General features: G+C 61.8%; 185 protein-coding genes and 1 pseudogene (1 of these 186 only partly in view). 113 read left to right on the top strand and 73 right to left on the bottom strand.

Going from position 1 to position 213,140, the window contains the following annotated elements:
• The first annotated feature begins 537 nt into the window (after positions 1–537).
• The 5 genes from AC1ECK_RS07090 (at position 538) to cyoD (ending at position 6,244) form a co-directional block, all read left to right on the top strand.
• Positions 538–2,085, top strand: coding sequence for a complex I subunit 4 family protein (locus AC1ECK_RS07090; protein WP_480317315.1), 1,548 nt, complete (start codon positions 538–540; stop codon positions 2,083–2,085).
• A gap of 329 nt (positions 2,086–2,414) precedes the next feature.
• Entirely contained in the window at positions 2,415–3,308 is an 894-nt protein-coding gene (gene cyoA / locus AC1ECK_RS07085; protein ID WP_480317313.1) for a ubiquinol oxidase subunit II, read from the top strand.
• A gap of 3 nt (positions 3,309–3,311) precedes the next feature.
• Positions 3,312–5,303, top strand: a complete 1,992-nt coding sequence (cyoB, locus tag AC1ECK_RS07080) for a cytochrome o ubiquinol oxidase subunit I (protein WP_480317311.1) — start codon at positions 3,312–3,314, stop codon at positions 5,301–5,303.
• Positions 5,303–5,911, top strand: coding sequence for a cytochrome o ubiquinol oxidase subunit III (cyoC, locus tag AC1ECK_RS07075; RefSeq protein ID WP_480317309.1), 609 nt, complete (start codon positions 5,303–5,305; stop codon positions 5,909–5,911). Before cyoB ends, cyoC begins: the two co-directional genes overlap by 1 nt.
• The gene (cyoD, locus tag AC1ECK_RS07070) at positions 5,912–6,244 is read left to right on the top strand and encodes a cytochrome o ubiquinol oxidase subunit IV (RefSeq protein ID WP_480317307.1); all 333 of its coding nucleotides are present in this window, start codon (positions 5,912–5,914) and stop codon (positions 6,242–6,244) included. It begins immediately after the preceding gene.
• 157 nt (positions 6,245–6,401) lie between these two features.
• Here the strand turns inward: cyoD and AC1ECK_RS07065 are convergent, their stop codons facing one another.
• Positions 6,402–7,430, bottom strand: a complete 1,029-nt coding sequence (locus tag AC1ECK_RS07065; protein WP_480317305.1) for a LacI family DNA-binding transcriptional regulator — start codon at positions 7,428–7,430, stop codon at positions 6,402–6,404.
• A gap of 233 nt (positions 7,431–7,663) precedes the next feature.
• On the opposite strand from AC1ECK_RS07065, the gene AC1ECK_RS07060 reads away from it, so the two are divergent.
• The 8 genes from AC1ECK_RS07060 to AC1ECK_RS07025 all read left to right on the top strand — a co-directional run bounded on the left by AC1ECK_RS07060 (position 7,664) and on the right by AC1ECK_RS07025 (position 16,884).
• Positions 7,664–8,818 carry an ABC transporter ATP-binding protein gene (locus AC1ECK_RS07060; RefSeq protein WP_480317303.1) on the top strand — a complete coding sequence of 385 codons (1,155 nt, stop codon included), beginning with the start codon at positions 7,664–7,666 and terminating at the stop codon, positions 8,816–8,818.
• 68 nt (positions 8,819–8,886) lie between these two features.
• Positions 8,887–10,128 carry an ABC transporter substrate-binding protein gene (locus AC1ECK_RS07055; RefSeq protein WP_480317301.1) on the top strand — a complete coding sequence of 414 codons (1,242 nt, stop codon included), beginning with the start codon at positions 8,887–8,889 and terminating at the stop codon, positions 10,126–10,128.
• 79 nt (positions 10,129–10,207) lie between these two features.
• Positions 10,208–11,110 (top strand): carbohydrate ABC transporter permease, encoded by a 903-nt coding sequence (locus tag AC1ECK_RS07050; RefSeq protein ID WP_480317356.1) that lies wholly within the window; start codon positions 10,208–10,210, stop codon positions 11,108–11,110.
• A gap of 9 nt (positions 11,111–11,119) precedes the next feature.
• On the top strand, positions 11,120–11,971 hold the full coding sequence (locus AC1ECK_RS07045; RefSeq protein WP_480317299.1) for a carbohydrate ABC transporter permease: 852 nt from the start codon (positions 11,120–11,122) through the stop codon (positions 11,969–11,971).
• Positions 11,972–12,051: 80 nt separating this feature from the next.
• Positions 12,052–14,010, top strand: a complete 1,959-nt coding sequence (locus AC1ECK_RS07040; protein WP_480317297.1) for a beta-galactosidase — start codon at positions 12,052–12,054, stop codon at positions 14,008–14,010.
• A 182-nt stretch (positions 14,011–14,192) separates the two neighbouring features.
• Positions 14,193–15,479: a sugar efflux transporter gene (locus AC1ECK_RS07035; RefSeq protein ID WP_480317295.1), complete on the top strand. Its 1,287-nt coding sequence runs from the start codon at positions 14,193–14,195 to the stop codon at positions 15,477–15,479.
• 14 nt (positions 15,480–15,493) lie between these two features.
• Entirely contained in the window at positions 15,494–16,330 is an 837-nt protein-coding gene (locus AC1ECK_RS07030) for an AraC family ligand binding domain-containing protein (protein ID WP_480317293.1), read from the top strand.
• 143 nt (positions 16,331–16,473) lie between these two features.
• A complete protein-coding gene (locus tag AC1ECK_RS07025; RefSeq protein ID WP_480317291.1) occupies positions 16,474–16,884 on the top strand; it encodes a DUF2000 family protein in 411 nt (136 codons plus the stop codon).
• A 72-nt stretch (positions 16,885–16,956) separates the two neighbouring features.
• Here the strand turns inward: AC1ECK_RS07025 and AC1ECK_RS07020 are convergent, their stop codons facing one another.
• The gene (locus AC1ECK_RS07020) at positions 16,957–17,580 is read right to left on the bottom strand and encodes an ABC transporter ATP-binding protein (protein WP_480317289.1); all 624 of its coding nucleotides are present in this window, start codon (positions 17,578–17,580) and stop codon (positions 16,957–16,959) included.
• Between AC1ECK_RS07020 and AC1ECK_RS07015 the strand changes: the two genes are divergently transcribed.
• Positions 17,579–17,962 carry a hypothetical protein gene (locus AC1ECK_RS07015; RefSeq protein ID WP_480317287.1) on the top strand — a complete coding sequence of 128 codons (384 nt, stop codon included), beginning with the start codon at positions 17,579–17,581 and terminating at the stop codon, positions 17,960–17,962. The genes AC1ECK_RS07020 and AC1ECK_RS07015 overlap by 2 nt on opposite strands.
• 17 nt (positions 17,963–17,979) lie before the next feature.
• Here the strand turns inward: AC1ECK_RS07015 and AC1ECK_RS07010 are convergent, their stop codons facing one another.
• A complete protein-coding gene (locus tag AC1ECK_RS07010; RefSeq protein ID WP_480317285.1) occupies positions 17,980–18,756 on the bottom strand; it encodes an SDR family NAD(P)-dependent oxidoreductase in 777 nt (258 codons plus the stop codon).
• A gap of 223 nt (positions 18,757–18,979) precedes the next feature.
• On the opposite strand from AC1ECK_RS07010, the gene AC1ECK_RS07005 reads away from it, so the two are divergent.
• The gene (locus tag AC1ECK_RS07005) at positions 18,980–19,561 is read left to right on the top strand and encodes a TetR/AcrR family transcriptional regulator (RefSeq protein WP_480317283.1); all 582 of its coding nucleotides are present in this window, start codon (positions 18,980–18,982) and stop codon (positions 19,559–19,561) included.
• Between the two features lie 35 nt (positions 19,562–19,596).
• Here the strand turns inward: AC1ECK_RS07005 and AC1ECK_RS07000 are convergent, their stop codons facing one another.
• Positions 19,597–20,556 (bottom strand): GlxA family transcriptional regulator, encoded by a 960-nt coding sequence (locus AC1ECK_RS07000; protein WP_480317281.1) that lies wholly within the window; start codon positions 20,554–20,556, stop codon positions 19,597–19,599.
• A 111-nt stretch (positions 20,557–20,667) separates the two neighbouring features.
• Between AC1ECK_RS07000 and AC1ECK_RS06995 the strand changes: the two genes are divergently transcribed.
• On the top strand, positions 20,668–20,973 hold the full coding sequence (locus AC1ECK_RS06995) for a putative quinol monooxygenase (protein WP_480317279.1): 306 nt from the start codon (positions 20,668–20,670) through the stop codon (positions 20,971–20,973).
• 51 nt (positions 20,974–21,024) lie between these two features.
• On the opposite strand, the gene AC1ECK_RS06990 is transcribed toward AC1ECK_RS06995, so the two are convergent.
• The gene (locus AC1ECK_RS06990) at positions 21,025–22,479 is read right to left on the bottom strand and encodes an alkaline phosphatase family protein (RefSeq protein WP_480317277.1); all 1,455 of its coding nucleotides are present in this window, start codon (positions 22,477–22,479) and stop codon (positions 21,025–21,027) included.
• 424 nt (positions 22,480–22,903) lie between these two features.
• On the opposite strand from AC1ECK_RS06990, the gene AC1ECK_RS06985 reads away from it, so the two are divergent.
• On the top strand, positions 22,904–23,725 hold the full coding sequence (locus AC1ECK_RS06985; protein WP_480317275.1) for a CHAD domain-containing protein: 822 nt from the start codon (positions 22,904–22,906) through the stop codon (positions 23,723–23,725).
• 4 nt (positions 23,726–23,729) lie between these two features.
• On the opposite strand, the gene AC1ECK_RS06980 is transcribed toward AC1ECK_RS06985, so the two are convergent.
• From AC1ECK_RS06980 to AC1ECK_RS06970, 3 genes are all read right to left on the bottom strand, one after another.
• On the bottom strand, positions 23,730–23,987 hold the full coding sequence (locus tag AC1ECK_RS06980) for a hypothetical protein (RefSeq protein WP_480317273.1): 258 nt from the start codon (positions 23,985–23,987) through the stop codon (positions 23,730–23,732).
• Between the two features lie 108 nt (positions 23,988–24,095).
• Positions 24,096–24,317: a hypothetical protein gene (locus tag AC1ECK_RS06975; protein WP_480317271.1), complete on the bottom strand. Its 222-nt coding sequence runs from the start codon at positions 24,315–24,317 to the stop codon at positions 24,096–24,098.
• 330 nt (positions 24,318–24,647) lie between these two features.
• The gene (locus AC1ECK_RS06970) at positions 24,648–25,715 is read right to left on the bottom strand and encodes an alkene reductase (RefSeq protein ID WP_480317269.1); all 1,068 of its coding nucleotides are present in this window, start codon (positions 25,713–25,715) and stop codon (positions 24,648–24,650) included.
• Positions 25,716–25,815: 100 nt separating this feature from the next.
• On the opposite strand from AC1ECK_RS06970, the gene AC1ECK_RS06965 reads away from it, so the two are divergent.
• Positions 25,816–26,715 carry a LysR substrate-binding domain-containing protein gene (locus AC1ECK_RS06965; protein WP_480317267.1) on the top strand — a complete coding sequence of 300 codons (900 nt, stop codon included), beginning with the start codon at positions 25,816–25,818 and terminating at the stop codon, positions 26,713–26,715.
• An 85-nt stretch (positions 26,716–26,800) separates the two neighbouring features.
• Here AC1ECK_RS06965 and AC1ECK_RS06960 read toward each other — a convergent pair whose 3' ends face one another.
• Positions 26,801–27,784 (bottom strand): GlxA family transcriptional regulator, encoded by a 984-nt coding sequence (locus AC1ECK_RS06960; protein WP_480317265.1) that lies wholly within the window; start codon positions 27,782–27,784, stop codon positions 26,801–26,803.
• Between the two features lie 84 nt (positions 27,785–27,868).
• Between AC1ECK_RS06960 and AC1ECK_RS06955 the strand changes: the two genes are divergently transcribed.
• Positions 27,869–28,567, top strand: coding sequence for a DJ-1/PfpI family protein (locus AC1ECK_RS06955; RefSeq protein WP_480317263.1), 699 nt, complete (start codon positions 27,869–27,871; stop codon positions 28,565–28,567).
• Between the two features lie 186 nt (positions 28,568–28,753).
• Here AC1ECK_RS06955 and AC1ECK_RS06950 read toward each other — a convergent pair whose 3' ends face one another.
• The 3 genes from AC1ECK_RS06950 to AC1ECK_RS06940 form a co-directional block, all read right to left on the bottom strand.
• Positions 28,754–29,554: a family 1 encapsulin nanocompartment shell protein gene (locus AC1ECK_RS06950; protein WP_480317261.1), complete on the bottom strand. Its 801-nt coding sequence runs from the start codon at positions 29,552–29,554 to the stop codon at positions 28,754–28,756.
• Positions 29,547–30,620, bottom strand: coding sequence for a Dyp-type peroxidase (locus AC1ECK_RS06945; RefSeq protein WP_480317259.1), 1,074 nt, complete (start codon positions 30,618–30,620; stop codon positions 29,547–29,549). The genes AC1ECK_RS06950 and AC1ECK_RS06945 overlap by 8 nt, the downstream gene beginning before the upstream one ends.
• A gap of 190 nt (positions 30,621–30,810) precedes the next feature.
• The gene (locus AC1ECK_RS06940) at positions 30,811–32,775 is read right to left on the bottom strand and encodes an FUSC family protein (protein ID WP_480317257.1); all 1,965 of its coding nucleotides are present in this window, start codon (positions 32,773–32,775) and stop codon (positions 30,811–30,813) included.
• A 793-nt stretch (positions 32,776–33,568) separates the two neighbouring features.
• Here AC1ECK_RS06940 and AC1ECK_RS06935 point away from each other — a divergent pair.
• From AC1ECK_RS06935 to AC1ECK_RS06910, 6 genes are all read left to right on the top strand, one after another.
• A complete protein-coding gene (locus tag AC1ECK_RS06935; RefSeq protein WP_480317255.1) occupies positions 33,569–34,720 on the top strand; it encodes a porin in 1,152 nt (383 codons plus the stop codon).
• A 533-nt stretch (positions 34,721–35,253) separates the two neighbouring features.
• Positions 35,254–36,828 (top strand): ABC transporter substrate-binding protein, encoded by a 1,575-nt coding sequence (locus AC1ECK_RS06930; RefSeq protein ID WP_480317253.1) that lies wholly within the window; start codon positions 35,254–35,256, stop codon positions 36,826–36,828.
• Between the two features lie 113 nt (positions 36,829–36,941).
• The gene (locus AC1ECK_RS06925) at positions 36,942–37,895 is read left to right on the top strand and encodes an ABC transporter permease (RefSeq protein WP_480317251.1); all 954 of its coding nucleotides are present in this window, start codon (positions 36,942–36,944) and stop codon (positions 37,893–37,895) included.
• A 74-nt stretch (positions 37,896–37,969) separates the two neighbouring features.
• On the top strand, positions 37,970–38,878 hold the full coding sequence (locus tag AC1ECK_RS06920; protein ID WP_480317249.1) for an ABC transporter permease: 909 nt from the start codon (positions 37,970–37,972) through the stop codon (positions 38,876–38,878).
• Position 38,879: 1 nt separating this feature from the next.
• Positions 38,880–40,748 (top strand): ABC transporter ATP-binding protein, encoded by a 1,869-nt coding sequence (locus tag AC1ECK_RS06915; RefSeq protein ID WP_480317247.1) that lies wholly within the window; start codon positions 38,880–38,882, stop codon positions 40,746–40,748.
• 85 nt (positions 40,749–40,833) lie between these two features.
• Complete coding sequence (locus tag AC1ECK_RS06910) at positions 40,834–41,217, top strand: cupin domain-containing protein (RefSeq protein ID WP_480317245.1); 384 nt, start codon at positions 40,834–40,836, stop codon at positions 41,215–41,217.
• Positions 41,218–41,304: 87 nt separating this feature from the next.
• On the opposite strand, the gene AC1ECK_RS06905 is transcribed toward AC1ECK_RS06910, so the two are convergent.
• The 6 genes from AC1ECK_RS06905 to AC1ECK_RS06880 form a co-directional block, all read right to left on the bottom strand.
• Complete coding sequence (locus AC1ECK_RS06905; protein WP_480317243.1) at positions 41,305–42,285, bottom strand: M14 family metallopeptidase; 981 nt, start codon at positions 42,283–42,285, stop codon at positions 41,305–41,307.
• A 46-nt stretch (positions 42,286–42,331) separates the two neighbouring features.
• Positions 42,332–43,813 (bottom strand): NAD-dependent succinate-semialdehyde dehydrogenase, encoded by a 1,482-nt coding sequence (locus AC1ECK_RS06900; RefSeq protein ID WP_480317241.1) that lies wholly within the window; start codon positions 43,811–43,813, stop codon positions 42,332–42,334.
• Positions 43,814–43,908: 95 nt separating this feature from the next.
• On the bottom strand, positions 43,909–44,391 hold the full coding sequence (locus AC1ECK_RS06895; protein WP_480317239.1) for an Lrp/AsnC family transcriptional regulator: 483 nt from the start codon (positions 44,389–44,391) through the stop codon (positions 43,909–43,911).
• Positions 44,392–44,574: 183 nt separating this feature from the next.
• Positions 44,575–45,954 (bottom strand): aminotransferase class III-fold pyridoxal phosphate-dependent enzyme, encoded by a 1,380-nt coding sequence (locus AC1ECK_RS06890; protein WP_480317237.1) that lies wholly within the window; start codon positions 45,952–45,954, stop codon positions 44,575–44,577.
• 299 nt (positions 45,955–46,253) lie between these two features.
• The gene (locus AC1ECK_RS06885) at positions 46,254–47,189 is read right to left on the bottom strand and encodes a 2-hydroxyacid dehydrogenase (protein ID WP_480317235.1); all 936 of its coding nucleotides are present in this window, start codon (positions 47,187–47,189) and stop codon (positions 46,254–46,256) included.
• A gap of 62 nt (positions 47,190–47,251) precedes the next feature.
• The gene (locus AC1ECK_RS06880) at positions 47,252–48,115 is read right to left on the bottom strand and encodes a GNAT family N-acetyltransferase (RefSeq protein WP_480317233.1); all 864 of its coding nucleotides are present in this window, start codon (positions 48,113–48,115) and stop codon (positions 47,252–47,254) included.
• A 224-nt stretch (positions 48,116–48,339) separates the two neighbouring features.
• Here AC1ECK_RS06880 and AC1ECK_RS06875 point away from each other — a divergent pair, with 224 nt between their 5' ends.
• The 10 genes from AC1ECK_RS06875 (at position 48,340) to AC1ECK_RS06830 (ending at position 58,177) form a co-directional block, all read left to right on the top strand.
• The gene (locus AC1ECK_RS06875) at positions 48,340–49,821 is read left to right on the top strand and encodes an aldehyde dehydrogenase family protein (RefSeq protein ID WP_480317231.1); all 1,482 of its coding nucleotides are present in this window, start codon (positions 48,340–48,342) and stop codon (positions 49,819–49,821) included.
• A 538-nt stretch (positions 49,822–50,359) separates the two neighbouring features.
• A complete protein-coding gene (locus AC1ECK_RS06870) occupies positions 50,360–51,028 on the top strand; it encodes a haloacid dehalogenase type II (RefSeq protein WP_480317229.1) in 669 nt (222 codons plus the stop codon).
• A 36-nt stretch (positions 51,029–51,064) separates the two neighbouring features.
• Positions 51,065–52,342, top strand: coding sequence for an NAD(P)/FAD-dependent oxidoreductase (locus AC1ECK_RS06865; protein ID WP_480317227.1), 1,278 nt, complete (start codon positions 51,065–51,067; stop codon positions 52,340–52,342).
• Between the two features lie 85 nt (positions 52,343–52,427).
• Complete coding sequence (locus AC1ECK_RS06860; protein WP_480317225.1) at positions 52,428–53,237, top strand: ABC transporter substrate-binding protein; 810 nt, start codon at positions 52,428–52,430, stop codon at positions 53,235–53,237.
• Positions 53,238–53,389: 152 nt separating this feature from the next.
• Positions 53,390–54,046 carry an amino acid ABC transporter permease gene (locus AC1ECK_RS06855; RefSeq protein ID WP_480317223.1) on the top strand — a complete coding sequence of 219 codons (657 nt, stop codon included), beginning with the start codon at positions 53,390–53,392 and terminating at the stop codon, positions 54,044–54,046.
• A 64-nt stretch (positions 54,047–54,110) separates the two neighbouring features.
• The gene (locus AC1ECK_RS06850) at positions 54,111–54,917 is read left to right on the top strand and encodes an amino acid ABC transporter ATP-binding protein (RefSeq protein ID WP_480317354.1); all 807 of its coding nucleotides are present in this window, start codon (positions 54,111–54,113) and stop codon (positions 54,915–54,917) included.
• A complete protein-coding gene (locus AC1ECK_RS06845; RefSeq protein ID WP_480317221.1) occupies positions 54,914–55,222 on the top strand; it encodes a (2Fe-2S)-binding protein in 309 nt (102 codons plus the stop codon). The genes AC1ECK_RS06850 and AC1ECK_RS06845 overlap by 4 nt, the downstream gene beginning before the upstream one ends.
• Positions 55,204–56,580 carry an FAD/NAD(P)-dependent oxidoreductase gene (locus tag AC1ECK_RS06840; RefSeq protein ID WP_480317219.1) on the top strand — a complete coding sequence of 459 codons (1,377 nt, stop codon included), beginning with the start codon at positions 55,204–55,206 and terminating at the stop codon, positions 56,578–56,580. Before AC1ECK_RS06845 ends, AC1ECK_RS06840 begins: the two co-directional genes overlap by 19 nt.
• Positions 56,577–57,737 (top strand): NAD(P)/FAD-dependent oxidoreductase, encoded by a 1,161-nt coding sequence (locus AC1ECK_RS06835; RefSeq protein WP_480317217.1) that lies wholly within the window; start codon positions 56,577–56,579, stop codon positions 57,735–57,737. The genes AC1ECK_RS06840 and AC1ECK_RS06835 overlap by 4 nt, the downstream gene beginning before the upstream one ends.
• An 11-nt stretch (positions 57,738–57,748) precedes the next feature.
• Positions 57,749–58,177 carry a helix-turn-helix domain-containing protein gene (locus AC1ECK_RS06830; RefSeq protein ID WP_480317215.1) on the top strand — a complete coding sequence of 143 codons (429 nt, stop codon included), beginning with the start codon at positions 57,749–57,751 and terminating at the stop codon, positions 58,175–58,177.
• Between the two features lie 111 nt (positions 58,178–58,288).
• On the opposite strand, the gene AC1ECK_RS06825 is transcribed toward AC1ECK_RS06830, so the two are convergent.
• Positions 58,289–59,383 carry a tartrate dehydrogenase gene (locus AC1ECK_RS06825; protein WP_480317213.1) on the bottom strand — a complete coding sequence of 365 codons (1,095 nt, stop codon included), beginning with the start codon at positions 59,381–59,383 and terminating at the stop codon, positions 58,289–58,291.
• Between the two features lie 164 nt (positions 59,384–59,547).
• Between AC1ECK_RS06825 and AC1ECK_RS06820 the strand changes: the two genes are divergently transcribed.
• Complete coding sequence (locus tag AC1ECK_RS06820) at positions 59,548–60,474, top strand: LysR substrate-binding domain-containing protein (protein ID WP_480317211.1); 927 nt, start codon at positions 59,548–59,550, stop codon at positions 60,472–60,474.
• Here the strand turns inward: AC1ECK_RS06820 and AC1ECK_RS06815 are convergent.
• Complete coding sequence (locus AC1ECK_RS06815) at positions 60,459–61,247, bottom strand: 2OG-Fe(II) oxygenase (RefSeq protein WP_480317209.1); 789 nt, start codon at positions 61,245–61,247, stop codon at positions 60,459–60,461. The two genes, AC1ECK_RS06820 and AC1ECK_RS06815, sit on opposite strands and share 16 nt — an antisense overlap.
• A gap of 230 nt (positions 61,248–61,477) precedes the next feature.
• Here AC1ECK_RS06815 and AC1ECK_RS06810 point away from each other — a divergent pair, with 230 nt between their 5' ends.
• The 3 genes from AC1ECK_RS06810 (at position 61,478) to AC1ECK_RS06800 (ending at position 65,352) form a co-directional block, all read left to right on the top strand.
• On the top strand, positions 61,478–62,374 hold the full coding sequence (locus tag AC1ECK_RS06810) for an HTD2 family dehydratase (RefSeq protein WP_480317207.1): 897 nt from the start codon (positions 61,478–61,480) through the stop codon (positions 62,372–62,374).
• A gap of 220 nt (positions 62,375–62,594) precedes the next feature.
• The gene (amaB, locus tag AC1ECK_RS06805; protein WP_480317205.1) at positions 62,595–64,094 is read left to right on the top strand and encodes an L-piperidine-6-carboxylate dehydrogenase; all 1,500 of its coding nucleotides are present in this window, start codon (positions 62,595–62,597) and stop codon (positions 64,092–64,094) included.
• Between the two features lie 85 nt (positions 64,095–64,179).
• Entirely contained in the window at positions 64,180–65,352 is a 1,173-nt protein-coding gene (locus AC1ECK_RS06800; protein WP_480317203.1) for an NAD(P)/FAD-dependent oxidoreductase, read from the top strand.
• Between the two features lie 145 nt (positions 65,353–65,497).
• Here the strand turns inward: AC1ECK_RS06800 and AC1ECK_RS06795 are convergent, their stop codons facing one another.
• The 4 genes from AC1ECK_RS06795 to AC1ECK_RS06780 all read right to left on the bottom strand — a co-directional run bounded on the left by AC1ECK_RS06795 (position 65,498) and on the right by AC1ECK_RS06780 (position 70,305).
• Entirely contained in the window at positions 65,498–66,190 is a 693-nt protein-coding gene (locus AC1ECK_RS06795; RefSeq protein ID WP_480317201.1) for a putative adhesin, read from the bottom strand.
• 116 nt (positions 66,191–66,306) lie between these two features.
• Positions 66,307–67,767 carry a thiol-activated cytolysin family protein gene (locus AC1ECK_RS06790; protein ID WP_480317199.1) on the bottom strand — a complete coding sequence of 487 codons (1,461 nt, stop codon included), beginning with the start codon at positions 67,765–67,767 and terminating at the stop codon, positions 66,307–66,309.
• A 101-nt stretch (positions 67,768–67,868) separates the two neighbouring features.
• Entirely contained in the window at positions 67,869–68,324 is a 456-nt protein-coding gene (locus AC1ECK_RS06785; RefSeq protein WP_480317197.1) for a hypothetical protein, read from the bottom strand.
• 226 nt (positions 68,325–68,550) lie between these two features.
• Entirely contained in the window at positions 68,551–70,305 is a 1,755-nt protein-coding gene (locus AC1ECK_RS06780) for a sensor histidine kinase (RefSeq protein ID WP_480317195.1), read from the bottom strand.
• A gap of 197 nt (positions 70,306–70,502) precedes the next feature.
• Here AC1ECK_RS06780 and AC1ECK_RS06775 point away from each other — a divergent pair, with 197 nt between their 5' ends.
• Entirely contained in the window at positions 70,503–71,129 is a 627-nt protein-coding gene (locus tag AC1ECK_RS06775; protein WP_480317193.1) for a response regulator, read from the top strand.
• Positions 71,130–71,516: 387 nt separating this feature from the next.
• Positions 71,517–72,713, top strand: coding sequence for an aminotransferase-like domain-containing protein (locus AC1ECK_RS06770; protein ID WP_480317352.1), 1,197 nt, complete (start codon positions 71,517–71,519; stop codon positions 72,711–72,713).
• A gap of 231 nt (positions 72,714–72,944) precedes the next feature.
• Here the strand turns inward: AC1ECK_RS06770 and AC1ECK_RS06765 are convergent, their stop codons facing one another.
• The gene (locus AC1ECK_RS06765) at positions 72,945–73,466 is read right to left on the bottom strand and encodes a metal-dependent hydrolase (RefSeq protein ID WP_480317190.1); all 522 of its coding nucleotides are present in this window, start codon (positions 73,464–73,466) and stop codon (positions 72,945–72,947) included.
• A gap of 397 nt (positions 73,467–73,863) precedes the next feature.
• On the opposite strand from AC1ECK_RS06765, the gene AC1ECK_RS06760 reads away from it, so the two are divergent.
• From AC1ECK_RS06760 to AC1ECK_RS06750, 3 genes are all read left to right on the top strand, one after another.
• Positions 73,864–76,191, top strand: a complete 2,328-nt coding sequence (locus tag AC1ECK_RS06760) for a molybdopterin-dependent oxidoreductase (RefSeq protein ID WP_480317188.1) — start codon at positions 73,864–73,866, stop codon at positions 76,189–76,191.
• A gap of 304 nt (positions 76,192–76,495) precedes the next feature.
• Positions 76,496–77,284, top strand: a complete 789-nt coding sequence (locus tag AC1ECK_RS06755) for an amino acid ABC transporter permease (protein WP_480317186.1) — start codon at positions 76,496–76,498, stop codon at positions 77,282–77,284.
• 110 nt (positions 77,285–77,394) lie between these two features.
• Positions 77,395–78,354 carry a cucumopine synthase-related protein gene (locus tag AC1ECK_RS06750; RefSeq protein ID WP_480317184.1) on the top strand — a complete coding sequence of 320 codons (960 nt, stop codon included), beginning with the start codon at positions 77,395–77,397 and terminating at the stop codon, positions 78,352–78,354.
• Between the two features lie 79 nt (positions 78,355–78,433).
• Here AC1ECK_RS06750 and AC1ECK_RS06745 read toward each other — a convergent pair whose 3' ends face one another.
• A complete protein-coding gene (locus tag AC1ECK_RS06745) occupies positions 78,434–79,771 on the bottom strand; it encodes an aminotransferase-like domain-containing protein (RefSeq protein ID WP_480317182.1) in 1,338 nt (445 codons plus the stop codon).
• A 466-nt stretch (positions 79,772–80,237) separates the two neighbouring features.
• Here AC1ECK_RS06745 and AC1ECK_RS06740 point away from each other — a divergent pair, with 466 nt between their 5' ends.
• The 13 genes from AC1ECK_RS06740 (at position 80,238) to AC1ECK_RS06680 (ending at position 96,965) form a co-directional block, all read left to right on the top strand.
• Positions 80,238–81,353 (top strand): porin, encoded by a 1,116-nt coding sequence (locus AC1ECK_RS06740; protein WP_480317180.1) that lies wholly within the window; start codon positions 80,238–80,240, stop codon positions 81,351–81,353.
• Positions 81,354–81,726: 373 nt separating this feature from the next.
• Positions 81,727–83,778, top strand: a complete 2,052-nt coding sequence (locus AC1ECK_RS06735; protein ID WP_480317177.1) for a hydantoinase/oxoprolinase family protein — start codon at positions 81,727–81,729, stop codon at positions 83,776–83,778.
• A 1-nt stretch (position 83,779) separates the two neighbouring features.
• The gene (locus tag AC1ECK_RS06730) at positions 83,780–85,762 is read left to right on the top strand and encodes a hydantoinase B/oxoprolinase family protein (RefSeq protein ID WP_480317174.1); all 1,983 of its coding nucleotides are present in this window, start codon (positions 83,780–83,782) and stop codon (positions 85,760–85,762) included.
• A 141-nt stretch (positions 85,763–85,903) separates the two neighbouring features.
• Positions 85,904–86,872: a cucumopine synthase-related protein gene (locus AC1ECK_RS06725; RefSeq protein WP_480317172.1), complete on the top strand. Its 969-nt coding sequence runs from the start codon at positions 85,904–85,906 to the stop codon at positions 86,870–86,872.
• A 161-nt stretch (positions 86,873–87,033) separates the two neighbouring features.
• Entirely contained in the window at positions 87,034–88,569 is a 1,536-nt protein-coding gene (gene hutH / locus AC1ECK_RS06720) for a histidine ammonia-lyase (protein WP_480317170.1), read from the top strand.
• 365 nt (positions 88,570–88,934) lie between these two features.
• The gene (locus AC1ECK_RS06715; RefSeq protein WP_480317168.1) at positions 88,935–89,780 is read left to right on the top strand and encodes an ABC transporter substrate-binding protein; all 846 of its coding nucleotides are present in this window, start codon (positions 88,935–88,937) and stop codon (positions 89,778–89,780) included.
• Positions 89,781–89,891: 111 nt separating this feature from the next.
• Positions 89,892–90,614 (top strand): amino acid ABC transporter permease, encoded by a 723-nt coding sequence (locus tag AC1ECK_RS06710; protein ID WP_480317166.1) that lies wholly within the window; start codon positions 89,892–89,894, stop codon positions 90,612–90,614.
• A gap of 13 nt (positions 90,615–90,627) precedes the next feature.
• Entirely contained in the window at positions 90,628–91,473 is an 846-nt protein-coding gene (locus tag AC1ECK_RS06705) for an amino acid ABC transporter permease (protein WP_480317164.1), read from the top strand.
• Position 91,474: 1 nt separating this feature from the next.
• On the top strand, positions 91,475–92,251 hold the full coding sequence (locus AC1ECK_RS06700; RefSeq protein WP_480317162.1) for an amino acid ABC transporter ATP-binding protein: 777 nt from the start codon (positions 91,475–91,477) through the stop codon (positions 92,249–92,251).
• A 98-nt stretch (positions 92,252–92,349) separates the two neighbouring features.
• Complete coding sequence (locus AC1ECK_RS06695) at positions 92,350–93,735, top strand: MmgE/PrpD family protein (RefSeq protein ID WP_480317160.1); 1,386 nt, start codon at positions 92,350–92,352, stop codon at positions 93,733–93,735.
• Positions 93,736–94,059: 324 nt separating this feature from the next.
• Positions 94,060–94,968, top strand: a complete 909-nt coding sequence (locus AC1ECK_RS06690) for an ABC transporter substrate-binding protein (RefSeq protein WP_480317158.1) — start codon at positions 94,060–94,062, stop codon at positions 94,966–94,968.
• A gap of 228 nt (positions 94,969–95,196) precedes the next feature.
• A complete protein-coding gene (locus AC1ECK_RS06685; RefSeq protein ID WP_480317156.1) occupies positions 95,197–96,012 on the top strand; it encodes an ABC transporter substrate-binding protein in 816 nt (271 codons plus the stop codon).
• Between the two features lie 152 nt (positions 96,013–96,164).
• Entirely contained in the window at positions 96,165–96,965 is an 801-nt protein-coding gene (locus AC1ECK_RS06680) for a phytanoyl-CoA dioxygenase family protein (protein ID WP_480317154.1), read from the top strand.
• A 114-nt stretch (positions 96,966–97,079) separates the two neighbouring features.
• Here the strand turns inward: AC1ECK_RS06680 and AC1ECK_RS06675 are convergent, their stop codons facing one another.
• Both AC1ECK_RS06675 and AC1ECK_RS06670 read right to left on the bottom strand, forming a co-directional pair.
• Complete coding sequence (locus AC1ECK_RS06675) at positions 97,080–97,421, bottom strand: sugar ABC transporter ATPase (RefSeq protein ID WP_480317152.1); 342 nt, start codon at positions 97,419–97,421, stop codon at positions 97,080–97,082.
• A 268-nt stretch (positions 97,422–97,689) separates the two neighbouring features.
• Entirely contained in the window at positions 97,690–98,847 is a 1,158-nt protein-coding gene (locus AC1ECK_RS06670; protein ID WP_480317150.1) for a porin, read from the bottom strand.
• Between the two features lie 623 nt (positions 98,848–99,470).
• Between AC1ECK_RS06670 and AC1ECK_RS06665 the strand changes: the two genes are divergently transcribed.
• Complete coding sequence (locus tag AC1ECK_RS06665) at positions 99,471–100,007, top strand: hypothetical protein (RefSeq protein WP_480317148.1); 537 nt, start codon at positions 99,471–99,473, stop codon at positions 100,005–100,007.
• A 35-nt stretch (positions 100,008–100,042) separates the two neighbouring features.
• Here AC1ECK_RS06665 and AC1ECK_RS06660 read toward each other — a convergent pair whose 3' ends face one another.
• Positions 100,043–100,477, bottom strand: a complete 435-nt coding sequence (locus AC1ECK_RS06660) for a hypothetical protein (protein WP_480317146.1) — start codon at positions 100,475–100,477, stop codon at positions 100,043–100,045.
• Positions 100,478–100,995: 518 nt separating this feature from the next.
• Between AC1ECK_RS06660 and AC1ECK_RS06655 the strand changes: the two genes are divergently transcribed.
• Together AC1ECK_RS06655 and ggt are read left to right on the top strand one after the other, a co-directional pair.
• Positions 100,996–102,399, top strand: a complete 1,404-nt coding sequence (locus tag AC1ECK_RS06655) for an MFS transporter (RefSeq protein ID WP_480317144.1) — start codon at positions 100,996–100,998, stop codon at positions 102,397–102,399.
• Between the two features lie 102 nt (positions 102,400–102,501).
• Positions 102,502–104,226 carry a gamma-glutamyltransferase gene (ggt, locus tag AC1ECK_RS06650; protein ID WP_480317142.1) on the top strand — a complete coding sequence of 575 codons (1,725 nt, stop codon included), beginning with the start codon at positions 102,502–102,504 and terminating at the stop codon, positions 104,224–104,226.
• 42 nt (positions 104,227–104,268) lie between these two features.
• Here the strand turns inward: ggt and AC1ECK_RS06645 are convergent, their stop codons facing one another.
• Positions 104,269–104,538: a hypothetical protein gene (locus AC1ECK_RS06645; protein WP_480317140.1), complete on the bottom strand. Its 270-nt coding sequence runs from the start codon at positions 104,536–104,538 to the stop codon at positions 104,269–104,271.
• Between the two features lie 202 nt (positions 104,539–104,740).
• Positions 104,741–105,829 carry a S1C family serine protease gene (locus AC1ECK_RS06640; protein WP_480317138.1) on the bottom strand — a complete coding sequence of 363 codons (1,089 nt, stop codon included), beginning with the start codon at positions 105,827–105,829 and terminating at the stop codon, positions 104,741–104,743.
• 122 nt (positions 105,830–105,951) lie between these two features.
• Between AC1ECK_RS06640 and AC1ECK_RS06635 the strand changes: the two genes are divergently transcribed.
• Both AC1ECK_RS06635 and ppk2 read left to right on the top strand, forming a co-directional pair.
• Positions 105,952–106,335, top strand: a complete 384-nt coding sequence (locus AC1ECK_RS06635; RefSeq protein ID WP_480317136.1) for a VOC family protein — start codon at positions 105,952–105,954, stop codon at positions 106,333–106,335.
• 228 nt (positions 106,336–106,563) lie between these two features.
• Complete coding sequence (gene ppk2 / locus AC1ECK_RS06630; protein ID WP_480317134.1) at positions 106,564–107,490, top strand: polyphosphate kinase 2; 927 nt, start codon at positions 106,564–106,566, stop codon at positions 107,488–107,490.
• 250 nt (positions 107,491–107,740) lie between these two features.
• Here ppk2 and AC1ECK_RS06625 read toward each other — a convergent pair whose 3' ends face one another.
• Entirely contained in the window at positions 107,741–109,327 is a 1,587-nt protein-coding gene (locus AC1ECK_RS06625; protein WP_480317132.1) for an inorganic phosphate transporter, read from the bottom strand.
• A gap of 492 nt (positions 109,328–109,819) precedes the next feature.
• On the opposite strand from AC1ECK_RS06625, the gene AC1ECK_RS06620 reads away from it, so the two are divergent.
• Both AC1ECK_RS06620 and AC1ECK_RS06615 read left to right on the top strand, forming a co-directional pair.
• Complete coding sequence (locus AC1ECK_RS06620; protein ID WP_480317350.1) at positions 109,820–110,761, top strand: LysR substrate-binding domain-containing protein; 942 nt, start codon at positions 109,820–109,822, stop codon at positions 110,759–110,761.
• Positions 110,762–111,028: 267 nt separating this feature from the next.
• A complete protein-coding gene (locus AC1ECK_RS06615) occupies positions 111,029–111,673 on the top strand; it encodes an H-NS histone family protein (RefSeq protein ID WP_480317130.1) in 645 nt (214 codons plus the stop codon).
• Between the two features lie 81 nt (positions 111,674–111,754).
• On the opposite strand, the gene AC1ECK_RS06610 is transcribed toward AC1ECK_RS06615, so the two are convergent.
• From AC1ECK_RS06610 to AC1ECK_RS06600, 3 genes are all read right to left on the bottom strand, one after another.
• A complete protein-coding gene (locus AC1ECK_RS06610; protein WP_074266324.1) occupies positions 111,755–111,958 on the bottom strand; it encodes a cold-shock protein in 204 nt (67 codons plus the stop codon).
• 274 nt (positions 111,959–112,232) lie between these two features.
• A complete protein-coding gene (locus AC1ECK_RS06605; RefSeq protein ID WP_480317127.1) occupies positions 112,233–113,285 on the bottom strand; it encodes a VTT domain-containing protein in 1,053 nt (350 codons plus the stop codon).
• Positions 113,286–113,376: 91 nt separating this feature from the next.
• Positions 113,377–115,392 carry a bifunctional DedA family/phosphatase PAP2 family protein gene (locus AC1ECK_RS06600; RefSeq protein ID WP_480317125.1) on the bottom strand — a complete coding sequence of 672 codons (2,016 nt, stop codon included), beginning with the start codon at positions 115,390–115,392 and terminating at the stop codon, positions 113,377–113,379.
• Positions 115,393–115,892: 500 nt separating this feature from the next.
• Here AC1ECK_RS06600 and AC1ECK_RS06595 point away from each other — a divergent pair, with 500 nt between their 5' ends.
• The 4 genes from AC1ECK_RS06595 to AC1ECK_RS06580 all read left to right on the top strand — a co-directional run bounded on the left by AC1ECK_RS06595 (position 115,893) and on the right by AC1ECK_RS06580 (position 120,342).
• Complete coding sequence (locus AC1ECK_RS06595; RefSeq protein WP_480317123.1) at positions 115,893–116,195, top strand: hypothetical protein; 303 nt, start codon at positions 115,893–115,895, stop codon at positions 116,193–116,195.
• Between the two features lie 550 nt (positions 116,196–116,745).
• The gene (locus tag AC1ECK_RS06590; protein ID WP_480317121.1) at positions 116,746–117,891 is read left to right on the top strand and encodes a porin; all 1,146 of its coding nucleotides are present in this window, start codon (positions 116,746–116,748) and stop codon (positions 117,889–117,891) included.
• A 292-nt stretch (positions 117,892–118,183) separates the two neighbouring features.
• The gene (locus AC1ECK_RS06585; protein WP_480317119.1) at positions 118,184–119,647 is read left to right on the top strand and encodes a sensor histidine kinase; all 1,464 of its coding nucleotides are present in this window, start codon (positions 118,184–118,186) and stop codon (positions 119,645–119,647) included.
• Between the two features lie 14 nt (positions 119,648–119,661).
• Positions 119,662–120,342 carry a response regulator transcription factor gene (locus tag AC1ECK_RS06580; protein ID WP_480317117.1) on the top strand — a complete coding sequence of 227 codons (681 nt, stop codon included), beginning with the start codon at positions 119,662–119,664 and terminating at the stop codon, positions 120,340–120,342.
• Positions 120,343–120,426: 84 nt separating this feature from the next.
• Here AC1ECK_RS06580 and AC1ECK_RS06575 read toward each other — a convergent pair whose 3' ends face one another.
• Both AC1ECK_RS06575 and AC1ECK_RS06570 read right to left on the bottom strand, forming a co-directional pair.
• Entirely contained in the window at positions 120,427–120,699 is a 273-nt protein-coding gene (locus AC1ECK_RS06575) for a DUF4148 domain-containing protein (RefSeq protein ID WP_480317115.1), read from the bottom strand.
• 142 nt (positions 120,700–120,841) lie between these two features.
• Positions 120,842–121,111, bottom strand: a complete 270-nt coding sequence (locus AC1ECK_RS06570) for a DUF4148 domain-containing protein (protein ID WP_480317113.1) — start codon at positions 121,109–121,111, stop codon at positions 120,842–120,844.
• 538 nt (positions 121,112–121,649) lie between these two features.
• Between AC1ECK_RS06570 and AC1ECK_RS06565 the strand changes: the two genes are divergently transcribed.
• Positions 121,650–122,360: a lysophospholipid acyltransferase family protein gene (locus AC1ECK_RS06565; protein ID WP_480317111.1), complete on the top strand. Its 711-nt coding sequence runs from the start codon at positions 121,650–121,652 to the stop codon at positions 122,358–122,360.
• A gap of 118 nt (positions 122,361–122,478) precedes the next feature.
• On the opposite strand, the gene AC1ECK_RS06560 is transcribed toward AC1ECK_RS06565, so the two are convergent.
• Complete coding sequence (locus AC1ECK_RS06560) at positions 122,479–122,682, bottom strand: cold-shock protein (RefSeq protein WP_074266313.1); 204 nt, start codon at positions 122,680–122,682, stop codon at positions 122,479–122,481.
• A gap of 214 nt (positions 122,683–122,896) precedes the next feature.
• Between AC1ECK_RS06560 and AC1ECK_RS06555 the strand changes: the two genes are divergently transcribed.
• From AC1ECK_RS06555 to AC1ECK_RS06510, 10 genes are all read left to right on the top strand, one after another.
• On the top strand, positions 122,897–123,157 hold the full coding sequence (locus AC1ECK_RS06555) for a DUF6723 family protein (RefSeq protein WP_480317109.1): 261 nt from the start codon (positions 122,897–122,899) through the stop codon (positions 123,155–123,157).
• Positions 123,158–123,305: 148 nt separating this feature from the next.
• On the top strand, positions 123,306–123,896 hold the full coding sequence (locus AC1ECK_RS06550) for a TetR/AcrR family transcriptional regulator (protein ID WP_480317107.1): 591 nt from the start codon (positions 123,306–123,308) through the stop codon (positions 123,894–123,896).
• A 61-nt stretch (positions 123,897–123,957) separates the two neighbouring features.
• The gene (locus AC1ECK_RS06545; RefSeq protein ID WP_480317105.1) at positions 123,958–124,644 is read left to right on the top strand and encodes a type 1 glutamine amidotransferase domain-containing protein; all 687 of its coding nucleotides are present in this window, start codon (positions 123,958–123,960) and stop codon (positions 124,642–124,644) included.
• A gap of 145 nt (positions 124,645–124,789) precedes the next feature.
• Positions 124,790–125,677: a zinc-binding dehydrogenase gene (locus AC1ECK_RS06540; RefSeq protein ID WP_480317103.1), complete on the top strand. Its 888-nt coding sequence runs from the start codon at positions 124,790–124,792 to the stop codon at positions 125,675–125,677.
• 266 nt (positions 125,678–125,943) lie between these two features.
• Positions 125,944–128,334, top strand: coding sequence for a putative bifunctional diguanylate cyclase/phosphodiesterase (locus AC1ECK_RS06535; protein WP_480317101.1), 2,391 nt, complete (start codon positions 125,944–125,946; stop codon positions 128,332–128,334).
• Positions 128,335–128,507: 173 nt separating this feature from the next.
• Positions 128,508–128,753 carry a hypothetical protein gene (locus tag AC1ECK_RS06530; RefSeq protein WP_480317099.1) on the top strand — a complete coding sequence of 82 codons (246 nt, stop codon included), beginning with the start codon at positions 128,508–128,510 and terminating at the stop codon, positions 128,751–128,753.
• Between the two features lie 174 nt (positions 128,754–128,927).
• On the top strand, positions 128,928–130,352 hold the full coding sequence (aldA, locus tag AC1ECK_RS06525; protein WP_480317097.1) for an aldehyde dehydrogenase: 1,425 nt from the start codon (positions 128,928–128,930) through the stop codon (positions 130,350–130,352).
• A 163-nt stretch (positions 130,353–130,515) separates the two neighbouring features.
• On the top strand, positions 130,516–131,838 hold the full coding sequence (locus tag AC1ECK_RS06520) for an MFS transporter (RefSeq protein WP_480317095.1): 1,323 nt from the start codon (positions 130,516–130,518) through the stop codon (positions 131,836–131,838).
• Positions 131,839–133,056: a mandelate racemase/muconate lactonizing enzyme family protein gene (locus AC1ECK_RS06515; protein ID WP_480317093.1), complete on the top strand. Its 1,218-nt coding sequence runs from the start codon at positions 131,839–131,841 to the stop codon at positions 133,054–133,056.
• A gap of 55 nt (positions 133,057–133,111) precedes the next feature.
• Positions 133,112–134,773, top strand: a complete 1,662-nt coding sequence (locus AC1ECK_RS06510; RefSeq protein ID WP_480317091.1) for a GMC family oxidoreductase — start codon at positions 133,112–133,114, stop codon at positions 134,771–134,773.
• Between the two features lie 128 nt (positions 134,774–134,901).
• Here the strand turns inward: AC1ECK_RS06510 and AC1ECK_RS06505 are convergent, their stop codons facing one another.
• The 10 genes from AC1ECK_RS06505 to tssB form a co-directional block, all read right to left on the bottom strand.
• On the bottom strand, positions 134,902–135,492 hold the full coding sequence (locus tag AC1ECK_RS06505; protein ID WP_480317089.1) for an IMPACT family protein: 591 nt from the start codon (positions 135,490–135,492) through the stop codon (positions 134,902–134,904).
• Between the two features lie 162 nt (positions 135,493–135,654).
• Positions 135,655–135,930: a PAAR domain-containing protein gene (locus tag AC1ECK_RS06500; RefSeq protein ID WP_480317084.1), complete on the bottom strand. Its 276-nt coding sequence runs from the start codon at positions 135,928–135,930 to the stop codon at positions 135,655–135,657.
• Between the two features lie 34 nt (positions 135,931–135,964).
• Positions 135,965–136,399 (bottom strand): type VI secretion system baseplate subunit TssE, encoded by a 435-nt coding sequence (tssE, locus tag AC1ECK_RS06495; RefSeq protein WP_480317082.1) that lies wholly within the window; start codon positions 136,397–136,399, stop codon positions 135,965–135,967.
• Positions 136,396–139,122, bottom strand: coding sequence for a type VI secretion system ATPase TssH (gene tssH, locus AC1ECK_RS06490; protein WP_480317080.1), 2,727 nt, complete (start codon positions 139,120–139,122; stop codon positions 136,396–136,398). The genes tssE and tssH overlap by 4 nt, the downstream gene beginning before the upstream one ends.
• Positions 139,123–139,235: 113 nt before the next feature.
• Positions 139,236–139,721, bottom strand: coding sequence for an Hcp family type VI secretion system effector (locus AC1ECK_RS06485; protein ID WP_480317078.1), 486 nt, complete (start codon positions 139,719–139,721; stop codon positions 139,236–139,238).
• Positions 139,721–141,529, bottom strand: a complete 1,809-nt coding sequence (locus AC1ECK_RS06480) for an OmpA family protein (protein WP_480317076.1) — start codon at positions 141,527–141,529, stop codon at positions 139,721–139,723. The genes AC1ECK_RS06485 and AC1ECK_RS06480 overlap by 1 nt, the downstream gene beginning before the upstream one ends.
• A complete protein-coding gene (locus AC1ECK_RS06475) occupies positions 141,529–142,206 on the bottom strand; it encodes a DotU family type IV/VI secretion system protein (protein ID WP_480317074.1) in 678 nt (225 codons plus the stop codon). Before AC1ECK_RS06475 ends, AC1ECK_RS06480 begins: the two co-directional genes overlap by 1 nt.
• Positions 142,203–143,549 carry a type VI secretion system baseplate subunit TssK gene (tssK, locus tag AC1ECK_RS06470; protein ID WP_480317072.1) on the bottom strand — a complete coding sequence of 449 codons (1,347 nt, stop codon included), beginning with the start codon at positions 143,547–143,549 and terminating at the stop codon, positions 142,203–142,205. Before tssK ends, AC1ECK_RS06475 begins: the two co-directional genes overlap by 4 nt.
• Before the next feature lie 127 nt (positions 143,550–143,676).
• The gene (tssC, locus tag AC1ECK_RS06465; protein ID WP_480317070.1) at positions 143,677–145,224 is read right to left on the bottom strand and encodes a type VI secretion system contractile sheath large subunit; all 1,548 of its coding nucleotides are present in this window, start codon (positions 145,222–145,224) and stop codon (positions 143,677–143,679) included.
• Positions 145,225–145,251: 27 nt separating this feature from the next.
• Complete coding sequence (gene tssB / locus AC1ECK_RS06460) at positions 145,252–145,761, bottom strand: type VI secretion system contractile sheath small subunit (protein ID WP_480317068.1); 510 nt, start codon at positions 145,759–145,761, stop codon at positions 145,252–145,254.
• A 285-nt stretch (positions 145,762–146,046) separates the two neighbouring features.
• Between tssB and AC1ECK_RS06455 the strand changes: the two genes are divergently transcribed.
• The 19 genes from AC1ECK_RS06455 (at position 146,047) to AC1ECK_RS06365 (ending at position 172,022) form a co-directional block, all read left to right on the top strand.
• The gene (locus AC1ECK_RS06455) at positions 146,047–148,380 is read left to right on the top strand and encodes a type VI secretion system Vgr family protein (protein WP_480317066.1); all 2,334 of its coding nucleotides are present in this window, start codon (positions 146,047–146,049) and stop codon (positions 148,378–148,380) included.
• 3 nt (positions 148,381–148,383) lie between these two features.
• On the top strand, positions 148,384–150,795 hold the full coding sequence (locus tag AC1ECK_RS06450; protein ID WP_480317064.1) for a hypothetical protein: 2,412 nt from the start codon (positions 148,384–148,386) through the stop codon (positions 150,793–150,795).
• Entirely contained in the window at positions 150,792–151,436 is a 645-nt protein-coding gene (locus tag AC1ECK_RS06445; protein WP_480317062.1) for a hypothetical protein, read from the top strand. The genes AC1ECK_RS06450 and AC1ECK_RS06445 overlap by 4 nt, the downstream gene beginning before the upstream one ends.
• Before the next feature lie 14 nt (positions 151,437–151,450).
• Positions 151,451–151,711 (top strand): PAAR domain-containing protein, encoded by a 261-nt coding sequence (locus AC1ECK_RS06440; RefSeq protein WP_480317060.1) that lies wholly within the window; start codon positions 151,451–151,453, stop codon positions 151,709–151,711.
• A gap of 107 nt (positions 151,712–151,818) precedes the next feature.
• Positions 151,819–153,012 (top strand): hypothetical protein, encoded by a 1,194-nt coding sequence (locus AC1ECK_RS06435; RefSeq protein ID WP_480317058.1) that lies wholly within the window; start codon positions 151,819–151,821, stop codon positions 153,010–153,012.
• Positions 152,993–156,829: an ImcF-related family protein gene (locus tag AC1ECK_RS06430; protein WP_480317056.1), complete on the top strand. Its 3,837-nt coding sequence runs from the start codon at positions 152,993–152,995 to the stop codon at positions 156,827–156,829. Before AC1ECK_RS06435 ends, AC1ECK_RS06430 begins: the two co-directional genes overlap by 20 nt.
• A 22-nt stretch (positions 156,830–156,851) precedes the next feature.
• Positions 156,852–158,429: a type VI secretion system protein TssA gene (gene tssA / locus AC1ECK_RS06425; RefSeq protein ID WP_480317054.1), complete on the top strand. Its 1,578-nt coding sequence runs from the start codon at positions 156,852–156,854 to the stop codon at positions 158,427–158,429.
• Positions 158,430–158,472: 43 nt separating this feature from the next.
• A complete protein-coding gene (gene tssF / locus AC1ECK_RS06420) occupies positions 158,473–160,296 on the top strand; it encodes a type VI secretion system baseplate subunit TssF (RefSeq protein ID WP_480317052.1) in 1,824 nt (607 codons plus the stop codon).
• Between the two features lie 89 nt (positions 160,297–160,385).
• Complete coding sequence (tssG, locus tag AC1ECK_RS06415; RefSeq protein WP_480317348.1) at positions 160,386–161,366, top strand: type VI secretion system baseplate subunit TssG; 981 nt, start codon at positions 160,386–160,388, stop codon at positions 161,364–161,366.
• Positions 161,367–161,420: 54 nt separating this feature from the next.
• The gene (gene tssJ / locus AC1ECK_RS06410) at positions 161,421–162,032 is read left to right on the top strand and encodes a type VI secretion system lipoprotein TssJ (protein ID WP_480317050.1); all 612 of its coding nucleotides are present in this window, start codon (positions 161,421–161,423) and stop codon (positions 162,030–162,032) included.
• A gap of 294 nt (positions 162,033–162,326) precedes the next feature.
• A complete protein-coding gene (locus tag AC1ECK_RS06405) occupies positions 162,327–162,797 on the top strand; it encodes a DUF2844 domain-containing protein (protein WP_480317048.1) in 471 nt (156 codons plus the stop codon).
• Entirely contained in the window at positions 162,794–164,140 is a 1,347-nt protein-coding gene (locus tag AC1ECK_RS06400; RefSeq protein WP_480317046.1) for a DUF3443 domain-containing protein, read from the top strand. The genes AC1ECK_RS06405 and AC1ECK_RS06400 overlap by 4 nt, the downstream gene beginning before the upstream one ends.
• A 195-nt stretch (positions 164,141–164,335) precedes the next feature.
• The gene (locus AC1ECK_RS06395; protein ID WP_480317043.1) at positions 164,336–164,566 is read left to right on the top strand and encodes a hypothetical protein; all 231 of its coding nucleotides are present in this window, start codon (positions 164,336–164,338) and stop codon (positions 164,564–164,566) included.
• A 278-nt stretch (positions 164,567–164,844) separates the two neighbouring features.
• Positions 164,845–165,540: a GntR family transcriptional regulator gene (locus AC1ECK_RS06390; RefSeq protein WP_480317040.1), complete on the top strand. Its 696-nt coding sequence runs from the start codon at positions 164,845–164,847 to the stop codon at positions 165,538–165,540.
• A 191-nt stretch (positions 165,541–165,731) separates the two neighbouring features.
• A complete protein-coding gene (locus AC1ECK_RS06385; protein ID WP_480317038.1) occupies positions 165,732–166,616 on the top strand; it encodes a dihydrodipicolinate synthase family protein in 885 nt (294 codons plus the stop codon).
• A gap of 98 nt (positions 166,617–166,714) precedes the next feature.
• Entirely contained in the window at positions 166,715–168,139 is a 1,425-nt protein-coding gene (locus tag AC1ECK_RS06380; RefSeq protein ID WP_480317036.1) for an FAD-binding oxidoreductase, read from the top strand.
• Positions 168,140–168,300: 161 nt separating this feature from the next.
• Positions 168,301–169,662: an MFS transporter gene (locus tag AC1ECK_RS06375; protein ID WP_480317034.1), complete on the top strand. Its 1,362-nt coding sequence runs from the start codon at positions 168,301–168,303 to the stop codon at positions 169,660–169,662.
• Between the two features lie 31 nt (positions 169,663–169,693).
• Complete coding sequence (locus AC1ECK_RS06370; protein ID WP_480317032.1) at positions 169,694–171,016, top strand: MFS transporter; 1,323 nt, start codon at positions 169,694–169,696, stop codon at positions 171,014–171,016.
• 58 nt (positions 171,017–171,074) lie between these two features.
• Positions 171,075–172,022 carry a dihydrodipicolinate synthase family protein gene (locus AC1ECK_RS06365; protein ID WP_480317031.1) on the top strand — a complete coding sequence of 316 codons (948 nt, stop codon included), beginning with the start codon at positions 171,075–171,077 and terminating at the stop codon, positions 172,020–172,022.
• Between the two features lie 109 nt (positions 172,023–172,131).
• On the opposite strand, the gene AC1ECK_RS06360 is transcribed toward AC1ECK_RS06365, so the two are convergent.
• From AC1ECK_RS06360 to AC1ECK_RS06320, 9 genes are all read right to left on the bottom strand, one after another.
• Positions 172,132–173,706: a methyl-accepting chemotaxis protein gene (locus AC1ECK_RS06360; RefSeq protein WP_480317029.1), complete on the bottom strand. Its 1,575-nt coding sequence runs from the start codon at positions 173,704–173,706 to the stop codon at positions 172,132–172,134.
• A gap of 30 nt (positions 173,707–173,736) precedes the next feature.
• Complete coding sequence (locus AC1ECK_RS06355; RefSeq protein WP_480317027.1) at positions 173,737–174,606, bottom strand: amidohydrolase family protein; 870 nt, start codon at positions 174,604–174,606, stop codon at positions 173,737–173,739.
• 9 nt (positions 174,607–174,615) lie between these two features.
• Positions 174,616–175,878, bottom strand: coding sequence for an MFS transporter (locus AC1ECK_RS06350; RefSeq protein WP_480317025.1), 1,263 nt, complete (start codon positions 175,876–175,878; stop codon positions 174,616–174,618).
• Between the two features lie 64 nt (positions 175,879–175,942).
• Positions 175,943–176,662, bottom strand: coding sequence for a GntR family transcriptional regulator (locus AC1ECK_RS06345; RefSeq protein WP_480317345.1), 720 nt, complete (start codon positions 176,660–176,662; stop codon positions 175,943–175,945).
• 180 nt (positions 176,663–176,842) lie between these two features.
• Positions 176,843–177,667: a putative hydro-lyase gene (locus AC1ECK_RS06340; RefSeq protein ID WP_480317023.1), complete on the bottom strand. Its 825-nt coding sequence runs from the start codon at positions 177,665–177,667 to the stop codon at positions 176,843–176,845.
• 69 nt (positions 177,668–177,736) lie between these two features.
• Entirely contained in the window at positions 177,737–179,059 is a 1,323-nt protein-coding gene (locus AC1ECK_RS06335) for an MFS transporter (protein ID WP_480317021.1), read from the bottom strand.
• 195 nt (positions 179,060–179,254) lie between these two features.
• Positions 179,255–180,229, bottom strand: a complete 975-nt coding sequence (locus tag AC1ECK_RS06330) for a 5-oxoprolinase subunit C family protein (protein ID WP_480317019.1) — start codon at positions 180,227–180,229, stop codon at positions 179,255–179,257.
• Entirely contained in the window at positions 180,226–180,999 is a 774-nt protein-coding gene (pxpB, locus tag AC1ECK_RS06325) for a 5-oxoprolinase subunit PxpB (protein WP_480317017.1), read from the bottom strand. Before pxpB ends, AC1ECK_RS06330 begins: the two co-directional genes overlap by 4 nt.
• 71 nt (positions 181,000–181,070) lie before the next feature.
• Positions 181,071–181,505 (bottom strand): VOC family protein, encoded by a 435-nt coding sequence (locus tag AC1ECK_RS06320; protein ID WP_480317015.1) that lies wholly within the window; start codon positions 181,503–181,505, stop codon positions 181,071–181,073.
• Between the two features lie 117 nt (positions 181,506–181,622).
• Between AC1ECK_RS06320 and AC1ECK_RS06315 the strand changes: the two genes are divergently transcribed.
• Positions 181,623–182,495, top strand: coding sequence for a LysR family transcriptional regulator (locus tag AC1ECK_RS06315; protein WP_480317013.1), 873 nt, complete (start codon positions 181,623–181,625; stop codon positions 182,493–182,495).
• A gap of 93 nt (positions 182,496–182,588) precedes the next feature.
• On the opposite strand, the gene AC1ECK_RS06310 is transcribed toward AC1ECK_RS06315, so the two are convergent.
• On the bottom strand, positions 182,589–183,356 hold the full coding sequence (locus AC1ECK_RS06310; RefSeq protein WP_480317011.1) for a CerR family C-terminal domain-containing protein: 768 nt from the start codon (positions 183,354–183,356) through the stop codon (positions 182,589–182,591).
• Between the two features lie 105 nt (positions 183,357–183,461).
• Here AC1ECK_RS06310 and AC1ECK_RS06305 point away from each other — a divergent pair, with 105 nt between their 5' ends.
• The 3 genes from AC1ECK_RS06305 to AC1ECK_RS06295 are packed head-to-tail and all read left to right on the top strand — an operon-like array spanning position 183,462 to position 187,654.
• Entirely contained in the window at positions 183,462–184,586 is a 1,125-nt protein-coding gene (locus tag AC1ECK_RS06305) for an HlyD family secretion protein (RefSeq protein ID WP_480317009.1), read from the top strand.
• Positions 184,579–186,189 carry an MDR family MFS transporter gene (locus AC1ECK_RS06300; RefSeq protein WP_480317007.1) on the top strand — a complete coding sequence of 537 codons (1,611 nt, stop codon included), beginning with the start codon at positions 184,579–184,581 and terminating at the stop codon, positions 186,187–186,189. The genes AC1ECK_RS06305 and AC1ECK_RS06300 overlap by 8 nt, the downstream gene beginning before the upstream one ends.
• A 7-nt stretch (positions 186,190–186,196) precedes the next feature.
• Positions 186,197–187,654: an efflux transporter outer membrane subunit gene (locus AC1ECK_RS06295; RefSeq protein ID WP_480317005.1), complete on the top strand. Its 1,458-nt coding sequence runs from the start codon at positions 186,197–186,199 to the stop codon at positions 187,652–187,654.
• 94 nt (positions 187,655–187,748) lie between these two features.
• Here the strand turns inward: AC1ECK_RS06295 and AC1ECK_RS06290 are convergent, their stop codons facing one another.
• Both AC1ECK_RS06290 and AC1ECK_RS06285 read right to left on the bottom strand, forming a co-directional pair.
• A complete protein-coding gene (locus tag AC1ECK_RS06290) occupies positions 187,749–188,012 on the bottom strand; it encodes an H-NS family nucleoid-associated regulatory protein (RefSeq protein ID WP_480317003.1) in 264 nt (87 codons plus the stop codon).
• Between the two features lie 39 nt (positions 188,013–188,051).
• Positions 188,052–188,291: a hypothetical protein gene (locus AC1ECK_RS06285; protein WP_480317001.1), complete on the bottom strand. Its 240-nt coding sequence runs from the start codon at positions 188,289–188,291 to the stop codon at positions 188,052–188,054.
• Positions 188,292–188,798: 507 nt separating this feature from the next.
• Here AC1ECK_RS06285 and AC1ECK_RS06280 point away from each other — a divergent pair.
• Positions 188,799–189,638, top strand: coding sequence for an AraC family transcriptional regulator (locus AC1ECK_RS06280; RefSeq protein WP_480316999.1), 840 nt, complete (start codon positions 188,799–188,801; stop codon positions 189,636–189,638).
• 33 nt (positions 189,639–189,671) lie between these two features.
• Here AC1ECK_RS06280 and AC1ECK_RS06275 read toward each other — a convergent pair whose 3' ends face one another.
• A complete protein-coding gene (locus tag AC1ECK_RS06275) occupies positions 189,672–190,265 on the bottom strand; it encodes a LysE family translocator (RefSeq protein ID WP_480316997.1) in 594 nt (197 codons plus the stop codon).
• 229 nt (positions 190,266–190,494) lie between these two features.
• Here AC1ECK_RS06275 and AC1ECK_RS06270 point away from each other — a divergent pair.
• Positions 190,495–190,653, top strand: a pseudogene (locus AC1ECK_RS06270) (AraC family ligand binding domain-containing protein); the annotation flags it as partial.
• 79 nt (positions 190,654–190,732) lie between these two features.
• On the opposite strand, the gene AC1ECK_RS06265 reads toward AC1ECK_RS06270, so the two are convergent.
• From AC1ECK_RS06265 to AC1ECK_RS06220, 10 genes are all read right to left on the bottom strand, one after another.
• On the bottom strand, positions 190,733–191,443 hold the full coding sequence (locus AC1ECK_RS06265; RefSeq protein ID WP_480316995.1) for a PepSY-associated TM helix domain-containing protein: 711 nt from the start codon (positions 191,441–191,443) through the stop codon (positions 190,733–190,735).
• Positions 191,444–191,488: 45 nt separating this feature from the next.
• A complete protein-coding gene (locus AC1ECK_RS06260; protein ID WP_480316993.1) occupies positions 191,489–192,265 on the bottom strand; it encodes a hypothetical protein in 777 nt (258 codons plus the stop codon).
• A 51-nt stretch (positions 192,266–192,316) separates the two neighbouring features.
• Complete coding sequence (locus AC1ECK_RS06255; RefSeq protein WP_480316991.1) at positions 192,317–194,557, bottom strand: TonB-dependent siderophore receptor; 2,241 nt, start codon at positions 194,555–194,557, stop codon at positions 192,317–192,319.
• 143 nt (positions 194,558–194,700) lie between these two features.
• Positions 194,701–195,591 carry an NAD(P)-dependent oxidoreductase gene (locus AC1ECK_RS06250; RefSeq protein WP_480316989.1) on the bottom strand — a complete coding sequence of 297 codons (891 nt, stop codon included), beginning with the start codon at positions 195,589–195,591 and terminating at the stop codon, positions 194,701–194,703.
• 132 nt (positions 195,592–195,723) lie between these two features.
• Positions 195,724–196,314, bottom strand: coding sequence for a GNAT family N-acetyltransferase (locus tag AC1ECK_RS06245; RefSeq protein WP_480316987.1), 591 nt, complete (start codon positions 196,312–196,314; stop codon positions 195,724–195,726).
• Between the two features lie 72 nt (positions 196,315–196,386).
• Positions 196,387–196,986, bottom strand: coding sequence for a glutathione S-transferase family protein (locus tag AC1ECK_RS06240; protein ID WP_480316985.1), 600 nt, complete (start codon positions 196,984–196,986; stop codon positions 196,387–196,389).
• A 31-nt stretch (positions 196,987–197,017) separates the two neighbouring features.
• Positions 197,018–197,710, bottom strand: coding sequence for an O-methyltransferase (locus tag AC1ECK_RS06235; protein WP_480316983.1), 693 nt, complete (start codon positions 197,708–197,710; stop codon positions 197,018–197,020).
• Between the two features lie 305 nt (positions 197,711–198,015).
• The gene (locus AC1ECK_RS06230; RefSeq protein ID WP_480316981.1) at positions 198,016–199,347 is read right to left on the bottom strand and encodes a DUF3443 family protein; all 1,332 of its coding nucleotides are present in this window, start codon (positions 199,345–199,347) and stop codon (positions 198,016–198,018) included.
• Between the two features lie 28 nt (positions 199,348–199,375).
• Positions 199,376–199,864: a DUF2844 domain-containing protein gene (locus AC1ECK_RS06225; protein WP_480316979.1), complete on the bottom strand. Its 489-nt coding sequence runs from the start codon at positions 199,862–199,864 to the stop codon at positions 199,376–199,378.
• 190 nt (positions 199,865–200,054) lie between these two features.
• Positions 200,055–201,305 carry a LysR substrate-binding domain-containing protein gene (locus AC1ECK_RS06220; RefSeq protein WP_480316977.1) on the bottom strand — a complete coding sequence of 417 codons (1,251 nt, stop codon included), beginning with the start codon at positions 201,303–201,305 and terminating at the stop codon, positions 200,055–200,057.
• Between the two features lie 402 nt (positions 201,306–201,707).
• Here AC1ECK_RS06220 and AC1ECK_RS06215 point away from each other — a divergent pair, with 402 nt between their 5' ends.
• The 6 genes from AC1ECK_RS06215 to AC1ECK_RS06190 all read left to right on the top strand — a co-directional run bounded on the left by AC1ECK_RS06215 (position 201,708) and on the right by AC1ECK_RS06190 (position 207,584).
• Entirely contained in the window at positions 201,708–202,250 is a 543-nt protein-coding gene (locus tag AC1ECK_RS06215; RefSeq protein WP_480316975.1) for a hypothetical protein, read from the top strand.
• 113 nt (positions 202,251–202,363) lie between these two features.
• On the top strand, positions 202,364–203,665 hold the full coding sequence (locus AC1ECK_RS06210; protein ID WP_480316973.1) for a gallate dioxygenase: 1,302 nt from the start codon (positions 202,364–202,366) through the stop codon (positions 203,663–203,665).
• 52 nt (positions 203,666–203,717) lie between these two features.
• Entirely contained in the window at positions 203,718–205,067 is a 1,350-nt protein-coding gene (locus AC1ECK_RS06205; protein WP_480316971.1) for an MFS transporter, read from the top strand.
• 65 nt (positions 205,068–205,132) lie between these two features.
• Positions 205,133–206,158: an amidohydrolase family protein gene (locus AC1ECK_RS06200; RefSeq protein WP_480316969.1), complete on the top strand. Its 1,026-nt coding sequence runs from the start codon at positions 205,133–205,135 to the stop codon at positions 206,156–206,158.
• A gap of 2 nt (positions 206,159–206,160) precedes the next feature.
• Positions 206,161–206,844, top strand: a complete 684-nt coding sequence (gene ligK / locus AC1ECK_RS06195) for a 4-carboxy-4-hydroxy-2-oxoadipate aldolase/oxaloacetate decarboxylase (protein WP_480316967.1) — start codon at positions 206,161–206,163, stop codon at positions 206,842–206,844.
• Between the two features lie 59 nt (positions 206,845–206,903).
• Positions 206,904–207,584 carry a substrate-binding domain-containing protein gene (locus tag AC1ECK_RS06190; protein WP_480316965.1) on the top strand — a complete coding sequence of 227 codons (681 nt, stop codon included), beginning with the start codon at positions 206,904–206,906 and terminating at the stop codon, positions 207,582–207,584.
• A gap of 115 nt (positions 207,585–207,699) precedes the next feature.
• Here the strand turns inward: AC1ECK_RS06190 and AC1ECK_RS06185 are convergent, their stop codons facing one another.
• Positions 207,700–208,794 (bottom strand): porin, encoded by a 1,095-nt coding sequence (locus AC1ECK_RS06185; protein ID WP_480316963.1) that lies wholly within the window; start codon positions 208,792–208,794, stop codon positions 207,700–207,702.
• Positions 208,795–209,245: 451 nt separating this feature from the next.
• Between AC1ECK_RS06185 and AC1ECK_RS06180 the strand changes: the two genes are divergently transcribed.
• The 3 genes from AC1ECK_RS06180 to AC1ECK_RS06170 all read left to right on the top strand — a co-directional run bounded on the left by AC1ECK_RS06180 (position 209,246) and on the right by AC1ECK_RS06170 (position 212,659).
• Positions 209,246–210,136: an NAD(P)-dependent oxidoreductase gene (locus AC1ECK_RS06180; protein ID WP_480316961.1), complete on the top strand. Its 891-nt coding sequence runs from the start codon at positions 209,246–209,248 to the stop codon at positions 210,134–210,136.
• A 117-nt stretch (positions 210,137–210,253) separates the two neighbouring features.
• Positions 210,254–211,540, top strand: a complete 1,287-nt coding sequence (locus tag AC1ECK_RS06175) for an MFS transporter (RefSeq protein ID WP_480316960.1) — start codon at positions 210,254–210,256, stop codon at positions 211,538–211,540.
• A gap of 195 nt (positions 211,541–211,735) precedes the next feature.
• Positions 211,736–212,659 carry a DUF4148 domain-containing protein gene (locus AC1ECK_RS06170; protein WP_480316958.1) on the top strand — a complete coding sequence of 308 codons (924 nt, stop codon included), beginning with the start codon at positions 211,736–211,738 and terminating at the stop codon, positions 212,657–212,659.
• A gap of 61 nt (positions 212,660–212,720) precedes the next feature.
• Here AC1ECK_RS06170 and AC1ECK_RS06165 read toward each other — a convergent pair whose 3' ends face one another.
• A protein-coding gene (locus AC1ECK_RS06165) for a response regulator transcription factor (protein WP_480316956.1) crosses the window boundary here: on the bottom strand, positions 212,721–213,140 show its end. It continues 576 nt past the right edge of the window; the window shows 420 of its 996 coding nt (coding positions 577–996); its start codon lies beyond the right edge, outside the window; the stop codon is at positions 212,721–212,723.

The raw sequence follows: 213,140 nt of genomic DNA, 5'->3' as shown, positions 1-213,140 counted from the left end.
ACCATCAACAGCAACCGTCCAAGATCTGGGTTCCGGAACCCAAGCGAAATGCATCGGCAAAAGCCGGGATTGAAGAATAGGTGAGAGAAGTGTTTTGTAAGCTTTGTGGGTATCGATAGACTACAGGCTTTCTATTTGTAATTAAAATTCGGCCATACACCACACTAGCTTTCAACTCCGTTAATCAATTCGAACTGCCTCCGCCTTGCACCAAAACAGGACATTTTGTCGTCTAAAACGTCTGAAATTTGTGCGAGTGCACATCTCATCGCATGCACGCAACACCTAAGTCTGCAATAGAGTCTATCGACTACTGCACTAATCGCTACACACGTGTTTGCGGCGCTGCAAAAATCTTAATTTCAGGTTATCCTCGTTAACCCTTGACGTACGTGCGTCATTGGGACGCGTTGACCTGGCCCCCGAATCGAGTCCTGCGCCTGTCGGGCGTAATTGAAATGTAATTTATATTTCAATTATTTCAGTTTGACGGCCTTGATCCGGACGTTTTTCCTGCTTTAGCCCTTTATAGAACAAATGCAATCCGCACCGCTTCTAAGCCTTCTGATCTGGGTCCCCATCGTGGCGGGCATCATCGTTTTGCGAGTGGGCTCGGGTTCGCCTGGCCGTGCTCGCTGGCTCGCGCTCATCGGTGCGCTCGCTGGCCTTTTGCCGGTGATCCCGCTGGTCATGGGTTTCCAGAACGGTCTGACGTCGATGCAGTTCGTCGAGAACGTGAAGTGGCTGCCTTCGTTCGACATCGCGTGGCATCTGGGCGTAGATGGAATCTCGTTGTGGCTGATCGCCCTGACGGCGCTGACTACAGTCGTTATCGTGGTGGCGGGTTGGGAGTCGATTACGATGCGCAGCGCGCAGTACTTCGGCTCGTTCCTGATGTTGTCGGGTTTCATGCAGGGCGTGTTCAGTTCGCAGGACGGCATGCTGTTCTTCGTCTTCTTTGAAGCGACGCTGATTCCGTTGTACCTGCTGATCGGCACGTGGGGCAACAAGAACCGTAGGTACGCGGCGATCAAGTTCTTCTTCTTCTCGCTGATCGGCTCGTTGATGATGCTGCTCTCGATGCTGTATCTGTTCGCGCAGACGCACAGCTTCGACCTCGAAATCTGGCGCAACGCGCAACTGGGCTTCGTGCCTCAGATGCTGATTTTCCTCGGCTTCCTTGCTGCGTTCTCGGTCAAGGTGCCGATGTGGCCGGTGCACACCTGGTTGCCTGACGTCCACCTCGACGGTCCGACTGGTGCCGCGGTGATGCTGGGTATGCTGAAGATCGGCGGCTACGGTTTGCTGCGCTTCGCGTTGCCGATTACTCCGCAAGCGAGCCACTTCTTCGCGCCGGCAATGATCACGCTGTCGCTGGTCGCCGTGATCTACTCGAGCCTCCTCGCGCTCGTTCAAACCGATATCCGCAGGCTTCTCGCGTATTCGTCCGTGTCGCACATGGGCCTCGTCACGCTGGGCCTGTTCATCTTCAATCCGCTGGGCCAGGAAGGCGCGATCATGCAAATGATCTCGTACGGCATTGTGTCCGGCGCGATGCTGTTGTGCACGGGCATGCTGCATGACCGTACGCAAACCGGCTCGATCGACGCCTTCGGTGGTGTGGCCAACACGATGCCGAAGTTCGCGGTCTTCGTGATGCTGTTCTCGATGGCGAACGTCGGCCTGCCGGGCACGGCTGGTTTTGTCGGCGAGTTCATGGTGCTCATGGGCGCGATCGGCTTTAACTTCTGGATCGGCGCACTCGCGGCACTGACCTTGATCCTGAGCGCGGCCTACACGCTGTGGATGTACAAGCGGGTGATCTTCGGCGCCATTGCCAATGCACGCGTGGCGAAGCTGACCGATCTCGGCAAGCGCGAGTTCGTGCTGCTGGGCGCGATGGCTGTGCTGGTACTGGCGATCGGCGTGTATCCGAAGCCGTTCACGGATGCGATCAACCCGTCGTCGACGAGCCTGCTTGCACAGACCAATCGCACGGTACAACCGGTCGAAGCCGCGGCTGTCGAAAATGCCGAACGTTTGCAAGCCCGTGCTGCGGTAAACGCAACACACGCGCCGGGCTGATTGCACAGATTGTCAGCAGCGTCGTGTCTGTCAAAGCGGACACGACGCGCTCGTTTTTGTTGTAACTAAGCGCGCGCAGCCGCCTGGATGTGCGGTCGTTACTGGCTCGCGGTTCATAGCGTTAGCAGTCGTTGTATCGCTTGATATAAGGCAAGCACTGGTCATCTGCGCAGCACTGTGCGGCAACGTGTCGCACGCTTTGGGCTCGCAAGAGATCGTTGCAAAAAAAGTTCTTTATATCGAGATAACGGGGCTTTACTATGCGACCGCTTATTAATGGAGAGCGGTCGGATGATGTTCACTAAAGTCGTAAAGAGCAGGCAATCGATATGAAAGAAAAGACTCTACGAGGGGCCATGAGTGCCGCCGCCATCGGGCTGGCAACTCTGCTCTCAGGTTGTAGCAACCTCGATCTGTTGAACCCCAAAGGCAGCGTAGGTGCAGCGGAACGTGACCTTATCGCCACCTCGACGTGGGCCATGCTCATCGTCGTGATCCCGGTCATCGCGATGACGCTGTGGTTCGCGTACCGCTATCGCGCGTCCAACAAGAGCGCCGAATATCGCCCGAACTGGTCGCACTCGACGGGCATCGAGATCGCGGTGTGGACTATCCCCACGCTGATCATCCTGTTCCTCGGCGTCCTCACCTGGAAGAGTACGCACGAGCTCGACCCGTACCGTCCGCTCGAATCGAGCGTCAAGCCGATCAACGTCGAAGTGGTCGCACTCGACTGGAAGTGGCTGTTTATCTACCCCGATCTCGGCATCGCTTCGGTCAACCAGCTCGCGATTCCTGTCGGCACGCCGGTCAACTTCAATATCACGTCGGACTCGGTGATGAACTCGTTCTTCATCCCGCAGCTCGGCGGCCAGATCTATGCGATGGCGGGCATGCAGACGAAGCTGCATCTGATCGCTGACGAAGCCGGCGACTACGCAGGCGAGTCGGCCAACTTCAGCGGCAAGGGCTTCTCGGACATGAAGTTCCGCGCACTTGCCCAGTCGCCTGAAGAGTTCAACGCATGGGTCGCGAAGGTGCGCGCATCGTCGAACAGCCTCGACATGAACCGCTACAACGTCGTGTCGCAACCGGGCGAGAAAGAGCCGGTGACCTACTTCTCGTCGGTCGATCCGAAGCTCTTCCACAACATCATCGCCCGCTACAACAACGGCAACGTCCTGGATCTGCAGGACAACAGCAACTGCAAGGCCAAGGGGTAACGCATGTTCGGTAAATTAACCCTCGACTCGATTCCGTACCACGAGCCGATTATTATGATGGCCGCTGCCATGATGGGCATCGCGGCGGTGGCGGTGCTAGGCACCGTGACGTATCTCGGCAAGTGGCGCTACTTGTGGAGCGAGTGGCTGACGTCGGTTGACCACAAGCGCCTTGGCGTCATGTACATCGTTGTTGCGATGATCATGCTGCTGCGCGGCTTCGCCGACGCGATCATGATGCGCACGCAATTGGCGATCGCGTATCACAACCCCGGCTATCTGCCGCCGCATCACTACGATCAGATCTTCTCCGCGCACGGCGTCATCATGATTTTCTTCATGGCGATGGTGTTCATGGTGGGCCTGATGAACCTGATCGTGCCTCTGCAGATCGGTGCGCGCGACGTGGCATACCCGTTCCTGAACTCGCTGTCGTTCTGGATGACGGCAGTCAGCGTCATCCTGATCAACATCTCGCTCGTGATCGGTGAATTTGCGCAGACCGGCTGGCTGGCCTATCCGCCGCTGTCGGAGCTGAAGTTCAGTCCAGGCGTGGGGGTCGACTATTACATCTGGAGCTTGCAGCTCTCGGGTATCGGCACCTTGCTCACCGGTATCAACTTCTTCGTGACGATCGTCAAGATGCGCGCACCTGGCATGACGTTCATGAAGATGCCGGTGTTCACGTGGACGGCACTGTGCACGAACGTGCTGATCATGGCTGCGTTCCCGATCCTGACGGTGACCCTGGCGCTGCTCGGCCTCGACCGTTACCTCGGCATGCACTTCTTCACGAATGAAGGCGGCGGCAACGCCATGCTGTATCTGAACCTGATCTGGGCGTGGGGCCATCCGGAGGTGTACATCCTGATCCTGCCGGCGTTCGGTATCTTCTCGGAAGTCATCGCGACGTATGCGAAGAAGCCGCTGTTCGGCTACAAGACCATGGTCTATGCGACCTGCGCGATCATGGTGCTGTCGTTCCTCGTGTGGCTGCACCACTTCTTCACAATGGGTTCGGGTGCGGACGTGAATGCCTTCTTCGGCATCGCGACGATGATCATTGCGATTCCGACCGGCGTGAAGGTCTTCAACTGGCTGTTCACGATCTACAAGGGCCGCCTCGAGTTCTCGACGCCGGTGCTGTGGACGCTCGGCTTTATGGTCACCTTCACGATCGGCGGCATGACCGGCGTGATGATGGCGATTCCGGGTGCGGACTTCGTGCTGCACAACAGCCTGTTCCTGATTGCTCACTTCCACAATGTGATCATTGGTGGCGTGCTGTTCGGTTATCTGGCTGGTTTCAACTACTGGTTCCCGAAGGCGTTCGGCTTCAAGCTGAACGAAAAGCTCGGCAAGGCCGCATTCTGGTTTTGGCAGGTTGGCTTCTGGGTTGCGTTCACACCGCTTTACGTGCTCGGCTTCATGGGCATGACGCGCCGTCTGAATCACTACGACAACCCGCAATGGCACCCGTGGCTGCTGCTGGCTGAAGTGGGTGCCGTCCTGGTCGCTATCGGTATTGCGTGCCAACTGCTGCAGATCTTCGTCAGCATTCGCGACCGTAATCTGCCGGAAAACCGTGACCTGACGGGTGACCCGTGGGATGGCCGTACGCTGGAATGGTCGACGACCTCGCCGCCGCCGGTCTACAACTTCGCGATCGTGCCGACCGTGCATGAACTCGATGCGTACACGGAGATGAAGAAGAACGCGAAGGGCGCGCAGAGCAAGCCGGTGTATCGCGACATCCACATGCCGTCGAACACGAGCGCCGGTATCTTTATCGCCATGTTCAGCCTGGTGCTCGGCTTCGCAGCAATCTGGCACATCTGGTGGCTCGCGATCGTCGGCATCGTTGGGGCGATCGGTACGGTTATCGTCCATAGCTTCAGCGACGACCACGGCTATTACATTCCCGCCGATACGGTTCGTCAGATCGAAGAAGGGCGTAGCGCTGGTAATGCGCTTGAATTGGCAGAGGTGGATTAATGTCACAAACGACTACTTTAGGGCACGACGTCCATCACGACGCGGACCACGTGCCATCGCAATCGGTGTTCGGTTTCTGGCTGTACCTGATGACCGACTGCATCATCTTTGCTTCGCTGTTTGCGGTTTTCGCAGTGATGAGCCACCAGTTCGCCGGTGGCCCGACCGCCAAGGACCTGTTTGAGATTCCGGGCGTCGCGCTGGAAACAGCCGCGCTGCTGTTGAGCTCGATTACGTACGGCTTTGCCATGATCGGCGCGCACAAGGGCAAGAAGGGCATGTTGCTCGGCTGGCTCGCGGTGACGTTCCTGCTCGGCGTGTCGTTCCTCGTGCTCGAACTGCGCGAATTCGCACACCTGATCGAGGTGGGTGCCGGTCCGGATCGCAGCGCGTTCTGGTCGTCGTTCTTCACGCTGGTCGGCACGCACGGTTTGCACGTGACGTTCGGCCTGCTGTGGATGATCGTCCTGAGCGTGCAGGTGATCCGCAGTCCCAAGCTGACCGAGCGTGAGCTGACACGTCTGACGTGCCTGAGCCTCTTCTGGCACTTTCTGGACATCGTCTGGATCGGTGTCTTTACCTTTGTCTACCTTACGAGTGTGATTTAAATGGATCATAGCCATACCGCTCACTCGGGTGAGAGCCATGGCAGCTTTGGCAGCTACACGGCCGGCTTCATCCTGTCCGTCCTGCTGACTGCAGCGGCATTCGGCATCATCATGACCGGTTCGTTGACCGGCAGTACCGCGCTGCTGGCGATTGCCGGCCTGGCGTTCGTGCAGATCGTCGTGCACCTGGTGTTCTTCCTGCATATGAACACCTCGTCGGCACAGCGCTGGAACGTGATGGCGTTCGGCTTTACCGTGCTGACTGCCGTCATTCTGATTGTCGGCTCGTTGTGGATCATGCATAACGTCAGCATGAACATGATGTCGCGTTAAGCGCGCAAGGTGACCGGGTTTCGATTGATGACGAAACCCGGACCACCTTGAGAGCAGCTAGAGCGGCCCCTCATCGAGGGGCCGTTTTGCATTGCGAGCGTCCCGTTCCTGCGAAGGCAGAATTTTCAGACGCTCCGTAAGCGGCGCGTCCTCGCAGTCACTTCCGGCGTGAAGCCTTGGGGGCCGGTGCCGTGGTATCGCGAATCACCAGCTCCGACAGCGGGACCTTGTACGCATCGCGTTTGGGCTTGACGCCTTCGATCCGGTCGATCGTCAGCGCGACCGAAATCGATGCGATCGCCGCGGTCGGAAAGCCAACCGTGGTCAGTGCCGGCCGGAACTGGTGCGCGAGATGGATATTGGTCAGTCCGATCACCGACAGATCCTGCGGCACGCGCCGGCCAAGGTCCGTTGCCGCCTGGATGGCGCCGATGGCCATCAGGTCATTGGTGGCGAACAGCGCCGTCAGTTTCGGCTGCTCGCCAAGCAGCGCGCGGGCGGCCTCGTAGCCTGCCTCGATCGAGTCCCGGCAGGCACGCACCTTCACCGCGTCGGCGGCGATCCCGCGGGCAGCCAGTGCCGCGACAAATCCATCGAGCCGTGCCGATTGCGGGCCACCCGAGCCTTCCCCCAGCAGCGCTCCGATCCTTCTATGACCGAGTTCGTAAAGATGCGCAGCGGCGAGGCCGCCCGCATGCGTATAGTCCACCGTGACGCAAGGCAACGCACGGATCGCCTGCGCGCTCTCCCACATGCACAGCACGAGCGGCGAGCCGCGCTGCGCAACCTCTGCGAGTTCGCCGGCGCTGACGTCGGTGTTCATCACAATCACCCCAGCCGCCAGCGTGCCGGCGATCTTGTCGAGATACGCACGTGCGATGGCCGGATTGTCGTCCGTGTTGCATACGAGCAGAAAATAGCCACGTCGCCGTGCGGCGGTTTCAGCCTCCAGCACGAACTCCGGATAGAACGGGTTCGAGATATTCGACAGCATCAACGCGAGCGTGGACGTGCGCCCCTCGGCTAGCGCCCGGGCCGTCAGGTTAGGGCGATAACCGAGTTCGCGCACGGCCGCCATGACGCGTTCGACGGTGGTCGGCTTCACCTTCTGAGGATTGCGTAACACGTTGGAGACTGTGGCCGCCGTGACCTGCGCACGTTGTGCGACTTCAGCGAGTGTCACCATGCCAGGCCCACCGCGGCGAGGGTAAACGAGCAGTGAACGGCTGCTGAGGCTCGCGTTGCTGGTGTTTCGCCCATATATTGAGACGTTGTCGTAAGGGTTGCGTGTCGCGAACAGCTCGGCTAATTTCACGTTCAGACACAGGAGGAAGACATGGTAATTCAAACAACGACTTTTCCGGCGAAAAATTTAAGCGCTTAAATTTTGCGACCCATAACCCGGAAACTGGAAAAGTCATGACGGCAATCTCCCTTAGAAACATCTCGAAGGCGTATGGCGAGCATCCACCTGTGCTGCGCGACGTCAATCTGGATATCGGCGAGCACGAGTTTTGCGTATTTCTCGGGCCGTCGGGCTGCGGGAAATCCACGCTGCTGCGACTGATTGCGGGCCTCGAGGATGTGAGCGAGGGCGAGTTGAAGATCGGCGGACAGCGTGTGAACGAAGTGCAGCCCGCAGCGCGGGGCGTAGCGATGGTGTTTCAGAGCTATGCACTGTTCCCTCACATGTCGGTGTTCGAGAACATCGCTTTTGGCCTGCGCATTGCGAAGGTTTCAAACGACGAAATTCGCCGCCGCGTCAATGAAGCGGCACGCGTATTGCAGATCGAATCATTGCTCGAACGCAAGCCGCGTGCTCTGTCCGGCGGCCAGCGGCAGCGTGTGGCGATTGGCCGGGCGATTGTTCGGGAACCCAAAGCATTTCTGTTCGATGAGCCGCTGTCCAATCTGGACGCCACGCTGCGCGCGCAGACCCGCATCGAAATCGGTCGTCTGCACGAGCGATTCGGTCAAGCCAGTTCGGTCTACGTCACCCACGATCAGGTCGAAGCGATGACGCTGGCCGACAAGATTGTGCTGCTGCGCGCCGGTGAGGATATGACGCGGTTCGGCAGCATCGCACAGATCGGCTCCCCGCTTGATCTATACCACCGGCCGGCCAATCTGTTTGCGGCGGGCTTTATCGGCTCGCCGCGGATGAATTTTTTGCCGGCACAGGTGTTGGCGACGACCGGATCGCGCGTCGATATCAAGCTCGACGATAGCGGGGAAGTGCTGGCTTTGCCCGGCCGCACGATCGAAGCGTCATTGCAGGTTGGAGTGCGCGTCACGCTGGGTGTCCGCCCGGAGCATCTGACTATCGCGGAGCCACAAGCGGATCAAGCCGGCTTGGCTCTTACGCGCGAAGTGGCCTTCATCGAGCAACTGGGCGAACTGACGTATGTGCATCTGGATGTCCGAGGCGGGCGTCCGCTGATCGCCAAGGCGCCCGGCAGCAGTACCGTGCGTGCAGGCGAGCGGCATGTGTTGCTGGTTTCGCCCGGCTCGTCTCATCTGTTCGACGCAAGCGGCAATGCGGTAGCCGTCGCGCGCCACGCCTCGCTTCACTAGCTGGTTAGCCGTGACCCGGCGGTTCGCGTCAGACGGCCGCCACCATAAATTGAAGATTGGAGACAACCATGAAATTCAGAGCTGGGAAGTTCTTACTGACGGGTATCGCATGTCTTGCGATGGCCGCTGCAAGCTACTCGGATGCCGCCACGCTGAGGGTGACCGTATCGGCGCGCGGCAATCAGCGCGCGGTGTGGCAAGACGCGTTCGATCAGTTCGAGAAAGCCAATCCGGATGTCGATCTGAAAGTGACCTATGTGGGCGAGGAGGCCTACAAGGTACAGATGTCCGGCTGGCTCGCGACCGATCCGCCCGATGTGCTGAGCTGGCACAACGGCGAGCGCATGGCGTACTTCGCCAAACGCGGCCTGCTCGAGGACCTGACTTCCGACTGGCAGAAGGACGGCTGGAACCAGACCTATGCCGCGGTCAAGCCGCCTTCGACGTATGCAGGCAAGCAGTATGCCGCGCCGCTCGGCTACGACTCGTATGGCTTCTTCTATCGCAAGGACCTGTTCGAAAAGGCGGGCATCACGAGCGAACCCAAGACGTGGGATGAGTTTCTCGCCGACTGCAAGAAGCTGAAGGCCGCCGGCATTGCGCCGATCGCCGTGCCGGCCAAGGACTCATGGACGCTTGCAGCCTGGTTCGACTACCTCGACCTGCGCATCAATGGCTACGCTTTCCACGAGCAACTGATGGCGGGCGACATCGCCTATACCGATCCACGCGTACGCAAGGTCTACGCGGCGTGGAAGACGCTGATCGACGACAAGTACTTTGTCGATAACGCGCTTTCCTATGACGTCGACTCGGTGAGCCCGCTGCTTGTCAACGGTCAGGCCTCCATGATGCTGATGGGGACGTTCTTCGCGGCAGGCCTGCCGGCGTCCACGCGCGACAAGATGGGCTACTTCCGCTTCCCTGTGATCGACCCGGCCGTGCCGATGGCCGAAGACGGTCCGGTCAACATCCTGATGATCCCGGCGAAGGCCAGCAACAAGAAGGACGCGCACCGGCTGCTCGCCTTTATCGCCCAGCCTCAGATCAACGGCGAACTCGCGAAGGGTTGGGGGCAGTTGCCGTCGAACAACCAGGCGCCGGAGCCGCAGGACCCGATCTCGAAGATCGGCTTTCAGATTCTGTCGAGCACGCCCGGTGGTGTCGCGCAGTTCTACGACCGCGACATGACCAAGGAAATGGCCGACGAGGGCATGAAGGGGATGCAGCAGTTCTATAGCGACCCGAACCAGCTCGACCAGATCCTGAACCGGCTCGAACAGTTCCGCCAACGGATCTACAAGAAGTAGACCACGGCATGGCCGGATTGCGCTGAACCGCAATCCGGCAACCTGCATCCGGACGAGGAACCTGAACGTGTCCACCACTATGTCAGACAAAGCCGCGCCAATCGGCCGCGAGCGCTACCGGGCGCCGGCGCCGTTGAGCCGCCGGCGCAATCGCACGGCCTTGCTGTTTCTGCTGCCGGGCGGCCTGCTGTTTGCGCTGTATGTGATTTACCCGGTGATCAGCAGCATCGTGCTGAGTTTCTATCACTGGGACGGCATGACGCCTAGGACTTTCGCGGGACTCGATAACTACCGTGAACTGCTGCACTCCGACACGTTCTACACGGCGCTGAAGAACAACGTCATCTGGCTCGTGCTGTTTTTGCTCGCGCCGCCTTGTGGTCTCGCGTTCGCGCTGTATCTGAATCAGAGCGTGCGTGGCATCCGCCTCGTGAAGTCGCTGTTCTTTGCGCCATTCGTGTTGCCGGGCGTGGTGGTTGGTCTCGTGTTCGGATGGTTCTACGACCCGACCTTCGGCTTGCTGAAGCTGATCGTGGGCCACGGCGTACCGGTGCTTGGCGATCCGCGTTACGTGACCTATGGGATCATTTTCGCCGCTCTGTGGCCGCAGATTCCGTTCTGCATGATTCTCTATCTGACTGGACTTACCGGCATCAACAGCGAAGTCATCGAAGCGGCCCGCATGGAAGGCGCCAAAGGTTTCACGCTGCTGTGGCACGTTATCTTGCCGCAACTGCGACCCGCCACCTTCATGGCCGTCGTGCTGACTGTGATCGGCGCGCTGCGCAGCTTCGATCTGATCTCGGTGATGAGCGGCGGCGGTCCGTTCGACAGTTCGACCGTGCTGGCCTATTTCATGTACGACCAGGCAATCAAGTATTACCGCGAAGGCTATTCCGCGGCGATTGCGGTGGTGCTGTTCCTGATCATGCTGGTGTTTATCGTGTGGCAATTGCGGCGTCTCGTGCGCAGCGAATCCTGAGGAACCGACATGTATCCGATGCCCGTTTCCCGCTGGCGGCCGGGCAGCCGCCTGCTCTACAAACTCTCGCTACCGTGCGCCTTGCTGCTTTGGCTGCTGCCTTTGCTCGCCGTGCTGGTGACGTCGATCCGCTCCAGCGACGAACTCTCCGCCGGCAATTACTGGGGCTGGCCCGAGCATTTCGCGCTGGTCGAAAACTACGGCACGGCGCTCACGCAAACGCCGATGCTGCATTACTTCTGGAACAGCGTGCTGATCACGTTGCCCTCGGTGGCGGTGTCGATCTTTCTGGCGTCGATGGCGGGGCACGCGCTCGCGAACTACCGCTTTCGCGGCAATCTGCTGGTGCTGGCGATTTTCGTGGCGGGCAACTTCGTGCCGGTGCAGATCCTGATGATTCCGGTGCGGCAACTGACGCTCGATCTCGGCCTGTACAACACGGTCTTAGGGCTGGTGCTGTTTCACACCGCTTTTCAGACCGGCTTCTGCACGCTGTTCCTGCGCAACTTCATCCGCGCATTGCCATATGAATTGATCGAAGCGGCGCGCGTGGAAGGCGCGAGCGAATGGGCGATCTATTCACGCATCGTGCTGCCGCTGGTGCGGCCGGCCATCGCGGCGCTCGGCATCCTCGTTTTCACGTTTGTGTGGAACGACTATTTCTGGGCACTGTGCCTCACGCAAGGCGACGACGCGGCGCCGATCACCGTGGGTGTCGCCGCTTTGCGAGGGCAGTGGACGACGTCGTGGAATCTCGTCTCCGCCGGCTCGGTGCTCGCCGCATTACCCTCGGTCGCGATGTTCTTTGCGATGCAGAAGCATTTCGTTACCGGCCTCACGTTTGGCGCCACCAAGGGATAGCGTCGCGAGCCGCGCCGGCCAGCATCACCTTGAGCCACACCACCAGGAACACAAACCTCACTACGTCGAGCGAGAGCACCATGCATTTAGGAGTTTGCTATTACCCCGAACAATGGCCGCAGCATCAATGGGAGAGCGATGCGCGCCGGATGGCGGAATTGGGCATCAGCCGTGTGCGCATCGGCGAATTTGCATGGAGCAGGATGGAGCCCGAAGCGGGCCGCTACGAATGGGCATGGCTCGATACCGCCATCGACACGCTGGCGAAACACGGCCTGAAGGTGATTCTCGGCACGCCGACGGCAACGCCGCCCAGGTGGCTGGTGGAACTGCATCCCGAGATCTTGCCGGTCAACAAGGAGGGCGTCACGCTCAAGTTCGGCTCGCGGCGTCACTACGATATTTCGAGCGAGGTGTATCGCGAGCATTGCGCACGCATCGTGGCGCAGATGGTGCAACGTTACGGCAAGCATCCCGCGGTGATCGCCTGGCAAACCGATAACGAACTGGCTTGCCACGACACCTCGCCGACCTACACGGAGGCGGCGCGCGTGCGCTTCGGCAAATGGCTTGCCACGCGCTACGGTGAAGTGGAGCGCTTGAACGCAGCATGGGGCAACGTGTTCTGGAGCATGGAATATCGTAGCTTCGACGAAATCGGCCTGCCGAACCTCACGCCCACCGATGCGAACCCGAGCCACTGGCTTGACTTCAGGCGTTTCATGTCGAGCGAGGTGGCGAGCTTCCATGCGCTGCAGGGCGAGCTGATTCGCGAGCATGCGCCGGGGCGTGACCTGCTGCACAACTTCATGGGTTTTTTCACGAGCTTCGACCATTACGAATTCGCCCAGAGCGGGCTGGATGTCGCCGCGTGGGACAGCTATCCGCTGCCGCGCACCGAAGTCCTGTGGTTCGACGAGGCCGACAAGCATCGCTGGGCACGCACTGGGCATCCGGATATTCCGGCCTTCAATCACGATCTGTATCGTGGCGTCGGCAAGGGACGCATGTGGGTGATGGAGCAGCAGGTCGGACCGGTCAACTGGGCGCCGTATAACCCGGTGCCCAAGGCGGGCATGGCGCGTCTCTGGACGTGGGAGGCGTTCGCGCATGGCGCCGAACTGGTGTCGTATTTCCGCTGGCGCCAGGCGCCTTTCGCGCAGGAGCAGATGCATTCGGGCATCAACGCGCCGGACGACAGGTTGACCGCCGGCGGTCACGAAATCTCCCGTGTGGCACGTGAACTGGTTGCCTTTGATCCGGCCGCGGCAAGCGAAGCGAAGCGCGCCCTCGTGGCCCTGCTGTTCGACTATCCCGCAGACTGGATCGTGCAGATCCAGCGCCACGGCGCCGATTTCGATTATCAGCGGCTGGTGTTCGAGTGGTACTCGTGTCTGCGCGAGATGGGGGTAGATGTGGATATTTTGCCGGCCACCGCCGATCTGAGCGGCTACCGGCTGGTCGTCGCGCCTTCGTTGCCGGTCGTTCCCACAGCGCTGGTCGCGCAGATTCAGCGCGGCGATGGGCACTGGCTATTCGGGCCGCGCACAGGTTCGAAGACCGCGGACTTCACCATCCCCGCCACGCTGCCGCCCGGCCCGCTGCAAGCCGTGCTGGACGTGCGGGTGTCGCAAAGCGAATCGTTGCGCCCAACACTGCGGCCACAGGCGACGTTCGACGGAGTGCAAGGGGAGGGCAGAAGCTGGCGCGACCACGTGGAGCCGGGTCCGGGTGTGGCGGTGATCGCGTCGTTCGACGACGGCGTGCCCGCTGTTTTGCAGGCCGGCCGGGTTCATATGGCGACGGCCTGTTTCGACTCCGCATTGCAGCGCGCGGTGCTCGAACGCTGTGTGCGCGACGCCGGGATCGAGGTGCTGACATTGCCGGAGGGTGGCCGTCTGCGCCGCCTCGGCAACGTCTGCTTCGCCTTCAATTACGGCGACACGGCCTGGCGAGTGCCCGCTCCTGAGGGCGCGCGTTTCTTGTTGGGCGGCCGCGAAACGGGACCGTCCGACGTGGCGGCATGGGTCGAAATGTGAAGACATCGGCAACCGGCGTGCTAACACGTTGCAGCAAGCTTTGGCATACTGCCGGTTCACCCGTGCGTCGTACCGGCCGCCTGTTTGGGATATCGGTGCGCGTCCCCTTGCCGATTGCCAACTGTGTGCGCTGAGCGGATTTCACGCGAAGCGTATGCAGTGCGCATTACTTCGCGTCATCGATGAACTACTCCCGGCTCGTCAGCCTCACGCGCATTCCGTCTTTCATGTCCCTGGCGGGCGCGACCCTGATGCTCGGGGTTGCCATGTCTTTCACTGCCCCGTACCTGTCGCTATTCGGGGTCGAGCGAGCCGAGATGACGCCGCTCAGGCTGGGACTTTTCATGACGCTGATCGCCGCGAGCGGGGTGGCGGCGAGCGCTTGGGCCGGCAAGTGGTCCGATCGCCACGGCCATCACCGTACGCTGCTGCTGGCGGCGCTGGGCGCGGCGGCACTCGGTTTCCTGTTGCTGTGTTTCGTGCGCGATTACCGGGCGCTCCTGATAATTGGGATCGCGTTTCTCGGTGCGGGCGGCTCGGCGCTCTCGCTGGTCTTCTCGTTCGGCCGCGCCGCGTTGCCGGTGACGAGCGAATCCGAGCGGACCTTTGCCACCGCGACGCTGCGGACCGTGTTGTCGGTCGCGTGGGTGTTCGGCCCCTCGGTGGGCGCGCTGGTGCTGGCCGGCACCGGCTTCTACGGGCTTTTCCTGTTCGCAGCGGCGTGCTTCGCCGCCTGCGGCGCGATCATTTGGCGCATGCATGAGGCGCCGGGTGGCGAATTGCACAGCGTGGCGGATCATGTTCCCGGTGATCCCGCTTCATCGCTCGAGGTCACGACGGTCGAGCCGGAGGTGCCGCTCGAGCCGGATTTCGTCCATCCGGTGGCGCCGTCGCGCGTCATCTGGCGCTCGGTGCTCGCGCTGACGCTGATCGGTCTTGCCGCCAACGCGACGATGATCGTGCTGCCGCTGTACGTCGTCCATGGGCTGCACGGCACGCGCATCGACGTGTCGATCATGCTCGGCCTGGGCGCCTTCCTCGAAATCCCGATGATGCTGGCGCTAGGCGCGCGTGGCGCGACGTTGAACAAGCTGCGCTGGCTGGCTGCGTGCGCCGGCGTGCACATGCTGTATTTCATCTGCGTGGCGGCGGCTGGTTCCGTCTCGTTCCTGATTCCGATGCAGGCGCTCAACGCGTTCGTGGTGGCCGTGACCTCGTGCCTCGGCATGACCTACGTGCAGGATCTGATGCCGCGCTCGCCGGGCGCGGCGACGGCGCTGTTCTTCAATTCGGCGCGGGTCGGCTCGATCCTCTCGGGGGTGCTGTCCGGGTTGCTGGTTGCGGGGGTGGGCTACAGGGGCACGTTCCTGTTTTGCGGCTGCCTCGCACTGGGCGCGCTGATCCTGTTCGCGGACCCGCCGTGGCGGCGGATGGCGCAGAATGTTCAGGACTGGTGGGCTAACCGATAGGGGGCGAGGCAGTGATGGCCGCACGCAACTGGGTCGATCTACGCCGGCACGCCAGCACCGAAATAGAAACGCTACGTGCGCATTTCGAAGGCCACGCCTACGATCCACACTGGCATGACGCATATCTACTCGGCTTTACCGAGCAAGGCGTGCAACAGTTCGATTGCCGCCGGGCGCGCCTCCATAGCACGCCGGGTCATGTGTTCATGCTGGAGCCCGGCGATATCCACGACGGCCATGCTCCGGCGCAGGGCGGCTTCACTTACTCGATGCTGTACCTCAAGCCGGATTGGCTCACGCGGGAGCTGAGAGCCTGGTCCGATGAGGTGCCGGTCACGGGCCAGCCGCAGTTCCCTGCCACCCTGATCGACGATATGACGTTCGCTACGGCGATTGCGACGTTGTTTCGCGTCTTGCGCAGCGAAGAGTCCCAGCTTGCGCGGCAGACAGCCACCGACAGCTTGCTCGACAGCCTGAGCCGCCACCTCGGTTGGCGTTTGCATCATGAGCGCGATCCTCGTTTGCCTGAAGTCGCACGACGCGCGCGCGAATGTCTGCAGGCACATCTGCATGACGATATTGGGCTCGATGAGTTGGCAACGATCTGCGGAGTCGACCGCTTTCGCCTGACGCGTGCCTTCAAGGCCAGCTTCGGGCTTGCGCCGCATGCCTATCTGATTCAATTGCGGCTCGCCAAAGCGCGCCAATGGTTGGCGCGAGGCGTGGCGCCGGCCGAGGTCGCGCATGCGCTGTGCTTTGCCGATCAGAGCCACCTCGGCCGCTGGTTCCGGCGCGCTTACGGACTGACGCCGAGTCGCTACAGCAAGCGTTGCACAAACCTTCCAGACTGAGCGCCGAACTACGATTAGTCTTTCCGGGAAACGGTCCGACGGGACCGCCAGCGCCTGCGTAGCGAGGTTTCGCACCGTGTCACCCTCGCGGCCACCAAGGCCCGCAGGATGAATCAACGTGAATTGGCAAAGGAATGGAAGGGATGGAGTTCGATACCAAAGTCGCGCTGGTGGTGCGTGACGACCTGGCGTCGTGGCAGAAGCTCAATGTCACTGCGTTTCTGGCAACCGGGATTGCTGCGGCGGCTCCCGAGGCGATTGGCAAACCGTATGCGGACGCGAATGGCAGGCAATATGCAGCGTTGCTCGGGCAGCCCATCATGATCTATGGCGGTGACGCAGCCGGACTGCTGAGGGCGTTTCAACAGGGCCAGCAAAGAGAGTTGACGCTTGCCGTCTACGTGAAAGCGATGTTTTCCACCGGCAACGACGACGACAACCGGGTTGCATTCCATGCCGAGCCCGCAGACCGGCCCGACCTGGTGGGGATCGCACTGCGCGGGCCGAGGAAGATGGTCGACAAGGCCGTCAAGGGTTTGTCGCTGCATCCGTGATGTGGGCGGGCTATCGTACTCGCCGCCGCGAGAAGCGGGTTGGTACGCATCGCTTTGCGTCCGGCCTGCCGCTCAGCCGCCCGCAGCAAGATCCGCAAAGCTGATCGCTGTTGCCTCGCAAGCGCTCGTCAGCGCCGTGTCGTAGCTCGTGAAGAACACCACACGGTCTCGCCCCAGCTCCTTGAACAGATCGACCAGGACAATACGCGCGGCGGCATCCAGGCCGCCGCCCGGCTCATCCGCGATGACGACGGCCGCCCGGCCGAGCGCCGCTGCAGTCAGGCAGATTTTCTTGCGCGTGCCGAACGACATTTGCTCGAAGCGCTTCTCCAGATGCGGCGTCAGGCCGAAGCGGTCGGTCAGTTCGAGCGTGCGGGTATCGAGCGCGGTGTTCCACTGCGCGGCGACGCCTTCCAGAAACGCCCGCCCGGTCTGCAGCGAATCCGCGAGACAGTCTTCGGGTATGTAAGCGAGCGCGGACTTTGCCGCGAGCGGCGCCGTACGCAGCGAATGCCCAGCGAGCCAGACCTCGCCGGCGTCGGGCTCGATTTCCCCAGCGATGATGCCAAGCAGGGTCGACTTGCCGCTGCCGGATTCGTCGTTCAGTGCGATACACCCCGCGTCCACGTTATAACGCAGTCCCTGAAAGAGCGTGTGCTCGCCGTAGCGTTTGCACAGGTTCTCGAATCGAAGCATGAATGATCCAGATTGTCAGACGAAGAAAATGGGCCGTGAGGCAGAGGCGAGTCCAGTCGCCGTCGCCCCGATGCTACTCGCTTCGATCGATCTGAACGTCCCGCAGCGCGACGATATCCTGCGGAACCTGCTTCGTAAAGCGGTGCTTTGCTCGAACGGCTTCTCAGGATCAACGCTGCGCTTCACCGAGCAGGCTATATGCCATCAAGCGCGCGTCCTCCGTGGGCGCCGCGATATCCATGGGTACGCCGAAGGCGCGCGCCGCCAAGGCGGACTGCGCTTTCAATGCAGTCCGCTTAATGGCATCCGATCCGCTCTTGCCCGCCGCTCAACGCTTGCATCGAGCGCCTGCGGCGGGCGAAGCCCAACTGAAAACAATTAGGCTTCCTGCCTGACGTACTACGATTTACGGAACTTCTTCGAACCCCACGGCGCGCCGGTCGTGCCGCCGTCGACGACGATTTCCGCAGCCGTAATCCCCGCAGCATCGTCAGAGGCGAGGAATAGCGCAGCCGCAGCGACTTCTTCCGGCTCCGCGAGACGGCCGAGCGGAATGCCCGGTGCGAGCGCTTCTTCAGTCCCATCAAGGGTCGCGCCGGCTCGCGCTCCGCGAGTCCAGATCGGCGTGCGCGTGGCGCCGGGGATTACGGTGTTCACGCGGATGCCGCGTGTCACCAGTTCGGCCGCAAATACCTTCGCCATTCCGGTGATGCCTGCCTTGGTCGCGGAGTACGCCGCCGAACCCGGCGAGCCGAGTTCGCGCATGACCGAGCCGTTCAGAATGATCGAGCTGCCGGCGCTCATCAGCGGCAAGGCTGCCTGAACCGTGAGAAAGACCGCGGTGAGGTTGGTACGCAGAACCGCTTCGAACGCGGCTGCGGTCGTGCTGCCGAGCGGTGTCGGGCCCGAGATGCCGGCGTTGGCGAACACGATGTCGAGCGAGCCGTAGGCGTCTTTGATCTGTTGAATCATGGCGTCGATGGCGGCCGGATCGTCGAGATCGGCCTGGATGCCAAGCGCATTGGGTCCGAGTTCGGACAGCGCGCTGTCGAGTTTGGCGCTATCACGGCCGGTGATCACCACCCGGGCGCCTTCGGCGACCAAACGCTTTGCCGCTGCAAAGCCAATTCCGCTATTGCCGCCCGTGACGAGCGCTGTTTTCCCGGTAAAACGCATCTTCCTTCTCCTGTATAGGCGCGGCGACATAGTGGTCAAAGCCACGGAGGTTCGCGCCGCGAGAGCCTGAGACCTGTTGCGCGGCGCCGGACGGCAACCGCAGTTGAACCCGCACGAGCATCGTCAACATCCGAAATCTGCATGTTGATCGTCATGCACAATTTCAGTATTATGCCCGTCATGCAGATTGTCAAGCGTCAGCGATGCAAGGAAGGGATGAAAAATGGGCTATTCGCAGGCACAAAAGGCTGAGAGCCGGCGACGCGTTCTGGAGAACGCGTCGCGCCAGATTCGCGAGCACGGCATCGAAGCGCTCGGCGTGGCGGACTGCATGCGCAGCGCAGGCCTGACGCACGGCGCGTTTTATGGGCATTTTTCGTCGCGCGATGCATTGATCGTGGAAGCGCTCGAGTACGCGCTGAAACAGAGCGAGGAGCGCATGGCGGCGCGCGCCGTCAATGCCGGCGAGCGCGCGGACACGGCGCTGCAGTCGATCGCCGAGGTTTTTCTCAACGAGCAGCACCTCGACAATCCTGGCAATGGCTGTGCCTTGTGTGCGTTGGCCGGCGAGGCGCGGCACGCCAGCGCCGATGTCCGGGCGTTGTTGACGAAGTATCTGCGCAAACTGACAGCGCGGGTTGCGCAGGCCGCATCCTGCGAGGATGAAACGTCTGCGCTTGGCATCGCCGCGACGATCGTGGGCGCGATTACGCTGGCGCGTGCCGTGGACGATGACCAACTGGCCCGCTCGATTCTCTCTTCGTCACTCGCAGTGGTGATGAGCCAGGATAGGGCGAGACCTTAAGTCAGGGCGTCCGGATGGCGGCTCGTGTAGTCTGCTTATGCCGCCCGGATCTCGCGTATGCCCTTGCCTAAACGGCGTCGCAGCAGCGTACGCAACGTCACGCCGTCCGCGTAACCTACCAGGTTGGCAATCCTGTCAACGCTGTTGCTGCTGGTCTTCAGCAGATGCACGGCCTGCTCGATGCGCAGGTCCTGCACGTAAGTCACGGGCGTCTTGCCCAACACCTCATGAATGCGCCGCGCCAGCGTCCGTTTGCTGGTTGCCAGTGCGCTTGCGGCCAGCTCCAGATTGAAGCCATCGGTCAGGTGCTGGCGTGCCCAGCGATCGAAGCGCTCGACCAGCGGGTCGGAGTGCGCAAGATGATCCGAGATGATGTAGGCCGATTGCGACGGCCGCGAGTCCACCACCAGGTAGCGGGCAACCAGCGCGGCCAGTTCCGGACTGCTTTGGCGAATCAGCCAGAGCGTCATGTCGATATGGCTGAAGGCCGCGCCTGCGGTAACGAAGGCGCCGGCGTTCACGAGCATATGACTCGTGTCGAGGCGCACGGCAGGGTAGCGCTGCCGGAACAGCGGCGCGAGCCACCAGGTGGTGGTGGCATCGCGCCGATCGAGCAGGCCGCTCTCGGCAAGCACGAAGGTGCCGACGCAGGCGGCGGCGATGCGTACCCCAGCCGCTGCCCAGCCGCGCAGCGCCTCACAGGCTTCGACGACATCCGCGCGGGCCAACGCCTCCTGCAAGGCGTCAGGCATCTTGTAGCCGAGGGCAGGCACGATCACCAGATCGGGCTGTGGGCATTCGGCGAGCGGCAGCACCGGCACGCTCAGGCGCTGCGAACTTTTTACCCTGCGCCGCGTGCCGGCTATGGACACCGTGAACGGCGGATTCGGCCACCCGTGCATGGCCGCAAGCTCGTTGGCCGTACTCAATGCGTCGAGCACGATGGCGAGCCCCGTATCGAAGACTCCCTCAAGCGCGAGGACCGTGATGTTCATGGCGAGATCGATACCAAAGATGTCAATCTTGCCAGCATCCCAGATGCCGTCCGCGCTGTAAAGTGGCTTCTGTCGCAAACGTTGCGATACCCTTGAAGACGGAGCACGACGATGATCAAGTACGCACTTTTCGCACGTTTTGAAGCCAGGCCCGGCAAGGAGCCGGAGGTCGCTGCATTTCTGGAAACCGGGCTTGCGCTGGCGAATCAGGAAGCCGCCACGCCCATCTGGTTTGCCCTGAAGCTCTCGGAGCGCACCTTTGGGGTGTTTGATGCGTTTACCGATGAAGCAGGCCGCCAGGCTCACCTCGAAGGGCCGATTGCCCAGGCGCTGATGGCCCGGGCCGACGAGTTGTTCGTGGCGCCGCCGAGCATCGAGAAGATCGAGGTGCTCGGCCTGAAGAATCAGCTCGCTTGAGTGCGACGCGCGGGCCGGCAGTCTGCCCGCGCTCGCATTGCTTCACTTCATTCAACCGTGTGGATGCACGGTATCGAGCGACTTGCGGCTCGCAAGCCATGCTTCGGTACGCGAAGTAATGTAATGCGCGTAATCGGCGTTGGTTCGCAAAGCCGGCATCTGGTGATAGGTGCCGCCTTGTGCATCCGGCACCGGCAAGCGCGACACCAGTTCGGCGTGTACCTCTTGCAGATGCGAGGGCTGCTCTGCCGCACTGTTGTTGCCGCCCGACTTCGGCACGGTCACGGAAGCCAGCGGATCGTCGCTGCGCGGCGTGGTGAGCGTCAGCGCGTCGCCCACGTCGGCTGCGGCGGCATCGCGCGCCGTCAGAGCGGGCAGGCCCCAGCGGGTTTCGACCGTCTTCAGGACGGAAGTGTGATCGAGCGGCATCGTGCCTGCCGGAACGCGGAACACCGTACCTGGCGCGATCAGCGGCGAGACCAGCACGGTCGGCACGCGCACGCCGAAACGCGTGAAGTCGAAACCGTACTCGCCCGCCGAGCTGTCCGGCGGCACGGCGCCCGAGGGCGGTGCGACGTGGTCGTAGCAGCCGCCATGCTCGTCGTAGGTGATGATCAGCAGCGTCTTGTTCCACTGCGCCTGATTGCTGCGCAAGGCGTAGTACACGTCGTGGATCAATTGCTCGCCCAAGGCCACATCGTAGTTGGGATGCTGGCTGTTGCCGGCGGCGTCCCAACTCGGCTCAAGGAACGTGTAAGCGGGCAGCGTGCCGTTTTTCGCGGCGGCCTGGAAATCGGTGAACAGACCGAAGTGATCGTCGGACGCGTGGGTCGTGTCCGGGAAGTTGAGCCGCGTGAGCGGCGACTGGTTGTAACCGTAGATGGCCCAGCTTTGATTGTGTTGCGACAGCAAACCGAAAATGCTCGGCGAGGTATAGGTCTTGGTTTTGTCGTCCATGTGCCCCTGGCTTGTCGCCGCGCACACGAACGCGCGATTCGGCAAGGTCTCCGTCGGCACCGAGCTGAACCATTGGTCGCACACCGCGTAGCCGCGCGCAAGCCCCGAGAGCACCGGCAACATCTCGGGCGTAAACATCCCCATGATGTCCGAGGCAACCGTGCCCGGTAACACCGACCAGCTCGGCTTCTTCGATTCCCAGCCAAGCGTATACGCATAATCGGTCACGAAACCCTGGTTGGTGGCGACCGGCGGCGAGGGTGCGGCCACCGTGCCGAACAACTGCGAGTTGGTTGCGCTATAGCCTTCGCCGGGGTCGGCGCCGGGTTGAAAATAGGCGTTGCTGTCGCTCGCCTGAATGGCGTACACCTTGACCGCTTCGCCGTTAGAAGCAGGATTGGATTCGTTGCCGGTCAGCCCATCGAAAGGCTGGCCCGCAGGCGACTGATTTTGCCGGTCCGCATAAAGAAAACCTAGCATATGATCGAACGAACGGTTCTCCAGCATCAGGACCACGATATGCTGAATTTCGCCAAGCTGGTTAGCCATAGAGAACTCCTTGGTTGATGTCGTTTCGATACCCGGTATGCATGGCGTGGAACGCACGTTGCAAGCGTTGCGGCTTTCCACATACACACATTCCGAGGCTTCGACATCGAGCTTCGCGGCAGGTTCGTCAGATCGTTGTTTTCGCTTTGCGAGGCCAAAACGCTCCACGAGTACATTACCTTTTGATGTCACGCGGCGATAATGCTTGAGACATCGCTGAGGCCGGCTGTTCTGATCTGGCTCATGCTGGCGGACCTTATTCCGTTTGGCCGCAGCGGTTGCGCGTTGTAGCATTGAAAACAACCACGGCCCAAAAGGCACACACCTCATCATGAGCACTCGTCCGGTTGCCGCCGAATCGGTAGACCCCCGTCCGGCATTGCCCGCTGTCAGTCCTGGCCGCACCGGGCTGATCGACGCATCAATGACGGTTGCCGACACGTTCGTGCTGCTCGCCCAGTCGATCTGTGGGGAGGCATTAGACAGAGTACGCAGGCTCGATGCGGGGGCCGCTCCCGAGGATCTGCACAAGCTTCGGGTGGCGATGCGCCGCTTGCGGACCCTCTGGTGGGCGTACGACCCGCTACTCGACAAACACGACGCGAAATTGCAACGCCGCGAGTTCAAGGCGCTGGCGGACGCCGCCGGCAAGACGCGCGATTGGGATGTCCTGCACGAACTGATGGCGGCCGCCGCGCCATCGAATAAGCATTCGCTTAGCTGGCTGATCGACGCTATCGTGGCGCACCGCGCCGAGGCTCTGTCGTTCAGCCTGAGGGCAATCGGCAATGCGGGGGTCGAGCGGATCCTGCAGCAGGCGGTGGCCGCCGCCCGTGCACAACTCGAGGTGCACGGTGCCGGCCAGCCTGTTACAGGCTTTGCAGAAGAGCGTGTGCAAGTTGCCGAGAAGGCCTTGAAAAAGCGCGTGAAACGGGCGATCTCAGCGGACGAATCGGATTACGGTGCGCTTCACGAGGTCAGGATTGCGGGGAAAAAACTGCGCTACCTGCTGCAGTTCTTTGCGCCGGTTCTGGACGGCGGCCACCAGGCTGTGATCGAACACCTCACCGTGGTGCAGGATGAACTCGGCACGCTGAATGACCAGGTGACGAGCGAAGCGTTGCTTCGCGAGTACGCGTTCCAGCTAGGCGAGGAGAAGCGGGTCAAGGAAGCGATTGCGTACCTGCAAAAGCAGACCTCGGATCATATGCATCGCGTCCACGAGACATTGCGCAAGGAAGGCTAGCGCGTCAGCGTTTGGCGCGTCCTTTACCTGCGTTGGAATCGCCCTCACCGGCCTTACGCTTTTTCGATTCGGCACGGCGCGACATATCGGTCAGCAACCACCTTGCTACGACTTCCGGGGTATTCATGCCGAAGTCGGAGAATTTGATTTCGTTCTCGTAGTAGACAATGACGGTGCCCATCATCACCCGGTAGCGGCCGCGGTGGCGTGAGCCATTCAGCTCGATTTCGATTGCTTTCGTGATTTCATAGCTTGTGTCCATCTACTGCAGCCCTGCAAATACGTTAGCCGTCGAAGTTACCGAACCAGATTGAGCACGTCAACGGCGGAAAGAGAAACAAAGCGTTACCGTCCGGCCGGCGTAGCACCGTTATGCCAGTTCCGAGCGTCGCAGGCCGCCGTCATGCTCCCATTCGGCTTCGGCGCGTTCTCCGTCGGCGCGCGCTTGCGCTTGCGAGGAAAATACCTCCTCGCTGAAGGCAACCACTTTCTTGCCGGCGCCGCGCAATCGTTCGGTGGTGAGAGCCCAATGCCAGCCACCCTCCTGTTCAAATACGTGCAGCGTCAAATCGGTTATGCGCGGATGTGTCATCTATGCCTCCGCAGTTAGAGGGCCTGATGGGCGCGCAGGCCCCAGGCACCACTCAGCATAGGCGCATAAATGCTGCGTCGCAACATCATTTCTGGATTATTTTTTCATGACACCGTCCCGCTATGCAGAGTCGACATGCCGAAAATGCATGGATTCACTTCGCAGACCGAAATGAAGTGAATCCATGACGATCATCTGTCCGCTCGTGTGGCCTTCTCAACTATTGGAGTCTGACGATGGTTTTGCCGGGTCCGGCCGCCGGCACGCCAATACGGTCGATCGAGACGGCGTCGGCGCCGCCATATGCGTGAATGCGAAGCGCACGATTCATCATGTTGCATTCTCCAGAAACGGGTAGTCGATATAGCCTTGCGGGCCCGCCGAGTAGAACGTGTCACGCTCGGGCGTATTGAGCGGTGCGTCGTTCAGGAAGCGCAGCGGCAAATCCGGGTTGGCGAGATACAGGCTGCCGAATACGGCTGCATCCGCGCCACCCTCGGCGATCAGTGTTTGCGCGCTGTTCTTGTCGAGGCCGCCACCGTGCAGCAACGGGCCGTCGAACAGCGGCCGCAGGAGCGCGCGGTAGTCGAACGGGCTCCTGGTTTTGGTGACGTGCAGGTAGGCCAGCTTGAGCGGCGCGAGGCGCTGGACGAGGTACTGATAGGTTTCCTGCGGCGCGGCGTCGCTCACGCTGTTAAAGCCCATCTCCGGAGCGATCTTGATGCCGACGCGATCGCTGCCGGCCTCTTCGACCATGGCGGTCAGCACTTCCAGCACGAAGCGCGCGCGGTTGGCGAGCGAGCCGCCGTAGCGGTCGGTGCGCTGATTGGTCCCGGAGGACAGGAACTGCTCCGGCAGGTAGCCCGAGGCGGCGTGCAATTCGACGCCGTCGAAGCCCGCTTCCAGCGCATGACGAGTGGCAAGCCGGTAGTCCTCGACGATGCCCGGGATTTCTTCGGTTTCCAGTGCGCGCGGCACCACGAAGTCTTGCGGTCCGGAGGCGGTGAAGACTTTGCCTTCGGCGGCAAGCGCTGAAGGCGCGACCGGCGTCGCATGGTTCGGCAGCAGGCTCGGGTGCGAGATGCGTCCGGTGTGCATCAGTTGCAGGAAGATCAGGCCGCCTTTGGCATGCACCTTGGCGGTGATGCGCTTCCAGGCCTCGATCTGCGCGTCCGAATGGATGCCGGGGGTGCGCACGTAGCCTTTGCCCATCGGCGACGGGAACGTGCCTTCCGTCACGATCAGGCCGGCCTCGGCGCGCTGGGCGTAGTACTGCTCGGCGAGCGAGGAGGGCACGCCAGTCGCATCGTCGGCGCGGGAACGGGTCATCGGCGCCATGACGAGGCGGTTGCGCAAGGTGTGGCGGCCGATACGGGTGCTTTGGTAGAGGGAGTTCATGTCGATTCCTTGGTGAGGGTGTATCGACAGATTGAACTGATCCATCCAAGAGATAAAGATCTACAATTGAATACAGTGATCCATCAGTGGAGCAATCGGCATGGAACTGTTGAGCTATATGCGCCTGTTCGTCGAAGTGGCGCGCACCCGCAGCTTTCGCCGCGCGGCGGAAGCGCTGGATATGCCGAATTCGACGCTGTCGCGGCATATTGCGGAGCTGGAGAAGGCTATCGGCCTGCGGCTGCTGCACCGTTCGACCCGCAAGGTTGAACTGACCGAGGCCGGCGAGGTGTATTTCAAGCGGTGCCAGAGCATCGTCGAGGAAGCGCGGATTGCGCATGAATCGCTGCTGGATGTGGCGGAGCGGCCGAGCGGCACGCTGCGGGTTTCGATGCCCGTCGATCTGGCCACCGGTTATCTGGCGCCGATCCTGGCCGATTTCGCCAGGGCGTATCCGTTGATCGCTTTCGACTTTGACCTGACGCCGCGCCGTATCGACCTGCAGGCGGAACCGTACGATCTCGCCATCCGCATGGGGCCGCCGCCCACGGCGCCGTCCATGCTGGTGGCCCGGCCAATCGCGCGAGTGCCGCGCTACCTGTATGCGGCGCCTGGTTATGTGAAGCAGGCGCCGCCGCTGAGGCACCCCGACGATCTCAGCCAGCACGTGCTGTGCGTTGCACAGGGGGCGACGCGGCAGGGCGACGTCCGGCGCACGCTGTATCGCGGCGAAGAGACGGTCGAGGTGATGACGACCACCCGGTTTGCGATGAATAGCGTCGGGCTGAGCCGCGCGCTGGCGAGCGAAGGGGTGGGCATCGCCGGGTTGGACTCGCAACTCGCGCGCGACGATGTTGCCTTGGGCCGGCTGGTGCGCGTGCTTCCGGAGTGGAGCCTTTCACCCGTGCAAGTGCATGCGATTACTGAAACACGCTTGCTGCCGGCGCGTACGAGATTGTTTATCGAGTTCCTGAAGGCGCGGTTGTCGAGTGAGGCATAAGCTGTTTCGACTGCGCGCTTACGGCGCCAGATGTTGTTGCCACTCGGCGCCCGTACAGTGGCAAGCAAGCGATAGAAATTCAAATTCAATCGGCATCCTGATCAATGTTCTGTACCGGCGCGTATGTCTGCGCCTGTGCCGCGCGCCGCAACGCTTGCGGCGGTTGGCCGAACGCGCGGATAAACGCCTGGCGCATCCGCTCCGGATCGCCAAAGCCAACCTCACGCGCAATGCATTCAAGTTGTGCCTTGCTGTCTTCGACGGCGGGGCGCGCTACCTCGGCGCGCAAGCGCTCGATGGCTTTCGCCGGTGTCTGTCCGGTTTCCGCCAGAAACGCGCGTGCAAATTGCCGGGGACTGAGGCGCGCGATCTCCGCGAGCCGCTCGACCGGCAGTGGCTCCCGCAGATGCTCGCGGGCAAAACGCAAGACGTTGCGGATGCGGTCGGAAGCGGGTTCGAGATCGAGCAGCGCGGAAAACTGCGTTTGCCCGCCAGGGCGGCGATGATAGACCACCATGTCGCGGGCGATGCTGCGCGAAACCTCGAGGCCGAGATCTTCGTCGATCAGTGCGAGCGCCAGATCGATGCCGGCGCTCACGCCGGCCGAACTCCACACTGGGCCATCCGCGATAAAGATCTTGTCCGGATCGACTTTCAAGGCCGGATAGGCCGCCTGCAGGTGCGCGGCATGTCGCCAGTGCGTCGTCACACGGCGTTGCTCCAGTAAACCCGCGGCCGCCAGCATGAAGGCACCGGTGCACACGCTCGTGATGCGCTGTGCCTGCGACGCAAGGCTGCGCACGAGCGCCAGGCCTTCTTCGGATGCCGCATAGGCATGCACGCCCTGGCCACCCGGAATCAGCAGCGTGTGCGGCGCTTCCTTGCCCGGCTTTTCGGTCGCGACGCTCACACCGCTCGAACTCACAACCGCGCCGCCCTGGGCCGAGACAAGCCTGATGCGGTAAGCACCAGGAACGATCTGCCGGGCGTAATCGAAGGCGGTGAGCGGGCCGCTCATGTCGAGCAACTGAAAGTCCGCAAACAGTAGAATCGTGATGACGCGTGTCATGTCTGTAATCATGGGATCAATGTCATTTCAGACGCGAGTCTGAGGCGCTAGACTGGCTTCGTCAATCCCACGGAGAGCTGCCCGATGACTCAGCCATTCACTGTTGTGTTTCCCATTTACCTAGGTGTGACCCACCTGGACTTCACCGGCCCGCAGCAGGTGCTGGCGCGCACGCCGGGTGCGAGCGTCACGGTGGCGTCGATTGGCGGCAAGCCCGTAAGCGCGGATGGATTGACGTTCGCGGACCTCGCACCTCTCGAAACGATCGAGCATTGTGACGTGGTGTGCGTTCCCGGCGGAGGCGGCGTCACCGACGCGATGCTCGACGACCTCTTCATGCATCACGTGCGGCGTCTGGCGCTCGGGGCGCGCTACATCACCTCGGTGTGCACCGGCTCGCTGATCCTCGGCGCAGCAGGTTTGCTGGAGGGCAAGCGGGCGGCGTGCCACTGGGCGTGGCGCGACATGCTGCCGTTGTTCGGCGCGATTGCCGATGACGGACGGGTCGTGCGGGACGGAAACGTGATGACGGGAGGCGGGGTGACGGCGGGGATCGACTTCGCGCTGACGCTCGTCGCCGAGTTGACCGACGATCTCACGGCGCAGTTCGTGCAGCTTGGTCTGGAGTATGCGCCGCAGCCGCCCTTCCATGCGGGACGTCCCGAGACGGCTCCAGCCGAGGTGCTCGAACGGGTCTTGGCGCGCAACGCGCAGATGCTACCGTTGCGTCGTTCGGTGACCGAGAAGGTGGCCGCCGAGTATCGCCGCGTCGGACCGCGCTGACCACTGGCCTTGAAGAAGAAGGTCCGCCAGGCCCTTGCGGGGCCGGCTTCGCTTCGCGCCAGAAGCCGCATCCCCGAAGCAGCGCGCCGGAATCCTATTGCATCAATGGCTTGGCGCGCTTGCCCTGATGTTATCCACAGGCTTGCGAACAATTTCTGTGGAGAACTTCTGCTGCCGATGATTTGCTTATTCCGGCAGCACCGCCACCGACGCTTCGCTCGTCAACAACAGGAAGGTCAGCGTCTCCTGCAGGTACAGGCGCACCACCTGATCCGTATGGCTCAGATAGCCGATGGACAGGTCCTGGCCGATATGCAGTTCGAAGTCGCCGCCGCGGGTCGACAGCACACTGCCGCCGTCGATAGCCGGCGCCCAGACGATTTCGCTGTTCACCAGCCGCTTGAGATGTCCAAGCACCGGGTAGCCTTGATCGCTCGCCTCGCTGACCGCGGTGTAGGCGTCGGCGCCCAGCAGAACCGAGTACGGGCCGTCGACACCGGCAAGCCGCAACTGCTCGAGCGCCTTCGCGATCACGGCCGGGTAGTCGCTGACATTCGCCGGCAAGGGCAGCGTGGGATTCGACGAGCCTTCGCGGATGCCGACGATACCGGCCGCCTTATACCCATCGAAAATCGCCCGGTCTTCCGCGTACGCCAGTTGTTGCGCAGCATCTTTGGCGGGCTGCCAGTCGGAGTCGAGCGCGCCGCGCTCCACGTCGTCGATGGCGTCGCGTTGCAATTCGAACGGCACGCGCAGTTCCACCAGCGCTTTCACTTCGCGCTGGCGGGCGCTGACGCCTTCCTGCGGCGCGGCGATGGCCGACTGATGACCTGTGCCGACCGCGCTCAGACTGGCGCCGCCGGGCCCTTTCAGATCGACCACGCGGCGTCCGGCCACGGAGCGTTTGAAGGTGCGCGCGACTTCCTCCTCGATTTCCGACCAGGCGGCCGCAGAGATGGGGGCGAGTTCGCGATGCAGGTTATTCATGCTGAGGTGCTCCTTTGAGAGAGCCGATCTTCAGCGAACCATCGCTGACAGTCTCGGCAGACGGCAGGGATTCGGGGGCGGCGGATGCATTCGCCGCCGCGGCGGGATTGCGCTCGGCCAGCGCTTCGAGCAGTGTCTGCGACGGCACAAAGAACAGGCCGCCGGTGACCGCGCGGCTGAAATCGAGCAGCCGGTCGTAGTTGCCGGGCGGGCGGCCGACAAACATGTTTTCGAGCATCTGTTCGATCGGCGCGGGCGAGCGCGCATAGCCGATAAAGTACGTGCCGAACTCGCCGGAACCCGGCCGGCCGAACGGCATGTTGTCGCGCAGGATCTTGATTTCCTGGCCGTTCTCTTCGAGTGTCGTGAGCGAGCTGTGGGAGCAGGTGGGCTTCACGGCGTCGTCGAGTTCGATATCGGAGAGTTTGGTGCGGCCGATCACGCGCTCCTGCGCTTCGACCGTGAGCGCATTCCACGCGGTCATGTCGTGCAGGTATTTCTGCACGAGCACATAGCTGCCGCCGGCAAACTCCCGGTCTTCTGCGCCGATCACGGTAAACGTGACGGCCTCGTTACCGGTCGGGTTCTCGGTGCCGTCGACGAAGCCGACCATGCTGCGCTGATCGAAAAAGCGAAAGCCGTGCACTTCATCGACCGTGGTCGCGGCGGTGCCGAGCCGGCCCATCAGTTGCGTGGCCAGTTCGAAGCACAGATCCATCTGGTCGGCGCGAATGTGCAGCAGGATATCGCCGGGCGTCGCCATCGCGAGGCGCTCGCCCGAGCCGAATTCGCGGAACGGGTGCAGGCCTGCCGGGCGCGGCGCGCCGAACAGCGTGCCCCAGGCATTCGAGCTGAACGCGCAGACACAAGAGAGGCCGCCGGCCGGCACGCGCTTGCCGACCGATCGCACTAGCGCGGCGATATCGGCGCACCATGCGCGCACGGTTTCATGACTTGTCGGGTCCGGGTTGACGGTGGCGACGATGAAGATTGCACTCGTCTTCACTGATGAGGAGACGGCTTGGGGTTCGGGGGGGACAGCAACGGGGATCGGGGTGTCGGACATCGCTTCGGCCTTTCAGAGCGGGGTAGTAGGGGCGCCACGAAGTACTGGGCCACAGGATATAACACCCAATGGGGCGAAGGATGACAAGCGTAGCAGGGAGGGGGATTTGCTGCGCCGAAGGGCGATTTGTTGCGTTACGCATGCGCCCCAGCCGTGGGCGGGGCGCATGTAGTGCCGATGCCGAAAGGTCTTAAGCGCTCCTCGTGCGCAGGGTCCAGTTCAAGCGTTTGTGCAGGTTGGCGCTCGGATGCGTGAGGCGCTCGGCAAGCTGCGCCACTGCGCCATCGAGTTGCGCGAGAGTTTGGGCGTGGTCTGGATCGCTTGCTGCTGTGATCACTGCGTCTTGCAACGGTCTCGACGCCTGTCCGATCTGCTCTCCCACAACCGACACCGGAGCGCTTGCCTGATAGCGGGCAAGCATGACATCGAGCCGCGCGAGAATCGACGCGGCGTGCTCCACACTGGCAGCAGTGGAAACCAGGTCGCTCTCCTTACTTGTGGCAAGTGCCGTTTCATCGCGGCGGCTCAGCACGCGCGCCCAGTGCAGACAACTGAGCAACGAGCCGGTCGCAAGCTCGATCCCCGGATTCCAGACGAAAACCCGCTGGGTTTGCAGCGGCCGCAAGGCGATGCGCAGGTCATGCCAGCTACGATCGAGCGCACGCATTGCCGTGCTTGCCGCCGCGGCGTGCGTCGGCGCATCCGTTGCGGCAGCGAGCTGCACTACCTGCCTGAGCGCCGCCAGCACGGCGGCAAGCCGCGCCTCGACGTGACGCGTGGCCGCGAGCGGCATCATCAGGATTGCGACGGCAAACGAGACGATGCAACCCACCAGCACTTCCTCGATGCGCAACTCGACGAGCGGCCCCATCGCAAATCCCAGTTGTCCATAAACGAGGCCGACCAGCACGGTGATAAAGAACACACCGGGCGCGTAAGCGTTCAGGATGTAGTACGCCCAGCCGAAGACGCACAGCACCATTGCCGCGGCCATCAGCATCGGTGCGTCGTGCAGCGACACGGCCAGCAGCACGCTGACGAGCGCTCCCGCGAGCGTCCCGGCAAGCCGTTGTGCGCCTCGGTAGACGGTGTCGGCGCGCGAGCGCGTGCCGAGAAACACGACGAAGGTCGTTATCACCGCCCAGAACCAGCGTTCCGGCGACAGCGAATGGCCGATCACCATGGCCAACAACGCCGCGGTGGTGGCGCGCGCCGCCGGCAGCCACGCGAGTTTGGCGCGGATCTCGCCGAACCAGGTGGCCGCGCTCTTTGTGCCGCGCGCTAGCGGCGGCGCCGACACGGCTCGCCGCGGCCGGGCGGCTTCCTCGAGCCGTTCGATGGCGCGGCGCAGAGGGTCATGCTCAACCGCGAGTGAAGCAGCGCCAAATGAAGCGGCGCCGAAGCTGGTCTGGCCGGCCGCCACCTCCAGTTCGACGAGCCGTTCGCGAAGCATCGCCGCATCGGGCGGATTGAGCAGCGCGAGCTGTTCTTCGAGCGCAAGGGCGGCCTCGTTCAGTTCGGAGACGCGCGCCGCAGCGGCCATGCCCGGTGCCTGTGCCGCACGCGCGGCGGCCAGCACGCGCCCGGCGCGCAGCGTGACGGTATGCACGGCCAGCCGCAAGGTCCGCGCTGCCTTCATGGGCACGAGCACTTGCCCCACCAGTGCCACCATCACGGGGCCGGCAACCGATAAGGCGATCGATTGCATGATCTCTGGTGCCGTTGGGTGCAGATACAGCCCGAGATAAAAAGTAACCACGCCGAGCATCGCGCAGCCGAGCGCTCGTGGGCCGCACGCCTGGCAGAGCATGCCCGTGAACATGACGAGCAGGAAGCCGGCGTCGCCCGCGAGCGGATAGCGGCTCAATGCCGCGGCAACGGCGAAATTCGCGCAAGCGCACAGATAGAGGGATAGCAGGGTGGTGAACCACGCGCTGCGGCGCGCGTCGCGCAAGAACAGCGGGGCGACCATGCTGAACAGGACGCCCAGGGCGGCCAAGGTGATCGGCAGGTGGTGAGCGGCCGTCCACGCGACGCAGGCAATGCCGCTCAACAGGCAGGCAAGCGCGGCGCGCAACGCGGTTTGGAGGCGTACGAGTCCCGGGTCCGCAACCAGCAGGCGGCCGGCGACGCGTGAAAACGCGACAGCAATCATGATCGATGATATCCAGGCTAGGAGGTCGAGACCGGCTTGTGGCCGACTGCGACAGAGCGGGCGTGGACCCGTTTGCTTCAAGCCGACGAATAGGGCTGTTAGCCGGGATCACCGGCTAACAGCCCTTTCGACGACAAACGACTACCCGCGCATGACCGCATCGGCCGCTGGAAGAGGGCTTCGCGGAGCGGCGGCATGTTCGGGTTTTCCCGGATCATATCTGGTCAAAATTCGCTGTGTCCAGCAAAGCGATAAAAGTGCGCGGTACCGGACGAAGGTATTTCGAAAGGTGGCGCCGGCGGGGCGGGCTGCCCAGTCCGGCGCCGGACTGGGCCGGCAGTGCCGAAAAACGGTGCGCTCCATGGACGCGCAGGACGTGCGGCGGCTTGTCGAACGACAGATCGCAAAACGGAATTCACTTGCTATCGAATAACATTTAATACGCCATCCTCAGTATATTTTCGCGATAGCTTATTGGGCCAGACTGATCTTTTTGTGCTCCTGATTTTGTGCATAGCGGAACGCTTAAACAACGGTGGCAAAGCGCGGAAATGACTTCATTCGAGGCCTTATAGCGAAGTCAATCCTGAGGATTGCATCGCTTCCGGTTGGTATTTCACAACGCTTTTTTCGCTTCTCGTCTTCCCCGGATAGACGCCCTGCTATCGGCGTGCAAGCATCCGTCCCGTTGTGTGTTTCCGAACCCGCAACTGCCAACGAAGTTTGCCGTTGACCCGCAATGGCAGTTTAAAAGCGCGTCGTTTAAATATTCTTCAAGTGCCCGGAGATCTGAATGAAAAAGCAAGTCATTGCACTGGCTGTATCTGCAGCATTTGCTGCCCCTGTATTCGCCCAAAGCAGCGTCACGTTGTATGGCGTGATCGACGAAGGCATTGATTACACGAATAACGCCGGCGGCGGTCACGTGTACGAAATGGCAAGCGGCTATGCCCAGGGCAGCCGTTGGGGTCTCAAGGGCTCGGAAGATCTGGGCGGCGGCCTGAAGGCAATCTTCCAGTTGGAAAACGGCTTTGACGTGAACAGCGGCAAGCTGAATCAGGGTGGCCGCGAGTTCGGCCGTCAGGCCTACGTCGGCCTGAGCGACGACAGGTTCGGTACAGTCACCTTCGGCCGCCAGTACGACTCGGTGGTGGACTACCTCGCGCAGACCACGGCTAACGGCAACTGGGCAGGCTATCTGTTTGCGCACCCGTATGACAACGACAACACGGACAACTCGTTCCGTCTGGACAATACCGTCAAATACGCGAGCCCGGAACTCTCCGGCTTCCAGTTCGGCGGCGCTTACGCGTTCAGCAACGACACGAACTTCGCGAACAACCGCGCGTACAGCTTCGGTGCCCAATACACCAACGGCGGCCTGCTGCTGGCAGCCGCCTACCTGCAGGCGAACAACCCGGGCGCCGGCTCCGCTGGCGCGATCACGTCCAATGACGCGAGCTTTATCGCCGAGCGCATGCGCGTGTTCGGCGCCGGCGTGAACTACACGTTCGGCCCGGCCACGGTCGGCTTCGCGTACACCAACTCGAACTACAAGAACCCGACGGGCAACGGCTATCTCGGCACGCCGGGCGCAATCGTCGCAACCGGTTCGACGCTGAACACGCTGAAGTATCAGAACTTCGAAGTGAACGGCAAGTATCAGTTCACCCCGGCGTTCTACGTGGGCGCACAGTATGTCTACACGATGGAAAACTACGAAGCGTCGACGGGCACGGTCAAGCCGAAGATCCACTCGGTGGGTCTGATGGCGGACTACAACCTGTCCAAGCGTACGGACTTTTACGTCCAGGGCGCCTATCAGAAGGTGGCGGGCAGCAAGACCAACTCGATCCTCGACGATGCCTTCATCCCGGGCACCGACGCCCCGTCCACGACCTCCAACCAGCTCGTCGTGCGTCTGGCTATCCGTCACAAGTTCTAACCGCCACGCGGCATCACGTGATGCCGTACGCGTGACGTGATGTCTTTTCCTGGCTCATCGTGTATTGCTAGATACTCGATGAGTCTTTTTTATTTGTGCGGGTGCGCCGCGACGACCGTTCTTCGAACACAAGCATCCCAAACCGGCCGTCGGCGGACGCGGCATATCATGCCGCCGCCCGCCACAGTAAACATTTAATTCTGCCATCTACGGCTGACAGCCGCCATCCGGGGCGTCCCGGCGCGCGTCAGAATGCCCGCCCAAGGCCCTGCGGCCCGCTTGCGCGTGCCGTGCAATCCCCGCAACGCCCGTCCTGCCGGCCTGAGAGCCGCATGCCTCAACGCGCGCAGCAATTCATGCTGTGAAGCGCCATCAAAACGATTCGTTTCGCTTGCGCGCGATGCCGAATCAGGACATTCCGTTAATTTTGCGGTGCTTAAATTCACTCAACCCGCAACGCTTCGTGCCTTGACGGGGCAAGCAGCCAACCACAATCCAGATTGATTCTTTCCTTGGTCCCAGGAGCAGATACCATGAACGACGACGAAATCAAACGAGCCGGTTTCAGCCGCCGCGACATGATGCGTGTATTGACTGCGGGCGGCATGCTTGCCACGGGCGCCGGCGGGATGCTGGCGGGCGCTGCCAGCGCCTTCGCCGACACGCCGAAGAAGGGCGGAAAGATTCGGGCTGCCTATGACTCCAGTTCGACCGCGGACACGCTGGACCCCGCCAAGGGCTCGACTGGCGCCGATTACATCCGCTTCTTCATGTTCTATAGCGGGCTCACGCAGTTCGACGCCAGCCTGACGCCTCAGCCGGCGCTGGCCGAGTCGTTCACCAGCAGCGACGCCAAGGTCTGGACCATCAAGCTGCGCAAGGGTGTGACCTTCCACGACGGCAAGGCGCTGACGCCCGCCGACGTCGCGTACTCGCTGATGCGCCACAAGAACCCGGCGACGGCCTCGAAAGTGAAATCGGTAGCCGACCAGTTCGACGAGGTCAAGGCCAGCGGCCCGGACGAAGTGCAGATCACCTTGACGACGCCGAACGCCGATCTGCCGGCGATTCTCGCCACGCCGCAGCTCGTCATCATCAAGGACGGCACCACCGATTTCTCGACGGCGGTGGGCACCGGACCGTACAAGCTGAAAACCTTCAAGCCGGGTGTCAGCACGGTCGGCGCACGCAACGACAATTACTGGCGTCCGGGTAAGCCCTACCTCGACGAGGTGGAGCTGATCGGCATCGGCGACGACTCGGCACGCGTGAACGCGCTACTCTCGGGCGACGTCCATCTGATCAGTGCGGTCGATCCGCGCGCCACACAGCGCGTGGCGTCGACGCCCGGCTATGCGATCAAGGAAACCAAGTCGGGTCTCTATACCGACCTCATCATGCGGCGCGACAATCCGCTCACCGGCAATCCGGATTTCGTGCAGGGCATGAAGTATCTGTTCGACCGCGAGCAGATCCGCACGGCGGTGTTTCGCGGTTATGCGGTGATCGGCAACGATCAGCCGATTCCCCCGGGTCATCGCTACTACTTTGCCGGTTTGCCGCAGCGTCCGTACGACCCGGACAAGGCCAAGTTCCATCTGCAGAAAGCGGGTGCCGTCGGCTTGACGCTGCCGCCGATCTACGCGACCTCCGACGCCAACGGTTCGATCGAAATGGCCGAGATGATGCAATTGTCGGCGCAGAAGATCGGCGTCAACCTGACGGTGAACCGCGTGCCGCCCGACGGCTACTGGTCGAACCACTGGATGAAGCATCCGCTCGGCTTCGGCAGCATCAATCCGCGCCCGAGTGCGGACGTGCTGTTCACGCAGTTCTTCAAATCGGATGCCCCGTGGAACGAATCGGGCTGGAAGAATCCGCAATTCGACCAGTTGCTGCTCACGGCGCGCGCCGAAACCGACGACGCCAAGCGCAAGCAGATGTACGCTGATATGCAGACCATCGTCAGCAACCAGGGCGGTATCGGCATTCCGTCGTTCATCAGCCTGCTCGACGGCTACGACAAGCGCCTCAAGGGCCTCGGCTCGATTCCGACCGGCGGGATGATGGGCTTTTCGTTTGCCGAAAACGTCTGGTGGGACGCCTGATCCGCCAGGCGCTGGCGGACCGGCCGTCCGGTCCCGCGGTTTAGTCCGGCTATCCGGTGGCGCAACGCGAGTTGCGCCACCGGCCTCTGCAATCCTCCCAGGAGGCCCGTGCGATGAACCAGACCGTTGCAGCGTTGATCGTCAGGCGCATTGCGCTGACGCTGCTGATTCTGCTGATCGTGTCGATGATCATCTTCACGATTACCAACCTGCTGCCCGGCGACGCCGCGCAGCAGGCGCTCGGCCAGGCGGCGACGCCGGAAACGATCGCCGCCTTGCGGCTGCAGTTCGGCCTCGACCAGCCGGCCTATCTGCGCTATCTGCACTGGTTCGCAGGCCTGTTGCGCGGCGACTTTGGCATGTCGCAGTCGAGCAGTCTGCCGGTCAGCGAGATGATTGCCGGCCGCTTGCCGAAGTCGCTGCAGCTCGCCGCCATCACGACGCTCGTCTCGGTGCCGATTGCCATTTCACTCGGCATTCTCGCCGCAGTGAAGCGCGGCTCGTTGCTCGATCGCATCGTCAGTCTCGGCACCCTGGCGCTGGTGGCGACGCCCGAGTTTCTGATCGCCACATTTGCGGTGCTGGTTTTCGCGGTCAAGCTTCATTGGCTGTCGGCCCTGTCGTACGGCGGCGAGATCGACAGCTTCGAACACTTCATGCGCGCCTATGCGATGCCGGTGATTACGCTGTGCTGCGTGATCATCGCGCAGATGGCGCGCATGACGCGGGCGGCGGTGATCGAGCAGCTCGGTTCCTCGTACGTGGAAATGGCGATTCTCAAGGGTGCCCGCCCGGCGCGCGTGGTGCTGCTGCACGCGCTGCCGAACGCGATCGGCCCGATTGCCAATGCGGTGGCGCTGAGCCTGTCGTATCTGCTGGGTGGCGTGATCATCGTCGAGACGATCTACAACTATCCCGGCCTCGCGCGCCTGATGGTGGATGCGGTCAGCAATCGCGACATGCCGCTGGTGCAAGCCTGCACGCTGATCTTCTGCCTCGGTTACCTGATCCTGGTGCTGCTGGCGGATCTGTGCGCGATCGTCTCCAACCCGAGGCTGCGGACATGAACATTCCCCATTCGTCCGCCGTCGATCCTGGTTCACCGACGCACGCCGATGCGGCGCTCAGAAGGAGTTCTGCCATGCCCGCCCCTCATTCACCCGTGCCGTCCGGCGGCGGCGCCGCGCCGACACCTCCGGCCAGGCGGCCGGCGCGCCGCGTGCCGGCCCTGTCGTTGAGCGGCTGGATCGGCGCCGCGATGGTGGCGCTGGCCTTGCTGGTGGCGATCTTCGGGCCGTGGCTCGCGCCGTATCCGGTGGGCGCGATCGTCACCCAGGACGTGTTCGCGCCGTTCAGCGCGCATCTGCCGCTCGGCTCGGACTATCTGGGCCGCGACATGCTGAGCCGCATCATGTACGGCACGCGTCTCACCGTGCTGCTGGCCTTGGCGGCGGCGCTGTTTGCCGCCCTGTGCGGGACCGGGCTCGGCTTGCTGGCCGCCGTCGCGGGCCGCGCCGTCGATGAGACGATGAGTCGCGTCCTCGATGCGGTGAGCTCGATTCCGACCAAGATGTTTGCGCTGATGATCGTGGCGGCGTTCGGCTCGTCGCTGACCTTGCTGGTGCTGACGGCAGGGATCAGCTATACGCCGGGCGCTTATCGGATTGCGCGTTCGCTGGCCGTGAACATCAGCGCGCTCGAATACGTGCAGGTGGCGAAGGTGCGCGGCGAAAACGCCATCTATATCTGCTGCGTGGAGATCCTGCCGAACATGATTCATCCGATGCTGGCCGATCTCGGCTTGCGTTTCGTGTTCGTGGTGCTGTTGCTGAGCAGCCTCAGCTTCCTTGGGCTGGGCGTCCAGCCGCCGTACGCCGACCTCGGCTCGTTGGTGCGGGAAAACATCGCCGGGCTCGGCGACGGTGCGCCTGTGGTCCTGATGCCGGCGATCGCGATTGCCATCCTGACGGTCGGCGTCAACCTGCTGATCGACGGTCTGCCTGGGCGTGGCAAGCGTCTGCGTTTGCGCCGTGCCGCGGAGGCTCGCTGAGATGAACACGACACACGACAACCTCGTTGAAGTGCGCGGCCTGCGGGTGGTGGGCAGCAGCGAAGGGCGGCCCGAAACGACCATCGTGCACGATATCGACTTTACGGTGGCACGCGGTGAGGTCCTTGCGCTGATCGGCGAATCCGGCTCCGGCAAGACGACGATCGCGTTGTCGCTGATGGGGCACGCGCGCACTGGTTGCCGGATTGCCGGCGGCTCGATCCGGGTGGGCGAGAGCGACGTACGCGCGCTCACGCCCGAGCAACTGGCTTCGCTGCGCGGCCGCAAGGTTGCCTATATTGCGCAAAGCGCGGCGGCGGCCTTCAATCCGGCGCGCACGATTCTCGATCAGGTGATCGAAAGCGCGCTGATTCATCGGACCATGAGCAAGGCCGCTGCGCAGGCCAAAGCCGTCGAACTGTTTCGCGCGCTGGCGCTGCCCGATCCCGAACGGATCGGCAAGCGCTATCCGCACCAGGTATCGGGCGGGCAGTTGCAGCGGCTGCTGGCAGCGATGGCGCTGATTACGGACCCCGAACTGGTGATTCTCGACGAGCCGACCACGGCGCTCGACGTCACCACGCAGATCGACGTGTTGCAGGCGTTCAAGCGGGTCGTGAAGGAACTCGGCACGACGGCAGTGTATGTGTCGCACGATCTGGCGGTGGTCGCGCAAATGGCCGATCGTATCGTGGTGCTAAGCGATGGTGCGATTCGTGAAGTGGGCGACACAGCGCAGATTCTCAATGCGCCGTCCCATGCGTACACCCAGAGCCTGATCGCCGCAGTCATGCCGACGCCGCGCGGCGCGCGTCCTGACGTCAGCCCTGCGGCCGGGGCCGACAAACGGCCGTTGCTGGAGGTCAAACGTCTGGTCGCGGGTTACGGCAAGGTCGATGCGAAGGGCTTTCCGGCCGCGCGCATTCTGGACGACGTGGATCTGGTGATTCATCGCGGCAAGACCGTCGGCGTGATCGGCGAGTCCGGTTCCGGCAAGACCACGCTCGCGAAGGTCATTGCGGGATTGGTGCCGGTGGCGAGCGGCTCGTTGCTGCTCGACGGCGAACCGATGCCTGCGCGGTTGAATCGGCGCACCAAGGAACAGTTTCGGCGCATCCAGATTGTGTTTCAGAACGCCGATACGGCTTTGAATCCGGTCCATACGGTTGAACGGATTCTGTCGAGGCCGCTTGCGTTCTATCACGGCATGAAGGGCGAGCGTGCGCGGCAGCGTGTCGCCGAACTGCTCGATCTGGTACGTCTACCCGCCGCGCTCGCCACGCGCCGCTCCGGCGAATTGTCGGGCGGCCAGAAGCAACGGATCAACCTCGCGCGGGCGCTGGCGGCCGAGCCCGACCTGATTCTGTGCGACGAGGTGACCTCGGCGCTCGATACCGTGGTGGGGGCGGCGATTCTCGATCTGCTCGCCGATCTGCAACGCAAGCTGGGCGTGTCGTACCTGTTCATTACCCACGACATCGGCAAGATGCGCGCCATCAGCGACGACATCGTCGTGCTGTATTCGGGGCACCGCGTCGAGGCCGGCGATCGCGCCGCGCTGTGCGCGCCGCCGTTCCATCCGTATGCCGACCTGCTGATTTCGTCGGCGCCGGAGTTGCGCACGGGCTGGCTCGACGAAGCTACCGTGCGCTGCCATAGCGAGTTGCCGCCCGTCGGGCCGCGTGCGGAGCATTCGGAACTGTGCACGTTCCTCGGGCGCTGTCCGTTGCGTGTGGACGGCTTGTGCAACACCACGGCGCCGGCACGCCGGCAACTGTCGAACGGTGCAGAGGTCTTGTGCCATCGTACGGAGCTTGATTTGCTGAGCCTGCAGCAGGGCCCGGCGGTGCGCGAAGGCACAGTGGCATGAGCCGGCATGCCGCGCGTGCCGCTCTGTCTGGCACAGCCTGAAATCTTCAACACCATCATCGACCTACTTCAGAGAGCATCAAGTCATGTCGCAGTCTTCATCTGTCAGCCCCGTGCAGAGTCTGTGTTTCAACGAGCCGCAGGGCGAGGGCACACTGCTCTCGCTGAGTCCTGAGCGGTTGCTGCGCGGTCAGCCCGAGCGGCGCGACTGGCCCGCTTTCGAGCGCGCCGACGGCAAGGTCAGCAGCGGTATCTGGAGCGGCACCGCAGGTGCATGGCGGATCGACTTCCCGCAGGGCCAGTTCGAGTTCTTTCACGTGCTCTCGGGCATTGGCGCGATCGTGCCCGATGAGGGCGAACGCAAGCCGTTCGGGCCGGGCGACGCGGTGATGGTGCCGGAGGGTTTTCGCGGCGTGTTTGAAGTGACCGAGAAGGTCACGAAGCAGTATATGTTTGTGCAGAACGTCTGAGTGAGCCGGTGTGAAGCGGGCCGCCATGAGCGCCGCTTCACACTTCGCGTGGGGCTACCGCGCTGGGTTCGCTACTCAATTCGCCACTCAGTTCTCCAGCAACTGCCCGAGACGCACCACCGTGACCCCTGGCCTCAGTTGCCGCAACGACGGCATCACCAGCACACAATTGTCATAAGGCGTGGCCACCGGCTCGCCCTCATTCCAGCCGATCACGGTGCCCGCTTTGGCAAACGTCTCCAAACCGGTATAAGCATCGGCGAAACGGAAATCCATGCTCTTTGCCACCACCGGTTGCGTGACGCGAATCACGCGCATCGCATCCGGCTTAGGTGCAAACCAGTCAGCGGGCAGATCGGCTGCGTCGAGCGCGCCCGCCAGCACCAGAAAACGCGCCGTACAGTCTTTCGCCACCACCACTGCCGACGGCTCCCAATGCTGGCCGCACTCCACCAGCAAGGCATTGCGTGGGCTTTGCGGATCGCCAAAGTCCGCATAGTCGCGCATGCGCCGCCCTTCCGGGTGGCCTTCGTCGCTGATGACCGTGGCAGGAGCGCCCAGCGCGCGAGCCAGAGCAATGCCTTTGTCCAGCGGGCCCGACACGATCAGCGGCGCACTGCGTTCGTGCATCGAATGCAGGTCGAGCAGCATATCCACCGTATCGATTACCGGACGCATCGCCCTCGCACGTCGCAGTTCGCTTGAATCCGTGCTTGCGTCACCGAGTTTGGCCGCAGTCCAGACGCGGTTGAAGTCCTGGTCGACGAAGCGCGACGCGTCTGGCCGGGATGCATCGAAGCTCAGGTAAGCCTCGATGTTGGCGAACGCGAGTGTGAGCTTGCCGCGTCGCGGCCGCACGCCAAGGTCCAGCAGCGCCTTGACCGCGATCGCACCGCACACCTCGTTGCCGTGAGTGAGCGCGTTGATCATCACGTGCGGGCCGGGCACGCCGCTATCGAACGTGTAGACGTACGGAATGCCGGTATTGCCTGCTGCATAGCCGCTCAGGTCGGGAAATTCGACGTCGACCGGATAAGCGTGGTCCTGCTGCGGGGATTGGGTTGTCATAAGAGGGTCCATTCGCAGTCGATAGAAGTAAGGTCTTTTGCAGGGATCAGCCAAGACCGCCCTGGCAAAGGTATTTGATGTGCTGGTAATCGTCGAGCCCATAGCGCGAACCTTCGCGGCCATAGCCCGATTCCTTCACGCCGCCGAACGGCGCCGCCTCGCTGGCGACGGCGCCCTCGTTGATGCCGATCACGCCGCTTTCGAGCCGCCCGGCGACGCGCCAGATGCGACGCACATCGCGCGAATAGAAGTATGCCGCGAGTCCGAACGGCGTGTCGTTGGCTTCGCGCAGCACGTCGACGTCGTTGTCGAAGCGGAACAACGGTGCGACCGGACCGAATGTCTCTTCGCGGAACAGCGCCATCTCGCGATTGGCGTTGCCAAGAACCGTGGGCGCGTAGTAATGCGGGCCGTCGAGGCTTTCGCCTTGTAGGCGGCGGCCGCCGGTCAGCACCGTTGCGCCGTGCGCGAGCGCATCCTGCACATGGCGCTCGATCTTGTCGACCGCGCGCGCGTTGATCATCGGGCCGATCTGCGAGTCCTCACGCGTGGCAGGCCCTACGCGCAGCGCGGCCACGCGGTCCACCAGCTTGCGGGCGAAGGCGTCGTACACGCTGCTTTGCACGTAGACCCGGTTCGGACAGACGCAGGTCTGGCCGCCGTTGCGAAACTTCGACGCCATCAGGCCGTCGACCGCGGCGTCGAGATCCGCGTCGTCGAATACGATGAACGGGGCGTTGCCGCCCAGTTCCAGCGAGAGCTTCTTCAGCGTATCCGCCGATTCGCGCGCCAGATGCTTGCCGACCGGCGTCGAGCCGGTGAAGGTGATCTTGCGCACGCGCGAATCGGTAAGCCAGTTCGCGACGGTGGAGGGCGTGTGCTCGCGCGAGGCGGTCACGACGTTCAGCACGCCCGCGGGCAACCCGGCTTCTTCGGCCAGACGCGCGAGAGCGAGCGCCGTAAGCGGCGTGTCTTCGGCCGGCTTGGCCACCACCGTGCAGCCGGCCGCCAGCGCCGGCGCGATCTTGCGGGCGATCATCGCCAGCGGGAAATTCCACGGTGTTACCGCCGCGACTACGCCGACGGGTTCCTTCACGACCATCATCCGCTTGCCTGGCATCAAGGCGGGCATCATGTCGCCGTAACTGCGCACGGCTTCCTCCGCGAACCATTCCACATACGATGCGCCATAGGCCACTTCGCCGCGTGCTTCGGCGAGCGGTTTGCCCTGCTCGCGCGAAATGATGCGCGCGAGGTCTTCGCTGTTGGCGACGATGGCAGCGTGCCAGCGTTTGAGAAACTGCGCACGTTCGCGGGCGGTGCGCTCGCGCCAGGTGTCGAATGCAGTGTGCGCAGCATCTGCCGCCGCCTTGGCGTCGGCGTCGCTGCTGTCGGGAACGCTCGTAAATTCGCTGCCGGTGGCCGGATCGCTGACTGGATAGCGCGCACCGCTGTGGGCGTCGCACCACTCGCCGTTGATGAAGTTGTGTGAACGGAAGAGTTCGGGGCGCTGGAGAGTGAGGGGCATGGCAACCACCGGGAATAAGAGTTGAGGATAACGAAGCAGAGTGCCTGGAAAGCGGGCTTCGAGGCGAGGGCGCTGACTTTGCGCCCGCCGTTGAATCAGTCAGTCAGCGGAAACAGGCTCTCAATCGGGTAATGGTTCTTCACGAACGGCGACTTGATGACGACATAGCTGAAATACTTTTCAATGCCGATATTGCGTTCCAGCAGATCTTCCATCACCGTCTGGTAATGCACGACGCTGCGCGTCACGAACTTGAGCAGATAGTCGTAGCCGCCGCTCACGAGGTGGCACTCGGCAATTTCATCCACCGTACGGATGCTGGCCTCGAACTTGGCAAAGTCTTCGCGCCGATGATCCTGCAAGGTCACCTCGGTGAACACGAGCTGGACGTCGCCGAGCTTGTTGAGCTGCAGATGCGCGCCGTAGCCCGCTATGTACCCGGCCTTCTCGAGACGCTTCACGCGAATCAGGCACGGACTCGGCGACAGGCCGACGGCGTCCGCGAGGTCGACATTGGTTATGCGGCCCTTCTTTTGGAGCTGGGACAGGATACGCAGATCGATGCGGTCCAGCTTCATTGAACTAGCATTGGTTGACACGGAGGCAGTGACCTATGGAAGCGCGGTGACGGAACTATCGTAGCACGCTCCGTCACGAAAAAATTTCACGGCAAACCCTTACGCAGCAAGCCTTCCGGCGAGTTACAGCGGTGCGCCGCAAGGCTGCCGGGTCATTCCCGAGGTCTCGCCTCGGGCATGACTTCAGGCAAGGCTCGCGCGCACTTCGGGTGCTTCCAGCACGGTATCGAGCGTCTTGCGCAGGCGTTCGAACATCACGTCGAACTCTTCGCGCTGATAGCACAGCGCGGGAGCAAAACCGAGGATGTTGTCGTTGAAGGCGCGGAAGATCAGCCCGTTGCGATAAGCCGTGGTGGCGATCCGCTCGCTCAGGTTCAGTGCCGGATCGAAGCGGCGCCTGGTGGCTTTGTCGGCCACCAGTTCGAGCGCGCCGAGCAGGCCGCGGCTGCGCGCGTCGCCCACCAGCGGATGGTCGAGCAGGTCTTGCAGGCCGGCTTCGAAGCGCGGCGCTTGAGCTACGCCGTTGGCGAGCAAGCCGCCTTCGTGATAGAGCCGCAGCACTTCGAGACCGATGGCCGCGCTCACCGGATGCGCCGAGTAGGTTTGGCCGTGACCCACCACCGAGCCGGTGCCCGCGCCATCGGCAATGCCGTTATAGACCTCGTCGGACATCAGCACGGCGCCCATCGGTGCATAGCCGGCGGTGAGTCCCTTGGCGACCGTCATCAGGTCTGGCTCGACGTCTTCGGCGGCGCAAGCGAACAGCGGGCCGGTACGGCCAAAGCCGGTGATGACTTCGTCGGCGACGAACAGGATGTCGAGTTCATGGCATGCGTCGCGCATCGCCTTGAGCCAGCCCTTGGGCGGCACGATCACGCCGCCCGAGCCCTGGATCGGCTCGCAGAAGAAGGCGGCCACGCGTTCGGCGCCGAGCGCCGCCACCTTCGCGCGCAATGCGGCGACCGAGGCGTCGATGACGGCTTGCGGATCGTCACCCACCTCGCTGCGATACGGATACGGCGACGGAATGTGATGCTGGTTCGGCAACGGCAGATCGAAGTTCTGATGAAACGCGCCGAGCGCAGTCAGTCCCGCCCCCACCGACGACGAACCGTGATACCCGCGCTCCAGTGCGATGAACTGCTTCTTTTGCGGCCGGCCGGTCGCGTTGTAGAAGTTCGTGATGTAGCGGATCGCCGCGTCCACCGCATCCGAGCCGCCTAGCGTGAAATACACGTGACGCAGCGAGTTCGGCGCCAGCTCGACCAGTTGTTCCGCGAGCCGGATAGCCGGTTCGCAGCCGAAGTGGAAATAGCCGGTGGCGTAGGGCAGCCGGCTCATCTGTTCGGCCGCAACGCGCACGATGCTGTCGTGGCCGTAGCCGGTATTGACGCACCACAGGCCCGAGAAGGCATCGAGCAGCTCCTTGCCTTCGCTGTCGCGCAGCCACGCGCCGCGGCCCGATTCGAGAACGGTGACGCCGCGCTGCTCGTGAGCGCGCAGGCTGGCTACCGGGTGGATCAGATGTTTGCGGTCGGATTCGATCAGTGAGGACGTGGACATGGTATGGGGTGCGTGAGTTGTGCGCGCAGCAATGCACGAAGTGCCGGAATGGTGCGCGCAACGCGTGCCGCGGGCGCGAACCGCATGCAAACCATGGTAGCGGGACAGAAACAACGAAGACGTTGGGATTCGGCGCCGCTGGAAGGCGGGAATTGTGTTTTTGCAGGCGGTGCAGCATTTTGTGCTGCGGGGCAGGAGGGGTGCGCCGGCGGCAGCGCAGTGACTGCGGCCCGGCAAGCCGCAGCGATGGGGCAAAAAACGCGCGCCAATGACCAATGGCCACTGGCACGCGTGAAGCTTCAATATCCGCGTGTGCGGTCCACGAGTCCCACTAGCGGTTCGCCTTCGCGATGGCGGCGCAGATTGTCGAGCACGACTTCGACGGCGCTGTCCGGCTGGGTCATGCTGGCGACGTGCGGCGTAATCATCACGCGCGGGTGCCGCCACAGCGGATGGTCTGCTGCGAGCGGTTCGGGGTCCGCCACATCGAGCACGGCGGCGCTCAGTTGCCCGCTGTCGAGCGCGTCCAGCAGATCGTCCTGGCGCAGATGGCCGCCACGACCCGTGTTGATCAATGAGGCCCCGCGCGGCAACTGCGCGAACAGATCGCGGTTCAGGATATGACGCGTCGCGTCGGTGAGCGGCAGCAGGCACACCAGAATATCGGTGCGGGCCAGAAATTGCGGCAGCGTTTCGGCGCCCGCGAAGCATTCGATCCCATCGAGCGTGCGCGGCGAGCGGCTCCAGCCTGCACATTGAAAGCCGAAGCTGGCAAGGCGTGTCAGCACGGCCTGGCCGAGGACGCCGAGACCCAGCACGCCCACCCGCCGCTCGCCGGCGACCCGGGTGCGCAACTGCTGCCAGCGGCCTTCGCGTTGCTGCGCGGCATAGGTCAGCCAGTCGCGGTGCAACGCGAGCGTAGCGAGCGTCACGTAATCGACCATCCCCGCCACGATGCCCGGTTCGATCATCCGCACGACCGGCAGATGCGCGGGAATGGCCGACAGGTCGAACTGGTCGATTCCCGCGCCCACCGAAAACACCACTTCCAGATTGGGGAAGGTTGCGGCGAGATCGCGCGGCGCTTCCCACACAGCGAGGTAACGGACCGCAGCGGCGGCATCGCCGGAACTGCCGTCCGGCCAGATGCGAAAGGGAATCTGCGGCGCTTTCTCGGCAAACAGGCGCGCCCATTGCGCGCCGCGCACGGGGTCGGCCTTGTAGAGGAAGGTCATCGCGTGAGGTCCGATCGAGTTCGCTGGGGTTGTGGCTGGATTGGGCCGGAATCCGCCGGCGCTTAACCGAGCGCCTGGTTGGTGATGGCGAAGACCCGTGCCGTGCCTTCCGGCTGCGGCGCGGCGCCTCGCACCATGGTGACCACGGCATCCACCTGTTGCAGTCCGAGGCTGTCGAGCCAGTCGGACAGGCCGGACGCGCCGTCGACGTCGATGCGCACGAACTTGCCCGGGTTCGAACCGACCAGATGGCTGATCAACGCCTGGGCGCCTTCGATATGCGGCGCCACCAGTGGTCCGATCACATGACCACGGCCGAAGCGGCGCATCAGCGCGAAGCCGACCGGCTCGCCGTCGCGATCGAGCACCACGCCTTCGGCCACGTTCAGCAAGGCGGCGAGCACCTGCGTGCGGTCGTAACCGGCCGCCCGGTTCAACAAGGCCGCGAGGCGGTCCGGATCGCGGGCGCCGAGCGGACGAATCCGCTCGCCGGGCGCGAGTTGCACGGCCGGCGGATGCGCGCCGCCCGTGCCCTGGTGCTGGTGGATGCTGCCGATGGCCTTGAAACCGAACTTTTCGTAGAGCGGCTGGCCGGCGCGCGTGGCGTTCAGGAAAGTGGTGCGCTCGCCGAGCGCGTCCATGGTGCGGGTCATCAGATCGCGGCCGATGCCGCGGCCTTGCTGCTCAGGGGCGACGATCACCATGCCGAGCGAGGCGTGATCCGCGCCGAATTTCCAGTGCAAAGCGGTGCCGAGGAGTCCGCTCGGGTCCTCGGCGCCGACGCCTGCGCCCAGGTTCAGCGCGAATTCCCAGTCTTCGCGGCGATGCGGCCATTTGACCGCTACCGACAGGTCGTGCGCGGCGGGCAGATCGCCGGCCGTCAGCGGACGAAACCGAACGGGTGCTGCAGCAAGCGGTTGAGTCACTTTCCACTCCTCTTCAATATGCCTGCGTAATGTCGCATCCGCCGTGCGTCGCGGCTAGGACGATCTTATTGCGCAGGCAGGCTGGTGGGAATACCGCATGCTCCACTGCCTGCGCCCCTCATAACGCGCACTTCTGGCGGTCGCCCCCGGCCATGATGGCAGCAAATGCTGCGGCATCGCCCGTACCATGATCCGCATCTCGTCTGCGAACTGGAATGGACACAATGGATAGCTTCGATCCCGCTCTGATTGCCGTGCGCAGCGCGCACTTTATCGGCGGCCGCTATGTGGACGGCGTCGCCGCACTCGATGTGACGCGGCCCTCGGACGGCACGGTGTACGCGGATTTGCCCGTGGCCGACGCCGATCTGGTGGATCGTGCTGTCGAGAACGCATGGCACGCCTTCAAAACCAGCGACTGGGCCCGCTGTGCGCCGCGCGAACGCGCGCGCACGCTGCGCCGCTGGGCCGAACTGATCGAGGCGGATGTGGAAACGCTGGCGCGCCTGGAGTCGGTCGGCTCGACCCGGCCGATCCGCGATGCCGCCGCGTGGGACGTGCCGTTCACGGCCGAGGGCATCCGCTTCTATTCGGAGTTCGCCGACAAGATCGGCGGCGAGGTGGCGGCGACCCGTCCTGACCATCTCGGCATGATTGTCGCCGAGCCATACGGCGTGATCGGTGCGATCGCCCCGTGGAATTTCCCGCTGGTGATGGCGTCGTGGAAGCTTGCGCCGGCGCTGGCAGCAGGCAACGCGGTGGTGCTCAAACCCTCGGAGATGACGCCGTTCTCGGTGCTGCGCCTCGCGGAACTCGCGATCGAAGCCGGCATTCCGCCGGGCATTTTCAACGTGGTGCAGGGCGACGGCCGCATCACGGGCGACGCGCTGGTGCGTCATCCGAAGATCGCCAAGGTGACCTTCACCGGTTCGAGCCAGACCGGCGCCGCGATCATGACGGCCTGTGCGCAGACCGGTACCAAGCCCGTCACGCTCGAACTCGGCGGCAAGAGCCCGCAAGTGGTGTTCGCGGATGCGCCGGATCTCGACCTGGTGGCGCGCCGCATCGCCGGCGCGATTGCCGGCAATGCGGGGCAGGTGTGCGTGGCGGGGTCACGCCTGATCGTCGAGCGCTCGGCCGCGCCGCGCCTGATCGACGGCATCGGCGCTGCATTTGCCGCGTTGCGGCCCGGGCACACATGGGCCGCGGGCACGACGCTGCCGCCGATCATCTCGGCCAAACAGGCGCAGCGTATCGAAGGCATTGTCGAACGTAGCGTCGAGCAGGGCGCGCAGATCGCGACAGGCGGCATGCGCCTGCCGGTCGCCGGCGAGGGTGCCTTCTACGCGCCGACCATCCTGACCAACGTGACCGCCGCCTCGGAGGCCGTGCGCGAAGAAGTGTTCGGCCCGGTTCTGACGGTGCAGACTTTCGACGATGAAGACGAGGCGCTTGCGCTGGCGAGCCACGAGAAGTACGGGCTTGCTGCTGGCGTGCATACCGCGGATTTGAGCCGCGCCCTGCGGGCGATGCGCAGCATCGAAGCGGGCACGGTGTGGATCAATCGCTATGGACGGACCGCCGATTTCGTCATTCCGACCGGCGGCTACAAGCAGTCGGGGCTCGGCAAGGATCTGGGGCGCCAGGCGTTCGAGGCGAATCTGCGTTTCAAGAGCGTGCTGATCGATCTGAACCAGGGTGCTTGAGCACATGGACCGGACATCGGCACAAGCGCCGCCCAAACCTCAGACATAAACCCCGCCGCGCACAGCACGATCTGCTGCTGGCCGAGGCGGTTTCAGCTTCCCAGGACGGCCGCATCGGTTTCCGATGCGGCCGTTGCCGTTTACATGGCGGTTTGAGCAAAGCCGCTGTGCGACCCGCCGAGCCTTGATTAGCCTTATTGAACGCGCTCGTAGCCGGGCATACCCACCCCAGCGGAGCGCATCCCCGGCTCCCCCGAAGTGCTGCCGCATAGTGTGCTGCGCGGGCGGCGTAAAACGGCGGATTGTGTGTTCAGCAGCGTCGATAACACGACAACCCGGATTTTTTGGGGTGGTGTAATTCATTTCAGCAGCCGTCGCCGCGCATTCAACGACTGCCGCAGCGCGGCATGGCGCGCCGGTTGCAGGCTGCCGTTTGCGCCGGCTGATTGGCTGAGCTATTGCTGCTGACTCATTGCTGATTTAGCGCTGCTTTTGCGTTGCCCCCAACGCCGACTATTGCCCACTACAGGACATAGACATGACCCGCTTCAGGCCCAAATACATCACCTTCGATTGCTACGGCACGCTGACCCGCTTCCGCATGGGCGACATGGCCCGCGAAATCTTCGCCGACCGCGTCAATGCGGAGCAGATGGAGCAGTTCGTGCGTGACTTCTCCGCCTACCGCCTCGATGAAGTTCTCGGCGCATGGAAGCCGTATCAGGAAGTCGTGAAGAACGCCGTGCGCCGTACGCTCAAGCGCTGGAACCTCGCCTACGACGACGCCGAAGCGCAGCGCTTCTACGACGCCGTGCCCACCTGGGGTCCGCACCCGGACGTGCCGGAAGGTCTCGCCAAGGTCGCGAAGGAAATCCCGCTGGTGATTCTGTCGAACGCTTCGAACGATCAGATCCAGAGCAATGTCGACAAGCTCGGCGCACCGTTCCATGCGGTCTACACCGCGCAGATGGCGCAGGCCTACAAGCCGCGTCTGCAAGCGTTCGAATATATGCTGGATAACCTCGGCTGCGGCCCGGAAGATATCCTGCACGTGTCGTCGAGCCTGCGCTACGACCTGATGTCGGCCAACGACCTCGGCGTGAAGAACAAGGTGTTCGTCGCACGCGGTCACGAGCCGTCGACGCCGTTCTACAACTACACCGAGATCAAGGACATCGGCGGTCTTGCCGGCGTCGTCGGTCTTTAAGCCCGCAACTCAAGCCCTGAAGCGCGAAGGAACCCGATGAAGCTCGATTCGTACTGGCTCGACACCGCTCCGCCGTTTCTCGACGGGTACAAAGGCCCGCTCGAGGGCGGCGCCGAAGTGGTGGTGATCGGCGGCGGCTTCACCGGCCTGTCCGCGGCGCTCGAGCTGGGCAAGCGCGGCATTCCGGTGACGGTGCTGGAAGCAGGACGGATAGCCGGTGAGGCGTCGGGCCGCAACGGCGGCCAGTGCAACACCGGTCTTGCGCACGATTACGCGGCGCTGGCGGCACGCATCGGCGCCGACCACGCCCGCGAGTTCTATCGTGCATACGAGAGCGCGGTGAAGACGGTGGCGTCGATCGTCGATGAAGAGAAGATCGATTGCGACTTCTTTCGCGGCGGCAAGATCAAGCTCGCAGCGAAACCCCAGCACTTCGACAAGCTCGCCAAAACCTATGAATCGCTGGTGCGCAATGTCGATCCGGATGTCGAACTGATTCCGCGCGAGCGGATTCGCGAAGAGGTCGGCTCGGATGGCTTTTACGGCGGCCTCGTGCAGCGCAACGGTGCGCAGATGCATATGGGCAAGTTCGGTGTCGGCCTCGCGACCGCCGCGGCAAAACACGGCGCGCGCATTTTCGAGCACACGCCGGTGACGGGGTTGAAGCGTCTCGACGGCGAGCGTTACGAAGTGAGCACCGAGTCCGGCACGATCCGCGCCGGGCGCGTGCTGGTTGCAACAGGCGCTTCGCAGATCGGCCCGTTGCAGTGGTTTCGGCGGCGCATCGCCCCGGTGGGCAGTTTCATCGTCGTGACCGAGCCGTTGACGAGCGCACAGCTCGACGAACTCGTGCCGACGCGCCGCGCCTATGTGACCACGCGCAACATCGGCAACTACTTTCGGGCCACGGCGGACAACCGTCTGCTGTTCGGCGGCCGCGCGCGTTTTGCGATGTCGAACCCGCGCTCCGACGAAAAGAGCGGCCGGATTCTGCGCGCCGGTCTCGCCGGCTACTTCCCGCAACTGGCCGAGGTGCGTCTCGACTACTGCTGGGGCGGCCTCGTCGACATGACGGCGGACCGGCTGCCGCGCGCGGGCCAGCATGAAGGCCTGTATTACTCGATGGGCTATAGCGGCCACGGTGTGCAGATGTCGGTGCACATGGGGCGCGTGATGGCCGACGTGATGTTCGGCGCCGCCGCACGCAACCCGTGGCGCACGCTCGAATGGCCCGCGATTCCCGGCCATTTCGGCCACGCGTGGTTCCTGCCGCTGGTTGGCGCCTATTACCGTTTGCAGGACATTCTGCATTGAACCCATGCAGAGCGACAGTACCGTTGTTTGCCGTTGCGTCGCCCGGCGCCGTAGCGGTTTTCACCACCAAACTCCAAGGATGACCATGTTGCGTTTCACCCGTGAGCTTCGCCCCGCAGCACGCCTGCAAGCCGTTCAACGCTTCGCTTTCCAGGCTGGCGTCGCCCTCTGCATGACGTTCGGTGCAAGCCTGAGCCATGCCGCCGACACGCCGACGCTCACAGCAGGTTCGCCGCCGTCGAGCGCGCCGACCACCTTTATGGATGTGAAGACGCAGAAGATCGAAGGCCTGATGCCCGATGTGGTGGACGCCATCGGCAAGCGCGAAGGCTTCAACGTGTCGTTCGACGCGGTGCCGTTCTCCGCGCTGATCCAGTCGGCGGTGTCGGGCAAGATCGACATCATCGTGGCCGGCATGACGCCGACGCCCAAGCGCGCCGAAGTGGTCGACTTCTCGCAGCCGGTCACGGCATTCGGCGAAGGCATCATCGTCAAGGATTCGAACAAGACGGATTACAAGTCGGTTCAGGATCTGAAGGGCACCATCGTGGGCGCACCGACCGGCACCGATTACGGCGACCAGTTGGTCAAGCTCGGCATCTTCAAGGAAGTGAAGATGTACGACAGCCCCGCAGACATGACGCGCGACGTGGTGCTGGGCCGCATTACCGCGGGCTTTAGCGACTATCCGATCCTGAAGGCGCAGGAAGCGTCCGGTGGTTTGCGCGGCGCACGCGTGGTGGACGATTATGTGCCGATGCAGAAATTCGATATCGCGATCGCAGTGAAGAAGGGCAATGCCGCACTGCTCGCCAAGATCAACGATGCGCTAACGAAGATGAAGGCCGACGGCTCGCTGAACGCGATCCTGAAGAAGTGGAATCTCGCGAGCTGAGCGTGAGCTGACCAACGCGAATCTAGTGTGACGAAAACCCGTCGCCGGCAAGCGCGCCTGGCCGGTGAACGGGTTGTTCCTCACGTCCTGTCCGTCGTGGCCCGGTTCCGTTCCGAGGCGAGCGGCGGCCCCGATTCTGAAGAGCACACCGCATGCATTGGCGCGATATAACCGACTTTGTTCCGATTCTGTTTAGCGGCGCCCTGATGAGCATCATCATCACGCTGGGCTGCCTGGTATTGAGCACTGTGCTGGGACTCGTCTGGGCGTTGTTGAAGATGTCGCGCCACCCGGGCGTCGTCACAGTGGTCAGCGCGATGATCAACGTGGTGCGCGGCCTGCCGATGATCGTGCTGCTGTTTTATATCTACTTCGTGCTGCCCGACGTCGGCATTCAGATGGGGGCGCTCGAAGCGAGCATCATCGGTCTGGGCTTCGGCTACTCGACCTATGTGGCGGAAATCATCCGCTCGGGCATCGAAGCCGTCGACCCCGGCCAGTTCGAAGCGGCCCAGTCGATCGGCATGGGCCGCGTGAAGACGATGTACCGCGTGATCCTGCCCCAGGCCGTGCGGGTCGCGCTGCCGCCGTATGCGAATACGCTGGTGATGATGTTGAAGGACTCGTCGCTTGCTTCGACGATCACGGTGGCCGAGATGACGCGTGAAGGCCAGTTGATCGCCGCCTCGACGTTCCAGAACGTGACGGTCTATACGCTGGTGGCGCTCGGTTATCTGGCGATGAGCCTGCCGTTGATGAGCCTGACGCGCCGGCTGGAAAAACGTTTCGGCAAGCACAAGGCGAAGTGAAGACGATATGAAGGCTGTACGAACGCTCAACGAGGTCTTGAACAAGGCCTCCAGCGAGGATGCCATGATCGAGATCGTTGATGTGCACAAGAGCTTTGGCGCCGTTCCGGTGCTGAAGGGCATTTCGTTGAATATCAAGCAAGGCGAAGTGGTGTGCCTGATCGGCGCCTCGGGCTCGGGCAAGTCGACCCTGCTGCGCTGTATCAACGCGCTCGAATCCTACGACACCGGCGAGATCAAGCTGATGGATCAGCGCGTCGAGCAGCGTTCGCGCCAGATCAACCGCTTGCGCACGCAAGTCGGCATGGTGTTTCAACGCTTCAATCTGTTTCCGCATCGCACGGCGCTCGAGAACGTGATGGAAGGCCCCGTGCATGTAAAGGGCGAGCCGAAGCACGAGGCGCATCGCGAAGCCATCGAACTGCTCGGCAAGGTGGGGCTCGGCGAAAAGCTGCATGCGTATCCGCACCAGCTATCGGGCGGTCAGCAGCAGCGCGTGGCGATTGCGCGGTCGCTGGCGATGAAGCCCAAAGCGATTCTGTTCGACGAACCGACTTCCGCGCTCGACCCTGAGCTGGTCGGCGAAGTGCTGGCGGTCATGCGTACGCTGGCGGGCGAGGGCATGACGATGCTGGTGGTCACGCATGAAATGGGCTTTGCCCGGGAAGTGGCCGACCGCGTGTGCTTTCTGCATGGCGGCCAGATCATCGAAGAGGGCAGCGCGCAGCAGGTTTTGTGCTCACCGCGCGAGGCGCGCACGCGTGAGTTTCTGCGCCATGTCTTAAGTAACCGCATGGACTCGCGCACGGACCCGGTGAACGACAGCGCGGCCGTCAATCGCGATGGCCGCGCGCAGGGAGCAACAGCATGAGTGGACGATTCATCCGGCTCGGCGAGACCGGACGCAAGACTGTGACGATGTACGTGGACGGCAAGGCGGTCGAAGCCCTGGCGGGCGATACCGTGCTGGTGGCGATGCTCTGCTCGGTGGACCACGTGCGCCAGTCCGAATTCGGCAATGAAGTACGTGCGGGCTTCTGCCTGATGGGCGCCTGCCAGGACTGCTGGGTCTGGACCGCGGACGGCGAGCGGCTGCGCGCCTGTACCACCGTGGTCAGCGAAGGCCTGCGGATTGTGACGACTCAAGCGGAGGAGCAATGGGCCAACCTCGCGTAATCATCGTCGGTGCCGGGCCGGCCGGCGTGCGCTGTGCGCAGACCCTGCTCGCCGCGGGCATCAGCCCGACCGTCATCGATGAAGGCCGCCGTGACGGTGGACAGATCTATCGCCGGCAGCCGGACAATTTTTCGCGGCCCTATGCAAAGTTGTACGGGACCGAGGCCGCCCGCGCTGAAGACCTGCACAGCACGTTCGAACGCCTGCGCCCGCAGATCGATTACCGGCCGGAGACGCTCGCGTGGAATGTCGCGGAGCGCAAGCTGCACGTGGTGCATGACGGACATGCGAGCGCGCTGCCGTATGACGCGTTGATCCTCTGCCCCGGCGCGACGGACCGCCTGATGCCTGTGAAGGGCTGGCAATTTGCGGGGACCTATAGCCTCGGTGCGTCGCAGATTGCGTTGAAGGCGCAAGCGGTGTCGATTGGCCGCAAGGTCGTCTTCATGGGCTCGGGGCCGTTGCTGTATCTGGTTGCGAGCCAGTATGTGCAAGCCGGTGCGCAAGTGGCGGCGGTGCTCGATACCTCGAAGCTCGGCCAGCGCCTGCGCGCGCTGCCGAAATTGCTGGCGCGGCCGGATGTGCTGAAGAAAGGCGCCGCGCTCGTCTCTTCGCTGAAGAAGTCGGGCGTCGTGGTCGAGAACGGTATTGAACCGCTCGAAATCATGGGTTCGGACGCCGCGGGCGTGCAAGGCGTGAGCTATCGCGACGCCAAGGGGCGAGTGCAGCGGATCACCTGCGACGCGGTGGCGCTCGGCTATCACCTGCGTCCGGAGACGCAACTCGCCGATCTCGCGCGCTGTGCGTTCCGCTTCGACGAACCGTCGCGCCAATGGTTGCCGCAAATCGACGAACTGGGCCGCAGCTCGGAAGCCGGCGTGTATCTCGCAGGCGACGGCGTGCGCGTACTCGGTGCGGATGGCGCCGAGCTGGCCGGGCGTCTTGCTGCCTGCGCGGCGTTGCAGGACCTCGGCCACACTATCGCGGCTGCCACGCTGGACGATCTGAAGCGCCAGCAACAGAAGATGGACCGCTTCCGGCTCGGCCTGGTAGAAGCGTTTCCCTGGCCCGCTGCGCAGGCCGCGCGTCTCTCGGACGACACCGTGGTATGCCGTTGCGAAGGCGTGCGCGTCGGCGAATTGCGTCGCGTGATCCGCGAAGAAGGCGCCTGCGAGGCCAATCGCGCGAAGGCCTTTAGCCGCGTCGGCATGGGGCGCTGCCAGGGACGCTATTGCGGACACGCGGCGGCGGAAATCATCGCGGACGCAGCGAGCGTGCCGCTCGAACAGGTCGGCCGGCTGCGCGGGCAAGCGCCCGTCAAGCCACTTTCCATCGCGACGGTTGAGGAGGTCGAATGACTCGGGCGCAAGCAGATGTGATCATTGTCGGTGGCGGCTTCATGGGTGCGGCCACGGCGTTTTTCCTGCGCAAGCGGGGCCGCTCGGTGATCTTGCTCGAGCGTGGCCTCGTGGGCCAGCAGGCGAGCGGCACCAACTTCGGCAACGTGCGGCGCCAAGGGCGTTTTCTGCCGCAGTTGCCGCTCGCCAATCGTTCGCGCGAGATCTGGGGCAAGCTGCCCGAACTGATCGGCCACGACGCGGAGTTTCTGATGTCCGGCCATATTCGCGTTTGCTATCGCGAGGAGCAGGCGGACCAGTTTGAGATCTACGCGAAGGAAGCGGCGCAATATGGCCTGAAGCTCGAACTCCTGCGCGGCGCCGAGATGAAGGCGCGGTTTCCGTTTCTCGGGCCGGAAGTGTTGGCAGGCTCGTATTCGGAGAAGGATGGGCATGCCAATCCGCGCCTGGCGGCCCCGGCGTTCGGACGCGCCGCCGCGCGCCTCGGCGCGCAGATCGTCGAGAACACCGAGATTGCCACCGTCGAAAAGGAAGGCACGGAGTTTCGCGCCACCAGCACCGACGGCCGCACCTTTCATGCGCCGCAGTTGCTGGTCACGGCGGGCGCATGGGGCAGCCTGCTCAGCGAACAGTTCGGCGAGCCGGTGCCGATTGCCGTGCACGGTCCACAGATGGCCGTCACCGAGCCGACCACCTATGGCATCCGCCCGACGGTCGGCGTGTCGTCGCCTTCGATCGAGGAAGTAGTGTATTTCCGGCAGATTACGCGCGGCAACATCGTGATTGGCGGCTGCGCGCGTGGCCCGGCTTATCCGGACCTGCGGCGCGCCTATGTGTTGCCGCAGAACACGCTGCTGCAGTTCCGCCAGTTGTACCGGGTGGCGCCGGCGTTGTCGAAGCTCAATATCATCCGCGTGTGGAGCGGCATTGAAGGCTACATGCCCGACGATCGTCCGATCATGGGCCCGAGCGGCAACGTCAGCGGCCTGTACTACGCGTTCGGCTTCTGCGGACACGGCTTTCAACTCGGACCGGGCGTCGGCGACACGATGGCCGAGCTGATCGATACCGGCGCGACGAGCACGCCGCTGGAACCCTTCGATATTCGCCGCTTTGCTGCCGCTGCCGTTGCTGCACAGGCACAGCAGGCCGCATAGGAATCGAAATCATGCTGAGCGCTCATCTGGATGACCACGCAGGCCTCTTTGCAGACGCTGCGACGAGCGACGAGCCGGACGTACCGCTCGCACAGGCCACTGCGCCCGGGGCGTCGCGTCACGCGACGCGGCCCATCGAGCGGGCGATCGAATTCATCGAAACATCGTTCTCCCAACCGGTGACGCTCGCGACGCTGGCTGCCAAGGCCGAGTTGAGCGTGTCGCGCTTTGCCGCGCTGTTTCGTGCGGAAGTGGGAATCTCGCCGCATCGCTACGTGTGCCTCGTCAGGATCCGGCACGCGCAGCGCCTGCTGAGCAGAGGGCTTCCGCCTTCGATCGTGGCGACGGAGGTGGGCTTCTTCGATCAGAGCCATCTGGGGCGGCACTTCAAGCGCACGGTGGGTACGACGCCTAGTGCGTATCTGGCGGCGCGCAGTTAGGCCCGCAGTTGGCGTGAGTAGTTGGCCCGATTAGTTAGCCCGAGTGTCAGCACGCATAGTCAGCACGAGCGGTTAGCGCCGCTGGGCCGCGCGAGGCGGCCCTTGCGGATACTACGCGTGGTTCGCGATTCGCTCTGCAATCGCCGCGCCCATCTCACCCGTCGAGGCTTCGCCACCCATGTCGCGGGTATGCGGCCCTTGCTTCAGCGCGTCGGAGATCGCCGCCACGATCGCATCATGTGCATCGTGTTCTGCACCCGTTCCTTCGCCGAGGAAGTCGAGCATCATCGCCGCCGACCAGATCATGGCGACTGGATTGGCAATATGCTGCCCCGCGATATCGGGCGCCGAGCCGTGCACCGGTTCGAACAGTGACGGAAAGCGCCGCTCCGGATTCAGGTTCGCCGACGGCGCAAGGCCGATCGTGCCGGTGCAGGCCGGGCCGAGATCCGAGAGGATGTCGCCGAACAGGTTGGACGCGACCACCACGTCGAAACGCTGTGGCTGCAGCACGAAACGCGCGCACAGGATGTCGATATGCTGCTTGTCCCACGTGATATCCGGGTAGGTTGCGGCGATTTCAGCCGCGCGCTCGTCCCACCACGGCATGCTGATGGCAATGCCGTTGCTCTTGGTCGCCACCGTGACATGGCGGCGGGCGCGGCGCTGCGCCAGATCGAAAGCGAACTTCAATACGCGGTTGGTGCCGTGGCGCGTGAAGATGGATTGCTGCATCACGACCTCGCGCTCGGTGCCTTCGAACATCGTGCCGCCCACCGACGAGTACTCGCCCTCGGTGTTCTCGCGCACGATGAAGAAGTCGATGCCCTCGGCGTTATGTGCGGCGAGCGGCGAGCGCACACCTTCGAAGGTGCGCGCCGGACGCAGATTGACATACTGGTCGAACTCGCGGCGGAACTTGAGCAGCGACCCCCACAGCGAAATATGATCGGGCACGGTGTCCGGCCAGCCGACCGCGCCGAACAGGATGGCGTCGCAATCGGCGAGCTGGGCTTTCCAGTCGTCGGGCATCATCTGGCCGTGCTGCGCGTAGTAGTCGCAACTGGCCCAGTCGATATGCTTGTACGAGAGGTCGATGCCGAAGCGGCGGCTGACTGCGTCGAGGACGCGCAGGGCTTCCGGCATCACTTCCTTGCCGATGCCGTCGCCGGGAATCACGGCGATACGATGCTGTTTGCTGGTCATGTCGAAAGTCCAGAAGAATGGCGTGGGGCGATAGAGTCGGAACGATGCGCGGTGCGGTCCGGTGTGACCGCCGGGTGTGACCGATACGCCGCGCGCTTGCGCCATTCTATGCATACTGACGGCGCGCGGCAGCTCTTTGCCGGTTAATCCACTTTCCACGAATCGTGAATAAAACGCCCAATCTCGCCGACCTGCGTGTGTTCTGTGCCGTCGCACGGCACGCCAGCTTTAGTGTCACCGCGGAATTGCTGGGCGTCTCGCCCGCCTTCGTCAGCAAGCGCGTCGCCATGCTCGAAGCCGATCTCGGCACACGTTTGCTGCATCGCTCCACCCGGCGCGTGACCATCACCGAAGCGGGCGCCCAGGTCTTCGCCTGGGCCGAGAAGATTCTCAACGACGTCGAGCATCTGATCGAAGACGTCTCCACGACGCAGCGCACGCCAAGCGGCACGCTGCGCATTTCGAGCAGCTTCGGCTTTGGCCGGCATGTGGTGGCGCCGGCGGTGGCGCGCCTGTCGGCGGCGTATCCGCAGTTGAACGTACGCCTCGACCTGTTCGACAGGATCGTCGATGTGGCGGCGGAAGGCTTCGATCTGGATGTGCGCATCGGCGACGAGATCGCGCCGCATCTGATCGCGCGCAAGCTGGCGGCGAATCATCGCGTGCTGTGTGCGTCGCCTGCGTATCTGGAGCGTCATGGCAAGCCGCGCGAGCTTGCGGATCTCGCGGCGCACCGCTGCCTCGTCATCAAGGAACGCGATCACCCGTTCGGCGTGTGGCGGTTGACGGTCAACGGCAAGGAGTCGCAATTGAAGGTGACCGGGCCGTTGTCGACCAATCATGGCGAGATCGCCGTGCAATGGGCGGTGGCCGGCTATGGCGTCGTGCTGCGCTCGATCTGGGACGTCGCGCCGTTGCTGGCGAACGGCACGCTGGTGCAGGTGTTGCCGCAGGCCTCGCAGGCGGCGAATGTCTGGGCGGTCTATCCGGAGCGCCGCGCAAGTTCGGCGAAAGTGCGTGCCTGCGTGGACTTTCTGGTGGACGAGTTCAAGGGCTGGAAGGGCGAAGCGGCCCTTCACAACGCGTCATGAAAGATCACACCGAGCGTATGCCGGTGACCCGAATGCAGACGGCTCACGCCGTGCCGCAAGTTGACCCGGTAACTGCCGCGCGTGCCCTGGACGGGGCGATGATGAACCGCGAACACCACCGCATCGCCTTTACGCAACGGCATGACTTCAACGCGCGACTGCATGCGCGGCCGCTGCTCGGTCAGCACGAACTCGCCGCCCGTGAAGTCCTGCCCCGGTTCCGAGAGCAGGATGGCGAGCTGTAGCGGAAACACGTGCTCGCCGTACAGGTCCTGATGCAGGCAGTTGTAGTCGTCCTTCGCGTACTGAAGGATGAGCGGCGTCGGCCGTATCTGGCCGGCATCGTGGCAGCGCCGGATGAAATCGGCATGCTGTGCCGGGTAACGCGTGTCGATGCGCATGATGCTGTTCCACCGGTTCGCCACCGGTACGAGATGCGGATACACGGCATGGCGCAGCGTCTCGATCAGATCGGGCAGTGGGTATCCAAAGTACCTGTACTCGCCGCGGCCGAAACCGTGACGCGCCATGACCACCCGGCTGCGAAACAGTTCGTCGTGCGCATAGAGGCCGGCTAGCGCGTCGCATTCCTGTGCCGACAAAAGACCGCGAATCAGCGCGCTGCCGTGCTGGTCGAGATCCTGCTCGACGTTTGTCCAGGCCACTGCGTCGACGCGGCGCGCCACCTCTGCTGCGCTCGATAAGCCGGGTGCCGCGAGGTTCGTTTCTGTGGCGTGTGCGCCGTCGGGAACGCGTTTCAGGACAGTGTTCATGCAAGGCTCCAAAGTCTGCTTCAACCGGCCCAGTGTAAGAAGGCTGGCGCCGGCAGACACCCCGAGTCTTGCTCTTCAATTCGGCGGAATGCTCGGTACTGACGGGAGTCGTGAGTTTGAAGGCCAAGGACTTAAGCCAAACCACAGACGCGCTTCAGAAATGCGAGCTTCGCGGAACGTTCCTTTAGGTTCATAGTAAGACCCTGTTTGGTTTTTCCGGAGCACCGCCCATGTCAGCTTCTCCCCAGAACCTCGACGCCTGGCTCGACAAGCAGGAGGTCGTCAAGGACACCATCACCGCTTTTCCGCTCAATGCGCTGGCGGCAACACTGGGGTGGCCCGAAGCGGGCGATGTGGTGCCGCCGATGTGGCACTGGTTGTACTTCCTGCCGGTTTCGCCGTTGGCGGAAGCGGGTCCGGACGGTCATCCCAAGCGCGGCGGCTTCCTGCCGCCCGTGCCTTTGCCGCGCCGGATGTGGGCCGGCGGGCGGCTGACGTTCCATGAGCCGCTGAAGGTGAACGAGCGGGCAGTGCGCACCTCGACCATCGCCAATATCGAGGACAAAACAGGGCGCTCGGGCCGGCTCGTATTCGTCACGGTGCAGCACAGCATCGAGGTGGGCGGCGAGCTGAAGATCGAGGAAGAACACGACATCGTCTATCGCGACACGCCGCAAGCCGATGCGCCCCCGCCCAAAGCGGCGCCGGCGCCCGAGGGCGAAACGTGGCGGCGTACGATTCATCCCGATCCAGTCCTGCTGTTCCGCTATTCGGCGCTGACCTTCAACAGCCACCGTATTCACTACGACTATCCGTACGTGACCGAGGTCGAGGGCTATCCGGACCTGGTGGTGCATGGCCCGCTGCTTGCGACGTTGCTGGTCGACCTCGTGCGTCGCGAATTGCCCGAGGCGACGCTGCAGAGCTTCGCCTTCAAGGCGCTGCGCCCCACCTATGCGAATCAGCCGTTCACCGTCTGCGGCCAGCCTTCCGAGGACGGCAAGACCATCGACCTGTGGGCGAAAGATCACGAGGGCTACCTGACGATGCGCGCCACCGCCGCGCTGGGACGCGTGAATTCGGCGTCATCCGGGGGCGTTTCTCCAGTCAGAGATATTTTCCAATAAGAAACAAAATCTTGCCGGCCAGGGAGGCGAGTCAAGCCCAGCGCAGGCTCCGCTAAATCCGTCTATCCTATATATGGCAAGCCTCTGACCCGACTTGGGCAATGGCCATGCGGCGCCCGCCGCCGGCCCCGTCGCGATTGCGCTTGCCGCCATAAAACCCCGCGTGTATAGTTTCCGAACTTACTCTTGTTTCGCATTGGAAATTAAAGGGACTTTTCTCATGAACGCTTCGACCATCCTCGCCGATCTCGGCATCGCCCAGGCGGCGCAAGCCGGCGACATCGCGGTTCATTCGCCGATCTCCGGCGAGCTCATCGGTCGCGTGGCCAGTCACACGGTAGCCGACGTCGATGCGGCGCTCGCCAATGCAAAGCAGGCTTTCAATGTATGGCGCAATGTGCCGGCGCCGCGCCGCGGCGAACTGGTGCGCTTGCTCGGCAACCGTCTGCGCGAGAAAAAGCAGGCGCTCGGCAGCATCATTACGCTCGAAACCGGCAAGATCCTCCAGGAAGGCCTCGGCGAAGTGCAGGAAATGATCGACATTTGCGACTTCGCGGTCGGCCTGTCGCGTCAGTTGTACGGCCTGACCATTGCCTCGGAGCGTCCCGGCCACCGGATGGCCGAATCGTGGCACCCCATGGGCACCTGCGTGGTCATCTCGGCGTTCAACTTCCCGGCTGCCGTGTGGTCGTGGAATGCCGCACTGGCGCTGGTGTGCGGCAACGCCGTGATCTGGAAGCCGTCGGAAAAGACCCCGCTGACCGCGCTGGCCGTCAACCAGATCCTCACTGAAGCGCTGCAGGAATTCGGCGATGCACCGCAAGGCCTTACCGCGCTCATCAATGGTGGCCGCGATGTCGGCGCCAAGCTGGTGGCCGATCCGCGCGCCTCGCTCGTCAGCGCCACTGGCAGCACCGAAATGGGCCGCACGGTGGGCGTCGAAGTGGCGAAGCGCTTTGGCCGCTCGCTGCTCGAACTGGGCGGCAACAACGCCGGCATCGTCACGCAGAGCGCCGATCACGAACTCGCGCTGCGCGGCATCCTGTTCTCGGCGGTCGGTACCGCCGGCCAGCGCTGCACGTCGCTGCGCCGCCTGTTCGTGCACGACAGCGTGTATGACCAGACCGTCGAGCGTCTGAAGCAGCTCTACAACAAGGTGCCGATCGGCAACCCGCTCGAAAAGGGCACGCTGATGGGTCCGCTGATCGACAAGCAGTCGTTTAGCCGCATGCAGGAAGCGCTGCAGCAAGCGGTCGCGGAAGGCGGCAAGGTGTTCGGCGGCGAGCGCGTCGAGGTGAAGGGCTATGAAGGCGGTCACTATGTGCGCCCGGCGCTCGTCGAGATGCCGTCGCAAACGGCTGTCGTGCTGAAGGAAACCTTTGCACCGATTCTCTACGTGCTGCGCTATACGGATTTTGCCGAGGCAGTGGAAGCGAACAACGCGGCGGCGCATGGCCTGTCTTCGTGCGTGTTCACCACTGACTTGCGTGAAGCGGAGCGTTTCCTGTCGGCTGCCGGTAGCGATTGCGGTATTGCCAACGTGAACATCGGACCGAGCGGCGCGGAAATCGGCGGCGCATTCGGCGGCGAGAAGGAAACCGGCGGCGGCCGCGAATCGGGTTCGGATTCGTGGAAGGCGTATATGCGCCGCGCGACCAACACCGTTAACTACTCGTCGGCGCTGCCGTTGGCACAAGGCATCGACTTCAATCTCGGCTAAAGGCAGTTCTCCTTAATTCGCTTTAAAGCTTGCCGCGCGTGTCGGGTGTCGCGCGGCAAGCGCCTCCTTTCGGTGGAGCGTTGTCGTGAGTTCGAAAGTCGTAATCGTCGGCGGTGGCGTGATCGGCAGCTCGATTGCGTATTTTTTGCGCGCTTCGGACCCGACGGTGAGTGTCACCGTGATCGAGCGCGATCCCACTTATGCGCGCTCGTCGTCGGCGTTGTCGGCGGCGTCGATTCGCCAGCAGTTCTCGACTCCGCTCTCGATCCAGATGTCGCTGTTCGGCATCGAGTTTCTGCGTTCTATCGGCGAGCGTCTCGAGATCGACGGTGTAAAGCCTTCCATCGATCTGCATGAAGGCGGTTATCTGTTCCTTGCCACGCCGGCCGGCGAGCCGACGCTAAGGGAAAATCACGCGCTGCAAAAGAGCCTTGGCGCGGACATCAGTCTGCTGGAGAAGGCGGCATTGCAGGCCCGTTTCCCGTGGCTCAATACCGATGACCTGGCGGCGGGCGCCTATGGCGAAAGCGGCGAGGGCTGGTTCGACGGCTATGGCCTTGTGCAGGCTCTGCGCAAGAAGGCGCAGGCACTCGGCGCGCGCTACGTGGCCGCCGACGTGACGGCCTTGCAGCGCGACGGCAAGCGCATCACGCAAGTCGTGACGGCCGGCGGCGAGACTTTTCCCTGCGATGTGGTGGTCAACGCAGCGGGCGCCTGGTCGCGCAAGATTGCGCAGATGATCGGCATCGATCTTCCGGTGTTCGCGCGCCGGCGCAGCATTTTCAACGTTAGTTCTCCCGCGCAACTGGAACACTGCCCGCTGTTGATCGACCCAAGCGGCGTCTATTTCCGCCCGGAGGGCAAATCGTTTATCTGCGGCACCTCGCCGAGCGCGGACAACGATCCGGACGACCTGCCGCTCGACGAAGTCGATCATGCGATATTCGACGAGGTGATCTGGCCGACGCTCGCGCATCGCGTGCCGCAATTCGAAGCGCTGCGCGTGCAGAACTGCTGGTCCGGCTACTACGAATACAACGTGCTGGATCAGAACGCGATCATTGGTTACCACCCGGAGGTGGGGAATTGCATTTTTGCTAACGGTTTTAGCGGACATGGGTTGCAACAGGGGCCTGCTACTGGGCGCGGTGTTAGTGAACTGATTTTGCATGGCTGCTATACGACGTTGGATCTGTCGTCGCTTAATTTTGAGCGTGTGCTGGAGAACCGGCCGATTGTTGAAAAGAATGTGGTGTAGGTGCGCGTGTCGTGCTTGTATTGCTCGTCGTCCTTCAGATCCCGGAAGGCGGATGTTGTGGTTTGAACCCGGTCTTGTGCTGGGTTTTTTTCAATTGGATTCAGAGCGGTAATCCGAGGGGTTACTGGCCCGAATAACCGCGGCCTTACAAAGGGATCGTCTGGTTTGCCGTCGCATGATCGTGGACAGCGGCGGCGGCGATCGTACCGGCCGTATCGAGGGGATGCAACTGCGCATGGTCGGTCGCAGCGCTGGCGGCAAGCGTGGCTGCGTCCGTCCGCACACGCGCAGCGTAGGCTGTTGCCGCAAATGCCACGGCCAGGCCGTTACAGAAGACCCTATCGCCATCGCCCTCGTTGGTCTCCTGAAACAGGCATGCGCTCCAGAAGATCCGCAGATTGGTCCGAGCCTCGACATGGGTCTGGATCATCATCCGAACGTCGTCACGCGCCAACAGCGTCTGCAGGTCTGTGTCGGTATCTACCATGACCACGTGGTGCGGCCCCCTGACAATCGCCCTCTGAACACGCTCCTTGTCATTCCCCAGATCGTGCAGGACAAGATTCGGCACCCGGTCGCCGGCAACGTAGGTCTTTGGAAAGCCCAGCGGCTGCAGATCCTGTGAACGGAGCGTGCCGCCGTCCGCGGGTCTCATCAGCAACCGGTCGATTGGCGTTTGACCAACCAATGCATTCATGGGGCCGGTGGTCAACGCAGCCCCTGTGGGAATCAATTGCCAGAGCTGGACGCCGCGCGGCAGCACGAAGTTTGCCGCGCCCCCTTGGTAGGAACCATGCCCCGCGAAAACAAGGTCGTTTTGAGTGGTCTGAATTGGCATCATCCTCTCCGAAAAATTTTCATAAACTCGCGCGACCTCGACGACTATAAAAAGTCTTGAGATTGGCGAAGGAAAAAACGAGGCGATATAAATATCGCCTCGCCCGAAGCAATGACTTATTCGCCAGGATTGATGTAGAAGTGGCGATCCCAGGTCCAGCCGCCTATGTAAACCTTTCTAGATGGAACAAGTGCAAGCTGTCCAACATCGGCCCGGTTGTTCCACCCGGCATTCCAGTAATCCACGCGAACCGAAATATTCCGTGCATTTGCTGGGAGGGTGAATTCGTAAACATCCCCGTGGTTAATGCTGTCGCCGTTTTTGGCCCAACCTTTGTTGTATGTCTTCCATTCCTTCTGGTTTGAAACTGGGTCTTTCTCAAGAACCTTTTCTTCCCAATTGATGAAGGCTCTGGCTACATACCAGGCTTGCGACTCGATAGTTATTTTCCCGTTTCGATACGATGCAACATTCTCTTCGACATATTCCGTGGTTCCGTGGGACTTTGCCGGCGTTCCATCCTTCAGGAAAAATGACGCATATGAAAGAGGGAGTGCAGGATTGTTTTTGTCCAGCACCAGGTTGTTCATAATGACTTCGTTGATCTTCTTGATGCCATCCAGGTCGCTTAGATTGGCGCCTGCTAAATGGCTTGCGCCGCCGCCCCAAACCACAACGGAAACATTCACTTGATCCAGCTTATATTTCTGCCGGAATTCACCTTTGGGATCTAGAACAATCCCATCCTTGCTGAGCATTGCGTCGCCAATAATGGCGAGTTCCGACGATGTCAGGCTTGATTCAAACTTGATGAAGATGCGGCGGCCATATTGCACGCTTCCCACCAGGAGCGGAGGATGTTTGCTCGAGATCCTGTCTTTTATATCGTTCCAGGTGGTACCGTCGGCGAATACCTCGGCCGGAGATTTCGGGCTGGATGTGGAGACTGTGTAAAAAACCTGCTTATAAGAAGCGAGGTAGATGGATTTTTTATTCTCTGTTTTATAGGTAAAATCGATATTCAGTTTATTTTTTATATATTCGACATTCAGGCCGAATCTGATGGCCATCTCATGGACATCCGACACTGTGCTTTTTGTCAATGAGAGTGCCGCGGCGTTGTCCCAGCCCGATTTGCCATTGTTGGCTTTTTTCTGAAGCCAGATATCGATGGCTTTTTGAATTCCCGAGGTCACTTCTCCGTAGGCTTCATCGGCGCTCACTGCCTTTGTCTTGAATTGTCCATCACTCCCCAATCCCGGAAGATCGATGGTATACACCCTTTCGCCGTGATTGACGGCAAGCTCCGTGGGCTTGCCGTCCAGAAGCATATCGTTGGCTTGCAGCAATGCCCCCGGATAGGTGATGTGCTTGTACGATTCAGGAACTACAATGTCGAAGTCACCTTCGAAGTTCACCTTTTTACGGGTGATAAGCGTGTAGCTTGAGTTTCCATTGTCGATGATTTCATCGTCAACGTTGGAAACCGTAGTGCCATTAAACACCATTACTTTTTCAGGATCATAGTCAAGCTTCCTGATGTTTTCGTTTATTTCATTACGATTCGAGTCGTTCATGACGGTCCTTGGATAATTTTAAGTTGGCGAAGACGGTAAGCCGTGAGGATGCAAATACATTGCCGGGCATCTGGCGGTCATCTACTTCCTGAGAAATAAATTCATTCCGTGAGGTGGCGAATATGTTCAAGTCCTTTTTGAGGCGTATAACTGGTCCATGAGTTGTCGTGCCAGATATGTACCGCTTCAATCTTCAGCTTGCCGTAGCTCCGGTGGTTAAATTTATATTCGAGCGGAGCAGGATCAGTGCCGGTAATGAAATCGTATTCTGCGCAATACTTTTTCAATACAGGATCTTTCTGATTCCAGTTTGGCGTTGGCTGCATGGCAATGCCATTCAGTTTTTCTTTGGCACTGAACTCGATTACGACTTGAGGCGGATTTTGATATAACGCAGCGCCATCCCGGGTTGTCGCCGTGTAGAAACCTGGGCCGAATTCACCTCCGCTCCATTGGTTATCGACGCTTGATTTAAGGCCTTCGCTCAGAATGGAAATAGCCGATTTATATGTCGTTGAATGGAAAAATCTCGTGCCCGCGTTAACAAAACGCTCCATGACGCCTCCTATGCAGAATGCATTTCTGCGCGAATGTGAGTCAACCAATTGAAAAAAGAGCATCAATCTTTTAATTGATGCCGATTGGAAAATTATCGTAGTTGCATTGTCGAGGTAAATACCGCATATGTAGTATTTATCGTGCGCAACAGTGCACCTGACGACTCACCGTTCGAGGTGATAGGGGGAGCCGTGGAGAGGGATGGAAAGCTCGGAGGAAACTGCCTCAGTCAGATTGCATCTCGATCAGCGTTTGCATTTGCTGTGGATCAAGCGGCTTGTGCATGACGCGAAAGCCGCTCGACGCGGCGGCCTGGATACCGCTGGGCGAGGTATCACCGGTGATGATGACGGCGGGTATCGTTCGCCCAATGGCTTGCAGCACAGCCCGGATGACGTCGACCCCGCTTACATGCCTGGCCAGCCTGAAGTCGGTCACGATCATTTCCAGTTCGGCGCAATGCTCCCTTGCCATTGAGATCGCCTGTTCAAACGATTGAGCCGCGATCACGACGTGGCCCCACGCGCTCAGCAGGGTCTGCATGCCGGCCAGTACGTCGCGATCGTCGTCGACCACAAGAATGGTCTTGCACCTATAGCCGGAAACCAGCACGCCGGGATGTCCGGCGATCGCAGTGTCAGCCGGAACCTTTTGCGTTATCGGTAAGCGGACAGAAAAGAGCGAGCCGCGCCCCAGGACCGATTGCACCTGGATATCGATGCCGAGCAGCGCGGCGGTACGCTGCACGATCGCCAGGCCGAGACCCAGCCCTTGCTCCCTATCGCGAGCTGCGTTGCCGACCTGGTAATACTCCCGGAAAATGATTGTCAATTGATCAGCCGCGATACCGATACCCGTGTCGAATATCTGGATTTCCACCTGCTCCTTGCGACGACGGCAAGCAACCAGAATCCTGCCGTGCTCGGTATAACGCACTGCGTTCGACAACAGGTTGGACAGGATGTTGTGCAGCAGGACGGCATCGGTTTCCACCCAGATCGGTGTCGGTCGAATATTCAGCGCCAGCCCCTTGGCCGCGGCAACCTGGGAGAACTGATCTCTCAGGGTATCCAGTTCCTGCTGAATCGAGAAGCGGTGCACCTGTACATCGATTGCGCCTGCATCCAGTCGTGAAATGTCGAGTAATACATTCAGCAATTGCGACATACCTTTCAGCGCGGTTTGAAGCCGTTCGGCAAGGTCATTAAGGGCCGCACGCTCAACATTCGGTGCTTGCACAACGGCACGCAAAGTCGCGATATAGAGACCCAACGCATGGGTAGGCTGGCGCAAATCGTGACTGGCGGCGGCCAGGAATTGAGATTTGCTGCGATTAGCATGCTCGGCACGCTCTTTCTCCTCGGTTAGTTGCTTGATCAGTTCGATATTCTCGAAGCGCAACGCGACGGCATCCCGCACGGTATGCTGCAAGGTCCGGCTAAAGGCCAGATTGACGCCCAGCAGGAACAGCGACAGAAATCCCAGTACCGAGAACAACGCCCCTCCATAAACAAAGGAACGCGTCGCAAACGGCAACACGGTCGGCAATGCAAAGGCGAAATAGGTCGGCCACCAGGAGGAAAGCGAAGCCACCGAACCGCCCGTCATGCCGGCTAATACGATGCAGGTCAGGACTGTCACGATCGCGTTGCCCGGCGAGAAAAACAGTACGCCCATGGCACCCCACAAACAGCCGGATAAACAGGACAACAGAAGATATCGACGGACCCGACGGGTCGCAGTCCCGGCCGGATGCTCGGCGATCTGGCGATCTCGCCACACCATCGCGATGCGGATGGTGGTCAGCAGGTAAATGCAAGCAGCCCAGCCCAACAGATCGCGCCTCGAAACCTCGTGCCACAGCAAGAAAGTTGTCAGGCTGACCACGGCTATGTTGCCGAAGAGGATGGGCGGCGACTGGCGATACAGTGTATTGACCAATTCCAATCGGACATTGGCGCTAAGTTTTTTGCGTGTCATTTTTTTGTCGCTTTGAGGGCAGTCTCTTGCGTTGCGCAAGGCTGCCAGGCGTTATCGAAATCCGAGGCCGGCTTTTCTCGTAGCCGTCCGGGTTTTATTTCAATCAGCTCTGCCGTATGATCCGTCAGTATCCGGAATCATCTTGCGTTCTGACAAAGGAATCGGCTCCTTCAGGCGACTCGGGGAAATAAAAGAAAATGAAGAAAATCGTGCTGGCTGAAGACCATGCGCTGACCCGCGATGGTATGAAGCTGCTGCTGATGACTCAGCCTCACTGGTCGGTCGTGGGGGAAACAGGAGACGGGCAGACGGTCGGCCAGATCGTGCACGATACGCAGGCAGACCTGTTAGTGCTGGATCTGGGGTTGCCCGGTTGCCAAGGTATCGAGTTGATGCGTCGGGTCAAGACGCAATCTCCGGAAACCAGAATCCTGGTGGTAACGGGCAACCAGAATGCCACCGCAATCCGCTCCGCCCTGGCCGCAGGTGCCGACGGCTACATGCTCAAACTCGAAGACGGCAATGAGCTGCTTCATGCCATCGGCATGGTCCTGTCGGGTATCCGCTATGTGAGCAAGACGTTTGTCCATATGCTGGAAGTCGCAGACGACAGTGCGTTGCCATCAATCACTGCGCGGGAGAAAGAAATCCTCTCGCTAATTGCGAACGGTTACTCGAGCCAGGATATCGCCGAAAAACTGAATCTAAGCGTACTGACGGTACGCAAGCACCGACAAAATCTGATGTCGAAGCTGTCGTTGCATAACGTCGCCGAAGTAACGGCGTATGCGATACGCGATGGTTTAGGGCAGTCGGTCTCGTGAGGCTCGTGGGAGAAAAAACTGGAGCGGATCCAGTCGGGCCGTTCACGCCTAGCAAGCTCTGCTTGCGGTGACGCGCAAAGCTTGGATTGCGGGCTCGGCGAGTCACGAGCTACAGCAGTGCTGCGGTCGTCGAGCAGCCGGAATCGGCGAATTTGAACTGTTACGGATACCCTTCATTTAAACCGGGTGATTCCAAAAACTCAAAACCTGGTGATTAGATATCGTTTGTCGGGCGCGGCGTTGCCGACCACAATCGAGGCCAGCTCGATCTTCGGACCTTTAAGCGCGACACGCGCTTAAAGCCATCCTTTAATCCGTGCTCGAGGCAAACCTCGTTTATTTGCCATCCCCAGCCACCCCATGCCGGCGCACAACCGCCACGACACCATGTACACCTTCACGCCTGCGTTCGAAGCACCGACTGGCTCGCCGATCCGCGAGCTGTTCAAGTACCTCGGTCAGCCCGGCATGATTTCGTTTGCGGGCGGCTATCCGGCGAGCGATCTGTTCGACCGCACGGGACTCGACGCGGCGGCTGCACGTGCGTCGCGGCAAACCACGCTCTGTCTGCAATACGGTCCGACCGACGGCCTGGCGGTCCTGAAAGAGGAACTCGCGAAGCTCATGACGCGCCGTGGCACGCCATGTACGCCGCAGGAATTGCTGGTGACGACCGGCTCGCAGCAAGGCTTCGATTTGCTGCTACGCGTGCTGGTGGGCGCCGGGGATGTCGTGCTGGTCGAACAGCCGGCTTATCCGGCGACGCTGCAGGCGCTCAGGCTGCAGCAGGCCGAGGTGGTGACGGTGCCGGTCGATCAGGATGGACTCGATGTCAGCGCGCTGGCGGCTTTGCTCGAAGACGGTACGCTCAAGCGGGCGCCGAAGCTGCTGTACACCGTGCCCACCTTTGCGAACCCGACCGGCGCAACGCTCTCGTATGAACGGCGTATTGCCTTGCTGAAGCTGGCGGCGCGCCATCGGCTTCTGGTGGTCGAGGACGATCCGTATGGCGATCTGCGTTTTGCCGGCGAGGCGTTGCCGTCGCTGCTTGCGTTAAGCGCTCAGGTACCGGGCTCGCGCGACTGGGTGGTGCATTTATCGAGCCTGTCGAAGATCGTGGCACCCGGTTTGCGGGTGGGCTGGACCGTGGCGCATGCCGAGATTCTGCAGCGTTGTGTGGTCGCGAAGCAGACCGTCGATCTGTGCAGCTCGCCGTGGACGCAAGCCATCGCGGCGGAGTATCTCGCGAGCGGCGCGCTCGAACAGCATCTGCCGCAGATCATCGCGGCGTATGCGCTGAAATGCAGGACGCTGTGCGATGCGCTTGAAGTACATCTAAAGGATGCGATTACGGTGCACCGTCCGGATGGCGGGATGTTCGTGTGGGGCCGGCTCAGCGGCGGACAGGATGCGTCGGCGTATCTGCAGGCGTGTATTGAGCAGAACGTGATGTTCGTGCCCGGTGTCGCGTTCTATCAGGACAACGTCGACCTGGCGTCGTTGCGGTTGTCGTTCGCAGCGCCGGGCGTGAGCGATATCGAAGAAGGTGTATTGCGGCTCAAGCGGGCGCTGCGCATTCCTTGAGTGCACTGCCCGGCGTGCAAAGGTACGAAGTTCAATGCGCTCAAGCACTTGCGTAAGACGTGCTCAGGATATCCACAGCCTTGCCAACATTATCTGTTGATAACCCGACCGCGCCTGCTTGCCAATTGCCGTATCGCGAGCATGGTATTCAAACCCAATGTGATCAAACACTTGGGTTACCAGTCCGCAGGATATCCACAGGCTTGCGAACAATATCTGTTGATAACCCGCCTATCCCACCCGCAGTTGCCGCAGCAACGCAAACCCATGCACGCCATGCAGCCAAACATGGCCGGCCACAACCCACGCGGCTATCCACGAAGCCCCCACCACGAGCAGATCGCAGTGGCCGCTATTCCACCAGTTAAGCGAATGACGCCCGGCAATCCACGGTACGCCGAGCGGATTGGGCCAGTCCGCGAGTAAGTGCATCAGCCCACCGCAAGCGAACCCAAACGCGAGCGCAGCGAGCGGCTGATGTTGATGCCCAAGCCACCGATACGACACCACCAGCAGCACGATCCAGCCAATGCCCCAATGCGTGAGCGTTCGATGCGTGATCCACAGGCGCCGCTTGCGTGACCACCACGCCACTTCCATCCAGTCCGGCGCGGTACCGCCTGCTACCGCGGCGATGAAACTCAACAGTACCCACAGATGAAAAGGACCGCTCGTACTGCTGCGCGCGACGATCGCTGCGGCGATGACACCGGCTGCGAAGCCGGTAGCGTGATGTGCTTTGTTCGAGGCCATCGGAAGTGCACGGCGCGAGACGCGCCGCCAGGATACAAAAGGCTGGGTATATTCGCAGATGCCCGCGTAAAAAGACAGCGCCGCGCGTGTCGAAACAGGCGCGGCGTGGGAGACGCTCAGTGGTCGAGCGACGAGCGACGCTCAACACTCGGATAAAACAGTCAGACAGAAAACCGCCACCTACGCCGCGCCTATCGTCGAGCGGCTTGCGTCCGACCGTGCTGCCTGACGCTGTATACGTACGCGCTCCACGCGACGGCCGTGTGATCTGAGCGATTTTGATCAATAACAAAATAACTATTGTTTATTTAAATATCTACACATAAGCTCGGCACTCAATCCGCGTGAAACGCCTTCAGCACGTTCGTGCGAGAGAACGTGCTTTCTGGACATCGAGATGCCCGAGCCAACCGATCCGTTCGTACTGACCAGCTCTCACTGGGGTGCGCTGCGTGTCCGCGCAGAGCGCGGCGCGATCGTCGAAGTGGCGCCATTCGAGCACGACCGCGATCCGTCTCCGATCATTCAGGGTTTCAAGGAGGCGTTCGATCACCCGAACCGCATCAGGCGGCCCTGCGTGCGGCGAAGCTGGCTGGAGTCCGGCGCGGGTGCGCACCCGGAAAGACGCGGTATCGATGGTTATGTGGAAGTTTCCTGGGACGAGGCGCTCGATCTGGTCGCAAGCGAATTGCGCGATGCGAAAACGCGCTTTGGCAATACCTCGATCTTTGCGGGTTCGCAGGGCTGGTCGAGCGCGGGGCGGTTTCATCATGCGCAGACGCAGCTCAAACGGTTTTTGAATTGCTTCGGTGGCTTCACCAATCAGCGCTACGGCTATAGCTTCGCCGCCGCGCAGGTCGTGCTGCCACATCTGGTCGGCGATATCTCCATGATCTTCGGCCCGAGCACGAGCTGGCAGTCGATTCTCGAACACACTCGCGTGTTCGTGAGCTTCGGCGGCTTGCCGTTGAAGAACGGGCAAGTGCTCTCCGGCGGCAGCGGTAACCATCCGCTGGCGGACTGGCTTGCGCAAATGAAGCGGCGCGGGATTCGCGTCGTCAACGTGAGCCCGATTCGCGACGACGTTCCGGACGATGTCGAGGCGCAATGGGTGCCTATCGTTCCGGGCACCGATACGGCTTTGTTGCTTGCCATGGCGCATACGCTGCTCGTCGAGTCGCGTTATGACGTGTCGTTTCTCGCGCGCTGCACGGTGGGTTTCGAAAAGGTGGCCGACTATCTGCGTAGAGGTTCCGGCGGCCGTGCGTTCGACGCGGAGTGGGCCGCGACGGTGACAGGCGTCGATGCGTGCACGATCCGTGAGCTGGCTCGCGCGCTTCATGCCGAGCGCAGCTTCGTGAATCTGACGTGGTCGCTCCAGCGCGCCGACTATGGCGAGCAGACCTACTGGGCGGCCATCACGCTCGGTGCGCTGCTGGGGCAGATCGGGCTGCCCGGCGGCGGCGTTGGGCTCGGGTACGGATCGGACGCCGGCACGGTGGGCGCCACGATCGACAAGATCAAGGCGCCCGCGTTGCCGATGGGGACGAATCCCACGGGGCTGGAGGTTCCTGCCTCGCGTGTGGCCGATCTGTTGCTGCGTCCCGGCGAGAACCTGCAGTTCAACGGCCGCACGATCCGGTTTCCGCAGACGCGTCTCGTCTACTGGTCCGGCGGCAATCCGTTTCATCATCATCAGGACATCAATCGGCTGGTGCAGGCGCTGCGCCGACCGCACGCGTTCGTCGTCAACGAGCAGTTCTGGACTGCGACTGCACGATTCGCGGATGTGGTGTTGCCCGCCACCACCACGCTGGAGCGCAACGATCTGGGCGGCTCGTCTAGCAGCAACTATCTCATCGCGATGAAGCAGGCCGTCGATCCGCTGCCCGGTGCGCGCAGCGACCACGTCATCTTCCGCGACCTGGCGAGCAGGCTTGGCATACTCGATGCCTTCACCGAAGGGCTGGACGAAATGGGTTGGTTGCGGCGCATGTATGCCGAGACGGCCTTGAGTGCGCATGGCGTCGGCATCGAGATGCCTGACTTCGATACGTTCTGGGCGCGCGGCTACTATGTCTATGCCGAATCGGCAAAGCCATTTGTGAGCTTCGCGGCGTTCCGCGAATATCCATCGCGCTTTCCGCTGGCTACGCCGTCGGGACGGATCGAACTCTTCAGCGAAACGGTCGCGGGCTTCGGTTACGCCGAGGCGCCTGGTCATGCGGTTTGGCAGCCGCCTCGCGAGTGGCTCGGTGCGCCGTTGGCGAGCCGTTTCCCGTTACATCTGCTTTCGAACCAGCCCGCAACCCGTTTGCACGGCCAACTGGACAGCGTTGGCGAGAGCCGCAAGAGCAAGATACGCGGCCGCGAGCCGATTCGTCTCCATCCCGACGACGCCGCCGAGCGCGGCGTACGCGAAGGGGATATCGTGCGAGTGTTCAACGATCGGGGAGCCTGCCTTGCCGGTGCGGTGCTTTCGGCCGCGCTGCGGCGGGGCGTCGTACAACTGGCGACCGGTGCATGGTACAGCCCCGTGGATCGTGCCGCTCCGCACAGCATGGACAGTCACGGCAATCCCAATGTCCTGACCCATGACCTCGGCACATCGCGGCTCACGCAAGGGCCGGCGGCACAAAGCTGCCTCGTGCAGGTTGAACGCTTCGATGGTGCGTTACCTGTCGTGACGGCCAACGCGCCGCCGGAGATCGTGCGTCTCGCGTGATGACATTTCGTTCGAGCTGATTAGTTCGTTATACGAATAACTGCCGGATCCCGTGCAATACCATTGCTCGATATCTGGCGCTGCATCGCGCGCGTTCCCCAATGGCGGCCCCATGCCTTCGCCGATCGTTTTGGCATCATTTTATGTTCAATAACAAAATAACTATTGTACAAATGTTATTGAATACATAAGCTTCTTCAACATCGAACGAGGTTTTTCGTAGCGCTGCGCCTGAACGCGAACGATGGTCTCTCGGCTGACTGAGTGCATCACGTGTATCTGTTTGAATGTCTGGAGGCTGGCCATGCAGCACGTTCCCCATTTCGTTTTCGACATGCCGTTCTTTCTGCGCTTCGTCTTCGATCCGCAGCCTGCGCTGTTGCAGGGGTTGGTCAGCACCGTGTTGGCGGCGGCCGTCGCGCAGTCGCTGGGTACGGTCATCGGCGTGTTGTTGGGACTGGCGGGCATGCATCGCGCGATTGTTTTGCGCGCCTTCAATCAGGCCTATATCTGGTTCTTTCGCGGCACGCCGGTGCTGGTTCAACTAGTGCTGATCTACTTCGGCTTGCCGTATCTGGTGGGCTTCGACCTGTTTCCGTCGGTCATGTCGATTGGGCCGCTCCATTTCAGCGGCGCGCTACTGGCGGGCATCATCGCTTTTGGTCTGCACGAGGCGGCGTATATGAGCGAAATCACGCGCGCCAGTGTCAGTTCGATCAGCCCGGGCCAGACGGAAGCGGCGCTCGCGCTCGGCATGACGCCTGCCATTGCGATGCGGCGCATCGTGCTTCCGCAGGCAGTGCCGCTCATCGTGCCCGCGCTCGGCAACCAGTTCAACAACATGCTCAAGACAACGGCGTTGCTGAGTGTGATCGGCGTATCGGAAATGTTCCGTGTGGCGGAGCAGATGCAGGCTGCGACGTTCATGACGTTCGAGGTCTACCTGGGTGTTTCGGTTTACTACCTGATGTTGACTGGCGTGTGGACCTTCATCCAGCACGGTCTGGAAGCCTGGCTGTCGCGCGGTTGGGCCAACAACAAGCGGCGCACCTTGAAGGCGACGAAGTCGTCGCGACCGCGGGTTTACGGCTGACCATGCGCCTGAAAACGGCAGCACGCATACCGAGCAACTACGAAGCGCCCGACTGCCTGTCGCGACGGCGCAAAGCTTTATCCGGTGGTCTTTTTTAAAGAGGTGTTTTGATGGGACGTTTGATCGATATTGCCTGGCCGCAGTTGAACGTGAAGGTCGTGGCCGAACTCAATGACGAGCGCAACCCGGAACTGTGCGAAGAGTTCTGGCAGCAGTTGCCGTTCAAGGTAACGCAGGCGCACCCGGTCGTTTCCGGTGCGTCCATGTATGCGTGGACACCGGTGGTCAGCAGCGCGCCGGTGCATCATCGCGAAATGATCACGGACTGCCCGATTGGCCGTCTGCGCTATTCGCAATCGACCGGCAACAAGATGTCGGTGCAGTACGGCAAGGGCACGGAGCCGCTTGCGCAGCCGGTATTGGGCCAGGTGCTGCCCGAGTACTGTCATCTGTTGCCGGGCGTGGGCAAGGCGGTGTGGAACAACCTGTTCTACGAGAAGGATGTCATTTTCCTGGAAGTGTCGGCACATGAGGGTCAGGGGCATCCGGGCGTTCCCGCGAAGCCGAAGAACCTCTCGCCGCTCGCAGAAAAGCTTTATGCCGAAGCAGAGCGCATCCAACTCACCGAACCGGAAGAAATCCGCGCGTTGCGTCTTGGTGAAGTCGAGGACGCGGGTACCTATGGCCAATACTTCAGCGCATGGGATTTCGCGAACGGCATGCTGCGCGACTACATCATGTATACGGTCTATCCGATCCTGACGCTGGCTGGCAAGCTTGAACCGAAGGAACTGCACCAGGTTCTGAACGAACTCGACGTGCCGTATTCGAGCTATCTGTCGGTGGTGGGATTCAAGAAGCTCGAAGCGCTGGCGGGCGAAGTGCGCGAATACGTCGCCAAGGCCGAAACGAAGGAAGAGATCCAGCAAGTACTGCGCGCGTTCCTTCAGTACGGAAACCGCCTGTGCGCATGGTCGTATCAGATGTTCCCGTGGTATCTCGGCATGTTCTACAACCGCAGCAAGGACGGCCAGGAAAGACCCGGCCGCTGGCGCCCGGATATCGTTTGACCGTCGCACGCTTCAATCGTGTAACGAATCTTGACGAGATTGATCTGGAATCCGAAGCATGATCCGGAGTCTGGAAACATCAGTGCGGTGCGGGACCGTCGAATGTGCCGGCGGCCTGCGCAAGCGCGTCGGCAATCGCCTCCACCTGATCCATTCTGAAACTCGTCGCCACGCGAATGTGAGGGCGCGGCGTGACTTGAAAGCGTGAGCCGGGCTGGACGGCGATCCCGCGCGCCGCGAGCGTTACGAGCGCGTATTGTTGATCGGCGACGGGAAGCCAGATGCATAGCGTGTCTTGACCGGACACCGTGACACCGCGGTCCGCAAGCGCATTCGCGAGAATCCCGCGTCGTTTGCCGTATGTCACGCGTGCGGCGTCGATCTGCTGCAGAGCGTCCGGGTCTGTCAACAGGGTAGCCGCCGCGCATTGGAGAATCCGGCTGGTCCAGCCTTCGCGAAAGTTGCGATAAGCCTGGACCTGATCGGCGAATTTCTCGGAGCTCGAAATCACGGCCAACCGGAAGTCGGTGCCGAGCGACTTGGAGAAGGTCCGGATATGGACGGTACGATCGGGAAATGCGGATCCGAGAGACAACGGTTGATGACTGGCAAGCCCGGCGAGACCATCCATTTCGACGATCATCGTGCTATTGCCGGCGAGCACCTTGCGCAACTGGTTCATGCGGCTCGTGCTGACGCGTCTGCCGGTCAGCGAGTGCGATCCGGGTTGATACACGAAAGCCACCGGGCGCTGTTCCATGGCGGCCGTAAGCGATTCGGGAAGCGGACCATTTTCGTCGCAGTCCACACCGATTGCCCGCGCCCCGAGTTTCTCCAGGATGTCGAATACGCGCAAGACCGTGGGGTCTTCGATCGCAACCGTTGCCCCCGGCACGACGATCATCTGCAGTGCCGCATGCAGCCCGTCATAGCCGCCATTGACCGCCGTGAAGGAGCAGTTGGCATACGGCCAGTCCGCCTCGACGACGGCCTTCAGCTCATGCGAGATGTGCTCGCGGATATAGCTGTGCAGATTGTGCGCGCGGTGCGCCGTCGCCAGCGCGCGACGAAGATCGGGAAGGAGATCGGGATCCGGCGAGGCGAAGCGCAGATCGGCCTGAATGTTTTCTCCGTAGTTCGCGAAGTCTTCGTAGCGCGCGGGCCTGAGGGACGACTGGTCGCCGCGCACCCACGTACCGGTGCGGCCGTTTCCGCTCACCATCCGCACCGCGCGAAGATGCTTCCAGGCGCCGGAGACCGTAGCCGGACTCACGCCAAACGCTTCCGCGAGATCGCGAACGGGCGGAAGCTGCGTACCGACCGGGAGCTTGCCGTCGCGAATCAGTTGCGCCACTTCCAGCGCAATGCCACGCATCGTTCTAGCACTGACGTGCTCGACCAGCATCTTGACGTCCATCCCGCTCTCTTATGTTCAATAACAAAATTTGGATTGTACAAGCTTTACCGACCATTGACTAGCTACGACCTTGGTCAAATCATGCGCGGCCGAACAGGCGGCAGGTGCGGGCCGCAGAGTCAGCGCGCCGCTTCATCGTGAAGTCTCGGCAGGTCTTTCTGCTCCGCTTTGTTAGCCGGCGTCGCCACGTTGCCTTCGCAAAAAAACGGCCACTGTTGGCGCCGAACTCAGTGACGTATCTGCTGATGTTTGTCGTTGCGTTAGCGCCGTGTTGTTCAATTATGTTCAATAACATAAAAATAATTGTACATTTTTTTTGAAGAACATAAGCTGGCTTCAACGTCGTCGGACAGCACGGACAGCAACTTGCAGTCAGGGGTGAGGTCCCGCGCAAAGAGTAGTTTGTCGTGAGGCAGGCATTCACAATTAATCGGTTAGGATTGCTACTTGGTCAGGGGTCTTCACAATGAAAAATCGGATTGCGGTAATCGCTGCACTTGTCTGCTTGAATGCGGTGACGGGGGTTGCTCACGCACAGAGCAGCGTGACGCTCTATGGCTTGATTGACGAGGGCATCACGTACGTATCGAATGTGGGCGGAAAGAGTAGCGTCGGCATGGCAAGCGGAATCGCTCACGGCGATCGTTGGGGGCTCAAGGGGAAGGAAGACCTTGGCGGCGGCCTTTCCGCCATTTTCGATCTGGAAGGCGGCTTTAACCTCAACACGGGAGCGACGGGCAACGGCGGCGCCATCTTTGGCCGGCAAGCGTGGGTCGGTATCCAGAGCGATCAGTGGGGTACCGTGACCGCGGGCGATCAGTACGACATCATTTCGGACTACCTGTGTGACTACAACGTCGGCTTCTATGCGAGCGGATACGGTATTCACGAAGGGGATATCGACCGCATCGAGTGTGACCGCCTGCCCAATGCCATCAAGTACACGTCGCCACGCATTGGCGGTTTCAAGGGCGGCGTCATGTATTCGTTCAGCAATACACCCGGCAACTTCCATGACGGCAGCGCGTTGGAAGTGGGTGGCAACTATATCCATGGTCCCCTGCATCTGGCGATCACGTACGCGTCGTTGCCGGGTCATTCCATCGACCCCTACGGGCAACTGGGCACGCCGGTTTTCTTCGGTCAAACGGTTGCAACGGTCACGAGTACCAAGGCGACTGATCTCAATACCGCTTTCGTGCTCAGCACGTACCGAATTCTCGGCGTCGGCGGCAGCTATGACATTGGCAAGGTCACGCTGATGGCCAACTTCACGGACACCGAGCTGGGCTACAAAAACATGACTTCGTACATGCATGTCTACGAAGCCGGTGCGATCTACCACCCCACGCCGCTTTGGTCGCTGGTGGCCGGTGCGCAGCACGATGCCCTGCAAGGCCACACCTGGAACCAGGTGTCGGCCGGAATTCTCTACGCGCTCTCGAAGCGCACGGCTATCTACCTCTCCGGCGACTTCATCAAGGCTTCCGCCGGCGTCCATCCGGAACTGGGCTGGTTCGTGTCACCGTCGCTGTCGAATACCCAGTCGGATGTGCGTGTCGGCATGACGCACAGGTTCTGACGCAACACGGTTCGTCAACCTCATCCACCGCGCACTACGGTGAGATGCCCGTCTGAAGAAGAGGCGCCGTGCAGGTGTAGCGGCCTCTTCTCCATCTTTTCGATCTATCGACACGCGTAGCGACGTCTTCGTCTGGCTGATAGCCACAGGCATGGAATCAGCTTGATCGTTTTTATGTTCAATAACATAAAAACGATTGTACATTTTTAACTGTGAACATAAACTCGATCATAACGGAATGCGGAACGGGTGTTCTGCGTGAACGGTCCGGCAATGCAGTTTTGACGGCCGCTTCTTCTGATCACTTTGATCGATGGAGAAACGAAGTTGATGGAAGCTACCCAGCCTTTGCGTAAGATGACGCGGAGACAAGATGCTTAAAATCGGAGTGGATATCGGCGGCACGTTCACCGACTTTGCAGCGTGGCGCGAAGGCGGCGAGCAACTGGTCGAGACGTTGAAAGTCCCCTCGACGCCGCCGAACTTCGCTGAGGGCTTCAAGCATGGCTGCAAGGTAATGCTCGAACGCATGCAGCCTCGCAACGGCGAGCAGATTGTGCTGGTGCACGGCACGACCGTAGCGACGAATACGGTCATTGAGCGAAGCGGTCCTCCCATTGCTCTGTTCACGACCGAGGGCTTTCGCGACATCCTTGAGTTGCAGCGTCTGCGGCTGCGTCGCGCCATCGACCTGCTCGGCGATCGCGTTCAGCCACTCGTGCCGCGCGAGCTTGTTTTTGAAATCCCCGAGCGCATGGCCTCGGATGGACGCGTGCGCAGGCAGATCGATCTCGACGCGGTGGCACGCGCCGCGCGTCAGGCGAAAGAAGCGGGCGTCGAGGGCATCGCCGTCGCGTTCCTGCACAGCTTCCGCAATCCGGCGCACGAAGAGGCCGCGCGGCAGGCGATCATAGCGGCGACCGGCATGCGTAACGTGTCGATCTCCAGCGACATCTGGCCGAAGATCGGCGAGTACGAGCGCGCCATCGTCGCCGTGCTCAACACCTACGTGAAGCCGCGAATGACGGCCTATATCGCCGAAATCGAGCAATGGCTCGGCGAGCGTCTGCCCGACGCGAAGCTCTTCATCATGCAGTCGAACGGCGGTGCACTGACTGCTGCCGAAGCGCGGCAACTGCCCGTTCATACGCTGCTTTCCGGTCCTTCTTCCGGTGTATCGGCGGCACAGTATCTCGGCGCGTCGCTTGACGAGCGCTGCATGCTGACCATGGATATGGGCGGAACTAGCACCGACATCTCGCTCATTCAGAACGGTGAGGCGTCGATTACCGGCGACGCGGAAGTCGGCGACTTCCCGCTGATGATGCCCGTCACCGGTATCGATGCAATTGGCGCCGGCGGCGGATCGATCTGCTGGATGGATGGCGGCGTGCTGCGGGTCGGCCCGCGCAGCGCCGGCGCGCGGCCGGGTCCGGCCTGCTTTGGGCATGGCGGCACGCGGCCGACCACGACCGACGCCTATCTGCTGTGCGGCTTCATTCATCCCGAGCACTTTCTCGGCGGCCGCATGAAGCTGGACCGTGCGGCGGCCGAGGCCGCGATGCAACCGATCGCGCAGGCGCTGAAGACAGATGTCGTATCGGCGGCCGAAGCCTGTCTCACGGTCGCCACCTCGAACATGGTCGCGAGCGTGCTGCCTTATCTCGCGCGCTACGGTCTGGATCCCGCCGACGTCACGCTGGTCGTGTATGGCGGCGCCGGGGCGCTGCATGGTCCATTGCTGGCCGCGGAGCTCGGCATGAGCCGCGTGCTGGTGCCGGCAATGCCATCGGTGTTCTGCGCGTTCGGCGGTCTGGTCGCCGGGCTGACGCACGACAAGGTGAAGAGCATGCAGGGGATCGCGGTCGATGCCGGCGTGATCGTCCAGGCGTTCGCGTCGCTGGCGGCCGGCGCACTGGCGTGGCTGGCAAACCAGAACGTCGGCGCGAGCCTGCGCGAGACGCTGCTCGAATATCGCGCGGAGGCGCGCTATCGCGGTCAATCGTTCCAGCTCACGGTGAACGTTACCGAAGACGCCGCGAAGTCGGGCGACCTCGCGGCGATCGAGCAGGAGTTTCACCGACAGCACGAAAGCCTGTACGCACACGCGGATCCGTCGGCGGCCGTGGAATTCACGGAGTTTCGCGTGAGAGTGCGCGGCATGTTGCCGGCGCCTGAAACAGGTTCGATACCGGCTCGCCGGACAGTCGGCGAGAACGACGCAGTCGTCGGTCAACGCGGTCTTCAGGTCGCCGGACGATCCATACCGAACTGCAATGTCTACGCGCGCGAACGCTTGCGGGCGGGAGACAGGCTCGCCGGGACGGCGATCATCGAGCAGCACGATACGACGATCCTGGTGCCGCCGGGCTATCTGGCCATCGTCGACGCGCACGGCAATATCCTGTTGACGAAGGAACTCTGAAATGGATGCGGTCCGGACAGCAGTCATGAATAACCGTTTCACCGCAATCGTGGAGGAAGCTTCGGCGGTGATGTATCGCACGGCCCATACGACCTTCGTCAAGCTCGTGCAGGACTACCAGTGCGCGGTGGCCACACCCGAAGGCGAGATATTTGCATATCCGAGTCAGGCCGGCGTGAACTCTTTCATTGGCGTGCCCTTGCAGAAGACGATCGAGCGCCTGCATGAGCTTGGTATCGAAGAAGGTGACTGCTTTCTCACGAACGATCCGTTCTCGACCGACGGTCTGGTGACGCACATGATGGACGTCACGATGGTTCGGCCGATCTTTTTCGAAGGCAAGCTGATCGCCTTTTCGTGGGGCTTCGTGCACGCATCCGATATTGGCGGCGCGGTGCCGGGTAGCATTTCGCCGGCATTTACCGAGGTATTCCAGGAGGGTATCCGGATCCGGCCGGTGAAGCTCTACAAGAAGGGCGAAATCAACGAAGACGTGCGTGTGCTGCTGCTCGACAATAGTCGAATCCCCGACGATCTCTGGGGCGACATGAAAGCGATGCTTTCGGCATTGCAGAGCATGGACCGCCGCCTCCGGCAGTTATGTACGGCGTATGGCCGCGATGCCGTCGAGCAGGGTATGCGGGACGTACTCGCATTTGCCGAAGCCAAGGCGCGTTCCGTCATTGCGAAGATTCCCGACGGAACTTACGAGTTCAGCGATTATCTGGAAGGTATCGAGCCAGGCCAGTATACGTATATCCGATGTGCGATGGGTGTGGCCGGAGATCAGGTCAGATTCGATTTCGAGGGCACGGATCCGCAGATTCCGGCCGCCTATAACTTCGTCAGCGGCGAACGGACTCACCCTTATACGGTCCAGGCATTTCTCTATTACCTGCTGACGGTCGAACCGGATGCGCCGCGTAACGCCGGCCTTTTGCGTGCGATCACGATGCATGCGCCCCGTGCGACGGTGATCAACGCCGAGTTTCCGGCGGCGGGCGGCTCGCGCGTCGCAGCCAGCACGCGGGTCTACGACACGCTTCTCGGATGCCTCCAGCAGGCAGTCAAGGGCGGTCTCACCGCGGCGGGCCCCGGCATGTCCGCCGTGATCGTACTTTCCGCCAGAGATCCGCGAAGCGGCGGCCGTCAGGTCAGCGTCATTAACCCGTTATGCGGCGGAGGTGGTGGTCGCGCGGGCAGCGACGGGACCGATGCGATCGATTCACGCTCGGGCTACCTGAAGAGTGTGCCGACTGAAGTCATCGAAGTCGAAACCGTTCTTTTCGTCCACGCGAATCGCCTGCTCGAAGACAGTTACACGCCCGGCCGCTGGCGCAGCGGCGCCGCGCTGGTGATGGAAATGGAAAACACCGACCCCGAAGCGACGATGACGATTCGAGGCATGAACCGCTTCTCGTTCCGGCCGTGGGGCGTTCAGGGCGGGCGTCCCGGACGCATGGCCGAGGTCGTGCTGAACCCCGGCAAGGAAAACGAGGAGGTGCTGAAGCGCGTGACCGTGCTCAAGCTGAAACGCGGCGATGTGCTGCGCCTGGTGACGCCGGCGGGCGGCGGCTTTGGCGATCCGCTCGAGCGCGATCTCGATGCTATCCGCCATGACATGCGTCGCGGCATGTTGTCCCGCGAAACCGCCTCGAAAGACTACGGTGTGGTGTTCTCCGCAGACGGAGCAATCGATGTGGACGCCACGCTGAAAACACGTGCCTCGCGCCGCGCGCCGCGGGCGCATGCACCGTTCGATCTGGGCCCGGAGCGTCAGGCATACGACGCGATCTGGCCGGATCCCGTGCGGACCCGCTTTGCCGTGGCTGCACTGAAGCAACCCAAGGCGCATCGCCAGTTGCTCGTCGACGCCGTACGCAAGCGTCTGACTACGGCAGGCGAGACCGTAACGGACGACGTTCTGGAGCGCGTGCTTGCAGAGGAGGCGGCGCGACTGGCAGGGGATCGCCTCGTGCACTGATCGCCAAATACTGGGTCTAGCACACCGCGAACGCGATCGACTCTGCAGGAAGATCAGCTAGCGATTCTTAACGGTAGATGGATTCGTCGGAAACTGTATTTTGAAGTTAGCCATGCTAACTAAATTACATGGAGAAATGCGATGTCTGAGAAGCAAAGAAGTCTGGGTGAATTCGTTGACGAAGTGAAGTCGATGACGCACCGCATGATGAGCGAGGAACCGAAGGAGATCGCCGACTTGCGGCTCGGTGAAATGGATATTCCCGCGGGCAGCTACGGCCAGTATTTCGGCACCTGGGATATCGCTCACGGCATGCTGCGCGACTATTCGATGTACACGATGTATCCGCTTGTGGTGCTCGCGGAAGATCAGGATGTGGAGCCACGCACGATGTCGAAAGTCGTGGATGCGCTCGATCAGTCCTACAGCAACTATCTGCGATATAGCGGCTTTCCAAAAATCGGCAAGCTGGCGCTGGAGTTGCGCGCGCACCTGAAAGCGAATCCCACGAAAGCCGAGGTCGTCACGGCCCTGCGAGCTTTCACGGAATACACGAACAAATTGCAGGCATGGTCCTTCCATTATTTTCCGTGGGGTCTCGGCAAGTATTTCAAGTATCCCGAAGATCGCTTGCAGGCTGCGCCGCCGCCGGTTTCCGATCTCGGCGCGACACGGGCCCACATCAGGAGCGGACAGCGCATCCGCATCAGTTGGGAGCCGCTCGGCATCACCGTCAACGCGACGCTCGCGACGAACGAGAACCCCGAGTTGTGTGCCGATCTCGTCGCAGCCTTGCCGTTCTCGACGATTCAGGATCATGCGGTCGTGACGGGCGAATCGATGTATGCATGGTCGCCATTCGTCAGCACGGCGCCTATTCGTCTGCGTGAGCGGATCTGCGACGCGCCGCTCGGCCGCATTCGTTTCTCGCAATCGACGGGTCAGAAATTCATCATCCAGTACGGGCCGACGACTGAAGATCTCGCGCAACCCGTTCTCGGCGAGATCGACGAAGCAGATCTGGCGAAGCTCGCCGAAGTCGGCAAGGCGGTATGGGAGTCGACCTTCGAATCGAAGGCGCTTATCTGGATGACGGTCGAGCTTGCCTGAAGGCCGGTGCAGACAAAACGCGAGGCCGTCTTTTGGGAGGACCGCCTCGGCCCGGCAGAACAGGTGAATGGCCGGCGAGCCGGTCGCAGTCAATTGACTAGTCATTGCAGGACTTCATCGCGGGAATCATGCGCGATGAACGAACAGACAGGATTCGCAAAATGATTCTTACCCCCGGCAAACTCACGCTTGCCCAATTGCGTCAGATCGCGCGCTCAGACGTTGCGCTCACACTCGACCCGGAAAGCCATGCCGCCATCGATGCGGGCGCGAAAGCCGTGACGGAAATCGTCGCTAAGGGCAAGCCGGCCTACGGCATCAATACCGGATTCGGACGCCTTGCCAGTACGCACATTCCGCCCGGTGAACTCGAGCTTCTGCAAAGGAATCTCGTGCTTTCGCATTCGGTAGGCGTGGGCGAGCCGATGTCGCGCCGGGTCGTGCGGCTCCTGATCGCGCTGAAGCTGTCGAGTCTCGGCCGGGGCCACTCCGGCATTCGCCGCGAAGTGATGGAAATGCTCATTACGCTCTTCAATGCGGACGTATTGCCGGTGATCCCGGTCAAGGGATCGGTGGGTGCTTCGGGCGATCTGTCGCCGCTTGCTCACATGTCCTCCGTGCTGCTTGGCGTGGGCGACGTCTTCACGAAGGGCGAGCGAATGAGTGCCCGCCAGGGGCTCGAACTTGCCGGTGTCTCGCCGCTGGTGCTGGGCGCAAAGGAAGGCCTCGCGCTGCTCAACGGTACCCAGGCCTCCACGGCGCTCGCGCTCGACAATCTCTTTGCGATCGAAGATCTGTACCAGACGGCGCTGGTCGCGGGAGCGCTCTCGGTGGATGCGGCAATGGGCTCGGTCAAGCCTTTCGACGAACGCGTTCATACGCTGCGTGGGCACCACGGACAGATCGAGGCGGCGCGCGCGTATCGCACGCTGCTCGAAAACTCGCCGATCAACGCATCGCACGTGAACTGCGGGAAAGTGCAGGATCCCTATTGCCTGCGTTGTCAGCCCCAGGTCATGGGCGCGTGTCTCGATCAGATTCTCCATGCGGCGAACGTGCTGCTCATCGAGGCGAATGCCGTGTCCGACAACCCGCTGATTTTCCCGGAAACGGGGGAAGTCATCTCGGGCGGCAATTTCCACGCGGAACCGGTTGCGTTCGCCGCCGACAACCTGGCGATCGCGGCAGCCGAAATCGGCGCGATCGCCGAGCGCCGCATCGCGCTGCTGATCGACGCCGGGATGTCGGGCTTGCCGCCGTTCCTCGTGAAAGATGGCGGCGTGAACTCCGGTTTCATGATCGCGCACGTGACGGCGGCCGCGCTCGCGTCCGAGAACAAGACGTACGCGCATCCGGCATCCGTCGACTCGCTGCCGACTTCGGCGAATCAGGAAGATCACGTTTCGATGGCGACCTTCGCAGCGCGCAAGCTGTCCGATATTGCGCATAACGTCGCCAACATTCTCGCCATCGAACTGCTGGCGGCGGCGCAAGGCGTCGATTTGCGCGCTCCGTATGAAACGAGCCCGCGTTTGCTGCAGGTGATGCAGACCATCCGGCGCGATGTTCCGCATTACGACGTCGATCGCTACTTCTCGCCCGATATTGTGGCGATCGCGGACCAGGTGGTCGCCGGCACGATTGCCAGGTTCTCCCCCTTCTCGTTTGCCTCTGAAGGCACATCGCATCGACGATGACGGAAACGGCGTTGAGCACCGACCTGCGACGGGCGTCACGAATTAACAACCACACTGCCTATGTTCAATAACAAGAAAAAGATTGTTCATTTTTTTTGATAAACATATGCTGGCTCCATGGCGTTGCGAGCAATGGATCGGTGGAAAGAACGCCCAGGTCGAAATGGCCTGACTGCCAGGATTGAGGGACAAACTGCCAGATCGCGCTGAATGACCCGTGTTGTGGCGGATTTCGTTCTCTGATTCACGCACCAGGTCTTTGTCAAACGAGGCGCTCGTGGAGTGTGCGGCGCTCAAAAAGGAATCGCATGATTGTTCGTCCGCGCACCGCAATCGTCGGCCTGTGTTGTTTCCTGGCGGCAAGTATGACCTCACTTTCTGCCGGCGCGCAGCAAGCCGCCGCCGGGGCTGCCTACGACGTCAAGCCTGCTGCGAAACCGGGCAAAAGTGTCGAGCCGCCGCCGAAGGTCGCGGCAGCGGGCAAGATCGTGCTGTGTACGGAACTGGGCGATCCGCCCGGTGGTTTCCTTGCCGAAGACGGCGTGACGCCGAAGGGCTTCAACGTGGACATCATGTCCGCCATCGGCCCGGTGATGGGCTTGAAGAGCGAAGTGGTCAACTATCCCTTCGCGGACATTTTTGCGGCGCTCGATTCCGGAAAATGCGACGCCGTCATGTCGAACAATTCGAAGAGTCCGGTGCGCGCGGCCCGCTACAACTTCGTGTCTTACATGACCATGCGCCTCGGCCTCATGGTGCCCAAAGGCAACCCGCTGCAGCTTAAGATATTCGATGATCTGGCGGGCCGTCGCGCCGCGGTGCTGGTTTCCAGCACGACCGAGCGGCTCCTGAAGGACGCGAGTGCCAAGGCTGTCGCGGCAGGCAAGAAGCCGATCGATATCCAGTCGTATCCGCAGAACACGACGGTGTTTCGGCAATTGCAGTTAGGGCGGGTTGATGCATTTGTCGGCGATGCCATGACCATCGGCTATTTCGTCAATCTTCTCAAGAATCAGTTTCAGGTGGGCGGCTTACCGGTCGAACCGCTCACCATCGGCATCGTGATGCGCAAGGACGATCCGCAGCTCGAAGAGGCGGTACGTAAGGCTTATTTTGCGCTCTACGATAGTGGCTACGTTCAGCGCTCGGCGAAGAGTTGGGGAATGGACGGCCTCGTGACGTTCTGCCGAGACGACAAACCATGCTCGTGAAGCAGGCGCATTTGCTCACTCGCTGATTCGGTCGTTGTGACGGCGAAGGCGTCAGTGGTACGGGCGCGCGGGTCTCGGTTCCATCGTCTGTCAAGTAAAGAGATTCTCGAAATGCACTTTGACGTCGGCTATTTTCTGGGGTTCGTCTTCCATCCCCCGCTCGCACTCCTGCGAGGGCTGCTGACGACTGTGCTGACGACGTTCGTGTCGATGGCGCTGGGCGTCGTGCTGGGTTTCCTGCTTTGCCTGTGCGGCCTTTCGCGTTACCGCCCGCTTCGTTGGGCAAACCAGGCGTATATCTTCGTTTTTCGCGGCACGCCGCTGCTGGTGCAGGTCATCATCATCTACTTCGGGATTCCCTATCTGACGCGGTTGAATCTCTTTCCGCAAAGCATCGAGCTGTTCGGTGTCGTCTCGATCGCGGGCGCGATCGTTGCCGGCGTCGCCGCGTTTGCGTTGCACGAGGCCGCCTATTTCAGCGAGATCGCGCGCGGTGCAATGGGCTCCGTCGATCACGGACAGTGGGATGCGGCACGGGCGCTTGGGATGTCGCCGACCCTCGTCATGCGGCGAGTCATTCTTCCGCAAGCGGTCCGAACCATGCTGCCGCCGCTCGGCAACCAGATCAACAGCATGTTCAAGGCGACGTCGTTGCTGTACCTGATTGCCGTGCCGGAAATGCTGTTCATCGCGGATGCGGTCCAGGCCGTCAACTACAAGACACTGGAAGTCTATCTCGCTATCTCCGTTTATTACCTGGCGCTGACGAGCGCGTGGAGCTTCGTTCAGCAGATCCTGGAACGGCGATATTCGAAAGGCTTTACGCTGGGGTGAAATCGATGCGGGCGTGTGGCTTCTGGAGTGTTGTCTTTATCGTGCAGCGGCTTTCTTTGGAAACTGGGGAAACTGGCGTGGGAGATCTCTTGTGAATTTCGACACCCGTTACTTCCTAGAACTCGTATGCGCGCCGCCACCGCAACTGCTTTACGCCGTCTGGCTCACCATATCGATCACGATCGCTTCGATGGTGGTGGGTATGGTGACGGGGTTCTTTCTTGCATTGCTCGGTCTGAGCCGCGTGGGCGTGCTAAAGGGCTTGAACCGGTTCTATGTCTGGTTTTTTCGCGGTACGCCGGTACTGGTGCAACTGTTCCTGATTTACTTCGGTTTGCCGTCGCTCTTTGGCATAGATATTTTCCCGTCGCAGGTGAACACGCCCTTGTTCTCGATTAGCGGCAGCATTCTGGCGGGCATCCTCGCGTTCAGTCTTCACGAAGCCGCGTATGTGAGCGAGATCACAAGAGCCGGGATTCGTTCGATCGATCCGGGGCAGCGAGAAGCGGCACTGGCACTCGGCATGACCGGTGCGCTCGCGATGCGCCGGGTGATCTTGCCACAGGCATTGCGGACCGTGCTTCCCGCATTGGGAAATCAGTGCAACCTCATGTTCAAGACAACGGCATTCCTCAGTGTCATTGCCGTGCCTGAACTGGTGCACACAGCCGATAGCTTGCGCTCGGCCAATTTCAAAACCTTCGAGGCGTATGCCGCAATCTCCGTCTATTACCTCTTGCTGAGCGGAACGTGGACGTTGCTGCAACGGTGGGTCGAGAAGCGACTTTCGTGGGATTCCCGCGCCGCGACACGGAGAGCCGGCCGGGCGGCCGCAACTCTCATACAACTGGAGAACTAATATGGCCGATCGCCACGCCTCGCCCGCTGTCGAGCTGCGCAATGTGAGCAAATCATTTGGGATGTCGAAGGTATTCGATGGTGTCTCGCTGAAGGTCGAGCAGAATGAAACAGTCGTGATCATCGGTCCGTCCGGTTCCGGGAAGACGACGCTCATTCGCTGCATCAACCATCTCGAAGAGATCGAAGCGGGCGAGATTTTCGTGAACGGTGCGCTCGTCAGCCACAAGATGTCGGGGAGCAAAAAGGTTTCGCTCAGCGAGAAAGAGAAAACCGCGACCCGCCGGAATGTCGGGATGGTATTTCAGCGCTTCAATCTGTTTCCGCATCTGACCGCTTTGCAAAACATTATCGATGCGCCGATGCATGTGCTGAAGCAATCGCGAGAGGAAGCCACCACGCACGCGCTGGCGTTGCTCAAGCGTGTCGATCTGGCCGACAAGCGCGACCACTATCCGGCCCAATTGTCCGGCGGCCAGCAACAGCGCGTCGCCATTGCACGCGTGCTCGCCATGAAGCCGGAGATTGTGCTTTTCGACGAGCCGACCAGCGCGCTCGATCCCGAGATGGTGGGGGAAGTGCTGGCGGTCATGAAAGAGCTCGCACGCAACGGCATGACCATGATCGTCGTCACGCATGAAATGGGCTTCGCACGCGAAGTGGCGGACCGTGTGATTGTTATGGACAAAGGCGCCATCATCGAGGAAGGACGTCCCGACGACGTTTTTTCCCGTTCCAGCAATCAACGCACGGTGTCTTTTCTGCAACGCGTTGCGTGATAGTGAATAGTGTGAAGTCAACCTGCTGAATCGAATCGGCCACCTTGAGTTGTGTGCGAATTGATTCGCTGCGGGTTCGACGCAACGAGACCGACGCCATGGCCCACTCCTCGACCGCTCGTCTTGCCGACTTCATCTCGGGGGTGCGGGAATTGCCATCGGATGTCAAGGAAAGAGCGCCGCTTCATATCGCCGACACGCTGGCGTGCATGTATGCCGGGTCGGCATCACACGCTGTCAGGTTGATGAGGCAGGTGAGCGTCGCCCCCGACGCCAACGCGCAAGTCATTGTGCCTGGGCTGGGCCGTTGGCACGATCCCGCACTGGCGGCCATGCTCACGGGTCTATGCGCGCATGCGGACGACTTCGACGACACGAGTGAATATTCGATGAGTGGGCATCCCAGTGCTCCCGTCGTCAGCGCGCTGATACCGACTGCCTGCCTGACCGGGGCGAGTGGTGCCGATGTCGTACGGGCTTACGCGGTGGGTGTCGAGGTGGCCTGCAAGCTGGGTCTTGCCGTTGGCGAAAGCCATACGCGTCGCGGCTGGCACACGATGTCGACACTCGGCAGCGTCGGCGCGGCGGCGGCCGCCGCGAATCTGCGTGGCCTGACGAGCGAGCAGACCGCGCGCGCCCTGGCCATTGCGTGCTCGTTCGCAGGCGGGTTGCTCGGCAACACGGGCACCATGACGAAGGCGCTGCATGGCGGCCGTGCTGCGCAGGCAGGTTACCTGGCCGCCGCGCTGGCCGAGCAGGAATTTACCGCCAGCGCCGATATTCTCGAAACGAAAGGGGGCTTTCTCGACGTCTTCACGGATCGATCGGTCTCCCGTATCGAGTGGGGCACACTTGGCGAGCCGTGGGAAGTGCTCGCTACGGGTCTCGCGGTCAAGCTCTACCCGTGTTGTAGCTGTACCCATTTGTGTATCGACGCCGCACTTGATATTTGCCGACAGCACCCATTCGATGTGGCTGCTATCCAATCGATTCGCTGCACCGTGCGAGAAGAATGCACCCACTACCTGCGCTTTCCCGCGCCACGTACCGCGGTGGAGGCGAAATTCAGCATGAACTACGCGGTCGCTGTGGCACTGGCACGCGGCGCAGTCCGCTTGAGCGACTTCGAGGCCCAGGCGCTCGAGCGACCGGACGTGATCGCGCTTATGCACAAGGTCTGCATGGTCGCTGCGGGTGAAGGAGAAAAAGAAGGTTGGGTCGAGATTCTCTTCGACGATGGGACGCACCTCGCCGCATGCAAGGATGCCGCGCACGGATCGCCGGAGGATCCCGTGGGTTGGGACGACATTGAGGCCAAGCTCAGAGAAAGCATGCTGAAATCCGATGTCCTGCGTCTCATCGATGTGGATGCGCATTTCACTGCAATCCGCAATATGGATCGCGCAGCAAGATTCTCGGCACTTCTGATACCGGGCGATTCGAGCAATCCCCCACATCCCGCACACCCTCGCGTTTCGAGCTGATTCAACGGTTTCTATTGAGCGGCTCGACCGCTTTCCCATGCGCGGTTCGTGATTCCGGGTTGCTGAGTGGCGCCTTTCGCACCACAGGAATCTCGTACTCCTACTATTCCCCAACATCTTGGCTGCCAGACTCCTGAGCGCCTTGACCCACATGGGATTGCCGGTCATTGTTTGAAAATTTATTGTTCAATAACATAAAAATGATTGTACATAGTTTTTGATAAACATATTCTTGTCCTCGTAACGACAGAGCGGTCCAGTGACCAGGGTTCCTGCGGAGGGATTTCGCAACTGGACTCAAACACAGGCTGATCGGGAGAAGTCATGGCTATTCGTTCTTATGCAGTAGTCCTTATGTTAACGGTTGCGGTCGCGCTTGCGGGCGGTTTGGCGGCGGCTGGCGCGACCGCTGGGGAAATTGCGCCCGGTACGACTTATCAAATCAAGCTTCCGGCCATTCCGGAGAAAGGCGTCACGCCGCCGCAAAGGCTTGCGGCATCCGGCAAGATTGTTATGTGCACCGACCTTGGCGATCCGCCGGGTGGCTTCCTCGACGAAGACGGCGTGACGCCGAAAGGCTTCAACGTGGAGATCATGTCTGCGATCGGTCCGGTCATGGGAATCAAGACTGAGGTCGTGAACTATCCTTTTGCCGACATCTTCGCCGCGCTCGATTCGGGAAAATGCGACGCCGTCATGTCGACGAACTCAAAAAGCCCGGCCCGTACCGCACGCTACGATTTCGTCGACTACATGACGATCCGCCTCGGGTTGATGGTTCCCAAGGGCAATCCGCTTGGCCTCAAGAACTTCGAGGACTTGTCCGGACACCGTGCCGCCGTTCTCGTTTCGAGTACGACTGAACGTCTGGTCAAGGCGGCCAGCAACAAGGATGTCGCGGAGGGGAAGAAGCCGGTCGAGATTCAGTCGTATCCGCAGAACACCGTAGTTTTTCGCCAACTGGAGCTTGGCCGAGTCGATGCGTTCGTTGGCGATGCCATGTCCATTGGCTACTTCATGAATCTCGACAAGAACCGCTTCGAGGTGGGGGGATTGCCGGTGGAACCGCTAACCATCGGTATCGTCATGCGCAAGGGCGATTCGCAGACGGAAGATGCGGTGCGCAAGGCGTACTTCGCACTTTATGACAGCGGCTATGTGGAGGCGTCCGCCAAAAGATGGGGCATGGATGGACTGGTCTCCCTCTGTCGTGACGACAAGCCATGCTTGTGATTCGGTGTGACCATACGGAATCCTTATGTCTTGGGTAAGGATTAAATGACGCACACCGATGGATGAATGTCATACCGGTTTTAAAAGAAACCTGTCGAAGCGACGATTTTGATTGAGTCAACGCCGCTTCATTTCCCTGCGTCTGCACCGCGGATGTCTGGGCCTTAAGTCGCGACATGATTGAGGACGATAGTGATTAATTTTCGAAAGATCTGGATTGCTGCAACGGTGGTGCTGGGCGGTTGGGGAATAGCGGGGTATCCGGCCTATGCGGCTCAGGACATTGCGGTTCCATCGACCTTGGTCCAGAAGGGTGTCCTGACGGTCTGCTCCGACCTGTCCAATCCGCCGGCCGAAGGCGTTGCCGACGACGGAAAGACCCCCAAGGGCGCCGCGCTCGATATCGTGTATGCCATGGCAAAGAAGCTGCATCTCAAACCGGAGATCGACAACTACCAGTTCTCGGGCATTTTTGCGGCACTGGATACGGGCAAGTGCGATCTGATCATGGCCAGTCTCGGCAAGACGCCCGAACGGGCGCAGCGTTACTGGCTGGTGGACTACTGGAGCGTGGCTTCCGGTCTGCTGGTTCGGCAGGGCAATCCCTATCATATGACCCGTTTCGAAGATCTTTCGGGGCATCGTGTTTCCGCATTGCTCGGCAGCCGAAACGCCAAGGTCGTCACGCAGATCAGCGATCAACTGGTTAGCGGGGGCCACGCGCCTATTGACATCGTGTTGATGAATACCTATGTCGCTGCTTTTCAGGAACTCATGCTTGGACGCGTCGATGCGCTGGTTGCCGATACCGTGGTGATCAACTACTTCAACCAGCAAGGCCATGGCAGGCTTGAGGTGGGTGGTGTACCCGTCCCCCCGAAAACATGGTCAATGGCCATTCTGAAGAGCAACACCGATCTGAAGAACGCAGTGGCGGCAACGGTCGACCAGTTGAATGCAGATGGCACCATGCAGGCGATCTCGAAGAATTGGGGGCTGGAAGCGGGCGTCGCGCTGTGCAATTCAAGCCGCCCCTGCGAGTGACCGGTCAGTGTGAGTGATCGACCGGCGGGTTGCGATGCGTGGAGAAAGAAATCTGCTGGCCACCACATATTTGACTCACCGTCGTTATTTCGTTGCCTTGCTTGCCGAGGATCGGTAGACCTGCCAGCAGGGCTTTCGATCAGGAGAACGTGATGTTGCTGAAACAGGCCGATATCGATACCTTTGCCGCTGATGGTGTCGTGTGTTTGCGCGGAGTCATTTCGCCGGAATGGGTGGTTCGAGTGACGAAGGGCATTGAAAAAAACCTGCAAAGTCCCGGCTCGCACCACAGCTATGCCGACGGCGATACGAAACGCTTCTTTCAGGATGCGAACAACTGGCAGAGAATTTCCGAATTCGAAGCCTTCATTCGATCCTCTCCTGCGAGGGAGATTGCCGCTGGCCTGATGGAAGCCTCGAAAGTGCGCTTTCTTCACGACCATGTTCTGGTCAAACATGGCGGTGCGTCGAAGTCCACGCCGTGGCATCAGGATCAGCCGTACAGTCCTGTAGATGGCTGGCAGTTCTGCACCATGTGGATGCCCATCGATCCCGTGGCGCGCGATACCGCGCTGGAGTGTATCGCCGGCTCGCATCTGGCGCGCAAGTGGTATCGGCCGCAACGCTTCGTGGACGGAGCGTTGCGCGCGGAAGACGATCCGCAGTGGGTTGTCCTTCCCGACATCAATGCGGATCGCGACGCGTACAGAGTCGTCAGTTGGGATATGGAACCCGGCGATGTGGTGGTATTCCACGGGTTAACGCTGCACGGCGCACCCGCGAATCGCGGGGCGCAGCCTCGTCGCGTGTTGTCCACGCGCTGGCTCGGAAACGATGCGCGGGTGAAGCGGCGCACCGGAAAGATGTCACCGCCGCTTCCGGAAAATGCGCCGGCGGATGGTGCGCCGTTCGAGTCAGACGATTTCCCCTTGGTTTGGGGCGCAACTCCATGAGCGCTGGCCGCGATTGACAGCGCCGCGCGTGTCGAAACAGGCGCGGCGCGGGAGACGCTCAGTGATCGAACGACGAGCGACACCCAGATAAAACCGTCATACAGAAAGCCGCACCTACGTCGCGCAACGCGCGATATCGAAGCGCATTTCCGGCTCAGGTGGATCGTCGGGTGCATTGGCAGGCCGCATCACCTTGATCTCCGAGCCGGAGCTGACGGGCGTCAGTGTGACAAAGTAAGCGGTGTTCGAATCCGAGCCAACGGCCAGCTCGGTCGCGCCGCCCACGGACGACGCACGTACGCGTGACAAGCGGCTTTCGAGGCACTCGGTAATGTCGGACGTGGTTCGCGCCGAGGTGACGAACACCATCGGTTGCGAGGCATCGCGCGTGGGGCCGGACGAGCCACAGGCAGCTAGCGCGAGAGCAGCGGGAGCGAGCAAAAGAAGTTTTTTCATGATCGGATCGTCGGTGTTCCCGATCGGATACAGGAACAGGGGCACGGGCGGAACGGGGTGCTCCGCGACGAAGCCGCCGGTCGACCGCGGCGAGCACCCGATGATGAGGAGGCTCGCGGCGTGGAAGGCGGCTTAGCCAAGTATACCTGCGTGCGCATGAAGATTCGACGCTTGCGCATCCCATCCACGCATAAAAAAACGCGCGCGTGATTGTGTCACGCGCGCGTTGTTCAACAGGCCGGAGCGGTCGATCAGGCCTGCAGCTTCATTAGAAGCGGTGACGCAGGCCGACGGTCGCTGCCACCTGGTTGCCGGTCGACGACGGCGACAACGAGTTGATCATAGCGACGTTCGCGCTGCCGTCGCCGAGTTCGCCCGAAGCGTGTTGGTACACGCCTTCCAGGTAGACGTCGGTGCGCTTGCTGAGGGAGTAGTCAGCCAGCAGCGAAACCGTGTGCCACTTCGGATCGCCCGAGGTCGTGCCGCCGGTCGCCTTGCCGTCCGTGAACGTGTACGCTGCGTTCAGGCTCAGCGCCGGAGTCAGTGCGTACTTGCCGTTGATTTCATAGTTGTCGAGGTGCAGGTTCGTACCCGTCGGCACCGTGAAGCCCACGCCGTTCTGGTCGCCGGCGATCAGGTTGTTGTCTTGCGTGTGAGTCCACACGAAGCCAACCGTAGCCGGACCGTACGAGTAGTTCGCGCCCACACCGTAGGTACGTTGCAGCGCTGCCGTCAGGTTGGCATCGCTGCCGGCGCCTGCGGACACCGCACCGCTCGAGTTCGTGCCGCCCAGCGAATTGTTCAGTTGCAGGTAAGCAGCAGCAACATTCAGCGGGCCGTTGACGTACGAAGCGCCGACGCTCCATGCACGGTTGTTCGCGAACTGGCCAGCGTCGTTGCTGAAGCCGTACAGGCCGCCGAAGCGCAGACCCTGGTAGTTTGCGCTCTGGTACTTGACTGCGTTCTTGATCGAGAACGAGGCGTCCAGATTGTCGTTGTCGAACGGGTGAGCGGCCAGGTTGTTGCCGTAGCCCGAACCCGCTTCCGACAGCGGGGCGAGGTAGTCGACCACGGAGTCATATTGACGGCCGAGGGTCAGCGTACCGTACTGGTCGCTTTGCAGACCGACGAAAGCCTGACGATTGAACATCGTGTTGCTTTCGGAGAACTTGCCGTTGTTCAGGTTGAAACCGTCTTCCAACGTGAAGATGGCATGCAGGCCGCCGCCGAGGTCTTCGCTGCCGCGCAGGCCGAAGTACGTATTCGACACGGTGCCGCTACCTTGCTGCCAGTTGTTGTGGCCACCCTGGTTGTTCGAGTAGACGAGGCCGGCGTCCAGCGTGCCGTACAGCGTGACGCTGCTTTGTGCGTGGGCGTTGATGGCGAACGCGCCCATGATGCCCGCGATGATGAGGGTTTTTTTCATGCTTTTTTACTCCGAGTCAGTCCGTAAAGAATCGCCTTGCAGGGCTTAATGCCAATGCCACCGGCCGCCTGAGGATTCGCAGCGAAGTGTATTCCCTCCGATAAATTGATTGACGCTATCCCGCACAACAATGCTTTCCTGAATCGGAAATTCTGGATTTGAAGTCCGTAAGTGCCGATAAATAAAGCGATTTTGAGTTTGATTTTAGAGATATGGTGGTGTGTCAACCGTTTTCACTGTTGCACATGTGCGACGCCCGGCCCTGGCGGCTGAGAGGGTTAACAAGGGAAGCCGGCACGACACAATTCTGATTATCCAGTTTCCTGAAAGAGACTATTCCAGTTATTGAGGTGATTACGCTGGCTTACCGGATTTACAATCCGAATCACCCCTTGACCAAGGGTGTCTTTTTCATCTGTTTATGCGCGGCCTTCGGGCCGCGTTTTTTTATTCTGTATTGGATTAGATTATAAGTTCCCGGTAATCCAGAAAAATATTTTTTTATAAAAGGAAATAATCCGGGCCCCTGGCCGTTCGGCGTAGGCCGTCCCGGGAGGCAGCGTGGACGGGTAGAATCCAGCCCTTGTGTTGATCAATCTGTTCCGAACCCGAGCGACCCTGCAATGACCGATACGCCCCTTCCTTCGCCCGATACCCCTGCCGATTCCGCGCCGGAAGCGTTCGCCGAAGCGCCCGAGACCCTGCACGACGCGCGTTTGTGGCGCGACGACGGCTGGACGGCGCGCGTCATCAAGAATGAAGACGACGACGGCTGGGCGGTGGAGATGATCAAGGACGGCGAACCGGAGCCCGCCCTGGTCGGTCCGTGGACGATGGGGCGTGACAAGAAGAATCCGAAGCCGCTCGATACCGGAGCGTTCAATACGCTGGTGAAGACCGCGTCGGAGGTATTGCGCCGTCACGAACAGCAGTTGCACGCCATGCTGCACAAGCGCGTGACGGTGGACTCGCCGTCGGGCGACGGCGAGCTGGAGATTACGCTGGAGATCGTGCCGAGCGAGGATGATCCTTACGCGCTGCTGAGCGCGTTCGACGCCTTCGGCGAGCAGCTCGCGCAGGTAAAAGTGGCGCCCAACTTCAAGCTAGGCAAGGCGAACGCTGTCGCCTGGGTGGAAAACGGCTTCCGCCGTCCAGGGTAATGACCGGCCGCCGCACCGCGGCGCGCCCATCCGTTTCAATTGCGCTTGCAGAAAATCGCCGTGATATGCGGCCCGACGTGATGCACGATGGCCGTGCTGCCCGCCTGCGTCACCGCATCCTGCACGCTGGTGTCGCTGCCCCACACCACGGCGCCGTAAGCCGAATTGGCGAGCGGTTCGCCGTCGCCGGGACGGAACATCGGATCGTCCTTCTCGAAGCCGACCAGCGCAAACACATGAAAGCCGAAGGCGCTGAGATCGGCGCCCTTGGCGGGGCGGAATGCATTGATCGAATTGCTTTCCACCCGCATCGGGGTCGGATCGATCAATTGCTGCTGGGCGAGATCCGCAATGAACTGATGGCCCGATTCGTTGCAGGCCAGCGGCGCGTCGAGCGCGGTCGCGCGACAGGCAAGCGGTAGTGTGGCGGCCAGCAGGGCGAGGAGTGCGGAAGAAAAAACGTGCTTCATAAGCTTCTGGGTCGCGTATACGTATACACAATGGCAGATCGCAGCGGGGCGGTACGGGAAAGGCCGCCACCCCGCAATGCGCATCGGGATTACGCGGCGTTACAGGCGCAAGAGGATTCGCACTGTACCAACCTTCGAGGATTCTTGCTTTGGACGGCTTCTGTCAAGGGGGAGCCGGAAATTGCCGCGGAAAACAGCAAGCTTTCGAGCAACCGTATAAATTTCCTGGTTAGAAATTGTCGAATTGTCGGCCATTATCCTTACAAAACGTCCCGGCACCGAAAACGTGGGATGCGTGGCTCGCCCGCCGGCTTGTCATGCGGCCTGCGAACACGTTCGTCACACCCTCGCCTGACTACGCTGCGTCTGCTGATCGGCTGGCCGCCTTCGTTGCGTCCTCAACCATCGCGCGCAGCATACGATGCTGTACAAATCACCTTCCTTAACAACATCTGTTGCCAGGGCAATGCGATAATCGCAGCTTTACGCTGACGGCTTTGTCCCCCGTCGTTTTGCCAATGCCTCTTAATCTGGGTGCATTCATCGTTCCGCTGATCGTCGCGTGTGCGATGTTTATGGAAAACGTGGACGGCACGGTCATCGTGACCTCACTGCCCGTTCTGGCGCGGGACCTCGGTCAGAGTCCCATCACTCTCAAGCTGGCCATCACCAGTTATGTGATCGGCCTCGGCGTCTTCATTCCTATCTGCGGCTGGGTGGCCGACCGCTTCGGCTCGCGCACGGTGTTTCGCACGGCAATCGGCATCTTCATGACCGGCTCGCTGCTGTGCGCGGCCTCCACCTCGCTCGGCACCTTAGTGTTTGCGCGCTTCGTGCAAGGGCTGGGCGGAGCGCTAATGGTGCCGGTGGGGCGCATCATTATTTTCCGCGCCATCCCCAAGTCGGAATTCATTCGCGCGATCAATTATCTGACGGTGCCCGCGCTGCTCGGCCCGGTGCTGGGGCCGCCGCTCGGCGGGTTCATCACGACCTATCTGCACTGGCGCCTGATTTTCTTCATCAACATTCCGATCGGCCTGCTCGGCATCTACCTGACCAACAAGCACATCGCCAATGTGCGCGAAGCGCATCCGGGGCGTCTCGACTGGACCGGTTTCGTGTTGTCGGCGGCCGGCGCTTCGCTGTTTATGCTAGGGCTCTCGCTGATCGGCGGGGAACTGGTGTCGAACAAGCTGTCGATCGGCATGTCGGTGCTCGGCGCGGCGCTGCTGCTGATCTACTGGTTCTATGCGAGCCGGGTCGAACTGCCGGTGCTCGATCTGCGCCTGCTGCGCATCCCGAGCTTTCACGCGAGCGTGCTGGGCGGCTCGCTGTTTCGTATCGGCCTTGGCGCCGTGCCGTTCCTGCTGCCGCTCGCATTGCAGGAAGGACTCGGCATGACCGCTTTCGAGTCCGGCTCGATCACCTGCGCGTCGGCGTTCGGTTCGATCTTCATGAAGGCGGTCGCCTCGCGCGTGCTCGGGCGTTTCGGCTTCCGCAAGGTGCTGATGGTCAATGCAGGGCTGGCCGGGCTGGCGATTGCCGTCTACGGCTTGTTCTCGCCGGGCATGTCGCATTGGACGATCTGGTGTGTGGTGCTGTTCGGCGGCTTCTTTCCCTCGCTGCAGTTCACGTCGTTGAATACGCTGGCTTATGCGGATATCCCGAGCCGCGACATCGGCCGTGCTACCAGCGTGGCGAGCGTGATCCAGCAGATTTCGCTGGGGCTCGGTGTGACGATCGGCGGCGTCGTGCTGCAGATTTCGCACCATCTGCAAGGCCATCCAGCCATCGTGTGGTCGGACTTCTGGCCTGCGTTTCTAGTGGTGGGAATGTTCTCGGTGGGCTCGATTCCGGTGACGGCACGCTTGCCTCAAGGCAGCGGCGATGAAATTGCCAGAGGCGGAAGAGGCAAGGCATAAGTTAGGACTACCTTCAAGGACTTCGCGAAACGCGCTTTTACATGCTATAAGCCCAAGACAGACGTATTCTCTAAGCTAAAGAATGGTCATGGAGGGCAGTCAATGTCATTGGGTAAAGTAAAGTTTTCCGTTAGTGTCTTTGCGGTTGCTGCATTCGTTACCGTATCGAGCAGTCTTCTCGAATCCGCACCGGCCTATGCCAAGGCCCCTCAACAAGCGGCCGTTCTGGATGCCTCGGCGGTTGCCGTGGCGGACAAGTTCAGCGCCGACGCCGCCGAGCAGATCTTCAAGGAGGGCGGCAACGCGGTCGATGCGGCCGTGGCGATCGCGTTTACGCTTGCCGTGACCTATCCGGAAGCGGGCAACATCGGCGGCGGCGGTTTCATGACACTGTATGTCGACGGCAAGCCTTACTTTCTGGACTATCGCGAGAAGGCGCCGCTCGCCGCCACGCGCAACATGTATCTCGACGACAAGGGCGAAGTCATCAAGGGCATGAGCCTGTTCGGTTATCGCGCCGTGGGCGTGCCGGGCACGGTCGAAGGCATGTGGGAGGCGCAGCGCCGCTTCGGCAAACTGAAGTGGAAGCAGGTGCTCGCACCCGCCATCAAGTATGCGACCGACGGTTTCGAAGTCAGCGAACAATTGCAGCAGCGCCGCGACGACGCGGCTAAAGACTTCGCGGGCAAGACCAACTTCGATGCCTACTTCGGCAATCTCAAGCAAGGCGTCAACTTCAAACAGCCGGAGCTCGCTGCTGTGCTGACGCGCATTGCCAATGACGGCGCCAAAGACTTCTACGACGGCAAGACGGCCGATCTGATCGCCGCATCGATGCGCGGCCACGGTCTGATCACGAAGCGCGACCTGCAGGAATACAAGGCTGTCTGGCGTGAGCCGGTTCAGGCGAACTGGAACGGCTATCGTGTGATTACCGCGCCGCCGCCGAGTTCGGGCGGTATCGGCCTCGTGCAGTTGCTGAAGATGAAAGAGGACCTCGCGCCCGACTTCAAGGACGTGCCGCTCAACTCGGCGCAGTACGTGCACCTGATCGCGGAAATCGAAAAGCGCGTATTTGCCGACCGCGCGCAGTACCTGGGCGACCCTGACTTCTACAAGGTGCCGGTCGCGCAGTTGACCGACGACGCATACATCGCCAAGCGGGCCGCCGAGGTCAATCCAGGCACGCCTTCGGACACGAAGAGCGTCCAGGCCGGTCTTGGCACCTCGATGCCGGAGAAGGCCGAGACCACGCATTTCTCGGTGATCGACAAGTGGGGTAACGCGGTATCGAACACGTATACGCTCAACGGCTACTTTGGCTCGGGCGTGGTGGTGGAGGGCACGGGCATTGTGCTGAACGATGAAATGGACGACTTCTCGGCCAAGCCGGGCGTGGCGAACGCGTTCGGCGTAGTGGGCCGTGACGCGAATGCAATCGAGCCGAAGAAGCGTCCGCTGTCGTCGATGACGCCGACCATCCTTACCAGGGACGGCAAGGTGGCGCTCGTGATCGGCACGCCGGGCGGTTCGCGCATCTTCACGTCGATCTTCCAGGTGATCAACAACGTCTACGACTTCAATATGCCGTTGCCCGATGCGGTGGCCGCGATGCGCTTTCATCACCAGTTGCTGCCGCCGAACACGATCTTCTGGGAGCCGTACAAACCGATCACCGGCGAACTCGCGCAGCAGATCGAAGCGAAGGGCTACAAGCTGGAAGGCCAGGACTTCAGCGGCGACATCCAGCTCATCAAGGTCAACGGCGCGACGCCGGAACCGGCGGCCGATCCGCGCGGCCGCGGTGTGACGCGGGTGATTCAGTGAGCGTTTGAGGTGGCGGTGGTGCCGGGTGCCAGGACGCTGCGCTTACAGCCCCGTAAACCGCGCGAAGAACCGTCCCCATGCGGCCTTGTCCGCTTCGGAGAGAGCCGGGTCCGACGCTGCGCCGAACGCTTCTTCACGAGCTTGGACGCAGGCATCGATAAACTGTTGCAAGGCAGCACGATCGGCAAACACCAGTTCGCGTTGCGATGCGGCAATCTCCACGCGCGCCGGTGTTTTCGTCACGCGCGGTACGCCGTAGTCGTCATAGCCGGCGGTGTCCCGCGTGACTCGCACCTGATAGTTGCCTGTCACATTGTTCTCCAGTCGATCGGAGTGGGCGCGTTACTCTGGTTCCATGCAAAGCGCTTGCTCCGGTCCCATGCAAGCTTGTTACTGTCCGAGGGTTGTTTTCCCAGTATAGAAAATCGTCGTGACACTGCTGCGCTTCTTTGTGGCGCATCTTGATGTCATTGATCGCTGGCGATCCACGGCGCCGCGGTCAAGTCGGCATAGGTCAGCTTGTCTGCTCGACCGGCGTCAGCGTCAACTCGAGCCGCTGCGTGCCGCGCAATACCGTGACGCTGACCGGGCGATCGATACGCGAAGCATCCAGCACACGCTGCAGCGTGTCGACGCCATCGACGGGCAGCGTATCGATGGCGACAATCGTGTCGTCGGTACGCAGGCCACCGAGTGCGGCCGGGCTGGCCTTGACGATCTCCATCACCCGCACGCCGCTTGCCGCGTTCAGGTTGAAGTAGCGCTGTACGCGTCGCGACAGCGGCGTCGTAGTGCCGGCCACGCCGATATAGGCGCGCCGCACCCGGCCATACGCGAAAATCTGCATGATGACCCACTTCGCGGTGTCGATGGCGGTAGCAAAGCAGATGGCCTGGGCGCCGGGAATGATCGCGGTATTGACGCCGATCACCTGACCGGCCGAGTTGATCAGCGGACCGCCCGAGTTGCCGGGATTCAAGGCCGCGTCGGTCTGGATCACGTCGTAGATCATGCGGCCCGAGTTCGAGCGCAGCGAGCGCCCGAGCGCCGACACCACGCCCGTGGTGACCGTCTGTTGCAGGCCGAGCGGGTTGCCCACCGCAATGGCAATCTGACCGACCCGCAGCCGTCCCGATTCGCCGAGTTCGACGTGCGGCAGGGGTTCGGCCGAGCCGATGCGCAGCACAGCGAGGTCGCTGCCGGGATCGTCGCCGACCAGGTCGGCTGCGAACTGGCTGCCGTCCGCGAGCGTCACCTGGATCTGCACGGCGCCATGGACGACATGGCTATTGGTCAGCAAGTAGCCGTCCGGCGTGAACAGGAAGCCCGAGCCGGTGCCGCCGCGGGTGCCGCGGCCGCTGGGATGGCCGGGCGTGCGGTGTTCGACGGAAATGAAGACGACAGCCTGCTGGACGCGTTCCAGCGCACCGATCACGGTGCGCGAGTAGGCGTCGAGCAAGGCGTCGTCGTTGAGTGCGGATGGCGCGGTGGTCTGCTCGGCCGGCTGCGCCGCCGGTGCAGCGGAAGCCGCAGGCTCGGCCGGCCCGGCAGGCTCGGACGAGGCGCGCGACAGGTCATCAATAAAACGGGGACGGCTTCCCATGGCGAAGCTCCGGACTAGGCGGGAGCCTAACTGCAGGGCTGTCCATCTATTTTCAAGACGTGTCCGAGGGTGTGAGAAACTGACCGTGCCGACGCCCTGTTCACAAACGACGCGAGGAGACCATGATGAATCAGACCGCCCCATCGGAGGAGCCTCGCATCGAGTCGTTGAGCGCCGTTACCTTGGCGACGCGCGATATGGCGCGGTCCGTGCCGTTTTATGAGGCGCTTGGCTTCCCGCTGAATTTTGGCGGTCCGCAGGAAACGTTTACATCGTTTGCGTTCGGTACGTCGTTCTTGAACCTGATCGCCGACAGCCACGGCCCGGTGAGCGGCTGGGGGCGGGTGATCATTTACGTGTCGGACGTCGACGGCATCTATCAGAAGGCGTTGGCGGCTGGGCTGCAGCCTGAATTCGCCCCGTCGGACGCGCCGTGGGGCGAACGCTATTTCCACATTACCGACCCGGACGGCCACGAATTGAGCTTTGCAAAACCGCTCCGATAGCGGATTTGACGGCGCGTAAAACTCGCTATCATGGAGCGCGGGGGAGACCGCCGTCCGGCGTGAAGGGCCGCGCGGGGCTGCGAAGACGCACGCCGGAGACGGTTGGCACGCGGGCGCGAGCCATACTGCCCCAGTAATAACAGTGACACCTCGGTCATCGACAATCGAGCGGCCGCCGCTGTCGTCCGCGCAGCGTGCTTACCCATTCCCGTTTCCAGGAGAGTCGCGATGAAAGAGCAGGATCCTATGGTCGATACGGCATCGATGGCCGAGCGGCAGCGCCGTTTTGAAGAGGATCTCATCGATGCGTACGACGAAGAACTCGAAATGGAAGTGGACGACCGCATCAGCGACGGCGATGCGAGCTTCTCGCCCGAGCATCGCGAGGCGCGCAAGCAGTATTTCCGCGAACTGTTTCGTCTGCAGGGCGAATTGGTCAAGCTGCAGGACTGGATCGTCGCCACCGGACACCGGCTCGTGGTGATCTTCGAGGGGCGCGATGCGGCGGGCAAGGGCGGTGCGATCAAGCGCATCACGCAGCGCCTCAATCCGCGCGTATGCCGGGTGGCGGCTCTGCCGGCGCCCAACAACCGCGAACGCACGCAATGGTATTTTCAGCGCTATGTTTCGCATCTGCCGGCGGGCGGCGAGATGGTGCTGTTCGATCGTAGCTGGTACAACCGCGCGGGCGTCGAGCGCGTGATGAACTTCTGCACGGACGAGGAGTACGAGGAGTTTTTCCGCTCGGTGCCGGAGTTCGAGAAGATGCTCGCGCGCAGCGGCGTACAGATTCTCAAATACTGGTTTTCGATTACGGATGAAGAGCAGGAGATTCGCTTCCAGACCCGTATCCACGATCCGCTCAAGCAGTGGAAGCTGAGCCCGATGGACTTGGAGAGCCGGCGCCGCTGGGAGGCCTATACCCATGCGAAGGAAGTGATGCTGCAGCGCTCGCATATTCCCGAGGCGCCGTGGTGGGTGGTGCAGGCGGTCGACAAGAAGCGCGCGAGGTTGAACTGCATCCACCATCTGCTGAGCCAGGTGCCGTACCACGAGGTCGAGCATCCTCTCATCACGCTGCCGGAGCGGGTGTACAACGCGGAGTACATTCGCCAGCCGGTGCCGGTCAGCATGATCGTGCCGGAAGTTTATTGACGCGGTGGGGTGCTTAAAAAAGCCCGGCAAGTCATTGACTTGCCGGGCTTTTTGTTTGGGTTTGGAGGAGCAATAAACTGATGCAATGGACGGGCGGCTAGCCAACTGGCCGCGCCGCAGCGCGGCGTCGCGTCACCTCTTTTCTCTCAAGGAAACGCCGGGCCGCCCCAAGTTTCCCGCCCCGAAGGAAGTCCCCTTGGGGATTGCCCCCTCGGGGGGCCTGACGCGTAAGCGGCAGGTCTGGGGGCGCTCAAAAGACGTGCCGGAACAACCAATACAACCCCGCCGCTAGCGCGATCGATGCGGGCAGCGTGAGGACCCACGCCATGATCAGGCTGCGCACGGTGCTCCATTGCAGGCCCGAGCCATTGGCCGCCATCGTGCCGGCCACGCCCGACGATAGTATGTGAGTGGTCGAGACCGGCAGACCGTAGAGGTCAGCCGCACCGATCGTCAGCATCGCCACCACTTCCGCCGAGGCGCCCTGTCCATAGGTCAGATGCTGCTTGCCGATTTTCTCGCCGACCGTCACGACAATGCGCTTCCAGCCTACCATCGTCCCCAGCCCCAGGGCGATCGCCACCGCGACCTTGACCCACGTCGGGATGAACTTGGTTGCGTGATCGATCTGCTTCTTGAAGTTGTCGATCACCTTGAGGTCGTCCGCTGCGAAGACGGGCAGCTTGGCTTTCTCCATCAGCCGAACGGCTTCGGATGCCACATACATGTTGTTGCGCACGTTATCGACGATATCCTGCGGCACGCCTGCCATCGAACCGGACTGGCCGACCTGCTGACCGATCTGGCTGGTGAGTTGCTGAAGCGCCGGCAGCGTCTCGGGCGTCAACTGATGGGTACGCACATAGTCTTCGACCGCCGTGCGCGGATGGGCCGAGGGCGGCGCACCATTGACGTATTTGCCGAACGTCGCGGCAGCCTGCTGCGACACCGCAATGAAGGTTTGCGTTTCAGCGGGCGTCACGGCCTTGTTCAAGGCATACGCGGTCGGCACCGTGCCGATCAGGATCAGCATGATGAGGCCCATGCCCTTCTGACCGTCGTTCGAGCCGTGCGCGAACGAGACACCCGTGCAGGTCAGGATCAGCAGGCTGCGGATCCAGAAGGGCGGCGGCTCGCCGCCCTTCGGTTCGGAGTACAGGGCCGGCACGCGGACGACTGCTTTGAGTGCGAGCAGCAGCAAGCCCGAGAGCAGGAAGCCGACGATCGGCGAGAACAGCAGCGACTTGCCGACGCCCAGGGCCTGATTCCAGTCCACGCCGCTGGTGCCGCTGGCGCCATGCATCAACTGGTTCATCAGGCCCACGCCGATGATCGATCCCACCAGCGTGTGCGAACTCGAAGACGGCAAACCGAGGTACCACGTACCGAGATTCCAGATGATGGCGGCAATCAGCAGCGCGAACACCATCGCAAAGCCGGCGCTGCTGCCGACCTGCAGGATCAGTTCGACCGGCAGAAGCTGCAGCACGCCGAACGCGACTGCACCGGTCGAGGTCAGCACGCCGAGGAAGTTCCACGTGCCGGACCAGATGACTGCGAGATTCGGCGCAAGCGAATGCGTGTAGATCACAGTGGCGACGGCGTTCGCGGTGTCGTGAAAGCCGTTGACGAACTCGAAGCCGAGCGCGATCAGCAAGGCGACGGCGAGTAACAGATACGGTAGAAAGCTGAGTGCCTGAACCGACTGCAGGTCGCTAACCAGATGAACGGCGCAATACACCGCTCCGATGGCGATCACAATCAGGAAAATGATCAGACCAATGCTGCGGCTTCGAGCATTTGCGGCTGGCGTCTGCGGGTACGAAAGTTCCGGCATGGCGTGTTCCCCAAGGTAGTCGCGTCAACTTTTCATGCTGGTTCATGAACATGTCGAAGTCGTGACAAATATGTGTCATTCGGGCCCTTTGCGTGTGCAGGAAATGCTTGCGCCTTGCCTGGCGGGCCTGTGCCATCGCCAAAGCGCATACTGGCGGCGACTAGTATGCGATTGCGGCGGTAAGCTTTTCCATGCCGGCTGGGTACGCTCACACGGCGCATTGATATGAGTAATGTGAACGCCTCGCGCGATGAGCCAAGTCCAGCCACGCAGGTGTTTCCGGAGGATCGATGCAGACGCAACCATTGAATCGGGCGCCCGCGTGCTGGCCATGCTGCTGTGTGATTTGTTGCGGACTGCGTAAGATCTGTGAATGCCGTCGCTTTGGCCTCAGATTGTTCCGAAGCCCGAGTGAAGAAGACACTGGTCGCGAACGCGTAAAATGGCCGTCCGGTTTGCCGCATTCGATCAGAGACACCCTTGAAACGAAAAATGCCCGCGCTCAACGCGCTTAAAGCCTTTGAAGTAGCTGGCCGCACCGGCAGCTTCACGCGTGCCGCCGAACTGCTTAACGTCACGCAGAGCGCGGTCAGCCGGCAAGTGCGCCAGTTGGAAGAGCAGCTCGGCGAACCCTTGCTGCAGCGCCGCCATCATCACCTCGAGCTTTCCACGGCCGGACGACTGCTGCTGCAGGCGCTGCAGCAGTCGTTCGACAAGATCGAACTCACGGTGCGCAGCATTCAGGAAAAGACTCATCTGAACCGTCTGCGTCTCAACGCTCCACCCACTTTCACCAGCCGGTGGCTGATGCCGCGCCTTGGGCGCTTGCGCGACGCGCATCCGGAACTCGAACTGAGCCTGTCGACGCGGGTCGAGGACAAGCTTGCCGAATCGGGAGTGCTCGATTGTGCAATCCGCTTCGGCGACGGTGAATGGGAAGGCTTCGACAACCGCTTGCTGATGAGTGAACGGCATGTGGCTGTCTGCTCGCCGGCGCTGCTCGCGCGGCATTCCGGGCAGGGGGAAATCGACCTGAATCAGTTCACGCTGCTGCACGTGCTGGCAAGCGACGAGCAGCGCTATTTGACCTGGCAGCACTGGCTCAAGGCGGCAGGCATCGAAGGCGTCGATACCAGCGGCGGTTACGAATTCGATCTGCTCGATCTGGCGATCCGCGCAGCCGTCGACGGTCTCGGCATTACGATTGCCGACCGCCATATGATTGCCCGTGAACTTGCCACTGGCGAACTCGTGCAGGTGCTGAACGTGCATGTCGACGGCCATCAGTCGTACTGGCTGGTGACGCGTCCGGAGCAGGGCGACCTGCCGCAACTGGCTCTGTTTCGCGACTGGCTGCAGCACGAAGTGTGGTCGACCGAGCGCAACCAGGAGCCATCGGCGTCGTCACCGGAACGGTTGATCAGCGGCCATTGAATGCCGCTGCTGCGACGATCGGCTTGCCGGGACATTCCCACTGCCGCCGGTCGCTGCGGATTGTGCGTTCATGCATAGTCAGTTGTATTAATGAAGCAATCGCTAGTATTGAATATGACGCGGTATCGGGCCAGTGGTGCCACGCTCATACGCCCATCCGATAACAATAAAACTCGCTATTTCATGCGTCTTTGCGCGCAAAACCGTAGCGTTTCGCTATGTGCTCGTGGCATAGTGCGTCCGTTACCCATACATAAGGAGGCGGTAATGGCTACCCTCGAACAAATTCAAGCGCGTATGAGGAAACTTCAGGCGCAAGCCGAAGTGTTGCTTGCCAAACGGGCGCAAGCGGCCGTCGACCAGATTCGCGAGTTGATGATCAAGCACGGCTTGACCACCGCTGACATCGAGGCGCGCGCCAAAGCCAGGCGCGAGGCCAAGGCCGCTGGACGCCGTCCTGGCAATGGTGTGGCTAAACATGCCGCGAGTGCTAAAGGCAAGATGCCGCCGAAGTACAGGGATCCTAAAACCGGTGCAACGTGGAGCGGTCATGCCCGGCCGCCGGCCTGGATCAAGGACGTGAAAGACCGTACCCGCTACCTGATCGACCAGACCGCCGCGGTTGAGTTGAACGGCGGCGGCGCGAGCAAGGCGGCCACTTCGGCAAGGAAGGTGTCCGCGAAGAAAAGTGCTGCTAAGAAAGCGCCGGCAAAGAGAGCCGCAGTTAAAACGGTTGTGGCTAAGAAGGTAACAGCGAAGAAAACGGCAGCAAAGAAAGCCGCAATGACAACGAGAGATCCCGCCACGAAAAAGGCAGCAGTGAAGAAAGTGGCGGCGAAGAAGTCCGTAACGAAGAGGGCGGGTGCGAAGAAAGCTTCGGTGGCCAGGACGGCATCGAGCACTGCCGCGTAACGACACCGACGCGTTGCCCCTGAAACGACATTGGCCCGCCAAAGCGGGCCAATGCGACTGCGGAACGCGAGTTCCAGCGTGTTACAGCGGCGTGATGTTGGCCGCTTGCTTACCCTTCGGGCCTTGCTTCACTTCGAAGCTGACCTTCTGGTTTTCTTGCAGCGATTTGAAGCCACTTCCCTGGACTTCAGAAAAATGCGCGAACAGGTCTTCACCGCCGCCATCCGGCGTAATGAAACCAAAGCCCTTTGCATCGTTAAACCACTTTACTGTACCAGTTGCCATTTTCCTGAATTTTCCAAAAAAGACTGTTGTGTTGGTGTCGCTTAGCCGAGGTCGGCGAGATGCGACGCTGCTTTTTACCACAGGAAAATGACAACCGACAACCAGGGCCGCTACTGTACGCCGCTAAACGCATAAAAAATGCGTAAAAAACCCGCTAAAACGATGCAAGTTGACTATAGGGCAAACTAACCTCAGAGCGCGGAATAGATAGCGGCGCAGGCCGCTCCGCGCTCAGTGTCTAGCGCCGGCACGCTGCGATAGCAGGCTCACCGCCCTAGCGGTTCGTCTTGGCAGACGCGCCTCGGCGCGGTGCGACGCCGCGCAGCGTGACCGCTTCTGTCTCGTTGCGCAGGCTTTTCACGCGGGCGGCGAGCGTGGCTGCAGGCGCCCGGTTGGGCAGCGGCTCGGGCGCATAGCCGCGGCGTGCCCAGGCGTCGAGGCCGCCCTTTAGCGCACGAATCCTCGTAAACCCTTTATGGCGCATATGCTGGGTGATGCGCATGGCCGTCGTATCGTCCTCGCATACGCAATACACCACGCGATGTGTGGCCGGCAAAGCCGCGTCGATTTCCGCAGGCGAAGTCGCGTCGAGGCTCTGGGCTCCGGGGATCCGGTACGTCTCGTCCAGCAATGCCGACTGCGGGCGTGCATCCAGAATGACGGGAGGCGATTCGGTGCGCAGCATTGTCTCCAGTTGTTGCTGGGTTATCTGAACCTGCTTGAGCCAGCGTTTGAAGCGCCAACGCTGGATGCAGCGAAACACGAAGTAGAGAAACGACCCCGCCAGCACCAGATCGATAACTGTCGTGCCGTGCGCCCGCAGAGTGAGTACGAACATGCCAAGCTGTTTCTCGAACACTGCGCCGCCGAGAAGCCAGAACGTGGCCCATGCTGCCGCACCGAGCATATCCCAGGCGATAAATATGCGTATATCGACCCGTGTCGTGCCCATCAGGGGCGGCGTGGCAATCGCCAGACCCGGAATGAATTTGGACACCGATACAATCGGCGCCCCGAAGCGCTCGAATAGCGAGCGAGTGGTGCGCACATGCTGGCCAATCGACATTGAAAGCCGCGAGAGGCTACTAATCAAACGGTGGCCATACAGGCGTCCTGCCATGAACCAGGTGCCGTCGCCAATCAGTGCGCCTAACACCGCCAAGGGCAATACGTACCAGAACGACAGGGCGCCGCTGGCAATCGCGGATCCGGCGAACAGCAGAACGGGTACAGCGGGGATGGGGACGCCCAGTCGGGTTAGAAGAACGTTTAGAAAAACGACGCAGCCGCCCCAAGTCGAAATCTCCGATTGCGGAAACTCTATCAATTGCCATGCTCCCTGGCTAGTGGCCGCCGCGCCTGCGTTCGCGGGCTACCGGGTCTGCGTTTCGCGTATCTGGGCAGGACTCGGCACGGGTTCATTTTACGTTCGAATCGATCAGCGTAACGCGTGCGCCTTCGCATCCGGCAATGCTCGATACCTCGAGCTCGCGCCATGCGCCCGCTTGTCCCGGCACCGAGATCAGTGGATCGACCTGGCGGTCCGGACGCAGCACATTGAACGGCCACGAGGGGCGCCGCAGCCGCTCATGCACGAGCGAGCCGAGCCAGATCGGTGCGGCGGGCGTGCCGCTCTTGCGTTGCACCGCGTAGTCGGTCGGCCAGAAACGCAGGACATCGCGTTCGTCGCGCGCATCGCGAGCGCGCGTGAACACCATGGCGGACGGTTGGCCGTTGTCGAGCTTCGGTAAAACCGGCAACGCGGTGGCTGCGGGGTCGGGCGCCACCAGATACAGCAATGAGCGTACCGATAATTGGGTGCCTTCAATCCAGCCCCGGTCGCTCAACTGAGCTTCGATCTGCTCGCGGTTCGCGGCCCATTGCACGGTGATCGGTTCACGCCTCTCGCCGGTCATGTCGGACCGGTAGCAGGCAAAGGTTTTCCAAAGCGCGTCGGTCCATTGCGCTTCGGTGACTACCTGCAATGGGCGAGGCGGTTCGCTCGACGGCGCGCTGGCCGACCGGTTTGGCGCCATCTGCAGCGACACGCTGACACAGATCACCGCCAGCATCGCAAGCGGCATGAACGGGCGCGATGCCGGTGTCTGGGGGTTGCGCCACACTACGGTCAAGGCGATGACGGCGACCCAGATGGCCGCAAACGCCGCACCGCCAATCGCATCGGAGAACGAAAAGCGCCCGAAGTAAAGCCCGGCGAACGCAACGGCCACGACAATCGCAGTGCCGATAGTCGTTACCAGAATGCTCTGCACCCTGCCGACCCGCCGCGCCAGCAGGAACGCCAGAAAGCCATAGACAATCGCGCTTGCCGCCACGTGATTGCTGGGAAATGCGTAGACGTCGAGGCCCGCATGGCCGGGCGGCGCACGCCGTATGATCAACTGGATGGCGAAGATCAGCAATTGCGAGAAGGCGACGGCCGCGAGCCAGTAGGCGACGGCGAGCCAGCGCCGCTCATAGGCCATCCAGACGATGACGGTCGTTACGACGGCCGCCAGCGTCGGAACGCTGCCTAAGGTCGCGAGGCCCGATATCACGGTGTCGGCCCAGGTGGAGTGGACCGATTGCAGAAAGCGGTAGACGGACGTGTCGACCTGTACCAACGGGTCGCCGCTAGCGACGTCCTGAAACACGCCGAAGAAAATCGCCGCGAATAGCAGCACGAGCACGGAGATCGCGGCAACGATGCCCATCGCCGGCCGCTCGGGATCGAGCACCACCAGCAAAGCGGTCGCCGCCCGTCCTTTGTGACCGCAGGCCCATGCGAAGAGCTTGCGGCGCGACGCGATGGCCCACACCTGGGCGCGCGACAGCACCACGCGCATTGCGCGAAAACTAAGCCAGCCAAGCGCGGCCAGAATCGCGATGACCACGACCAGACGAAACGAAACCGCGCCCGCCAGTTGCAGCGACGCGCCGAACACTACGCCCGGAAGAATATGCGCGGGCGCCCATAGGAGCGCCGACAAAAGGTTCATCGCATAGAAGCGCATCGGCGTCATGCCGAGCATGCCGGCGACGACCGGCACGATGGCGCGCAACGGTGCGATGAAGCGGGCGAACACGACGCTGCGCGCGCCGTGCTGCGCGAAATACCGGTGTCCCGCCTCGAGAATCTGCGGATGCGTGGCGAATGGCCAAAGCTGCACGAGTCTGTTGCGGTAGCGGTGGCCTAGCCAATAACTGAGGCCGTCGCCGGCGACCGCGCCCGCGAGCGCGCAGACGAACAGCCAGCCGAGGTTGAGCGAACCGGTGCCGACCAGCGCTCCCGCGAGAAACATGGCCGTGCTGCCCGGAACGAATGTGCCGATGACGGCGACTGACTCCAGGAAGGCCGCAAGCCACACCACTGCGAGCGTCCATCCCGCGTGGCCGCCGAGCAGGTGCAACAGGTGAAGATACGCGTACTCCATCTACCTCTCCGGCAGTTCAGCGCTATGGGGTGAAGCGGGGTGAAGCGCGCGAGCGGGACTTCGCGCCATGTCGAAATATAACCTCAGCAGAGCGAGTGCCGTGCCCACGCATGCGGCCGTCGGACAGCCTTCAAGCGTCGCCGCGACGGGCCGGCGGCCCCCGGATGGCGCCGCTGTACGCCTCGCGGGCACGCCGTTGACGTCTTGCGAACTTGACCTATAACGGAGGTGCAGCACGGTCATTCTCTGCGCCGGGGCCGGACGCAGCCGGTCCGGACGATCCTTTTGGTGCACTGCACCGTTCTTTCCGACAACAGGGATGAGCGAGTGGAGCCGTTACTTAGGACGCGCGGCGGGAGCGCGCTCCCGCGGACCATGCCGGTCCGTCCTGCTGCCGTCGCGCATGGTTCGGTTAATTGGCAAAGCAGAGGGAGCCGACCTTCAGATTGGCGGACTGCCGGGCAAGGGACCTAGGGGTACCCGATGCAAGGAGTGTCGAGATGAAATCACTTTTCTTGGTGCCGTTGGCCGGCGCGGGGCTGCTTCTGGCAACTGCGCTCGCGAACGGGCAGGATGTCCAGACGAACACGCAACCGCACGGCCGCGCGATTCTCGAGCAAAACGCAGACGAGTCCGCGCAAGACGCGACGGACATGTCATATAGCGAACCTGATCAATCCGGCAAGCTGCCGGCGCGTGTCATCAGCAACGTCTCATATGGCGGCACGGCCGATTTCACGGGCGAGTCGGGCGGCCCCCACTGTGTTACAGGGACGCAATGCAGCATTTTTCGTGGCCGCTGACGAGTAGGCGACTGTGCTGAATTCGGTCCGGTGCGCCGCACGGTGGGTAGAGGGAAGGCGGTAAAGCTGCGAACAAGAAAGGCGGTGCGGTGCCAAACCTGGCATTGCACCGCGCCGCGCTGTTCATGGCGGCGTCAAAACTTGAAAAACTACACTCCTGAATAGATCAAACATTTAGTAGGAGTGTTTAGTAATTAATTGAATCTCCATCTGGCTACGACTATGCGGCGTGTTGTCGTCATGGTTGGTATAGATGTCGGCGCCGCTGTCGTTCCTGTACGACACTGACCGGCCGCAAAACCCGAGATTTTTTCAAAAAAGAAACGCGAGACCGCCTTGCTAAAGGCGATTGCATGCCCGCGTTTCGTACTTGCAGTTGTTGAAAGACTGAGTTTCGTCTGTACCGCTCTCGCAAAAGAGGCTTGCTCCTTAAACTTCGCTTGCACTTTTATCTCGCCGCCGCACAGATGGCGGCGCAGCGCCCAAGAGCGCAGAAGCGCACAGACGGAAAAGGCAGATCCCTCTACTTTACTCATCAGGTACAAGGCAAATGAAGAAAACGTGTTTGGCCGGACTGTTGTCCGCCGTCGCGCTGTGTAATGTCGCGCATGCTCAGAACAGTGTCACGCTCTACGGCATTATCGACGAGGGCTTTGACTTCACCACCAACGCGGCCGGCAACCGGGGCTACCAGATGGTGAGCGGCGACACGGCCGGCAGCCGCTTCGGCCTGAAAGGCAGCGAGGATCTGGGTGGCGGAATGAAGGCTATCTTCCAGTTGGAAAACGGCTTCAACACCAACACCGGAACGATGGGGCAGGGCGATCTGCTGTTTGGCCGCCAGGCGTATGTCGGCTTGTCGTCGGCACAGTACGGCACATTCACGATGGGGCGCCAGTACGATCCGACTATCGACATGTGGAGCGGCTACACGGCAGCCGGCAACTGGGAAGGCGATCTCGGCGCGCACCCGTATGACAACGACAACGCGGACTGGGATTACCGCATCCAGAACTCGGTCAAGTACGTTTCGCCGACCGTGGCAGGCTTCACGGGCGAAGCCATGTACGGCTTTAGCAACGAAGCCGGCGGCTTTGCCGATAACCGCGTGTACAGCGCGGCGCTCCAGTATCAGATGGGTCCGCTTTCCGCGGCTGTGGCGTATATGAAGACCAACAACGGCGGTGCCACGAGCGGCGGTGCGGCGCCGAGCGCAACCGTGGTGTTCATGGGTACCTCGCAGCAGAATATCGACGCGGGCGTGTCGTACAAGTTTGCCGACAAGGCCATTGTTTCGCTGGCGTACTCGCACGTCGACATCTATAACCCGACGTACAACGCGTACTTCACTACGCAGCCGGTGGCCGGAACGCAAGACTCGTGGAAGTTCGATAACTTCGAAATCAACGGCCAGTACTTCTTTGCGCATGATTTCTGGCTCGGTGCAGCTTATACGTTCACGCGTGCTCATGTGTCCACGGTGACGGGCAGCTCGGATCCGAACTGGAATCAGGTGTCGCTCATGCTTGACTACGACCTGAGCTCACGCACTTCGGTTTACGTGCAGGGGGCCTACCAGCACGCGGATGGCAAGACCGGCCAGGACTTCGACTATGCGAACATTCTGGGCTCGCCGAGCCAGTCGTCGAGCGGCAATCAGATAGTGTATCGCATCGCGATGATGCATCGCTTCTAAAGCAGCAATACTTTAGCTTTAGCACCGCAAAGCACGAGCCGGATTCCGGCTCGTGCTTTTTTATTGTTGCGCGTTTTAGCGGATGTTTCGGATCGGCACCGTCGCTTTGCTTCTCTTGAAGCGAACCCAGAAGGCTTGATGTAAAGAACATGTCTTCATGTTTCATCGAAGGCACATCAAAGTGACGGGTTTTTCATCTTTGTGCGGCCTGCTATTTATTCATGCAAGGCTATGATGCCGACACTAAGCCGATTGGGCTCACGTTCTTAACGAATCAACAAGCGAGGAGCCGATGTCTGTGTCCGCTCTGGAATTTGGCAAAGTGCGAGGAACGGCGATCTCCGCCGACACGCAGAGTTCGCTTTCAACGCACCGATCGGGCCAGCGCTGGCACACGACCACCTTTAGATGGCTCTCGGCCTACGCCGCGATCTTTTCGCTGTGTTTCATGGCCTTGTTGGGTTTTCTTGAGTATTCGGTGGGCGCCGCGATGGAGCGTGAGGCCGACAGCGGGATTCGCTGGCAGATGCGCTATTTCGATTCGAAAAGCGACGATCAGGTCGCGCCCGTGATCGGCCGCAGGCTCGAACGTGAGAACCGGCACTCGAATTACTACGGCCTGTTTGCACCGGACGGCCACCGTCTCGCAGGGGACATCGTCGCCATGCCCGCGGGCCTGAAGTTCGACCAGGCGGGCGAATCGCATAGTTCGTCAACCGGCCGCACGCTGGTGCTGGCTGAGAATCCCTCGATGCCCACGGTGCGCGTGATGGGAGAGACGCGCGACAACGGCATCAAGCTGGTGATCGGCCGCAGTCTCACCGATGTGCGTCATGTGCGCGAGGAGTTGACCAAGGCGCTGATCGGCGGCGGCGTGCTGTGTCTCGTTCTCAGTCTTGCCACCGGCCTGCTGCTCAGCCTGCGCCAGATGCGCCGGGTCAAGGCCATGCGGCGCGTCACGACGCGCATCGCCAACGGCGACCTTGCGCAACGCCTGCCGACCGGCGGGCGCGACGAACTGGACATGCTGTGCCACCTCGTCAATCACATGCTGGATGAAGTGGAGCGCCTGATGAGCGAGGTCAAGGGCGCGTGCGACGGCATTGCGCACGATCTGCGTACGCCGCTGGTACGCCTGCGCCTGCAACTGGCGAATCTCGCCGAGCGTGTGCGCGCGGGCGGAGACGAGCCGGCTAACGCGCTGCTTGCCAATGCGCGAGTGGAAGCCGATTCGATTCTCGAGCGCTTCGGCGCGATGCTGCGGATTTCGGAAATCGGCACATTGCAGCGGCGTAGCGGCTTCGACGTGGTTTCCCTGCAGACGCTCGTCGACGAACTGTGTGGCCTGTATCAACCGCTCGCCGAGGAAAAGGCCATTAAGCTGGCGTCGTGCATCGAGGCGGCCGAACCGGTTCATGCGGATCGTGCCCTGCTGTTCGAGGCGTTCAGCAACCTGCTCGACAATGCGATCAAGTTCGCCCCGCAAGGCGGCGACGTCAGCGTCGAGCTGCACGCCGGGCGCGCAGGGCCGCAACTGGTGATCGCGGACAACGGACCTGGCATTCCGGTGAGCGAGCGCAACGCCGTGCTCAACCGCTTCTATCGCGTCGAACAGACGCGCCATGTACCGGGCACCGGTCTCGGGCTGGGCATTGTCTCGGCCATCATCCGGCTGCACGACTTCGAACTGCGCATTGGCGGCGAAGATCGCGGTACGACCATCACCATCGATTGCTGGCCACACAATCTGCAGTAAGTCATAAAGCTTAGATGAGAATCCTGCTGGTTTCGTCCTCCGAGGCGGAGACCGTTTACCTACATAAAGCATTCAGGGAAAGCGCGCACAGCGTGCATGCGGCGGACAACCTGCGCTACGCCCTCTATCTTGCGGCGCACGAAGAATTCGACGCGATTGTGATTTCCGCCGTGGGCGTCAACCCGATGACCGGGCTCTTCGAGGCCTTACCCGAACTGGCCCGGCTGCCGCGTGCACCCGCGGTGATCGTGGCGCTCGCAAGCGGTACCTCGCAGGATCGTGCGCGTGTGTTGCGCGCTGGAGCGGATGCCTGCTTCGTCCAACCTTATTCGTTTCTCGAGATGCAGGAGCGCATGCTGGCGCTGCACCGCGCGTCGTTAGTGCGTTCTGCCCAGCCGTCGGCCGACGCGCTTCCGCCAAGACTGGATCCGCTAACGCGCGATCTGGTAGAAGACGGCAAACGCGTGTTAATGACCAAGCGCGAGTATTTGCTGATTGAGTGTTTGCTGCGCCAGGCGAATGCGCCGGTGGCGAGAGAGCAGTTGATCCGCTATGCGTGGCCGGACAAAGAGGATGTCGACCCCTCCAGCGTCAACCTGGTGGTGTCGCGCCTGCGCCGCAAGCTGGAAACGCATGGCTTCAGGGCGAGGGTGGAGACGATTAGCCGCTACGGCTATCAGTTGGTTTCGCGCTAAACGGCGCGACCCCGGTTAGCGACTGCCCGCCTGCATGCGAGGCGGGCACGAACGCTAAGCGAGGCGAATTGCGCGAGTTCTGCGTCAATGATGCGCATACAACGTGTTGTCCAGGTACGAGAGCTGACCGTCCTGTTCTGCTTTTACCAGACTCTTGTAGACCTGTGCGCGGCTTTTGGCGGCGACCGGCTGACCATAGGGCGCGACCCACTGTCCGGACGGATCGGAGGTGGACGCGGTGGTGAGACTGGCGTTACCCGATGCGGGCTGCTGGTCGTTCGATCCGGTAGCGGTCTGGGCGAATGCACTGGTACTAGCCGCAACGCTGATGAGTGCTGCCAGCATGATGATTTTCATGAAGGACTCCTCGGTGGTGAAGACAGTTGAGGGCGACCCGCACTGCGGGACGCCGCCGTTGGGGACGAGCAGGCGGACGAGCGATCTGGCATCCCGCCTCGCACGACCCAGGGGATGCGACGACGCATGTCCCGAGCAGTGCTTACGGATGGGCGTACACCACGCTGTTCAGGTAGTTGAGCTGACCGTCCTTTTCTGCCTGGACGAGTTCGCCGTAGACCTGGGCGCGGGTTTTCGGTGCGATAGCCTGACCATACGGCGGCACCCAGGTGCCGTCTTGCGGCGCTGCGCTCGACATGGCGACGGTGGTCGTCGTGTTGCCGGCGTTGGCGGCCGTGGCCGGGTTGCTTTGCGCAAAGGCCGTGCCGGTTGCGAGAATGCCAAGCAAAGCGGCGAACTGAATGACTTTCATGACTGCTCCTTCATGCGGAAGATAGGATTGGATCCGGGCTGTACCGCTTAACGCGATGCGCGTCTCGGTAAGAAGCAGAATAGAGAGGTGGGCCTATCGCAACGCGAGCATGAAAGTGAAGAGATTTTTAAGCATGGCTCTTGCGCACAAGAAGGAGGGGCGTGGGCCGAACCGTCACGCATCGCGCTCGTCACCAGCACGACGGACCATTGAGTCGCTTACGCCGCAATCATCGCCGCGCGCTCGTAACCTGGCGTCGCCACGCGGATTAAGTGTTTTTAATGGTTTTGCAATGAAGCACTGTGGCGCGTGTGCGCCGTAGCATCCGGCGTGATGCATGCAGGGTGCCGGCTGGCGTGCAATACTGGCCGCATGGTGCGTGAGACGGTACAGTGCGAGGTGCGAACCCGCTGTGTCGTTTCGACCGGCGCAGGTCTCGAACCGCGACACCCACGCACGAACGTTGTGCCTCGCGCGCGGTCTCTACAAGCAGCGATGCACCAATCCGCGGCTCCATTGTTTATTCACTCGGCTCTTCATGCGTTCCAAGTTCATCAAATGGCTTTTCATTGTCTGTCTGCTCGGCAGCGGCACGTTCTATTCGGCGCTGATACTGCTGCTGTTTCCTTTTGCCGGCCGGTCCGGGCGCTACTGGCTGGCGGCGCAATGGTGTCGTGCAATGGTTGCATGGATGCGCTGGCTGCCCGGTGTCACCTGTTCGGTTGAGGGACTCGAGCATCTTCCCGCTGGACCGTCTATTTTGCTGTGCCGTCACGAATCGACTTGGGAGACACTCGCATTCCTCGCGCTCTTTCCACGGCGCGTCAGTTTCGTGTTCAAGGAAGACCTGCTGCGGATTCCGTTCTTCGGCTGGGTGCTGCGCGGCCTCGATATGGTCAGCCTGAACCGGGGTTCGCCGCGTCAGGCGCATCAGGCCGTCACGCAGGACTGTGCCGAGCGGCTCGCCAAGGGCGATGTCGTGGTGATCTTCCCGGAGGGCACGCGCGTGCCGCACGATGCGCCGCTTCGGCTGACCTCGGGCGGCATTCGTCTCGCATGCGCGACCGGCGCGCCGGTCGTCCCCGTGGTCCATAACGCGGGCAAAATCTGGCCGGCGAAGGGGTGGCCGGTTAGCAAGGGACATATTCGGGTGGTCGTCGGCCCCGAGTTTTCCTCTCGCGAGACTTCCCAGCAGGAGTTGAGTCGGGCTGTGCACGACTGGATGAAAACGGCTTTGCTCGAGCTTTGAGCCGGGCTTGAGCGGCGCGCCAGGGCGTGCCCGCTGTGCGGCCTGCGGGTAAGCCGCAAAAGAAAATGGCCCGCCGAGGCGGGCCATTTTCAGCAGGGGGAACAGTCGTTCCGGCCTGTTACAGGGGCGTGATGTTCGCCGCTTGCTTACCCTTCGGGCCTTGCTTCACTTCGAAGCTGACCTTCTGGTTTTCTTGCAGCGACTTGAAGCCGCTTCCCTGGACTTCCGAGAAATGCGCGAACAGATCTTCGCCGCCGCCGTCAGGCGTAATGAAACCAAAACCCTTTGCATCATTGAACCACTTCACAATACCGGTTGCCATTTTTTAATCCATTCAATTTAAATGTCGCGTTCGCGTTTGCCGCGTCTTCGCCCCGCGACCGAACGCGAAGAGTGTCTTTGTACCACGCTGATAACAAACCTGCCAATCATCATGTTTCAGCATCGCGCTCTAATTGATGAAAGATCGGACAAATCGGTGTTGGGAAATTGTAATGTCACTGCACGGTAAACTGCGTCCCGCACTCTCCCAGCCTATGAACAAGTCCGTATTCATTCCCAGCGTTCCGGCGCAATCCGAGAGCGATTTCGACGTGAGGGCGTCTTCGCGCCTCGCCGGCTACCGGCGTTTTTTCGGGGTGTTGAGCGTCGTTCGCAAGACCGACGGCAAGCTGTTGTTCCCGTTCGACGGCGCACCCGAACTCGGACCCTATCCGACCAAAGTCGAGGCGCTGGCGGCCGCGCAGGTATGCGGCGAGCATATCGTCGCCGCGGACCTGGCCAATCCGGAGCTATAGCAACCGCTTCGTTGTGGTGCGTATCGCGAGCGGTGCCGTCGTAAGCCAGCAACAGGGCGCATGTCGCGCCCTTCTTCATGCACCAGGTGAAGTCTCCCCAGTTGTTTACTAGACGACTGGTCTACTTTGCTTGAGAATAAGCGCCACCATGAGACCCAGCCATCCACAAGTCCGCCGCCATATCCTCGATTCCGGCAGGGCATTGATCACCCATCGAGGTTTTGTCGCAGTCGGCCTCAACGAGATTCTCAAGACGGCCAACGTTCCGAAGGGCTCGTTCTATCACTACTTCGGTTCCAAAGAGCAGTACGGCCGCGAGCTGCTGGAGCAGTACATCGCTGAATATGCCGAGCGGCTCAAGCAACTGTTCGGGGGGAGCGAGGCGAATGCGCGCGACAAGCTGCTGCTCTACTGGAGCGAGTGGCAACGCGAACAGCTCGAGGCCGACGGCCCGGATAAATGTCTTGTGGTGAAGCTCAGCGCCGAAGTGGCCGACCTCTCCGACGATATGCGCATCGTCCTGCGCGACGGCGTGGAACGGCTGATCGGGCGGATCGCAATGCTGATCGAAGAAGGCGGCAGGGACGGCTCGCTTTCGCCCGCGCTCGACGCTCGCGAGCTTGCACAAACGCTGTATCAGTTGTGGCTCGGCGCCGCTCTGGTGACGAAACTGCGTAGAGATGGGAGCGCGCTTGCGCATGCCATGTCGGTCACCCGGAACATGTTGCGCAGTGCATGACACGGCCGCGCGTTTTGCGCGGTCCCTTTGAGCAACAGACATTCGTTAAAGGAGGATGGACATGAACATCCTGATGGTTCTCACGTCCCACGATCGCCTCGGCAACACCGGCAAGGCGACCGGTTTCTGGCTGGAAGAATTCGCAGCGCCCTATTACACGTTCAAGGATGCAGGCGTCACGCTCACGCTGGCTTCGCCTGCAGGCGGACAGCCGCCGCTTGACCCGAAGAGCGACGAGCCGGACGCACAAACGCCGGCCACCGAGCGCTTTCGCGCCGACAAGGACGCGCAAGCGGCGCTGGCTCACACGAAGCGACTCGCCGAAGTGCGCGCAACCGATTACGACGCCGTGTTCTATCCCGGTGGCCACGGCCCGTTGTGGGACCTGGCCGAGAGCGCCGAGTCGATCGCGCTGATCCAGGCGTTCGACCAGGCGAACAAGCCGGTCGGGCTGGTCTGCCATGCGCCTGGCGTGTTGCGTCATGTCAAGGCGCAAGACAGCAGTCCGCTTGTGAAGGGCAAAGAGGTCACGGGCTTTTCGAATAGCGAGGAAGCGGCGGTGCAGTTGACCGAGGTCGTGCCGTTCCTTATCGAGGACGAATTCAAGCGTCTTGGCGGTCGTTATACCAAAGGCCCGGACTGGCAACGCCACGTGGTCGTGGATGGCTTGCTGGTGACGGGACAAAATCCGGCGTCTTCCGAAGGTGCTGCCGAGGCGTTGCTCGGCTTGCTCGAAGAGACCCGCTAAGGCCTCACGGTCGTGCTGCTGTCACCCTTCAACCCCTTCTCCACAGAGGTTCAATTTGCGTAGCGCTATTCATACGACGTTTGGCAATCCATCCGAAGTCCTAACGGTCGGAGAGCGGCCGACGCCGACGCCCGGCGCCGGGCAAGTGCGCATCAAGTCCACACTGGCGCCGATCCACAACCATGACTTGTGGACGATCCGCGGACACTACGGCTACAAACCCTCGTTGCCGGCTGTGGCGGGTAGCGAGGTGGCGGGTGTGATCGATGCCGTTGGCGAAGGTGTCGGGCACCTGCGGGTCGGTCAGCGAGTCGTCGTCGCAGGCGTCCACGAGGCGTGGGCCGAGTACGTTCTGGCGTCTGCCGGCGCCGTGGTGCCGCTGCCGGACGCCGTGAGCGACGAAACCGGCTGTCAACTGATAGCGATGCCGATAAGCGCGGTGATGCTGCTGGAGTATCTCCACCTGCAACCGGGCCAATGGTTCGTGCAGAACACGGCGAATGGAGCGGTGGGCAAGACGCTCGCGATGCTGGCGGCCTCGCGCGGCATCCATGTCGTGAATCTGGTGCGTCGCGATGCGGGCGTGGCGGAGCTGGCCGAGGTCGGAATCGGCAATGCGGTTTCGACGGCAAGCCCGGGCTGGAAAGACCGGGTGCGTGCCTTGCACGGCGACGCGCCGCTCGCCGCGGCTGTCGACTCCGTAGGCGGCGACGCGAGCGGGGAATTGTTCAGCCTGCTGGGCGAAGGCGGCACGCTGGTCTCATTCGGCTCGATGTCGGGTGAACTGATGCGGCTGAGCTCCGGCGATGCCATCTTCAAACAGGCCACTGTCAAGGGTTTCTGGGCAAAGAAGGTGTCGGAAGACACCCCGAGTGCCGACAAGGCGCGCATGTTCGGTGAGCTGTTGCGTCTCGCCGCCAGCGGCGAGTTGCGTTTGCCGGTTGAGGCCGTGTTCGATCTGAACGACGTCGCCCAGGCCGCCGCCGCGAGCGACAAGCCCGGTCGCAAGGGCAAGGTGTTGCTGCGGTTCTGAGTTTTGGGCCGTCGCGTCGTCTCACGTCTACGAGGATGCACGCGGTGCCTCGCTGTAATCCTCTGACAATAGCAAGCTGTTCTGATTGAGTGCTGCGCTCTCCTATAGAGCGCAGCACGCGCCTACGCGTTCTTATCGGCACGCCACTCGCGACGCGCCTACACCTCAATTTCCCCACCCCCTTGCCGTTAACTGACTCACGTAGTGGGATTCAGCATGGCTCTCACGACGCATGACCCCAGTCTCGTAACCGGCCAGGTATCAAATTGAAACCGTCGTGCGCCCCTAGTTCGACCAGCAAGCGTGATGCGCACCACTTCGCTATCGACAGCGATAGCTTTGCGCCTCAGAACCAGCTTTTTCTGTCGTACTTCTTCGCGTGGTACCGGCGCCATCAGAGCGTCGACGTCCGCTATGCCGGTGTGGCAATCGCAGCGGGCTTCGGCGCGGTCGCGCTGTGCATGCTGATACCACAGTGGTTGCATCTAACGGGTTGCACGCCGTCAGTCATGGAGATGACGGCCGCCGTCGTCGCAGGAGCGCTGCTGGCGACGTTGCTTTACCGTTCGCTCGTCACCGAGCGGGCCAGACAGGCGGCGGCGACCTCGCTGGCCGGCGCGCTGCTGGACGCCAATCGCGAATGCATGAGCCTGATCGGACTCGACGGCCGCCTGCTGCGCATGTCCGAATATGGCGCATGCCTGATTGACGCCGACTCGCCCGCACAACTCACCGGCGCGCAATGGCTCTCGTTCTGGAACGAAGCGGATAGCGCTGCTGCCGCAACGGCGTTTGCAGGTGCACTGGCGGGACATCGCACCTCGTTTCGCGGGCTCTCGCATACAGCGGCTGGCCGGCCGAAATGGTGGGACAGCCGGCTGACGCCGATCAAGAACAATGCAGGGCGTGTGGTCGCGATCGTGGGCGCCTCGCTCGACGTGACCAGCCAGACCGATCTACTTGCGCAACTGCAGTCGAAAAACGAGCTCGTGTCGGAGATGGAAGCGCATATGCCGGTGGTGTTCTACACGTATAGCGCCGATTTCCAGTCGTTCCACTACGTCAGCGCGGGCTGCTCGAAGGTGTTCGGCATCGAACCTCACGAATTGCAGCGCAATCCGGGCGCATGGCTTGACCTGGTGCTCGAAGAGGATCTCCCGTCGTTGCGTGCCGAGATGCGCCGGATCGTGAGCCAGTCTGTCGAAGGACGCGCCGAGTACCGCATTCGTAAAGCCGATGGCTCGATTCGCTGGCTGCGCAGCACCGGTTATCCGGTGCGCGCCGGCGACGGCACCGTGCTGCGGATCATCGGCACAGCCGAAGACATCACCGGCGAGCAGGAGCGCATGGCCACGCTGGACAAGCTGGCCTTCACGGATTCGTTGACCGGCCTCGCTAACCGGGCCGCGCTGTTTCGCGAGATGGAGGAGCGCTGTGCGAGGCGCGCGCCATTCGGCCTGATGTTCGTGGACCTCGACCGCTTCAAGGTGCTCAACGATACGCTCGGGCACGTCGCGGCGGATCGTCTGTTAAAGGGTATTGGCGCTGTCATCAAGGCGGCGCTGCCGCCGGATGCTTATGTTGCCCGGCTCGGTGGTGACGAGTTTGCAGTCCTGATCAGCAGCATCACCGAGAAGGCCGGACTCGAAACCTTGGCGCAGGCGCTGCTGGCAGAACTGTCGCGTAGCGGCCGTAACGACGGCGCGGGGACGTTCGTGACGGCGTCGATCGGCATTTCGCTGTATCCGGAACATGGCGCGAACCATGAGACGCTGCTCACGAGCGCGGATGTCGCCATGTACGCCGCGAAGAAAGCCGGGCGCAATTGCTTCATGTTCGCAGGCAGGGAAGCGGCGGAAACCATCGACGACTTCGCGCTGGAACGCGATGTTCCCGAAGCGCTGGCGTCCAACCAGTTCCTGTTGCACTACCAGACGATTCACGAGCCGCGTACGCTCTCGGTGTACAGCACCGAAGCGCTGGTGCGGTGGAAACATCCGCGCCGCGGACTGATTCCACCTGGCGTGTTCGTGCCGATTCTCGAAGAAACGGGTTTTATCGCCGAGGTCGGTTCATGGGTGCTCGATCACGCACTGAGTCAGCTCGCGCAGTGGCGGAGTCACGGTGCCGTCAATCTCGGCATGTCGGTGAACGTCTCGGCGCGCCAGCTTCGCGGTGACGCGATCGTATGGGAAGTCGACCGCGCGCTAAAGAAGTTTGGCGTTCCACCCACGCAACTGGAAATCGAGTTGACCGAAACGGCGCTGATGGAAAATCCGGACCGCGCACAAAAGGTCATTGCTGCGCTGAAGTCACTCGGCGTGCGCATTGCGATCGACGACTTCGGCACCGGCCATTCGACGCTCAAGTATCTCGCGGACTTCGCACCCGACACGCTCAAGATCGACCGCTCGTTTACATCGAGGCTGGCAAGCGATCCGGCTACCCAGAGCATTGTCGAAGGCATTATCGGCCTGTCGCGCAAGCTCGGCATCAAGGTCGTCGCGGAAGGCGTCGAAGAGCAGCAGCAACTGGATATTCTGCGCGGCGTGAAATGCGACTTCGTACAAGGCTTTTTCCTATGCCGCCCGCAGGAGCCTGTTCATCTCGAACGCGCCTTGGATCTGCATGTCGATGAGGCTGCCTTCAGTCTTTAACATTGTTTGAACAATGCTTGCGCGATAGGCGTCACGCTTTAGTGGCGCAAGAGCCGTAACCTCGCGTTACCAATCTCGCACGCGCGTTTCACCTGTAAATGAGAACCGTCCATAAACTCCCGTTACTGCCTCTATCGCTGAGCGTGCTTAGCCCTATCTTGCGGGAGAGACCGATGCAACGAATGCGTAACGTCCTCGTGACCGCCCAACTGGACGGCACCGAGCTATGTGCCGACTACTGCGGGCAAACCGGCCGGCTGCGGATTCTTCAAGCTAACACCGTTTTACGCGAGTGGTTTCCGCCGAACTCGTGGATTGCCATTGCCTCCGTGGCCGGCGCCCGCAATTGGGGGACCCGGCCGGATTCAGCCGAGCTGCACGCCTTGCTGGAGAGTCAGGCATCTTTGTTGCGCTTTTGAGCGCTCGCCCATCCCACGCGTTTTGCCAAACATGAGTTTTTCGAATGTTTGGCTCTCAAATTAGTCGCTTGTCGACCCTCACCCCGCGGAGAAGAATTCTGGCCATGCACCGGTGGCATGGAGTTCATCGCCGCCGGCAATGCGTTTTTCGCGCTACGCCACCTGGTAAGGATCATGCGACTCGATCGGAATTTTGTTAACGGCCAGTTCATCGAACCCGCAACCGACGAACTCATTTCCGTCTACAACCCCGCGACCGAGGCCTTGATTGCCCAGGTTGCGGGCGCTTCGAAGGATGAAGCGATCGCCGCGGTCAACGCCGCAGCGGCTGCGCAGAAAGGCTGGCGTAAGCTGCCCGCTGCCGAACGTGCGGTCTATCTGCACAAGCTGGCCGATGCCTTGGCCGAACGCGCACCGGCGATTGGCGCCGCGCTCGCGCTGGAGTCGGGCAAGAGCGTGGCCGACGCCACCAACGAAGCCATCTACGCCGGCCAGATCACCCGCTATCACGCGGAATGGGCCCGCCGTATCGAAGGCGAAGTCATTCCAAGCGACACTCCCGACGAAAACCTGGTCTTGCATCGCGAGCCGATCGGTGTCGTCGCCTGCCTGATTCCGTTCAATTACCCGGTCTATACGTTCATGCGCAAGGTTGCGCCGGCGCTGATCTCCGGTAACACGGTGGTGGTGCGGCCGAGCAACAACACCCCGACTTCCGCGTTTGAAATTGCCAAGGCGGTCGAACACGCCGGTCTGCCGGCGGGCGTCGTCAACATTCTGGCCATGAGCCACGCGACGGCTGAGGAAGTCTGCACGCATCCGGCAGTGGGCATGATTACGTTGACCGGTAGCGTGAGCGCAGGTCGCAAGGTACTCGAGTACTGCAAGGCGAATATCGCCAAGCCGTCGCTCGAACTGGGTGGCAAGACACCCGCGATCATCGAGCCGGATGCCGATCTCGAGAAGGCCGCGCGCGAACTGGTCGCGTCCAAGACCACGCATTGCGGCCAGTTGTGTACGGCAATCGAACGCGTATATGTGCATGAAAGCGTGCATGACCGCTTCGTTGCGCTGCTCAAGTCGCATATGAGCGCGGTGAAGTTTGGCGACCGCGCCAACAACCCCGCGCTGATGGGACCGCTAGTGAATGAGGCATCGCGCCAGTCGATTCATGCGATGGTCGAACGCGCGCTCGATGCGGGCGCGAGACTCGAGACGGGCGGCGAATTGCCCGGCGGCGAGGGCTTCTTCTATCCGGCCACCTTGCTGACGAACTGCCGCCAGGACATGGAGATCATCCAGGAAGAAACCTTCGGTCCGATCATGCCGGTGGTCAAGTACAGCACGCTCGACGAAGCGCTCGAGATGGCCAACGATCATCAGTTCGGGCTGTCCTCGGTGCTCTACACAGAGAACTATCGCACGGCGATGAAGATCGCCAACAGCATTGAAGCAGGCGAGCTGTATGTGAACCGTACGCCGGCCGATCCTTATCAGGGCTTCCACGCAGGCTGGAAGCGTTCGGGACTCGGCGGCGACGACGGCAAGCACGGTATGCTCGAATTCACGCAGACGCGCCTCGTGGTGATGAAGTACTGAGTCACCGCCGATCCCAACCCGGCGTGCCGCGCATCGCGGCGCGCCCTCTCTGAACCTGCAGACTCGCGCAAGCACGCTGCAACCATAACAAAGATATCGGAGACCCGACAAAGCCGGCGTAGCCACGCGCTGCTGGCCTTGCTTGTCTCTTAGGAGCACCTCAGTGTCGTCTCAATCCGTTCAGCCCAACGCCTCGCTGGCCGTCTCTAACGACGCGGCCGTCTTACGCGAAACCAAAGCACAGCGCTATATACAACTGTTGTTGCTGGTGATCGCCGCCGGCGCCATTTACCCGATTCTCTATCTGCGGCAGGTGTATCAGCCGACGATGCTGGAGGTATTCCATATCACCGACAGCCAGCTCGGTTATCTGTATTCGTCGCTGGGCACGATTTTTCTGCTGAGCTATTTGCCGAGCGGCTGGCTCGCCGACCGGATCGCGCCGCGTCTGCTCATCTCCTTCTCGCTGATCGCAACCGGTGCGCTTGGTCTGTGGTACTCGACTGCACCGTCGTTTCATCTGCTGATGATCATCTTCGGCGGCTGGGGTCTCTCAACCGGCTTGACCTTCTGGGCTGCGGTGATCAAGCGGGTGTCGATGATTGCCGGTCCGGATGAGCAAGGTCGTTTCTTCGGTTTTCTCGACGGCGGCCGTGGCCTGATCGAGGCGCTGCTGGCTACCGTGGCAATCACGCTGTTTGCCTGGGTTACGCAGACGCGTGGCGAACCGGTGGCGGCGGGGTTCAAGCTGGTGGTCTATATGTACGCATTCCTGTGCATTGCGCTTGGCCTGCTGCTGGCGCTGGTGAAGGATCCGCAGGATGGCAAGGCCGCTGCGCAAAACGCCGCCTCGCGCAAAAGCAGCAATGTGCTGGTCGACCTGAAAACGCTCGCCTCGATTCCGGAGCTATGGCTTGTGGCCGCAATTGTGTTCTGCGGCTATCAGGTGTTCTGGGCAACCTACAGCTTCTCCGCCTACCTGCACGAAGGCGCGATTGGCCTCTCCGTGGTAATGGCCGGCACGATTACCACGCTCAAGCTGTGGATGCGGCCCATCGGCGGCATCGGCGGCGGTTTTCTCGGCGACCGTTTCTCGAAGATTTCAGTGCTGGTGATTGCACTGTTCCTCGCCGCGCTGTCGCTGCTCGGACTGGTCGCAGCGCCCGGAATTGGCAGCCACGTGGCGCTGGTGTTCCTCGTGTTGTTCATCGGCATTCTGACTTACGCGATTCGCGGCCTGTACTGGTCGTTGCTCGACCGCTGCAACGTGCCGGTCGAAACGATGGGGCTGGCAATCGGCTTGATCTCGGTGCTGGGCTATTCGCCGGATGTCTTCTTGCCGCTCATCAACGGCTATCTGACGCAGACGTACCCCGGCGTCTTCGGTTATCAACTCTACTTCGGTTATGTGGCCGCAGTTGCCGCGCTCGGTGGCTGTGCCGCGCTGGCGCTCAGAAACATGCTTAACAGGAAAGAAGGTACGTAAATGAAAGTCGTCTCGCTCGAAACGCATATCGTCGCCGTACCGCCGCCGCATCTGGGCGGCATGTACTGGATCTTCGTCAAGCTGAAGACGGCTTGCGGCATTGAAGGCGTCGGGGAAATCTATTCGGCGACATTCCATCCGAACGCGATGACCCACATCATCGACGACGTGTTCAGCCGCTATCTGCTGGACAGGGATCCGCATCACGTCGAGCGTCTGTGGCGCGAAGCGTATTCGAGCGGCTTTACGCAACGTCCCGACCTGACGATGATGGGTGTGGTCAGCGGCCTTGAAATGGCATGCTGGGACATTATCGGCAAGGCTGCGGGCAAGCCGGTTTACGAATTGCTCGGCGGCATGGTCAATGAGCGGCTTCGTTCGTATACCTATCTTTACCCGAAGAACAGTCTCGGCGAATACGACTACGACGATCCCGATCTGGCAGCGCAATGCGCAATCGAGAACGTCAAGCGAGGCTTTACGGCCGTCAAGTTCGACCCGGCCGGACCGTACACCGCGTACTCCGGACATCAACTGTCGATGGAAGTGCTCGACCGTTGCGAAATGTTTTGCCGCAGGGTGCGCGAAGCGGTGGGCAACAAGGCCGATCTGCTGTTCGGCACGCATGGGCAAATGGTGCCGTCGTCGGCGATCCGGCTCGCCAAACGTCTTGAGAAATACGATCCGCTGTGGTTCGAAGAGCCGGTGCCGCCAGGCCAGGAAGGCGCGATGGCGCAAGTGGCGAAGCACACCAGCATTCCGATTGCAGCCGGCGAGCGTCTGACCACCAAGTACGAATTCTTCAAGCTGCTTGAAGCGGGCGCTGCGTCGATCCTGCAATTGAATGTGGCGCGCGTGGGCGGCCTGCTCGAGGCGAAGAAAGTGGCGAGCATTGCCGAAGTGTATTACGCGCAAATCGCCCCGCACCTCTATAACGGCCCGGTAGGCGCCGCGGCAAGCATCCAGTTGGCGGCATGCACGCCGAACTTCCTGATTCAGGAAAGCATCGGCACCTGGGGTGGTTTCCATGCGGAAGTGCTGAAGACACCGATTCGCTGGGAAGACGGTTACATCATTCCGTCGCGGGAACCGGGTCTGGGCGTCGAGTTGAACATGGACGTCGTGCGTCGGCACTCGCCGTACACGGGCGAACGCCTGCATCTGCAGATGGCCGCGAAACCCGCCGACGTCAAGGATCTCGCGCCGGCCAAGGGTTGAGCTTGAGATTGACTTTCGCATTCACTGAAGCGGACGCCGTCGGGCGAGATACACCATGAATTACGACTACATTATTGTCGGCGCGGGCTCGGCGGGCTGCATCCTCGCCAATCGCCTGACGGCCTCGGGTCAGTATTCCGTGCTGCTGCTCGAAGCAGGCGGCAAGGACAGCTCGTTCTGGTTCAAGATTCCAGTAGGTTTCACCAAGACTTACTACAACGAAACCTATAACTGGATGTACTACAGCGAGCCCGAAAAGGAACTCGACAACCGGCCTATCTATTGTCCGCGCGGCAAGGTTCAGGGCGGCTCGGGTTCGATCAATGCAATGATCTTCGTGCGCGGTCAACCGCACGACTTCGACGACTGGGCTGCGGCCGGCAACAACGGCTGGTCGTTTAAGGACGTGCTGCCGTATTTCCGCAAGCTCGAATCGCATCCGCTCGGCAATACGGAGTATCACGGCGCGGACGGCCCGATTCGTATTTCGCCGATGAAAGATGCCGTGCATCCGATTTGCCACGTGTTCCTCAAGGGCTGCGAGCAGGCGGGCTATCAGCGTACCGATGACTTCAACGGAGCGCAGTTCGAAGGCTCGGGTATTTATGACGTGAACACGCGTAATGGGCAGCGCTCATCGAGCAGTTTCGAGTACTTGCATCCCGTGCTGGATCGCAAGAATCTGAGCGTGGAGCGGGACGTGCTGGTGAGCCAGGTGCTGTTCGACACCGCCAGGCGTGCGACCGGCGTCGTGGTCAAGCAGAACGGCAGCACACGCACCTTCACGGCGAACCGCGAAGTGATTCTCGCGGCGGGCGCCGTGGATACGCCGAAGCTGCTGCAACTGTCCGGTGTCGGCGACAAGGCGCTGCTTGCGCAGCACCGCATTCCTCTGGTGCATCACTTGCCGGCGGTAGGGCAGAATCTGCAGGACCACTTGTGCGTGAGTTTCTACTATCGCGCCAATGTGAAGACGCTGAATGACGAAATGCGGCCGCTGCTCGGCAAGCTCAAGCTGGGCCTGCAGTATCTGTTGACGCGCAAGGGGCCGCTCGCGATGAGCGTCAATCAGTCGGGCGGCTTCTTCAAGGGCAACGATCAGCAGACGCAGCCTAACCTGCAGCTCTATTTCAACCCGCTGTCGTACCGTATTCCGAAGAGCAGCAAGGCGAATCTCGAGCCGGAACCGTATTCGGGCTTCCTGCTCGCGTTCAATCCGTGCCGGCCGACGAGCCGCGGTTCGGTCGAGATTGCGTCAGACCGGGTCGAGGATGCTGCAAAGATCCGCATCAACGCACTGACGACAGACAAGGACATCGACGAGGTGATCCAGGGCTGCGAGCTGGTGCGTAAGGTGATGGCGACGCCCGCGTTGAGGGGCATTACGGTCGAGGAGATTTCGCCGGGACCGCAGGTGAATACGCGCGAAGGCTTTCTGCAGTATTTCCGCGAGCAATCGGGTTCGATCTATCACCTGTGCGGATCGTGTGCGATGGGTTCCGACGTGCAGACCTCGGTGGTCGACGAGCGCTTGCGCGTACATGGCATCGCAGGCTTGCGGGTGGTGGATGCGTCGATCTTCCCGAATATCACGTCCGGTAACATCAATGCGCCGACGATGATGGTGGCCGAGAAGGGCGCCGAGATGATCCTCGAGGATGCGCTGACGCAAGGGGCGGGCGTGGGTGGGCGCGCGGAGCTAGCGGCGACGCATTGAGCGTTGGGTTGTGGAGGACGAGAGGGCGTGCCGATTTCGGGCCGAACAATCCGTCAATGCAAACTACCGGGTATTGATAGACCTGCCGTTGTTCATGGGTCGATATGCGCGTTGGAGAACTTGCCGCCTCAGCGCTTCTCAGCGAACACCGCCCGCCCTTGCGTCATATCCCTTAGCGCTTCACGCGCCCCTTCCACCGCGGTGATCGGCATGCTGATGGTCAGTTGCACGGCCATTTGATACCCGCTTTCGGCGAGCGCGTAGTTTTCCTGTTCGATCCAGCGGCGCACGCGCGCTTCGTCTGGATAGCCGATTTCCACCGTCAACAAGGTTTTTGCAATCCGCTCGACGCGCGGCGCGTCCTGCAGCACGCGCGCAATCGCATCGGTATAGGCGCGCACGAGACCGCCCGCGCCGAGCTTCACGCCACCGTAGTAACGTACCACCGCCGCCAGCACACCATCGAGGTCGTGATGGCGCAGCACTTCGAGGATCGGCCTGCCGGCCGTGCCGGACGGTTCGCCGTCGTCCGACATGCCGGACTGGCCGCCGGCCAGCAAGGCCCAGCAGACGTGCGTCGCCGTGGGGTTTTCTTCACGCAGACGACGCAATTCGGCCATTGCCGCGTCGCGGTCCGCGACGGGGATCGCGTGGGCGATAAAGCGGCTCTTGCGGATTTCGAGTTCTGCAGTGCAAGGCGTTGCAATAGAGTGACTCACGTTGATAGTTCGGAAAATACTTTTAAGTTCATCGTGTTAGTTGATGTGTCGGCTGAAACTAACGTTGATCGAAAGTGATCTCCAGGCAAATGATACGCCTACATGGTGCCTACACGAGGCAGGGGCGGTGAAGAGAGCGTGGGCCGATTCGCCGATGATTCGCTAGTCGCTGTAATACATGGTCGAGCGTGCAATCACAAGATTCGTTCCGTGCGGGCAATCGCACATGACAATATCGCCATCGAGCACGCCTCGCGCATTGCCCATTCCAAACGTCTTCGCCGTTCCGAAAATCGGTCCGTTCTTGCCGCAGCGGCCGCACGAGGCAAGGTCCATGTGGCGGGTGATAGGTTGCCCGTTGTCGAGTGACGTTTCGTCACCATCGAGCACATAGCCGTCGGTGGTGGTGCGATTGCCTTTTACCGCCATCATTTTCATGATCGATTCTCCATTTCTGTGCGAAGCCGTGTCGTCAGTCGCGATCGTGGTCAGCCTTCAGTAGCTTGAGCCGCGTCTGTCCATCGAGTGTGAAGTGCGTACCGAACCGCACCAGGCCAGCCTGATGGAGGTAGCAGCTCATCGTGAAGCTCAGCAGCATGCCCGGCTCTGTGTCCTCGATGACGATGTCGATCGATTTCAGGCGCGGCTCGTATTTCAGCAGCGTGACTTCGATCGCCTGCCGGAGCTTGTGCGCGGAGGAGGGCAGGTGGCGATAGATCTCCGAGAGATCGTCGAGCCCATAGTCGGGCAGGTGCGCGAGCCCATTGCGCCGACTGTTCAGGATGCGCTGAACGTTGTCCTGGACTGACAGGAACGTCTGTGTCGCAGCGTTGAAATCATCAATGGCGGCACCGTTTGCGAAGTGCCCCGTCACCGCTTCGAACAGTCCCGGTCCGCCGCGTGTCATGTCAATGCCTCCGTCATCGCATCGAACTCAATGGCGATGCCATCGTCTTCTGAGAACCCGAGACGTATTGTTGCCGGCAGTTGCTGGTTGGCGAAACGCACCAGCAGCTCGCGCGACAGGATGGGCAAGATCTGCTGGTCCAGCAGACTATCGATGTTGCGCGCTCCGGAGTCCGGCAACTGACAGGCCCGCACGAGTTCGGTAACCAGTGTCTCGTCGCACACAAGCGGCACACCAAAGCGCCGCCCGATACGTTGCGCGACGTTGTCGAGCTTCATTCGCACGATCGACGCGAGGGCCTCGGCCGACAGTTGCCGGTAGACGATTGTCTGGAACCGCGCGAGCAGGGCCGGCTGGAAGTGTTCGACGAGTAGTGGACGGACGGCTTCCATCAGCATCGCGGTGGTCGCTTCTCCACCGGCTTCCCTGACAGCCTCAATTGCGGCCATGATCTGCTCGCTGCCGAGATTGGAGGTCATCAGGATGACGGTATTGCGAAAGTCGATCACGCGACCTTCGCCGTCGCGCATGAAGCCGCGGTCGAATACCTGGTAGAAGAGGTTCAGCACATCGCGGTGAGCTTTTTCCACTTCATCCAGCAGGATCACGCTATATGGGCGTTGACGCACCGCTTCGGTCAATACGCCGCCCTGACCGTAGCCGACGTAGCCCGGCGGCGAGCCCTTCAGTTGCGAGACCGTGTGCGCTTCCTGATACTCGGAAAGATTGATCGTAACGAGTGCCCGCTCGCCGCCGAACATCAGGTCTGCCAGCGTGCGCGCGGTTTCGGTCTTGCCGACGCCGGACGGCCCGACCAGCAGGAATACGCCAAGCGGCGCTTCCTCCGATTTGAGGCCGGCTTTGGCGGCACGCAGGCTCTTGCCGAGTGCGGCGAGTGCATCGTCCTGCCCAACCACGACGCGCGAAAGCCGTGTCTCCAGATCGAGCAGCGTGGCGAGTTCGTCCTCCAGCAGGCTGCCGACCGGCACACCGGTCCAGTCGGCGATCACGCGCGCGATCGCCGCCTCGTCCACTTCGGCATGAATCAGCGCATCGGGTTCGTGCTTTGTCATTACGTCGTGAGCGGCACGGATCGAGTGCTGCAGATCTTCGCGGACCGCCGGGTCCGTTGCCGCGCGCCATTGCTCGCGCAACGCGACCAGCGTAGTGACTGCGTTCTTCTGCTCGGCAAACGCGCGGTCAAGCGCTTCAGACTCGGCGGCGAGTTCATCCAGCCGCGTATCGATTGCCTTCAACCGTTCACCGACGTCGGCGCACGTCGCACCCTGGTCCTCGACCAATGCCTTGCGTTCGACGGCGAGAGCCGCCTGTTCGGCTTGACAGGTGGCAATCCCTGCCGGTGTTGCTTCCACACTCATGCGCACACGGGCAGCGGCCGTGTCGAGCAGATCCACCGCCTTGTCCGGCAACTGACGGCCGGTCAGATAGCGCCGGGATAGACGCACGGCAGCGCCAACGGCTGCATCGGTGATATGCACGCCGTGATGCTGCGCGTAGCGCTCCCTCAGGCCACGCAGCATCAGGCACGCGTTGTCGTCGTCGGGTTCGTCGACCTTCACCATCTGGAAGCGGCGTTCGAGAGCGGCATCGCGTTCGAAGTACTGTTTGTATTCAGACCACGTGGTTGCGGCAATGGTGCGCAGTTCGCCACGCGCAAGCGCAGGTTTCAGCAGGTTCGCCGCGTCGGCGCCGCCCGCCGTATTGCCTGCGCCGATCAGCGTATGCGCTTCGTCGATGAAAAGCAGGATCGGCGTGGGCGACTGCTGGACCGCTTCGATCACATTCTTCAGACGCTGCTCGAATTCGCCTTTCACTCCTGCGCCAGCCTGCAGCAGCCCGAGATCGAGCGTCAGCACGCTGACATCGCGGATTGCCGCCGGCACGTCGCCTTCGGCAATTTTCAGCGCGAGGCCTTCGACCAGCGCAGTTTTGCCGACGCCCGGGTCACCCACGAGGATCGGGTTGTTCTTGCGCCGCCGCGCGAGGATGTCGACCATCTGACGGATCTCGACATCGCGTCCGAACACGGGGTCGATTTTGCCGTCGTGCGCTTTCTGCGTGATGTCGATCGTGAAGCGCTGCAGCGCTTCCGAACCAGCTTTGCCCAGCGTGTTCGGCAGAGGGGAGTGGGTGGAATCATGCGGCTTGCTATCAGCCGTACCCGCTATCTCAGGAGGCACGGCGTTATCGTTTATCGTCACCGCGTTCATGGTCGCAGCCGCTTCAACAGAGACCCGGTCAAGCTCCGGACGCAGGCGTTCGATCTGCGTGGCTGACACTGAGAGTAGCGCCCATGCGTCCGGCGCGCGCAGCAGATGAGGTGCATCGGCGAGCGCGGCAAGCAGATGCGCTGAGCGGATCGCCGGTTGCGTTTCGCCAGTCGCTTCGAGCGACGCACGCATCCACGCCGCTTCGAGCAATTGTCCGAGCCGGTGCGACAGGCCGGGCTTTCCCCGCAGTTCATGCGGCAACCGGTCAATGGCGCTGAGCAGCCCATTCCAGATGGCGTCGACATCGAGTTCGTAACGACGCACGATGGCAACAAGATCGCCGTCGCCGAGCTCCAGCAGCTTGATCATCCAGTGCTCGACTTCGATATCGCGATGGGCGCGCGTTTCGCAAAGACCTGCGGCGTTGGCGAGGGCTTGCGCGCAATGTTCGTTGAGCCGACGCAGGAAGGGGGAGAGGTCGCGGTTGGTCATGGCAGGAGGATAAAAAAGCGTCAGTCCGCACTGCGGACTGACGAAAAAGAAAGCCGGTACCCAACCGATGCGGGGTCAGTCGGGCCAGTACCGGCTTCCCGAGAGCCAGTTTCTTACGAGCGCTCGTTCCACGTGTCCTTATGGATGATGTTGCCATCCTTGTACGACCACGTGACCGTCTCATAGCGCAGTTCGATCTCTTCGAGGTGGTTGTGCTTCTCGTAGTCCGGGTCCTTGATGTCGAGCATCTTCGGTCGCACGGCGACGACCTTCACGTTCTCGAGCTTGGTGTTGAAGTATTCCTTTTCCTTGCCCGCGTCGTCGATCTTGTACCATTTGATCTCGACCGACTTGAGCGTCTGGCCGCTCGTGACCGCCTTGTACAGGTACGGCGTCGACGCATCCGTTTCCTTGGTCAGCGTGACCGGCTTGTGTACCCGCGTGCCGGTGAGCTTGCCGGTGTTGCCGTCGGTCGGGATGTGAATGCCGTGATCGAACGCGGTGATCTCGACGCTGTTTTCACGCCCGTGGACCGTGACCGAACCCTTGATGTCCGCGCCGCCGTCGTCTTTGATCCACGCGTATGCAGGAATTGCCATTACTGATTCTCCTTCTGTGAACAGGCCGGATGGCCCTGGGGGGTTAAATCATTGCGACTGTCAGGTGTGTCCCGCAGAGACTTCCTTTGGTCGTCACGACAGTCGGGGACGAGCGTGATTTCTACGCGCCGGTTCGCCGCACGCCCTGCCTCGGTGTCGTTGGAGGCTTTCGGCCGGGTATCGCCATAACCCTGGATTGCGAAGTGGGACGCCGGGATACCCGAGGCATCCGCGAGCCAGTCGCGCACTGATGCTGCGCGGGCTTCGGACAGTTTCAGGTTGCTGTCGGGATTGCCAACCGAATCCGTGTGACCTGCAACAAGCACACGCTTGTCGGGATGTGCCCTGATCATCTCCAGTGCCCCGACCAGCACACGGTTGGACCCCGGGTTCAGCACCGCGCTACCGGTGCGGAACAGCGACAGGCTGTCCAGTTCAATCGCCGATGGCGGCGCTGCGGGTGGCTGATAGCTGGCGATGAGCTCATTGACGAGCGGCAAGAGGGGCGCGCCACGGTAGTAACCGAGTCCCAGCCGCGGCGGCACGCCGGCACTCGCATAGAGTCCAAGCTCATCGCGGTCGCGTTTGACCGCTTTCAGGGCGTCGATGCGCGCAGCATCCTGGATGGGCGCAATCGCCTTGTAGCGGTTCATGTCGCCGAGCACACGCTCGACCAGTGCGCGGTTCTGCCAGGCCGAAGCGGCTGCCGCCGCGCAGAAGCACGCCGCGAGCCAGACAAACGCATGAGCCAGCGCGCGAGTTAACGCGCGCCGCACCGGCTGAAGCGCAATGCCGCGGATCAATGGCTCCGGTAGCGGATAGCGCAACCGGACGCCATCTGTGACCGGCAGTGTGAGGCCGGTCGCGGACGCGGCGAACTGGCCAGGCAGCGAGTCCGGTACGGGGCGACCTTCGACGACGGTTACACCGAAAGCAGTGACCTTTAGCGGATGGCTGTTGCGCTGCGCATCAGCGAGTTGGGGCAGGACGGCATCGCAGGCCCAGCGCGTCAGGCTATCGAGCTGCGCCGCACGGTACGCGCGAGGCTCACGGCTCATCGGAATCGCCGTACCGATATAGGCCACGACACGCGATGCGATGAGCGTAACCAGGCTATCGATGCGCAGCGGCTCGCTGCTGGAAACGCCAAACCACGGGCATTCGTCGGGCGCGCGCTGGATTTCTTCCGCGTAGACAGCGACGCATACCGGCAGACGGTACCCGAGCGCGCGGCCCGCTTCACCAATGGCCGAGCGCCAGCGTTTCAGACTCGCGGCCAGACTTGCGTTGCTGACTGTCCTGTCGGCCGGGATCAGGCAGGCGACGGCATCGGGGCCCTGTCCGTCGCGCCAGCGTTTGAGTGCATCGGCAAGGTGCACGAGTCGTGAGGGCTCCTCGCAGCGCACCCAGATCGCCGTGTCCGTGATGCGCACGAGATCCGTGCCGAAAGCATCGGCGAGCGGGCCATTTTCGTCGCCCAAGGGGACTTCCTGCCCACGGGGGCTTCCTCCGGTCGTCGGGGCGTCGCTGACTGCGAGCACCAGCGGTGTATTGCGCTTGATGTCGGCGGGGAGCGAACTAAGCGCTGCGTCGATGGCGGAAAGGACATGTCGTGTGGCGGCGCGCCGGGTGCGGATGCGCTTCGTCGCGATCACCAGGGTGATGAGTGCAGCGAACATCGCCAGTATGGCGAAGAAAACGTTCCATCCCGGTGACCACGGCGAGCACAGTGCGAGCCAGATCAGCGCGAGGATCGCGACCCAGACAGTGAGCGTTCGATACGGATAGCCAGTCACGCTTCGTCCCATCAATGTGTAATCTGGGCGATCGAGGCGGTGAGCCACTGATCAAGCGCGACATAGATGACACCGGCGCCAACGATTGCGATCACGACCCACGCGAGCGGTGACAGGTTGCCAAACCAGCGACGCCTCCTCCCCGTTCTGACGACAACGGGGCCGGACGTATCGCTGCTTTCGCCATGGCGACCCAGGCGCTCATCGAGCGCACGCATGAGCGCAACGCGTGCATCGCGACCGTCCAGTGCGAATTTGCCTTTGAACCCGAGGTCGAGCACGGCTGCGAAGATGGCGAGCAACGGCAGTACGGGCTGCGGTTGCGCCAGACGCCGTTCGATACGCGCGATGAGTTCCTCACCCGCATCGTGACTCTGGAATTCACTCACCTGAAGCGGCTCGCGTTCCCAGGCATCGCGATCGATACCTTTGAGGCTGCTGAGCGCCGCTTCGTCGAGCAGCGCGCACTGCGCGTAAGTGGCGTCCTCGATGACGTCGCGCGAATGGCCTGCAGTGGTGAGTTCGGACCGCAGGCGTTCGATCTGCTCCGTGCATTGCCGGCGGAATGCGTCGAAGGCGGTGGGCGCCGCGTCGCTGGCAAGCCCCGTGACGGTCAACGCTGTGTCTCGCAAGGCGACCGGGAGCAACGATAGGGAGGCAGTCGGGGCGGCAGTGGCGTACGGATTCATGTGGGCAATACCGCGTAGAGTTCAAGCGACACGTCTGGAATCGACGCCGGGACATAGAACTGGCATGCGTGCGCCGCAACCATCCGTTTGAAAGCGGGGTGGGCGCTGTCGAGCGCGAAATACTGGTTCTCGATGCGGATCGGGATCGCCGCCGGCAGGCGTGACATGGCACGCAGTGGAATGCCTGGCAGCGCTGAATTGACGATCTGCTCGACTTCGTCTGGCGCGCCGGCCTTGCACAGGCGCGGCAACTGCTCAAGCAACGCGTGCGCGGGCAGACCCGACTGCACTGACAGGTAGTAGTCAGCGCCGCCGACGAGCCGTTCATCCTTGATCTGTCCGATCCAGACGGTGCCTCTTGCGCGCTCCAGCACGATCGGTACGACCCGCGACGGGATTACCGTATCGAGCAGCGTGCGGATCAGCGATTCCAGTTCTGCAAATACGGGCTCCGGAGCGTGGTGGTCGTACAGCGGAATCGCCTTCAGCGTTTCCGTCGTCGAGAATGTGAGCAGCGCCCCGGCCAGGCGCGCGAGCACGCCATACAGCCGCTCCGGATGCTGATCCGGCGCCTGACAGAGGCGCGCGAGATCCGGCCAGGTGCTGTTCACGCTGTGCAGCAGCCAGAACAGGGACACGTCGGCTACGGCATAGTCGGCGATCTGGTCGGAACGTTCGCGGCGGCGCACCGCTAGGCTCGCGCTCTTGGCACTCAGGATCTCGGACAGGCGGTTCATGCGGTCGGTCAACTGGGTGCTTGCCGACAGCAGCAGGCAGGGCGGCACGAACGCCGGATCGATCTCGAAATGGCCCTGAGCATTCCTTATGAGCCGGCCGACCGGGCACGTCACATAGTCGCCGTGTTCCTCGAAGTCGAACAGCAGCGCCAGCGCATGCCGTTCGACGCTGATCTCTTCCTTGCCTTCGCCGTGGATATCGGCGACCTGCAGGTATTCGCGAGCGAAACGGCGAGGCCGCGCCGGCTTCTGGTCCTCCTCGACGCAGTTTCCCCCCTGTGCGTCGACGAGCGGCAGGCCGGCCAGCACCATGACGGCTTCCACCTGCGTAGGTACGTCAGCCAGATTTCGCGCCGCGGGCAACCGGTCCGCGGTTTCGGTGTCGATGAACGTGCCATCCGGCAGACGCAGGCCGAGCGAAGCGAGCTGAAGACGGTTGATCGACAGCGCCTGAGTGTCGAACGCGACACGACTTACGCCCCACGGGTCGGGACTGGCGATGCGTGCGATGCGCTCGTCGGCAAACTGGCCCCACAGCGCCTGTTGCTGGAAATGCTGGGGCGTCATGAAAATCCCCTTGGCCCACAGCGGTCTTGTTATCTTCATTGTGATCTGTTTGTGCACGGAGCGATGTGACGCGCATCATCGGCCCGTATGGAATGCGAACCGCGCGATGCCCTGAAGATCATCGCGCGGTGGAACTACTCTGCGTATCAATGAATGGCGTGGCCGCTCAGTTCTTCGCCTTCGGCATCTGCGAGACGAGCGACAGATTGATGTCCATTCCCTCGACCTGGAAGTGCGGCACGACGAAGAGCTTGATGCGGAAGAAGCCCGGGTTGTCCTCAATATCCTCGACGATCACCTTCGCTTCACGCAGCGGGTGCGAGGCCTGGAGGTCATCGCCCGGATCGGTCATCTCGGTCACGAGCGACTTGACCCATGTGTTCAGTTCGAGTTCGAGCAGACGCCGGTCCTTCGTCGTGCCGATGTTCTCGCGCTGGATCAACTTCAGGTAGTGCGCGATTCGCGAGAGCAGGAAGATGTACGGCAGACGCGCATTGACGCGGCTGTTCGCGGTGGCTTCCTTCGTCTCGTACAGGGTGGGTTTCTGTGCCGAGTGCGCGGAGAAGAAACAGGCGAAGTCGTGGTTCTTGTAGTACGACAGCGGGATGAAGCCGAGGTTGGCGAATTCGAACTCGCGCGTTTCCGGAATCAGCACTTCACTCGGAATCTTTGCCTGGTTGCCGGTGCCGAGGTCGTACAGGTGGATCGGCAGGTCTTCGACCAGGCCGCCTGCCTGCGGGCCACGGATCTGCACGCACCAGCCGTTCTTGATAAAGCTTTTGACCATATTCGCTGCAAACGCGAACGAGGCATTCGCCCACAGGTAGCGCGTGTGGTCTGGACCCTTGACGTCTTCCTTGTAATTGAACGCGCGTACCGGTGTCGTCTCCGGACCATACGGCAGACGTGCAAGGAAGCGTGGCAGCGTGAGGCCGATATAGCGGGAATCGTCCGACTCGCGGAAGCTCTTCCACTTCAGGTATTCCGCGCGATCGAAGTAATTGCCGATGTCGCGGATGCTTGCGACTTCTTCCATCGACTCCTTGCCGAAGAACTGCGGCGAGACTGAAGCGATGAACGGCATGTGCGCAGCGGCAGATACCTTCGAGATGTTGCGCAACAGGGCGATATCCTGCGGGCCGCGGTCGAACTCGTAATTCGAGATGATCGAGCCGATCGGCTGACCACCCGGTGTGTCGTATTCCTGGATGTACGTGTGCAGGTACAGGCCGCTCTGGATCACTTCCGGCGTATCCTCGAAGTCCTGTCGCAGCGCTTCCTTCGATACGTCGAGCACTTCGATCCTGACGTTTTTGCGAAAGTCGGTGCGATCAACGAGGAACTTCAGTCCACGCCATGCCGACTCGATCTGCTGGAATGTCTCGTTGTGCATGATCGCATCAAGCTGCTGGCTGATCTGCTGGTCGAGATGTTCGATATGAAAATCAAGAAGGCTCTTGTCCAGGCGATCGACCTGCTGCGACGCGTTCTGGATCATCTTGAGGAATACACTCATTCCCTGCGCGACGCGTTCATCCAGCGACGATTCCGATAGCGTGTCTGCGCTCTGGAACGATTCGAACGGGCGGGTTGCCGTGACCGGCGTCAGGTTGATTTTTTCGCAGAGGGATTCATAGACGCTCTTGCCCGGTGCGTCCAGCACAACCGTATCTGCTGCCGCCGATTCATGGTGGTGAGTTTCGTTTTTAGCCATGGTGCGTAATTCCTTGATTATCGGCGGTTATTGGGCGGACTGCGGTGTAGACTCGCCGATCTTCTGCAGATCGGTGCGCAGACGCTCGGACAGCGCCGGATCTTTAAGGATTTTTTCGAGTTCGCGGCGAAACGTCGCGTTATCCAGAAGGTTGGATTTCAGATCGCGCAGCAGATTGCGGGCGGCCATCAGCGCGCGCAATTCGGGGACCTTGCTTGCCACTACGTCCGGCTTGAAATCGTCCATCGAACTGAATTCAAGATTGACCGGCAATTCCGTACCGTCGCCTGCCATCGTGTTCTCGACCGCGATTTTTGCCGTGGGCCGGAATTCCCCGAGCACGGCGTTAAAGTTGTTCTTGTTGATGTCCACCTTGGTGCGCTCGGCGAGCGCACGCGTGTCCTGACCATTGCTATAGTCGCCCATCACCAGCAGCTTGAGTGGCAGCTCAACCTTCTTCTGGGCGCCGCCCGTGTGCAGGTCCAGCTTTAAATTGATGCGCGCCTTGGGCACTTCATTCTGGAAGCTCTCACTCATCTTCAAATCCCTTTATCAATTTAGTGGCCTTGGAAATTAGTTCTTTTAATTACGAGATAACGATAAGTACAACCAATATCAGGGTGAGATAAATAGCACGTATCAACAGGATTTGTGAATGGGAAAAATCTGAATTTTTGTCAAAAATTGATGGACGATGAAAATTTGTATGAATAAGGCACAACATGGCTTCACAGCAACACGAAAAGCGTTTACTTTCGCTGTCCAAACGACTGTTTTGGGTGAAGTGAATTGTCGATGAAGTGATTCGAAGCAGCGCAATGAATGGGTGGAACAATGGCCGACCTGCTTGAAAAAGCCGCAACATATGTGAAGGATCTGAAGGCGCTGACCGGACGGCAGTCGTATTTTCTCGATGTGCCGGGCACCGCGAACGCCAGGGATCTGTCGGTCGTGTCGTTCACGGCGGTTGAGCGCATGGGCGAGCCATACCGGATCACGATCGAGCTCACGCATCCGGACAAGCTCTCACGTTCGGACTATCTGGGGCGCGACGCCGCCTTTACGATCGCTCCGGCAGAGGGCAGCGAACCACGGGTGTTTTCGGGGTGTATTACCGGTTTCTCGAAAACGAAGACAACGAAGGACTTCAGCAGCTACCGGTTTGTCGTCGAGGCGCATATTGCGCGCCTGAACATCACGCGCACGAGCCGCATCTACCAGCATCAGACTGGACCGCAGATCATCGAGTCGATCCTGCGCCGGCACGGGTTCAAGGGACATCAGTTCGTCTTCAGGCTGCGGCGGCAGTATCCCCAGCACAAGTTCCGCTTTCAGTATCAGATTGCCGACTGGCCGTACATTCACGTCCTGATGGAACAGGAAGGGATCTACAGCTATATCGTACCGGGCAAGCACGGTGATATCGTCGTGTTTGCCGACGATATCGACCACTACATTTACCAGCCGGAACTCAAGGTGCTGTATCGCGAGACGGCGGGAATGGAGTCAGGCGTCGAAGCGGTGTTTGCGCTGCAGACGCATGTGAGCACCGTGCCGGAATCGTTTCTGGTCGCCGACTACAACCCCGATCAGGCCTGGGAGCGCTTCAGGGCTGAGGCCAACGTAGCCAGCAAGGACACGACGACCTATGGCCAGCCGTATATCTACGGCACCCATCACCTCGACCAGGACGGGGCGAAGTGGGAGGCACAGTTGCGCCATGAGGCCGCGATTGCCTGGCAGGTCGTGTATGAAGGTGAGAGCAATGTGTTCGACCTGCGGCCCGGGCGAATACTGCAGATGGATGAGGAGTTGCCGGACGCGCCGAATGGGCAGGTTGTGGTCGAGGTCACGCATAGCGGTGCGCGTGATGAGGCCTACCGCAACAGCTATAAGGCGATTCCGTCTGACCGGCGTTTTCGGTTGGAGATCGAGGATGACAGGTGGTCGAAGATTGGTGGCACGCTAAGCGCGCGGGTCACGTCGCCGGGTCAGTACAAGTACGCGTATCTGACGCAGGAGGGCTACTACACGGTCCGCTTCGACTGCGATTTCGATGAGTGGAATCCGGGTGGCGAGAGTGTGCCGCTGCGGCTTGCGAAGCCGTTCGCGGGTGGGCTGCAGACGGGGTTTCACTTTCCGGCGCTTGAGGGAACTGAAGCGGTGCTGGAATTTCGGGATGGCGATCCGGACAAGCCGTATATCGCGGCATTTCACCACCACAGTCAGGCGGTCGACCCGATCACCAATCAGGACCGGTGGATGTCGCGCAACATCATCCAGACGCAAAGCGGCAACCTGTTCTTGATGGAAGACTGGCAGGGTCAGGAATGGGTGCATCTGTCGACCGAGCAGTCAGGCAGGAGCCAGCTGGGCCTAGGTTATCTGGTTGACAAGGCCCGGAAGAAGCGCGGCGAAGGGGTCGAGATCAGCACGCAGGGCTGGGCCACGGTGCGTGGGGCGAACGGCCTGATGCTGTCGGCTGATGGACTGTCGAATCCCGATGCGCCGCACCTTGAAATGCAGGCTGCACTTAGGGAACTGCAGTCGGCCCTGCAGCGTGTTACGGCGCTGGTCGACGCCACCACCCAGACCAGGGCGATGCCGGCTGACAAGACCACCCAGTCTAACCTGGTGGAGGCGCTCGACCAGTTGAAAAGCGCGGGCCTCATCGCCAGCGCGCCGGGCGGTATCGCGCTGGCGACGCCGCGCTCGATCCAGCAGGCCGCCAGTGAGAACGTGATGGTGACGGCGGGCAGGCATGTGGATGTTAGTGCGGTCAAACGCTTCACGCTGGCGGCGGGCGAACTGATTTCGCTGTGCGCGCATAAGCTTGGGCTAAAGATCTTTGCGGCGAAGGGCAAGGTCGAGATTCAGGCGCAGAGCGATGCACTGGACCTCCTGGCGGACAAACAGCTTCGCGTGGCAAGCGCGAGCCAGGACGTGCTGGTGAGCGGGAAAACGAAGGCTGTCATGGCCAGTGGCGGCGCTGCGGTCACGATCGAGAACGGCAGCATCACGTTCTATTGTCCGGGCGATTTCAGGATCAAGGCTGCATCGTTCACGTTCGAAGGACCGGCTAACCTGAATCCGCCTCTGTCCGCACTGCCTAAAAGCAATCTGAAACTCCCGGACCAGTACCCGTCTTCCCACTAAACCATGATTATCAGCCCTCCATTCCTGCCATCTGCCGGTCTGACCTCCAGCGATCCTGCGGAAGCCGATCCGATGATGGCTGCCGTCGAGAGTTTTGAGCTGACTCACCACGGCGTCTATCCGATCGCGTTCGACCGTCGCTGGCACTGCGGAACGCATCTGGCGCCGACCGAGCAGACGGAGCCGGTGCGGACCATCGCAGACGGCGAGGTGATTGCATATCGCGTCTGCAAGAACGCGATCACCGACGGCCAGATTGATCCGGATTCCGGAAACCCCGCACTGAACTCGAACACCGGCTTCGTGCTGCTGAAACACACAACCGACACCGGTGACGGGCGGACGATCACGTTCTATTCGCTGTACATGCATCTGCTGGACATGAACAACCAGCAAAGCATCGCTCACCAGCCCACTGATCCGCCCGCGCAGAGTTCGCCGACCGGGCTACCTGCATGGTTGCTCGATACGGCAGGCGGCAAGGACGGTACCGTGCAGTCCGGCAACGGCAGGAAGGTCTGGCGTAAGGACATGCTGGGTTACTGGGGACGCTGCCATGACATGCCGCATCTGCACTTCGAAATCTTCATGACTGAAGCGGATTTCACTGCGTGGTTCGAGCAGGCAGGACACAAGGTACAGATTGGCGAGAAAAATCCGGTCACGCCCACTTCGAAGGATTACTGGGGGCACAGCTATTTCGTGATTCCGGGGGGCCAGGCGTTCGTCAGCGTGCCGCCGGGACAGCGTGACTCGGCGTATTTCCCGAAGTTAAACGACGGTAAGCTGGAAGCAAACAGCACGCTGTATGTCGAGACGTATTTCCACAAGGGCGACCGCTATACACGGTCATGGATTGACCGGGGTGACGGCAAGATCACTCTGCTCACGACATCGCCGGTGAGGGATCCATACGCAGAATATGAATACAAGCTGTACAAGCGTGCGACGGACCTCTATCCGGCTTGCCCGAGCGACGGCTACGAACTGCTCCGCTTTGGCCGCCTTCTTGGCACAGATCCGTCGCCCCTGTCTGCCGCGGAGTGCAGTACCTGGGTTGCGGTAGCGTTCGATGAGAATGGTACGCTGGGCTACATCGACATCAACCAGGATGCCATCCAGAAGCTGTCGGATGCCGATTTCCCGTTCTTCACCGGTTGGCAGAAGATCGATGATATCGACACGCCGCTGGACGCGGCCGGGCTTTGGCGCTACGACGAACTGAGAAAGCTGGTGAGTGACGCGCCGGCCAGTCAGTCTTCTGCGAACCAGGCCGACCCGCAGTTCAGCCTGAACGATCAACTGACGGGCTACGTGCAGGGCAGCGATGCGGTACGGGCACAACTCAAAGGCTTCGTGTGCCATGCCCTGAGCGAATGGGATCCGGCTAACAACGATCAACGCTACCAGGGGTTGAACGAGCCGGACGGCTTCTTTGGCAGTCGCGCTGATGCGGATCCGGATGGGTATAACAAATTCCTGGGTTTCCTGAAGAAATTCCAGTTTCTGGACCAGACGCCGCTCGGTGGTGGCCAGAAGTTCTGGTTTTTCCATCCTCTTGCATTCATTCGGCATTTCAGAAAGTGCGGGTGGTTAAACGAGGGCGAGCTGATACAAACATTCCCAGTGTTGGCCTTGAGGCCAAGCAAGGGGCATTGGGTTTCGGAACCCGTTTCGATCAACAGAAGCAATCGACCAGTCATTCAAGGCGCATGCGTAGAATTCAATAGATCGCTGCGTAAATTCAGCATCGCTCCCAGTCCATTACGTACGGCGGCATTTATAGCTAATGCACTGGTGGAAACACAGTGGTTTGAGAAAATACATGAAGGGAATGAGGGTGCCTGGTACTACCCTTGGGACGGCCGTGGCTTCTTGCAGCTTACCGGACCAGATAATTACATCAGGTATTGGCGATTCCTAGGGCGTACAGTTCCGAAATCGTTGGAGAAAGAACTGAGCACTTCTGCGTCGAAAGCTCATGCCAAAAAGAAGAATGATGAACTGAAGGATACCAAACATCCGGACCTGACTTCGCAGATGATTCAATGGCGTACTGAGGTGGAGCGCGAACCGTACGATGCGGCGCAAAGCGCTGGCGCCTATTGGGCTTGGACCGGCGCGGCCAAATTCGCCGATCAGAGGCCGATATGGCAGCGTCGCTCCCAGTATGCCAACAACGACAAGGCGACCAATGTGTATTACTGCAGCGACAGTTTCGGTCAGGTAGCCGCTACGGTGAACTTTGGGAGCCCAGTGCGTGACACTCGCACGATCGCCAAGGTCAATGCCATTGTGGCACGCTATCAGGCGTACACCCACGCTTCGGTGACACTAGCCGATTGGCTGGGTTTTCCCAATGCAAATGGACAGTCACAAGTAGTGCCCGACGGATACGAGCGTAGAAAATCATGACGAGCCTTAAGAAACTTGCGGGGATGGTGTTGTACATGGTGGTCGCCGTAGCAAACGCGGCACCGCCTTCAGAAAGAAATGTCACAGTCCACGAAGTGGACTTTGGCGAGTGTCATTTCAAAATGAAAGATCCATACGGTGGGACGCTACAAGCCACGCAGCGTAGCACCCCTGTACTGGCCAACTACAACGCTGAGATCAATCCTACCGCTCGCCATCCCTTCGATACGGAAATTCAATTCAGTTGTCAGAATCCCGTAAATGAAAAAACGTTGTCAGAGTTAGCGGGAATCAAAATGACTGATAACGGATGGGCGCTTGATTCATCGCCCGACAGTATCGGTCCACCTGAAGCCCATACCACCTTTTATTCGTTGCATGGGAAGAATTGGGATGGTGGAGGGGTAACGCAAGACGACATCAACGGCGACGAAGATAGGCGGACCCGCGTGTTCGCATTTTGCATTCCCCATAACAAGCTTGCGGTTTGCGGTGTGGTGCGCGACGTAGCCTATCTAAGTCACGTCAGTGAGTCGGTACTCCCCGAAGTTATTCAGCTTCTAGAAAGCATCGAATTTGTCGATACACCGGCATCGAAGAATACGGATGCAGCGAGCAGCGCAGCGGCTCCGAACCAGTAGAACAGAGAACACCGATGAAATCCCCAATCCGCAAAGGCGACAGACTGGAAAACGGCGGCGAAGTGACAGGTGGTTCGTCGTACATGATGTTCATGGGTCGGCCGCTTGCCCGCCTGGGCGACGAGGCCATCTGTGAGCAGCATGGCAGGACGACCATCGCCGAAGGCAATGAACACTTCCCCGATCAGGACGGCAAACCGGTTGCCATACACCATCACCGTTGCGTGTGCGGCTGCCGGCTGATCTCGTCACTACTGAACGTCAACATCGCCTGATGCCGGTCGACTTATCTCGTGCGGGACTGCCCAGCGCCTATCCGGCGCACGGGCCACGCTTTTTGCCATGGCTTGGCGTCTGGGCCATCTGCTGTGTGCTGGGCGCCGTGCTCGCGCTGCTGCTCTGGCCTCGAGGCGAACCTGCGCGTGGACCGTGGTTCTGGTTCTGCGTCGTGGGCCTGCCCAATGTCGTCTTCGGCATCTTGCTCGGCATTGCGCGTGCCGGATACGAAGCATTCTGGTATAGGGCGCACTACCGGAACATGCACCGGAACAGGTGGCTTGGCGAGCGTGTCCGCATTGCGCAGCGCCCTCTACAGGTTCTCGGCACCGGTTGCTGCTTACCGCTCGGCGACCGGAGTCTTGCTGCGGTGATGGCGGCAGCGAAGCCCCTGCCGAAAATGCAGAGGCCGCGCAACGGTCCGGGGACGGTTCTACATAACCGCTTTGCCGACCATGAACTGCAATTAGCCCGATGGAGAGGAGAAGAGGAAGGCGACCCTGAGCCCGACGATAGCGAAATGCCGGCCTCGGGGCAGGCAAGCGTTTCCCCGGCCGTTCGCATGATGAGCTGGGCACTCGGGCAGCTTGCCCCGAGCCTGCACGCGCTGTCCCGGTACGAAACCATCCACTGGCCTCAGGTTCGGGTGCTGTCCGCGCCCGGTGAAGCTGCGACACGCGAACAGCAGGTGCGCGACGCCTTGCGCATCGCCGGACTGCCGCCGCTGCAATGCCAGGCTGTGCCCGCTTCAGACGGTCTGCTCTTGGCCGACGCGTGGCTTGATGCTCGCGAGCGGCGACCTCTGCTGGTGGTCGCCGCCGCATGGCACGACGTCAGTCCGCCCGCTGGCAGCACTGAAGGCTGCGTTGCGGTGCTGCTTGGTCCCGGCTTCTACAAACTCCCTGAGCCGGTGAAGGTCATCGGCACGCTGCACCGTCCCGTGGCGGGTGACATGGATGGGCTTGAGTACGTGCTTGCGAATGCCCTGATCTGGGGCAATGCCGAAGGGCCCGCCGTCACACGCGCGTGGATCACGGGCCTGAGCGGCGGGCACGACACGACGCTGCTGGCGGCATTGGGCGCAGCCTCGCTGTCCGGTGTCGCGAAACATGAAACGCAAAGCCGTGTGGACCGGATCGTTGGCGACGCGGGCGCGGCGAACCCGTGGCTGTCGGTTGCGGCGGCCATCGAGTCGGGATTGAGCGGTCCCCAACTCATCATGGATCGGGCTCAGGCCGCAATCCTTTATGTGACACCTAACGTTATTCCGGTTCCTGCGCATGACCATTCCACAGAATAATCTCAAGGCGCTTACGCCATCCGATCCTCCACCAGCGGAGCACAGCGGGTTGGCCATCTGGGGTTTGCCGGCGCTCGCAGTCATCCTCGCCGCGCTTGCGCTCATGATCGTGTGGCTCAGGGGCGACCTGGTCGGGGCGCTATCAGTGGAGGCGCGCAAGACCACCGCAATCTGGATTCTCTGCGTGTGCGGTGTGGTGGTGATCGCGCATCTGGTGGCGCTTGGCACCGGCGCCTATTCATTCGCCGGACGTCTCTTCCGACGCGAGACGGGCGACACCACGAAAGCATCCAGACCGCTCACGCGCGATATCCGCCTTCAGTCCTTGTGCGAGGACCTCCGAGCCACGCACGGGTGGTTCTGGCGCTACCGGATGCCTTGGCTAATGGTGAGCGGCAGCGATGAACTGACCGCCGAGGTTGCGCCGGGCCTGAAGCAGGCGGGGGTGATGCAAGTAACCGATGCGATTCTCGTGCACGCGGCCCCGGACGGCATCGACGCGGCGCTGTGGCGCAAACAGGTGAAGCAGTTGCGCCGCAGGCGGCCCGTTGACAGCCTGGTTCAGGTCGAGCGCACCGGTGACGAAGTCCGGCCCGATCCAGAGCGAGCGCGCGCGCTCGCGGGGATCGCGTCCGACCTCGGCTGGGCCGCGCCTCTTACGTTCCTGCACGCGGTACCAGCGACCGGCAGACAGCCCAGGCGGTTCGATGCGGTCGGCGCTTTCATAGAAGGCTCTACCTCCCAGTCAGCGAACTTTGCGGTCGCTGGACTGGAAGACCAGCTCACGACCCTTGAGTATCAGACGGTAGCGGGTGGTGTGCGACTATGCCGTGAGCCGGACCGGATCGTCTGGCTCGCCCAGGTCTCGGCCTACATCGGCGAGCAGCGCGAGCGCATTGTGACTGGCTGGGAAGCGCTGATTGCGTCGAAGTGGCTGCGCGCGCCGCTGGCCGGTGTGATGTTCGCCCCGGTGTTTCTTGGCACTGGCGTGGTCCCTGCGCCGGTCGCAGAAGATGCAACGGCCGCTCAGGAGCAGTCCATCACAGCGGACGGGACCGTCAGGGCGGCAGCGGACACCATCGGAGCGAGCACCGTCATGGCCCTGCGAGTACAGCCGGAGTCGCTGATTCCGACCTGGCAGGAGATCGGCCGCGGCGTGCGCCATCATAGCGGCAGACGCGTCGGTTTCTACTGGCCGAACGCGCTGGCCATGCTGGTGATGGTCGCGGCGATCGGCTGGTGCGTTGCGATGACGTTCTCGTTTATCGGCAACCGGTATCTGGTCCACGACGCGCAGGCGAGCGCCGATGCCGCGCTGGCAGCGGTCCCCGGCACTCCAGCGGCACTGCGCGCGCAACTCGCGCTGCAGCAGCAGATCGAAATGTTCGAGTATCGCCAGCAGCACGGCGCACCGTGGTATCTGCGCGCAGGTCTGAACGGTAACGACGGGATTCTCGACGCGCTATGGCAGCCGTACCAGACAGTGGCCAACCGCAACCTGCAACGCCCGGTCGTGCAGACGCTGCAGGCCGAACTCGCCCAGCTTTCCCAGGTGCGCGCCGATGCGCTGCAAAGCCACGACGCGCAGCGGCACGGCTATAACGCGCTCAAGGCGTACCTGGTGCTGGCCGAACCCCGCCGCACCGATCCGGGGTTTCTGACAGGCCAGATTGTCGCCGCATGGTCCGCACCGACTGCGATGTCGACCGGCGAATGGCTCGATACGTCGGAGCGGCTCGCCGGCTTCTATGCCGATCACCTGAAGGCGCACCCCGAATGGCGCATCAATGCGTCGGAGCCGATCGTGACCGCGGCGCGCAATACGCTCGTCAACCAGATTGGCCTCGCGAATTCCGACGACACGGTTTATCAGAACATCCTTGACGACGCGAAGGGCAAGTACGCGGATGCGTCGCTCACGACGCTGCTCGCCGGCACCGATGCGGGCGGACTGTTTTCGACCACTCAGACTGTGCCGGGCATCTACACCCGCGCGGCATGGGACGGCATGATTGCCGACGCAATCGACAAGGCCGCTAGTGAGACGCATGTGAGCGGCGACTGGGTGCTCTCCGGTGGCCCGGCGCAATCCGTGAGCGCTTCCGTCGTGCAGGGGGCGGTCACGGCCATGGCGGTCATTGACGGGAAGCGGGCTAGCGACGATCTCAAGCAGCGGCTCACGGCGCGCTACTTCGCCGAATACGCGGCCGCATGGCAGGGCATGCTCAACAGTCTCCAGTGGCAACCGGCGGCGAACCTGAACGGGGCAATCGATCGGTTGACTCGCTTGGTGGACGCGCAGACCTCGCCGCTGATCGCACTGATGAAGTCAGTTCAATACCAGGCGCAGGCTGGCCGCCCGTCGCAGGGACTGACCGACACGTTAGTGCGCAAGGCACAGAGCCTGATCGGCAACGATGACAAGACCCAGGCGCCGGCCGTCAACCCGCTCGACAAGCCATTTGGTCCACTGCTCGCGCTGATGGGGGACAGCGGTGCCGGCGCCAGCAACGCAAGCAATGCAGCAAACGCACCCGCGGCGCTTGGCGGCGTGAGCCTCGCGCACTACCTGACGGTGGTAACCACCCTGCGCCTGAAGCTCCAACAAATCAGCGACAGCCCCGACGCCGACGCCCAGGCGAAGCAGGTCGCGCAGTCGCTGTTCCAGGGCAAGGGCTCCGAACTGGCCGACACACAAACCTACGCGCAACTGATTGCCGCCAGTCTTGGCGCGCAATGGGCGGGCATGGGCGACGCACTTTTTGTGCGGCCTGTCATGCAGGCCACGCAGACAGTCCTGCAACCGGCGCAGGCGAGCTTGAACGACGCATGGCGGCAAACCATCGTGGCAACGTGGAACCGCTCGTTCGCCGGACGCTACCCGTTTGCCAATACGGACAACGATGCGTCGTTGCCCGAGCTCGCGCGCTTCCTGCGACCGGAGGGTGGGCTGATCGCGGCGTTCCTGAGCACCCAGCTTGCGGGCGTGCTGGAATTGCAAGGCGACCAGTGGGTACCGGCGGCAACAGGAAGTGGGGCGGTCACGCTCGATCCGGCCTTCCTCAAGGCGTTGAATACGCTCCAGCGCATCGCCGGGCATCTGCTTGCGCAGGGCGAGCCGCAATACCGGTTCGAGTTCAAACCGGTGCCGACGTCTGGCGTAACGGATACGCTACTGACGCTCGACGGCCAGAAGTTGCATTACTACAACCAGCAGGAGGCATGGCGGGCGCTGACGTGGCCATCGAATGACCCGCAGAGCTTTGGCACGCGGCTGCAATGGCAGACGGAGAAGGCCGGTACGAACAAGAGTTTTGAGTTCAGTGGCCGCTGGGGGCTCGTGCGGATGCTGGAGCGCGCGCGGGTTCAGGCGGTCGACGACGCAACGTACCAGTTGACATGGCAGGGCGCTCCGGATACCTCGGCCCTGAAGCTTGCGCAGGCGGTAACGTCGGCCTCGGCGTCGGGCACGTCGAGTGCCGCACGCCTGGCGAAAGCCAGCGGCGATGACGATGAAACCGATGCCAAAGACACCGACAGTCTGGCCACGCACGGACCCCTGACGCCGGCCTCGACGGATCTCACGTATCCGTTGAGCTACATGATGCGCACCGATGTCGGCAAGGGACCGCTGGAACTGCTTGCGCTCAGGGGCTTCGTGCTGCCGGCACGAATCTTCGTGGGCAAGGGGCCAACCGTAGCACCGGCCACGAAAAAGACCGCGCAAACGGACGGTCCTCCGCCGCTTCCGAAGGCGATGCTCGACGCAGCCAGGCACGCCGAAACGCCGCTGCCGGGAGGTCAGAGACCGCTATGAGATCCGCACAGAATTGACCAACATGTTCACAAACCTCCTCAGCGCGTTGTTCGGCGCACGGACGCCATCCGACCTGGCCCGCTCGACACAGAGCCGCTGGGATGACTGGCTGCAGCCCATCAGCGACGCCGCCCCGTGCGGCACGGACCCTGGTTACGACGACGATTTTCTCGCCATCAAGGATGAGGTTGCAAAGCTCTCCGACGTCGACGACACGCTGATCGCCGATACCGCTGAACGCCTGCTTAAACATACCAGCAAGGATGCACGCGTTGCCGCCTTCTACGTCTACGGCCGCATGCGTCGCGATGGTGCGGAAGGCGTCGCATCGGGATTCGAACTGCTGTCCGCGCTCATTGACCGCTTCGGCGAAACCTTGCTGCCGGCCCGCGCCGAGACCCGCAAGGCGGCACTCGAGTGGCTTGCCGGCAGCACCTTTGCGGACCGGCTCGACCGGGTGCAGGGATTGTCCGGTCCGTTGCTCGAACGCACGCTCTCGGCGCTCGCGCTGATCGTCGAGCGCACCGCGTCATGGCCCGACGCCGCGCGTCCAGAACTGGATGCGCTGTTTCGCCGCTTTGAGGGGCGTGTGGAAGCACCGCTGCCGTCCGATAACGCGAACTACGACGCGTCTTCCGGTAGCGCCGCGCTTCGGGCGGTTCTACCGGTAGCAACCGAAGTTTCGTCGACCCACGAACTGCTCGACCGCGCACGCCAGATGGCGCAGTTTCTGCGCGAGCAGCCACAGGGTTATCTGGCGGCGTACCGGCTGATGCGCTGCGTGCGCTGGGATACGCTGACCGAAGTGCCGCCACACGAAGTCAGTGGCAAAACCCGGCTGGTGGCGCCGCGTGCCGAGCTGCGGACGCATCTCAAACGGCTGATATTGCAGAAGCAGTGGCCGGAGTTGCTCGACCGGGTCGAAACCGCCTTTGCCGAAGGTGCGAACCACTTCTGGCTGGACCTCCAGTATTACGCGTTCATCGCACAGGAGCAGGCGGGCGGCGAGTATGCACAGGTGCGCGATCTGGTTGCGACCGATTGCGCGTTGATGCTCGAACGCCTGCCGGGCCTTGATCGCCTCGCGTTCTCGGACGGTTCGCCATTAGCCGACGACGCGACGCTCGAATGGATCGCGCGCTACGCGACGGTACGCGACGTCGAACGGGGTGAGACCGTTGCGCCGGTTTCCGCCCAGTCGGCGAATACCGACTGGGCGGAAACCGAAGCGCAGGCCGCAGATATGGCCGCACAGCAGGGACTCGACGGGGCGCTTGCCTGGTTGCAGCAATTGCCTGCGCAAGACGGCGAACGCGACCGCTTCGTGCGTCAACTGGTGATGGCGCGCGTTGCCGAGCGCGCCGGCCGGTCGGATACGGCGCTGCATCTGCTGTCAACGCTCGATGCTGCCGCGCAGCGCTTCCAGCTCGCAGTGTGGGAGCCGCCGCTGGCATTTGAAACCAAGCATCACCTGCTGCGTCTTCTGAAAACCCGCGCAAACCGCAAGGATTCGGACAAGCCCGCACTTGCCCAACGCATCGAAGCGCTGATGGGCGAGTTGACGGCAATCGATCCGGCGCGTGCGGTTGCGATTGCATGAGCGCTTGCCTCAACGACAATGAGCCCCACCCGAGATTAGACCGATGAGCAGTCCGACCAAAGACAACGAGATCCTCCGCTACTACGATGCAGAAATGCGCTACCTGCGTGAGGCGGGCAAGGAGTTCGCGCAAGCCTTTCCGGATCGCGCGCGCATGCTCAACATCGACCGCATCGGTGAGCGCGATCCGCATGTCGAGCGGCTGTTTGAAGGCTTCGCGTTCCTGATGGGGCGGCTTCGCCACAAACTGGACGATGAACTGCCCGAGCTGACCGAGGGGCTGGTCAGCATGTTGTGGCCGCACTATCTGCGGATGATTCCGTCGCTCTCGATTCTCGAACTGCAGCCGGCCGCCGGCGCGCTGCAGAAGCATGAAACGCTCGCGTCGGGACTTGAGGTGATGTCGGACCCGATTCCACAGGGACTTCCCTCGGGCGTCGGAGATGAGGGTGTTGAATGCATCTACCGGACGACCCAGACGGTCGATCTCTATCCGCTGCGCCTCACCGAAGCAAACACGTACGCCCGCGAGGACGGCCGCTCGGTGATCCGTCTGCGGCTCGAACTGCAGCCGCAGGCGCGGCGCGAGCAACTGGAGGTGCCACGTCTGCGGCTGTACCTGCATGCCGACCGGCCGGTTGCGCTGACCTTGTATGCGGCGCTCACCGCCGAGCCGCTGGCCGTGCAGGTGCGCATTCCCGGCTATCCGGAGGACCGCCCCGGGGCGCCTCAGCCGATGCCGGGCATGCAGATCGAACCGGCCGGATTCGCTGCGGACGAGCGTCTGTGGCCCAAGGCCGATAACGCGTTCGGTGGTTACCAGCTACTGCTCGAGTATTTCACGTTTCCAGAAAAATTCATGTTCGTCGACCTCGTCGGTCTCGACATGCAGGCGATCCCGCAGGCCGCCGGATATTTCGACGTCGAGATTGTGCTCGCGAGGCCGTATCCGGACGACATGCGCTTTTCGGCCGACAACCTCCGCCTGTTCTGCACGCCGATCATCAACCTGTTCGCGCTGGAGGCGGACCCGGTTACGGCTACGCAGTTCGAGACGGAATATCGCGTGCATGCGCTTGAGCAGCATGGCAAACATGTCGACGTGTATTCCGTCGACACCGTACAGGGTTTCGAGTCGGGATCGGGCCAGCGTTTCGAATACGCGCCGTTCGCATCATTCCGTCATCGCGGCGGCATGCTGCGCCACGAAATGCCGGAGCGGTATTTCCATACGCGCATGCGACGCGGCCCGTCCGGCCGGTTTGACACGTGGCTCGTTCTTGGCGGTCATGCCTGGGAACACCAGCATACGCTGCCGAAGGAAACGCTGTCGCTTTCCGTCACGGGAACCAACGGCATGCTGCCGCGCAAGGGGTTGCGCGAGGCGGGCATCACGCGCATGCGCGGCGGCTTCACGAATATCGGCTCCGTGCGCAATCTGACCGCACCGACGCTGCCCGTGTATCCGCCGACCGGCGACCGCTTCCAGTGGCGCGTGCTCTCCCACCTGGCGCCGAACTACCTGTCACTGCTCAATGCGGAGATCCTGCGCGGCAGTCTCTCGCTGTACGACTGGACGGACGGCGAGCTGAACAAACGCCGGATCGATGCGATTACCGACGTACAGCACCGGCTGCTACAGAAGCTGGTCAAGGGTGCGCTGCAGCGCGGCGTCGAGATCGAGGTGACGCTCGACAGCAGCCAGTTCGCGGGCGATGGCGATATGGAACTGTTCGGCGGCATGCTGAACCGCTTCCTCGGGCTGTACGCCACGCTGAACCTGTACACGAAGCTCGTGATCGTGTCGCAACCGAGCGGGCGGCGCATCGAGTGGCCCGACACGAAAGGCGAAGGAGCACCGTTTTGAACGGGCCGCATGGAAACCTCGCGGAACGGGAGTTCGCAAACTACGCGGACCGGTCGCTGCTGCCTGCGTTACTCGTCAACGCAACGCGGATGAATTTCTTTCGCTTCTGCGAACTGATCGAGCTCGCGGCGCCTGATCGGCCCCCGATCGGCAGCGCCGATTCACCTGCGAGCGAGCCAGTGCGCTTTCGCTCGCGGGCACGCGTGGGCTTTCCGAACCGCGAGATCGACGCGGTCGAATACCACCTGGACAACCCGGCGATGCCGCCGGCGGTACGCACGACGTTTCTTGGACTCTATGGCGTCGATGCGCGCATGCCGTCGTATTTCGTCGACGAGGTTGCGCAGAACCACGAGGGTGCCGAACCGATGTCGGCTTTCCTCGATCTGTTCCATCACCGGGTCGTCACCCAGTATTACCGCGTGTGGCGCAAGTACCGCTATCCGGCGGGCTTCCGCAGCGGCGGCACCGACGATATCTCGCGTTACCTGCTCAGTTTCGCCGGGCTGGGCATTGGCAATCCGGAAACCGGGGAGGCGGTCGGCACGCGAAAACTGCTGTCGATGCTGGGGCTCGCCGGCCAGAAGACGCGGACGGCCGAAGGGCTCGCGGGGGTGCTGCAGCACGCAGTACCGGATGCCCGGATCATCGTCGAGGAGTTCTATCCGGTATGGATCGAGGTCGTTGGCTACGAGCCTGCCGCACTAGGCGAAAGCTGTCTGCTCGGTCGCGGCTTTTACGATCGTGGCAATTCGGTGCGGGTCGTTATTACCCCGCAGACGCGTGAATCGGTGCTCGGCCTGATGCCGGGGCAGGCGAATCACCGCGAAGTGATGGCGCTGCTGCGGTTCTATCTCGGCTACGAGGCGCAGGCGCATCTGGAGATGCATGTGCGCCCGGAACTGATGCCCGCGCAGGTGCTGAACTCCGATCAGGTCAGCCTGGGCTACACAACCCTGTTGCCGCAGCCGCGCGCAGCCGGTCGGGGGGACGTGGTCACGCGGGTGCAACTGGGCGTCTGGACGGGCAGCAGTGACCGGCGAGCGGCTCAACACCATTCAGCGCATTGACGCGGTCGTCGACTCGACGATTCACGAACACGGAACATCAGGAGAACCAACAGGATGATGCGGGCACTTCGAACCGGCGCGGTGGCGTTGACCACTCTTGCCGTTGCAGGATGCGGAGTCGGACAGGCGGTGAAGGACAGCACGGTGGACGCGGCAAAATGGGCGTTCACGACACAGGTCAAAACGATGAACCTGGATCTCGTCAGCCGGTCGTCATTAAACGAAAATGGCGCCGGGCAATCGTTGTCGACGGTGGTGCGGATCTATCAGTTGAAAACATCGCAGACGTTCGATCAACTCGACTACACGCAACTGCAGACGAATGACCTCGATGCGCTAAAGGCCGATCTGCTGGCGACGAAGGATGTTGTGCTGCGTCCGGATGCGAGCGCGAGCATCAGTGAACCGATGAACACCGACACGGAGTACGTCGGCGTCGTCGCGTTTTTCCGCGACGTGGGCAAGGATTCGACGTGGAAACTGGTGGTGCCGAAGAAGCAATGGAAGAAGACGGACCCTGTGAAGATCGACGTGCAGGGGAACGCGCTGCAACTGGTGGGTGCGACACCGGAGCCAGTCAAACGGATCACGCCGCAGCAGAGCGTGCCGAATCCACCGAAGCCGAAACCAGCCGCGGTGACGGAGTATGGGACACAGCCGGGGTGAACGGGAAGGGGGCTAGCTCCATCGCACCCATGATCGGCTGCACAAGCCGGACGCTGTTGGAATATGGGCAATCCGGGGTCAACGGCGAGCAAAGGCGCCACTCCATGCGATTGATAAAACATCCTCGGCAGTCAATTGGCGACTAAGGATATCCTTATAAATAAATAAGGTAATCCCTATTAAATCGTCCATAAAAACTGACTGCGATTGGCGCTATATTTCAATATCAAATCCTAAAGTAATAATTATATTTGCCGATAAAATGCGAGGTGAGTGACGAACTAGAGGAAACCAATGAGGATCAGTCTGCTCTGCGTCGTTATCGCAATGGCGGCGTTTGCAACCACGACACCCGTATACGCCGAGCTGGGCGGTGCGCCGACGTGGTCGTCGGGCAGCACCAGTAACGCGACCATACTCGCGCAGCACCTGAGCGCCGCCTCAGTTCCTTACACCGTGAACGAAACCACCCTTTCGTCGGGCACGATCGTGCGTGAGTACGTGGCACAAAGCGGCACCGTGTTTGCCATTGCCTGGCACGGCCCACGGATGGCCCCCCTCAACACGCTACTTGGCACCTATTTCTCCGCCTACCTGCAGGGGTTGTCCGACGCGCGTGTGGCGATGGGCGGAGGCTATGGACCATTAGCGGTCCAGCAGTCCGGGCTCGTCGTTCAGACCGGTGGACACATGGGGGCGTATACCGGTCGTGCATATCTGCCCCAGGCACTCCCGCAAGGGTTCAGCGTCGACGACATCCAATGAACGGGGGAAGAACAATGCGAACAATCGCAGCAATTGTGGTCGCCTCGCTGAGCATCTGCCTCGCTGCATGTGGTGGCGGCGGCAGTTCAAGTTCGACGACGTCCGGCAGTTCGAGTACATCGAGTTCCAGCAGTACCAGCGGTACCACCAGTACCAGCAGTTCCACGTCCAGCTCGACCACCACGTCGACCCTTGCAACCGATGCCTCCGCGACACCGACGGCCAGCACCGCGTCAAACACGATTCCAATCCTTGTGTCGTCCGCGCCGTACGGCAACACGAACCGTCCGATGGTCAGCGTGACGGTTTGTACGCCAGGAAGCAATGCCGCGTCGAACTGTTCGACAATCAATAACGTACTTCTCGATACCGGCTCATATGGACTGCGTCTGTTCGCCTCGGCAGTGCCGAGCGCGACGCTCTCGACGCTGACAACCCAGACGCAGTCGTCAACCAGCGACACGATAGCCGAGTGCGCTATTTTCGGCAGCGGCTACACGTGGGGTACGGTTCGTAGCGCGGACATCAAGATGTCCAGTGAGATTGCGCAGAGCATCCCGATCCACATCATGACCGACCCGGCGCTCACAGAGTCGGCGCCCTCGGATTGCCAGGTGAGTACCGCGCTCAGTACGCCGGCGCTGCTCGGAGCGAACGGTATCCTCGGCGTCGGCGTGCGGCCTCAGGACTGCGGTTCGAGTTGCGTGAGCGGCAGCCAGAGCGCCGCCTACTATGCATGCAGCAGCTCGACCTGCACGGCTACGACAGAGGCCCTCACGCTGCAGGTCGGCAATCCGGTCCAGTATTTCACGACCGATAACAACGGCGTGATCGTCGAGATCGCGCAGGTTGCCGATAGCGGAGCAACTTCGGTATCCGGAACACTGGTGTTCGGCATCGATACCCAGACCAATAACGTGCTGTCCGGGAAGGGCGCGACGGTATTCACCACGGACGGCTATGGTGACTTTACCGCGACTTATAACGGCACTTCCTTTGCGGACAACGCGTTCTTCGACACCGGCTCAAACGGCCTGTTCTTCCAGGACTCGAGTATTGCCCAGAACAGCAATACGTTCTTTACGCCTTCGAGCACGTTGGGTCTGTCGGCCACGATCTCGGGTTCCAATTCGTCGAGCGCGACCATCGGTTTCAACATTGCCAACGCAACCACGCTGTTTGCAACGGGCAACTACGCATTCAACGATCTCGGCGCATATCTGTCCGGCGTCTTTGACTTCGGAGCGCCCTTCTTTTACGGACGTCATGTCTATTTCGGCATTACCGACACGTCGTCGTCCGGCGGTGGAACCGGGCCGTATGTGTCTTACGTATCGAGCTGATCTGGCCACGAAAGCCCATCTGTTTGAACGCTAGGGCTGCGACCTCGCCAGGGCCAGCGCAAGACCGTTATTAGCGTGAACAGGCCCTGGCATTGTTCGCCCGCGCCGGAAAGGAAATGCAAGATTTTGGACTATCGCTATCTCAAAATTGTGATGGGAGTATTGGGTCTCTTCTAACGGAATGGGCGAACGGAGTTGATCAAGCGACGCGATCCTTATCTATCGCCTTCACGCGAGTTAGCCGGCGGCGATCGTTCGTGCGTCACCGAGGCGGGTGATACAACGGGCATCACGCGCAACGATCCGCTGCCCAAACTTTCCGTAAGCGGGTGCACGGTTTACTACGCCGGCGTGCCGATCCATGAGGCCGAATCTCCTGAGGCGGCGGTTGTCTACCGCGACCGTCACATCGACTTATATGCGTGACCAGTTCAGGCGCACGGCATGATTGTGTCGCAATTGACAAAGGTGCTTTGTCGAGTCAGGTAATGACGGTGGCCGGCGCGCCACGCATAATCCTTCACGTGACGAATCTAGCTCCCGGCTGGGGCGAAACTGGACTCCTCATCCAGACGATTCGTCATACTTTCCCCCTCTTTCCATACCGTTCGCTGCGGCGGAGAAGACCCGTCCCGCCGAGGCTGACGGCGTACGCGTACGTGCTAACATGTTGCCGTGCAACCAATACGTACGCGAGACCGGCTATGAATACAATGGCACCGGTAAAAACCGAGTCGGACGAAAGCCAGGGGAAATCTCTCCGCCTTGTCGCCTATGAAAACTTCACGCAGCAAATCCTGAACGCCAATATCCGGCCTGGGCAATTCGTGTCGCAGCGCGAACTGATGGCGCTGACCGATATGCCGCTTGGCGCGATTCGTGAAATGGTGCCGCGCCTCGAAGCCGAGGGGCTGATCAAGACCGTGCCCAACCGCGGCCTGCAGGTGTGTCATGTCGACCTGCGGCTGATCCGCAACGCTTTTCAACTGCGCCTGCTGCTAGAGCGGGAAGCGGTGGCGAATTTCACGCGTACCGCATCCGACGCCGATCTCGAGAAGATCGAGCGGGCGCACAGGGATATCGTGCGCCGGGCCTTGGCAAAAAAAATCGACGACCGTCTTCTCAACGACGCGCAGACAGTCGACTGGGGACTGCACGACATGATGATCGATGCGATGGGCAACGAAATCGTGTCGAACATCTACCGGGTCAACAGTTTGCGCATCCGCCTGATCCGCCTTGAACACGTGGTCCTGAAGCCCGAAGTGGTGCTTCCGACGATGTACGAACACCTCGAACTGATCGCCGCCTTCAAGGAGCGCGATGTGGAAAAAGCGGTCGATCTGCTCAATACGCACATCGAGAACGCGCGGCAACGCTCGATGGGCAACTTCGGCTAGCAGGGCATGGGCCGTCAAGGACGGCCCATGCCGTGTCTCTCACACCCTTTGAAAATTCTTCTTTGACGCCTCACTGGTTTCTAACTAACATGTCAGTTGAAAGTCGGCGCGTCATTGGATCGTGCCGGAGCGATTTCGAGCGCAGAGGGCGGAGGTGGCGCCGCCGGCGCATATGACTGGAGGAGAGCGTTATGCCTTTCGAAGGACAAGGCGTGTTGGCGGCGGTGGCGACGCCGCTCGATGCGGCGAACCAGGTGGATGTGCTGCTGCTGGCCCGACATTCGGCCGAACTCCTGCGGCGCGGCCTGCACGGAATCACGCTGTTCGGCACGACCGGCGAAGGCCCGTCGTTCACGGTGGCGGAGCGCAGCGCAACCCTTGAAGGGTTGCTCGCGCGGGGAATCGAAAGCAGCGAACTGGTGGTCGGCACGGGCGCGGCCGCACTCGGAGATGCGGTCTTCCTGACGCGGCATGCGCTCGCGCAAGGCTGCCGCCGCGTGTTGCTGCTGCCGCCGTTCTATTTCAAGGGTGTCAGCGGCGGCGGTGTGGCAGACGCGATCGGCCAGGTGATCGATGCGGTCGGCGATCCAGGCTTGCGCGTCATTCTGTACCACATCCCTCAGGTGTCCGGCGTGGGCTTCGACGACGAGGCCATCGCGAAGTTGCGTCGGCGTTACGGCAGCGTGATCGACGGCATCAAGGACAGCAGCGGGAGCCTCGACCATTCGCTTGCGCTGATCCGCAACCATCCCGACCTCAAAGTCTATGTGGGCGCTGAGGACACGATCGGACAGGCGCGGGCGGCCGGCGGCGCCGGATCGATCTGCGGCCTCGCCAATATCGCGCCGGAGCAGGTTCGCGCGTGCTACGACAGCGAACGCGACCAGGATTCCGGCGTGATCACGGAGTTGCTGCGGGCGGTCGACGGCCGGCCCTTCGTGCCGCTTCTCAAGACATGGCTGGCCGAGTGCCAGGGCAAAGAAGGCTGGCGCCGGGTACGGGCGCCGCTTGTGGCCATGGGCACGGATGCAACGGCAGCACTGCCGCGCACGCTTCTATCCGGAGCAGCGGTGTGAATGCAGCACGCGGCCCGGCAGTCATGTCCGGGCCTCGCGTGGAGGTGGACCGGCAGGCGTGAATTCGCACACGCTGCGAAAACAAGGAGGAAGACACCATGGATCATGAGATCTGCCTGCCCGAGCGCGCCGGCGATACGGCGCAGATGATGTTCGCCGCGCTGCGCGAAGCCTTGGGCGCTACGGCCGTGCTGACGGGTGAGGAGATCCCCGCACGTAACGAACAGGACTGGAGCACGCTCGCACCGCAACGGCCGCTTGCAGTCCTGCGTCCCGTCGACACCCACGATGTGGCCGCCGCGATGCGCATCTGTGCGCAGTATCGCGTCCCGGTCGTGCCGCAGGGCGGGTTGACCGGCTTGTGTGGCGGCGCCCGGCCCATCGAGGGGGCCGTGGCGCTGTCGCTCGAGCGCATGGTTGGGGTCGAGGAGATCGATCCTGCTTCGGCCACCATGACGGTCAAGGCCGGCACGCCGCTGCAGACCGTACAGCAAGCGGCGGACGACGCCGGCTTTTTCATCCCACTGGATCTCGGTGCGCGCGGTTCGTGCGCAATCGGCGGCAATCTGTCGACCAATGCGGGCGGCAACCGGGTGATCCGCTACGGCATGGCGCGCGAAATGGTGCTGGGGCTCGAAGTCGTGCTGCCCGACGGCAGTGTGGTCACGAACCTCAACAAGATGCTGAAGAACAATGCGGGCTATGACCTCAAGCATCTGTTCATCGGTAGTGAAGGGACGCTCGGCATCATCACGCGGATCGTGCTGCGCCTGTCTGCGAAGCCGGGCTGCACGATGGCGGCCCTGTGTGCGCTCGAAAGCTACGACAAGCTGGTCGCGTTGCTGAACGCGGCGCGCCGGGGCCTGGGACCGCTCTTGTCCGCGTTCGAGGTGATGTGGCCGGATTACTGGCGCACGGTCACGCAGCGTGTGCCCGGTGTCGGCAATCCGCTGCCCGGTGAGCATGCGTGCTACGTGCTGATCGAAGCCCAGGGGATGGAGGAGGCATTCGATGCTCCACGCTTCGAAGCCTGGCTGACCCGCCAGATGGAAGAAGGCGTGCTCGCCGATGCGGCGCTTGCCCAATCGCTTGCGGACGTTCAGGCCTTCTGGGGCGTGCGCGATGCCTGTGCTGAATTTCCTCAGGTACTCGGACCGCACGAGTCGTTCGACATCGGTTTGCCGGTCGCCGTGATGGACCAATACGTGAGCGCATGCCGCGCGGCCTTGCGCGCGCGCTTTGCCGACGCGGTCGCGCTCTTCTATGGACACATCGGCGATGGCAACCTGCATATCGTCGCCTGTGTGCCGGATGCCGTGCCGCAACCGAAAGAAGAGATCACCGCGATTGTCTACGGTCTCGTTCAGCAGTTCGATGGAACGGTCTCGGCCGAACACGGTATCGGCCTCACCAAGAAACAGTGGCTGCCGTTCACGCGCAGCGAACCTGAACTCGCACTGATGCGCCGCCTGAAAGCCGCGCTGGATCCGCAGAATCTGCTCAACCCGGGCAAGGTGGTCTGAAACCGCCGCCCACGCGTACCGGCACAAGACCGGATGCCGTATCCCGCCAAGGGAACAACCGCTGAGGGACTGGAGTAAGCGCTGAAGCGCTAACTCCAGTCAACCACAGCATGGGACCCGAGTAGGCGCTAAAGCGCCAACTCGGGTCGACAGGAGACAAGATGGAGACGAACCTGCACCCCGCTGAAGGGGACGAAGAAGTCTTGCTGGAACGTGCGATCCGGCGCGCCAAGTGGCGGCTCGTGCCGTTTCTGATCCTGATGTATATGCTGGCTTATCTGGACCGGGCCAACATCGGTTTCGCGCAGCAGGCCTATCAGGCGTCGACCGGTGTGAGCAGTGCCGCATTCGCGTTTGGTGCGGGCATTTTCTTCATTGCGTATGCTCTCTTCGAAGTGCCAAGCAATCTGATGATGCATCGCGTCGGCGCGCGTATCTGGCTCTCGCGCATCATGGTTACATGGGGGCTGATTTCAGCGGCCATGGCGTACGCAACGAGCGATTCGCTGTTCTCCTTCATTCGCTTCTTTCTCGGTGCGGCCGAGGCGGGTCTGTTTCCCGGCGCGGTGCTCTACATGACCTACTGGTTTCCGGCGCGCGCGCGTGGACAGATCATGGGGATCTTCTACTTCGGCTCGCCGCTCGCGCTCATGGTGGGCGGCCCGCTGTCGGGCATGCTGCTCGAGCTCGACGGCCTGTTCGGCCTGCACGGCTGGCAATTGATGTTCCTTGTCGAGGGGCTGCTGGCGTCGTCGGTGGGCGCGTGGGGCTATTTTTATCTGTGCAATCGTCCCGAAGACGCGAAGTGGATGCCGCGCGCCGAAGCGCAAGCGCTGGCTCGCGCACTCGCCGCCGAAGAGCGGCAGAAACAGCAGACCGGCAAGACGAGCTTTCGCGCCGCGCTGACCGATCCGAAGCTGCTTCATTTCGCGCTCCTCTATTTCTCGATCCAGATTGCGGGCTACGGCGTGGCATTTTATTTGCCGACTCAGGTGAGTGCGCTGCTGCATGTCAAGGTGGGCTTGCACGTGGGGCTGATCTCGGCCATTCCGTGGGCCTGCGCCATCGTGGCGGGCGCGTTTTATCCAGGCTTTGCAGTGCGCACCGGATACCGGCGTGGCTTTGCGGTGCTTTCGGCATTGTCGATTGCGGGCGGTCTGGCTGTCTCGGCCAACACGGGCCCCGCAGCAGCGATCGTCGCGCTTTGTTTCGTGACGATGGGCATCATGACTGTACAGCCGATCTTCTGGACGTTCCCGGCGGCCTATCTGGGCGGCACGGCAGCGGCGGGGGGCTTCGCTGTGATCAACGCGATCGGCAATCTCGGCGGTTTCTTTGCGCCGAACGTGCGCAACGCAGTCGAGGCGTCGTTTCACTCGGTTGCCGCGGGGCTCTATGTGCTCGCGGCGAGCGGTCTTGTGGCGGCACTTCTGATTGCGATGCTGCGCCCAGCGCAGGCGGAGCGCCGCCCGGCAGATCGCCGCGCGACCGATTCAGAAGAGCCGCTGCACGCGAAGATCTGAAGTACTCGTGCATGAGACGGAGACAGCGAGCATGAGCGATACCCCGGCAAACCAGCCCATTCCACCGAAAATCCGTCGCGCCCAGACCGCGGCGCTCGCGCTCCTGATGGTGAGCGGCATCGTCAACTATCTGGATCGCGGCACGCTCGCGGTCGCCAATCCACTGATTCGCGCCGACATGGGGCTTTCGCTCGGCGAGATGGGATTGCTGCTGTCGGCGTTCTCGTGGAGCTACGCGCTGTGCCAGTTGCCGGTAGGCGGTCTCGTGGACCGCATCGGACCGCGCCGGCTGTTAGGCACCGGGCTCATCATCTGGTCGCTGGCGCAGGCGGCCGGCGGAGTGGCTTCGAGCTTCGGATATTTCATCGTTGCGCGGATCGTGCTCGGCATCGGCGAAGCCCCGCAGTTTCCTTCGGCCGCCCGGGTGGTGAGCAACTGGTTTCCGTTGCGCTCGCGCGGCACGCCTACCGGCATCTTCAATGCAGCCTCGCCCCTGGGGACGGCGCTGGCGCCGCTGTGCCTGTCGATTCTCGTCGTCTCGTTCCACTGGCGCTGGGCCTTCATTGCGACGGGTGCGCTGGGTCTTGTCGTGGCGCTCGTGTGGTTTGCAGTCTATCGCGATCCGGACAAGTCGCAGATGACCGACGCGGAGCGCCGCTATCTCGACGAGGACGGGCAGTCCGCCGGCAAACCGTCCCGCAAGCTCACGTTCGCCGAGTGGCGCAACCTGTTTTCGTACGGGACCACGTGGGGCATGCTGATCGGCTTCTTCGGCTCGGTGTATCTCAACTGGGTCTATTTGACCTGGCTGCCGGGCTATCTGACCATCGAGCGGCACATGAGCCTGATACGTACCGGCTTTGCGGCATCCGTGCCGTTCCTGTGCGGCTTTGTCGGCTCGCTGCTGGCGGGCTGGTTCTCCGATCTGATCACCAAACGCAGCAGTACGCCGGTGGCAAGCCGCCGAAACGCGGTGGTCGTCGCGATGCTCGGCATGGTGGCCTTCACGATTCCGGCCGCGCTCGTCGAGAGCAATGCGATCGCGCTTACCTGCATTTCAGTCGTGATCTTCCTCGCCAACGCAGCGTCCGCTTCGTCGTGGGCGCTGGCGACAGCGGCGGCGCCGCCGAGCCGGATCGCCTCGCTGGGCGCGATCCAGAACTTCGGCGGCTTTCTTGGTGGTGCGCTGGCGCCGATCATGACCGGCTATATCGCCCAGGCGTCGTCGTTTGTACCGGCGCTGTTGACCGCGGCCGGCATCGCGTTCGTTGGGGCAATGTCCTATCTGCTGCTGGTGCGCAAACCGATTCCCGAACACGAACCCGCGCAGGCCGCGGCGCATGTGCCCGCTTGATGGGCTCGCGCCACCGGTCGCGCATTGCAACGAAAGCGAATTTTCCAAGGAGAGGTAGATGAGCAATATATCGAGGCCCGCGGGTGTCATCGAGGGCATCGTCCCGGTGATGCTGACGCCGTTCGACGAGAGCGGCGCCATCGACTACGCCGGGCTCGAACGCCTGATCGAGTGGTATCTGCAACACGGCGCGGACGCGTTGTTTGCCGTCGCGCAGTCGAGTGAAATGCAGTTCCTGAGCCTCGCCGAGCGGGCCGCGCTCGCGCGCTTCGTGGTCGACAAGGTGGCGGGCCGGGTGCCCGTGGTCGCGTCCGGCCATATCAGCGACGATCTCGATGCGCAGACCGAGGAACTGACAGCCGCCGCCGCGTCGGGGGCGCAAGGCGTTGTGCTGGTCACCAACCGGCTCGATCCGAAGCGCGAAGGCACTGCGACCTTTCTGGCCAACCTGCGGCGTCTGCTCGATCGCTTGCCGTCCGATGTTCCGCTCGGGCTTTACGAGTGCCCTGCGCCGTACCGGCGTCTGCTCTCCGACGACGAACTGAAGGCCTGTATCGAGACCGGCCGTTTTGTGATGCTCAAGGACGTGAGCTGCGATCTCGCTACCGTGAAGCGTCGCGTTGCGCTGGCCGAGGGTTCGCCGCTGAAGATCCTGAATGCCAATGCCGCGATCGCGTGGGATGCGATGAAGGCCGGCTCGGCAGGTTTCAACGGCGTCTTCACCAACTTCCACCCTGATCTGTATCAGTGGCTGCGCAGCGAAAGCGCACGGGATGCGGCGCTGGCCGAAGAGTTGTCGACTTTCCTGGTCGTCACAGCCGTATCTGAAGCGCTTGGCTATCCGGCGCTCGCGAAGATGTATCACCAGCGCATCGGCACGTTCGGCTCGATCCGCTGCCGCGTGATCGACTACGACGTGCGCGAACGCTTCTGGGCGCTCGATGCGGTGCTCGACAAGATCGTTGCCGGAACCGAGCACTTCCGCGCGCGGATCGCCGCGCTGTAAGTGGTGCCGGCGGCATCGCACCGGATGCCGCTGCGCCAGGCAGTTTCAATGCGGGGGCACCGTGGAGTTTCGCCCCGCAAGGTCCGAACCGCGCAGCCGGAACATTCCATCACCGCGCGGCCAGCGCACGTCCGTCCACGCGGAAAATCGCCACCGCTTCCTTGAGGATTTTCACCTGGTCTTTCAGCGATTGCGACGCCGCTGCTGCTTCTTCAACCAGCGCCGCATTCTGTTGCGTCACGTCGTCCATTTGCGTGACGGCTCGCGAGATCTGATCGATCCCGCTACTTTGTTCTTCGGACGCGGCAGAGATTTCACCCATGATATCGGTGACGCGCTGCACCGCGGCGGTGATGTCTTCCATCGTCTTGCCGGCCCGATCCACGAGGCCTGTACCCGCTTGCACCCGCTCCACCGAGTTGTCGATTAGGGCCTTGATCTCCTTGGCTGCCGCCGATGAGCGTTGCGCGAGACTGCGCACCTCGCCCGCGACGACCGCAAAGCCCCGGCCGTCCTCGCCGGCGCGTGCGGCTTCAACAGCGGCGTTGAGCGCGAGAATGTTGGTCTGGAATGCAATGCCCTCGATGATCGCGATGATGTCGGCAATCTTCGCGGAGCTCTGGTTGATTTCCTCCATCGTGCTGATTACGTGGTTGACGACAGTGCTGCCCTGGCCTGCGATGTCCGATGCGTTGCGTGCGAGCGAACTGGCCTGGCGCGCGTTGTCTGCATTCTGTTTCACTGTGCCGGTGATCTGTTCCATGCTCGCCGCCGTTTCTTGCAGCGAGGCGGCCTGTTGTTCGGTTCGTGCCGACAGGTCGGCGTTGCCGGAGGCGATTTCGCTCGCCGCGACGGTGATCGATTCGGTCGACGTGCGAATGTGCTGCACGGTGCCGGCCAGCTTCATCTGCATGCGGCGCAGCGCCGCCTGCAACTGACCGATTTCGTTCGTGCCGCGCGCAACAATCTCTTTCTGCAAATCGCCGTTCGACATGCGTTCGAAGTCCAGCACCATCTCGTTGATCGGCGTGACCACCACGCGGGTGAGCGCGCCGCGCACGAAGAGGCCGCAGGCTACGGCGAGCAATGCGCAGGCGATCAGCACGATGTTCATCGTCTGGGCGCGGGCCTGCGCCGCTTCAAAGCGATGCGCCGCACGCGCGGCTGCATAGTCGAGCAACGGTTGGGACAGCTTGTCGAAGTCGTTATAGAGTGGGCTGCTGTATTGCAACTGGATGCGGTGATACGCGTCGAAGTCCTTGGCCTTCAAGGCATCGAATTCCGGCATGATGCCCTTGCTCATCATGGCCGCGTGCTTGTCCGCTGCGTCCTTGACGAGCGGCAGCGCGTCGTCGGAAACCGGCACGGCCATGAAGGCGTCCCATTGCTTTTGCGATTCGCCGCAATAGGTGTCCGCAAGTTGCAACTGGCGTGCCGCGTCATCGTCTTTCTGCTGGCCGGACAACGACTCGTAGCGATTCTTGGCGGAGCGGCAGCGCAGCAGCAATTCGGAGCTGCGCGAGAGCGCGTTGGTGGCCGTCATGTCGTGCTGGTACATGCCGCTGAGTGCCTGGTTGGTCGAGGCGAGCGATGTAAACGCGCAAGCGCCGACCACAAAAACCAGCAGGACAAAGATGCCAGTGGCGAGCGTCAGCCCCGTTTTGACCGATAGATTGTTGAACACGATGGTCTCTTGGTTTAGCGTGGCAAGAAGTTAGCGGAACTGGAACAGCGACGCAGGCGTGTCGATCAGCACGGCGCGTAAATGCTCCGGCTGGTTGACGAGAACCTCGAGATGATCGCGGGTCAGCCGGGCGTTCTGCACGTTTTCGAATTGCGTATGCGGCCAGTCGGTGCCCCACACCAGCCGGTCGACGCCGAATTCACGAAGCAGCGCAGGCCACGCACTGGCGGCCGCCGCCAGTGCCGCGGCCGGGTCATCGCGCCTCGCGCTCACGCGATACGCGGCCGAGACTTTCACCCACACCTGCCGCGTCGGGCCGAGCGAGAGGAGGCTGGCGAAGCCCGGATCGCGAGTGCCGAGCGCCGGATCGAAGCGGCCAAAGTGGTCGACGACCATGCGCACGCCGCTATCGAGCAGCGCGGGTGCAATAGCGTATAGCCGTGCCGCCTCGATCTGGACCTCGAGATGCCAGTTCAGGGCCACCATGCGCTCGAGAAACGGAGCCCATGCCGCATCGCCAAAATCGGGCAGCGCCGTGCCGATCAGATTGGCGCGTACGCCGACCACCCCGCGTGCGTGCCACGCTTCGATTTGCCCGATATCGCGCGCCGGATCCACCACGACGATGCCGCGTAACTGCTCGGGATGCGCGTCGAGGCAGGACAGCAGGAAGCCGTTGTCGGTGCCGAGAAAACTGGGCTGGACCAGAACGCCGTGCGAGAGGCCGAGGCTGGCGAGCATGGCGCGATATGCGTCGAGCGGGGCCTCATAGGCCGGCGCATAGCGCCGGCCGGGCGCGAGCGGCAAGCCGTGCACGAACACGTGCGCATGGCTGTCGATACCCGTGACCGGCAAAGCAGTAGCAGTGTGGGAGGCGGGCGTGCGGTTGGAAAGACTCATTCGTGATGCTCAGGCTGCGGGTTCTTCGGTCAGTGTACGGCCACGCGTTTCCGGCAGCATGAGGATCGAGACCGCGACGATCGCATAGGCGATAGCGGCGTCGACGCCAATCGCAAAGCCCAGCGAAAACTGGCCGGCAAGATGCCCGACCATGACCGGGAAGCCGGCCGAAACCACGCGTCCAAAGTTATAGCAGAAGCCGACACCGGTGCCGCGTGTGCCGCGCGGATAGAGTTCGTTGAAAAGCGCGCCCATGCTCGCCGGAATACCGGCGGCAAAGAAACCGAGCGGAAAGCCTAAGGCAAGCATCGCGTGGTTCGACATCGGCAGGAAGACGTACACGATCACCGTTGCCACGCAGCAGACCGAGAACAGCAGGATAGTCTGCCGCCGCCCGATGGCGTCTAGCAACACGGAGGCGGCCAGACAGCCGCAGAAGAACGCCAGGATGATCACCGCAAGATATCCGCCGGTGCCGAGCACCGACAGATGCCGCTCGGTTTTCAGAAAGGTCGGCAACCAGGTCGTCAGTGCGGAATAGCCGCCATGTGCGCCGACGCCGAGCAGGCCGCCGATCAGCGTCATGCGCAGCACGTCGGGCGCGAAAATCGACAGGAGGGGAACGCGTTCGACCGAAGCGGCCTTGCCTTCGTGCGTGCCTTGCGTGCTTTTTGCCGCCGGGACAGGCGGTTCCTTGATATTGCGTCGCACGTAGATGATCAGCAGCGCAGGCAGGATGCCGATGCCGAACATGACACGCCAGCCGATTGCCGGCGAGAGGAACGAGAACAAGCCGGCATAGAGCAGCACCGCGGCAGCCCAGCCCACGGCCCAGGCGCTTTGCACCGCCCCCATTGCCTTGCCGCGATGCTGGTTGCGGATGGTTTCGGCCATCAGCACCGCGCCGGCCGCCCATTCGCCGCCGAAGCCAAAACCTTGCAGGGCCTTGAGCACGATGAACTGCGGAAAGTTCTGTGCGAACGCGGACAGCAGCGTGAAGATCGAAAACCACGCTACCGTGATCTGCAAGGTGCGCACACGGCCGAAGCGATCCGCTGCCGCGCCGCAAATCCAGCCGCCCAGCGCCGATGCCACCAGGGTGACGCCACTCACGAGGCCAGCCTGGGTCTTGCTGATACCCCACTCAGCGATGATCGCCGGAATCACGAGACTGAACATCTGCACGTCGAGCGCATCGAGCGCCCAGCCGCCGAAACAGGCCCAGAACGTGCGCCGTTCGTCTTTTGATACTTCGCCATACCAGGAAAACATCTGGACTCCACGCGCCTTATGCCGGCGCTAATGATGGTTGAACCCCGAAAGTGCGCGACGACGCTCAGCGAATCTCGATGTCGTACGCAAAGTGCTGCGCGGCGCCACGCGAGAGACGCCATTCGAGCGGTACGCCGTCATAGCCGAAGGCCACCCGTTCGATCACGACAATCGGGCTATGTGCCGGCACCCGCAGCGTGGCGACATCCTCTTCATTGGCGGTCTCGACGGTGAGCCGTTCGTCGGCGCGCGCCACCACACGGGCGCAGCGCTGTTCGTAGAACGGATAGAGCAAGGGACCGAAGTCCTCGATCGGACAGTCGGCCAGCGCGGCGAACGGCTCGTATGGCAACCAGATTTGTTCGGCGACGATCGGTGCGTTGTCGATCAGCCGCAAGCGGACCAGCCGGATTGCCTTGGCGCCGGTCTTCAAACCGAACTTCGCCACGACCGCCTTCGGCGCGCGCGTGACGACCCGCTCGAGGATGCGGCTTTCGGGAACACGCCGTTCGCCCGTGGGCGATTGAAAACGGAAGAAGCGGAACAGCGAGCGGTCGAAGGTGGCGCGCCGCACGAAGGTACCGCGCCCCTGGAAACGTTCGACGAGTCCTTCGCGCTCGAGCAGGTCTACCGCCTTGCGGACCGTGCCGACTGCGAGGTCATACGCGAGCGCCAGTTCCTGTTCGGTAGGCAATGGGTCATGTGGCTGCCATTCAAGCGCGGCGATGCGCGCGGCCAACTGGTCGCGCAGGCGGTGATACCGGGGAATGCGGTCGTCCACGATCGTATTGGGCGCGATGGCTTGGTGAATTCATATATATGTTTATATGATTCGCCCTGGCTGAGGATCGGGGTTTTCCCTGGGGGTGGCTGCGTTCAAGCTTGCGTCGCCGACCGGAAAGCCCTTACGACTGGCGGCGGTGCGGTCATTGCGGCGGCATGACACGCTTCGTGCAACCTCAACCTAAAGAAGCACAAGCTTTTCCACCGGTACATCGCAGACCAGCATATGACCCGGGGCGTGCGTAATGCAAATGGGCGGCCGTGCCTCCATGGCCGCAGCCTGCGGTGTCACACCACAGCCCCAGAACACGGGTAGCTCGCCTTCGCGTATCTCCGTCGGTTCGCCCTCGTCGGGAACGGCGATGTCCCGAATGCCGATTGCGCCGGGGTCGCCCATGTGGACGGGGGCGCCGTGTGCGCCCGGCAAACCCGCGCACACCTCATAAGCGATCGCTGCCTCCTGCGGCGTGTAGGGACGCATTGATACGATCATCGGGCCACGAAATCGTCCAACCGGTTTCGTCTGGATGGAGGTGCGATACATCGGGACAACCTTGCCCTCGTCGACATGGCGCACACGCAAGCCGGCCTGCTCGAGCGCATGCTCGAACGATAGCGAGCAGCCGAGCACAAAGCCGACAAAATCCTCTTGCCAGATGGCCGAGATGTCATCGAGCTCCTGCACCAGCACGCCGTCGCGCCACACCCGGTAGCGCGGCAGGTCGGTGCGCAAGTCCACGGCGTCACCCAGCATCGGCACCAGACTCTCGCCGACTTCGGTCATGCCGATCAGCGGGCAGGGCGTGGGATTGGCCCTGCAATAGCCTGCGAAATCCGCTGCCCATGCCTGAGGCAAGATGACCAGATTGCCTTGCGCGTAGCCGGGCGCCATGCCACTCGTGTTGCCGTTGAAACCCGCGCGGATGCGCTCGCGGGCGCCCTGTGGCGTGAGCGCACGTGCGAGCGGCGGCGGGATCTCGGGCGGGTTGCGCGTGTGGTGGCTCATAGGACGGACTCCCGATGCGATTGTTTTGACGCCGGCGGATGACGGGTCGCCCGGCGCTGCGCTGAGCCGCTATTGCAATGACGAAGCGGAGGTTTCGCGGGTTTTCGTCAGCGCCAGCAGTCCGATGACGGCGGCGCCTACCAGCAGGAAGGCCGGGCTCAGCAGATTGCCGGTGTTGCCGATCAGCGCGGTGGCGATATAGGGCGTCACGCCGCCGCCGAGGATCGTGCCGAAGTTGAAGCTGAAGGCCATGCCGGTATAGCGCACACGGGTGGGAAACTGTTCCGCATAGGTTGGGTATCCTACCGATTGCACGATCGGCATCGGTAGCGCGACGATGAACATCGCGAGGAACGCCAGGCCGATGTTCTGGTGGTTCATCAGCATCATCATGGGAAAGACCAGCACGCTGTACGCGGCAAAGCCGATGGCCAGCACCTTGCGGCGGCCAATGCGGTCGGACAGGCCGCCCCAGAGCGGCATCAACGTGGCCATTGAGAGGCTGACCGCGGACATGAGCCAGTACACGCTGGTCTTGTCGTACTTCAGGTAGGTGATCATGTAGATATTCATGAACACGAAACCTACCCAGTAGCCGGCATTCTGTCCAAAGGAGATCAGGAAGACCTTGAGCATCGCGGCGCGGTGGTGCGCGAAGAGTTCTTTCAGCGGGGCTTTGGGCGGCTCGCTGTTTTCGAGGCTTTTCCTGAACGCGGCGGATTCTTCGATGCGCGTGCGCACATAAACGGAGACCAGCACCAGCGGGAGCGCCATCAGAAACGGGATGCGCCAGCCCCAGTCGTGCAGTTGCGCGGCACTCATGAACCCGGTTGTCAAACCGCAGACGGCTGCGGCGAGCGCGCCACCGATGGCCACGCCGACCGGGGTAGCCGCGCCGTAGAAGCCACGCCGGCCGCGCGGCGCGCATTCCGCGACGTAGGCCGCGGCGCCGGTCACTTCGGCGCCGGCGAAAAAGCCCTGCGCAAGACGAACCATCAGTAGTGCGATGGGAGCGAGCCCACCTGCGATAGCGGCGGTAGGCAGCAGGCCGACCACCCCGGTGGCGATCCCCATGCCGATCACCGTCACAAGCAGGACGCTGCGGCGCCCCAGCTTGTCTCCGAGGCGGCCCAGCACGATGCCGCCAACCGGGCGCATCAGAAAAGCGCTGCCGAAGATCGCCAACACCGAGAGCAGGGCTGCCGTAGCGTTGCCGGCGGGAAAGAAGAGCGGGCCGATGATGGCGGCCATATAGCCATACACGCCGAACTCGTAGTACTCGATGGCCGTTCCGGCGGCTGCGGCCATCGCCGCCTTGCGGGCGGCATGCCTGGCCGTCGATGTTGAAGGCGTCGTGTCTACATCGAAGTTTGCAGTTGAAGCGTTCGACATGATCGGTTCCGGGGCGGGTGGCGCGTGTCGCGCAACGGGGTTAATGTTTTAGTGCTGTGATGACTTAGTTGTATTAACTAATAAAAAAGCGTATTGCTCGAAATTCTTTATGCAGAGTCAGGCTGGACGGGCATTGCTACCCGGCCCGGCAGAACTACTTCACACCACACCCGCTCGCAGGGGCGCTGGCGTGCATCAGCTTGATGCCTGGCAAAGCTGCTCCAGAGCAGCGAAGCTTCGTTCCTGAGAGATCATCAGCCGCTGAGCCGCGCCCAGATCGACAACTTGCAAGCGGATGGTTTCGCCGGGCATCTTTTGCGCGAGGCGCGGCAGATCGACTGCGCAAACATGGCCGATCTTCGGATAGCCACCGGTGGTTTGCCGGTCCGCCATCAGAATGATCGGCTGACCGTCGGCCGGCACCTGAATCGAACCGAAGCCGACCGCTTCCGATATCACTTCGCGCGGCGCGCTCAACTCGAGCTTCTCGCCTTCGAGGCGATAGCCCATTCTGTCGGACTGCGGTGAGATGCGATACGGCGCGCCTTCCAGTGCCTCGCGGGCGCGCGACGAAAAGCAGGACCATTCACGGCCGGGAATCACGCGGATGGGGGCGTCTGGTGCTAACACGACGTCATCGTCGAACGTCGTACTCAGGCTTCTTGCTGCCTGCGACAGCTTCACCAGCCTGCTGGACTGTGCCGATGGACCGATCGCAAGCAGGTCGCCTTTTTTCAACGGACGTCCTGCATGGCCGCCATAGCCGCCGCGGGTGTAAGTGCTGGCGCTCCTCATCACCGGCTCGACGGCAAATCCGCCGCGCACCGCGAGGTAGACGCGCATCCCCTGGCAACGTTTGCCGAACGTAAGCTCGCTTCCCGCGGCTACGGCAACCATCTGGTCGATTGCGAGAGGCTGGCCATTCAATTGGGCGCCGAGGTCGGCGCCACTGATCGCGATCGCGGCTGCCTCGTGAAACCTGAGCGCCGGCCCCATCAACGTGATCTCAAGCGTCGCGCAAGACGGCAGGTTGCCGACCAGCGCATTGGCGAGGCGATGAGCGCGCTCGTCCATCACGCCGTTCACGGGGATGCCAAGATGTTGATAACCGGTGCGGCCGAGGTCCTGAAAGGTGCTCAACGCACCGGGTTTAATGACTTCAATGCTCATCGCGCCACTCCGGCGTTCTGACTCAGCGCGTCGAACTGTTGCGGCGTGATCGGCACAAAGCGAACCTGGTCGCCTGCGTTGACGAGGCAAGGCGTCTCCCGAGCCGGGTCGAAGATCGCGAGCGGCGTGCGCCCGATCAGATTCCAGCCGCCTGGCAGCATCAGCGGATAAATGACCGTTTGCCGGTTGGCAAGGCCGATCGAACCAGGCGCGACGGCAGTGCGGGGTGTCGCGCGCCGCGCCGGACTCAGTCTGGCGTCGAGCATGCCGAGGTAGGGATGTCCCGGTGCGAAACCGAGCATCATCACATCCGCGAGCGCTCCGCTGTGAAGTTCGATGACCTCGGCTACGGAGAGGTCGCAGGCGTGGGCAACTTCGCTCAGATCCGGTCCATGTTCGCCGCCGTAGCAAACGGGAATCTCGACCACACGCGGTGCTGCGCTGCCGGTAGCGGCGACCGTTTTCAACAAACCGTTCAGCACGGCGACGATTGCGTCATAAGGCGCATGACCGGCTTTGTCCAGTGGCACCCGATGAGGCGCGTAGTGAATGCCGACCGTCGTCATGGCCGGCACGATATCGCTGACGTACGGCAAGTTTTCGGCTGCCACCCGCGCCGCGAAATCACGTGCCCGGCGATTGGCTGCGGCGCGGTCCTCGTCTTGCAGTTCAACGATCAGCAGACGATCGCCGGACGCATGCATCGTCCATGCGAGTGCGTCAGGTGCGACGGCATCTGCGGCGTCATTTGCGGGTATCGCGGCGTTCACGCTTGCACTCCTTCAGCCGTTCGCACAGCAGCAAACGGATGTTGAACTCGGGCCACTGCCTGTTTGACTGCTTACTTGGCGAACAACGAATCGATGTTGGCGAACGCCTTCATCTCGAGCGCGTTGCCCGACGGATCGAGGAAGAACATCGTGGCTTGCTCGCCCACTTCACCCTTGAAGCGGATGTGAGGCTCGATGATGAATTGCATGCCGGCTGCGGTGAGCTTTTTCGCCGCGGCTTGCCATTGGTCCATGGAGAGCACTACGCCGAAATGGCGGACCGGGACCGCGTCGCCGTCCACCGCGCTCGTCTTGCGATGGCCGATTTCCTCCGGCGCAAGATGGGCCACGATCTGGTGGCCGTAGAAGTTGAAATCGACCCAGTCCTGCGCGCTGCGGCCCTCGGGACAACCGAGCAGGTCGCCGTAGAACTCGCGCGCAGCCGCAATGCTGTGAACCGGAAAGGCGAGATGGAAGGGGGGCAGGGCGGTCGTAGTGTCGGTCATGCTGAGATCCTGAGAGGGTTCAAAGTGGCGTCATGCAAACCAGTCTAAGGATGGCAAAAATAGTCGAATAACGATATATTTTTGCCCTCAGCGACAATAAAATCGATCAATCCCATCATGATGCGCGAGCTCAAAACCTTCCTGGCTGTCGTGCGCTACGGCACTTTTGCGAGCGCCGGTTCGCACATCGGCTTGACGCAGTCAGCGGTGAGCGCGCAAATCCAGCGTCTGGAGGAAGACCTGGGATATCCGTTGTTCGATCGGACCGGCCGCTCCGCGACGCTCAACGCGGCGGGCAAACATACCGTTGAGGTGGCCGAAGAACTGCTCTCGGTGTATGCGCGCCTCACCGACCGGGGCGGCGCAGCGGAACAGTCGGGCTTGCTGCGCGTAGGGGCGATCGCGTCGGCGCAAGGTTCGTTTCTGGTCAGCGCCATTCAACGGTTTCGCCAGGATTCGCCGGGCTGGCGCATTCGCGTCATCCCGGGTGTGTCGCTCAATCTGCTGGCCCAGGTGGATTCGGGCGAGGTGGATATGGCGGTGACCATCAAACCGCCGTTCGCACTGCCGGCCGAACTGAAGTGGCGCACGCTGATGTCGGAGCCTTTCACGTTGCTCGTGCGGCGCGAACTGGCCGGGCAGCCGTGGCGTTCGTTACTCAAATCGGAACCCTTCATCCGCTACGATCGCAATTCGTTTGGCGGGCGCCTCGTGGACCGTTTTCTCCGCAGAATCCGTGTGACGGTTCACGATGTGGTCGAGCTCGACGAATTGCAAGGCATCATCGGACTGGTTGCGCACGGCGTTGGCGTCGCCATCGTGCCGCAGGCGGCGGGGCTGTTTATGCCGAAGACGGTGGCCGCCGTGCCGCTTGGCGACGACACCTTCGTGCGTGAAGTCGGGCTCGTCGAGCGGAGCAGCCGCAATCAGCAGACAGCAGCGGCGGATTTTGCAGAGTGTATTTGTGCCGCGGCGAATGCATGGCGTTGAGGTGAACCCGCTTTAGGCTGCGGAGCCGATCCTCGATGAGGATGGGAACGCATGGCCTGGGCGGCGAGCGAACCCCATCCGTGTAAAAGTCCCTCAAGATGCGCGCTTGACCGGCTTCGCTTTGGCACCTTGCGCTTTCGAATCAGCGAGCGTCCTCTTACGCTTCATCTCAATCATGCTGTGCAGCAGCGTGACCGTATGCTCTTTCACGATGCCCATCAGCGTGGACAGCCTGCTGGCGTTGAAGCTGTCCCACCCGAGCACCCGAAGCGACTTGCGGCAGTGAGTGTGAAACACAACCACCGGCCCGTTGAGCGTTAGCGTGCGGATGAGGGTCTCTTCGTCATCCGCTGGGCGTCCGAGCAAGCGCCCCACAATCGCCGCGCTGACGCAGGTCAGATGGCTACTGACCTTCTTCTCTATCATCTCGAACCCGGATAACGGCCCGAGCCCAGCTTGCTCGCGCGCCACGAACAGGCGCCACTTGTCCGATTCGGTCGAGGTGAACATGAACTCGGCAATGCGTGCCTGGATGGCGCAAAACGCTTCGATCAGCGTCTCGTCGTCGGCATTGCTCGCCAGTGCCGCCTCGGCGGCTTCGACGGGCGCCGAAATCTCTGTCCACACCCGCGTCACGATGTGCTCCACGCACGCCAGGTAGACCCCTTCCTTGTTATCGAAGTAGTACCCGATGGCCGGTGTATTGACGCCCGCGTGCTCGGCAATGTCGCGCGTGGAGGCGCCATTGAAGCCGCGTTCGCCGAACAGGTCGAGCGCGGCGAGCACGATGCGCGCCCGCGTTTCTTCACCGCGCTGGTAGCCGCCGTCGATGGCGTGGCGATGTCTCGGGGGAGGGGACATCCGTTTGATCCTTCAAAGTTTTCGTAAGCGATGTAAAAATATATCAATTGACAGAAATGTGCCAACTGGAATAATTATATCAATTGGAAAAAATTTGGAGTCGTCATGTCGGCCACCCTTCCCGTCAATGAAGCCAAAGGCGCGACCCCGGCCCGCCGCCCCACCGCGCGTCGGCTGCTGATGGCCGCCGGCCTGCTGGCCCTGCTCGCGGCCGCCGCCTGGGGCGTGCGCTGGTGGATGGTGGGGCGCTTCATCCAGAGCACGGACGACGCCTACCTGCAAGCCGATAGTATGACGGTTGCGCCGAAAGTGTCGGGCTACGTGGCGGAAGTGCTGGTCGGCGACAACCAGACGGTTGCGCTCGGCCAGCCGCTCGTGCGGCTCGACAACCGCCAATATCAGGCGGCGCTGGAACAGGCCAACGCCACCGTGGCCGCGCGCCAGGCCGACATCGTGCGCGGCGAAGCCGAGCTGGCTCAGCAGCAGGCGAGCATCGGCGAGGCGCGCGCGCAGCTCGACGGCGCTGTTTCCAACGAGGCTCACGCTATTGCCCAGGTCAAACGCTACGAGCCGCTTGCCGTCACCGGAGCCGAGACCGACGAGCGCGTTGCCGACTTGCGCAACACGGCGCGCCAGGCCAGCGCGACGCGCGCCGCGGATGCCGCAGCGCTGCAGGTCGCCGAGCGGCAGATTGCGAACCTGCAGGCGCAGATCGCCCAGGCTCGCGCGCAACTTGAAGCAGCGCTCGCCAGCGCGCGTCAGTCGCAACTCGACGCCCAGGACACGGTGCTGCGCAGCACGATTGCCGGGCGTGTCGGCGACCGCTCGGTGCGCGTCGGCCAGTATGTGCAGCCGGGCACGCGCCTGATGACCATCGTGCCGGTGCAGGACGTGTATCTCACGGCGAATTTCAAGGAAACGCAGATCGGCCTGATGCGCGTCGGCCAGCCGGCGACGATCCGCGTCGACGCCTTGCCCGGCGAGGATCTGCGCGGCACGGTAGACAGCTTTTCGCCCGGCACCGGTTCGCAGTTCGCGCTGCTGCCGGCGCAGAACGCCACCGGCAACTTCACGAAGATCGTCCAGCGCGTGCCGGTGAAGATCCGTATCGCGGCCGGCCCGGAAACGCGCAAGGTGCTGCTGCCTGGCTTGTCCGTGAACGTGGACGTGGACACGCACGGCGCTCGCGACACGGCAGAGCGCATCGAACGGGAAAACGGGCGTGGCTGATTCGCAAACTGCGGCGAATGAGGCGGCAAGCACGCCGGCTTCGACGAAGCCGGCGCATCCCGCCAACGCCAGCGCGGCCGACTGGATCGCCGTAGCCGCCGGCGCGCTGGGCGCGCTGATGGCGACGCTCGACATCTCCATCACGAACTCGGCCTTGCCGCAGATCCAGGGGCAAATCGGCGCGACCGGCACCGAAGGCACGTGGATTTCGACCGGTTACCTGATGTCCGAGATCGTGATGATCCCGCTCGCCGCGTGGCTCACGCGTGTGTTCGGACTGCGTAATTTCCTGCTTGGCAATGCGACACTCTTCACGGTGTTCTCGATCATGTGCGGCATCTCGCACAGCCTGCCGCAGATGATCGCGGGGCGCATCGGCCAGGGCTTCACCGGCGGCGCGATGATTCCCACTGCGCAGACTATTGTCGCGACGCGTCTGCCGCGTCATCAGATGCCGATCGGCATGACCATGTTCGGGCTGATCGTGCTGCTCGGACCGCTGCTCGGGCCAGTGGTGGGCGGCTGGCTCGCGGAGAATATCGACTGGAGCTGGTGTTTCTTCGTCAACCTGCCGGTCTGCGTCGCGCTCGTGATCCTGCTGTACGTGGGGCTGAAGAAGGACCACACCAACTGGACGCAGTTCATCAAGGCCGACTGGCTCGGCATCGTCGGGCTGGCTGCGGGTTTGAGTTCGCTGACCGTGGTGCTCGAAGAAGGGCAGCGCGAACGCTGGTTCGAATCGTCGATGATCGTCTGGTTGAGCATTCTTTCTGCGGTGGGTATCGGCCTGCTGCTGATCGCGCAGGTCGTCTCGAAGGCGCCGATCGTGCGCCTGAAGTTGCTGAAGAACACGCGCTACGCGAGCGTGATCATGATCGTCTTCACGGTGGGCGCAGGTCTGTATTGCGTGTCGTACCTGCTGCCGCAATTTCTGAGCGGCGTGTCGGGTTACAACGCAGAGCAGTCCGGCGCGGTGATGCTGGTGTCCGGCGTGCCCGCATTTCTGCTGATGCCGGTGCTGCCGCGCCTGATGGGTCGCGTGGATACGCGCTTGATGGTGATCGCCGGGCTCTGCTGCTTCGCCGCGAGTTGCATGCTCGACATCTCGCTCACCGCGCAAAGCGTCGGCCATGACTTCACGTGGTCGCAACTGCTGCGCGGTGTGGGTCAGGTGCTGGCGATGATGCCGCTCAATCAGGCGTCGATGGCGGCCGTGCCGCGCGAGGAGGCGGGCGATGCGGCCGGCCTCTACAACATGGCGCGTAACCTGGGTGGTTCGGTCGGCCTGGCGCTGCTGGGCACCTTCATCGACCGGCGCAACACTTTCCATGAAGACGTGATCCGCGATTCGTTAAGTGCGAACTCGCTGGTTGGGCAGGACCATATTACGGCGAGCGCCGCGAGTTTTTTCGCGCAAAGCGGCGACATGGCCTACGCCAGGCTCCAGGCGCTCGCGCAACTGACCGCGCAGATGCAGCAGCAGGCGACGGTCATCACCTATTCCGAAACCTTCTACGTGCTCGGCGTCGCGCTGCTGCTTTGCATTCCGCTCGCGTTCTTTCTGAAGAGGCCGGCTGCCGGTGCGCCGTCGGCGGGACATTGAAAACAACATGAAGTCATTCAACACTGCTCTGGGTCATGGCCTGATTCCGCTGACCGCTGCACTGCTGCTGGCGGGCTGCACGGTGGGGCCGGATTACCATGGCGCGCCGCAGGCCGCACCGCTGGCAGCGCAAGCAAGCGCGTTCAACCGGGCGCCGCAGGGAACCGTGGCGACGGCGCCGGTCGCCGCGGCCTGGTGGCGGGCGTTAAACGACGCGCAACTCGACGCGCTGATCGATACCGCGCTCAAGAACAGCCCGGACCTGCACGCCGCCGAGGCGCGCGTGCGGCAAGCGCGCGCCGGGCTCACGGCGCAGCAGCGCAATGAATTGCCCAAGGTGCAGGCGAGCGCGGGGTATTTGCGCTCGCGCTCCCCCGATCTGGCTTCGCTCGAAGGCGGGCAGAGCGGGGCGTCGAGTGGCGGCGGGCCGATCGGCTTCTATCTTGCGGGTTTCGATGCAAGCTGGGAGCTCGATATTTTCGGCGGCACGCGGCGGGCCATCGAAGCCGCCTCGGCAGAGGCGGACGCGTCGCAGGCGGATCTCGCGGATTCCCATGTGCAACTGGCCGCCGAGGTCGCCCAGGCGTATGTCGGCTTGCGCGACGAGCAGCAGCGCGTGGCGATCGCGCATCAATCCGCGGAACTCGAAACGCACATCCTGACGCTCACCGAGCAGCGCCGTGCGCGTGGCGTCGCGTCGGATCTCGACGTCGAACGGATTCGTTCGCAGGTCGAGAACACCCAGGCGAGCATCATTCCGCTCGACGCCCAGGTGGAAGAATCGCTCGACGAACTGGCCGTGCTGACGGGCCGCGAGCCCGGCGCGCTGGATGCCGAGCTGGCCGCGCCGCAGCCGCTTCCCACCTTGCCGGCGACAGTGGAGGTGGGCGACCCCGCGCGCTTGCTGCGCCAGCGTCCCGACATCCGCGCGGCCGAGCGGCGGCTTGCCTCGCAGAACGCGCAGATCGGCGAGCATGAAGCGGACTGGTTTCCGAAGGTCACGCTGTTTGGAGACCTGAGCTTCAGCGCCTCCGATCCGGGCCATCTGCTGCGCAAGAGCAACTATACCTGGCTCGGGGTGCCGTACCTGCAATGGAATGTGCTCGATTTCGGCCGCACCCAGGCGAGCGTCGATCAGGCCAAGGCAGGGCGCGACGAGGCCGAGGCAAAGTATCAGAGCACCGTGCTGGGCGCGCTGAAGGATGCGGATGTGGCGTTGTCGCGCTATGGGCACGAGCGCGAGAATGCGCTAAGCCTTCGTGAGGTGGAAGACTCGGCGACGCATGCTGCCGTATTGACCGAGCAGCGCTACCGTGCGGGTACGACTACGGCGCTGGACTGGCTCGATGCCGAGCGGACCCGCTATTCAGCGGAACAGAACCGGATTCAGAGCGACGCGCAGTTGATCAAGGACTACGTTGCGTTGCAGAAGAGTCTGGGCCTGGGGTGGGAGACGCCCAGTTAAGGGTGTGCACGGCACGGTTTAGTTGACCGCCGTATTTGAAAGCCGCATTTGACCGTGTCGCGCTCAAACCTGCGCACGTAATACGCCAGCCGCATTATGCATTTTCGCCGCAGCGAAAATGCTCGATGCTTTGCCCAGCGGCGACGGCGCGCTGCAACCACTCGGGCAGCGAACCGCGGCCGTTCCAGGTGTTGCCCCACGCGTCGCGGTAAGCCACCGCCTGTTCTTCCTTGCGGTCCGATTCGAGAGACTGCGCGAGGGCGGGCAACGTAATGCCAAACTCGTCCATGCGGTGGCGAATCCAGCGGATCAGACGCTCGCGAGCTTCGCCGTCAAGTCGTTCAATCGTCGTAGACATGGTTCCTGATAAGCCGGAAACAATAGCGGGGCAGCCGGATTAGTTGGTCCGCTTCGGCTTGGGTGCGATCTTGCCGACGGCCGAATCGAAGTAATCCTGAGCCTCTGCGAGTTCGTCCAATGCCTGCTCGAGCTGACGCAACGCGAGCGAATGCTCGATTTGCCGACTCTGCGGCACATCCTCTCCCCTCACGACGCGAAATGCAATATCAACTTGCCTGGTTGCACGAACGAACCGTTCGGCAGCGCTCGCTTCACGTGAGTGTGCATGGGTCGACATGGGGTACCTCCACTCTTTAAATCAAACAAGACGGTTGTTGGCGGGGCCGTTGTATGACTGCCATGTGTCGCTGCGTTTCAGCTCAGGTATGGCGTGATGACGCGGTGGTTAGCGCGCCTGCCTTGAACTGTCGATCCGGACGGATAGTGTGGCAGTCCCAGGCAACCTGCAGACGGTGATGATTACACCACTTTCGTTGGCGATACGCCAGGAGAAAAACCTGAGAACAGCGGCTGATTTCCGTAGCTTGCCAGGAACGGCATCCGAGCGCCAGGGGATGTTGCGAAATTTCACGCCGGGACTGTTAACTTCTTCGGATTGGTGTTAACTTGTTCGGTTACATCCGCGCGCGTTCGTTTCGTCGTATCCTTGCTCTGTTGCTGGCGCCCACTTGCTGCCAGTCCTGCCTCCGCGCTTCATGTAACTGACACTGCAGACTGTACACACTGAAGCGGCGAACCATTTTGAGCAGTTGCGCATATCATGGATGCTGGATAACGACCGAGCATGGCAAACGGCGTGAGCTTAGCGACGAACGAACCGATGGCGCCTATCTTCTGGCGGGATGATGCGTTGCCTTTTATCGAAGCCCGTTCGATCGAGGATGGCCGGAGCGTTTGCTACGGCAGGCATTCGCACTCGACGTTCTCAATCGGCGCGGTCACCGGCGGCGAGAGTACCTATCTGAATGGACGGATGCTTGAACGCATCGGCGCGGGCGCGGTGGTGGTGATCAACCCGGAACAGGTTCATGCTTGTAACCCGATCGACAATCGGCTCTGGGCTTACCGCATGATTTACGCGGATGTAGTCTGGCTTAGGGACCTTCAACGGGATCTGGGCATACACCTAAACGGTGATTTTCATGCGTTTTCCGCCACGCTGACAACGCTGCCGGTTCTATACCACGGCTTGAACCATCTGTACGACATGCTCAGCGACGTACAGTCGGACACGCTGCAAAGGCAGAGCGCGGCCGTCCACTTCTTTTCGGAAGTGCACCGGTATCTCGGTCTGGCGCCGGTGCTGAAGACCAGCGAAAACCGCAGGCTGACGCGTGCCGCGGAATACATCAAGGACAATTGCCTGCGCTCCCTGTTGCTGGATGAAATTTGCGCCGCGGCGGATCTTTCCGCATCCTATTTGATCCGCGCGTTCAAGCTTCGCTACGGCATGACGCCTCATGCATACCTGATGAATAGCCGCATCGAATATAGCCGTGCGCAACTCAGACGCGGACGGGCCATCGCCGAGGTGGCCGCCGAAGCAGGCTTTGCCGATCAGGCTCATTTGCAGCGAGCCTTCAGGAAATTCGTAGCGGCGACGCCCGGTCAATACCGGGGATGAATGCCGGGTTCCGGATAGGGCAAGTCCGGTGGTTCAGGCCTTGAGCAAGTAGAGAGCGCTACCGGCAAGCAGGAGCGCCATCACGCGATTGAAGAAGCGTATCCGCGCGGGATCGCCCAAATACCGACGCAGGCATGACCCCGCATAAGCCCAACACGCGATAGAGGCATAGCAGATCACGAAGTAGACGGCCGTGAACCGCCAGACCTCTGCGCGATCACCGGTGGCCGCATAGACGCCTATGCCGGCGACCGCCGCGAGCCAGGCTTTTGGATTCAGCCATTGCATTGCCGCGCCGGACAGCAAGGATGGCGCTTTGCCAAGTTGGGCTTGAGCGTCTCCGAGCGTTCCGTCGTCAGTTGCCAACTTATAAGCCATGAAGAATAGAAAGGCCACGCCAGCCCATTGAATGAGCTGGGTGAGATGCGGCCGGTGACTGAGCAGCTCGCGCAGACCGAAGCCCGTCAGCAGGAGCAGCAACGTGAAACCGAAGGTCGCGCCGGTGACGTGCCGCAGGCTTGCACCGAGCCCGTGTTGAGCGCCGGCGCTGAGCGCGACGATATTGACCGGCCCGGGAGAAATCGACATAGCCAGCGAAAACGCTGCCATGGAAAGAACGACGCTCATTCATTGCCCTCTGCAGATTGTTTCGAAATTCTCGAAGGCAGAAGGTAACGGGCGGCAGCGTGAGGTGTATTGAAGAAAATTATCCTTTTGCGGTTTTCTGCCTGCAAAACCCGCTAGCATCCTCTCAAACGCCGCTTCGCATCGAGTGCTAAGATTGCGCGGCGAGTCAGATCGCCGCCGCGAACCGCACGGCAAGGATGGGACGAGATGGCCGCAGCAGACCGCATCAGGAACGGCATGGGCGCAGAGGGAATCGAGCTTCCACGGCCGGCCGTTTGCGCCGCACCGTCACGACACGTATGCGATCGGTATGACGGTATCCGGCGTTCAGACCTTCAATTTCAGAGGGCAACGCTGGCACTGCCTGCCAGGCGAATGCCACATACTGATCAAAGCCCAGTACAGAGTTAGCGGCGTGTTTCATGCCGACACGCGGCTCGCCCTGTCGAGGCCAGGTCCTTTTGAACTTAGATCGACTGCATGGCAAAAGCTATCATCGCGACAATCGAACTAAAAAAGATGAGCGCACCCAAAGTTCGCCGGCGATTAAGCTCGGTCCAAAGGATGACCCCTGTAATCGAGAGCAGCACCAGACTTCCGGCGACCGTATCAGCGAGCAAGATCCAGCCGGCGGTCGTACCATTCGCACGATGAAGTGCTTCGATTACGGCGATGAAATTCTGCTCCCTTCGTTCGACCGACACAAAAGTTCCACCTTTCCAGTAGTCGGCGTCGACCAGGTAGTGCGGAGCCGTGAAGCGGGCCGACCAGTGCTCGGGCTGGATGACCGAACGGTCGCCCCAGGTAACAGGCTGTGCGGGGTCGCGCGTGACGCGGGAAGCCGCGCGATCAAGTTGCATTTCTGTCTGGACCCAGCGACCAAGATCACGCGGCCCTTTAAGCTTGTCAGGGGATATTGGCAGTTGCACTTTCGACACGATGGGCGCGTCACCCACCTTGATTTTCATGAGCGCCCGATGATTCTGCAGGAAACCTGTCAGCCCAAAGAGCAACCCGAGGACTGCTCCCCAAAGTCCAACCCACCCGTGAACCTTGCGGAGCCATTTGAGAACCTGGCTCCGGCGGGACCGCGTATTTGTGCGACTCTTTTGGCTCACGGAAACTGGTGAGAGAGTCTTTTGAGCGGGCGACTCCGTGGGCGTCTGAAGGGAACTCATTCGTAATTTAGGGTGTTAGTTGACTGTTACAGACGCGGGGAAATTTCACCGGGACGAGGAAAGAGCCCAGTCAAGCGCCGCGTCAAACATCGCGATGCCATCGGTGCTCAGCTTTTCGAACGAACGGTTACCCAGGAAAAATGCGACGCGACGCGCGGGCGCGATGAAGTCGTAGTCCATCGTCGCTCCTTTTTCGTAACCGAAAACCACCGCATGGGTCGGCTCGCCGCATTCTGTCGCGATGACCGTCGCACCCGGTGCGGGTTTGCCCCATCCCATTTCGTCGTCGCGCGGATAAACCCAGTGCTTGCCCGCCGACACGCCGCCCGCAAGCGGGCTCGGTGCGTTGACGACATTGATGTAATGCTCCTTGGCCAGTTCGCCGAAGTCCTCGCCCTTCTTCTGTCCAGTGAAGCGCAACGAGTCGAACAGGTCCGACTCCCATGTGATCAGTGGCACCGGTATGTCACGGAAAGCGGTACCGACCATATCCCGTGCGCTGACTACCGACGAAATAATCACGAGGTCCTCGCCGTTCGCTTCACTGACGGGCGCGGTTTCGTCCACCATCTTGACGATCATTCCGCGCTGTTCGAGATGCGCGCGGACCTTGTCGTCTTCCTCGCGGTCGCGATGCTTCAGACGCGTCACATAGAGCACGTTCTTGTTCGCCGTGATCTGCTGCGTGTCCACTTTGTTCACAGCGCCAGTAGCATTCGCGTCCGTGGGAGTGGCATGCACGACGCTGCCGCTCGCAATGCCGATAGCCGCGACCGCGAGTGCAATAGTTCCTCTGATGTGATGCAACGAAAAGTCAAACATAAGTTATCTGATCCGGTTGAATGCGAAACCCCTGCGCCGATCACCTGGTCCTTAAAAGTCGAACGTCGATGTCAGCGAGATCGTGCGTTCCAGGCCGATACCTAGCTGGCTCGATCCCGAGGACGCCCAGTAGTGCTTATTGAACGCGTTGTCGACGTTGAGCTGGAACGTCGCGTTCTTGCCGAGAATGTGCGTCTGATAACGCGCGCCTGCGGAGAACAGCGTGTAGCCGGGGATATACGCCTGATTGGCATCGTTGATCGGACGCGAGCCAATAAAGTACGCGCCGCCGTTCACGGAGAGGCCCGACACGTGCGGAACCAGGTAGTTCAGGAAGATGCTGCCGGTATAGCGCGGCGTGTTTTCCGGTGTCTTGCCAAGGGTCGTCGAGTCCGTGCTGTCGACGAGTTCTGCGTTCAACCACATACCGGTCGTTACGATCGAAAGATCGCGCGTGATGTCGCCCTGGTACGAAAACTCGATGCCTCGATAACGCCCCACGCCATTCAGTGCGTACACGTTGTCGTCGCCCGTGCTCGCGGACGGCTGACGGATCTGGAAGACCGCAACCGACAGCAGCGAGTCATTGCTGAAGCGGTGGCGATAGCCGACTTCTTCCTGCTTGCTAACCGCTGCCGGCAAGACCTGATAGGCATTCGACGCGGTAGCGGGAGCAGTGCCCGCCGATTCCAGGCCTTCGATATAACTCGCGTAGATGCTGTCGTGCGGCGTCAGCTTGTAGACAAGGCTCGCCGACGGCGACGTGTGGTTCACGTCCTGGGTCGCAGTTTGCGCTTGTGTTGCGTGGTAATCCGAGTAGCGCAAGCCAGCGGTGAAATCCAGATCCTTCGTCAGGCCAATCCGGTCGTAGATGTAAGCACCCCGATTGCTGATGTGCTGCGCATAAAACGCCTTCGAACCCGCTGCCTTCAACGACGTGATGCTGATCGGCGAATAGAGATTCTGGGTGGCCGTGTAGTAGTACGTCGTGAAGTCCGGCTGGAACAGCCAGTTCTCGACCACGCCGAACGTCACGTCGTTCGAGATGCGGCCCGTGTCGAACACACCGTTCAACTCGGCGCGCACGTCCTTGTTCTCGTAAAACTGGCCGTTCTGCTGGCTGCCCTGCAGGGTCCCAACGCCCGTATTGACGTTGTACTTCTGCAGAATCCACAACCAGCGGTTACGCTGCGTAATGGACTGCCCGATCGAGACGTTCGCGCTCCAGTTGTCGTTGATAAGGTAGTCGGCGCGCAGGATCTGCGCGATGGCGGTCGAGGTGGTCGGCTTGTTGTTCGGGACCAGCAAGGTCGACGCGTCGGGCAGCTTTGGCAACGTGATGACTCCGTTGACAGCGGCGAGCGGCGTGATGCCAGCCTGTTCGACAACTCGTTGATCGATATGTTCGAGGTCGTACTTGAAGGTCAGCTTGTTGGTCGCCTTCCAGTCGAGGGCGACGCTCTCAAACTTGCGGTAGCCCCGGTCGCCGTTGATTGGCGTTTCGACGTGCTCGTCCATCGCGTTGACGCGAATCCCGAACTGGTTGTCAACCCCGAAGCGTCGCGCAATATCTGCATGTACACCGACCGAGCCGTGCGAATCGACCAGCACCGAAGCTGAGGTGACCGGCGTGTCGCCTGCCCTCTTCATCACCATGTTGACGATCCCGGCCGGGACCGTGAAGCCGTAATACAACGCGGCCGCGCCCTTCAGCACTTCGACCCGCTCCTTGTCCTGCATCGGCATCCAGATGTTGTTGTCGATCGGCAGCACGCCGTCGAGGTAATAACTCTGGCGGTTGTCGAGAGCGATCCCGCGAATCGACAACTGGTCGTACGAGATGCCGCTCAACTGCTGACGCGTGACACCTGCCACATTGCGCAGCGCATCGAACAATCCGGTGGCCGCTTGCGCCTGCAGCAGGTCGCTGGTGACGACGTTGACCGTGGCGGGAACCTCGAGCGCATCGAGGCCGCGATACTGGCCCGTCTGCACAGTCTTCGCGGCATACGGACTGGCGGTTTTCGCCTTGACTCCTTTCACCGAGATCGACGGAAGCGTCGAGCCGTTGGCCACGTCCGGACTGGACGCGTTCGCCGACGAGGCCGCTGCGGGCGCTGCGGCGACGGGTTGCGCGGGATTTGACGCCGCGTCGTCAAGATCGGTGGCGGCATAGGTGAGCGCGGGACACGCTATTGCGAGCAAGGCGCTGACCGTGACGCGGCGTCGCGCAAATTCATCGCGTGGCCTGGTTCCCGTCAGGCGACGCTGGTGGCATGGAGCCTTTTTCATATGTACTTCGGGATAGCGGGGCAAACGATGCAGCCGCCGACTTATCCCGGTTAACCCCGGTATAAATGTTGGTGAATGATAATGATTCGCATTTATACCAATAAAGAAAGCTGCACGCAAGCAGGGGGGCCAAATAAGCGACTCTAAGCGCCGGAATCGGTTCTGGCTTCGAATGCGTGGATTACCGCCGCCATATCCTCCTGGCCGTGTCCGAGCGCCAGCGTCTCACCGTAGAGCGCGTAGCAGACGTCGAGCAGCGGCGACGCGACCTTGGACTTGCGTGCGGCTTCGGCGACCAGCCGGTTGTTCTTGAGCACGTCGGTGATGGCGGCCTGCACATCGAAGTCGCGCGTCACCAGCTTGAGGACTTTGACGCGCGAGATGCTGCTGGCCATCTGACCGGCGTCGACGACAGCGCGAAACTGCTCCATATCCAGCCCATTTTGCTGCGCGAAATGGGCCGCCTCCGCGAGGCCGGTGACCGTCGTGATCAGAAAGATGTTCACCGCGAGCTTCATCAGCAGGCCGCTCGGAACGGGACCGCACACAATCGTCTGATGGCACATGGGCTGAAGCAGAGGACGCACGCGTTCGACGGCAGTGGGGTCGCCCGCGAGCATCGCGACAAGTTGCCCGGCTTCGGCCGGCTTGCGCGAGCCGGAGACAGGGGCTTCCACATAACTTCCGCCGGCCTCGCGAATCGCGGCTTCGAGTCCGCGCGAATATTCGGGCGAGGTGGTCCCCATGTGGACGATGGTGTGCTGCGCGACGTTGTTACCGAACGCCGGCGTGCCGCGGCCAAGCACGGCGTCGATCGCATCGCCGTCGGCCAGCATCAGGATCACCACGGCGGCTTGCTGGAAAACCTCGGTGGGGTTGCTTGCGAGCGTGGCGCCTGCTGCGCGCAAGGGTTCGCTGCGTTCGCTCGAGCGGTTCCATACGATCAGCCTGGTGCCTGCGCGAGCCAGATTGAGCGCCATGGGCTGTCCCATCACGCCAAGGCCGATAAAACCAACGTTCATGTCTGCCTCCATCTCTTGCTGAAGTGGCTGCCTGCTACGAGGCATCAAGTCGGGATGCTAGGCTCGAGCGTCGCGCGCTGTCTTGAACGATTGTGCAGGTGTGGGAAGCTGGTGCGGCAATATCCTGTGCGCTTCTTCCAGGCGCTATGCGTCGGCTGCGTTGATTCTGTCCAGAGGCACTCGAAAGCGGAGCGCCTCGGCGCCGCCAAATGCCTCGTCCTTACGAAAGCGCTCGATCAGCACACCGTTGCACGCTTCGATTACCCTTTGCGACGCAAGGTTATCGAGGTCGGTGGTCAACTCGACATACGACAGTCCTCGTTGTTTGGCGTACGGCAGCAACGCTGCGAGCGCCGCGCGAGCGTAGCCGCGGTTGCGTTTCCACGGGACGATCGAGTATCCGATATGACCCGGCACGATCGGCGGCAACGCCGAGCTGCCGTGTTGCCAGCGAAAGCCGATCGAGCCGCAAAACTCGCCATCCGATATCCAGCGGATGACGCTAGGCAAGCGGGTGATAAACGAGCCATCGGGCAGGGAAATCGGGCCGCCTGCCGCTTCAGGATCATCGAGACTCGCGACGAAACCGGCGGTATCTGTGTCGATTCGTTCGAGGTGTTCGCGTGCCGTTTCGGCTGGGCGGACGTTGTCCGGCGACCAGCCTACGTTCAAGGCGGCAACATAGCCGGGCAAGTCTGCAAGACTGGGCTTTAGGAGCTTGATGGAGGGTTTCATCGCGCCGCCGAGGATTTCACCAATAAAGTGGCATGCCGTTGCGCACGACTCGTCGACGCGTTTCAGCCGGGCTTAGGGTAGCCTGGCAGCCTGCTGGTAAGCAGGCCGGCCGCAGCAACGGTCGAGCCAGTTCGTGACGTGTGGCCGTTTCTCCCGCTCGAAGTGACGCACGGCGCTAATGACGCTTGCGACGTTCAGATCGGCTACGGAGAACGCCGTTCCGACGAGCCATTCGGATTCGGCAAGCGCCAGTTCCAACCGGTCGAGTGGGCTCTGCATCTCGGCGGCAGCGGAGCTCGCAAGCGAAGCGTCGCGCGCCGACTCGGGGAGCCACATCGTGTTGCATGCCCACACCATATAGGCTGATTCAAGCGAAGTCACGGCCCACAAACTCCATTGCAGGACCAACGCCTGTTCTTTGGCGTCGTCCGGCCAAAGCTTGCCGGCCTTTTGCGCCAGATAGACATTGATCGCGAGCGACTCCGTGAGAACGAAGCCATCGTCGGAGATTGCCGGGATCGTGCCGGCCGGGTTCACGAGGCGATAGCGCGCGTTCTGCCGGCAATCGCGCCAGTCGAGCGGTTCATGCTCGAACTCGAGGCCAAGCTCGGTTGCCATCCAGAGAACACGTTCAGCGCGTGAGCGGCTGGTGCCGAAAATGGTAAGCGACATGAGTGTCTGAATGCGTGATGGATTGGACCGATTACGCGCCACCCGCACCACTTGGCGGCGCCGAAACGATCGTAATCGAAAAGCCGTCCCAACCTTTCGAACCCACCGTTTGCACCGCCGTCGTATCCGTCGCCGGGTTGGCGGCGAGCATGTCGAAAAACTCGCGCACGCCAATGACGTCCGGCTCGTCGTTGTCCATGTCTGCAACCTTGCCGTTGCGCACGACGTTGTCTGCGACGATCACGGTGCCCGGCCGCGATAGCTGCAATGTGAGCCGGAGGTATTCAGGGTAGCTGGCTTTGTCTGCATCGAGAAAGATGAAGTCGAACGGCGGTGTCTTGCTGGCGACCATCTGTTCGAGGCTCTCAGCCGCCAGTCCGGTGATCACCGAAACTTTGTCGGCCAGACCCGCTACAGCAAGATTCTTTCTTGCGACATCGGCATTGCCCGGATCGGCTTCGAGCGTAACGAGCACGCCGTTCTCGGGCAGCGCGCGGGCGAGCCAGATGGCGCTATATCCGCCGAGCGTGCCCAGTTCCAGAATCCTGCGCGCGCCGTGGATTCGCGCCAGCAGGTGCAGAAACTTGCCTTGATTGGGTGCCACGTTGATCGCACGCAGGCCGGCCTGCGTGCTGGCCTCTAGCGTTGCGTCGAGTGCCGGGTCGGACTTGACCAGCCCGCGAGAAAGATAGTCGTCAACCGCGTTCCACATTTCGGCCGTCATCGTATTCTCCGTCCTTGGGATCTTGAGCTCACGTCCTCTGATGGAGGGAGCGGTAGAGTTGCTGTCCCATTGAATATCAAAGGCGTTGGCCATAATACCGCATGCAATCCGATTGATTGCATGCGTTACCTATGTAAGGAGCTCGTTTTGCCGATTCCAGTGAACCAGCCCGTGCAAGCCGCGGCTAAGGCGGAGTTCATGTCCGGAATCTCGGCTTCCTCGGCAACCTATGTCACAGTGCCGCCGCACGTTGACAAGTCCCACAGGAACCCGCCAACGCACAGCGTCAAACCGGTAAACGCTACTCAGTTCGAAACATAGGCGACATAAGGCCCGGTACCGCCACCTGTGGACGTGCTTCCCTGGAAGCCGTAGTACACATGCCGTCCGTAGAAGGCCGGCAGGCCGAAATCGAGCGTGCCCGTAGCGTATGCGCCGAGGTCGTTGAACGCGTTGTTGCCCGACGCGCTCAGCGTGTTCGCGTTCGCAATGTTGAAGCCGAGCGTCACGGTGCTCGAGCTGCCGACGTTCAGCGTAGCCGTGCGGCCTTGCGTCGTGGTCGGCACATAGAGCAAGCTGCTGCTGTCGTGCGGAATCGACAGATCCTGGAGGAACAGCGCGGTCGATCCCGAATCGAAGAACGCTTCGTTGGTGTACGTGGTGCCGCTGTAGGTCGCCGTGAAGTTGCCGTTGGCCGCGTTGGGGATCAGCGTTGCGCCTGTGCCCGATAGCGTGTTGTTGGTCTGCGTATCGATGCCGAAGACCAAGGTTCCGGTCGCTGTCGAGCTGCCGCCGTCGGCGACCTGCGCCATTTCCAGAATCACGCCGTTATTGTCCTGCGACAGCATTGCTGCCGGGTTTGCCACCTGCTGGTTGACGGGCACCGTCGTGACCGTGCCCGCATTCGTGTAGTACAGACCCTGTTGCGGCACGAGCGCGCACAGTGTTCCGCAGTCCTGCAGATTTACGCCAATGCCCATGATGCCGTTTGCGCCGAGCGCGGACGGTGTAGTGAGTGCGGTGCCGGACTTGCAGGCGCTCGGCACGGCAGTCGTCAGTGACGGATCCTGCAGCACGTGAATCGGTACGGCGGTAGCCGTTTCGCCGGACAGCTTGATGTCTGCAAGGTGCACGGTGCCCCAGCCGTAGGCGCTGACAAAGCCGGCGCATTCGGCGAGCGGCTGGCTGGACGAGTCCGGTACCGCTGCGAGCGCGTTGAAGGTCGCGTCCGGAATGACCGAGCGGAACAGGCGCAACCCATACGAACCGGTGTCGACGATCACGTTCGGAATCGTCGTGCAGTTACCCGAGGCGCTCGTATTGCTGCCGCAGATCGTGACGCTGACCATCGGCTGATTCTTGATGCCGGTGCCCGAAACCGTGACAGCCAGCGTGTTGGTGAGGCCGGCAGTCGTCGGCACGGCTGTTGCATCTGCTGCGAGCACGTTGGTCGAAGTGGTGCTGGTGTTCGAGTTCGATGTCGTGCTCGACGTCGAACTCGAACTGGTCGTCGACGCGGTTCCGCTCGCCGCAGTAGCCGTGCCTGTCGTTGTGGCGTCACTTCCTCCGCCCCCGCCGCCGCAGCCTGCCATGCAGAGTCCGAGCGTCGCGGCGATGATCCACGCGATTTGGCGCATAGTGTTTCCTCGATTTTTTATTGGTTATTTATTTGATGTCGTCGGCGCTCACGCCTTGCGGCAACGCCTGGGGCAAATAGGCGCGTCCGTAAAAGGCGCCCATGTGACCGCCGCTTTCGACCACCAGTGCCGACTGACGCACCGCGGCCGGTCCATAGCCGCCGCCGTTCGCCGCATGCACCGCGGCGAGGCCTTGCACGTAGGACGGGAAGTAATCGCCGAGCAGCGTCTGTAGCGGCGCGAGCGTCGGACCGTGCCAGCTCAGCGCGAACACGGTGTTGTTCGCGGCCACATACTCGCTGACGACGGTGCCCGATGAGAGGGTGGTCTGGTTCACGGTGTAACCCGCTGCTGCGCTGTTCGCGCCTTGCGCGAGTCGCGCGGTAGCACTGCTTGTGGCATTGACGGTGTATGTCGGGGTACTGCCGAGTGCCGCATGAGCGGGCGTGAGCGCGGCGAGGTCCGTGGCGAACACGGCGACGAGTGCCGCGAGCGTTCGAAGTTTGCTTATTGTCATTTTGCTTATCGGTGTTTTATTGGAGCGTGTCTGGGGCGTCACGACGCAAGCGCCGTGGCTGCCCACCGCCGATCATATAGTCGGCGCCGCCGATTGATCCGACGAATAACGGCAAGGATCAGGCTTTATTACCGAAATCGAAAACGACGGGGCGATGCCGTTTCCCAAACGGGCGGGCGGTCGGCAAAGGTCATTTGCGATCGGCGTTTCGCAGTGTGCGTGCGACGTCTGTGACTGCCAGCCGGATCGCATCGATAAGTGCGCGTGCGGCGGGAGAGGGGGTCCCTTCGGCACGGAACGTGAGCCCGATGTCGCGCTGCGTGTTATGCAGCGCAATGTCGAGAACCACGAGCTGACCGGACTCGCACTCGTGGTACAACTGCTGCGCGGACAGCGCCGCGACCATGTCCGTCCCGAGCAGCAGGCCGCGAATTACAGCGAGGTCCGCGGTTTCGACGGTGGGCATGGGTGGCTTCAGCTTCATGCGACGGAACTGCGATTCGAACAGGGCGCGCGCAGGAGCGTGGCTGCGCGGCACGATCCATTGCGCATTACGCAGGTCCGCAATGGTCAGCCGCTGTGCGCCTGCCAGAGGGTGATCGCGTCGCGCGAGCACCACCATCTCTTCCGACATCAGCCGCTCGTTCTGGAGACCGCTCGCCGCATCGTTGCTACGCAGCGCGCCCAGAATGAAGTCGATGTCGCCCGCACGCAGCCCGGCGACGAGCGTTTCGTATGCACTTTCATCGGTGACCACGCGCACGCCAGGATGCCGCGCCGTCATCCGGGCGATCGCCTCGGGAAGAATCAGTGTGCGGCCCAGCGGCAGCGCGCCGACCGTTACCGCGCCCTGGATGCTCCCGTGCAGCGCGGCGATGTCGTCCGGCACATGCCGCAGCTCGTTCAATGCGCGACGCAAATGCAGCAGGAATGTTTCGCCTTCGGTGGTGAGCAGAATGCCGCGCGGGCTTCGATGGAACAGGCGGAGCCCCGACCCGCTTTCCAGAACCCGGATTGCGCTGCTCACGGCCGGCTGACTGATGCCGAACGTGCTGGCTGCCGTCGGCATGTGCCGATGACGTGCGAGCGCGACGAACAACTGGAGCCGGCGAGCGTTCAGGAGATAGGCGGGCAGCGTACCTTCCGCTGGGGCGCGCCGTCGCACCTGCCGCACGGCACACCACCGCGCGAGTTCCTCGAGTTCGGCAAAGATCCGCTCGCAACGCTCCAGCACGGCACGACCGACTGGTGTCGGCAACATCCCGGACGGTTTGCGCTCGAAAAGCTGTTCGCCGAGCGCTGCCTCCAGTTCCTGCACCGAGCGCGTCACGGCGGACTGAGCTCGAAACAGTGCCGAGGCTGCGCGCGTCGCGCTGCCCGTATCGGCAACGAGTTTGAAGGCACGCAGATGGGCGAGATTGAGAAGTTCGCTGTTGCTCACGGATGAGATGCCGGTGCGTGGAGTTCGATGACAGGCAACGGTGATGGCGACGGCGCGATGCCGCGTCGGCAATCAGATCGAGCTGTTTCGTTTGGCGCAAGTATAGCGAGATGCTAACGCCCCAACCACTCGCGTCTCGCGTCTTGCGACTTCCTACTTTCGTCATCTGATTTGTTTATGGGATGCCTCGATTCCAGGCGTCGCTCCGGCTTCTGCTGGAAACCTGGGCCGATTCGGCCTTTGCATTGACGGGCGTGGTTTCCGGCGTGTTTCCAGCCGTCTGGCGACATCGCGGGCAGCCGCGAAGATCCCAGGATATTCGTGCTTTCCTGGCGTTAACCCGTACTTTCACGGTCCGATGCGACTTGTTTATCTTTGCTCGAAATATTCGAGGAGACAGAGATGCGCAGCGATCCTGGTACAAGCGGTAGCGGGTTCAACAAGGGGTGGACGTCGAGTGCGGCGGCGGGACCGGGGCGCGAGGCGATCGTTCGGGCAGGCATTGCCGGGGGACTCGCAGGCGCTGTCTGCATCTGGATTTACGAGGCGCTGGTCTGGGTGGGCGCACAGCATTTGATGCCGCTGGCCGGCATTCCGCGCAACGCTACGGGGCTGGTCTTTGGCAAGGCATTTCAGGAATCGATTGGCATATGGGCCTATGTGCTCGGCACAGCCATCCATTTCGTCTTCTCGATCGCATGGGGCATCCTGTTTGCCGTGATCTGGCCGTACTTCCGCCGGCGCGGGTACGAGGCAACCTTTGTTGCGCTGTTCTACGCGATCTTTGCCTGGATCGTCATGCATGTGGCGATCTCGATCGCTTCCGACAACCACCCCAATTACTACGATCCGGTTGTGATCATCGGCGGCTTCATGTCTCATTTCTGCTTCACGGTTCCGCTTGCTCTCATCGTGAAGAGGATGCTGGCTTCGTCCGACCGGTGACGCAACGCATCGAGACACGCCGCGAGCGTGCACCGCCGTCGACCGCATCCTGCACTCGCCAGGGCCTAGCGGTTCTTCTGGCGGTTTGAGCGAGCTTTTCAAGGACTACAGGTATGGCACGGATCATCGGAGGCATTGCTGCCTCGCACACACCCACCATCGGTTTTGCGTTCGACAAGAACAAGCGCGACGATCCCGTCTGGGCACCGATCTTCGAGAATTTCGCACCGTTGGCCGAGTGGCTCGCCGACAAGCGTCCCGACGTGATCCTGACCATCTACAACGATCACGTCACCTCGTTCTTCTTCGATCACTATTCGGCGTTTGCGCTAGGCGTCGGGCCGGAGTGGCCCGTCGCCGACGAGGGTGGTGGCGCGCGCGATCTGCCTGCTATCAAAGGTCATCCAGGTCTGGCCGCACACATCGGGAACTCGCTCATGACCGACGAGTTCGACATGTCCTTCTTTCAGAACAAGGCGCTCGATCATGGCTGCTTTTCGCCCTTGTCGATGCTTTTCCCGCACCAGCCCGAATGGCCGGTCAAGCTCGTGCCGCTGCAGATGGGCGTGCTGCAATTGCCGATCCCCAGCGCACGCCGGTTCTACAAACTCGGACAGGCGCTAAGACGAGCAATCGAAAGCTATCCTGAGGATCTTAAAGTCGCGATTGTCGCAACAGGTGGCCTGTCGCACCAGGTGCATGGCGAGCGTGCCGGCTTCAACAATACGGATTGGGATCAGCGCTTTCTCGATCTCTTCGAAAGCGACCCCGAGCAGTTGGCCGGGATGACGATCGCTGAGTACGCCGAACTGGGCGGATTCGAGGGCGCGGAGGTCGTGATGTGGCTCACCATGCGAGGGGCGTTGTCGGCGAATGTCGTCTGCAAGCATCGCAGCTACTACCTGCCGTCGATGGCAGGCATTGCGACCGCCATCTACGAGAGCACCGCTGGAGAGACGAACCCCGCCATCGTCGAACGTCACCGGCAGCAAATGGCGCTTCAACTGGCGGGCGTCGAGAAGCTCGAGGGAACCTATCCCTTCACGCTCGAGATCGCAGTGAAGGCGTTCCGGATCAACGAATACCTGCACCGGATGGTGGAGCCGGCGCATCGCGAGGCCTTCCTGCGCGATCCCGAGGCCAGCTTCGAGGCCGCCGGTTTGACCGCGGAGGAGCGGGACCTGATTCGCCGGCGCGACTGGCGCGGCCTGCTGCACTACGGCGTGATCTTCTTCATGCTCGAAAAGCTTGGGGCAGTGACCGGTGTGTCGAACCTGCACATCTACGCTGCCATGCGCGGAGAAACGCTGGAAGCCTTTCAGCGCACCCGCAACGCGCCCGGCGCGCTGTACTCGGTGGCGGGCAAGTCCGGCGGGAAACTCGATTGGGACAGCGCGGGTAAAGCAAAGAGTTGATCAGCACAAACGCAAAGAGCGCAAGCATATTAAATGAGACCGGAGACAGTTGATGACAAGCGGAAAAGTGATTGATATCAAGGCCTTTATCGACGAGCGACCCATTACGCCTTACCAGTGGCTACTGGTGGCGTTGTGTTTTCTCGTGGTGATTGCCGATGGGATGGACGTGGCCATCATGGGTTTTGTGGCGCCGTCGATCATTCACGACTGGGGGATTTCTCGCCCCGCGTTCGGCCTGGTGATGAGTGCGGCGCCGATTGGTCTGGTGATCGGCGCTCTCGCCGCAGGGCCCGCTTCCGACCGTATCGGGCGCAAGGGGGTATTGATTGCATCGGTTGTCCTCTTTGGCGTGTTTACGATTGCGACGGCATTCACCCAGACGCCGATGGCGATGGCCGCGTTGCGACTGCTGACCGGGATCGGCCTCGGCGCCGCGATGCCTAACACGACGACGCTGCTGTCGGAATATGCACCTCAGCGCAAGCGCTCGCTGTTGATCACGATTATGTTCACCGGCTTCAACCTGGGCTCGGCCCTCATCGGTTTCGCTGCCGGCTGGCTGATTCCCGAACATGGCTGGCGATCGGTGCTGATTTTCGGTGGTGCCTTGCCGTTGGTGCTGGTCCCGCTGCAACTGTGGCTGCTGCCGGAGTCGGCCCGTTTGCTGGCGGTGCGCGGCGCACCGTCCGCACGTATCGGCGCGGTCCTGGGCCGGGTTTGCGGCGTGAAGTTTGCCGGTGACGAGGTGTTCGTCTCCAACGAACCGCGGCTGCCTACGCGCAAGCCGATCGGCGTGCTGTTCTCGCATGGCTATGGCTTGATGACGGTGGCGCTTTGGGCGACCTATTTCATGGGTCTCCTCGTGATCTATCTGCTGACCGGGTGGCTGCCCACGTTGATGAAGGACGCCGGCCTGAGCGTGACTACTGCCGCCAACACCACGGCGATGTTCCAGATCGGCGGAACGATCGGCGCGATCCTCGTTGGCTGGATGATGGACAAGGTCCGGCCGGCGCCCGTGATCAGTGCTGCCTATGTCGGCGGCGCGCTGTGCGTGCTCGGGTTGGGGTGGATTGGCGCCTTGTCCTCGTCGCTCACCTTGCTGGTGTTCCTGGCGGGCTTCTGCATGAGCGGCGCGCAGACAGGATTGAACGCCTTCGCACCGGGCCGGTACCCGACCGCGGCGCGCGCAACCGGGGTGAGCTGGATGCTCGGCATGGGCCGCTTCGGCAGCATCTTTGGGTCCGCTATCGGCGGCGCGCTGCTCGGGCTCGGCTGGCAGTTTGGAGCGATTCTGGCCATGCTGGCCATTCCCGCTACGCTGGCTGCGATCGCCATCTTGCTGGCTCAGCGCACGAAAAGCAGCGAGGCTGCGGTGCAGCCAAACGCGGCACACTAAGGAAGCCGGTGCGGTGTCACGTGTGACACCGCACCGGCAATGAAATCAGTTTTTTGGGAGCGACGATGATCATCGACATCCACGGCCACTACACTACCGCGCCGAAAGCGCTGGAGGCGTGGCGCAACCGCCAGATCGCGGCCATTGGGAACCCGTCCGCGATGCCGATGGCGTCCGAGCTGCACATCAGCGACGATGAGTTGCGAGAGTCGATTGAAAGCAACCAGTTGCGGCTGATGCGCGAGCGCGGTCTCGACCTGACGATTTTCAGCCCGCGCGCGAGCTTCATGGCGCATCACATTGGCGACTTCGAAGTCTCCAGCACCTGGGCCGCGATCTGCAACGAGCTGTGTTATCGCGTGAGCCGGCTTTTCCCCGATCATTTCATTCCGGCCGCGATGTTGCCGCAAAGCCCCGGCGTGGATGTCGCTACCTGCGTTCCTGAACTCGTCAGGTGTGTGGAGGAATATGGCAACGTCGCCATCAACCTGAATCCGGATCCGTCGGGCGGCCATTGGACCAGTCCACCACTTTCGGATCGCTATTGGTATCCGATCTACGAGAAGATGGTCGAGTACGATATCCCCGCGATGATCCACGTCAGTACGAGTTGCAATGCCTGCTTTCACACCACCGGCGCGCACTACCTGAACGCGGACACCACCGCCTTCATGCAGTGCCTCACCTCGGACCTGTTCCGCGATTTTCCGACCTTGCGCTTCGTGATCCCGCATGGCGGCGGCGCCGTGCCCTATCACTGGGGCCGCTTCCGTGGGCTTGCGCAGGAGCTGAAAAAGCCGTTGCTGAAGGATCATCTGCTCAACAACGTCTTCTTCGACACTTGCGTCTATCACCAGCCTGGCATCGATCTGCTCACGCGCGTCATTCCCGTGGACAACATCCTGTTCGCGAGCGAGATGATCGGCGCCGTGCGTGGCATCGATCCGGAGACGGGCAACTATTTCGACGACACGAAGCGCTACATCGAGGCCGCGCATATCGATGCAGACGAGCGGTACAAGATCTATGAAGGTAACGCGCGACGTGTTTATCCGCGTCTCGATGCAGCACTCACAACGAAAGGAAAGTGATCATGTATGAACTGGGAGTCGTATATCGAAACATTCAGCGCACGGATGGCGATATGGCCGCCAAACTCGGTGCGCTCGGGTCCGCGACTGTCCACGAGGCGATGGGGCGCGTGGGCCTGATGAAGCCTTATATGCGACCCATCTATCACGGCGCGCAGGTCGGCGGCAGCGTCGTCACGGTGCTGCTCCAGCCGGGCGACAACTGGATGTTGCACGTCGCGGCGGAACAGATCCAGCCGGGTGACGTCGTCGTCGCCGCGGTTACAGCCGATTCCACCGATGGCTTTTTTGGCGACCTGCTGGCGACGAGCTTCAAGGCGCGCGGCGCGCGAGGGCTGATTATCGACGGCGGCGTGCGCGACGTGCGCGTGCTTGAGGAGATGAACTTCCCGGTATGGAGCAAGGCGATCTCGTCCAAAGGAACGATCAAGGCGACGCTCGGGTCCGTGAACATCCCCGTGGTATGTGCCGGGGCGCTGGTAAATCCGGGCGATGTGGTGGTCGCGGACGACGATGGTGTGGTCATCGTGCCCTCGGCATCCGCGCAGAAGGTTCTCGACAAGGCGGCTGCACGCGAAGCACTCGAAACCGAGAAGCGCGCGAAGCTGGCCAGCGGCGTGCTTGGCCTGGATATGTACAACATGCGTGAATCGTTGCGACAGGCCGGGCTGCGCTATATCGACTGAACATGGCAGCAAACAGGGTCATGGGTCAAACCTCGCAGCCGCTCACCGGCATCTCTTCGATGGCTACCCGCAACGTGCTGGCCGAGCTCGTCGAAGAATATGAACGGCTGTCTGGCCAGCGGGTCGTCATCGAGTCGGTCGGCGGCGTCGCGGCGGCCCGCCGCGTTCAGGACGGGGAGCCGTTCGACATGGTCGTGCTGGCGGCCGACGCGCTCGACCGGCTGGCCGAAGTCGGCCGGATCGATTCGGCCAGCCGGGTCGACCTCGCCCGTTCGGGCGTGGCGATTGCGGTGGCAGCCGGGGCGCCGCGCCCCGACGTACGCACCGAAGCGGCGCTTCGCGACGCCATTCTGGCCGCGCGCAGCATCGGCTATTCGACGGGGCCGAGCGGTTCGCACCTGACTCGTCTGTTCGAGCGGTGGGGCATCGCCGAGACGATCGCGCCGCGTATCGTGCAGGCCACACCCGGTATGCCGGTGGGCGGACTTGTCGCGCGCGGAGAGGTCGAGTTAGGTTTCCAGCAGTTGAGCGAGTTGATGCACCTGCCAGGCATTGACGTCATCGGCTCTTTGCCGTCTGAGATCGAGGTCATTACCGTTTTCTCGGCGGCGATATGCACGACCTCCACACAGCACGAAGCCGCAACGGCGCTGCTCTCCTTTCTGGCCTCGCGCGAGGCTGATTCCGTCAAGCTTCGTCATGGCATGGAGCCAGCATCGCCGCAGTGGCATCGCGCCTAAAGCGGCTGCCGGCAGGCCAGTGGCGTTCATCGCAAGACAGACTCCAATGACAACGGCCGCGATCGCATAAACGCGATCGCGGCCGTCGATCCCGGCACGCCGGGAAACCTGGCGCTTAGAAGCGCGTATGCAGGCCGACGCGGACAACGGCCTGAGTCGGACTGTCGGATGCGTCACCCGAACTGTTCATACCGTTGATCTGCGCATCCGCCCCGGAATTGGCCCGTTGATAGACACCAAGCAGGTACACGTCAGTGCGCTTGGAGAGCGCATAGTCGAGGATGCCGGCGATCTGGTGAGCATGGTTATTGTCGACGGTTGCGTTGCCTTTCATGTACATGTACGACGCGCCGGCGCTCAGTGCCGGCGTGAAGTTATAGTGCGCGCCGACCGAGCCTTCGTACACCGAACCGCCGTTGGCGGAGTTGTGGACTGTCGTGAATAACGCGTTCGCAACCCAGCCGCCGAAGCGGTAGTGTGTGCCCACCCCCCAGTTACGCACGCTGACCTGCGGCGATCCGGCCGTGTAGTACTTGATGTTGGTATAGGCCGCGTTGGCGCCGAACGATGCGGCAGCATAGTTGAGCGCGAAGCTCGTGGAATTGCCCGCGCCGATCGATCCGGCCACGCCGCCAAAGCCGTACATCGCGCCGCCACTGAAACCCCCGAAGATGGGCGAGACGTACTTGACCGAATTCGTTACGCGTTCGCCGGCCATGCGGTCCCAGTCGAAAGCACCCGTTGCGTTGCTAGGCAGATCGAGCTTCGTGAACGGACCGGCGCGGAAGTCGTAAAAGTGCCCGGAGATTTCCGCCGGATCGTCGCCGGCGAAATAGAGCGAGTCGGTCATGAAGTCATACTGGTTCCCCAAGGTGACCTTGCCGAGCTTGTCGTTCGTCAGCCCGACAAACGAAAGCCGGCTGAACAGGCTTGAATTCGGCATGAACTTGCCGTTGTCTACCTGGAACTGGTCGACCAGTTCGAAGATGGCCTTGGTACCGCCGCCGAGGTCTTCGACGCCGCGGAAACCCCAAAGATTCGGCCCGTTGACCCCGTCGTCCATCTTGACGTTATGTTGGCCAGACTGGTTGCTGACGTAGGTAATGCCGGTATCCACCATGCCGAACAGGGTGACGCTGCTCTGCGCGTGCGCCGTTGTCGCCATGCAGGCCCCCGCGAGGACTGTCAATGTGAGCTGCTTTTTTTTCATGCTTGAAGATCTCCTTACTTGTTTTAGTACTGCAAATCGAATAAATCAGTTTTTGGTTTTTTTGGCGGGGTCCCGTTCCGTATCGGCTCGCGTCGAACACGAACCACGCTACGTTGAGAGGCGAAGATATAGAAAACCTACCATCGCCGGAAAGTGCGGGTTAACCAGATTCGACGTACGAAAACCGGCTTGCTGTAGCCGTCGCGCTACGGGCAGTCAAGACACAAGCGCCGCAAAACACCGTTTCAATAAGGGCTTGTGGCGATTCCGGACACCGAGGTGGAACGGGGCCGGCGAACGAGGATGGCATGGTGGGGATAAACAAAACAGATGCCAAACAAAAGAGATCGCAACCTCGCCGGGTAGCACATATGACCGTCTACGTGCCACTATTCTGTTTATCGCCGGAGCGCGGCCGCCGCGGCGGCAACCCCTTCCCTCGTACTTCGCCATGGACAATATCGAACGCATTGCGATTATCGGCTTCGGCGAGGCGGGCGGAATCCTCGCTGCGGGATTGGCACGCAACGGCTTTGGCGTCTCGGTGTACGACATCAAGTTGCATGGGCATGAAGCCCCGGCCATGCGCCGCAAGGCGGAGGAGGCCGGGGTTCGTGCGGCCTTCGATCTCGCGGATTGCATCGGCTCCGCGCAATTGATCGTCTCGGCGGTTACGGCGAGTTCCGATATCGAGGTAGCCGAGGCGGCCGCGAAGACCATCCGGCCTGGCCAGGTCTTTCTCGATCTCAATTCCGTCTCCCCTGTCACCAAGCGGCATGGCCAGCAAGTCATCGAGCGGGTGGGCGCAGACTTCGTGGAGGCCGCGGTGATGGCGCCTGTGCCGCCTTACGGCCTGGCGGTGCCCATGTTGCTGGGCGGCAGGCACGCCGCGCAACTGGAGCCGGCCCTGCAGCGGCTCGGCTTCAAGGCGCAAGCCATCGCGGTGGAGATCGGCGTCGCGTCGTCGGTCAAGATGTGCCGCAGCGTGATGATCAAGGGTCTCGAAGCGCTCACGGTGGAGTGTCTCTGCGCGGCGCGCCGCTATGGCGCGGAAGAACTCGTGCTCGCTTCTCTCCGGCAGACCTTCGAAAAACTGGGCGCCGACGCCGACCCCGCCGGTTATCTCGTCAGCCGGGTGGCGGAGCATGGGCGACGCCGGGCAGCCGAGATGCGCGAGGTATCGCAGACATTGCGCGAAGTGGGCCTTGAACCGTTGATGAGCGATGCGACCGCGCGTTTGCAGGACGCTGTCGTCGACTCGATGCAACGGTGTGGACTCACCTACGACGCAGCGGTGAAGTTCGAGTGGCGGAGCCTGGCGGATGCCATCTGGCGTGAATAGCCGCTTGGGGCCGTTAAAGACAAAGGGTCGACGATATCCGTCGACCCCATCACAACCATCTTGGATGGGATCGGAGCAAGTGCTGAAGCGCTAACTCCGATAGACAGGAGACACGAAATGCTGAAGTGGTTCACGCAATTGTCGACGCCCGAGAAGCGTACCTTCTGGGCCTGTTTCAGCGGCTGGGGGCTCGACGCCATGGACACCCAGATGTATGCGCTGGCCATTCCGACCTTGATCGCCCTCTGGGGCATGACGCGAGGGCAGGCGGGACTGCTGGGCACGACCGTGCTGATCATGGCGGCGCTGGGCGGCTGGGGCGCGGGGATGCTGGCCGACCGTTTTGGCCGCGTGCGTGTCCTGCAGTGGACGATCATGTGGTTTTCCGCATTCACGCTGCTGTCCGCTTTCACCAGTTCGTTCTGGCAGCTCATGCTGACGCGCAGTCTGCAAGGTATCGGCTTCGGCGGCGAATGGGCAGTGGGTGCGGTTCTGATCAGCGAAACCATCAACCGTGAAGTGCGCGGCCGGGTGGTGGGCGCGTTGCAGGCGGGCTGGGCCGTTGGTTACGGCATCGCCGTGCTGCTGTCTACGGTCATGTTCGATTATTTGCCTGCGGCCATCGCATGGCGCGTCCTGTTCGGTTTAGGAATCCTGCCCGCAGTACTGGTGCTATGGATCCGGCGCAATATTCAGGAAGCCCCCGTCTACACCAGCACGCGCGCCCAGCAAAAACGCAGCGGCGCGAGCATGTGGGATGTGTTCGCGGCGCCGCTGCGCGGCACCACCCTCAAGGCCATCCTGCTCACGTTCGGTATCTACGGCGGCAACTACGTGATGATCACGTGGCTGCCGGCCTATCTGAAACTCGGCTTGCATCTGTCGATCAACAACGTCGGAGGCTATCTGGCGTTGAACATTCTCGGTTCTTTCGCCGGTGCGTTTCTGAACGGCTGGATGGCCGATCGTTTTGGACGCCGCCTGACGTTCATCAGCATCGCTTGCTGCCAGGCCATCGCGGTGGCGATCTATACCTTTGCACCGATCAGCCTGACCGTGACGATGTTGTTCGGCTTCGTACTCGGCACCTTGCAATCGGGAACGGCGGCCGGCACGGGAGCGTATATCGCGGAGCTGTTTCCGACCAGCATCCGTGGCTCGGCACAGGGCCTATGCGGCAACGCGGGCCGCGCACTGGGTGCGGTGATGCCGACGCTGGTCGGCGTGCTGAGCGCGACCATGCCGCTGGGAGCGGCAATGGGATCGTGTGCGGCGCTGTCGTATTTCCTGGTGGTGGCAGCGGCATGGATGCTGCCGGAAACGCGCGGACGAGACCTGGCCGAAGTGGTCGAACCGGCGGAGCGCGCCGTGCCCGCCGCCCGGCCGGAAGAGGCGCGTTCGTGAATCCGCGCAGCCCGCTGCAATCTCAAGGTCAGGGAACCGATGCGCACGCAACCTTGATTCTGGCGGATAGCGGCTAGAGCTTGGCGCATCCGATCGATGTCCGACTCCGTACGTAATCCAGGTAGAGGCATACCGTGGGCATAGCGCAACGCGACGGCGCGCGTTCGCTATGCAAGAGTTTACGGAACCGACGTCATGATCACGAATCCGATCGGCCATCCGAAGGTAGCGATTTTGGCTGGCCTTTTGATGGGCGCGCTTACGATAACGGTCTTTATGCTGCGTCCCGGCAAGGGCGGCTTGCCCAACGATCCAGCCGGTTTTGAACATCGGGACGCGTCGTCTGCCGGCACCCCGGATAGCCCCCAGGCCGCCTCGCTGGCGACAGGCAAGGTGTCCGTCCCGGCCGGCAACCGTTCGGACGCCAGTCATGTGGCCGTGCTCGATGCGGTTCGCGCCAGCTTGCAACGCAACGATCTAGCCTCGGCGAAGGTATTGCTGGGCGCAGAGCAGACGCTTTACCAAGACGATCCGCGGGTTGCTGCGCTGCGCAGGGAATTGCAGGCGCGCGAAGAGGCGGTGGACCATGCAATGTCCGGGGAGCATTGGCCCGGAGCGCCGGCAATGTCGCGTTCGAGCCAGCTTGCATCGCGATTCTCGCCGCGAAGCGAGCATGGGCGCAGTGGTTCAGCGCTGATCCACGAGCGTGTGGACCGTACGTCACATTACGCACAGAGCAGGCGTGTTCCTGAAGTCGAAACGGCAGTCGATACGAATGCGAATCCTGAACAATCGAGCCCTGTCCCGGCAAATCCTGAAGTAGCCGTTGCTTTGCCGGTGCCCGCGCCGGTTCAGCCAGTAGCCGAAGCGCCGCCTTTCGGGCAATCCATTGCACCCCCGCCGCCGGTTATACCCGCCGTGCAGGTGACGCAATACGAGCCAACGTGGAGCGCAGCACCGGCAGTCTCGACTCAGGCGCCGAAAACCCGCGCCGAGGTGCGCATGGAGGTCGAACGCGCCCGTGCGGATGGAGACCTGCCGCGTTTCGGCAACCCAGACCCTGCCGGACCGGGTGGTGCGCCGAGTCGAACCAGCCATGCGGTGGTGCTCGACTGGTAGCCCCGCGCGGCGCTCAGCGCAGACGAGCGTCGTTTGCCCGATTGCGGCGGTGCAAAAGCTTCTATCCGAACCGATACCCCGCGCCGCGGATCGTGCGAATCACCGGACGCGCACCCAGCGCGGCCACCTTTTTGCGCAACCTTCCGACATGCACGTCCACCAGGTTGGTACCGGTGTCGAAGTGAATTCCCCATACCGCTTCGAGGATCGCGGTGCGGGTTAGAACCTGGCCTGCATGCCGCATCATGAATTCGAGCAGGCGAAACTCCGTGGGCTGTAGACGCTCCGCGCTTTCCAGATGCGCCATCTTGCGATGCACGAGATCCAGTTCCAGCTCGGCGATTCGCAATACCGTGTCGGGACTGGGCGGACCCGACCGCCTGCGCAGCAGCACTTCCATTCTGACGAGGATTTCTTCAGATGAACAGGGCATGCAGACATAGTCGTCAACGCCGGCACGCAGCCCCTCGATGCGCTGCCC

The organism is Paraburkholderia sp. SSBN10T (genome assembly GCF_056619545.1).
The sequence above is the reverse complement of the archived record's forward strand: the minus strand, read 5'-3'. Positions and strand labels throughout refer to the sequence as shown.

Coding starts and splice junctions, on each gene's coding strand:
- hutH (WP_480317170.1), top strand. CDS start 87,034: ATGATTCTTACCCCCGGCAAACTCACGCTTGCCCAATTGCGTCAGATC.
- AC1ECK_RS06180 (WP_480316961.1), top strand. CDS start 209,246: ATGGACAATATCGAACGCATTGCGATTATCGGCTTCGGCGAGGCGGGC.
- AC1ECK_RS06760 (WP_480317188.1), top strand. CDS start 73,864: ATGCCCGAGCCAACCGATCCGTTCGTACTGACCAGCTCTCACTGGGGT.
- AC1ECK_RS06290 (WP_480317003.1), bottom strand. CDS start 188,012: ATGTCTACGACGATTGAACGACTTGACGGCGAAGCTCGCGAGCGTCTG.
- ppk2 (WP_480317134.1), top strand. CDS start 106,564: ATGAAAGAGCAGGATCCTATGGTCGATACGGCATCGATGGCCGAGCGG.
- AC1ECK_RS06385 (WP_480317038.1), top strand. CDS start 165,732: ATGCCTTTCGAAGGACAAGGCGTGTTGGCGGCGGTGGCGACGCCGCTC.
- AC1ECK_RS07045 (WP_480317299.1), top strand. CDS start 11,120: ATGTATCCGATGCCCGTTTCCCGCTGGCGGCCGGGCAGCCGCCTGCTC.
- AC1ECK_RS06830 (WP_480317215.1), top strand. CDS start 57,749: ATGCTGAGCGCTCATCTGGATGACCACGCAGGCCTCTTTGCAGACGCT.
- AC1ECK_RS06690 (WP_480317158.1), top strand. CDS start 94,060: ATGGCTATTCGTTCTTATGCAGTAGTCCTTATGTTAACGGTTGCGGTC.
- AC1ECK_RS06620 (WP_480317350.1), top strand. CDS start 109,820: ATGCCCGCGCTCAACGCGCTTAAAGCCTTTGAAGTAGCTGGCCGCACC.
- AC1ECK_RS06230 (WP_480316981.1), bottom strand. CDS start 199,347: ATGCGCCAAATCGCGTGGATCATCGCCGCGACGCTCGGACTCTGCATG.
- AC1ECK_RS06295 (WP_480317005.1), top strand. CDS start 186,197: ATGAAGTCATTCAACACTGCTCTGGGTCATGGCCTGATTCCGCTGACC.
- AC1ECK_RS06885 (WP_480317235.1), bottom strand. CDS start 47,189: ATGACCTTCCTCTACAAGGCCGACCCCGTGCGCGGCGCGCAATGGGCG.
- AC1ECK_RS06890 (WP_480317237.1), bottom strand. CDS start 45,954: ATGTCCACGTCCTCACTGATCGAATCCGACCGCAAACATCTGATCCAC.
- AC1ECK_RS06935 (WP_480317255.1), top strand. CDS start 33,569: ATGAAAAAGCAAGTCATTGCACTGGCTGTATCTGCAGCATTTGCTGCC.
- tssE (WP_480317082.1), bottom strand. CDS start 136,399: ATGACACGCGGCGGACCGGGACTGTTCGAAGCGGTGACGGGGCACTTC.
- AC1ECK_RS06440 (WP_480317060.1), top strand. CDS start 151,451: ATGAAATCCCCAATCCGCAAAGGCGACAGACTGGAAAACGGCGGCGAA.
- AC1ECK_RS06215 (WP_480316975.1), top strand. CDS start 201,708: ATGCGCAGCGATCCTGGTACAAGCGGTAGCGGGTTCAACAAGGGGTGG.
- AC1ECK_RS06430 (WP_480317056.1), top strand. CDS start 152,993: ATGACCATTCCACAGAATAATCTCAAGGCGCTTACGCCATCCGATCCT.
- AC1ECK_RS06840 (WP_480317219.1), top strand. CDS start 55,204: ATGGGCCAACCTCGCGTAATCATCGTCGGTGCCGGGCCGGCCGGCGTG.
- AC1ECK_RS06320 (WP_480317015.1), bottom strand. CDS start 181,505: ATGACCGACACTACGACCGCCCTGCCCCCCTTCCATCTCGCCTTTCCG.
- AC1ECK_RS07090 (WP_480317315.1), top strand. CDS start 538: ATGCAATCCGCACCGCTTCTAAGCCTTCTGATCTGGGTCCCCATCGTG.
- AC1ECK_RS06770 (WP_480317352.1), top strand. CDS start 71,517: ATGTACACCTTCACGCCTGCGTTCGAAGCACCGACTGGCTCGCCGATC.
- AC1ECK_RS06250 (WP_480316989.1), bottom strand. CDS start 195,591: ATGGAGGCAGACATGAACGTTGGTTTTATCGGCCTTGGCGTGATGGGA.
- AC1ECK_RS06555 (WP_480317109.1), top strand. CDS start 122,897: ATGAACAAGTCCGTATTCATTCCCAGCGTTCCGGCGCAATCCGAGAGC.
- AC1ECK_RS07005 (WP_480317283.1), top strand. CDS start 18,980: ATGGGCTATTCGCAGGCACAAAAGGCTGAGAGCCGGCGACGCGTTCTG.
- AC1ECK_RS06660 (WP_480317146.1), bottom strand. CDS start 100,477: ATGAAGCACGTTTTTTCTTCCGCACTCCTCGCCCTGCTGGCCGCCACA.
- AC1ECK_RS06170 (WP_480316958.1), top strand. CDS start 211,736: ATGATCACGAATCCGATCGGCCATCCGAAGGTAGCGATTTTGGCTGGC.
- AC1ECK_RS06200 (WP_480316969.1), top strand. CDS start 205,133: ATGATCATCGACATCCACGGCCACTACACTACCGCGCCGAAAGCGCTG.
- AC1ECK_RS06745 (WP_480317182.1), bottom strand. CDS start 79,771: ATGGACGTCAAGATGCTGGTCGAGCACGTCAGTGCTAGAACGATGCGT.
- tssH (WP_480317080.1), bottom strand. CDS start 139,122: ATGACCAACCGCGACCTCTCCCCCTTCCTGCGTCGGCTCAACGAACAT.
- AC1ECK_RS06895 (WP_480317239.1), bottom strand. CDS start 44,391: ATGAAGCTGGACCGCATCGATCTGCGTATCCTGTCCCAGCTCCAAAAG.
- AC1ECK_RS06730 (WP_480317174.1), top strand. CDS start 83,780: ATGGATGCGGTCCGGACAGCAGTCATGAATAACCGTTTCACCGCAATC.
- AC1ECK_RS06995 (WP_480317279.1), top strand. CDS start 20,668: ATGATCAAGTACGCACTTTTCGCACGTTTTGAAGCCAGGCCCGGCAAG.
- AC1ECK_RS06375 (WP_480317034.1), top strand. CDS start 168,301: ATGGAGACGAACCTGCACCCCGCTGAAGGGGACGAAGAAGTCTTGCTG.
- AC1ECK_RS06595 (WP_480317123.1), top strand. CDS start 115,893: ATGAAATCACTTTTCTTGGTGCCGTTGGCCGGCGCGGGGCTGCTTCTG.
- AC1ECK_RS06565 (WP_480317111.1), top strand. CDS start 121,650: ATGCGTTCCAAGTTCATCAAATGGCTTTTCATTGTCTGTCTGCTCGGC.
- AC1ECK_RS06635 (WP_480317136.1), top strand. CDS start 105,952: ATGATGAATCAGACCGCCCCATCGGAGGAGCCTCGCATCGAGTCGTTG.
- AC1ECK_RS06455 (WP_480317066.1), top strand. CDS start 146,047: ATGGGTGGAACAATGGCCGACCTGCTTGAAAAAGCCGCAACATATGTG.
- tssK (WP_480317072.1), bottom strand. CDS start 143,549: ATGAAGATAACAAGACCGCTGTGGGCCAAGGGGATTTTCATGACGCCC.
- AC1ECK_RS06940 (WP_480317257.1), bottom strand. CDS start 32,775: ATGATTGCTGTCGCGTTTTCACGCGTCGCCGGCCGCCTGCTGGTTGCG.
- AC1ECK_RS06575 (WP_480317115.1), bottom strand. CDS start 120,699: ATGAAAATCATCATGCTGGCAGCACTCATCAGCGTTGCGGCTAGTACC.
- AC1ECK_RS07015 (WP_480317287.1), top strand. CDS start 17,579: ATGAATGATCCAGATTGTCAGACGAAGAAAATGGGCCGTGAGGCAGAG.
- AC1ECK_RS07060 (WP_480317303.1), top strand. CDS start 7,664: ATGACGGCAATCTCCCTTAGAAACATCTCGAAGGCGTATGGCGAGCAT.
- tssA (WP_480317054.1), top strand. CDS start 156,852: ATGTTCACAAACCTCCTCAGCGCGTTGTTCGGCGCACGGACGCCATCC.
- AC1ECK_RS06755 (WP_480317186.1), top strand. CDS start 76,496: ATGCAGCACGTTCCCCATTTCGTTTTCGACATGCCGTTCTTTCTGCGC.
- AC1ECK_RS06600 (WP_480317125.1), bottom strand. CDS start 115,392: ATGGAGTACGCGTATCTTCACCTGTTGCACCTGCTCGGCGGCCACGCG.
- AC1ECK_RS06855 (WP_480317223.1), top strand. CDS start 53,390: ATGCATTGGCGCGATATAACCGACTTTGTTCCGATTCTGTTTAGCGGC.
- AC1ECK_RS07020 (WP_480317289.1), bottom strand. CDS start 17,580: ATGCTTCGATTCGAGAACCTGTGCAAACGCTACGGCGAGCACACGCTC.
- AC1ECK_RS06865 (WP_480317227.1), top strand. CDS start 51,065: ATGAAGCTCGATTCGTACTGGCTCGACACCGCTCCGCCGTTTCTCGAC.
- tssG (WP_480317348.1), top strand. CDS start 160,386: ATGAATTTCTTTCGCTTCTGCGAACTGATCGAGCTCGCGGCGCCTGAT.
- AC1ECK_RS07050 (WP_480317356.1), top strand. CDS start 10,208: ATGTCAGACAAAGCCGCGCCAATCGGCCGCGAGCGCTACCGGGCGCCG.
- AC1ECK_RS06355 (WP_480317027.1), bottom strand. CDS start 174,606: ATGAGTCTTTCCAACCGCACGCCCGCCTCCCACACTGCTACTGCTTTG.
- AC1ECK_RS06870 (WP_480317229.1), top strand. CDS start 50,360: ATGACCCGCTTCAGGCCCAAATACATCACCTTCGATTGCTACGGCACG.
- AC1ECK_RS06390 (WP_480317040.1), top strand. CDS start 164,845: ATGAATACAATGGCACCGGTAAAAACCGAGTCGGACGAAAGCCAGGGG.
- AC1ECK_RS06910 (WP_480317245.1), top strand. CDS start 40,834: ATGTCGCAGTCTTCATCTGTCAGCCCCGTGCAGAGTCTGTGTTTCAAC.
- AC1ECK_RS06965 (WP_480317267.1), top strand. CDS start 25,816: ATGGAACTGTTGAGCTATATGCGCCTGTTCGTCGAAGTGGCGCGCACC.
- AC1ECK_RS06960 (WP_480317265.1), bottom strand. CDS start 27,784: ATGACACGCGTCATCACGATTCTACTGTTTGCGGACTTTCAGTTGCTC.
- AC1ECK_RS06205 (WP_480316971.1), top strand. CDS start 203,718: ATGACAAGCGGAAAAGTGATTGATATCAAGGCCTTTATCGACGAGCGA.
- AC1ECK_RS06225 (WP_480316979.1), bottom strand. CDS start 199,864: ATGACAATAAGCAAACTTCGAACGCTCGCGGCACTCGTCGCCGTGTTC.
- AC1ECK_RS06675 (WP_480317152.1), bottom strand. CDS start 97,421: ATGAAAAAACTTCTTTTGCTCGCTCCCGCTGCTCTCGCGCTAGCTGCC.
- AC1ECK_RS06920 (WP_480317249.1), top strand. CDS start 37,970: ATGCCCGCCCCTCATTCACCCGTGCCGTCCGGCGGCGGCGCCGCGCCG.
- AC1ECK_RS06530 (WP_480317099.1), top strand. CDS start 128,508: ATGCAACGAATGCGTAACGTCCTCGTGACCGCCCAACTGGACGGCACC.
- AC1ECK_RS06175 (WP_480316960.1), top strand. CDS start 210,254: ATGCTGAAGTGGTTCACGCAATTGTCGACGCCCGAGAAGCGTACCTTC.
- AC1ECK_RS06590 (WP_480317121.1), top strand. CDS start 116,746: ATGAAGAAAACGTGTTTGGCCGGACTGTTGTCCGCCGTCGCGCTGTGT.
- AC1ECK_RS06790 (WP_480317199.1), bottom strand. CDS start 67,767: ATGAACGACTCGAATCGTAATGAAATAAACGAAAACATCAGGAAGCTT.
- cyoC (WP_480317309.1), top strand. CDS start 5,303: ATGTCACAAACGACTACTTTAGGGCACGACGTCCATCACGACGCGGAC.
- AC1ECK_RS06850 (WP_480317354.1), top strand. CDS start 54,111: ATGATCGAGATCGTTGATGTGCACAAGAGCTTTGGCGCCGTTCCGGTG.
- AC1ECK_RS06640 (WP_480317138.1), bottom strand. CDS start 105,829: ATGGGAAGCCGTCCCCGTTTTATTGATGACCTGTCGCGCGCCTCGTCC.
- AC1ECK_RS06970 (WP_480317269.1), bottom strand. CDS start 25,715: ATGAACTCCCTCTACCAAAGCACCCGTATCGGCCGCCACACCTTGCGC.
- AC1ECK_RS06265 (WP_480316995.1), bottom strand. CDS start 191,443: ATGAGTTCCCTTCAGACGCCCACGGAGTCGCCCGCTCAAAAGACTCTC.
- AC1ECK_RS06950 (WP_480317261.1), bottom strand. CDS start 29,554: ATGAATAACCTGCATCGCGAACTCGCCCCCATCTCTGCGGCCGCCTGG.
- cyoB (WP_480317311.1), top strand. CDS start 3,312: ATGTTCGGTAAATTAACCCTCGACTCGATTCCGTACCACGAGCCGATT.
- AC1ECK_RS06370 (WP_480317032.1), top strand. CDS start 169,694: ATGAGCGATACCCCGGCAAACCAGCCCATTCCACCGAAAATCCGTCGC.
- AC1ECK_RS06500 (WP_480317084.1), bottom strand. CDS start 135,930: ATGAAAATGATGGCGGTAAAAGGCAATCGCACCACCACCGACGGCTAT.
- AC1ECK_RS06765 (WP_480317190.1), bottom strand. CDS start 73,466: ATGGCCTCGAACAAAGCACATCACGCTACCGGCTTCGCAGCCGGTGTC.
- AC1ECK_RS06655 (WP_480317144.1), top strand. CDS start 100,996: ATGCCTCTTAATCTGGGTGCATTCATCGTTCCGCTGATCGTCGCGTGT.
- AC1ECK_RS06610 (WP_074266324.1), bottom strand. CDS start 111,958: ATGGCAACTGGTACAGTAAAGTGGTTTAACGATGCAAAGGGCTTTGGT.
- AC1ECK_RS06875 (WP_480317231.1), top strand. CDS start 48,340: ATGGATAGCTTCGATCCCGCTCTGATTGCCGTGCGCAGCGCGCACTTT.
- ligK (WP_480316967.1), top strand. CDS start 206,161: ATGTATGAACTGGGAGTCGTATATCGAAACATTCAGCGCACGGATGGC.
- AC1ECK_RS06945 (WP_480317259.1), bottom strand. CDS start 30,620: ATGTCCGACACCCCGATCCCCGTTGCTGTCCCCCCCGAACCCCAAGCC.
- cyoA (WP_480317313.1), top strand. CDS start 2,415: ATGAAAGAAAAGACTCTACGAGGGGCCATGAGTGCCGCCGCCATCGGG.
- AC1ECK_RS06835 (WP_480317217.1), top strand. CDS start 56,577: ATGACTCGGGCGCAAGCAGATGTGATCATTGTCGGTGGCGGCTTCATG.
- AC1ECK_RS07040 (WP_480317297.1), top strand. CDS start 12,052: ATGCATTTAGGAGTTTGCTATTACCCCGAACAATGGCCGCAGCATCAA.
- AC1ECK_RS07000 (WP_480317281.1), bottom strand. CDS start 20,556: ATGAACATCACGGTCCTCGCGCTTGAGGGAGTCTTCGATACGGGGCTC.
- AC1ECK_RS06475 (WP_480317074.1), bottom strand. CDS start 142,206: ATGAATCCGTACGCCACTGCCGCCCCGACTGCCTCCCTATCGTTGCTC.
- AC1ECK_RS06545 (WP_480317105.1), top strand. CDS start 123,958: ATGAACATCCTGATGGTTCTCACGTCCCACGATCGCCTCGGCAACACC.
- AC1ECK_RS06330 (WP_480317019.1), bottom strand. CDS start 180,229: ATGAGCATTGAAGTCATTAAACCCGGTGCGTTGAGCACCTTTCAGGAC.
- AC1ECK_RS06405 (WP_480317048.1), top strand. CDS start 162,327: ATGAGGATCAGTCTGCTCTGCGTCGTTATCGCAATGGCGGCGTTTGCA.
- AC1ECK_RS06930 (WP_480317253.1), top strand. CDS start 35,254: ATGAACGACGACGAAATCAAACGAGCCGGTTTCAGCCGCCGCGACATG.
- AC1ECK_RS07025 (WP_480317291.1), top strand. CDS start 16,474: ATGGAGTTCGATACCAAAGTCGCGCTGGTGGTGCGTGACGACCTGGCG.
- tssF (WP_480317052.1), top strand. CDS start 158,473: ATGAGCAGTCCGACCAAAGACAACGAGATCCTCCGCTACTACGATGCA.
- AC1ECK_RS06445 (WP_480317062.1), top strand. CDS start 150,792: ATGACGAGCCTTAAGAAACTTGCGGGGATGGTGTTGTACATGGTGGTC.
- AC1ECK_RS06515 (WP_480317093.1), top strand. CDS start 131,839: ATGAAAGTCGTCTCGCTCGAAACGCATATCGTCGCCGTACCGCCGCCG.
- AC1ECK_RS06700 (WP_480317162.1), top strand. CDS start 91,475: ATGGCCGATCGCCACGCCTCGCCCGCTGTCGAGCTGCGCAATGTGAGC.
- AC1ECK_RS06260 (WP_480316993.1), bottom strand. CDS start 192,265: ATGTTTGACTTTTCGTTGCATCACATCAGAGGAACTATTGCACTCGCG.
- AC1ECK_RS06510 (WP_480317091.1), top strand. CDS start 133,112: ATGAATTACGACTACATTATTGTCGGCGCGGGCTCGGCGGGCTGCATC.
- AC1ECK_RS06925 (WP_480317251.1), top strand. CDS start 36,942: ATGAACCAGACCGTTGCAGCGTTGATCGTCAGGCGCATTGCGCTGACG.
- AC1ECK_RS06335 (WP_480317021.1), bottom strand. CDS start 179,059: ATGTCGAACGCTTCAACTGCAAACTTCGATGTAGACACGACGCCTTCA.
- tssB (WP_480317068.1), bottom strand. CDS start 145,761: ATGAGTGAGAGCTTCCAGAATGAAGTGCCCAAGGCGCGCATCAATTTA.
- AC1ECK_RS07055 (WP_480317301.1), top strand. CDS start 8,887: ATGAAATTCAGAGCTGGGAAGTTCTTACTGACGGGTATCGCATGTCTT.
- ggt (WP_480317142.1), top strand. CDS start 102,502: ATGTCATTGGGTAAAGTAAAGTTTTCCGTTAGTGTCTTTGCGGTTGCT.
- AC1ECK_RS06975 (WP_480317271.1), bottom strand. CDS start 24,317: ATGACACATCCGCGCATAACCGATTTGACGCTGCACGTATTTGAACAG.
- AC1ECK_RS06480 (WP_480317076.1), bottom strand. CDS start 141,529: ATGGGACGAAGCGTGACTGGCTATCCGTATCGAACGCTCACTGTCTGG.
- AC1ECK_RS06810 (WP_480317207.1), top strand. CDS start 61,478: ATGTCAGCTTCTCCCCAGAACCTCGACGCCTGGCTCGACAAGCAGGAG.
- AC1ECK_RS06955 (WP_480317263.1), top strand. CDS start 27,869: ATGACTCAGCCATTCACTGTTGTGTTTCCCATTTACCTAGGTGTGACC.
- AC1ECK_RS06815 (WP_480317209.1), bottom strand. CDS start 61,247: ATGAACACTGTCCTGAAACGCGTTCCCGACGGCGCACACGCCACAGAA.
- AC1ECK_RS06485 (WP_480317078.1), bottom strand. CDS start 139,721: ATGGCAATTCCTGCATACGCGTGGATCAAAGACGACGGCGGCGCGGAC.
- AC1ECK_RS06305 (WP_480317009.1), top strand. CDS start 183,462: ATGTCGGCCACCCTTCCCGTCAATGAAGCCAAAGGCGCGACCCCGGCC.
- AC1ECK_RS06795 (WP_480317201.1), bottom strand. CDS start 66,190: ATGCCAATTCAGACCACTCAAAACGACCTTGTTTTCGCGGGGCATGGT.
- AC1ECK_RS06235 (WP_480316983.1), bottom strand. CDS start 197,710: ATGACGGCCGAAATGTGGAACGCGGTTGACGACTATCTTTCTCGCGGG.
- AC1ECK_RS06980 (WP_480317273.1), bottom strand. CDS start 23,987: ATGGACACAAGCTATGAAATCACGAAAGCAATCGAAATCGAGCTGAAT.
- AC1ECK_RS06990 (WP_480317277.1), bottom strand. CDS start 22,479: ATGGCTAACCAGCTTGGCGAAATTCAGCATATCGTGGTCCTGATGCTG.
- AC1ECK_RS06275 (WP_480316997.1), bottom strand. CDS start 190,265: ATGAGCGTCGTTCTTTCCATGGCAGCGTTTTCGCTGGCTATGTCGATT.
- AC1ECK_RS07030 (WP_480317293.1), top strand. CDS start 15,494: ATGGCCGCACGCAACTGGGTCGATCTACGCCGGCACGCCAGCACCGAA.
- AC1ECK_RS06665 (WP_480317148.1), top strand. CDS start 99,471: ATGACCGATACGCCCCTTCCTTCGCCCGATACCCCTGCCGATTCCGCG.
- AC1ECK_RS06185 (WP_480316963.1), bottom strand. CDS start 208,794: ATGAAAAAAAAGCAGCTCACATTGACAGTCCTCGCGGGGGCCTGCATG.
- AC1ECK_RS06310 (WP_480317011.1), bottom strand. CDS start 183,356: ATGTCCCCTCCCCCGAGACATCGCCACGCCATCGACGGCGGCTACCAG.
- AC1ECK_RS06845 (WP_480317221.1), top strand. CDS start 54,914: ATGAGTGGACGATTCATCCGGCTCGGCGAGACCGGACGCAAGACTGTG.
- AC1ECK_RS06750 (WP_480317184.1), top strand. CDS start 77,395: ATGGGACGTTTGATCGATATTGCCTGGCCGCAGTTGAACGTGAAGGTC.
- AC1ECK_RS06365 (WP_480317031.1), top strand. CDS start 171,075: ATGAGCAATATATCGAGGCCCGCGGGTGTCATCGAGGGCATCGTCCCG.
- AC1ECK_RS06825 (WP_480317213.1), bottom strand. CDS start 59,383: ATGACCAGCAAACAGCATCGTATCGCCGTGATTCCCGGCGACGGCATC.
- AC1ECK_RS06280 (WP_480316999.1), top strand. CDS start 188,799: ATGGCAAACGGCGTGAGCTTAGCGACGAACGAACCGATGGCGCCTATC.
- AC1ECK_RS06680 (WP_480317154.1), top strand. CDS start 96,165: ATGTTGCTGAAACAGGCCGATATCGATACCTTTGCCGCTGATGGTGTC.
- AC1ECK_RS06860 (WP_480317225.1), top strand. CDS start 52,428: ATGTTGCGTTTCACCCGTGAGCTTCGCCCCGCAGCACGCCTGCAAGCC.
- AC1ECK_RS06560 (WP_074266313.1), bottom strand. CDS start 122,682: ATGGCAACCGGTATTGTGAAGTGGTTCAATGATGCAAAGGGTTTTGGT.
- AC1ECK_RS07010 (WP_480317285.1), bottom strand. CDS start 18,756: ATGCGTTTTACCGGGAAAACAGCGCTCGTCACGGGCGGCAATAGCGGA.
- amaB (WP_480317205.1), top strand. CDS start 62,595: ATGAACGCTTCGACCATCCTCGCCGATCTCGGCATCGCCCAGGCGGCG.
- AC1ECK_RS06735 (WP_480317177.1), top strand. CDS start 81,727: ATGCTTAAAATCGGAGTGGATATCGGCGGCACGTTCACCGACTTTGCA.
- AC1ECK_RS06775 (WP_480317193.1), top strand. CDS start 70,503: ATGAAGAAAATCGTGCTGGCTGAAGACCATGCGCTGACCCGCGATGGT.
- AC1ECK_RS06715 (WP_480317168.1), top strand. CDS start 88,935: ATGACCTCACTTTCTGCCGGCGCGCAGCAAGCCGCCGCCGGGGCTGCC.
- tssJ (WP_480317050.1), top strand. CDS start 161,421: ATGATGCGGGCACTTCGAACCGGCGCGGTGGCGTTGACCACTCTTGCC.
- AC1ECK_RS07035 (WP_480317295.1), top strand. CDS start 14,193: ATGAACTACTCCCGGCTCGTCAGCCTCACGCGCATTCCGTCTTTCATG.
- AC1ECK_RS06550 (WP_480317107.1), top strand. CDS start 123,306: ATGAGACCCAGCCATCCACAAGTCCGCCGCCATATCCTCGATTCCGGC.
- AC1ECK_RS06570 (WP_480317113.1), bottom strand. CDS start 121,111: ATGAAAGTCATTCAGTTCGCCGCTTTGCTTGGCATTCTCGCAACCGGC.
- AC1ECK_RS06900 (WP_480317241.1), bottom strand. CDS start 43,813: ATGCCCCTCACTCTCCAGCGCCCCGAACTCTTCCGTTCACACAACTTC.
- AC1ECK_RS06615 (WP_480317130.1), top strand. CDS start 111,029: ATGGCTACCCTCGAACAAATTCAAGCGCGTATGAGGAAACTTCAGGCG.
- AC1ECK_RS06580 (WP_480317117.1), top strand. CDS start 119,662: ATGAGAATCCTGCTGGTTTCGTCCTCCGAGGCGGAGACCGTTTACCTA.
- AC1ECK_RS06400 (WP_480317046.1), top strand. CDS start 162,794: ATGAACGGGGGAAGAACAATGCGAACAATCGCAGCAATTGTGGTCGCC.
- AC1ECK_RS06255 (WP_480316991.1), bottom strand. CDS start 194,557: ATGAAAAAGGCTCCATGCCACCAGCGTCGCCTGACGGGAACCAGGCCA.
- AC1ECK_RS07065 (WP_480317305.1), bottom strand. CDS start 7,430: ATGGTGACACTCGCTGAAGTCGCACAACGTGCGCAGGTCACGGCGGCC.
- AC1ECK_RS06245 (WP_480316987.1), bottom strand. CDS start 196,314: ATGAAACCCTCCATCAAGCTCCTAAAGCCCAGTCTTGCAGACTTGCCC.
- cyoD (WP_480317307.1), top strand. CDS start 5,912: ATGGATCATAGCCATACCGCTCACTCGGGTGAGAGCCATGGCAGCTTT.
- AC1ECK_RS06625 (WP_480317132.1), bottom strand. CDS start 109,327: ATGCCGGAACTTTCGTACCCGCAGACGCCAGCCGCAAATGCTCGAAGC.
- AC1ECK_RS06695 (WP_480317160.1), top strand. CDS start 92,350: ATGGCCCACTCCTCGACCGCTCGTCTTGCCGACTTCATCTCGGGGGTG.
- aldA (WP_480317097.1), top strand. CDS start 128,928: ATGCGACTCGATCGGAATTTTGTTAACGGCCAGTTCATCGAACCCGCA.
- AC1ECK_RS06670 (WP_480317150.1), bottom strand. CDS start 98,847: ATGAAAAAAACCCTCATCATCGCGGGCATCATGGGCGCGTTCGCCATC.
- AC1ECK_RS06210 (WP_480316973.1), top strand. CDS start 202,364: ATGGCACGGATCATCGGAGGCATTGCTGCCTCGCACACACCCACCATC.
- AC1ECK_RS06780 (WP_480317195.1), bottom strand. CDS start 70,305: ATGACACGCAAAAAACTTAGCGCCAATGTCCGATTGGAATTGGTCAAT.
- AC1ECK_RS06725 (WP_480317172.1), top strand. CDS start 85,904: ATGTCTGAGAAGCAAAGAAGTCTGGGTGAATTCGTTGACGAAGTGAAG.
- AC1ECK_RS06785 (WP_480317197.1), bottom strand. CDS start 68,324: ATGGAGCGTTTTGTTAACGCGGGCACGAGATTTTTCCATTCAACGACA.
- AC1ECK_RS06315 (WP_480317013.1), top strand. CDS start 181,623: ATGATGCGCGAGCTCAAAACCTTCCTGGCTGTCGTGCGCTACGGCACT.
- tssC (WP_480317070.1), bottom strand. CDS start 145,224: ATGGCTAAAAACGAAACTCACCACCATGAATCGGCGGCAGCAGATACG.
- AC1ECK_RS06710 (WP_480317166.1), top strand. CDS start 89,892: ATGCACTTTGACGTCGGCTATTTTCTGGGGTTCGTCTTCCATCCCCCG.
- AC1ECK_RS06985 (WP_480317275.1), top strand. CDS start 22,904: ATGACGGTTGCCGACACGTTCGTGCTGCTCGCCCAGTCGATCTGTGGG.
- AC1ECK_RS06905 (WP_480317243.1), bottom strand. CDS start 42,285: ATGACAACCCAATCCCCGCAGCAGGACCACGCTTATCCGGTCGACGTC.
- AC1ECK_RS06190 (WP_480316965.1), top strand. CDS start 206,904: ATGGCTACCCGCAACGTGCTGGCCGAGCTCGTCGAAGAATATGAACGG.
- AC1ECK_RS06240 (WP_480316985.1), bottom strand. CDS start 196,986: ATGTCGCTTACCATTTTCGGCACCAGCCGCTCACGCGCTGAACGTGTT.
- AC1ECK_RS06380 (WP_480317036.1), top strand. CDS start 166,715: ATGGATCATGAGATCTGCCTGCCCGAGCGCGCCGGCGATACGGCGCAG.
- AC1ECK_RS06285 (WP_480317001.1), bottom strand. CDS start 188,291: ATGTCGACCCATGCACACTCACGTGAAGCGAGCGCTGCCGAACGGTTC.
- AC1ECK_RS06340 (WP_480317023.1), bottom strand. CDS start 177,667: ATGAGCCACCACACGCGCAACCCGCCCGAGATCCCGCCGCCGCTCGCA.
- AC1ECK_RS06450 (WP_480317064.1), top strand. CDS start 148,384: ATGATTATCAGCCCTCCATTCCTGCCATCTGCCGGTCTGACCTCCAGC.
- AC1ECK_RS06585 (WP_480317119.1), top strand. CDS start 118,184: ATGTCTGTGTCCGCTCTGGAATTTGGCAAAGTGCGAGGAACGGCGATC.
- AC1ECK_RS06350 (WP_480317025.1), bottom strand. CDS start 175,878: ATGTTTTCCTGGTATGGCGAAGTATCAAAAGACGAACGGCGCACGTTC.
- AC1ECK_RS06915 (WP_480317247.1), top strand. CDS start 38,880: ATGAACACGACACACGACAACCTCGTTGAAGTGCGCGGCCTGCGGGTG.
- AC1ECK_RS06740 (WP_480317180.1), top strand. CDS start 80,238: ATGAAAAATCGGATTGCGGTAATCGCTGCACTTGTCTGCTTGAATGCG.